Below are 226,769 nucleotides of genomic sequence, written 5' to 3'. Positions count from 1 at the left end.
GCGAAGCCCTGCTGCAGCACCGGTACGAAGTCGCTGACCATGACCTTGGGGTTTTCTTCGATGCACATAGTAGTCGGCGCGCTTTGCAGTGGCGTGACGCGAACCGAAGTGCAGGCGGCCAGGCCTAGCGCCAGAACCGAGAGGGAAAGCGCGGATAGAGCTTTGGACATGCTGAGCAACTTCCTTGTGATGAAAAAGCCGCCCGCAGGCGGCTTGTTTGGCAGGGGGAAGCAGGCGCTTACTTGACGCTCGCGTACTTACCCTTCAGCGCGACGCCCGCCATGATGGCGCCGGCGTGGCATTCGAACTTGCTGTTGTCGCGGTATTCCTGGTTCTTGTAGTTGCTGGCCAGGTCGACCACGGCGTTGGCGCCGGCGGCCTTGGCCGAGTTCTGTAGCTTGATCAGCGCCGATTGCAGCACCCAGCGGCAGGCTTCTTCGTCGGTCTTGTTGAAGGCGTTGGTCTTCTGGCTGGTGGTGACGTTGGCATTGATGATCTTGGCGCCAGCCGGGGTCTTGTTCAGGTAGAACTTCACGGAGCCGTCCAGGCGGCCGGCCTGGGTGGCTTCGTTGACCACCGACTGGAAGTCCAGGAAGTGGGCGGTGTCACGGGCCTGGCTGACGGCGGGCAGCAGGGCGGCGGTAAGCAGAGCAGCAGCGGTCAAGCGTTTCGCGTTCATCGGTTTTTCTCCTGGGGTGTCACTGGGTCTTGGAAAGGGAAGGACGGCGCAGTTCCTGCTGGATGGTGCGGTCGAGCGTGCGTACCCACTTGTTGTAGGCGCGGTGGATCTTGCCGTCGCGATAGCCGAGATTCTGGCTGTCGCGGTACTGGATCGCGTAGGTCGAGGCCGTGTAGGGAATGGTGATGTCGGCTTGGTGCCCGCGGCGCGTGTACTGCGCCATGATCTGCCCGCGGTCGGCGCGCTCCACCGTCCACTGGCGGCGTTGCAGGGCGGTGAGGACAGCACGGCGCATGTCGTCCTCGCTCACCGCCACGCTGGCAGGCGCGCTGCTGTTGATGTTCATCAGCGGTTTCGAGGTGCAGGCGGTAATGCCCAGCAAAAGCACGGTGAGCAGGGCGAAGCGGTTGAAACGAGACATCATCCTTGGTCCTTGTCTTGAGAAAAATCAGCGCCAGCGGCGGAAGATCAGCGAGGTGTTGACCCCGCCAAAAGCGAAATTGTTGTTCATCACGTATTCGTGGCTCATCTCGCGGAATTCGCCGCGCAGGTAGTCCAGCTCGCCGCAGGCCGGATCGATGTGATCCAGGTTGAGGGTGTGCACGTAGCTATCGCGGTTGAGCATCTCGATGCTGAACCAGGACTCCAGCGCGCCGCAGGCACCGAGAGTGTGGCCGAAGTAGCTCTTCTGCGAGCTGATCGGCATGCGCGCACCGAACAGGCTGCTGGTGGCCTGGGTTTCGGCGACGTCGCCCTGTTCGGTGGCGGTGCCGTGGCCGTTGACGTAGCCGATGGCGTCGGGCGCCAGGGCTGCGTCTTCAAGGGCCAGTTCCATGGCGCGGCGCATGGTGGCCTGCACCGGCTTGGTGGCGTGCTGGCCGTCGGCATTGCAGCCGAAACCGACGATCTCGGCGTGGATGGTCGCGCCACGGGCCAGGGCGTGCTCCAGCTCCTCGAGCACCAGCATGCCGGCGCCCTCACCGATCACCAGGCCGTCACGGCCGCTGTCGTAGGGGCGCGGGCTGGTGTGCGGCGCGTCGTTCTTCAGGCTGGTCGCGTACAGCGCATCGAAGACCATCGCTTCGGTCGGGCACAGCTCCTCGGCGCCGCCGGCAAGCATCAGCGGCAGGCGGCCGAACTTGATCGCCTCGTATGCGTAGCCGATGCCCTGGCTGCCGCTAGTGCAGGCGCTGGAGGTAGGGATCAGCCGGCCGGTGAGACCGAAGAAGATGCTGATGTTGGCCGCCGTGGTGTGCGGCATCATGCGGATGTAAGAGTTGGCGTTGAGGCCGTCGGCCACCGAGTTGAGCAGCATGTTGCCGAACGCCTTGATCTCCTCGGTGCTGCCGGTGGACGAGCCGCAGGCCACGCCCATGCGCCCGTCCTTGATGCTGTTGTCATCCAGCAGGCCGGCATCGGCCAGGGCGCGCTCGGCGGCGTACACCGACAGGCGCGACACGCGACCCATGCTGCGCAGCTGTTTGCGGGTCCAGCTCGATGGCACGACGAAGTCGTCCACCGGGCCGCCCAGGCGGGTGTTCAGCTCGCTGAAGCGATCCCACTCGTGCATCACGCGGATGCCGCTGCGGTTGGCGCGGAAATTCGCCGCGATGCTGTCCCAGCTGTCGCCTAGGGAGGTGATGCCGGCCATGCCGGTTACGACTACGCGCTTCATGCCACTTCGCTCTCTTTCAACACAGACCGCCATTGACGGCGATCACCTGGCGGGTGATGTAGGCCGCCTCTTCGGACATCAGAAAATTCACCGTGCCGGCCACTTCTTCCGGCGTGCCCATGCGCGCGGCCGGCACCATCTTGAGGATCTCCTCGAGCGGCACGTGCTCGTCGACAATCTCGGTGTCGATCAGCCCCGGCGCCACGCAGTTGACGGTGATCTTGCGCTTGCCCAGCTCGATTGCCAGGGCCTTGGCGGCGCCGATGATGCCGGCTTTCGAGGCACTGTAGTTGACCTGGCCGCGGTTGCCGATCAGCCCGGAAACCGAAGTGATACAGACGATACGCCCTGGCTTGCGGCGACGCACCATCGGCATGGTCAGCGGGTGCAGCACGTTGTAGAAACCATCCAGATTTGTGCGCAGCACCACATCCCAGTCTTCCTCGCCGAGGGCCGGGAAGGCGCCGTCGCGGGTAAGCCCTGCGTTGCACACCACGCCGTAGTAGGCGCCGTGGCTTTCCACGTCGGCTTCCAGGGCGTTGCGGCAGGTGGCCCGGTCGGCCACGTCGAATTGCAGGATGCGCGCCTTCTGGCCCATGGCCTCGATCTCGCGTTGCACCGCTTCGGCCTCGTCGCGGCGCGAGCGGCAATGCAGCACCAGGTCGAAACCGGCGCGCGCCAGGCGCAGGGCAATGGCGCGGCCGATACCGCGGCTCGATCCGGTGACCAGAATGGTCTCGCTCATTAAGACGGCTCCTGAAGTGGGGGTTCTTGGATATAGGTGGACACGTCGCGGGGCTGGAACACGTTGAGCCGCGCCTCGACCAGAATGCCCGGGCCTTCGAGACGGCATTCGAACACGCACATGCCGTTTTCGTCCTGCAGGGAACGGTTGGCATGGATCAGCAGGGTGCTGCCGGCCGGGAAGCGGTCGACGTTGCAGCTGAAGTTGCGGGTGCCAAGCAGAAAGCCCAGCTCCACCGGCAGGCCCTGCTCACGGGCATGGCAACCGGCGAATGCGGCCACGCTCTGGGCCATCAGCTCGATGCCCACCGCAGCCGGCAGGCTGCCGTCTGCCTGGCTGAACAGGCCGTTCGGGCGCACCACCAGGCGGGTGTCGATGTGCTCGGCGCCGAACCCCAGCACCTCGTCGATCAGAATCATGTCGCCAGCGTGGGGCACCAGCTCGGCGACGGGCCAGACACTCACGGCAGGTCTCCCAGGACTAATGAAATGTTGTTGCCGCCGAAGGCGAACGAATTGCTCATCAGATAACGCCGCTCGGCCGCAGGCAACTGCTCGCCGACGCCGACCAGCTTGAGGCGCGGCAGCTGTGGATCGGCCTGGCCGTCCCAAACGTGGGGTGGCAGGCGCTTGCCGGCGTTGTATTCGCTCAGCGTCAGCCAGCAGAAGGCCGCTTCCAGCGCACCGGCGGCGCCCAGGGTGTGGCCGGTCAGCGGCTTGCTCGACGAGCAGGGCACACCGGCCGGGAACAGCTGCGCTACCGCCAGGCTTTCCATGGCGTCGTTGTGCGGCGTGGCGGTGCCGTGCAGGTTGAGGTAGCCGATCTGCTCGGCAGCCACCCCGGCGGCGGCCAGCGCCTGGCGCATCGCCTGCTGGGCACCGAGGCCCTCGGGATGCGGCGCGGAAATGTGGTGGGCGTCGGAGGTGGCGCCACCGCCGAGCAGGCCGATGCCGGGGCCCTGTTTGGCGCGGGTCATCAGAAACAGCGCGGCAGCCTCGCCGATGTTGATGCCGTGGCGGTTGGCCGAGAACGGGTTGCAGCGCTCGTCGGACACTGCTTCCAGGCTGGCGAAGCCGTTCAGGGTCAGCTTGCACAGGCTGTCCACGCCGCCGCACAGTACCGCGTCGCACACGCCCATGCGCAGCAGGCGCTGGGCGGCGAGCAGGGCGCGGCCGCTGGAGGTGCAGGCCGTGGACTGGCAATAGACCGGGCCGGCGAGGCCCAGCCAGTCAGCCAGGAAATTGGCCGGCGCGGCGATCTCCTGGCGGCTGTAACGGTAGGCGGGCGGCAGCTCGCCACTGTGCACGTACTCGGCGATGTGCTCGCCGGCTTCGGCGATGCCCGAGGTGCTGGTGCCGAGCACCACGGCGATGCGGCTGGCGCCGTAGGTGGCGATGGCGGCCTGGATATCGTCGTGGATTTCCAGAGCGGCGGCCAGCAGCAGACGGTTGTTGCGGCTCGCCGCCTGCTCGAGGCCTGCGGGCATTTCCGGCAGCGGCGCAGCCACCGCACCCACGGTCACGCTGCGCTCGGGAATCCAGCCGGCCTGGCGGCGCATGCCGCGGGTGTCACCGGCGAACAGGGCGTCGGCCACCGCCTGCTTGCCCTGGCCAAGGGCGCAGATCACGCCGAGGGCGTCGAGTCGAGCGATCATGGTTGCGTCTCCAGCGGGCTCACGCGGTACTGCTGCGTGGCATTGCTCAGTTCGATGGCCTGCCCGGCGCCATAGCGGATGCGCCAGTCAGGGGCCAGCTGGCGCCCCTCGGCGCCTTGTCGCCAGCCTTTATCGGCATAGCTGCCGGCCAGTTGAGCATCCGGAGTGAGGGCGAACAGCAGGGCGGCGAACAGCTCGCGGGCCGCGGGGTTGGGTGGCAGCAGGCCGTCATTGTGCCAGGCGCCGTCTGCCAGCGATTGCCGGGCCAGCGGGACGCCAAGGGGGTCGAACAGCGACCAGCGCAGGGCCGCGCCCTCGGCCTGGATCACCAACAGCCAGTCCTGGCCATCGGCAGTGCTGACCTGCAGCGACATCGGCAGCGGCTGCGCCAGTTGCGGCGTGGTGGCGGGCAGCGGCGTGCGTGCGGCGCAGGCCGTCAGCAGCAGGATGCAGGCAAGGGTCAGCAGGTGTTTCATGCCGGCTCCAGGGGTTTGCGCACCGCAGCGTTGACTAGGGTCTCGTTGCGCTGGCCGAACGGCTTGGCCTTGCGGATGCCCCAGCGCTCCAGCAAACCGAAATCCTCCGAGCGGCTCCACCACAGGTACGGATAGGAGACGTTGCGCTCGCTGAATTCGAAGCCCTGCTGGCGCAGCATGGCCAGGTATTCGGCGGCGCTCTTCTGCACTTCCATGGGGTGGCGGAACAACCAGCGGATCACCCAGGTGTCGATATAGTACTTGGTCGACTCGGCGAACAGCAGCAGGCCGCCGGGCTTGAGCACGCGCCAGAACTCGGCCAGCGCCTGCTCCTGCTCGACCAGATGATGAAAGGTCTGGTGGCAGAAGAGCATGTCCACGCTGGCATCGGGCAACTGGATCGCCGCGCAGTCGCTGGCGATCAGTTGCACGTCGAGGCCCAGGCGCTGGGCTTCGGCGCGCGAGCAATCGAGGCTGTGCGGGTCGGCATCCAGGCCAATGATCCGCGACGGCGCGAAGGCACGTTGCAGCAGCGAGAACGACTTGCCCTGGCCGCAGCCGGCATCCAGCACCACCGGTGCGACAGGCAGCGGGCTGTCGATCAGCCCGCACAGGTCGTCGACGGCCACGCGCAGCACATGGTGCTGCCACACGTGGCTGCGCAGGAACCAGAAACCGAAACCGGTCTCTTCGACGTAGGTGGATGCGGCGCGATCCATCGCAATCTCCTCAGGCACTGGCACACAACTCGGCGAGCACCCGCAGGCGACGGCGAGGTTCGGCTACATAGGGGTTGCGCGCGTCCCACGCATAGCCGGCGAGGATGGAGCTGATCATGGCGCGGATCTCGGGCGAGGCATTGGGGTAGTAGATGACGTCCTGGAAGCTGCCGTCGTACCAGCCTTCGACGTACACGCGGAAGGTGTCGACGCCGCGTTTGAGCGGAATCGCGAAGTCTTGTTCCCAATCCACCGTCTCGCCGCTCAGCTGGCGGTGCAGCAGGTTGGCGGCCATGCTCGCCGAGCGCATGGCGATAGTCACGCCCGAGCTGAATACCGGGTCGAGGAATTCGGCAGCGTTGCCCAGCAGCGCGAAGCCCTTGCCGTGCAGTGCCTTGACGTTGGCCGAGTAGCCCTTGATCTCGCGCACCGGGGTGTCCCACACGGCATTGCCGAGCACCTTGGCCAGGCTCGGCGTTTCGGCGACGAACTGCTTGAGCGCAGCGTCCATGTCCTCGGGGTAGCCGTCGAAACGCTCGGCCAGGCCGACCACGCCGAGGGAGCAGCGGCCGTTGCTGAACGGAATGGTCCAGAACCACACGTCGCGCAGGCTGGCGTGGGTGGTGATGAGGATCTTCTCGCGGTCGAAGCCCGGGTGGTCGATGCGGTCTTCGATATGGGTGAACAGCGCCTTGCGCATCGGCAGATTGGACGGCAGTTCCAGATCCAGCAGGCGCGGCAGCAGGCGGCCGTAGCCGCTGGCGTCGAGCACGAAGGTGCAGCGCACCTGGTACTCGTGACCGTCGGTCAGGCGGCGTACCGACAGCAACGGCTGCTCGCCGCTGAAGTCCACGGCGACGATTTCCTCTTCGTAGCGGATGGTCACGCCCTGGCGCTCGGCTTCGTCGGCCAGCACCTTGTCGAAATCGGCGCGCTGCACCTGATAGGTCGAGCCGAAGCTCTTTGTGAAGGTCTCGCGGAAATCGAAGTCGGTGTAGCGATCACCCCAGGCGAAGGCCGCGCCGTGCTTGGTCTGGAAGCCTGCGGCACGCACCGCGTCGATCATCCCGGCTTCCTCGACGAAGTCCAGGCAGTGCGACAGCAGGCTCTCGCCGATCGAGAAGCGCGGGAAGCGCTGGCGTTCGAGGATCAGCACCTCGTGGCCCTTGCGCTTGAGGATGGCGGCGGCAATCGCGCCAGCCGGGCCGGCACCGGCTACGACGATCTGATGCTGTTGGACTTCAGGAGATTTCATAACGGCTTTTCGCCTCGCTCGGATAAGCGTGCCGACCCATCACGGCGGGCAGCAGGGTGGAGAACAGACTCATCAGCAGCAGGCCGAAATACACAATGGCATCGATCAGCTGCAGTTGCAGGAGCAGGTTGAGAAAGACGATTTCGGTCAGGCCGCGAATGTTCAGCAGCAGGCTTTCCTGCCACTTGATCCGCGCTGAGGCACCGGGCTCGGCCCAGTGCAGGCCCAGCCAGCTGCCGAGCACCTTGCTGAGCACCGGCGCCACCAGCAGCACGCCCACGGCGAACCAGGAGTCGGCCGCGCCGATGCCGTGAAAGTCCACGCGCAACACGCCGCAGGTGAGGATCAGCGGTACCGCCAGGCCGTTCATCAACAACTTCCACTGGCGCTGCGGCAAGGGCAGCTGGAATGGCACGCGGATCGCCGCCAGGCACAGCATGTAGGCGATGCCGAACACCAGGGCGTTGAGCTTGAGGTTGTGCAGCAGCACCATCAGGGCGAAGAACGGCAGGCTGTAGAACAGCGGGTGGCGCAGTCGCAACAGGTTGAGCGCCAGCGGCAGCGCAGCGGCCAGCAGTGGCCACAGCAGGCTGATCGGATGGCTGCTGCCCTGGGCCAGGCCGAACAGGCTCCAGCACATGAAATCCATCAGAATCGCCGCGTGCAGCAGGCGTTTGGTGGCCGCCGGCGGGTAGCCGATGCTCTGCAGGAACAGGTACAGCACCGGAATCGCGGTGATCGAGAACAGCAGGCCGATGCCCACCGCGCTCAGCCAGCTGTAGTCGCCGGGCAGCACCCACAGGGCGCAGGCCAGACCGGCCAGCAGCGGAATGAGAAAGCTCGGCAGGGCGATCTTCAGGCACGCCGGGCTGAGCTGCAGGTCGATCACGTCGCTGAGGATGTACCCCAGCAGCAGGGCGAAACTCAGCCCATAGGCCAGCTCGACCCAGGCCGGTGCCAGCAGGTCATCGGCCGTGAGCTGCAGGTACGGCTCCGCCCAGCCGAGCAGCAGGGCGGGAATCGCCAGGCTGGCGACCAGCAACTGGCCGACGATGGGAATCAGCCGGCGGCCACCGAGGATGCCGACCAGGGCATAGAGCGCCAGCGCCAGCAGCCAGAAGCCGAGCACGCTCATGGCTGGGCCTCCGCTCTGTGGCGCGGCGCCGCCCAGGGCGAGAGCAGGAAGCAGAACATCAGGCCCAGGCTGATGGCCAGGCCGAAGTTGGCGATTGCCGGCGTCTGGCTGATCAGCAGCAGGCCGAACGACAGCCAGCTGGAGACCGCCGACAGCAACGTGCCGAGCAAGCTGACCGCCGGCCCGCCGATGTTCTCGCGCATCAGGATGGCGTAATCGACGCCGATGGCGGTGATCAGCAGCAAACCGAACAGGCTGAACAGCGTCAGCGGCTGGCCCAGCCAGCCCAGGCAGGCCAGGGCGGCGAGGGCCGCCAGCAGCGGCAGGCAGACCACCCGCAGCGCGCCGCCGAGGCCGAACGGGATGCATAGCAGCAGCACGATGGCCAGGCAGGAGATCAGCTTGAGTTCGGCGGCGCTGACCTGGGTAGCGGCGAACAGGCGGTTCAGCTCGCCGAGGCGGTCGACCAGCTGCACACCGTCCAGGCCATCGGCGGCGCCTTGCAGCACGGCGCTGTCGGCCTGCCCCTGCAGGCTGACGATGGCGGCCACGCCATTTTCATCGCGGCCCAGCCACAGCGCGCGCCAGGGCTCGGCCAGAGGGCTCGTCAGGGCCTGTTCCAGGTTGGCTTGTGGCTGCTCCAGCAGTTGCTGCAACTCGGCCTGCAGGGCGTCGGCGGGAATGCCCAAGGCCAGCAGCGGCTGCCAGTGCTCCGGCAGAGTACGCAGCGCAGCGCGGGTGGCCTGCAGTTGGTCGGCAGGGGCGATCAACCCATTGAGCGACAGGTAGCTGCGCAGTTGGCCGTTGCCGACCAGGGTATCGAGCCGTGCGCCGAGCGCCTGCTGGCGCTGCAGCAACTGTGCTTCGTCACTGGCTCGCACCAGGAAAAACTGGCTGGTGGGCTGCTGGCCGGTGAGTTCGACGATGCGCTGGGATTGAGCGAACAGCGCCGGGTCCTTGCCCAGCCACTGGCGCAGATCGTTCTGGCTGTGCAGCTGCCAGATGCCGCCGGCGCAGAACGCCAGGAACAGCGCCAGCAGCCAGTAGGTGCCATGGCCCTGGCGCAGGCGGTTGTGCCAACTGATCGTGCGGGTGGCCAGGGCCAGCAGGCGCGGTGCCGGGCGCAGCTGCATGCCGTTCAGCCAGGCGGGCAGCAGGCACACCGAGCAGAGGTAGGCGCCGATCAGCCCGGCGGCGGAGAACGCGGCTATCTGGGTCAGCGCCGGAAACGGCGTGAAGGCCAGCGCCAGGTAGCCGATCAGATTGGTGCCCAGGCTCAGGGTCAGGCCCGGCAGGGTGCTGCGCAGGGCGCTCCAGCTGCGCCACTTGGCATGGCCCCAGCTCTTGCTCAGGTAATGCAGCGGGTAGTCGGCGGCCACCCCGATCAGGCTGGCGCCGAGCACCAGGGTCAGGGCGTTGATCTGCCCGAAGATCAGCACGCAGGCGGCGCAACCGGCCACCAGCGCCATGCCGATGGGCAGCAGGCTGAGCAGCACCCGCGGGCGGCGGAAGCCAATCAGCAACAGCAGCAGGGTGCCGAGGCTGGCCGCGCCGCCGATCAGGGTCATCTCGCTCATCGCCTTGTTCTGGCCGGCGGCGGCATACAGCGCGCCACCGGTGGCGAGCAGCTGGCCGCCGTCGGCCTCGACGCGCTGGCGGGCGGCCTCGATGCCCTGGGCGATGACCAGCGGCGACTGCATGTCGAAGGCGTCGCCACGGCTGCGCAGGTGCAGCACGGCCCAGCTCATGCCGGGCTCGCTGACCAGCAGTGCGCCGCTGGCCAGGTCCGGCTGCACCCGACCGCCAAAATTCAGGGCCTGCTGGGCGCGGGCGCCGAGGCCGAGCCAGTCCTGCTCCGGCGGCAGTAGGCTGAATGAGGCGAAGGGGTCGAAAAGTGCCGCGGCACGTTGCTCGATGAAGGCGTCCGGCCGCTCGACCAGCAACTTGCGGTCGGCGGCAGACAGCAGGTTTAGGCGGCTGTCGCGCAGGTGCTGGCGCAGGGCATCGAGGTCGCTGTCGAGCTGCCAGCGCACCTGGCCAAAATGGCCGCTTTCCTGCCATTGCCGGCCCAGCTCGCCAGCCAGGGCGATGGCGCGCTCGCGCTGCGGGTGGCCGACCAGCACCAGCAGGTCGTGCTGAATCGGCTCCTGCATGCGTGCTTCGGCCTGTTGCAGGCGTGCGTCGCCAGCGCCGCTGGGCAGCAGGGCGAGAATGCTGGCCGCTACCGGCGGGCCATTGCGCCATTGCCAGGCGGTCAGCGCCAATAGTGCCACCAGCAGCACGGCAAACAGCCGCGGCAGGCGGCGTTCGATCAGGGCGTGCTCAGCGCGCAAAATCGCTGCGCTCCTGTTCGCTCAGGGCGTCGCCGGCGATGCTGGCGGACATGCGCAGCAAGGTGCGGTCACCCTGGGTTTCGTGCAGTTCGATGCGCTCGACCAGTTCGCCACCGCCGATGTCGATACGGCTGAACACCTGCTTGAGCAGCAGCGAGGTCGGCGTCAGGGTCAGGGTCCAGGCCTTGGCATCGCCACTGAGCTGCAGCGCGAAATTGCGCGCCAGGCCGCTGTGGTTGCCCTTGAGCACGTCGAGAAACAGCTTGCTCTGCTGGGCCGCCACGTCGCGCCCCGGTTGCATCTGCCAGCCGTCGGCGGTGCGCTTGGCGATGCCGTTGGCGTCGATGCGGTAATCCTGCTTGAGCGGTTTTTCCAGCTTCCACAACAGGCCGGCATCGGCGGCCAGCACGAAGGTGCCGCTGCTGGTCAGCGGTTGCGGGAGGGCGCGCAGGTGCTTTTCCTGCACGAATGGACCACGCACCACGGGGTGTTGCGAGAGCTGTTGGCTCAGGGCATCGAGGGTGAAGGTATCGGCCTGGCTGACCAACGCGGTGAACAGCAGGCCGATCAGCAATGAGAAACGCGCCAGGGCTTTCATCCAATCACCCGCTGCACGGCATCGACAAACACCTTGGGCGAGGCCAGCTGCATTTCGCGGCTGGCGATCTCCACCGCGACCTGCACGCTGCTGCCGCGGGTCATGCGTTCGCCGGTGGCGGTGTCGCTGATCAGGTAGTGGATCTTCAGGCGGTTTTCCCACTCCACCAGATCGGCGCATACGCTGATGCGCTGGCCGAAGGTGGCGCCGCGGATGTAACGCAACTGCAGGTCGATTACTGGCCAGGCGTAGCCGCTGTCGCGCATCTGCGGGTAGCCGTGGTCGAGCTTGTCGAGCAGGGCACAGCGCGCCTGCTCGAAGTATTTGACGTAGTGGCCGTGCCAGACGATTTCCATCATGTCCACGTCGAAGAACGGTACGAGGATTTCCACTTCGGCTTGCAGAACGCCTTTAGCGCGCATGGGGAGCGTCCTCGAGAGCGATGGCTATCTCTGTGGGAGCGGGCCATGCCCGCGAATCGTGGGCATGGCCCACTCCCACAACAATCTGATCAGACATACAGGCTCCAGTGCTGAGCGCGGATGCGTTGCAGGCACAGGCGCAGTTCGCCTTCCAGGGCGCGATCCTCGATCAGCGGCGGGAAGTCCTCGCCCAACTGCCCGTGCATCTCGGCCAGGGCGGCGGGCAGCACGGTGGCTTCGGCACGTTGGCGCAGCCATACGCCCTGGTTGGCGGCGATCAGCGTGGCGGCCGCGACCTGCTCGGCCAGCTCCAGGCTGCGCAGGGCGTCGCGGGCGGCGATGGTGCCCATGCTCACTTTGTCCTGATTGTGGCACTCGGTGGAGCGCGAGAACACGCTGGCCGGCAGGGTGTTCTTCAGGGCTTCGGCGGTCCAGGCACTGGCGCCGATCTGCACGGCCTTGAAGCCGTGGTTGATCATCGCGGTTTCCACGGGGGCGCCGGACAGGTTGCTCGGCAGGCCGTGGTTGTAGCGGGTGTCGACCAACAGGGCGAGTTGGCGGTCGAGCAGGTCGGCGAGGTTGCCGATCAGGTTCTTCAGGCTGTCCATGGCGAAGGCGATATGCCCGCCGTAGAAGTGCCCGCCGTGCAGGACGCGTTCTTCATCGGGGTCGATCAGCGGGTTGTCGTTGGCGCTGTTCAGTTCGTTTTCGATGAACTGGCGCAGCAGCCCCAGGCTGTCGGCCAGTACGCCGAGCACGTGGGGTGCACAGCGGATGGAATAACGATCCTGCAGGCGATGCAGCGGCGCGGTCGGCGCGTCGATGGCCAGGTCCTGGCGGATCCACGCGGCCACCTGGTTCTGGCCCGGGTGCGGCTTGGCGGCGAACAGGCGCTCGTCGAAGTGCTCCGGGTTGCCCTGCAGGGCGATGACGTTGAGCGCGGTGATGCGCGTGGCCAGCTTGAGCAGGTAATCGGCGCGCGAATAGGCCTGGCAGGCCAGGGCGGTCATCACCGCAGTGCCGTTCATCAGCGCCAGGGCTTCCTTGGGGCGCAGCACCAGCGGTGTCCAGCCCAGTTCGGCGTGCACGTCAGCGGCGCTGCGGCGCTCACCGCGGTACATCACCTCGCGCTCGCCACACAGGGTCGCGGCGATGTAGGACAGCGGCGTCAGGTCGCCGCTGGCGCCCACCGAGCCTTCTTCCGGGATCAGCGGCAGCACGTCGTGGTCGAGAAACGCCTGCAGGCGCTCGAGCAGTTCCAGGCGCACGCCGGACATGCCCTGGCACAGCGACTGCAAACGCGCGGCCAGCACGGCGCGGGTGGCCTGCTCGTCGAGCAGCTTGCCCAGGCCGCAACCGTGGAAGGTGTAAAGATGACGCGGCAGCGCCTCGACCTGATGCAGCGGCACGGCCACCACGCAGGAGTCGCCGTAGCCGGTGGTGATGCCGTAGATCATGCCTTCGCGGTCCAGCAGGCGGTCGACGAAACGCGCACCGCGGGCGATGCGCTCGCGCCAGGCTGGGCTGTCGTCGAGCACGCCGCGCGCGCGTCGCTGGGCCAGGCTGACGATCTGCTCGAGACGCAGAGGCTGCGCGCCGAAGGTCACGGTTTCAGGCTGCTGTGTTGTCATGGTCGTTCCAGAACGGATAGAAGTTGAACCACTGCTGCGGGGCTTGCAGGCAGCGTCCGGCGAGGTGATCGGCGTAGCGTTGCGCCCAGCCCTGAATCACCGCCTGGCGCTCGCTGCGCTTCCACTGCACGGCGTCGGTGAAGGGCTGCAGCATGACCTGATAGCGGCCGTCGATCTTCAGGCAGTCGATCAGGTTGACCGGGCAGCGCAGCAGCCCGGCGAGCAGCCAGGGGCCTTGCGGCAGCGGCGCTGGGTGGCCGAGAAAATTCACCTCGACGGTGCGCTCGCCATGCAGCGGCACGCGGTCGCCGGCAATCGCCAGCCACTCGCCGCGCTCCAGGTGCTCGGCCAGGCGCAGCATCACCGCCGGGTCCAGCTCGCTGACCTGAATCAGCCGCAGGTTGCTGGCGCCGCTTTCGTTGAGCAGGCGGTTGAACTGTTCGGCGTGGCGGGTGTGCACCAGCACGTTCATGCGCACCCGGGCGCTCAGCTCGGCCAGGGCGCGGCACACTTCGAGGTTGCCCAGGTGGGCGCCGACCAGCAGCTGGCCGCGGCTGCCGTTCATCTGCCCGTGCAGGCCGTGGGGGTCGACCAGCTCGACGTCGCTCAGCTTGAGGCGGCCGCTCCACACATCGAGCTTGTCGAGCAGGCTGTCGGCGAAGGCCATGAACTGGGCGAACACCGAGCGGCGGCTCGGGTGCAGGTCGGGGCGTGCGCTCCACTCGGCGAGGTTGTGCTGGTACTGGTGAATGCTGCGCCGCGCCTTGCCGCCGGCCACGAAGAAGTAGGCGACGATCAGGTACAGCAGTGGGCTCAGCGCCCGGCGGCCGAGATGGCGGGCGGCCAGGGCGGTGAATTTCATCAGGGCGAAGCTGCCGCGCTCGCGCTGGCTGGCCCAGTGGCTGGAACGCTGCATCAGCGCCACCGCCGGTAGAGCAGCACGGGCGCGCGACAGAGCATGCCGAAGAACAGTCGGGCGTGCATTTTCGAGATCAGCACGTTGTCCTGCCAGAGGCGGAAGTGCGAGACGCCGTCCTCGGGGTAGTGCACCCGGGTCGGCAGCCAGCGCATCGGCTGCCCGCGCCAGGACAGGCGCACGAGGATTTCCGAGTCGAAATCCATGCGCTTGCCCAGTTTCGCCGAGTCGATCAGCGCCACGCTGGCGGCCAGCGGGTAGACCCGGAAGCCGCACATGGAGTCGCGAATCTCCAGCGACAGGCTGTTGATCCACACCCACACGTGGGTCAGGTAACGCGCATAGAGACGGCTCTTCGGCACGCTGGCGTCGTACTGCGGATAGCCGCAGATGATGGCCTCGGGGTGGGCGCGAGATTCGTCAAGAAAGGCGCGCACCGCCTGCAGGTCGTGCTGGCCGTCGGCGTCCACCTGCAGGGCGTGGGTGAAGCCCAGGCGCTGCGCTTCACGCAGGCCGGCCATCACCGCGCCGCCCTTGCCCTGGTTCTCCGGCAGGCGCAGCAGATGGGTGTCGGCTTCACAAGCCAGGCGGTCGATCACCGCGGCGCAGCTTGGGCCTGAAGCGTCGTCGACCAGCAGACACGGCAAGCCGGCGGCCAGTAAACTGGCGACCACGCCGGGCAGCGGCCCTTCGTGGTTGTACACCGGGATCAGCGCGCAGGGGCGATGCTGCAAACCGCTCATGGCGCCGCCTTGAGCAGGATGCGCCCGGACGAGCAGTTGGCTTCGCCGCTGCGGAAGGTGAAGTACAGCTTGCTGCGCTCGGCGTCGAAACGCAGGGTCAGCTGCAGGCGGTCACCAGGGCGCACCAGCTGCTGAAACTTGAGCACTTCCATGCCGCCGAACAGCGGCGGCAGGTCGTTGATCAGCTCGCGGGCCAGTTGCTGGGCCCAGTCGATCTGCACCACACCGGGCAGCACCGGAGTGCCGGGAAAGTGGCCGCTGAAGTGGGCCAGATCGAGCGGCACGTCCAGTTCCAGATGCCACTCGCCGTTATCCTCACGGGCGCTGGCCGGCTCGACGCGGGTTGGCCGGGCGGCGGCCAGCAGCTCGTTGACCTGGGCCTGGCCCAGCTTGCCCTGGCTGCTGTAGGGCAGGTGCGGCAGCAGGCGCCAGCGGCGCGGCAAGGCTATGGCCTCGCAGTGGCCGGCCAGGTGCTGGCGCAGGCCTTCGGTCAGGTGCCGACGGCCCTGATTGCGCAGCGTGTGGATGCCTTCCGGCGACAGCGCCACCAGCGCGCCGAGAAAGGCGCGGCCCTGCTGCAGCACGCCCAGGCGCGCCTCGCTGACCCAAGCATGCTGGGCCAGGGCCTGTTCGAGCAGGGGCAGGGAGATACGTTTTTCTTCCAGCTTGACGATGCGGTCCAGGCGCGCGCCGAGGGTGAAGCGGCCGTCGGCGTGGATCTCCACGGCGTCAGCCATCTGCTCCCAGTGCCCGGCCGGCAGGTAGGGCGAGCTGAGGCGCAGGGCGCCTTCTTCGTTGACCTCGAGCTGCACGCCGGCGAATGGCTGCCAGTGCTGCCCGCCCTGGCGCCAGCCGATGCCGCCGGTTTCCGAGCTGCCGTAGATTTCCGTCGGCCACTGGCCCAGGCGCTCGAGCACCGAGGCGGCAGCATCGGCCGGCAGGGCGCCGCCGGAGGAGAACACCTGGCGCACGCGGCTCAGCGCCGCCCAGTCGAGGTTGTCGCCCATGCGCTTGAGCAGCGCCGGGCTGGTGATCCAGGCAAATTTCGGGTGCGGCAGGCTGGCCAGCTGCAGGTCTTCTGGGAACGGTTGAGCCTTGGGCATGAACATGCGGCCTGCGCACAGCGGCCAGAGCACGCGGAACAGCAGGCCGTAGATGTGCTGGGCGGCCACGCTGCCGATGATCAGCGCATCGCCCAGGCGCTCGCCCCACAAGGCTTCCAGCGCCTCGACTTCGTTGGCCAGCTGGCCAAGGCTCTTGTCGATCAGCTTGGGCTCGCCGCTGGAGCCGGAGGTGCACAGGGTCAGGCGGCAGCGCTCGCGGTCCAGCCGCTTGGCGGCAAGCGGCTCGGCGGCAATCGTTTCGTCGAGCTGCTCGATCCACAGGTCGACCTGAGCGCCCAGGCGCTGGCGGGTCTGCGGCTGCGCATCGGCGGGCAGCAGCACGTGGATGTGGGCCTGCCAGGCGGCGAGCAGCGCGATGGCCAGCTCGGCGGCGTCATGCAGGTGCAGGGCGACGCGCTGCACACCGGCTGTCTGCCAGTGGGCGGCCAGGCACAAGGCGCGGCGGCGCAGCTCGGCGTGCTCGAGTTCGGGCGTCACCTGGCGGCTGGCGTCGGCCTCTAGCAGCAGGTCTTCGAGGTTCAGCCAGCTCATGCGGTTCTCCTTACACGTTGACGCACCAGCCATTCGCCGGCGAATAGCAGGCCCATCAGCAGGTAGGAAATCAGCCCGGTGTACAGCGCCCACCAAGACAGCGGTGCCCACAGGTTCAGCGCCACCACCAGCAGGCCGTTGCTGAGCATGAAGGCGGCCCATACCTCGGTGACGCGGCGGGTGTAGCGCACCGCCACCGGGGGCAGTTCGGGTTCTCGCAGGCGCGCCAGGCGTTCGGCCATCGGCATGCCGATCTTCAGGCTGCTGGCGAACAGCAGGCCGAGCAGCAGGCTGACCAGTACCGGATACCAACGCAGCAGCGCCGGCTCGTCGGCCAGCACCAGCAGCACGCAGAACACCAGCACGGCGCCGGTCATGCGCCGGCTGTTGCGGTCAGCCGGGTTGCTGAGCAGGCGCGCCAGCCACAGGCCGCCAAGCAGGGCGGCGAACAGCGTTGGCGACAGGTGCCCGGCGCCGAAATACACGGCGAACGGGTAGGCCACGCTGACCAGCGTGACCAGCAGGCCGAACAGACGGCTCATGCGGGTTCCGCGTTGACCATCTGATAAACCGCCTCGACCACGTCGCCGACGGTGCGCACGGTTTTGAACGCCTCGGCGGCGATCTTCTTGCCGGTCTGGCGCTTGATGTGGTCGATCAGGTCGACGGCGTCGATGCTGTCGATCTCCAGGTCTTCGTACAGGTTGGCGTCCAGGCTGATGCGCTCGGGGCTTAGTTCGAACAGCTCAACCAGGGCGTCGCGCAAGGTGGCGAAGATTTCCTCACGGGTTTGCATGGTCATCGTCCTCAAGCTGCCTGGCGGCTGGCAACGAAGGCTGCCAGGCTGGCCACGTTGGCGAAATGGGTGCGGGTGTCCTTGGCTTCGGCGTCGATCTTGATGCCGAAACGCTTCTGGATGGCCAGGCCGAGCTCAAGGGCGTCGACCGAGTCCAGGCCCAGGCCTTCGCCGAACAGGGTCATGTCGTCGTCGATGTCCTGAGGGGTGACATCCTCCAGGCCGAGGGAGTCGATGATCAGGTTTTTGATCTCAAGCTGTAGAGCGCTCATCTTTGGCGAGCTCCTGTATGAAATGCTGATGCAGATGATCGTTGAGTTTGCGCGACGCGACTGGCGCCGCGCCCATGGCGGCGAAGTGCGCCGGGTCGATGTCTTCGCCGACGCGCAGGCGGATGTGGAAGCGCCGCTCGGGAATCCGGTACCAGGGCTCGGCCTTGGTCAGGGTGGTAGGCGAGACGCTGATCACCACCGGGGTAATGATTCGCGCGCCGCGCAGGGCGATGGCCGCGGCGCCGCGGTGAAATTCCGGCGGCTGGCCGGGCGTGGTGCGCGTGCCTTCCGGGAAGATCACCAGGGTCTGGCCTTGCTGCAGTGCGCCGGCGGCTTCGTCGAGCATGTCCATGCTGCCGCTGTTGCTGATGTAGCCGGCCGAGCGGATCGGCCCACGCATGCAGGGGTTGTTCCACAGGCTCTGCTTGACCACGCAGTTGGTGTCGCGGGTGAAGGCGATGGTCACCACCACGTCGATCAGCGAGGGGTGGTTGGCGATGATCATCTGCCCTGGGCGGCCCAGGCGCTCGGCGCCTTCGACTTCATAGGTGAGCACGCCGCTGCGGTACATGAATTCGACGAAGGTGCGAAAGGTCAGGCTGACCACCCGGCGGGCGCGGCGCTGGTGAGCGGCGGCGTCGCCAGGCAGCAGGGACAATACCGGGAACACCAGAATGCGCAGCAGCACGCCGCCGATGCCGAACAGCGTGAAGCTGGCCGCCGTGGCGATCAGTCGCCACCAATAGGGCGGGCTGTAGTGCTTCACAGGCTTTGGCGTGACCAGGTCCATTGGCGCTCTTTCCAGGTGTGTTGAAGGGAGGTGCCGTCTGTACTCAGGCACTGGATCAGGCTCAGAGGGTGTGGCCATCCACTGTGCGGGCCGCTGGCGTTGTGCAGTGCCAGGCGCCAGTCGTCGCCGGGTTTGAGCAGCAAGGCCAGGGCGTAAGGGAACGGGACATCGTCGATGAACGGCGCATAGGGCTCTGGCTGGGCTTCTTCGCCGATCACCAGCAAAACCGCCGGTGCACCCTCGGCCAGCAGGCTCAGGGCCTCGAGCATGGCCATTTCCAGACCATCGCCTTCGCCGGCCAGGGCGGTCATCTCGCTGGTGTCGCCGCGCATGATCGACCACTGACCGATGATCGCGTTGTGCACAGAAAGGCTGAACTGTGTCGGCGACAGCGGCTCTTTAACCGCAAGGTCCTTGAGAATGGCCAGGTTGCGCGGGGTTTCGCCGTGTCGCGAGGCAAATACCAGCGGTAGCGCGGAATGTCCTTCGGCCAGCGGCCAGGCGACCTGGAACACCATGCGCGCCAGGCGGCTCAGGCGGCGGCGCTGCAGAGCGGGCAGAAAGCCGACATCGGGCTGTTCAGCACCATCGGCAAGGCGTTCGGGCGCCTTGCTCCAGGCGAGCCAGTCATCCGTACTGTCCAGGCCGGGGGCCCAGGCACGCCATTGATCGATCCTGAACTGCATTTCTGAAGAAACTCTGCTTGGCCCGCCGGGCATTTCCTTGTCTGTGCGACTGTCCTGTGCGACAAGAGCCTTGTCGATGGGTAGCGATGCTGCGCCGGCCATTATCCGGGGCTTGGCAAGACCCCGCAAACATTAAGTAGCGATTTTCTGATGGATGACCCGTTTCGCTTGTTTCCCGTGAATGTCATCAAGTTTTGCCTAGTATCTATGTACTAGTCATAGGGGAGGTTCGGATGAGGCGTGTGGTGTTCAATCAGAAAGGTGGCGTGGGCAAATCCAGCATTGCCTGCAATCTGGCCGCGGTCAGTGCGTCACAAGGGTACCGAACGTTGCTGGTCGATCTCGATGCCCAGGCCAATTCGTCCCATTACCTCACAGGCCTGACCGGCGACGAGATTCCCATGGGCATCGCCGATTTCTTCAAGCAGACGCTGTCCAGCGGGCCGTTCGCCAAGAAGGGCAAGGTGGATATCTACGAAACGCCCTTCGAGAACCTGCACGTGATAACCGCAACGCCCGAGCTGGCCGAGCTGCAGCCAAAGCTTGAGCAGAAGCACAAGATCAACAAGCTGCGCAAACTGCTCGAGGAATTGTCCGAGGACTACGAGCAGATCTACCTGGATACCCCGCCGGCGCTGAACTTCTACACGGTTTCCGCATTGATCGCCGCGGATCGTGTGCTGATTCCCTTCGATTGCGACACCTTTTCCCGCAACGCGTTGTACGGGCTGCTGCGCGAGATCGAGGAGTTGAAGGAGGATCACAACGAGGAGCTGCAGGTCGAGGGCATCGTGGTCAACCAGTTCCAGCCCCGCGCCTCGCTGCCGCAGCAACTGCTCGACGAGCTGGTGCAAGAAGGCCTGCCGGTGTTGCCGGTCAACCTGATGAGTTCGGTGAAGATGCGTGAATCCCACCAGGCCTGCACGCCGCTGATCTACCTCGACCCGCGCCACAAGCTGACCCAGCAGTATGTCGAGCTGCACGACTTGCTGCAGCGCGGCTAATCGGGGCGGGCTGTCCTGGGTATCGCTTCGCTCAACCGCAGGCTACGGCCTTATTCCTTCTGTAGCCCGGTGTTGAGCGTAGCGATACCCGGGTTCGTTACTAGCGCACCACGAACACGTCGCACGGCGCCTTGTGCAGGAAATGCTGGGCCAGGCTGCCGAGCAGTGCCTGGCTGAGAGCGCCGCGACCGTGGCTGCCGAGTACCAGCAGGTCGCTGTTACGCGCCCTGAGCTGTTCCTGCAGACAACGCAGGATGCCGCCCTGGTGCACCGCATGACTGATGCTCGGGCCGGACGGCGGCAACAGGCGGGCTTCATCCTCCAACAATTGGGCGATCAGCGCCTGCTGGATCTGCAACTGGCTGTCGGCCTGCTCACCGCTGGCCTTGCCCGGATCGAACACGTGCACGGCGTGCAGCTCGGCGCTCTCCGCCAGCAGCCCGTAGGCGCCGGCCAGGGCGCTGCAGGCACACAGGGAAAAGTCGATGGCGGCCAAGGCCTGCTTATAGGGGCCGGGGCTTGGATGGGCGACCAGCAGCAACGGCACCGGGCAGTTGCGGGCGATGCGGTCCAGGCTGGTGCCGGAAAAGAATTCGTGGCGCTCCAGATGGCCACCGAGCACCAGCAGGTCGTGACCGTTTTCCCGTAGATGCTGCAGCACCACCTCCGACGGCTTGCCGCTGCGCAACTTTAATTCGCTGCCGGGCGGGGCGTATTGGCTGATGCTGGCGTCCAGCGTTTGGCGTGCATGGTCGTGGGTCTGCTCGCTCTGGGTCGGGTCGAGCACGTGCAGCACGCTCAGGCGTGCGCCATGCTGCTCCGCCAGTTGCGCCGCGCGGCGCAGCGCCAGGTCGGCGGTGCTGCGCAGGTCATGGGCGATCAGAATGTGCTTGAACATGGCGCCTCCCACCGTACAGTCATCCGGCGTTGCGCCTGAATGATCCCTCCTTGGATTAGTCGGCTTTTTGACCGGTGGCAAGGTCAGGTGTCAGCGCAGCACCCTTCAAACGCCCTGGCTGTTCAGCCAGGCAAGCAGTTGCGGCACGGGCAGGGCGCCGCTTTGCCGGGCGACTTCCTGACCCTTACGAAACAGAATCAGGCTGGGAATCGAGCGGATACCCAACTGCGCGGACAGTTGCTGATTGGCTTCGCTGTCCAGCTTGCCCAGCCGGCAACGGGTACGCAGCTCGCTGGCCGCCTGTGCGAAGGTCGGTGCGAAGCTGCGGCACGGCCCGCACCAGGCGGCCCAGACATCCACCAGCAGCGGCAGGTCGCCCTTCAATTGGTTGGCGAAGTTGCCCTGATTGAGGTCGAACGGCGAGCCCGGCAACACCTCGGCCTTGCAGTGGCCGCAGCGCGGCGCCTCACCCAGGCGCGCGGTGGGAATGCGGTTGAGGCTGCTGCAGCTGGGGCAGGGGATGATCGCTGAGTCGCTCATGACGGGCTCCGAACAGAAGAATATCGGCCGAAAGCCTATGGACTGTGGCGTGCCATCGCAAGACGCGCAGACTGGCGGACGATGCCAGCGCTTTTGCCGGGCGAGCGCTATGATGGGCCGTTTGCGGCGGCCGGTGGAGAGCTAAGCATGAAGGCGGTGAAGAAGTGGGTGCGTCTGGGCAGCCTGGTGGTGGCGGTGATCGCCCTGACCTTTTTCGCCCTGCGCATCTACGACGCCCACAACAAACCCGACCTCGGCCCCTGGCATACCTTCGTGCCGCGTGAGCTGAGCGCCGACGAGCTGGATGCCGCCAGCTGGCAGGATTATCTGCTTGCCGAGCAGGCGTTGTTCGCGGCGCTGCCCGGCAATGTCTACCAGCGCCTGGACGATGCCGAGCGCGTGCCGGACAACCGCTACTTCGTCGACAGCCCGCTCAATGCCTCGCGCTTCGAATGGGACTGGAACCGCTCCTACGTGCTGGAGCCGGACGGCAAGCCCAAAGGCGCCGCAGTGATGCTGCACGGCCTGACCGATTCGCCCTACAGCCTGCGGCATATCGCAGGCGTCTATCGTGACGCCGGCTTCGTGGTGGTCGGCCTGCGCCTGCCTGGGCATGGCACCACGCCGGGCGCGCTGACCCGAGTAACCTGGCAGGACTGGCTCGCCGCCACCCGCCTGGCGGTGCGCGAGGCGCAGCGTCTGATCGAGCCAGGCGACGAGCTGCAACTGGTGGGCTATTCCGCCGGCGGCGGGATGGCCCTCAAGTATGCACTCGACGCCCTGGGCAACCAGGAATTGCCGCGGCCGACGCGCCTGACCCTGATTTCACCGATGATCGGCGTCGCCGGTTACGCCCGCTTCGCCGGTCTGGCCGGGCTGCCGGCGGTGTTCCCGGCGTTCGCCAAGGCGGCCTGGCTGGACGTGCTGCCCGAGTACAACCCGTTCAAGTACAACTCCTTCCCGCTCAATGCGGCGCGCCAGTCGTACCTGTTCACCACTGCCCTGCAGGAGCAGCTCGCCGTGCTCGACGGTCGCGGAGCGCTGGGCGAGCTGGCGCCGGTGCTGACCTTCCAGTCGCTGGTCGATTACACCGTCAGCACGCCAGCGGTGGTCGATGCCTTGTACGGGCACCTGCCGGCCAATGGCAGCGAGCTGGTGCTGTTCGACCTCAACCGTTACGTCGATTTCGGGCCGTTGCTTGGCGCCCACGCCAAGTCGCCAGGCGATCTGCTGCCGGTGGCGCCACGGCGCTATCGCACCACGCTGATCGGCAACCTCTCGCCGCAAACCCTGGACGCTGCGGCGCGCATCACCGAGGGCGGAGCCAGCGAAGAGCGTGTCACACCCCTCGGCCTGGCGTTTCCGCGTGAGGTGTTCTCGCTGTCCCATGTCGCCCTGCCGTTTCCAGTCAGCGATTCGCTGTACGGGCTGCAGCCGGACGAGCCGGAGGATTACGGCGTTCACCTCGGTGCGCTGTCGGTGCGCGGCGAGCGCGGTGTGCTGCTGGTGAGCATGGAGGCGCTGCAGCGGGTGACCTCGAATCCCTTCTACCCGTACATGATCGAGCGGCTACGGGAGCATGGGGGATTGCAAGAGCAATAGCTGGACCCAGAGGCAGGGATCGGCAGCTATCTGTGGGAGCGGGCCATGCCTGCGAATTCGCGGGCATGGGCTAGGCGTCCCCGCCCGCTCCCACAGGTAACGTGCCGGCCTTACTAGAGTCGGTTACTCTCAAGCCTCTGGCTGCAAGCGATCATCTCAAACACTCGGCTGCCCCTCAGCCGCATCACCCTTGTCCTTCTTCTCCTTGACCACGAAGTAGAACTCTTCGCCGTGCTTCACCGCGCCGTAGAGCACGGCCTTCTCGATCAGCTCGCTGCCGCGCTGGTCGCGCAGCATCATCGGGTCCTTGCGCAGGTCGCGGTACAGGGCGATGCACAGCAGGGCCATCACCACCACGAAGGGCAGCGCCACCACGATGGTCAGGTTCTGCAGGCCGGTCAGTGCCGCGCCCGGATCGCGTGGGTCGCCAATGGCCAGCATGATCGCGGCCACCGCGCCGGTCAGCGCACCCCAGAAGATCATGGTGCCGCGTGACGGTTCGGTGGTGCCGTGCTCGGACAGCGTGCCCATCACCAGCGACGCCGCGTCGGCGCCGGAGACGAAAAAGATGCCCACCAGGATCATCACCAGCACCGAGGTGACGGAGATGAAGGGGTAGCTTTCCAGCAGCTCGTAGAGGGCGATGTTGCTGTCCACCGCGCCGTTGCTCAGGGTGAACACGCCTTCGCGCAGCGCATCGATGCCGGCGGCGCCGAAGATCACGAACCACACCAGGCTGACCAGGCTCGGCACCAGCAGCACGCCGGTGACGAACTGGCGGATGGTGCGGCCGCGGCTGATGCGGGCGATGAACATGCCCACGAACGGCGTCCAGGAAATCCACCAGGCCCAGTAGAACACCGTCCAGCTGGACAGCCAGTTGTCCATGCTGTCGCCGCCGCTGGCGTTGGTGCGCGCCATCATCTCCGGCAGCATGGCGATGTAGTCGCCCAGGGCGGTGGGCAACAGGTTGAGCATCAACAGGGTCGGCCCGGCGATGAACACGAAGGCGGCCAGCAGCAGGGCCAGCGCCATGTTGGTGTTGGACAGCCACTGGATGCCCTTGTCGATGCCGGATACCGCCGAGGCCACGAAGGCGATGGTCAGCAGGGTGATCAGGCCGACGTAGAACAGCTTGCCGGGCTGCTCCACCCAGCCGTTGTACTCCAGCCCGCCGGCGATCTGCAGGGCGCCGAGGCCCAAGGAGGCGGCCGACCCGAACAGCGTCGCGAAGATCGCCATCATGTCGATGGCGCGGCCGACCGGGCCGTTGGCGTGCTCGCCCATCAGTGGCCGGAAGGCGGCGGAAATCAGCTGCGAGCGGCCGCGGCGAAAGGTGCCGTAGGCGATCGCCAGGCCGACGATGGCGTACATCGCCCAGGGGTGCAGGCTCCAGTGGAACAGCGTGGTGGCCATGGCGATCTGCATGGCGCCGTTGGTCTGCGCCTCGGCGGTGCCTGGCGGCGGGCTCACGTAATGTGACAGCGGCTCGGCGACGCCAAAGAACATCAGGCCGATACCCATGCCGGCGCTGAACATCATGGCGATCCACGAGGTGGTGCGAAATTCCGGTGCTTCGCCATCCTTGCCCAGGGGAATTCGCCCGTAACGGCTGGCGGCCAGCCACAGCACGAAGACCACGAAGATGGTCGAGGTGAGCACGAAGAACCAGCCGAAATTGACGATCACCCAGCTCTGCGCCGTGGCGGCGTTTTTCGCCAGGCTGGTCTGGTTGAGAAAGCCCCAGGCCACGAAGGCCAGGGCCAGCAGGCTGGTGAAGCCGAACACCACCCAGTCCAGCTTGCCTTCCAGATAGCGGTCGCGCCTGGCTTCCTCGGTTTGCGACGGGTCGGTGATGCCGAGTTCGGGTGTTTCAACCTTGTCTTGGGTTGCCATGGTCGCTGCGTGCCCTCTATGGGTTCTTGTTGATCTGCTCACGCAAATGGGCGCATTCCCTGGCTCGTCGCGTGCACGGTGCGTCGACGATGATGCGGATGCGCTACTCGATTTCTCTGTCTGGTAACGCCCCGCGCCGTTCTCGTAGCGACGTTTTCCCGGCGCAAAAACGCGGAAAGCACCCGAAGGTGCTTTCCCGTTGACGCTTGTGGCTGGCTTATTGACCGGCCAGGCCGGCGGCTCTGGCACGGGCGGCGTGCAGTTTCTTGTAGCTTTCGATCAGGCGCAGGTGCTTGTCCAGGCCCTCCAGCTGCATGCTGGTCGGTGTCAGGCCGTGGAAGCGCACGCTGCCATCTACCGAGCCAATCACCGCGTCCATGCGCTCGCTACCGAACATGCGCCGCAGGTTGTGCTCGAAGTTGGCCAGCTCCAGCTCGTCGTCCAGCTGGATCTCCAGCACGGCGTTGACCGCCTGATAGAACAGGCCGCGTTCGACGGTATTGTCGTTGTACTGCAGGAAGGCCTCGACCAGTTCCTTGGCGTCGTCGTATTTCTTCAGCGCCAGGTTGATCAACAGCTTCAGCTCGAGAATGGTCAGCTGGCCCCACACCGTGTTGTCGTCGAATTCGACGCCGATCAGCGTAGTGATATCGGTGTAGTCGTCGACCTCGGCGTTGTTGAGGTTGCGCAGCAGCGACTTGAGTTCGCGGTCGCTCAGGGCATGCAGGTTGAGGATGTCCTTGCGAAACAGCAGCGCCTTGTTGGTGTTGTCCCAGACCAGATCCTCGACCGGGTAGATCTCCGAGTAGCCCGGCACCAGGATGCGGCAGGCGTTGGCGCCGAGGTCGTCATAGGTGGCGACGTAGACCTCCTTGCCCATGTCTTCGAGGATGCCGAACAGGGTCGCGGCTTCCTGTTCATTGGAATCTGCACCCTCGCCGGAGAAGTCCCACTCGACGAATTCGAAGTCCGGCGTGGCGCCGAAGAAGCGCCACGACACAACGCCGCTGGAGTCGATGAAGTGCTCGACGAAGTTGTTCGGCTCGGTCAGCGCCAGGCTGTCGAAGGTCGGCTGCGGCAGGTCGTTGAGGCCTTCGAAGCTGCGGCCCTGCAGCAGTTCGGTGAGGCTCCGCTCCAGGGCCACTTCCAGGCTCGGGTGCGCGCCGAAGGAGGCGAACACGCCGCCGGTGCGCGGGTTCATCAGCGTCACGCACATCACCGGAAACTCACCGCCCAGCGAAGCGTCCTTCACCAGCACCGGGAAGCCTTGCTCCTCCAGGCCCTGGATGCCAGCGACGATGCCCGGGTACTTGGCCAGCACCTCCGGTGGCACGTCCGGCAGACACAACTCGCCTTCGAGGATCTCGCGTTTGACCGCCCGCTCGAAGATTTCCGACAGGCACTGCACCTGAGCTTCGGCCAGGGTATTGCCGGCGCTCATGCCGTTGGACAGGTACAGGTTCTCGATCAGGTTGGACGGAAAGTACACCGTCTCACCATCGCTCCTGCGCACGAACGGCAGCGAGCAGATGCCGCGCAGGGTGTTGCCCGAGTTGGTGTCGTACAGGTGCGAGCCGCGCAGCTCGCCGTCCGGGTTGTAGATGGCCAGGCAATGCTCGTCGAGGATCTCCTCGGGCAGCGCGTCCTTCGGGCCTGGCTTGAACCAGCGCTCGTTGGGGTAATGGACGAACTCAGCGGCGGCGATGTCCTCGCCCCAGAACTGGTCGTTGTAGAAGAAGTTGCAGTTCAGCCGCTCGATGAACTCGCCCAGCGCCGAGGCCAGGGCGCTTTCCTTGGTCGCCCCCTTGCCGTTGGTGAAGCACAGGTTCGACTGGGCATCGCGGATATGCAGCGACCAGACGTTGGGCACGATATTGCGCCAGGAGGCGATCTCGATCTTCATCCCGAAATCCGCGAGGATGCCCGACATGTTGGCGATGGTCTGCTCCAGCGGCAGGTCCTTGCCCGGGATATAGGTGGTGGTATCGCTAACCGGCATCAGCAGCGCCTGGGCATCGGCGTCGAGGTTTTCCACTTCCTCGATGATGAACTCGGGGCCCTGCTGCACCACCTTCTTCACCGTGCAGCGGTCGATGGAGCGCAGAATCCCCAGGCGATCCTTCTCGGAAATGTCCGCCGGCAGCTCGACCTGGATCTTGAATATCTGCGCGTAGCGGTTTTCCGGGTCGACGATGTTGTTCTGCGACAGGCGGATGTTCTCGGTGGGAATGTCCCGCGTCTGGCAGTACAGCTTGACGAAGTACGCCGCGCACAGCGCCGAGGAGGCCAGGAAATAGTCGAATGGCCCCGGCGCCGAGCCATCGCCCTTGTAGCGGATTGGCTGATCGGCGATCACCGTGAAGTCATCGAACTTGGCTTCGAGGCGAAGGTTGTCGAGAAAGTTGACCTTGATTTCCATGGAGCGGCACCGGCAAGCAAAACGAATGGCCGGCATTATCCGGGTTTTCGCCCGGAAGTCTTGCCGTCGGTCAGAATGCGCCTTGCTTGAGCACGACGGTCGCACCAGCCGGCGCAGGCCAGAGCTGCACCAAGTAGTGATCCTCTCCCTCGAGCCCGTCCTCGGAAAGCGTATCGGCGCCGGAAATCGACAGCCGAACCCGGTAGGAGCCAGGTGCGAGGGCGAAGCGCGCTGCGTCCGGGAAATAATCCGTACAGCCGGCGACCACCAGGGTGCCGCAGCGCGCGTCGAGCGATCCCTCGACGACATGATCGAAGCCGTTGGTATCGGCGCTTGGCGGTTCGGCAAGAATTTCGAGCGTCACGCCAACGTCCATATTGCGCAACGTACCGATACCCACGACGCCATTGGCCACGGCCAGCATCCGTTCGACGGCCTCCGGGCTCCAGGCTTTGGACAGGTCGCCAGAGGCCGCTTCGTCCTGCAGGTAGAACTGGTGGTAGTCGGCGAACAGGATGAGTTGATGGGGTTGCATGGGGTCGGCCTGCTGCAATAGGTGGCTAAGTAGAGATCTTGTCTGGTCTCGCTGTTCGGCAAACGCGGGCTCAGCGCACGCGATCGTTGCGCGGCGCTCTGTCCAGCGCCGACAGATCCTGCACCCAAGGCAGCGCCGCTTCGCACCACTTTTGCCAGGTCGGCTGCAGTTGCTGCGATTCGGCCAGCACACCTACGCGCAGGCCATAGGCCGTTGGGTTGTCGGCATCGTAGGTGAACAGCTGCGAGCCACAGTCGCCGCAGAATGCCTGAGCACGGCGCGAACCGCTTTGCGCCACCTTCACGTATACCTTGGGCCTACCGCGCAGCAGTGAGAACGTACCGGGCAGCGCCGGCGTCGACACCCGGAATGCTGTGCCGGTGAGCTTCTGACAGTCGTGGCAATGGCAAACGCTGGTCAGTTGCGGGTCCGTTTCTGCGACGAATGCAATGGCGTCGCAGTGGCAGCTACCGTGGACTTTCATGGTGATCACCTGTGGGCTGATGCGAGGAGTCGAGTCTGCTTTATTAGCGGGTGAGCATGGAAAGGACATGCTGAGCTGCGTTATCCGAACTCACGACGAACAGCTGATCTCCAGATGCTTGCCCCAGTCCGGTGGCCGCTGCGCGTAATGCTGTTTGCCCGACTGTTCCTCGAAGGGACGGGTCAGCACCTGATGCAGTTCGCGCACCGGCTCGTAGTCGCCCGATTCAGCGGCGGCGATAGCTTCCTGGGCCAGGTAGTTGCGTAGCACGTAGAGCGGGTTGACGGCGTGCATACGGGCCTGGCGTTCGGCTCGCTCGAAGCCTTCGCGTTGCACGCGGGCCAGGTAGTCGGCGGCCCAGGTGTCGAAGCCGTTGAGGTCGACGAAGTCGTTGCGCACCACCTTCAGTGCTTCGGCTGGCGCCTGGTCACCCAGATGGCGGAAGAACAGCGAGTAGTCGGTGGCCGTGCCGGCCTGCATCAGGGTCAGCAGGCGCTGGATCAGTTCTTCATCGCCATCTTCAGCCGTCGTGAAGCCCAGGCGTTTGCGCATCAGGTCGTGATAGTGCGCCTGGTAGATCGGCAGGAACAGCTCGAGGGTTTCGCGCAGGGTGTCGACTTCCACCAGGGGCGTCAGCGCCTGGGCGAGGGCCGAGAGGTTCCAGTGGGCGATGGGCACCTGGTTGCTGAAACTGTAGCGGCCGGTGTCGTCGGAGTGGTTGCAGATGTGCTTGGCGTCGAAGTCGTCGAGAAAGGCGTAGGGGCCGAAGTCGAAGGTGATGCCGAGGATCGACATGTTGTCGGTGTTCATTACCCCGTGGCAGAAGCCGTAGGCTTGCCACCAGGCGATCATCTCCGCGGTGCGTTCCAGCACCGCCTTGAGCAGCGCGGCGTAGGGCTGCGGCTGTTCGAGGCAGGCCGGGTAATGGTGCTCGATCACATAGTCGGCGAGTTGTTTGAGCTGCTCGTGCTGGCGCGTGTAATAGAAGTATTCGAAGTGGCCGAAGCGGATATGGTTGGGCGCCAGGCGCACCAGCATGGCGGCGGTTTCCTGCTTTTCGCGCCACACCGGCGTGCTCGATCCGGTCACGCACAGGGCTCGCGAGCTGGGAATACCGAGGGCATGCAGCGCTTCGCTGGCGAGAAATTCGCGAATCGACGAGCGCAGTACGGCACGGCCATCGCCCATGCGCGAGTAGGGCGTCATGCCGGCGCCCTTGAGGTGCAAATCCCAGTGCTCGCCGGCATCGTTGAGTACTTCGCCGAGCAGCAGGCCGCGGCCATCACCGAGGCGTGGCGAGTAGCCGCCGAACTGGTGGCCGGAATAGACCATGGCGCGCGGCTCGGCGTCGCTCCACAGCTGGTTGCCGGAGAACAGTTCGGCGAACACCTCGCGCTGCGCTTCGCGCGGGTCGAGGTCGAGCAGGGCCAGGGCACTGTCGCTGACTACCACCAGGCGCGGCTCGGCGATGGGCTCGGGCAGTATGTGCGTGGAAAATCCGTCACCCAGGCCGGCGAAGCGATTGTCGAAGGTCAGGGTGTCGAGGGTTTTCACGGTTTGGCCTCGTCTTTGTTCTCGGCTTGCTCGGCGCTCGCCAGTTGCTGGTCGTCGAGCTTGAGCGTGTCGTGGGGCGCGGCGGCGCGGCTGAGCACGATGTCCATCTTCGGTGTACTGGACAGGTTGATGTCGTTGTCGGCGAACAGCTGGTCGACGCGGCGGTTGAGCTCGTCGGTGGCGACGCCGCGGTCACCCAGTTCCTTGACGTAGATCTTCAGCTCGTGGGTCAGGCCGTCCGGTGCGTACAGGCTGAGCTGGGCGGTCGGCGCCGGGTCGCGCATCACCCGGGAGTTTTCCTGGGCGGCCTGCAGCAGCAGGGTGCGCACTTTCTCCAGATCGGCGCCGCGGTTGACCTTGAAGGTCAGCACGATGCGGGTCACGGTATCGGTCAGGGTCCAGTTGATCAACTGGCTGGTGACGAACGTCTTGTTCGGTACGATCACTTCCTTGCGATCACTGTCGATGATGTGGGTGGCGCGGATGTGGATGCGTTTTACCGTGCCGGTCACGGTGCCGATGGTCACCAGGTCGCCGATGCGCACCGGGCGCTCGAACAGGATGATCAGGCCGGAGATGAAGTTGGCGAAGATCTCCTGCATGCCGAAACCGATACCTACCGACAGCGCGGCGACCAGCCATTGCAGCTTGTTCCAGCTCACCCCGAGGGTCGACAGGGTGACCACGATGCCGGTGCCGAAGATCACGTAGGACAGCAGTGTGGTGGTGGCGTACGCGCTGCCCTGGGCCAGGCGCAGACGCGACAGCACCAGCACTTCCAGCAGGCCCGGCAGGTTGCGGCCAAGGGCCAGGGTGATGGCGGCGATGATCAGCGCATAGAGCGCATCGAGCAGGCTGATTGGCACCAGCGAAGAAGCGCTGCCAGCCCCGGCCACGGTGCTGCTGTTGTATTCGTAGAGGGTGATGTTGTCCAGGTAGGCGAATACCGAGATCAGGTCGGCCCACACCCAGTACATGGCGGCGATGAAGCTGCCCAGCAGGGTCAGGCGGATCAGGCGCAGGGACTGCTGGTTGACCTGCTCGATGTCCAGCGTCGGCATGTCGAGCTGGATCTCGGTGCCTTCGCCATCCTCGGTGGTCTGCGCCTCGCGTTTGCTGACCGCGCGCTGGTAGGCCAGGCGCCGAGCGGCGACGGCCAGGCCACGCACGAACATGGCCTCGACCACCAGCCAGATCAGCAAGAGGTAGAGGGTGTCGATCAGCCGGTCGCTGAGTTTCAGGGCGGTGTAGTAGTAGCCGAAGCACACCGCCAGAAACAGGCCCAGGGGCAGCATGCTGAACAGCACGCCGATGAACATGCGGAAGGTCGAGGCGTTTTCCCGCGCGGGGCCGCGCAGCAGCAGTTTTTGCAGCAGCCAGATCATCAGGCCGTAGCAGGTCAGCACCACGGCGATGCCGATCACGTCGTCGGACAGGCTCGACGGCTGGAATTCGGCGACGGTGACCACCGCCACCAGGGCCATGACCACCACGCCCAGCCAGCGGATCTGCCGGTGCAGGTAGGCGACGTGGGCGCGCGCCCAATGGAAATGCAGCTCGGCCACGCCGCCCGGGGTGAAGATCCGGTACACGGTGTAGAACACCAGCCAGGCCTGGGCCATGCCAAGGAAGGCCGAGCCGAGGTTGACGTTCAGGCCGCGGGCGTCCATCTGCAGGGCGAAGCCGCACAATGCCAGGAACAGCGAGCCAGGCAGCGCCAGCAGCACGTTGAGAAGGATCGCCACCGGCGTGTGCAGCTGGCTGTCACGCTTGAAGTGGCCGATGTCCTTGTGCAGGTCGGTGAGTTTCTGGCTCAGGTAATGGCGCTTGTAGAACAGCAGGCCCATGACCAGCAGCAGCGGCAGGAACAGCAGCGGCCGTTCGATCAGGCCGGCGCCGAGCTGGCTCATGTTGTCCAGCCAGGGCAGCTCGGAAATCTGCCGCTGCAGCTGGGCGGGCGCGGTCTTGAACCATTCGAGGTTGAGCGGGTTGTTGCTGGGAATCCAGAACATCTGCTCGTCGAGGGTCGCGCGCAGGGCGGTGGCGGTGTCCTTGAGCTGCTTCTGGTTGAGCTGCAGGGTGATCGATTCGTTGAGCAGCGAGTTGAGCTCGCGGTTCAGGCGATCATGCAGGGCGCGACGGGTATCGATCAGGTCCAGCAGGGACTCGCGCAGCTCCGGCGTCACGCTTTCCGGCGGCTGGGCGGCCAATTGCTTGTCGACGTAGGCGCTGGGATTGGAGATCTGTTCGCGCTGCTGGTTGAGTTCGAACTGGTAGAGGCGAATGTCGGCGATTTCATCGGCCAGCCCGTTGTCGAGCTTGAGCTTGGGCAGCGACTGCCGCTGTTTGTAGAGGATTTTGGACAGCAGCAGGCTGCCCTGCAGCACGTTGATCTGCTCGTCGAGCGCCTGGTCGGTCTGGTTCAGGGTGTCGAGCTGTTGCTGGGTGCGCAGGTTGAGCTGGGTCAGCTCGTTGAGGCGGTCGGTGCCGCGCAGCAGGTAGTCGGAGAGCTTGAGGTTGATCGCGCTTTCACGCGCCAGCAGGCTGTCGGAGCCACCGACCTTCTCGGCTTCCATGGACTGCTCGGCCACGGTGCGTTCGGACTGATCACGGCGCTTCTCGTTGATCAGGTTCTGCAGCTCCTGCAGTTCCACGTCCAGGCGCCTGACGCGCTCGTCGAACAGGTCGCGCTGGGCGGTGCCCAAATCCTGCATGACGCTGTTGCCGGCCATTTCCTGGCGGCGTAGCTGGGTCAGGGCGCCGAGCTGGGCGAGTTCGGCCTTGAGCTGGTTGACCCGCTCGGCACTCAGCGGCTTGCCGTCCTCGCGACCGTTCTTGAGCTGCGAGTTGATCTGCTGGGCACGGGTCTGGTTGCTGCTGATTTCCGCCTGGGCGCGCTCCGGGCGCGTTTGCGCGGTAACGATCAGGGTGTTGGCGTCGTTGAGTTGCTTCTGCCAGTCGCTGAGCTGCGCGCTGCGCTCGCTGAGAATCTGCTCCAGCTGGGCGACGCTGGTGCCGGCATAGCGCTGCGCCACGGGCACCACCTTGGTGGCCTTGAGTTTCTCCAGCTCGCGATGGGCATCCTGGGTTTGCCGCGGCGCCTGGGCCAGCTGCTTTTGCAGGGCGGCCAGCTTCTGCTGGCTGTCGGCCTGGGCGTTGAGCGAGCCGAGGGTCTTTTCCAGGGTCTGCCGCACCTGGGTCAGCTCAGGCTCGGCCAGCTTGCGGTCGGCCAGGGTATCCAGGCTGCGCTGCACGTCGGCGGCGGTCGGGTTGGCGTCGGCCCAGGCGGGGGAGTTGGCCAGGCACAGGCCCAGCAGGAAAACGGCAAGCAAACGACGGAAAGAGTGCATGGTCATGATCGCGGGGGTGGAGTCCTGCTGAGTCTACAGACTGATGAGAAGTCCCGCGCGGCGATCTGTCACAAGCCGCCGCGCATCAGCCCCGCCGGTAGGCAGGGCGCTGCTGGGCGCGCTGTCGGGCGGCTGTCAGAACGACAGGCCAGGGCCCGGGCGGACGCCTTCGGGGAATCTGACGCCGACCTTGCGGATCTTGTTCCCGTCCATCTCGGCGACCGTCCAGGTCAGGCCCTGCCACTCGACCTGGTCACCCACCACCGGCCCGCCGCCGATCTGCTGGTTGATGAAGCGGCCCAGGGTCAGCGACGAATCCACATCGCCGGTGGACAGACCATAGAGCGCAGCGATGGCGCCCAGCTGGGCATCGCCTTCGAGCACGAAGTCGCCGAAGAAGCGCAGGTCCATACCGCGTTGCGGCGCCTGGCTGAAAAGCTTGCCGAGGGCCGGCAGGTCGTGTTCGTGGCCGATCACGCAGAGCATGTCACCAGCCTCCAGCACCGTGCTGCCGGAGGGATGCAGCAACTGATGATTGCGAAACAGCGCGGCGACGCGGGTTTCTTCGGGCATCTTCAGGTCGCGCAGCGGTGCGCCGATGCACCACTTTTCCGCGCCCAGACGGTAGATGAACAGCTCCCACTGGCTGGTCGGGTGCACTTCCAGGCCGGCGCGGGAGATCGGCGCCGGGTCCGGCGGTACCGTCACCTTCAGCGCCTTGGCCACCCACGGCAGGCTGGCACCCTGCAGTAGCAGGGAGACCAGCACGATGAAGAACGCCAGGTTGAAGTACAGCTGGGCGTGGGGCAGCCCAGCCATCATCGGGAACACGGCGAGAATGATCGGCACCGCGCCGCGCAGGCCGACCCAGGCGATGAACGCCTTCTCCTTGGTGTGGAAGGCGCGGAAGGGGATCAGCCCGACCATGACCGACAGCGGCCGCGCGAACAGAATCATCCACAGCGCCAGGCCCAGAGCCGGCAGGGCGATGGGCAGCAGATCATGGGGGGTGACCAGCAGGCCAAGCACCAGGAACATGCCGATCTGCGCCAGCCAGGCCATGCCGTCGAGCATGTGCAAAATGCCGTGGCGCGAGCGGATCGGCCAGTTGCCCAGCACCAGACCGCACAGGTAAACAGCCAGAAAGCCGCTGCCGTGCAGGGCGTTGGTCAGGGCAAACACCAGCAGGCCGCCACTGACCACCAGCAGCGGGTACAGGCCGTCGGCCAGGTGCAGGCGGTTGATGATCTTCAGCAGCAGCCAGCCGCCACCCAGGCCCAGCACCGAGCCGATGCCGAACTCCTGCAGCAGGTGGCCGAGGAAGCTCAGGTGAAACTCGCCCTGGCCCTTGGCGAGCATGTCGATCAGCGTGACGGTGAGGAACACCGCCATCGGGTCGTTGCTGCCGGATTCGATTTCCAGGGTCGCGCTGACCCGTTCGTTGAGGCCCTTGCCGCCGAGCAGCGAGAACACCGCCGCGGCATCGGTGGAGCCGACGATGGCGCCGATCAGCAGGCCCTGCATCAGGCTCAGGTCGAACAGCCAGGCGGCGACCATGCCGGTCAGCACCGTGGTGATCAGCACGCCGACCGTGGCTAGCGACAGCGCCGGCCACAGGGCTACCCGGAAGCTGCCGACCCGGGTGCGCACGCCACCGTCGAGCAAAATCACCGCCAGGGCGAGGTTGCCCACCAGGTAAGCGGTCGGATAGTTGTTGAAGATGATGCCGCCACCGTCGACGCCCGCGACCATGCCGACGGCGAGGATGATGACCAGAATCGGGATGCCAAGACGCGATGACAGCGAGCTGACCATGATGCTCGCGCCGACCATGAGGGCGCCGACGAGCAGGAGGCTGTTGATGGTGCTGGCATCCAAGGGGGCAAGACTCCACGGGCAAAAAGGGCGAGCCCGATTCTAGCCTGCACGTCTGCGCCGCTGTCAAAAATAGTTACAAAGGCCGGAAATAGAGCTTGTTAGCAGGATTTCGTGCGGTGAGTGCGCCGCTTCGGCGACGAGATGAAGCATGGGGGAGTCGGTCACGCCGGACGGGGCACCCGACTCCCGCGCGGCCGTCAGCTTACGGTCAGGGTCATGTCGATGCGCTTGAGCCACTCGGCTTCGCTTTCGAAATCCGCCTGGGTCAGCGGGTTGGCGGCCAGCCAGCCCTGCGGGAATTCGATGGCCAGGCTCGACGGGCCGGCTTTCAGGCGCACAGTGGGCATGTTCTGGCTGCCACGGATGTGGTGGAACAGAATCGCGAAGCGCAGCAGTACGCACAGGCGCACCAGCTTGACGCCCTCGTCGCCGAAGTCGGTGAGCTTTTCCTTGGGGATGTTGCGGCGGTGGCCGCGCACCAGCAGGGCGAGCATCTGCTGATCCTGGCGGGAGAAACCGGCCAGGTCGGAGTGTTCGATCAGGTAGGCGCCGTGCTTGTGGTACTGGTAGTGGGCGATATCCAGGCCGACTTCGTGCACCTTGGCGGCCCAGCTGAGCAGCTCGCGGTGCCAGTCGTCGGTCAGCTCCCAATCCTTGGCGACCTTGTCCAGGGCCGACAGCGCTTTGGCTTCCACCCGGGCTGCCTGTTCCTGATCGACGTGGTAGCGCTCCATGAACGCCGACAGGGTGCGCTCGCGCACGTCCTCGTGCTGGTGGCGACCGAGCAGGTCATAGAGCACGCCCTCGCGCAGCGCGCCTTCGGAATGGCTCATGCGGTTCAGCTCGCAGGCATCGAAGATGGCTTCGAGAATCGCCAGACCGGCCGGGAAGATCGGCCGGCGGTCGGGCTTCACGCCGTCCAGGTCGATGCGCTCGACATCGCCGTACTTGAACAGTTTGCGCTTGAGCCAGGCGATGCCCTCGGAGGTGACTTCGCCGTTGTTGCTCAGCCCCGCCGACTGGATCGCCAGGCCGATGGCCTTGATAGTGCCGGAGGCGCCCACGGCGTCCTGCCAGCCGAGGCGGGTCAGTGCATGCTCGATGCCCATGATCTCCAGGCGCGCGGCGGTGTAGGCCTGGGCATAACGGGCCGGGGTGATCTTGCCGTCCTTGAAGTAGCGCTGGGTGTAGCTGACGCAGCCCATCTGCAGGCTTTCGCGCAGTAACGGCTCGAAGCGCTGGCCGATGATGAATTCGGTACTGCCGCCGCCGATGTCAGCGACCAGGCGCTTGCCCGGCGTGTCGGCGATGGTGTGGGAAACGCCCAGATAGATGAGGCGTGCTTCCTCGCGCCCGGAAATCACTTCTACCTGATGGCCCAGCAGCGCTTCGGCCCGGCGGATGAATTCGGCGCGGTTGCGCGCTTCACGCAGGGCGTTGGTGCCGACGATGCGCACCGCGCCCTGGGGCAGGCTGGTGGTCAGCTGGGCGAAGCGGCTCAGACAGTCGAGGCCGCGCTGCATGGCTTCCTCGCTGAGCATGCGCTGTTCATCGATGCCCGCCGCCAGCTGTACCTTGTCGCCGAGTCGCTCAAGGATGCGAATCTCGCCATGGTCGGCCTTGGCCAGCACCATGTGGAAGCTGTTGGAGCCCAGGTCGATGGCGGCGACCAGGGGAAAGGACTCGGAATGGGTTTGCGGCATGATCAATCAGTCTCGAGGCAGAACCCCGCCATCGTGCCACGATAGACCGCGCACGCCAACGCATACGCGCGGTGCTGGCACTGCGCCGGCTGTCCGCAGGGCGTTACTGGTGCGGATCATTCCTAGCTATGCCCATCGGCCACGTTGATAGCCTCTATGGCTGAGCTCAATGGCGGGCGCCTTCCTGTGACACGCGAGCCGGGCTATCATGGCCGCCACTTTTATCGTTATTGCGTGCCAACACGGAGACTTCCCATGAGTGAATTCATCACCAATGTAAGCGATGCCAGCTTCGACCAGGACGTCATCCAGGCAGACGGACCGGTACTGGTCGACTACTGGGCCGAATGGTGCGGCCCGTGCAAAATGATCGCCCCGGTGCTGGATGAAATCTCCAAGGAGTACCAGGGCAAACTGAAGGTTTGCAAACTGAACATCGACGAAAACCAGGACACTCCGCCCAAGTACGGCGTGCGCGGCATCCCGACTCTGATGCTGTTCAAGAACGGCAGCGTCGAAGCCACCAAGGTCGGCGCCCTGTCCAAGTCGCAGCTGGCTGCCTTTATCGACGCCAACCTGTAAGCGTCGCCGAAAAGCCCCGTAGACAACGGGGCTTTTTTCTGTCTGGAGGCTAGACGCCTTCGCAAAGCCGATGTTACATTCGAGCCTGTCGCTTTTCCTAGGCGACCCCCTGCACGCCGCTGCCGACGCATTCCTAATCGAACTTTCGACAACAAAGCGGGCGCCTGTCGCCTCCCCGCGGTGCGGCCTCTCAAGCTCAATGCTTACCATTCCCTCCTCTATAAATACGTCATTCCTATATGAATCTGACTGAACTCAAGCAAAAGCCGATTACCGAACTGCTGGAAATGGCCGAGCAGATGGGCATCGAGAACATGGCCCGTTCGCGCAAGCAGGACGTCATCTTCTCGCTGTTGAAAAAGCACGCCAAAGGCGGTGAAGAAATTTCCGGTGATGGCGTGCTGGAGATTCTCCAGGACGGCTTCGGCTTCTTGCGCAGCGCAGACGCCTCCTATCTCGCCGGCCCCGATGACATCTACGTCTCGCCGAGCCAGATCCGCCGCTTCAACCTGCGTACCGGTGACACCATCGTCGGCAAGATCCGCCCGCCGAAAGAGGGCGAGCGTTACTTCGCCCTGCTCAAGGTCGACAGCATCAACTTCGACCGTCCGGAAAACGCCAAGAACAAGATTCTGTTCGAGAACCTGACGCCGCTGTTCCCGAATCAGCGCCTGACCATGGAAGCCGGCAACGGCTCCACCGAGGACATCACCGGCCGCGTGATCGACCTCTGCGCACCGATCGGCAAGGGCCAGCGCGGCCTGATCGTCGCCCCGCCGAAAGCGGGCAAGACCATCATGCTGCAGAACATCGCCTCGAACATCACCCGCAACAATCCCGAGTGCCATTTGATCGTGCTGCTGATCGACGAGCGCCCGGAAGAAGTGACCGAAATGCAGCGCACCGTGCGCGGCGAAGTGGTTGCCTCGACCTTCGACGAGCCACCGACCCGCCACGTGCAGGTTGCCGAGATGGTCATCGAGAAGGCCAAGCGCTTGGTCGAGCACAAGAAGGATGTGGTCATCCTGCTCGACTCCATCACCCGTCTGGCCCGCGCCTACAACACCGTGATCCCGAGCTCCGGCAAGGTACTCACCGGTGGTGTCGACGCCCACGCCCTGGAGAAGCCCAAGCGTTTCTTCGGCGCCGCGCGTAACATTGAAGAAGGCGGCTCGCTGACCATCATCGCCACCGCGCTGGTCGAAACCGGCTCGAAGATGGACGAAGTGATCTACGAAGAATTCAAGGGCACCGGCAACATGGAGCTGCCCTTGGATCGTCGTATCGCGGAGAAGCGCGTATTCCCAGCCATCAACATCAACCGCGCCGGTACTCGCCGCGAAGAGTTGTTGACTGCCGAAGACGAGCTGCAGCGCATGTGGATTCTGCGCAAGCTGCTGCACCCGATGGACGAGATCGCTGCCATCGAGTTCCTGATCGACAAGCTCAAAGCTACCAAGACCAACGACGAGTTCTTCATGTCCATGAAGCGCAAGTAACGGTCTGGTAGCACAAAAAAGCCGGGGAAACCCGGCTTTTGTTTGTCTGTAGTATCGACTGTTCTGCAAGTCCGACTTCGGCGCTAAACTTTGCGCCCCGATTCGAGTGAGGTTCCAGCATGCAGTATCGCGATCTGCGCGACTTTATCCGCGGCCTGGAAGCGCGCGGCGAGCTCAAGCGCATCAAGGCGCCGGTATCGCCTATCCTGGAGATGACCGAGGTGTGCGACCGCACCCTGCAAAAGGGCGGCCCGGCACTACTGTTCGAGAACCCCACCGGCCACAGCGTTCCGGTACTCGGCAACCTGTTCGGCACCCCCAAGCGCGTGGCGTTGGGCATGGGCGCAGAAGACGTTTCCGAGCTGCGCGAAATCGGCAAGCTGCTGGCCTTTCTCAAGGAGCCCGAGCCGCCGAGGGGGCTCAAGGATGCCTGGAGCAAGCTGCCGATCTTCAAGAAGGTCATCAGCATGGCGCCCAAGGTGCTCAAGGATGCGCCGTGCCATGAAGTGATCGAGGAGGGCGACGATGTCGACCTGGCCAAGTTGCCGATCCAGCACTGCTGGCCGGGCGACGTGGCGCCCTTGATCACCTGGGGCCTGACCATCACCAAGGGGCCGAACAAGGAGCGTCAGAATCTCGGTATCTATCGCCAGCAGGTGATCGGCCGCAACAAGGTGATCATGCGCTGGCTCAGCCACCGCGGCGGCGCGCTGGATTACCGCGAGTGGTGCCAGAAGCATCCGGGCAAACCCTATCCGGTGTGTGTGGCCCTGGGCGCGGACCCGGCGACCATTCTCGGCGCCGTGACGCCAGTGCCGGACACGCTCTCCGAATACGCCTTCGCGGGTCTCTTGCGCGGCCATCGCACCGAGTTGGTCAAGGCCATTGGCAGCGATCTGCAGGTGCCGTCCAGTGCCGAGATCGTTCTTGAGGGCGTGATCCATCCAGGCGAAACCGCTCCGGAAGGCCCGTACGGCGACCACACCGGCTACTACAACGAGGTCGACACCTTCCCGGTGTTCACCGTTGAGCGCATCACCCGACGTCGCGACCCGATCTATCACAGTACCTACACTGGCCGGCCGCCAGACGAGCCGGCGATTCTCGGCGTGGCGCTGAACGAGGTGTTCGTGCCGATCCTGCAGAAGCAGTTCCCGGAGATCACCGACTTCTACCTGCCGCCCGAAGGCTGTTCCTACCGCATGGCGGTGGTGACCATGAAGAAGCAGTACCCAGGGCACGCCAAGCGCGTGATGCTCGGGGTGTGGTCGTTCCTGCGCCAGTTCATGTACACCAAGTTCGTGATCGTCACCGACGACGACATCAACGCCCGGGACTGGAACGACGTGATCTGGGCCATCACCACGCGCATGGACCCCAAGCGCGATACGGTGATGATCGAGAACACGCCCATCGACTATCTGGATTTCGCCTCGCCGGTCTCCGGCCTGGGGTCGAAGATGGGCCTGGACGCCACCCACAAGTGGCCGGGCGAGACCGACCGCGAATGGGGCCGCGCCATCGTCAAGGACGAAGCGGTCACCAAGCGGGTCGATGAAATGTGGAGCCAGTTGGGAATCGATTGATGAAGGTCACCCTGCAACCGTCCGGCGCAGTGCTCGATGTCGAGGCCGGCGAAGCTATTCTCGATGCCGCGCGGCGCCTGGGCTACACCTGCCCGCAGAGCTGCCGCAACGGGAATTGCCATGTGTGCGCCGCGCTGCTGATCGAGGGGCGCGTGCGCCAGAACGGCGCCGAGCTGGACCACGGCGAGCTGTACACCTGTATCGCCGAACCTTTGCAGGACTGCGTGCTGCACTGGGACGGCGTGTTGCTGCCCGGCGAGCTACCAGTGCGCAGCCTGGGGTGCCAGGTGGTGGACTGCATCGACGTGGGCGGCGATGTGTGGCGTGTGCTGCTGCGTGCGCCGGCCGGCAAGCCGCCGCGTTACCACGCCGGCCAGTACCTGCTGATCGAGCGTCTGGATGGTGAGAAGTCGGCCTTTTCCCTGGCCTCGGCGCCGCAACAAGGTCGCGATCTGGAACTGCACATTCTGGGGCGCGAAGCGAGTGCGCTGAACCTGTTGCAGCAGTTGCGCGAGCAGGGCACTGCGCGGGTGCAGTTGCCATTCGGCGACGCCCACCTGGCCGAGCTGCCGGACGGGCCGTTGGTGCTGATCGCCGCGGGCACCGGCATGGCCCAGATGCACAGCCTGATCGAAGAATGCCGCTCGCGCGGCTTCCAGCATCCGGTGCATCTGTACTGGGGCGCACGCCGGCCCGAGGACTTCTACCAACTGCCCCATTGGGACGAGTGGCAGGCGCTGCCCAACCTGTCTCTGCATCAGGTGGTCAGCGACCAGTGCGGCTGGCAGGGCCGCTGCGGCCTGCTGCACGAGGCGGTGTGTGAGGACTTCGCCGACCTGAGTACACTGCGCATCTACGCCAGCGGCTCGCCGAGCATGGTCTACGCGACCCTGGATGCGCTGGTCGAAGCGGGGATGGACGCCCACCAGATGCGCGCCGACGTATTCGCCTACGCGCCGCGGGACTGAACGAAGAAAACCGCCCTCGGGCGGCTTGCTGTTTTGAGGAGCTGGCGCGCCCGTCAGCGAATGGTCACCACCAGCTTGCCGACAGCCTTGCGCTGGCTGAGGGCATCGATCGCCTCGCCGCCGCGTGCCAGCGGGAAGGTTTGCGAGACCAGCGGTTTGAGTTTGCCCTCGGCGTGCCACGCGAACAGCTGACGGAAGTTTTCGGCGTTATCCGCCGGCTGGCGCTGGGCGAAGGAGCCCCAGAACACGCCGACCAGGGATGCACCCTTGAGCAGCGGCAGGTTGGCCGGCAGCGCCGGGATGCCGCCGCCGGCGGCAAAGCCGACGACCAGGAAGCGGCCGTTCCAGGCCATGCAGCGAAACGCCTCTTCGAACAGCGGACCGCCGACCGGATCGTAGATCACGTCGACGCCTTGGCCATTGGTGAGTCTCTTCACCTCGTCCTTGAGGCTCTGCTCGCTGTAGTTGATCAGCTCGTCGGCGCCGGCGTTGCGCGCTACCTCGAGCTTCTCGGCGCTGCTCGCCGCGGCGATTACTTTAGCGCCCATGGCCTTGCCGATTTCTACTGCCGCCAGACCGACACCGCCGGCGGCGCCCAGTACCAGCAGGGTTTCGCCGGGCTTGAGAGTTGCGCGCTGTTTGAGCGCGTGCATCGAGGTGCCGTAGGTCATGCCGAAGGCAGCCGCCGTGGTCAGGTCCATGCTCGCGGGCACTGGCAGCACGTTGTAGGCCGGCACGGCGACCTGTTCGGCGAAGCCGCCCCAGCCGGTCAGCGCCATCACCCGGTCGCCCGTCTTCAGATGCGCGACCTTATCACCCACGGCGGCAACCACGCCGGCCACTTCGCCGCCGGGCGAGAAGGGGAAGGGCGGCTTGAACTGGTACTTGCCTTCGATGATCAGCGTATCCGGGAAATTCACCCCAGCAGCCTGCACCTCGATCAGCACCTCGTTGCCTTTCGGGCGTGGGCTGTCGATGTCTTCCAGTGTCAGCGTTTCGGCGGGGCCAAAGGCCTTGCAGAGCAGTGCTTTCATCGCGATGTACCTTGAGCGGAGTCGCCCTGCAGTTTAGGTCGGGCGCCCGATCGGTCAACGAGCATGGCCCGGTCTGATAGGCCGCCATAAGCATTGGGATCTGCGCGGCGCGTTGCTATGCTTGCCTGCAACTCAACGGAGATCGCCCTGTGAAAACCTTCATCACGCTTCTGCTTGCCTGCGCACTGTCGATTCCGGCGTTTGCCAACGAGGAAAAGAAGGAAGGCGAAGGTGAGGGCGCTGCGCCCCAGGTGATCTACCACAGCCTGGTGCCGGCGCTGGTCGGTAACTATGGCGCCGGGCCCAAGCTCAAATACTACAAGGCCGACGTGGCGCTGCGCGTCACCGGCGCTGACGCCGAAGCCAAGGTCACCCACCACGAGCCGCTGATCCGCAATCAGCTGGTGATGCTGTTCTCCCAGCAGACCGAGGAAAGCCTGGCCTCGCCGGACGCCAAGGAAAAGCTGCGCCAGGAAGCCCTCAAGCAGGTCCAGCAGGTGCTCACCGACGAGGAAGGCAAGCCGCTGGTCGAGGATCTGCTGTTCAATAACCTGATCCTGCAGGGCTGATCACTTCAGCAGCAGGATCGCCCTCCACTGCGCCTCGGTGACAGGCATCACCGACAGGCGACTGCCTTTTTGCACCAGCGAGAGTTCCGCCAGCGCCCTCTGCGCCTTCAGTTCGGCGAGCGGGATGACCTGCTTGAACGCCTCGACGAAGCTCACGTCGACGGCCGTCCACGGATTCTTCTCGGCGCTGGCCTTGGCGTCGAAGTAGTGGCTCTGCGGATCCAGCGCGGCTGGGTCCGGATAGGGCGCGCCTTCGATGCGGGCGATGCCGGCCACGCCCGGCTCCGGGCAGCTGGAGTGATAGAACAGGAACTGATCGCCGGCCTGCATGCTGCGGATGAAGTTGCGCGCCTGGTAATTGCGTACGCCGTCCCAGCGAGCTCTGCCCAGGCGCTGCAGGTCATGGATGGACAGTTCGTCGGGTTCGGATTTCATCAGCCAATAGGGCATGAACTTTGCTCTCTGAGTCGGTGCGCTGCAGGGGCTGCGTGAAGGATGATCTGGCAAGAGGTAAGGGTATGCGGCGCAAGCCTGATTTGTTGTGGGTACTGGTCTTCGTGTTTGGCCTCGGCATGGTGACCACTGGCTATACGCAAAGCCAGTGGCAACAGGGTAAACCGATTGCCGAGGCGCTTCGAGCCGAGCGCTGACGGTGTTTTTTCAGTACCAGCCGCCATCGGTCACGGTGGCGTCCAGCGGTACGTCCCAGTTGGCCATGGCCAGTTGGTCAACTTGCTGGCAGCTGTGGGCCAATCCGAGCAGGGTCGGTTTGTGCCAATTTTTGCGCAGTGCCCGGTAGGCCAGGCTGCGGTCATAGAAGCCGCCGCCCATGCCGAGGCGACCGCCATGCTGGTCGAAGCCCACCAGGGGTAGCAGGATCAGATCGAGCGTCCAGATCTTGCGCTGGCGCTTGGCATTGCGGCGGGGTTCGGGGATGCCGAAACGATTGGCGGCAAGCTTTTCGTGCGCGTCCAAGCGCTGGAACACCATGCTGGTGCGTGGCCAGGATTTCAGCACCGGCAGGAACACCTGCTTACCGCGCGCATGGGCGGCTCTGATCAGTAGGTGCGGGTCGATTTCCCCGTCATTGGCCAGATAAAGAGCGACGCTACGCGCGCGTCGAAATACCGGATGTTGCGCCAGCTGCCGATACAGCGCCGCGGCTGCCTTGCGTTGCGCAGCCCTGGGCAGCTCGCGTCGCGTTTTGCGCAGCGTGCGGCGTAGCTGGGCGCGGGTCAGGTTGCTGGCATCGATCATCTGCAGATCCCTTATTTCCAAGCCCGGCATTCTGGCGCGATGGCTGTCACGCAGCCAATAAAAAGCCCGCTGCTGGCGTTGGCCAGCAGCGGGCTGCAATTTATGACTCCCCAGCATGCCGCTGTCGGTTTAGCCCTTGAACCCGAAAGTTCAAGGTGGAGGTTGCAGGAAACCTTAAGGCTTTCCGTCAAGCGGACATGCACACCGGCCTCAACTGACAACCCCCGGGGTTGTGCGTATCGGCTCAGGGACATCAACCAACTGGCGCACACTCCAGGGAGCTGCGGCGAGTATAACAAAAAAGTCCGACCGTTGGTCAGGCGCGCCCATCGCTGTCGTCGTGCAGGGCATTGTCGACCCGGCCGAGCAGGTCGCGCACGTGGTCACGGGTGACGGTGGCCTGCTTGTCGAGGTGCTGCTGCTTGTGCAGCAGGTCATGGGTGATGTTCAGGGCTGCCATCACCGCGACGCGGTCAGCGCCGATGACTTTGCCGCCGCTGCGGATCTCCCGCATCTTGCCGTCCAGGTAGCGGGCGGCGCTTTGCAGGTTGCTACGCTCATCGGCGGGGCAGGCGATGCAATATTCTTTGTCCAGAATCTGAACGGTGACGGTATTCGATTGGGTCATGAGTCCTGCTCCAGGGCTTTGAGGCGCGAAATCATCGATTCGACCTTGTGCCGAGCCATTTCGTTCTTTTCGATCAGATGAGCGCGTTCTTCGCGCCACGCCTGCTCGCTTTCCAGCAAGAGACGGTTTTGTGCCTTGAGTCGCTCGACGCGCTGGATCAGCAGTTCCAGCTTTGCCGTCAGGGCGTGTAGATCGGCGTCTTCCATTGGCTCTCGCTTTGGCAGGGTGTGCGCAGTGTATAGATCCAGCGGCTCGCCGGCGCAAACCGGCCGATGGTTTTGGCGCGTGCGCCAGTGCTAGGATAGAAAGCCTCCATTCTAGTGATTGCGCCCCTTGGCGCCTAGTGATCGATGCCGACTTCCAGTTCTCCCTACGCTGCATTCGCTGCCCTGCTCGCCAGCAGTGGTTCCTCCGTTTCACCTGCCGAATTGCACGGCCTGCTGCTGGGTCGCAGTTGCGCCGGCGCGGGTTTCGAAGCTGGCCCCTGGCTGGTCGACGCCACCGAACTGCTCGGTGTCGAGCCGCCGGACAACGTCCGCCAGGCGCTGATCGGCCTGCAGGAAATGGTGCGCGGCGAGCTGACCGGCGACGACGTCACCGTGGTCCTGCTGCTGCCCTCCGACGAGGCGCCCCTGGCCGAGCGTGCCGCGGCGCTGGGCCAGTGGTGCCAGGGCTTTCTCGGTGGCTTCGGGCTGACCGTCGGCGACGCCGCGTTGAGCGCCGAGGCCATGGAAGTGCTGCAGGATTTGTCCGCCATCGCCCAGGTGCAGAATGCCCTGGACGAGTCCGAGGACGGCGAGAACGATTACATGGAAGTCATGGAGTACCTGCGCGTGGCGCCGCTGCTGCTGTTCAGCGAGTGCGCCAAGCCGGCTGCCCCGGCGCCCAAGCCTTCGCTGCACTGATCGCGCCCTTCACCGACCGGAATCGAGCCTGTCCATGACCAGCATCTCCAAAGCGGAATACGCCCGCCGTCGCAAGGCGCTGATGGCGCAGATGGAACCGAACAGCATCGCCATCCTGCCGGCGGCTCCGGTGTTCATTCGCAACCGCGACGTCGAGCACATCTACCGCCAGGACAGCGATTTCCAGTACCTGTCCGGCTTTCCCGAGCCCGAGGCGGTGATCGCCCTGATTCCCGGCCGTGAGCATGGCGAGTACGTGTTGTTCTGCCGTGAGCGCGATCCCGACCGCGAGCTGTGGGACGGTTTGCGCGCCGGTCAGGAAGGAGCGATCAGCCGCTATGGCGCGGACGATGCCTTTCCCATCGGTGATATCGACGACATCTTGCCCGGCCTGATCGAAGGCCGTGAGCGCGTTTATTACGCGGTGGGCACCAACCCGGAGTTCGACCGGCACCTGATGGAGTGGGTCAACGTGATCCGCTCCAAGGCGCGCCAGGGTGCGTCGCCGCCCAAGGAGTTCGTCGCCCTCAACCACTTCCTGCACGACCTGCGCCTGTACAAGTCGGCCGGCGAGGTGAAGGTGATGCGCGAAGCGGCGCAGATTTCTGCCCGCGCCCATATCAAGGCCATGCAGGCCAGCCGTGCTGGGCTCTACGAATATCACCTGGAAGCGGAGCTCGATTACGAATTCCGCAAGGGCGGTTCGAAGATGCCGGCCTACGGCTCCATCGTCGCCGCAGGCAAGAATGCCTGCATCCTGCATTACCGCGAGAACGACGCACTGCTCAAGGACGGCGACCTGGTGCTGATCGATGCCGGTTGCGAGATCGACTGCTACGCCAGTGACATTACCCGTACCTTTCCGGTCAGCGGTACGTTCACGCCCGAGCAGAAGGCCATCTACGAGATCGTGCTGGCCGCCAATATGGAAGCCTTCAAGTTCATCGCGCCCGGCCGCCACTGGAACGAGGCCCACGAGGCCACGGTACGGGTCATCACCAAAGGTTTGGTCGATCTCGGTCTGCTGGAAGGCGACGTCGACGAGCTGATCGCGGCCGAGGCCTACAAGCCGTTCTACATGCACCGCGCCGGCCACTGGCTGGGCATGGATGTGCACGATGTCGGCGAATACAAGGTCGGTGGCGAATGGCGCGTGCTCGAAGTCGGCATGGCGATGACCGTCGAGCCGGGCATCTACATTGCCGTGGACAACCAGAACGTTGCCAAGAAATGGCGCGGTATCGGCGTGCGCATCGAGGACGACGTGGTGGTGACCAAGACCGGTTGCGAGATTCTCACCAACGATGTGCCCAAGGCTGTCGACGAGATCGAAGCACTGATGGCCGCCGCCCGTGCACAGGTAGCCTGAGGCCATGCTGCGAGTCGACGTGGCGATCATCGGTGGCGGGCTGGTTGGCGCCAGTCTGGCGCTGGCGCTGCAAGGCGAGGCGCGCAAGCGCGGCTGGCGTATCGCGCTGATCGAACCGTTCGCCCCCGGCGACGGCTACCAGCCCAGTTACGATGCCCGCTCCACGGCGTTGTCCTATGGCTCGCGCCTGATTTACGAAGGCCTCGGCCTGTGGCCGGCGATTGCCGAACAGGCCACCGCCATCAAGCGTATTCACGTCTCCGACCGCGGGCGTTTCGCGGCAGCCCGGCTCAGTGCCGATCAGGAAAACGTGCAGGCCCTGGGCTATGTGGTGGAAAACGCCTGGCTCGGCCACTGCCTGTGGCAGGCACTGGACGCCGAGGTGATCCAGTGGCGCTGCCCGGCCCAGGTCGAGCGCATGGAGCCCACTGCAGAGGGTTATCGCCTGACCCTGGACGACGAAACCCTGATCGACTGCTCCCTGGCCATCCTCGCTGATGGCGGGCGTTCGTCGTTGCGCGAGCAGCTGGGCATCACGGTCAATCAGCGACCCTATGACCAGACTGCGTTGATCGCCAATATCACCCCGGAGCGGGCCCATGGCGGCGAGGCCTTCGAGCGTTTCACCGAATCCGGCCCGCTGGCGCTGTTGCCGCTTTCCGATAATCGCTGTGCGCTGGTGTGGACGCACCCGAGCCGCGCGGTCGAGCGGCTGCTCAAGCTCGATGAGCGCGCCTTTCTTGCCGAATTGCAGCAGGCCTTCGGTTACCGCCTCGGCGCTCTGCGCCAGGTTGGCGCACGGGTGCCATACCCGCTGGTGCTGATCGAGGCCGCCGAGCAGGTGCGCGCCAACCTGGTGGTGCTCGGCAATGCAGCCCACAGCCTGCACCCGATCGCCGGGCAAGGCTTCAACCTGTCGCTGCGTGACGTGCGTGCGCTGGCCGATACGCTGCTGGCGAGCGCGGCGCCGCTGGGTGATCTGACCACCCTGCAGCACTACGCCGCCACCCAGGCCGGCGACCAGGCGCGCACCGTGGCGTTTTCCGATCAGGTCACCCGGCTGTTCAGCACTGACCAGCCGTTGCTCGCCGCCGGCCGCAACCTGGGCCTGCTCGGGCTGGAGTTGCTGCCGCCGGCCAAGCGCTGGTTCGCCCGCCAGGCCATGGGCATGGGTACTCGCGGTAACCCGCAATGAATGCGCGCCAGCTGGCGCGCAAGGCCCGTGTGCTGCGCTGGATCATGAACCTCTATCCGCCCTACCTGGGCGCTGGTGTGTGGATCCGCCGCATCGCTCCGGATTTCCGTCAGGTCGACGTGAAGCTGCGTCTGAGTTGGTACAACCGCAATTACGTGGGTACCCAGTTCGGCGGCAGCCTGTATTCGATGACCGATCCCTTCTACATGTTGATGCTGATGGAGAACCTGGGCCGCGATTACGTGGTCTGGGACAAGGCCGCCAGCATCGATTTCATCGCGCCGGGCCGCGGCCCCGTATTCGCTTCTTTCGCCATCGACCAGGCCTTCATCGACGAGGTGCGCGAGCGCACCGCCAGTGGCGACAAGTACCTACCCGAATTGCCGGTCGAGGTGCGCGATGGCAGCGGCGCCCTGGTGGCGCGGGTCAACAAAACGCTTTACGTGCGGCTCAAGCCACGCGTGCGACAGGCAGCCTGAGGATATGAACGAGATGCGTGCAGACCTGATCATCGTGGGCGCCGGTATGGTCGGCAGCGCCCTGGCACTGGCCTTGCGCGGGCATGGCCTGGAATGCCTGGTGCTCGATGGCGGCCCGATGCGGGTCGAACCGTTCGACGCCAGCGCAAGCTACGAGCCGCGGGTCAGCGCCTTGTCGATGGCCAGCCAGCGCATTCTCGAACGCCTCGGCGCCTGGCCAGGCGTGCTGGCGCGGCGCAGCTGCCCCTACAGCGAAATGCATGTGTGGGACGGCAGCGGCACCGGCCATATTCATTTCAGCGCCGGCAGCGTGCACGCCTTGACCCTGGGCCATATCGTCGAGAACCGCGTGGTCCAGGACGCCCTCGTCGAGCGCCTGCATGACTGCGATGTGGGGCTGTTGGCCGATGCGCGCCTGGAGCGCCTGCGCCACTCCGGTGATGACTGGCTGCTGACCCTGGCCGACGGCCGCGAGCTGCGTACGCCACTAATTATCGCGGCGGATGGCGCCAATTCCGCGGTGCGCCGCCTGGCCGGCTGCGAAACCCGCGAATGGGATTACCTGCACCACGCTATCGTCACCAGCGTGCGCTGTGCCGAGGCCCATCAGGCCACGGCCTGGCAGCGCTTCACCGACGAAGGTCCGCTGGCCTTCCTGCCGCTGGGCGAGCGCGATGGCGAGCACTGGTGCTCGATCGTCTGGTCGACCACGCCGGAGCACGCCGCTCAGCTGATGGCGCTGGGTGACGACGGGTTTTCCATTGCCCTCGGCGAGGCTTTCGAGCATCGCCTGGGTCGGGTGCTGCAGGTGGATCGCCGCCTGTGCATCCCGCTGCGTCAGCGGCACGCCAAGCGCTACGTCGAACCGGGGCTGGCGCTTATCGGCGACGCCGCCCACACCATCCATCCGCTGGCCGGGCAGGGCGTCAACCTCGGCTTCCTCGACGCCGCGGTGCTCGCCGAAGTACTGGCGCAGGCGGCGGCACGCGGCGAGCGCCTGGCCGACGAGCGCGTGCTGAGCCGTTACGAGCGCCGGCGCATGCCCCACAACCTGGCGATGATGGCGGCGATGGAAGGCTTTCAGCGCCTGTTCCAGAGCGATTCCCTGGCGCTGCGCCTGGCGCGCAACGCTGGGCTTGATCTGGTCGACGGCCTGGAAGATGCCAAGGCGCTGTTCGTGCGCCAGGCCCTGGGCCTGAGCGGCGACCTGCCGGAGCTGGCAAAGGCGTGATGGCGCGGTAATATCTGGCAACGACCTGCTGGTGGGCGATGCAGATGCGAGTCACTATCATCCTCGCTCCCTCGTTCATCACAAGGTCTCTGTCATGTCGGTACGCCGTGCGCTTCTCGCCGTTTTCACTCTCAGTACGCTGGCCAGCGCGGTGCAGGCCGCCGATGAAGTCGTGGTCTATTCCTCGCGTATCGACGAGCTGATCAAGCCGGTGTTCGACGCCTATACCGCCAAGAGCGGCGTCGCGGTGAAGTTCATCACCGACAAGGAAGCGCCGCTGATGGAGCGCATCAAGGCCGAAGGCGAGAACACCCCGGCGGACCTGCTGATCACCGTTGACGCCGGCAACCTCTGGCAGGCCGAGCAGATGGGCATTCTGCAGCCGATGAAATCCAGCGTCGTCGACGCCAACATTCCTGCCCAGTATCGCGCCGCCAGCGGTGCCTGGACCGGCCTCTCGCTGCGTGCGCGCACCATCGTCTATTCGCCGGAGCGGGTGAAGGACGGCGAGCTGACCACCTACGAAGCGCTGGCCGACAAGAACTGGGAAGGCCGCCTGTGCCTGCGCACCAGCAAGAAGGTCTACAACCAGTCGCTCACCGCCACCCTGATCGAAACCCACGGCGAAGCCAAGACCGAAGAGATCATCAAGGGCTGGGTCAGCAACCTGGCCACCGACCCGTTCCCGGACGACAACTCGGTGATCAACGCCGTGGCCGCCGGCCAGTGCGACGTGGGCATCGTCAACACCTACTACTTCGGCCGTCTGCACGAGCAGAAGCCTGACCTGAAAGCCAAGCTGTTCTGGCCGAACCAGAATGACCGCGGCGTGCACGTCAACCTGTCCGGCGTCGGCCTGACCAAGCATGCACCGAACCCAGAGGCCGCGCAGAAGCTGGTCGAGTGGATGACCAGCGCCGAAGCGCAGAACATCTTCGCCGACGCCAACAAGGAATTCCCGGCCAACCCGAAGGTGAAACCTTCAGCGGAAGTCGCCTCCTGGGGTGAATTCAAGGCGGACAGCATCGCCGTCGAAGTGGCCGGCAAGCGCCAGGCCGAGGCCATTCGCCTGATGGATCGCGCTGGCTGGAACTGACCACTGCGCCCGAGCGAGCCGCTAGCGGCCAGCCAGGCGCCTGCAAGCGACGCCCCGGCATTGTCCGGGGCGTCGTGCTTTACGCGTTTTGGAGTTTGCGTGGCCTATTCGACCCAGCGTCGCTGGTACCCCATCGCTTTTGCCGTCGCCCTGCTGGTGCTGATGCCGCTGCTGGTGTTGCTGGCGAGCTGGCACGAGTTGGATCGGCAGATCTGGTCGCATCTGTGGCAGACCCAACTGCCGCGGCTGATCGGCAACACCGTAGCGCTGGTGGTCGGCGTCGGTGTGGGCGTGACGCTGTTGGGTGTGAGCCTGGCCTGGCTGACCAGCCTCTGCGAGTTTCCCGGCCGGCGCTGGCTGGACTGGGCGCTGATGCTGCCTTTTGCTATTCCCGCTTACGTGCTGGCCTTCGTGTTCGTCGGCTTGCTGGATTTCTCCGGCCCGCTGCAAACGCTGCTGCGTGAGTGGCTGGGCAGCGGTATTCGCTTTCCACGGGTGCGCTCCACCGCCGGGGTGATCATCGTTCTGGTGCTGGTGTTCTACCCCTACGTCTACCTGTTGGCGCGCAATGCCTTTCTGGCCCAGGGCAAGGGCCTGACGGAGGCGGCGCGCACGCTCGGCCTCACGCCATTGCAGGCGTTCTGGCGGGTAGCCCTGCCGGTGGCGCGGCCGGCTATCGGCGCTGGGCTGGCCCTGGCGCTGATGGAGACCCTGGCCGACTTCGGTGCGGTGTCGGTGTTCAATTTCGATACATTCACCACCGCCATCTACAAGACCTGGTATGGCTTCTACAGCCTGGGCAGCGCGGCGCAGCTGGCCTGCCTGCTGTTGTTCGCGGTGATGCTGGTGCTCTATGGCGAGCGCCGGGCCCGCGGCGCCGCGCGCCCCTCGGTCGAGCGATCGCGCAGCGGCGCGCTGTACCGGCTGACCGGCCTGCGCGCGCTGGCGGCCAGTGCGTGGTGCCTGCTGGTGTTCGCCTGCGCCTTCGTGATTCCAGTGCTGCAGCTCGTGGTGTGGTGCTGGCAGCGCGGGCGCTTCGATCTGGATGAGCGCTACCTGGCGCTTATCCAGCACACCCTGTACCTGGGCGCTCTGGCGGCGCTGATCACCGTGGCCGTCGCCCTGCTGCTGGCCTTCGCGCGGCGCCAGGCGCCGAACCGCCTGATGGGCGCTACCGTCGGCCTGGCCAACCTCGGCTACGCGCTGCCGGGCTCGATGCTGGCGGTGGCGATCATGCTGGCCTTCAGCACCTTGGACAACGGCGTGGTGATTCCCCTGTCGAAATGGCTCGGCGGTGCCGGCAAGGCACTGTTGCTGGGTAGCCTGGGCGCCTTGCTGCTCGCCTACCTGATCCGGTTTCTGGCCGTAGCTCATGGGCCGCTGGAAACCAGCCTGGCACGCATTCGCCCGTCACTTGCTCAGGCCTCGCGCAGCCTCGGCGTCGGTGGCCTGCCGCTGTTCGGGCGTGTGTACCTGCCGCTGCTGATGCCCGGTGTGCTGACCGCGGCTCTGCTGGTGTTCGTCGACGTGCTCAAGGAAATGCCTGCCACACTGCTGATGCGTCCGTTCGGCTGGGACACCCTGGCCGTGCGCATCTTCGAGATGACCAGCGAGGGCGAATGGGCACGTGCCGCGCTGCCGGCGCTGACCCTGGTGCTGGTCGGTCTTTTGCCGGTGATCCTGCTGATTCGCCGCTCGGCGCAGCGAATCGGATAAGCGGTCAGCCTGCGGCCCAGGGCCGCGCGCCAATGTCTGTCGGGCGCTTTGTTACACCGCTTGCCCATGTGCGAGATGACCCGCCCCGACCATGCGGCTACAATGCGCGCCATTCGCTGCGGCCCGCCATGCAGCCATGTCCAAATTCATCTGGAATGGCCCACTTCACGCGCGCCCCAGCCTTGCAACGCCCGGAAGGAGATCCCATGGGACAGCGCACACCTCTTTATGACCTGCACCTGGCGCTCGGCGCCAAGATGGTCGATTTCGGCGGCTGGGACATGCCGCTGCACTATGGCTCCCAGGTCGAGGAGCATCACCAGGTACGCCGCGATTGCGGGGTCTTCGACGTCTCCCACATGACCGTGGTCGACGTGCAGGGCGCTGATGCCCTGCGCTATCTGCAGCGCTTGCTGGCCAACGATGTGAGCCGCTTGCAAAGCCCGGGCAAGGCCCTTTACAGCGCCATGCTCAACGAAGAGGGCGGGGTGATCGACGACCTGATCGTCTACCTGCTCGGCACGCCTGAAGTGCCGGCCTACCGCCTGGTGGTCAATGCGGCTACCCGCGACAAGGATCTGGTCTGGCTGCGTGCGCAGATCACCGACTTTGCCGTCGAGCTGCGCGAGCGCAGCGACTTCGCCATGTTCGCCGTGCAAGGCCCCAAGGCCCGCGCCCGTACTGCCGAGCTGGTGAGCCAGTCCCGCGCCAGTCTGATCCACGAACTCAAGCCCTTCCAGGGCCTGCCCGACGGTAACTGGTTCATCGCCCGTACTGGCTACACCGGCGAAGATGGCCTGGAAATAATGCTGCCGGCTGGAGAAGCCGTGGCGTTCTTCAACGACCTGGTCGGCGCCGGTATTTCTCCAATCGGCCTGGGCGCGCGCGACACTCTGCGTCTGGAAGCAGGCCTGAATCTGTACGGCCAGGACATGGACGAGCAGTCCACGCCGCTTACTTGCAACCTCGCCTGGACGGTGGCCTGGGAGCCGAGTGGGCGTGCTTTCATTGGCCGCGAGGCGCTGCAGCGTCAGCACGAAGCCGGCGGTTATCCGCGTCTGGTCGGCGTGGTGCTCGAAGAGCGTGGCGTGCTGCGCGCCCATCAGGTGGTGCGCGTCGCCGGCGTTGGTGAAGGCGAGATCACCAGTGGCAGTTTCTCGCCGACCCTTGGCAAGTCCATCGCATTAGCCCGTGTACCGGCCAAGACCGGTGACCGCGCCGAGGTGGAGATTCGTGGCAAGTGGTACCCGCTGCGCGTGGTGCAGCCCAGTTTCGTACGCCATGGCAAGGTGCTGATCTGACGTCCACGCTGACGCGTCCGTAAGCACCTGCTAAATTCCCCGGACGGCGCGGTCGCCGTCCTGTCAGATGAGGAACGACAACATGAGCTCTATCCCCGCCGATCTGCGTTACGCCACCAGCCACGAATGGGCACGCTTGGAAGCCGATGGCAGCGTGACCGTTGGCATCTCCGATCATGCTCAGGAGGCGCTGGGTGATGTGGTGTTCATCGAGCTGCCGGAAATCGGCAAGGTGCTCGATGCAGGCCAGGACGCCGGTGTGGTGGAGTCGGTGAAGGCCGCTTCCGACATCTATGCGCCGGTCGGCGGCGAAGTGATCGCCATCAATGAAGCTCTGGCCGACAGCCCGGAAAGCGTCAACAACGACCCGTACGGCAGCTGGTTCTTCAAGTTGAAGCCGAGCGACGCCTCGCAGCTGCAGAAGCTGCTGGACAGCGCAGGCTACGAGGCCAGCATCGACGGCTGAGCCGTGATGTGAGGCATGAAAAAGCCGGCCCTGGGGCCGGCTTTTTCGTCACTGCGGGGCAGTGAGGCGATCGATTACTGCTGAGCAGTGAGAATCGCGGTGGCCAGCTCCATGTCGCTGGCTTGCAGATCCGGGTTATCGGTGCGGATCTTCTGCAGCGCCGCTTCAAGATATGGCCCGCGGATTTCGCCGTTACTGGCGATATAGCTGCTGGCATCATCCTGGGCAGGGACGATCATTTTGTTGTCCTTGAATGTCAGGTAGGTCGACGCTGTGGTCGCACCCGACGACAGTACGTCACGCAGGTTTACGGCATGGGCTTGAGTAGCAGCGGCCAGAAACAGGCCGGCGATCAACAGCGAACTAGAACGGCGCATGGCAATGACTCCTTGTGGGTTTTCCTCTCTCTGAGAGTCGGGCCACGGGCCAGTGGTTCCACCGTCTTGCAGGGGCGACAGCCAGGGCTGCCGCCACCTGCGAGCTAGAGCGCTAGAGTTCGAAGCGCCGCACCGAGGCCTGCATGGCCTGGGCGGAGTTGTCCATCTGCACCAGCATGTGCGCCAGTTCCTGCATGGCCTGGTTGTTGCGCTGTGCCACCTCGCTGATCATTTCCACCCGCTCGGCGACTTCGTTGCTGGCCTTGGACTGCTCGGTGATGGTGTGGGCGATCTCGTCGACCATCTGCGCCGAGCGCTGCACACCCTGGCGAATCTCGGTGATCGAGGCATTGGCTTGCCGGGCCAGGCCGACGCCATCGCTGACCCGGCTAACCCCTGCGTCCATGCTTTTCACCGCCTGGGCGGTGGACTCGCGAATGCGCTGGATCATGCCGGTGATTTCCTGGGTCGACTGCGCGGTACGCGCCGCCAGGCCGCGCACTTCGTCAGCCACCACGGCGAAACCACGACCGGCTTCGCCAGCCCTTGCGGCCTCGATGGCGGCGTTGAGGGCCAGCAGGTTGGTCTGCTCGGCGATGCCGCGGATCACCTGAATGATCGAGTCGATTTCCTCGGACGACTGGCCCAGCACGGTGACAGTTCTAGACGACTGGCTCACCGCCTCGGCGATGTGATTCATGCCGTCGACCACCCCGACGATCACCTGGCCGCCGCTGGTGGTCAGCTGCTCTGACTGCTCGGAAATATCCCGAGCGCTGCGCGTGTGCTCGGCGATCTGGGCGATGTTGCCGATCATCTCTTCCATGGCAGCGGCCATGCTGGTGGCGCCGTCGGCCTGCTCGCTGGCGCCGCGCGCCACTTCGCCGGAGGTCTGGCTCAGGTGCTGGGAGGCGCGGCGCAGCTCCTCGCTTTCGGTGCGGATGGTTTCGATCATCTGCCGCAGGCTGTTCTGCATGTCGGCCAGGCTCTGTTGTAGCTGGCCGGCCTCGTCGTGGCTGTCGACACTGATCGGCGCGCGCAGATTGCCCTGGGCCATGCTGCGTGCGGCGTTGATGATCTTCGCCAGGGGCCGCAGCACCGAGTGCAGCAGTTGCCGGGTGATCGCCAGGATCAGCACGCAGGCCAGGCCCAGGCTGCCCCATTGCCACCAGGACGCCTGCTGCACCGTGGTCTCGGTTTGTGCGCGGGTCTGGGCGACGGCGGCCTCGATCTGCTCGCTGATCGCTTCGTTGCGCTCTTCCAGCGCGGTGAAGCTGCGCGCGAAGTCGGCCATCAGCGCCCGCGCCGCTACCGGGTCGGCGAGTGCCTGGTCGACGATGCGGCTGGCCGACTGGATATAAGCCTCCAGTACCGGGCCGACGCCGTCGATGGCCTGGCGAATCTCGGGCGCCAGTGGCAGGGCCGCATTCTCCGCCATGGCCTTGCGGAAGCGCTCGCTGTGTTCTTTGAGGTCGTCGCGCACCTGGGTCGCCGCGGCAGCATCGCCCGGGTTGGTCAAAAAGGCAGCCAGCACGTCGGCGCGCAGGGCGTCGTGCATCATGTCGCCATCCATGTGGTGGCGCAGGGCGTTAGCGTTGATTTCGTTGGCGGCCAGAGCTTCGCTGAGCTGCGCCTGACCCCAGAGGCCGATGCCTCCGACCAGAAGCGTGGCAACGATGCTGACGGCCCCACAGGCGAGCATTTTCTGGCGGATATTCATGGCTGCGCTCCTGGCACGAACGGGCCGTCCAGGCCCGCGTCTTCAGAGATTAGCGCTGCTCGCTTTGCGGTGTCACGCGCAATACTTCCTCAAGGGTGGTCTGCCCGGCAGCGATTTTTTGCGCACCAGAAAGGCGCAGGCTGCGCATGCCATCCTTGAAGGCCTGACGGCGTAGCGGCGTGAGGTCGGTATCGGCGCTGATCAACGGTTTCAGGCTGTCGTTCAGCAGCATGATTTCGTACACGCCGGCGCGCCCCCGGTAGCCGGTTTCCCGGCATTCGACGCAGCCTACGGCGCGGTGCGCACCGGTCGGCAGTGGGGCGTTCCAGGGGCGGGTGAGCTCTTGCCAGTCCGCTTCGTCGAATTCCACCGGTGCCTTGCAGTGCGGGCACAGGGTGCGTACCAGGCGCTGGGCCATGACGCCCAGCAGGGTCGCCTTGAGCAGGTAGTGCGGCACGCCCAGTTCGAGCAGGCGGGTGATGGCGCTGGGGGCGTCGTTGGTGTGCAGAGTGGAAAGCACCAGGTGACCGGTCAGCGCCGCCTGGATGGCCATCTCGGCGGTTTCCAGGTCGCGGATCTCGCCGACCATGATGATGTCCGGGTCCTGGCGCATCAGCGCGCGCACGCCGCTGGCGAAGGTCAGGTCGATGTTGTGCTGCACCTGCATCTGGTTGAAGGCGCCCTCGATCATCTCGATGGGGTCTTCGATGGTGCACACGTTCACTTCCTCGGTGGCCAGCTGCTTGAGGGTGGTGTACAGCGTGGTGGTCTTGCCCGAGCCGGTGGGGCCGGTGACCAGAATGATGCCGTTGGGCTGGCGGGTCATGCTCTCCCAGCGCTTGAGGTCATCGGGGCTGAAGCCCAGCTGGTCGAAGCCGCGCAGCAGTACGTCGGGGTCGAAGATGCGCATCACCATCTTCTCGCCAAAGGCGGTAGGCAGGGTCGACAGGCGCAGTTCCACCTCGTTGCCGGCCGGCGTCTTGGTCTTCACCCGACCGTCCTGGGGTTTGCGCTTTTCGGCGACATTCATACGGCCCAGGGTCTTCAGGCGGCTGACGATGGCCATGGTGACCTGGGCGGGAAACTGGTAGACGGTGTGCAGCACGCCGTCGATACGAAAACGCACGCTGCCCTGTTCGCGGCGCGGCTCGATATGGATGTCACTGGCGCGCTGCTGGAAGGCGTACTGGAACAGCCAGTCGACGATGTTCACCACGTGGGCGTCGTTGGCGTCCGGTTCCTGGTCCTGGGCGCCGAGGTTGAGCAGCTGCTCGAAGTTGCCGACGTTGCTGATCTTGGCATCGGTGTTGGTGGCGCCACTGACCGAGCGGGCCAGGCGGTAGAACTCCACGGTGAAGCGCTGGATGTCCGCCGGGTTGGCTACCACGCGCTTGATCGGGCGTTTGAGCACGTGGGTGAGGTTGGCTTCCCAGCTATGCATGAACGGCTGTGCGCTGGCGATGGTCACCGCTTCGGCGCTGACCGCCACGGCGAGGATCTTGTGGCGCTGGGCGAAGGCGTAGGACATCAGCGGGGTGACCGCCGCCGCGTCGATCTTCAGCGGGTCGATGCGCAGGTACGGCTGGCCAGCCAGCTGCGCCAGCCACTGGGTCAGGCTTTCCAGATCCAGAGTGCGGCCAGGGCGCGCCAGATCCTCCAGCTGCTGGGCAGCCAGGAACTCCAGCGGGTGCAGGTCGGTGTTGGCACCGCTGCGGCGGATCGCCAAACACTGCTCGGCGCTTTCCTGGGCGATGCGGCCCTGGCCGACCAGCTCACGCAGCAGTTCGTTGAGGTCCAGCTGGCGGTCGGCGGCGGCAGGCGAAAGGCTGGACATGCGGGCTCCTGATGGCGACGTATTTAAATAAGGCTAGCAGCATGCCTGATTGCACCGGCGCCGACTAAGCGCCGGTTCAAGGTTCAGCTATCAGGCCTGCGGCTTGGGCGGTTGCTCGTCAGCCGGCGGCAACTGTTGCGGCGTGGCTGGCGCCTCGCTGTCGCGGCCATCTTCCAGGCTCTGCGCTGGCAAGGATGGCGGCGGCGTGAGGCCCATGGACACGTAGATGCTGGTCAGCGCATCAACGCCCATATTGGCCGGCTTCACCCATTCGGCGGGCACGTACAGCAGACCGCCGCCGACCGGGATCGGTGCGGTGGGCACCAGAATCGCCAGGTGCGGACGGCCTTCCAGCTCCACGGTTTCCGAGGTCGGCTGCAGGGCCAGGACCGCCACGCCATCGCCGCCGCCGAAGAAGCACCACACCGGGCGCATGCTGGTGATGTCGGTGTTCTTCTTGTCGAGCAGGCCGACGAAACGGTCGGCCAGGTTGTAGAAATTGCCGATCAGCGGCGTGCGCCGCAGGGTCACGTCGATCAGCCAGCCGAGCGGGCGGCGCAGGCCCAGCTTTACCGCCAGGCCCAGGGGATAGAGGCTGATCAGCAGTACCAGGGTGCCGAGCAGGTAGGCCAGGTACGGGTTGCTGGCGAAGGGCGTGCCGAGGGCAGCGAACAGCCGGCCAATGGCCGTGGAAGGGCCGATCAGGTTGTTGAGCAGGCTGACCAGCCACGCCAGCACCACCATGGTCAGGGCCAGCGGCAATAGGGCCAGCAAGCCGGTCAGCCAGGTGGCGGCGATGGATTTCAGGCTGAGTTTGAACATCGATGGGCGTCCTGTCGTCGAGCGGGGCAGGTGGGCGAGCCACCTGCCGGGGTCATCAGCCGTGCTTGAGCAGCGCTTTCCAGGGCTTGAGGCTCATGATGATCTGCGCCTGGGTCATGCGCGCCTCCAGTTCTTCTGGACTGATCGGGTGCTTGGCCAGTTCAGCCAGTTTGTTGAGTTCGCCGAATAAGCGGTCGGTCTCGGCGATGTCGAGGGTGCCGCGGGCCAGGTGCAGCCAGAGCAGCAAGCGCTCGATGCGCGGTAGCTGTTCGGCGAGATCCTCGGGCTGCTGCTGGTAGCGTTTGAGTTGCAGGTCGCGACCTTCCTCGGCGAAGAAGGTCGGCAGCCAGCTTTGCAGGGCAGCCGCGCCCTGGCGGTCGCCACGCTTGTTGCGGGCGCTGGTCCAGGCGCGGGTCAGCAGCCAGCGCGAGGTGCTCAGTGAAAACAGGCCCCAGCGGGTCTGCTCCAACTCGGCGGCGAACTGTGCGGGCGCTTGCTGGCGGGCGGCGTCATCCTGCTGGCCGGCCTGCACCCGTGGGCGCCAGTCTTCGAGCAGGGCGTCGAGCAACTGGCGCAGCTCGCTGGTGCTGGCCCGCGGTGCGGCCTGGCCGAGGCTGCCGAACAGGGCGCGCAGCTCCACCAGGCAGTTCAGCCAGTCGACCAGCAGGCGCCAGTGGCCGTTGTGGCGGTACTGCTCGGCGAGGCGCTGGCTGCTGCCGAGCAGGAACCAGCCGATGGCGGCCACGGTGTCGTCCAGGCTCTGTTCGGCCTCCAGTTGCGGAGTGGGCAGTTGCAGGCTGTAGCTGGCTTCGTCGAACAGGCGGTAGCCGCGCTCGGCCTTGCTGATGTCGCAGGGCATCAGCGGCAGATCGGCGGCCAGTTCGGCGGCCAACTCCAGCAGCGCTTCGGGCTCGCCCTGGCGTAGCTCCAGCTCCAGCTCGCAGATATCTTCCTGCTCCTTGCCAGCGATCACCTTGCCCAGGTCCAGGGCCGCCTCGATGACCACCCGAGCCTTGCCGCGGCCCCAGGCGATCTCGGCGCGCTGGCGCACGAAGTCGGTGGTGAAGATCGGCTTGAGCTGCTTCTTGTCGAGCTCGGCCAGAGCAGCCGGCCAGCAGCTGTCATCGAGCTTCTTGAGGTCCAGTTTGGCCTTGCTCAGGTACCAGTCCCACTCATTGCGCTCGGACAGCCCGGCCACGCTCTGGCCACGGCTCTTGAGGGTCTGGATGATCTGCTCGCCATCCTTGCGCAGGCGCAGGGCAACCTTGGCACCTGCGAGGTCGCGGGTGTCGGTGTCGAAGTACTGATTGAACAGCTCGCTCGTCTCCCAGTCGGCCTTGCTGCGTTTCTTCAGCAGAGGATGGGTTTGCAGGGCGGCCAGGGTTTCGCGACTGGCGCGCAGTTTGATTTCGGTTTCTTTATTCATTGCGAGGGCTCGGTGACGCGGTGACGGCGGCGGGGGTTGCACGGTGCGAGGCGTTGCCCCGCACATCAGGCCGTACAGGGTAGAGGAAAAGCGCGGCGGATGCAGGTCGGCGCGCATCGCAAGCGCCCGAAGGTTCCATGGCTGTAACATTCATCTCGCCATGTTCACTGATCTTGATCAGCTTTTCGCAGGAAATAGGCTACTAAATGCGACTTTATTACCAAGCGATGACACGCGCTGGTCTGGTCTGGATGTCATCCGTATACTTGCCGCCTCTTTGACAGACAGGGGTCACCCCCATGCCAAGCAATCCGTTCATCAGCAGCCTGTTTGGCCGCTCACCGATCGGGCCGATGCAACAGCATATCGCCAAGGCTCACGAATGCGCCGCCAATCTGGTGCCATTCTTCGAGGCGGTGATGGCCGAAGACTGGGCGCGTGTCGAGCAGGTGCAACAGGCCATGGTGCGCCTGGAGAACGAGGCCGACAAGCTCAAGAAAAATGTGCGCATGCACCTGCCCAAGAGCCTGTTCCTGCCGGTGCCACGTTCCGATCTGCTGGAGCTGCTGAGCACCCAGGACAAGGTCGCCAACCGGGCCAAGGATATTGCCGGGTTGATGCTGGGCCGGTCGATGACCATCCCGGCTGACCTGCAGCCGCTGATGCTCGCTTACGTAAAGCGTTGCGTGGACGCCAGTGCCCAGGCACTCAAGGCGATGAAGGAGCTGGATTCGCTGCTCGAGGCCGGTTTCGCCGGTCGTGAGGCCACCCTGGTCGAGCGCATGGTCGAGGAGCTCGAGGAAATCGAGCGCGAAACCGACCGCCAGCAGATCGAGGTGCGCCGCACCTTGTTCAAACTGGAAAAGGATCTTCCCGCAGTCGATGTGATGTTCCTCTATCGGATCATCGACTGGGTCGGAGACATTGCCGATCGCGCCGAGCGCGTGGGCAACCGACTGGAACAACTGCTGGCGCGCTGAGCCGCCAGCATCCTTTCTGGGTTTACAGGTAATTCTCTATGTCTCTTGTCGCGGACTACGGTTTCGTACTCCTCGTGATGGCCTGCTGCTTTGGTTTGTTCATGGCGTGGGGCGTTGGTGCCAATGATGTCTCCAATGCCATGGGTACTTCGGTGGGTGCCAAGGCACTGACCATCAAGCAGGCGATCCTGATCGCCATGGTCTTCGAATTCTGCGGTGCCTATCTGGCCGGTGGCCAGGTTACCGAAACCATCAAGAACGGCATCGTCGATGCATCGGTGATTCCCGCCGACCTGTTCGTGCTGGGCATGATGGCCTCGTTGTTGTCCGCCGGCACCTGGCTGCTGGTCGCCTCGCTGCGCGGCTGGCCGGTGTCCACCACCCACTCCATCGTTGGCGCGATCATCGGCTTCGCTTCGGTCAGCGTGTCGGTCGATGCGGTGAACTGGGGCGGCCTGGTGCCCATCGTTTCCAGCTGGGTGGTCACGCCGTTCATTTCCGGTCTGTTGGCGTTCGGCCTGTTCATGAGCGTGCAGTGGCTGATCTTCGATACCGAGGATCCGTTCCGCAACGCCAAGCGCTGGGTGCCGGTGTACATGTTCCTGACCGGCTTCATGCTGGCGCTGATGACCTTCACCAAGGGCCTCAAGCATGTCGGCCTGAACTTCACCACCAGCCAGAGCGTGCTGCTCGCCGCCGGCGTCGGCCTGCTGGTGGCTGGTCTGGGTATTCTGCTGCTGCGCCGCATCAAGCTGGATGAGGAAGCCGACAAGGATTTCCACTTCGCCAGCGTCGAGAAAGTCTTCGCCGTGCTGATGATCTTCACTGCCTGCTCCATGGCCTTCGCCCACGGCGCCAGTGACGTCTCCAACGCCGTCGGCCCGCTGGCCGCGGTAGTCGGGGTGATCGAAGCCGGTGGCGACATGACCATCGGCGGTCAGTCCTCGGTACCCGGCTGGGTGCTGCTGATGGGCGCCGTGGGTATCGTCATCGGCCTGGCCACCTACGGCTGGAAGGTGATCGCCACCATCGGCAAGAAAATCACCGAGCTGACCCCGAGCCGCGGTTTCGCCGCTGAGCTGGCCACCGCGGCCACCGTGGTCGCCGCCTCCGGCATCGGCCTGCCGATCTCCACCACCCACACGCTGGTCGGAGCGGTACTGGGCATCGGCATGGCGCGCGGTATTGGCGCGCTAAACCTGGCGGTGGTCGGGCGGATCTTCACCTCCTGGGTGGTGACCCTGCCGATTGGTGCGGCGCTGGCGATCATTTATCTCGAAATCTTCATGCTGATCTTCCTGTGATCGTCTGACGGTCTGCTGCGCGTCGGCACTGCGGCGTTAAAAACAGGCTCGGAATGCTCATGTACAAAAGTACACTCCGCTTCCTCGCCTGTTTTTGCCTTGCATTGCTCTAGCTCGCTAGACCTCGAATCACTCCGGCTGCTGGCAATTCTCTATTGGCGGTTCTCGCGGGCAACGCTTCACTCTATGATGAGGCGACCGACCCGAGAGAGCCGCCATGTCATTTCTCCCCCTCAAGGATCGCTTCGCGGCGCTGATCGCCGTGCCATCGGTCAGTTGCACCCAGCCTGCCCTGGATCAGTCCAACCAGCCGGTCATTGACCTGTTGGCCAACTGGCTGAGCGAACTGGGTTTCGCCTGTGAAAAACAGCAGGTCGAGCCGGGCAAGTTCAACCTGATCGCTACCTACGGCAGCGGCCCTGGCGGCCTGGTGCTGGCCGGGCACAGCGACACCGTGCCATTCGACGAAGCCCTGTGGCAGAGCGACCCGCTCAAACTCACCGACACCGGTGAGCGCTGGGTCGGCCTCGGCGTGTGCGACATGAAGGGGTTCTTCGCGCTGATCATCGAGGCTGTGCAGACGCTACTCGACCAGCCGTTCAGGCAACCGCTGATCATCCTCGCCACCTGCGACGAGGAAAGCTCGATGTCCGGCGCCCGGGCGCTGGCCGAGGCCGGGCGGCCGCTGGGTCGCGCCGCGGTGATCGGCGAGCCCACCGGGCTCAAGCCGATCCGCCTGCACAAGGGCGTGATGATGGAGCGCATCGACATCCTCGGGCAAAGCGGCCATTCTTCCAATCCGGCCCTGGGCCGCAGCGCCCTGGATGCCATGCACGAGGTGATGGGTGAGCTGATGCAACTGCGCCGCCAGTGGCAGCAGGAGTACCGCAACCCGCAATTCAGCGTGCCGCAGCCGACCCTCAACTTCGGTTGCATCCATGGCGGCGACAACCCCAACCGCATCTGTGGTCAGTGTTCCCTGGAGTTCGACCTGCGCCCGTTGCCGGGCATGCAGCCCGAAGCGCTGCGTGCAGCGATTCGCCAGAAGCTGCAGCCTTTGGCCGAGCGCCACGAAGTGAACATCGACTTCGCGCCGCTGTTTCCCGCCGTGCCGCCCTACGAACAGCCCGCCGACGCCGAACTGGTGCGCCTGGCCGAACGGCTGACCGGGCATACCGCCCAGGCGGTGGCTTTCGGCACCGAGGCGCCTTATCTGCAGCAGCTGGGTTGTGAAACCCTGGTGCTCGGCCCAGGCGATATCGACTGCGCCCACCAGCCGGGCGAGTACTTGGATACCGACCGCCTGATCCCCACGGTACAACTGCTGCGCCAACTGATTCAGCATTACTGCCTGAGCCCGCGCTGACATGAGGAGTATTTCGCTGATGCCATTGCGACGACGATAACGCACCGCCTCTGCCTGCGAGGCCAGCTGCTTCGCACCCATCGTTGCTTCTTTCGTTCTCCCAAGGGTTTCGCTGCACATGTACGACTACGTCAACTGGCTCCGCCACGCTTCGCCCTACATCAACGCCCACCGTGACTGCACCTTCGTGGTCATGCTGCCGGGCGAGGGCGTGGCTCATCCGAATTTCGGCAATATCGTCCACGACCTGGTGCTGCTGCACAGCCTCGGTGTACGCCTGGTGCTGGTGCACGGCTCGCGCCCGCAAATCGAGGCGCGCCTGGAGAGTCGCGGGCAACAGCCGGTCTATCACCGCGGCCTGCGAGTGACCGACGGCACCACCCTGGACTGCGTGATCGACGCCGTTGGCCAGCTGCGCATCGCCATCGAAGCGCGGTTGTCGATGGATATCGCCGCCTCGCCGATGCAGGGCTCGCGGCTGCGGGTCAGCAGCGGCAACTACGTCACCGCACGGCCCATCGGCGTGGTCGATGGCGTCGACTACCACCACACCGGCGAAGTGCGGCGTATCGATCGCAAGGGCATCAACCGCCAGCTCGACGAGCGCAATATCGTGCTGCTGTCGCCGCTCGGCTATTCGCCTACCGGCGAGATCTTCAACCTGGCCTGCGAAGACGTGGCCATGCGTGCGGCTACCGACCTGGCCGCCGACAAGCTGATCCTGTTCAGCAGCCAGCAGGGCTTGCTCGACGAGGACGGCAAGTTGATCCGCGAGTTGCGCCCGCAGCAGGTGCCGGCCCACGTGCAGCGCCTGGGCAGTGACTACCAGGGCGAGCTGCTGGATGCCGCCGCCCAGGCGTGCCGCGGTGGTGTGAAGCGCAGCCATATCGTCAGCTACACCGGCGACGGCTCGCTGCTCACCGAGCTGTTCACACGCGACGGTGGCGGCACCATGGTCGACCCCGAGCAGTTCGAGTCTCTGCGTGAGGCGGACATCAACGACGTCGGTGGGCTGATCGACCTGATCACGCCGCTGGAGGAGCAGGGCATTCTGGTGCGCCGTTCGCGAGAAGTGCTGGAGCGCGAGATCGGCCACTTCAGCATCGTCGAGCGCGACGGCATGATCATCGCCTGCGCCGCGCTCTACCCGATTGCCGACTCCACCTGCGGCGAGTTGGCGTGCCTGGCGGTCAACCCGGAGTATCGCCACGGCGGCCGTGGTGACGAACTGCTCGAACGCATCGAAGAGCGCGCCCGCGCCAAGGGCATCAACACCCTGTTCGTGCTTACCACGCGCACCGCCCACTGGTTTCGCGAGCGCGGTTTCGAGCCCAGCAGTGTCGACCGTCTGCCGGCGGCGCGTGCCTCGCTGTACAACTTCCAGCGCAATTCGAAGATCTTCGAAAAGAGCATCTGATCGGTAGCCTGCCTCGAGCGCGACCAAGCCGTGGATGAACGCCATCCGGGCCTGGTCGCTTTTGCCAATTCAGCGGTGCAGTGACCTTAATCGATGCCATCAGCTGGCGCGGCGGCCCATCTTGGTCAAGGCTGCAAGAACACCCTCTCGATAAAGGACTACGCATGCCCATCCGACGCTCACCGATTACCGCCGCCCTCGCACTCTCATTCCTGTCGTTTTCCGTGCTCGCCGCCGACCTGGCGCCCGATGCGTTACTCAAGAAAGCCCAAGCCGAACAGAAGCCCTACCTCGCGACCGTCGAGCAACTGGTCAACGTCGATACCGGCACCGGTCAGGAGCCGGGGCTGAAGACTGTCAGCGCCCTGCTGGTCGAGCGGCTCAAGGCGCTCGGCGCCAAGGTCGAGACCAGCCCGGCCAGCCCGTCGGCGGGCGACAACATCGTCGGCACCTTCAAGGGCACCGGCAGTAAATCCTTCCTGCTGATGGTTCACTACGACACCGTGTTCCTGCCGGGCACTGCCGCCAAACGGCCGTTCAAGATAGAGGGCGAGCGCGCCTATGGCCCCGGCGTGGCGGATGCCAAGGGTGGCGTGGCGATGATCCTGCATTCGCTCAAGCTGCTGCAGGACGACAAGTTCGATGGCTTCGGCACGCTGACCGTGCTGTTCAACCCGGATGAGGAAACCGGCTCCGCCGGCTCGAAGACCATCATCGCCGAACTGGCCCGCAAACATGACTACGTGTTCTCGTACGAGCCGCCAGACAAGGATGCCGTGACCGTCGCCACCAACGGCATCAACGGCGTGATGCTTGAGGTCAAAGGCAAGTCCTCCCACGCGGGCTCGGCGCCCGAAGAGGGGCGAAACGCCGCGATGGAGCTGGCGCACCAGATGTTGCAGCTCAAGGACCTGGGCGATCCGGCCAAGGGCACCACGGTCAACTGGACGATGGTCAAGGCCGGCGACAAGCGCAACATCATCCCCTCGAGCGCCTCGGCCGAGGCCGACATGCGCTATTCGGACCTGAGCGAAAGCGACCGCGTGCTGGCCGACGCACAGCGCCTGGTACAGAAAAAGCTGATCGATGACACCGAGGTCACGGTGCGTCTCGAGAAGGGTCGCCCGCCGCTGGCGAAGAATGCCGCGTCCGAGCGACTGGCCAAGCAGGCCCAGGGGCTGTACGCCAGGATCGATCGGACCATCGAGCCGATCGCCATGCGTTTCGGCACCGATGCTGGCTACGCCTACGTACCGGGCAGCGACAAGCCGGCGGTGCTGGAGACCATGGGCGTGGTGGGCGCCGGCCTGCATGCCGATGACGAGTACATCGAGCTGTCGAGCATCGCGCCTCGGCTCTATCTCACGGTGGCGCTGATTCGTCAGCTATCGGCGCAGTAGCGTGGTGGCAGCGCGAGCCGGGTGCTCGCGCTACCTCTCGGTTTTCTAGCGGCGTACCAGCAGCACGCCCGACTCCATATGATGCGTATAGGGAAACTGATCGAACAGCGCACAGCGCTCGATACGGTGGGTGTCGTGCAGCTGGGCGATGTTCTGCGCCAGGGTTTCCGGGTTACAGGATATGTACAGGATGCGCTCGAAGCGGCGGATCAGCTCGCAGGTGTCCGGGTCCATGCCGGCGCGCGGCGGGTCGACGAATACGCTGCCGAAGTCGTAGCTCTTCAGGTCGACGTCGGCCAGGCGGCGGAACGGGCGTACGTCATTGAGCGCTTCGGTCAGTTCCTCGGCGGACAGGCGCACCAGGGTGACGTTGTCGATCTCGTTGTCGGCCAGGTTGGCCAGAGCGGCGTTGACCGAGGTCTTGCTGATCTCGGTGGCCAGCACCTTGCGCACGCGGGTGGCCAGCGGCAGGGTGAAATTGCCGTTACCGCAATACAGCTCCAGCAGGTCGTCGTCGCGCTGGCCAAGCACCTCAAAGGCCCAGCCGAGCATCTTCTGGCACACCTCGCCGTTGGGCTGGGTGAAGGCGCCCTCCGGCTGGCGATAGCGGAAACGGCGACCGGCGACCTGCAGTTCTTCTTCGACGTACGGGCGGCCGACCACGATGCGTTTGCCCTTGGAGCGGCCGACCAGGCTGACCTGCAGTTCTTCGGCGAGCTGAGTGGCGGCGGCCTCCCAGGCGTCATCGAGCGGACGGTGGTAGCACAGGGTGATCAGCGCATCGCCGGTCAGGGTGGTCAGGAACTCGACCTGGAACAGCTTGAAGCCCAGCGCCGGGCTGGCCTGCCAGGCGGCCTTGAGACGCGGCATCAGTTCGTTGATGCGCAGGCTGGCGATGGGGAAATCTTCGAAGAAGATCGGGCTGTGCTTGTCGCCGGCCTCGAACATCGCATAGTGACGGTTCTCGCTGCCGGCCTCGCGCCACAGGCGGAATTCGGTGCGCAGGCGGTAGTACTCGCGCGGCGACTCGAACACCTCCGGTGCAGGCGCGGCGAATGGAGCGAGCAGTTCGACCAGGCGGGCCTTCTTCTCGGCGAGTTGGGCGTCGTAGGCGGCGGGGTCGAATGCGGGACGGCTCATCGGTCACTCGTGCGGCGGGAAAACGGGGCGCCATTGTAGCGATTCCGCTGCCGGCGTGCCGGAGTCGTCGATTATTGGTGGGGCTGGACGCGGAGCGTCCGGGGAGGCGTTCCCACGCAGAGCGTGGGAACGATCTTAATGCGGTCGTCACGTAGCCTGTGGTTGAGCGAAGCGATACCCAGGGTTGCAGCGCTCGAAACCTACCCGGGTATCGCTTCGCTCAACCCGGGCTACCAAGAGCGTTTAGAACAACGCCAGCTTGATCACGCAGAAAATGGCCAGCGCGACGAGCATTCCGTTCAGCTCGCGGAACCGCCCGGCCAGGGTCTTGGCCGCCACCCAGGTGATGAAGCCGAAGGCGATGCCGGTGGCGATGGAGTAGGTCAGCGGCATGGCCAGGGCGGTGACCACCACTGGCGCGGCGACGGTGATGTCGCTCCACTCGATCTCCGCCATGCCCGAAGCCATCAGCACGGCCACGAACAGCAGTGCCGGGGCGGTGGCGAAGGCCGGCACGCTGCCGGCCAGCGGGGCGAAGAACAGGGCGAACAGGAACAGCACGGCAACCACGATGGAGGTCAGGCCGGTGCGCCCGCCAGCGCTGACGCCCGCTGCGGATTCGATATAGCTGGTGGTGGTGCTGGTACCCAGCAGCGAGCCGCCGAGGGCGGCGGTGCTGTCGGCGATCAGGGCGCGGCCCATCTTCGGCAAGTGGCCGTCCTTGCGCATCAGGCCGGCCTTCTTGGCCACGGCGATCAGGGTGCCGGAGTTGTCGAACAGGTCGACGAACAGGAAGGCGAAGATCACGCTGATCAGGCTCACATCCAGCGCGCCGGCGATATCCAGCTGCAGGAAGGTCGGTGCCAGCGACGGCGGCATCGACACCACGCCGCCGAACTGGGTGACGCCGAGCAAAATGCTCAGGCCGGTGACCACCAGGATGCTGATCAGCACCGCACCGGTGATGCGCAGCGCTTCCAGGCCGATGATCAGGAAGAAACCGAGGATCGCCAGCAGCGCGGCGGGCGAGCCGAGGTCGCCGAGGCCGACCATGGTCGCCGGGTTGGCCGCGACGATACCGGCGTTCTGCAGGGCGATCAGCGCCAGGAACAGGCCGATGCCGGCGGCGATGGCCGAGCGCAGCTCCAGCGGGATGCTGTTGATGATCCACTCGCGGATCTTGAAGATCGACAGCAGGAAGAACAGGCATGCCGACAGGAATACCGCACCGAGGGCGACCTGCCAGGTGTGGCCCATGCCGAGCACCACGGTGTAGGTGAAGAAGGCGTTGAGGCCCATGCCCGGTGCCAGGGCGATCGGGTAGTTGGCGATCAGGCCCATGACCACCGAGCCGAAGGCCGCGGCCAGGCAGGTGGCGACGAACACCGCGCCTTTGTCCATGCCGGTTTCGCCGAGGATGCTCGGGTTGACGAACAGGATGTAGGCCATGGTCAGGAAGGTCGTGACGCCCGCGAGTATTTCGGTGCGCACGTTGGTGTTGTGTGCGTTGAGTTGGAACAGTCTTTCCAGCATGCGGAGCTCCGATGGCAGCGAACGCGCGTTGAAGTGTGCAGAGCGCAAGCAAAGCACTTCACGTGCCATTTCGCCTTGCCGATCCGCGAAAGCGCGGCATCATAGCAGCCCACCCCAGGCCGCGGCAGCCGTCTCTGTCGGCAAGTTGGCAAAGCGCGGGAAACCTCCTTTACCCGGCCTTGTCAGAGCGCTCTAATATCGCCCCGTCCGGCGCCTGATGCGCCGTGAGTTGGCACGCACAGGGAGGCTGCAACGCACATGATCATCGGAATCGACCTCGGCACCACCAACAGTCTGGTCGCCGTCTGGGACGGCGAAGCGGCGCATCTGGTGCCCAACGCCCTGGGCCGCCTGCTGACGCCCAGCGTGGTCGGCCTCGACGACCACGACCAACTGGTGGTCGGTGATATCGCCCGCGAGCGTCTGCAGACCCATCCGCACCTCACCGCGGCGCTGTTCAAGCGGCACATGGGCAGCGCCCAGAGCACCCGCCTGGGCTCGCGCTCGTTCCGTCCGGAAGAGTTGTCGGCCATGGTGCTGCGCAGCCTCAAGGAAGATGTCGAGCGCGCCTACGGGCAGCCGGTCACCGAGGCGGTGATCAGCGTGCCAGCATACTTCAGCGACGCCCAGCGCAAGGCCACGCGCATCGCCGGCGAGCTGGCGGGCCTGAAGGTCGAGAAGCTGATCAACGAACCCACCGCTGCGGCTCTGGCCTACGGCCTGCACCAGAAGGGCGAGGCGACCTTTCTGGTCTTCGATCTGGGCGGCGGTACTTTCGACGTGTCGGTGCTGGAGCTGTTCGAGGGCGTCATGGAAGTGCGCGCCAGTGCCGGCGACAACTTCCTCGGTGGCGAGGACTTCGACGATGTTCTGGTCGCCCACTTCCTCGCTGCCATGAACGGCCAGGGTCTGCCCGACCACCAGCAGCCGGCAATTCATCAGCGCCTGCGACGCGAGGCTCAGCGCGTGCGCCATGCCCTTGGGCAACAGCCGGAGGCGACCTTCCAGCTGCGCGAGGATGGCCGCGAATGGACGCTGCCAGTGAGCCAGGACAAGCTGCTGAGCATCTGCGAGCCGCTGCTCGAGCGCCTGCGCGCGCCCATCGAACGGGCCTTGCGCGATGCACGCATCAAGGTCGCCGACCTCGACGAAGTGCTGCTGGTCGGTGGCACCACGCGCATGCCGCTGGTGCGCAAACTGGTGGCCAGCCTGTTCGGGCGCTTCCCGGCCATGCACCTGAACCCCGACGAGGTGATCGCCCAGGGCGCCGCCATTCAGGCCGCTCTCAAGGCCCGCGATGCCACGCTCGAAGAGGTGGTGCTCACCGATGTCTGCCCGTACAGCCTGGGCGTGGAGATTTCCAAGCAGGTGGGCACCCAGCAGCAGAGCGGCCATTACATGCCGATCATCGAGCGCAACTGCGTGGTGCCGGTCAGCCGCGTGCAGAGCGTGTACACCCTGCATGACAACCAGAAGCAGGTCAGCGTACGCATCTACCAGGGCGAGAGCCGCCTGGTGGCCAACAATATCTTTCTCGGCGAGCTGGAGGTGGCCGTACCGCCGCGCCCGGCTGGTGAAGTGTCGCTGGATATTCGTTTCACCTACGACATCAACGGCCTGCTCGAGGCTCAGGTGGACACACCGCTGACCGGCGAAAGCCACCGCTTGGTGATCGAGAACAACCCCGGTGTGCTCAGCCCCGCGGAAATCGCCGAGCGCTTCGCCGCTCTGGAGGCGCTCAAGGTTCACCCGCGCGACCAGCAGGTCAACAGCGCTCTGATGGCGCGCCTGGAGCGCCTGTATCAGGAATGCCTGGGCGATTTGCGTGAGCACGTCGGCCAGCTGGCCGCGCATTTCGCCGCCATCCTCGAAGGTCAAGACGAACGGCAGATCCGCGAAACCCGAGGCGAGCTCACCGCTCGCCTGGATGCTATCGAACAGGGGTACTGATCGTTTATGAATCCCTGGACGCTGCTTGGCCTGGACGCTGACGCCGATACCCGCAGCATCAAGCGCCGCTACGCGCAGTTGCTCAAACAGCACCGCCCCGACGAGGATCCCGAAGTCTTCCAGCGCCTGCGCGAAGCCTACGAGCAGGCGCTGGCCCATGCTGCGGCCCAGGATCAGCCCTGGGGCGACGCTGCCGAGCAAGGGCAGGCGCCCTTTCCGGTAGCCCAGGACGAGCCCGTTGTGGCGGCCGCCGCCGAACAGCCGGCACACGCGCGCATCGAGCAGCTGCTGCAGGCCAGCGAGTCGCTGGAAGCTGCCCTGCAGCAGGCCCGTGAGCTGGGGCTGGAGGCCGATCTGCAGCGTCATCTGCTGGCCCGTTGCGCCTCTCTGGACGAAGAAGGTCTGCGCATTCTGCGCTGGGGCATGCAGCACCTGCAGTGGCTGTCGCCCTGGCAGGCCGACTACTTGCCGCGCAGCCAGTCCGAGGCGCTGGCCGCGCGGCTGCTGGCCCTGGAGCTGGAAACCCTGCAAGAGCGCCTGCAGGCGGGTGAGGAGCGCGTCGTATTCGACGCCGCCACAAGGCTGCTGGCCAGCGACTGGCTGCAGTCGTTCGACCGCCGCCTGCAGTTGCAGGACGGCATGGTGTGGATGCTCGAAGTCACTGAAGAGTGGTCGGGCGGGCTGTTCGACCGCCTGTGTCGGCTGTTCGGCTGGAACGAGGACACCGGCGAGCTGCCTTGCTCCGTGGAGCGCTGGAACTGGCTGTGCTGGCGCTGCGAGCGCCACGCCGCGGGCCAGCGCCTGTTGCAGCAGCTGAAGCTGGACTGGCCGCTGCGCACCGAGGAGCGTGCCGCTTGGTTGCTGCTCAAGCCCATGAGCGAGCGTGATGCACGGCAGTTGGTCGACCGCTTCGACGCCGAAGACTGGCAGGCCTGCGACGCGCTGGAGCATATGCTCACCGAGCGCTACCCCGAACTGCCAGAGCAGCTCGGCCTGCAGTTCGACGAGGACTGGCGGCGCTGGCAACCGCGCCAATGGACGGTGCCGGCCACGGTCTACGCCTGGCTCCTGCTGTTCACCGCCATGTTCGCCACCTCGTTGCAGGAGGCGAAGCTGTCGGTGTACCTGGAGCGCTCGGGCGGCTATCTCGGCCTGGGCTTCAAGGACCTGCTGATCAGCGTCGGGATAGTCGCCTGGATGGTGATTGTGTCGCGTGGCTGGAGCCGACTGGCGCGTTACCTGACGCGCCTCGACGTGCCGCTGAGTCGCCTGCTGCTGCCGGCCACCTGGCGTGATGCGGGTGCCGGCATGCTGGTGCTGCGCCATGGCCTGCCGGCGGCGTTGTTCGCGCTGATCGTCGCCGGCTTCGCCCCGAGCCTGATTTCCGACTGGGTCGTGTTCGGCGCGGCCTTGGCGCTCGAAGTGCTGTTTCTCGGCCTGGTCGGTAGCCGCCGCATGCCCTGGCCGCGCTGGTCGCTGTGGCGTACCGGCGCCTTCAAGGTCGACTACAGCAAGAAGGCCGAGTGGTGAACCCCTGGGAACTGCTCGGCCTGGACGCCGAGGCCGACACTCGCAGCGTCAAGCGCCGCTACGCGCAACTGCTCAAACAGACCCGACCGGACGAAGATCCCGAGGCGTTCCAGCGGCTGCGTGAGGCCTATGAGTGGGCGTTGGATTGGGCGCAGCGTTCTCCGGATGTAGACGCACCTTTTGCGCTCGACGAGTCTGTTACGCCAGTGCCGTTTAGCGATGCACAACAACCGATTGCGTCGTTGGCTGAGATCCAGCAGAACGACGATCGGGCGTGGGTTGCCGCTCTGCTAGACAGCTGTGCTTCGCTTGATGACGCACTGTTCCAGGCAAGCGAGGCCGGGCAGCAGCGGGCATTCGAACTGGAACTGCTGCGCCGCGCTCAACTGCCTGGCGACCAGGCTGATGAAACCGTGCGCTGGGCCATGGCTCATCTGAACTGGCTAACGCCGTGGCAGGCCGATTATCTGCCGATAGCGGCGATGAACGCTCTGGCCGAGCGCCTGCTCAATGCCGAACTGTGGAAATGGCATTCGCAACTGGAGGATGGGCAGGAGCAGGCGGTGCTCGAGTCAATCAGGCAGTTGAAACAGCAGCCCTGGGTGCAGCCATTTGATCGCAGCAGTTATCTGCAGCAAGGCGTGCTGGGCTTGCTTGAAAGTAACCTTGACTGGTCGCTGAACTTCTTCGATGAAACATGCCGTCTGTTCGACTGGGACGAAGCACGTGGCCAGCTGCCTTGTGACGACGAGCGGTGGGAGGCGCTTTGTTTACACCGTGGCGCTATGGCGCTACGCGCCGAGTTGCGCCAGTCACTGAACGAAAAGCAGCCGGGCTCACCATCGTCGCGCGCCGTCTGGCTCCTGCTCAAACCGATGTACGAAGGCGAGCGCCGCAAGTTGGTGGATGGCTTCGGCGATGCCGACTGGCAAGCCTGCGAGGCGCTGGCCTGGCGCGTCGAGCATCATGACGACCTGCTGAACGATTTGGGACTGACTTATCTGCCGCGGTGGCGGGATTGGCACCCGGGCAACGGCTGGGTGCAGCTGTATCCACTGTTCTGGTTGTACCTGTGCCTGGTGATGTTCGTCCTGAGCAGCCCATCCGAAAGCGCGAAAGACCTTGTCGTTTCGGTGGTTGCGGTGGCAGCCCTCGGCACGGCGTTGTTGTTCGTGTTCCGCTTGCTTATCAAGCTGTGGAACAGGCTGGCCAGGTGGTGCGTGGTTTCCGACGTGGACATCAGCCTGAGGTTGATACCGCCGCGTTGGGGGCGAGGTGGCAGTGGTCTGCTGTTGTTGAGGCATATCGTGCCCGGTGTGGCATTCGCGGCTCTGACCGCTCACTGGGCGGCCGATCCCATTGCGTCCACAGTGCTGGCGCTGACGACGTTCATCCTGTGTGTACAGTTCGTCGATGTCGCCTCGCGGGGTGGTGCGCCGGCTGCGTGGCTGGTCCGCGGCTGGCTTGTATTGGCCCCACTGGGCAAACAGCTCCTGATTTGGAGCTTGATCTTCGCAGCGGCGTTCGTGCTGTCAAAGATGATTATCGGATGGAAGGAAAAGGAGCGGGAAATAAAGGCAAAGCACCCTACATCGATTGAGGCTGCTTGTAAGATGCTCGGCTACACGAACCATGAAGAGTGTATGAAGGGCATAAGCGAGCGACGCGAAGCGATGCGTAACGCTGAACAGACCTCTTCGGAAACTCAGGCGCCCTAGGGCGCCCTTGCTGGAATCAAACTCCCGCTATCTGGCTAGGACGCTTTTTCATCCCCCACTAACGGGTCACGAATCCGATCCCGGTTAGATAGTGCCGGGAACAGCTTGATCCACAGCAGGCTGATGCCGATGGCGCCGAAGCCGCCGATCAGCACGGCCGGCACGGTGCCGAACCAGGCGGCGCTGACGCCGGCGCGGAAGTCGCCGAGCTGGTTGGAAGCGCCGATGAACAGGCTGTTCACCGCGCCCACCCGGCCGCGCATGTCATCGGGCGTCTGCAGTTGCACGAAGGCGCCGCGGATCACCATGCTGACCATGTCGGCGGCGCCGAGCAGCACCAGGGTCGTCAGGCTGAACCACAGTGAGGTGGACAGGCCGAAGCCGATGGTCGCTACGCCGAAGATCGCCACCGAGCCGAGAATCACCGGGCCGACGCGCCGCTCGATGGGGTGGCGCGCCAGGTAAATCGACATCAGCAGCGCGCCTACCGCCGGCGCCGAGCGCAACAGGCCCAGGCCCCAGGGGCCGGTGAGCAGGATGTCCTTGGCGAACACCGGCAGCAGCGCGGTGGCACCGCCGAGCAGCACGGCGAACATGTCCATGGAGATGGCGCCGAATACTTCCGGGCGGCTGCGGATGAAGCGGAAACCGGCCAGCAGCGATTCCACCGAGATCTTCTGCTTCAGCGGCTTCTGTTGCGATGGCAGGCTGAGCATCATGCCCACGGCGATCAGGTACAGCACCAACGCCGGGCCATACACCCAGGCCGGCGCCACGGCGTAGAGCACGCCGCCCAGGGCGGGGGAGACGATGGTCGCGGTCTGCATCGCCGAGCTGGACGCGGCCACGGCTGCCGGAAACAGGCCCGGCGGCACGATGTTCGGCAGCAGTGCCTGAGTCGTCGGCATTTCGAAAGCCCGCGCGGTGCCCATCATGAAGGCGATGACGAAGATCATCTCGCGGGTCAGGCTGCCTGTGCTGCTGCCGACCAGCAGGGTGATGGCGACGATGGCCTGGCCGCATTGGCACAGCGCGGCGACCTTGCGGCGGTCGAAGCGGTCGGCGACGTGGCCGGTCAGCAGGATGAAGAGAATCTTGGGCAGAAATTCGACCAGGCCGACCAGGCCCAGGTCGAGCACGTTGCCGGTGAGGCTGTACATCTGCCAGCCAATGGCCACGGTGAGCATCTGGAAGCCGCTGGCGGTAAACACCCGTGCCAGCCAGAAGCGGATAAAAGGCGTGTGATGACGCAGTAGCAACTGACCATGGACGGACATTGGAGTACTTAGGCGGCTAACGACGGCCGCTCAGCCTAACACGACCGCTGTAACATTTGGATGCAGGTTGTCTGATGACTTCAACTCATCAGCGCTGCCCACGACGTGGTACTTAGAATCTGTCCATTATCTTTATGCTCAGGTTCGTCGACTTTGGCGGCTGAGTGGCGGAAGCGAGCACTGCTCTTTTGTGGGAGCGGCTTTAGCCGCGAGCTCTTTGTTTGCCTTGATAAAAAGCTCGGGGCTGAAGCCCCTCCTACGAATCGCCGGATGGCTGCTTCTGCCTTGTAGTTGCCGTTTCATGCACATGCAAGACTTTGAACAGGCTCTTAGTGAATCAACCCGCTGAGCAGCCACAGACCCAGCAGCAGCCAGATCAGCCCACCGATCACCGAGCCGCGCATGAACGAGCGAACCGCGCTGTACAGCAGTATCAGCCCCAGTAGCAGCACGGCGATACTGAGCAGCGACGGGGTAACGCCGAGGGCGCCGGATAGGCCGTCGATAAAGCTGGATACCGCGCCGGCGAGCGCGCCGAATACGCCGCTCAGAGCGTCGACGATAAAGCGGATGAACGAGCCGAATGCCTCGCCCAGTGATTCGAAAAAGCCTTCTACGCGCATGCAGGGATTCCTGAGTAACGACAAGGCGTCAAGCGCCAGGGTGCTGACTATTGAGCCGTTGCGGTGAGGCGGAGTTCCCGGATTCTGCGGCTGGCGCCATTCACGTGCCTAGCATGGCCTTGAGCTTGGCGGCCAGAGAGTCGAAAGAGAATGGCTTGGCGATCATGTCCATGCCGTCACCCAGGTAGCCGTCGCGCAGCTCGGCGCCCTCGGCGTAGCCAGTGGCGAACAGCACCTTGAGGCCCGGCTGGCGCTGCCGAGCGGCGTCGGCGAGCTGGCGGCCGTTCATGCCCGGCAGGCCGACATCGGTGAGCAGCAGGTCGAGTGGTGCGTGCTGCTCCAGGAGGCCCAGGGCACTCTGTGCGTCACTGGCCTGGATCAGCTGGTAGCCGAGTTCTTCGAGCACTTCGATCATCAGCATGCGCACCACCTGATCGTCTTCCACCACCAGGATGCGCTCGCCGGTGCCGCGCGGTGCGTCACGTCGGGCATCGGCCTGCTGCGCGGTAGGTGCCTCGGGTAGGCGCGGCAGATATAGATCCAGGGTGGTGCCGTGGCCGACCTGGCTTTCCAGGTGCAGGTAGCCGCCAGTCTGCTTGACGAAGCCATAGACCATCGACAGGCCCAGGCCGGTTCCCTGGCCGATGGGCTTGGTGGTGAAGAAGGGTTCGAAGGCGTGACGGATGATTTCCTCGGGCATGCCGCAGCCGGTGTCGCTGACCGACAGCAGCAGGTAATCGCCGGGCGGTACCTGGTAGTTGTGCGCCTCGCTTTCGCCAAGCTGAGTGTTGCGGGTCTCGATGCGCAGCGTGCCGCCTTCGGGCATGGCATCGCGGGCATTGATGGCCAGGTTGATCAGCGCGTTTTCCAGCTGGTGGCTGTCGCTGCGGGTCGGCCACAGGTCGTCGGACAACTGGATTTCCAGGGCGATCTGCTCGCCCAGGGTGCGCACCAGCAGGTCTTCGAGGGCACATACCAAGGCGTTGACCTGCACCGGGCGCAGGTCCAGCGACTGGCGCCGGGCGAAGGCCAGCAGGCGATGGGTCAGCGAGGCGCCGCGGTTGGCCGAGGCGATGGCGGCGTCGACAAAGCGGGCCAGCTGCGGGTGATCATTGGCTGGAAGCTTGCGCTGGATCAGCTCCAGGCTGCCGAGGATGCCGGCCAGAAGATTGTTGAAGTCGTGGGCGATGCCGCCGGTGAGTTGGCCGATGGCTTCCATCTTCTGCGCCTGGCGCAGCTGCTCTTCGGCCTGGATGCGCTGCAGGACGGCTTCGCTGACCCGTTCCTCGAGGGTCTGGGTCAGTTGGCGTAGCGCCAGTTCGGTGCGCTTGCGCTCGTCGATGTCCATCAGCACACCGGGAAAGCGCAGTTGCGTGCCGTCGGCGGCCAGCTCGCAGCGGCCGTTGGCCTCGATCCAGCGATAGCTGCCGTCGGCCCGGCTTACCCGGTACTCGGCGCGGTAAGCGCCGCCGTTGGCGATGGCACGTTCGATCGACGCGCGCACACCGGGGCGATCTTCCGGGTGGATGGCGGCGGTCACCTGATCCAGCGCCATACCGCTGGCGGCCTGCTGCGGGTCGGCGGCGAAGGCACGGGCGAAGCGTTCGTCACCCGTGACCCGGTCATCCGGAATGTCCCACACCCAAGTGCCGAGCACCGCGCCGGCGTCGAGCGCCAGTTCGATACGCTCCTTGGCGCTGCGCAGCTCTGCCTCGGCCTGGGTGCGCTGCTCGATGGCGACCACCTGGCGGGTGGTCTCCACCACGATGCACATCATGCCGTGGGATTGGCCGGTGTTATCGAGCAGCGGGTTGTAGTAGAGGTTCATCCAGGCATCTTCCTGCAGGCCGGGGCGGCGCAGCGGCAGGTAGAGGTTTTCCTGGCACATAGAGCGACCGCTCAGGCCCATGGCAATCACATGGCGGTTCCATTCGGCGATCTCCGGCCAGGCCTCTTCGGCCGGCAGGCCAAAGATTCCCGGGTGGCGCTGGCCAGCGAATGCCGCGTAGGCGTCGTTGTAGATCAGCACACCGTGCTCGCCACACAGCAGCACGATAGGTGTCGGCGAGGAGAGGATCAGCTGCGTGGTGCTGACCAGCACATCCGGCCACTGCGCGATGGGGCCGAGGGCGGTGGCGGCCCAGTCGAAGCGGCGGATGAGCTCGACCGTGTCGCCGGTCTGGCCGGCGAACAGGCTGGATGGGGAGAGTGGGGGGGGCGTCGCGGACATTGGTCTGGGGAGCCTATCCTGGCGAGAGGGCCGCTGCGGCGACCCGCTTGCAGGCCGTGGCGTAGCTGGGTTCAGGGTTTGCCGTTGGCGAAGGCGTGCTGCAGTTTTTCCGCCAGTTCGTCACTGCGATAAGGCTTCTGCACGATAAAGGCTTCATCGGCATCCAGCCCGCCAATCTCGGCATAACCGGTGACGAACACCACCGGCAGTTCTGGATAGCGGCGTCGCACCGCCTGGGCCAGTTCGGCGCCGTTCATGCCCGGCATGGCAAAGTCGGCAAGCAGCAGGTCGATGTCGTCATCAAGCTTGGTCAAGGCATCCATGCCGCTGTGCGCCTCGCGCACCTGATAGCCCAGGGCATCAAGGGTTAGGGCGGTAACTTCGCGAACCCGCGGGTCGTCGTCGACCAGCAGGATGGTGCGCTGGTCTCCCGGCTCGGCGACCGGCCGCGGTTGGCTGGACACCTGCTCCTCGGGCTGTACCACGTTGCGCAAACCCGGCAGGTAGACCTTGACCGTGGTGCCCACGCCCATTTTGGTAAGAATGCGTGCGCCGCCGCCGGACTGCTTGGCGAAACCGAACACCTGGGCCAGACCGAGGCCCGAGCCCTTGCCGATCTCCTTGGTGGTGAAGAACGGCTCGAAGGCCTTGGCCAGCACCGCTTCGCTCATACCGCTACCGGAATCCTGCACCGACAGCACCACGTAGTCGCCGGGCTCCGGATCTTCCGGGCGCCTGGGCATTTCGCTGATCACCTCGTTACTGGTGCTCAGGCGCAGGGTGCCGCCTACGCCCATGGCGTCGCGGGCGTTGATCGCCAGGTTGAGGATGATCAGCTCGATCTGCGTCGGGTCGACCCGGGCGTGCCACAGGTCCGGCTCGGTGGCGGTCTCGATCAGCACGCTGCCACCCAGGGTGCTCTTCAGCAGTTCGAGCATGCCCTGCACAGTTTCACCAAGATTGACGGCCTCCGGCACCAGGCGCTGGCGCCGCGAGAAGGCCAGTAGCTGAGCGGTCAACTTGGCGCCGCGCTCGCCGGCATCGGTGATGTTCTGCAGACGGCCGCGGGCTTTGTCCAGGTTGCCCTTTTCCAGGTCGCGGATCAGGAAGCTGGTACTGGTCAGCACCACCGTCAGGAGATTGTTGAAGTCGTGGGCTACGCCTGCGGTGAGCTGGCCGACTGCTTCAAGACGCTGCATCTGCTGCAGGGTCGCTTCAACGCGCTCGCGTTCGGCGATCTGCTCGCGCAGTTGCTGGTTGGTGGCGGCCAGTTCCTCGACCACCGCTCGCTCATGAGTGATGTCGCGCACGGTGGCGTACAGCAGGTCGTCATCGCGCACCACGATCCACGACAGCCAGTGGTAGTCGCCGTTGGCGTGGCGCATGCGGTTGACGAAACGCACCGAGCCGTTATCCGAGGTCACCCGTTCGATGTGCGCTTGGGTGTCCTGCTGGTCGTCGGTATGTACCAGTTCCCACAGCGGGCCTTGGGTGAGTTGCTGGCGCGTCCAGCCCAGAGTTTGTTCCCAGGCGGGGTTCAGGGCGCTGGAGCGCATGTCGAAACGCAACACGGCGAGCAGGTCACGGGACAGTTCCCAGTTACGGTCGCGCTCGCGGGTACGTTTCTCGACGCGCTCGCCGAGCACATCATTGAGACGCAGCAGGGCCTCGTTTGCCTGCTTCTGCTCGGTGATGTCGTGCAGCACGCCGAGAAAACGGGTGCACTGGCCATCGTCGAAGAACGCCTGGCCGCGCGCGGAAATCCAGCGTTTGCTGCCATTGCTCAGGGGCAGGCGGAATTCGGCCTGGAACTCATTGCCGCTGTCGGTGGCCAGCGCCTCGTTGACCCGCTGGCGCAACTGGGCGCGGTCGTCCTCGTGGCAACGGCCGAGGAACAGCTCCATGCTGACGTTGGCATCCGGCTCCAGCTCATAGAGGGCGTGGCAGCGTTCGTCCCAGATCAGCGTGTCGGTGGCCGGTACGTAATCCCACATGCCCATGCGCGCCGCGCCGATGGCCAGCCGCGCGCGGGCTTCGACGGTCTGCAGGGTGTCTTCCACCCGGCGCCGTTCTTCGCGCTCGTTGACCTCGGCCATGGCGCGGTCGATGGCCTTGGGCAGAAACGGCAGGTTCTGTTTGAGCACGTAGTCGACGGCGCCCAGGCGCATCATTTCCACCGCATGTTCTTCGCCGAACATGCCGGAGAGGAAGATGAATGGTGTTTGCGGTGCCTGGCGGCGAGCCACTTCCAGCGCCTGGGCGCCGGACGAGCCTGGCAACAGGTAGTCGGAAAGAATCAGGTCGAAGCGCTCGTTCTGAAGTGCGCGCTCGGCGGCTTCATGGTCATAGACCAGGGTGCAGTCGACAACCAGACCATTGCGTTCCAGTGCGAGCAGGGCCAGCTCCGCGTCATGCGGGCTGTCTTCGATGAACAGCAGTTTCAGAGGCACAAGCGGCATGGAGAGGTCGTCGATTACGGTCTGGTTTAGGACTGGATGGTACGCAAGCGGTACAGGTGATCAGTTGCCATCGGCTTGCTGCTCGTCGTCCTTGGCGCGCCGCTGCAGGCGCATGGAACCGGGTGGCGGCTCGTTGAGTACGGCCCAGAACACGCCCAAGTCGGAAATGGCCGAGACGAAAGCCTTGAATTCGACCGGTTTGACCACGTAGGCGTTCACGTTCAATTCATAGGCGCGCTGCAGGTCCGGGCCTTCGCGCGAGGAGGTGAGCATGACGATCGGAATGCTGCGCAGCTCGGGCGAGTCGCGCACCACCTTGAGCACTTCCAGGCCGTCGACCTTGGGTAGCTTGAGGTCGAGCATCATGATCGCCGGGTTGCCGGGCAGGCGGTCGGCGTGGTCGCCGCGGCGGAACAGGTAGTCTAGCGCTTCGGCACCGTCGCGCATGACGATCACGTCATTGGCCAGTTGGCTGCGCTCCAGTGCGATCAGGGTCAACTCCAGGTCGTGCGGATTGTCTTCGACCAGCAGAATCGGTTTGAGCATTCGTGTCCTCGTCCCGTTATGCAAGAACGGGGTGATGGCGTTTGGGTAACGCGAAGTAGAAGGTGGCGCCCTGATCGATCTTGCCCTCGGCCCAGACTCGCCCGTCGTGACGCTCGATTATACGTCGTACGCTGGCCAGACCGATGCCGGTGCCCTCGAATTCCTCCATGCGGTGCAGGCGCTGGAACACACCGAACAGCTTGTCCACGTATTCCATATTGAAGCCCACACCGTTGTCACGCACAAAGACGACCACTTCTTCGTCCTTCTGCTCGGCGCCGACCACGATGATCGCCGGGTCGCGTTCGCGGCTGTACTTGATGGCGTTGGCCAGCAGGTTGCGCAGGGCCAGATGCAGGAAGGCGGCATCGGCCACTACCCGTGGCAGCGGCTGGATGTGCCATTCCAGGTTGCGGTTCTGGTAGTCGGGCTTCATTTCTTCGCGGATCGATTCGACCAGCGCATGCAGATTCACGTCGGTGAAACGCAGCGCCGAGCGGCCCATCTGCGAGAAGCTCAGCAGGTTGTCCACCAGGGTGCCGGCGAAGCGTGCCGATTCGGCGATGTGCTCGAGAAAGCGAACCCCGCGCTCTGAGAGCTTGGTCCCCTCGAAATCACTAAGCAGCTCCGCGTAGCCGGCGATATGCCGCAGTGGCGCGCGCAGGTCATGAGACACGCTGTAGGAGAAGGCCTCCAGTTCCTTGTTGCTCTTTTTCAGGTCGCTGGCAAGTTGGGCCATTTCCTCGGCCTTGCGCAGCACGATGCCGAGCACCGCGTTGCGCAGCTCCAGGGCGCTTTGCGGCTCCTGTGCGTGCCAGGGTGTGGAGAAACCGCTGATTTCCTCCTGCCAGCGCGCAAAACTGTTGCGCGGGCTGAGCGCGCCACTGGCACTGACCGTTTTCTCCGGTTTTCCGGCCCATTCCACCACACGCTTCTGTTCCGGCCTGAACCAGATCAGGTAATTCGAGTGCAATTCGGAGATGGCCACCGCCAGCAGGCCACCCACATGGTTGGCCAGCTCCGGCAGCTCGGGAATGTCACGACCGACGTTGTCGGTATGGAACAGATCCTCGCCCGAGCGGGCGCCTAGCCATTGCGCCAGGGCATTGACCTGGTCACGCGGCGGGGTCTGCCCGATAAGATCGCAGTGTGAGGAGGAGATGATCGCCGCGCCGCTGGCCTGGGCGAATTCGAGAAAGGTATTGGGCAAGGCCAGCAGGCCTTCGCTGACGCTGTCGCGGTCGGCCATCGACGAGAGCATCTGCACGATATGGCGGCGCAGCTGCAGCAGATGCTGGGTGCGGGCGTGGGCGATCTTCGCCTCGATCTGCAGCGACAGCATGCGCCCCAGCAGCTCGCAGGCAGTGCGGGTCTGGAAGCCGACCGGGCGGGCACTGGCGTGGTGACAGGAAATCAGCCCCCACAGTTGGCCCTCGACCACGATGGAGATCGACATCGAGGCGATGGTCTGCATGTTGCGCATATATTGCAGGTGCACCGGCGAGACGCTGCGCAGGGTCGCATAACTCAGATCCAGCGGCTTGCCGGTTAGCGGGTTACAGGCCGGGCGCAGCGGCGAGGGCTGGTAGTTGGCATCCTCGATCACGCGGATACGGTTGGCCACGTACAGCTGTCGGGCCTGGGGTGGGATGTCCGAGGCCGGGAAGCTCAGGCCCAGGTAGCTGGGGTAACCCTCGTCGAGGCATTCGGCGAGGACCAGGCCGTTACCTTCGGGATCGAAGTTGTAGATCTTCACCCGGCCGAAACCCGTGATGCGTTTGACCTCTGCCACCGACAGTCTGCACAGCTCGTCGATGTCCTCGGCGCCCTGCAGGTGACCGATGAAGGTACGTACCATCGGATACAGGGTGTTGTAGGCGGTGACCACGTTGCTGGTGGCCTCGAACTCGGCGATCAGCACCTGATCGAAGCGGTGCGCGACCATGGCGGTCAGTTCGCTGCGGCGATCGCCTTCGAGAAAGCGCACGTCACCGATATGAAAAGGCGTGGTGTCATCATCGGACAACTGGGCAAGGCGCTCGGCCAGTACGGCGCCGTCTTCGAGCAGCTCATCCAGGTGCATGCCCAGCAACTGTTCGGGCTCGAGCCCCAGCCAATCGGCGACATTCTCGCTCACTTGCAGCACCGTCAGCGCCTGCTCGTCGAACACCATCAGAAAGCCCTGCGGCTGGATGCTGCCCGGGATGTGGATAGGTTCCTTCGCGCAGTTGGCGATCGCGGTGCTCAAGTCGATGCTGGTATCACTGGACGCCAAGATGATCTCCTCCGGTTCCAGACCGATCGACGGCGGTCTCGTGGGTGCCATGGTCTGCGATGGCGGGCGCTTTCGTCTGTGCACATTCTTGCGGCAGTCTGCACGGACTTTAGCGCCGGGTAAACCGTCTTCCACACCAACCGCCGGGCGGCAGGTCGCGAGGAACTTTGCCTAGAGGCTTGCCTCTGAATGCCGCCTGATTCAGCGTGCGATTGCAACATTATCCAGGCATGCTCAGTGCGCTCCCCCAAACCCGAGAATTTTCATGATAGCTGCCATCAAGCAGGCCTTCTCCCGTCTGCCTCTTGTACGCCCTAGAGTCTGGGCGCTGTTGTCGATCCTGCTGCTGGCAGGCTATCAGATGCATGCGCTGCACCTGGATGACCGGCTGTATTACTGGCTGACCACGCCGGCGGCCTCCCAGGCCGCGCCTGGCAGCCTGACTGGTCGCGAATATAAGGTGCAGGTCAACGCCCGGCCGGTTGCCGGCGTCGACGACAACCTCTCCGGCATCACCTACGACGATCAGCGCGATCAGCTATGGGCAGTGGTCAACAACCCGTCAGAGCTGTTGGCCATGAGCCGGGACGGTGAGGTGACGGCGCGTTACCCGCTGAGCGGCTTCAGCGATGTCGAGGATGTGACCTACCTGGGTGACGGCCAGTTGTTGTTCGTCGAGGAGCGCGAGCAGCGGCTGGTGGTGGTGCCGGTGCCCACGCAGGCTGGCGCGCTGTTTCGCGAAGACCACCGTTCGCTGACCTTGGGCATTGGGCGCGACGGCAATCAGGGCTTCGAAGGGATTGCTTATGACCGGGCCGGTGATCGGCTGTTCGTGGCCAAGGAGCATTCGCCGATGAAGCTCTACGAAGTACGTGGCCTGAAACGCAGTATCGACGGCGACTTCGGCCTGGAGATCATCGACCACGATGAGTGGATTCGTGATTCGGTGTTCGCCACCGATCTCTCCGCCGCGCACTTCGACGAGCGCACCGGGCATCTGGTGCTGCTCAGCGACGAGTCGAAACGGGTCATGGAACTCGATGGCAATAGCGGCAAACTGATCGGCTACCGCACCCTGGACAGCGATTTCGCCGGTCTCGGCAAGGCCGTACCCCATGGCGAGGGCATGACCTTCGATGACCGCGGCAACCTGTATATCGTCAGCGAGCCCAATCTGTTCTATCGCTTCAACCGCAGCTGAAGCCTTTTTGCATCAGCGCGGCGGGTACTGGCTGAGCACCCGGGCGACGGTTTCGCGCACCTCGGCCTCGCGCTGCGCGGGGTTGCCCGAGCTGTCACGCACGATGCGCTCATCGCTGCCTCGCCATACCAGCTTGCCATCCTTGCCATCGAACAGGTCGACCTGCACGGTCGCCACCTTATAGTCGATGGTGCGGGTTTCGTTGTAGGCCGGGCCGCCCCAATACGGGCCCCAGTAACCACCGAAACCGCCGCCGAAGCCGCTGCTCACCTGTTGCTGGCGGTCATCGACGACCAGCCACACCTGAACCTTCAGATCGCCCTTGGCACCCGCTGCCGCCGGGCGCAGGCCGCGCTGGTCGAGCTGATCGGCCACGGCGCTGCGCAGGCGCTGTTCGGTGAGGTCGCTGCGAATGCGCGGGTCGTCGGGCTTGTACTGCACCGCTGGCTCCTGCCAGCTCCAGCTGCGGTACGCGGCGAAATCGCGGCTGGCGTCGAAGTCGCGGTTGATCTGCTGGCTCTGGCAGGCGCCGAGCAACAGCAGTATGGGCATCAGTAGCAGAAGCAGGCGGCGCATCGGTTTTCTCCTGAATCCATCGATAAATAGGCTCATGCCGGCGGGTACTCGCCGAGGGCGTTACTGACAGCCTTGCGCAGGGCGTCGGCACGTTCGGCCTGGCTGCCGCTGCTGCGCATCTCGGCCTGGCCGCTCCATACCTGCTCACCGCTGCGGCCGTCGAAGAAGTCAATGCGCACCACCACGACCTCCTCTTCATAGGTGCGGGTCAGCGGGACGCGGGCACCCACGCCGACGCCGTTGCCGTAGTAACCACGGCTGCCGAAGCTGCCATAACCGCCGCCATAGTAAGGATCGTAGCTGTCGGCCACCTGGCGAACGCGGCGCTCCAGGCGGGTGTCGGTGCGTACCTTGAGGTCGGCGGCAGCGCTGCCCTGTGCAGGGCGCAGGCCGCGCTGGTCGAGGGCATTGTTGAGGGCGTCCTGCACCAGGTCGGCGCTGGCCCAGGCGCTGCCGGCCGGGCGCTGTTGCCAGGCCCAGCTGCGGTAGGCTGCGTAGTCGCGCGGTGCGGCGGGGTAGGCACTGCGATCGAAATGGTTGGCTGCGCCCGGTGGCGCGGGGGGCAGGGGCACCGAGTCGGTGGTGTACGGGTTGTGGCTCTGGCAGGCGGCCAGGGCAGTGGTGAACAGCAGCAGCGCAATGCGTTTCATGGCGTCTCTCCTGGCAGAGCAGGGTTCAGCGTGGCCGGCAGATCCAGTGCAGGTAGCGTCCGAGACCGGCGAAGGCCGGGTGGCGACGGTGCGCCAGCTCCATTTCCAGCAAATCGGCGAGCTGCACCTTGGCCTGGAAATCCCGCGGCATGTAGTCGTGGAAAACCCGTACGCCGCTCCTGTGTTCGACCTGCCAACGGGTGGCAAGTTGCGATTCGAGTTCCCGCGGGTCGAGAGGGCGCTGGGGCGTCAGGCTTTGCTTTTCACCGGCGAATTCGTCCTTGCGCAGTTTGCGCAGGTGGCCCTTGAGCAGGTTGCGGTAGATCAGCGCGTCCTTGTTGTAGAACGCCAGGGACAGCCAGCCATCGGCGGCGGTCAGGCCGTGCAGGGCCGGGAGGATGGCGGCCGGCTCGGCCAGCCATTCGAGCACCGCGTGGCAGATGACCAGGTCGAAGGGCGTCTCGAAACGGCCGGGCAAATCCTGCCAGGGCGCGTGGATGAACGTGGCGGCCACGCCAGCCTGGGCGAAGCGCTCTCGGGCGCCTGCGAGCATGGGTTCGGCGGGCTCGGCCAGGGTGACGTGATGACCGCGTTCGGCCAGCCACAGCGCCATATGGCCCAGGCCTGCACCGACATCGAGTACCCGCAGCGGGCGTTCGGGCAAGGCTTCGGCGAGGTCGGCCTGCAATACCGCGAGGCGGATCGCACCTTTGGCACCGCCGTAGATCTTCTCGGCGAAGCGGGTCGCCAGTTCATCGAAGTGCCGGTCGCTCATCAGGCGAACCGCCGTTCGCTGTCGGCCAGCTTGGCGCGCACCACCTGATCCATGTCCAGGCCCAGCTCGCTGCACAGGAGCAGCAGGTAGAGCACCACGTCACCGATTTCCTGGCCGGCATGCTCGAGCTTGTCTGCCGGCAGCGTGCGCGACTGGTCTTCGCTGAGCCACTGGAAGATTTCCACCAGTTCGGCCATCTCCACGCTGGCGGCCATGGCCAGGTTCTTCGGGGCATGGAATTGGCGCCAGTCGTTGCGATCACGAATGGCATGCAGGCGGGCGGTGAGTTCGGCGATGTTCATGCGGCGTCTCGGAGGCAGAGGCCGCATATTCTTTCACGGGCGCCGAGCGCCGTCCAAAGGCTCGCAAGAGCCTGGGTCTGTGCGAAAAGTCTCCGAGCGAAGGTAAGGCGAGGCAAAGATCGGTGAGGACGCGGAGTTTACGAGCTGTAAATGAGCAGGCCGACTGGGCTGGCACTCCAGCCGATTTTTAACGAAGCATCACCGAGCGCAGGTACTTTTCGTACAGAGCCTAGATGACCTGCCAGTAGCCGGCCAAATGTGGCGCATCGTCCTTGCCCTGCAGGTCGAACTGGCCTTCCGCCGCTGGCAGGCTGGCACGCATGCGCAGCGTGCTTGGCAATAAAACCGGCTTCTGGAAGCGCACTTCGACGCTGTAGCCCGAGGCTGGCAGATGACTCTGCAGCGCTGCCAAGGCGCGGGCCTTGTTCCACAAACCGTGGGCGATAGCGTGGGGGAAGCCGAACGGCTTGGCGCTCAGGGTCGATAGATGAATAGGGTTGTAGTCCCCCGAGACTCGCGCATAGCGGCGGCCGATGTCCGACGGCGCCTGCCAGCTGTCCAGCGCATCCATCGGCAGGCTCGGTGGTTCGCTGCGGCCGATGGTCGGCCCGTCGAGCTTGACGCCGCGGCACAGGATGCGGCTATCGCCCTCCCAGAGCAGACCCAATTGATCCTCGAGGCGAGTGATCACGCTGAACACCGCGCCTTTGTCGTGGGGCGCCAGGTTGCTGGCTTCCACGCTCAGGGTAAAGGGCCCCAGGCCAGCCAGCTGGCGCACCACGCGGATGCGGTTTTCAAGGTGCACCAGGCCGAGGGGCGGGAAGGGAAAATCCGCCTCGGTAAGCAGTTTCATCTGCAGGGTGAAGGCCAGTATGTGCGGATAGGTGGCGGGCAGGCGGGCATCGTCGGTGAAGCCACATAGCTGACGGTAGCGGGCCAGGTGCCCGGCATCCACGCTCACCGGGCAGCGCAGCCCGCGGTGCGGCAGAACCTTGCCGGTGATTCCACGCCGGGTCGCGGCGCGTAGGAGCATGCCGGGCAATGCCGGAGGGGTGTGCAAATCGAGCCATTCGGTTGCCATCGTGCGCTCCGCTGCAAGGTGGTTTGTGCGTACTCTCGTCGAGATTTAGGACATTAGCCAGCGACTATTGGTGCCAAGTGCGCAAACGATTGCCGGTTACCCAAGCATCAGTGGCAAAAGCTGCCTACGCTGGTGGGTAAATTGGCCCAGCCACCCTCCATGCAAGGAATGCAGCATGCCCAATCTGGACAAGCACAGGGCCGTCACGCCTCTGCCAGCCCTGATGCCGAGTTTCCTGTGCCTGCGCACTTCGCTTCCCGCGGGCGCTGATCAGGCGCGCCCCGAGCTGGTCGGCGAGGTCAGCCGGCTGATCGACGAGTTGCTGAGCGAGGGCGCAACCCTCGAACAGGTCGCCGCTCGCCTGGGTATGCCGGTGCGCCGGCTGCGAGAACGGCTGGTCCAGGCCGATGTGCGCTTCAATGAACTGCTCAACGATTGCCGTTGCAACCTGGCCAAGCGCCTGCTGGCGGACACCGACGAGCGAATCGAATGCATCGCCGAGCGAACCGGCTTCTCCGAACCCAGCACCTTTTGCCGCGCCTTCAAGCGCTGGGTCGGCGCGACGCCGGTGGAGTTCCGGCGTCGCGGGCGTGCGGCAAGCTCATGATCAGGCGCCCAGCAGGCTCTGCCCGCACACCCGCAGCACCTGGCCGCTGACTGCGCCCGAACCGGGTTGCGCGAACCAGGCCACCGCTTCGGCGACATCCTGGGGCAGGCCGCCCTGGTTCATCGAATTCATGCGCCGCCCAGCCTCACGGATGGTGAAGGGAATGGCGGCCGTCATGCTCGTTTCGATAAAGCCCGGCGCCACCGCATTGATGCTGATGCCGCGCTGCGCCAGGGTTGGCGCCCAGCTCTGGGCCAGGCCGATCAGCCCGGCCTTGCTGGTCGCGTAGTTGGTCTGCCCGACGTTGCCGGCGATGCCGCTGAGCGAGGCGATCAGCACCACGCGGCCGTCGTCGCGCAGGGTGCCGGCTTCCAGCAGGGCGGTGGTGAGCTGTTGCGGGGCACGCAGGTTGACGTCGATCACCGACTCCCACAGGCCTTCGCTCATTTTCGCCAGGGTCTTGTCGCGGGTGATGCCGGCGTTGTGCACGACGATATCGACGCCATCGGGCAGCGCCTCGACCAGCCGGGCCGGTGCGTCTTCGGCGCAGATGTCCAGAGCGAGGCTGCGACCACCCAGGCGCGCGGCGAGGGCATCGAGGGCGTCCTTGGCGGGTGGCACGTCCAGCAGCAGCACCGTGGCGCCGTCGCGGGCCAGGGTTTCGGCGATGGCAGCGCCGATGCCGCGGCTGGCGCCGGTGACCAGGGCGGTCTTGCCGGCCAGCGGGCGCGTCCAGTCACTGACCTGCCCGGCGCAGGGCTGCAGGCGCAGCACCTGGGCCGAGATGTAGGCGCTCTTGGGCGACAGCAGAAAACGCAGCGCGCCTTCGAGTTGGCCTTCCGCGCCGGGGTCGACGTGCAGCAGTTGCACGGTGCCGCCGCGGCGGATCTCCTTGGCCAGTGAGCGGGTGAAGCCTTCCAGTGCGCGTTGCACGCTCGAGGCCTGCGGGTCGGTCAGCGTCTCTGGCGCGCGACCGAGCACCACCACGTGAGGGCAGCGATCGAGATTCTTCAGGGCGGGTTGGAAGAACTGGCGCAGGGCGTCGAGTTCCTCGAAGCGCTGCAGGCTGCTGGCATCGAACACCAGCCCCTTGAGTTTGGGGCCGTGTTCGGCGGTCCAGCGGGGCAGGCCGAACTGTTCGTCGCGGGGCGCGAACAGCTCGTCGGTCAGGCGGTTGGCGAAACCTGCCACCGCGGCGGCCAGGTCGCCTTCGCCGCCGATCAGCAGGGCGCCTTCCAGAGGTCGGTTGCGACCTGCTACCCAACGATCCAGAGGCAGCGGCGCGGGCAGGCCGAGCGCGCCGACCAGGCGTCGGCCAGCCGGCGTATTGGCGAAGTTGAGGTAGCGATCGGACATGGAACGGACTCCAGAGGGTCAACTCAAAGTGGTTGACCACTGTACGCGATCACTCGTTTCATGCATCGACAGCAGCCCAATGACCGGTGACCGTGTCGGTAAAACGGCACCCTAAATGCCGCAAAATATTACTGCAAGGAGCCGCACATGAGCCTGCCGCGCCGGGTCGCCATCGTTGGTGGCAACCGTATTCCCTTCGCCCGCTCCAACAGCGCCTACGCCACCGCCAGCAACCAGGCCATGCTCACCAGCGCCCTGGAAGGCCTGGTCGAGCGCTACAACCTGCACGGCGAGCGTCTCGGTGAGGTGGTGGCCGGTGCCGTGCTCAAGCACTCGCGGGATTTCAACCTGACCCGTGAATGCGTACTCGGCTCGCGCCTGGCGCCGGAAACCCCCGCCTACGATCTGCAGCAGGCCTGCGGCACCGGCCTGGAGGCCGCCCTGTTGGTGGCCAACAAGATCGCCCTCGGGCAGATCGAGTGCGGTATCGCCGGGGGCGTGGATACCACCTCGGATGCGCCGATCGGCGTCAACGAAGGCCTGCGCAAGATCCTGTTACAGGCCAATCGTGCCAAGAGCACTGGCGACAAGCTCAAGACCCTGTTGCAGGTCCGCCCGCGGCATCTGGCGCCGTCGCTGCCGCGCAACGGTGAACCGCGCACGGGGCTCTCCATGGGCCAGCACTGTGAGCTGATGGCGCAGCACTGGGCCATCCCCCGTGACGAGCAGGACCAGCTGGCCGTGGAAAGCCATCGCAAGCTGGCCGCCGCCTACGCCGAGGGTTGGCAGGACGACCTGATGACGCCGTTCCTGGGCCTGACCCGCGACCAGAACCTGCGCCCCGATATCGACCTGGCCAAACTGGCGACCCTAAAACCGGTGTTCGAGAAAGGCCAGCGCGGTACCCTGACCGCCGCCAATTCCACGCCCCTGACCGACGGGGCTTCACTGGTGCTGCTCGCCAGCGAGGAGTGGGCCAAGGCCCGCGGCCTGCCGATTCTTGCCTACTGGCGGGACGGCGAGGCGGCAGCGGTGGATTTCGTCAAAGGTCAAGAAGGACTGCTGATGGCGCCAGTGTACGCCGTACCCCGGTTGCTGGCGCGCAACGGACTGACCCTGCAGGACTTCGACTACTACGAAATCCACGAGGCCTTCGCCGCCCAGGTGCTGTGCACGCTCAAGGCCTGGGAAGATGCCGACTATTGCCGCGAACGTCTCAACCTGGCGCAGCCGCTGGGCAGCATCGACCGCGCCAAACTCAACGTTAAAGGCAGCTCCCTGGCTGCCGGCCACCCGTTCGCCGCAACCGGCGGGCGCATCGTCGCCAACCTGGCCAAGTTGCTGTCGGTGGCGGGAGAGGGGCGCGGCCTGATTTCCATCTGCGCCGCGGGCGGGCAGGGCGTGACGGCGATTCTGGAGCGCTGAGTTCTCGCCCGGCTCGAGCGAAGCGACACCCGGGGGAGCCCTGAGTATCGCTGCGCTCAACGCCAGGCTACAGCGCCTTGGTCTTGTCTGTTTCGGCTTCGGCCTGCAGTAGTGCCGCCTTGCGTGCCACGCCCCAGCGGTAGCCGCCCAGGCTGCCATCGACGGCGGTCACCCGGTGGCAGGGCACTAACAGGCCCAGCGGGTTGCTTGCACAGGCGCGGGCGACGGCTCGCGGGTGGCTGGCGAGTTCGGCAGCCAGTTGCCCATAGGTGCGTGTCTGCCCGACGGGAATGGCGCGCAGGGCCTGCCAGACGCGCTGTTGGAAGGCCGTGCCGCGCAGATCCAGCGGCAGCTTGGCGGCGCGCTCTGGCTCGTGCAGTTGCTGCAGTACCTCGTTTAACCAATCTTGCAGTTGCCCGTCATCGGCTTGCAGGCTGGCCGCCGGGAAACGTTGGCGCAGCTCGGCTTCCAGCGTATCCGTCGCATCGCCGAACAGCAGGGCGCACAGCCCTTTGTCGCTGCTGGCCAATAGCAGATGGCCGAGCGGGCAGGGCACCACGGCCACGCGAAGCATCTCGCCCTTCGAGCCCTGGCGCCGCCTTACCAGGGCTACGCCGTCGGTTTGCTCATAAAGGCTGCGGGTATTGCTGTAGCCGGTGTCCAGCGCCGCTTCGAGTACCGATCGGGCGCCCGGCAGGTTGGCGGCCAGGCGTTCGCGCTGGCGGGCGCTGGCCCAGGCCCTGGGCGTCAGGCCGGTGCGCGCCTTGAAGGCGCGGGCCAGGTGCGAGGCGGACAAACCGATGCGCGCCGCCAGCGTTTCCAGTGTGAGCGGCTTGTCGGCCTTGTCGAGCAGACGGCAGGCCGCCGTTACCAGTTCGTCGAGCTGTTCGGCGGGGCTTGCACCCTGGGGCGTGCAGCGCTTGCAGGGTCGGTATCCCGCCGCTTCTGCCTGCGCCGGGCCGTCATGGAAACTGACGTTGTCACGGCGTGGTCGACGCGCCGGGCAACTGGGCCGGCAATAGATACCGGTCGAGCGCACGGCGAAGACGAATTGACCATCCTGGGCGGCGTCGCGCTCGCACACGGCTTGCCAACGGCGTTCTTCGGACATGTCGATCTCCTGTAACGGTATCTGGATTGTCGGTATCCGCCGGCGTGGGCGCCAGTGCCAATCGCGCTTTCAAAGCCGATCGTCCGGCGCATTTTCCCCATGGGCTGGGCGCTGCCCCAGGATTGCCGTATAAAAGGGCCGCATAGCCCACCGAGGACCCCAATAAAAGCTGATGAAGACGCCAAAACGCATTGAGCCCCTGGTCGAGGACGGCCTGGTGGACGAGGTGATTCGCCCTTTGATGAGCGGCAAGGAAGCAGCGGTCTACGTGGTGCGTTGCGGTTCCGAGTTGCGTTGTGCCAAGGTCTACAAGGAGGCCAACAAGCGCGGGTTCCGCCAGGCCGCCGAGTATCAGGAGGGCCGCAAGGTACGCAACAGCCGCGATGCCCGGGCCATGGCCAAGGGCTCCAAGCACGGGCGCAAGAACCAGGAGGAGAACTGGCAGAACGCCGAGGTGGCGGCCCTGTTTCGTCTGGCCAATGCCGGCGTGCGGGTGCCCAAGCCCTACGACTTCCTCGATGGCGTGCTGCTGATGGAGCTGGTCACCGATGGCGAGGGCGACGTGGCGCCGCGCCTCAATGACGTCGACCTGCACCCCGAGGACGCCCGCGAATTCCACGCTTTCATGATCGAGGAGATCGTGAAGATGCTGTGTGCCGGCCTGGTGCACGGCGACCTGTCGGAATTCAACGTGCTGCTTGGCCCGGAGGGCCCGGTGATTATCGACCTGCCCCAGGCGGTGGATGCGGCGGGCAACAACCACGCCTTCAAGATGCTCGAGCGTGACGTCGGCAACATGGCGGCCTACTTCGGCCAGTTTGCCCCGGAGCTCAAGTACAGCAAGTACGCCAAGGAAATGTGGGCGCTCTATGAAGAAGGCAAGCTGACGCCACAAAGCGTGCTTACTGGTGAATTCAAGGACTCGGAAGACGAAGCTGACGTCGACGCGGTGATGCGCGAGATCAAGGCCGCCCTGGCCGATGAAGCACGCCGCCAGGCTGCGCTGAATGCCGAAGACGAGCCCAAGGATCGCGAACCGCCACCACCGTGGGAGCGTTGACAGGCGACATGCTGTTACCTGGCGCCTAGCCGGCATTCTGCGGCTTTGGCTTCTAGGTGGAGGAAGCTGCCGGTGAGCGGAACACTTTTGTAGGAGCGGCTTTAGCCGCGAGCTCGTTGTTTGCCTTGATAAAAAGCTCGGGGCTAAAGCCCCTTCTACGCGTTACGCGAACGGCCGCTATTGCCTTGAAGTGACCATAGGCCTGGCGAGACGCCTCCAGCGCCGATCCGGACTTGCTCCCGAGTTCATGGGCAATGGCCGAGCGTAGTGAGGCGCGCTCTGCCTGCTCTGAAATGGTGAGCTTCGGCGTCGGTCGCCTCATATTGGTTCGTGACGGTCGCCGGCATTTCCTCTCATCAAAGGGCTGAAAGCCCCGTCCCTACTGTCCCTTCGGACATTCGAGAAGTCCTGGCATGCAACCTGCTATCGACCTTGTGCACCCATCAACAATGGGGCTGTGAGCAGGCCATGACCTGACGCTCACCCCACATCACCGAATCCAAGGCAAAGACGCCTGAAGCTGACAACAGCTCCAGGCGTCTTTTTTTTGCGTTGCAGAAAACCGTGTTAGCGCAGCAGACAGAGGGCAGGCTATGAATTCCATCGTCACATCGATCAAGCGCGAGACCCTGATCGTCATCGGCAACGGCATGGTCGGCCACCACTGTATCGAGCAGTTGATCGCCAGTGGCGCGCTGCACCGTTATCAGGTGCACGTCTACGGCGAAGAGCTGCAGCGCGCCTATGACCGCGTACACCTGTCCGAATACTTCTCCGGCAAGGACGCCGAAGCCCTTGCCCTCGGCGAGGCCGATCTCTATGCCCGCAACGGCGTGCATCTGCACCTTGGTGAGCCGGTGCTGGAGATCGACCGGCAGAAGCGCGAAGTGGTCACCAGCCAGGGGCGTCGTGGCTACGACCGTCTGGTGCTGGCCACCGGGTCCTATCCGTTCGTGCCGCCGATCCCCGGTGCCGAAGGTAACTCGCGCCTGGTCTACCGCACCCTGGGCGATCTCGACGGCATCCGCGCCGCCGCTGCGGGCGCGCGCCGCGGTGTGGTGGTCGGCGGCGGCTTGCTCGGCCTGGAGGCGGCCAATGCGCTGAAATCCCTTGGCCTGGAAGCTCATGTGGTGGAGTTCGCGCCACGCCTGATGCCGGTACAGCTGGATGTTGACGGTGGCGACGCACTGCGGGCGCGTATCGAGGCGTTGGGCGTGGGCGTGCATCTGTCACGCGCCACCCAGGAAATCGTCATCGGTGAGGAATACGCCTACCGTATGAATTTCAATGACGGTGAGTACCTGGAAACCGACCTGATCGTGTTCTCCGCCGGCATTCGCCCCCAGGACGCCCTGGGCCGCGCCGCCGGCCTGGACATCGCCCCGCGGGGCGGCGTGGTGGTCGATAACGACTGCCGCACCAGTGACCCGGCGATCCATGCCATCGGCGAATGCGCGTCCTGGAACGGCACGGTATTCGGCCTGGTGGCGCCCGGCTACAGCATGGCTCGCGCCGTGGCCGCGCAACTGGCCGGTGAGCCCCATGAACTGTTCACCGGCGCCGATATGTCGACCAAGCTCAAGCTGCTGGGCGTCGATGTCGGCTCCATCGGCGATGCCCACGGGGCCACGCCGGGCGCCAGGAGCTACCGCTACATCGACGAAGCCAACGCCAGCTACCGCCGCCTGGTGGTCTCGGCGGATGGCCAGCGGGTCATCGGCGCGGTGCTGGTCGGCGACAACAGCTATTACGACACCCTGCTGCAGTACGCTCAGAACGGCATCAAGCTGCCGGCCGATCCGTCGAGCCTGATCCTGCCGTTGTCCGACGGTGCGCCGACCCTGGGCGCCGATGCGTTGCCGGATACCGCGACCATCTGCTCCTGCCACAACGTCAGCAAGGGTGCGGTGTGCTGCCAGGTCGACGCGGGCATCACCGACCTCGGCGAGCTCAAAGCCATCACCAAGGCTGGCAGCGGTTGCGGCGGCTGCAGCGCGCTGCTCAAGCAGGTCTTCGAGCACGAGCTGAGCGCCCGCGGCGTGGCGGTCGACAAGAGCCTCTGCGAGCACTTCGCCCACACCCGCCAGGAGCTGTACGCCATCGTCCGCGTGGAGGGCGTGCTCAGTTTCGATGAACTGCTGGCCAAGCATGGCCGCGGCCACACCGGCTGCGACATCTGCAAGCCGGCGGTGGGCTCGATCCTCGCCTCGTGCTGGAACCAGCCGATCACCGACCCGGCGCTGATTCCGCTGCAGGACACCAACGACACCTTCATGGCCAACATGCAGAAGAACGGTACCTATTCGGTGGTGCCGCGCATTCCCGGCGGCGAGATCACCCCGGACGGCCTGCTGGCCATCGGCGCCGTGGCGAAGAAATACGACCTCTACACCAAGATCACCGGCGGACAGCGCATCGACCTGTTCGGCGCGCAATTGCATGAGTTGCCGGACATCTGGGGCGAATTGATCGCCGCCGGCTTCGAAACCGGCCACGCCTACGGCAAGTCGCTGCGCACCGTGAAGTCCTGCGTGGGCAGCACCTGGTGCCGCTACGGCGTACAGGACAGCGTCGGCATGGCGCTGCGCCTGGAGGACCGCTACAAGGGCCTGCGCGCGCCGCACAAGATCAAGTTCGCGGTCAGCGGCTGCACCCGCGAGTGCGCCGAAGCGCAGAGCAAGGACATCGGCGTGATCGCCACCGACAAAGGCTGGAACCTCTACGTGTGCGGCAACGGCGGCATGCGCCCGCGGCATGCCGAGCTGTTCGCCACCGACCTGGACGACGAGGCGCTGATCCGCACCATCGACCGCGTGCTGATGTTCTACATCCGCACTGCCGACAAGCTGCAGCGCACCTCGGTATGGCGCGAGTCGCTGGAGGGCGGACTGGATTACCTCAAGGCGGTGATCCTCGACGACAGCCTCAACCTGGCCGCTGAGCTGGAGGCGCAGATGCAACTGGTGGTCGACCGCTACGAATGCGAATGGGCGGGCGCCCTCAAGGACCCGGAGAAGCTCAAGCGCTTCCGCACCTTCGTCAACGACCGGCGCGCCGACCCGGACATCCATTTCGTCAAGGAACGCGGCCAGCGCCGCCCCATTACCGCCAGTGAGTTACACCTGATTCCCGTTACCGAGGAGGTGCTCTGATGAGCCAGTTCAACGCCGTGCGTGCCCAATCGCTTCCCGCCACCCAATGGCAACCGCTGTGCCGCAGCGCCGACCTGGTCGCCAACTCCGGCGTGGTGGCCTGGCTCGATGGTGCGCAGATCGCCCTGTTCCATCTGCCCCACAGCGAAGCCGGCGAGCAGCTGTTCGCCGTGGAGAACCGCGACCCGAAATCCGGCGCCAACGTGATCGGCCGCGGCCTGATCGGCCAGATCAAGGGCGATCTGGTGATCGCCTCGCCGCTCTACAAGCAGCACTTCCGCCTGCGTGACGGCACCTGCCTGGAGTACCCGGAGCAGCGCCTGCGCGTGTGGCCGGTGCGCCTCAATGGCGACACGGTGGAAATTGGTCACGCAGGCTAGCGCGGCACGCGGCTCGTTGGCCTAAGTGATGGCGATACGCGAGCCTGTAGAAGGAGCGATACGAGTCGATGACCGTTCTCTAGTTCGCTGTCATAGAGCCGTTTTCGCCGCGCTCTAGCGACTGGCCTGTTTGTCTTCAGCGCCCGTTATCAGCGGGATTGAGCCTGGTAGCGTGTGCGAAATAACTTGTCGCAAATTGTCATATTGGTCGGTCTTACAAAAGCACAGAATGCGCCTTCTGTTCAGCCATAAAGTGCGTGATCGTGGACTATATCCTGCAATTGACGAGCGACCCCGCTGCCTGGATCGCCCTGGCCACTCTGGTGGTCATGGAAGTGGTACTGGGCATCGACAACCTGATCTTCATCTCCATCCTTACCAACAAGCTGCCCGAGCATCAGCGTGCCAAGGCTCGCCGCCTGGGTATCGGCGCGGCGCTGATCCTGCGCCTGGCCCTGCTGGGCACCGTGGCGTGGATCGTCAAGCTGGTCGACCCGGTGATCGAGCTGTTTGGCCAGGCGTTCTCCTGGAAGGACATCATCCTGATCGCTGGCGGCCTGTTCCTGCTGTGGAAGGCCACCAAGGAAATCCATCACGCCGTCGACCCCGAGCCTGAGGGCGACATGTTCGTCGGTCGCGCCGCCACGGTTGGCTTTGGCGCGGTGATCGTGCAGATCCTGTTGCTCGACCTGGTGTTCTCGGTAGATAGCATCATCACTGCCGTTGGCATGACGCCCCACGTGCCGATCATGGTGGTCGCCGTGATCGCCGCCGTCACCGTGATGCTGCTGGCCGCCGATCCGCTGGCGCGCTTCATCAACAACAACCCGACCGTGGTGATGCTGGCGCTGGGTTTCCTGATCATGATCGGCATGACCCTGATCGCCGAAGGTTTTGGCGCCCATGTGCCGAAAGGCTACCTGTATGCGGCGATGGCCTTCTCGGCGGTCATCGAAGGTCTGAACATGCTGTCGCGCCGTGCCAAGCGCAAGGCCGCCGCGCAAAGTAAAACGCCTTCCTGATGCGAACCTCGTGCGCCTGTTTTACAGGCGCACGAGGCGACATCCGCTATTTCCCTTCCACTCAGTTCACTGCCATGACCGTTCGGTTTTCAGGTGGTGGCGCTGTGCTATCTTTTTCGTCAGGCTTGGCTATTGCATCGGTGTGGCTCTGCGATTGCAGGGGCCGGTGCGGTGGAGTGTGACCGCCGTCACCAATCTCCACTCTGCTAAGCGGCCTGGTCGTCGTTTGGCCTGTCGCGGCAGGTCAGGCGCGGGTCTATGAATTAGAATCCGTCCTATTGTTGGCGTCGAAAAGCTGGCAGCCCAGGCTGCCCGCCGCGCCCCTATTAGCCGATAGCGCCGTTGCGCGTGAGGAGCGAGAGTTGATCAAACGTTGTATGCAGGCCCTGGTACTGAGCCTTGGCCTTGTCAGTCTCGCCAGCTGGGCGGAAATGGCACCACTGGAGGCCATGAACATGGCCGGCCTGCAGCGCAGCCTTGGGCAGATCATGGCCAAGGACTACATGATGATCGGCTCCGACGTGAAGGTCGACGACGCCACCAAGCAGCTCAACACCAGCGTCGCGCTGTTCGAGGATCACCACGCCAAGCTCAAGGCCCATCCGACCAACAGCGAAGTGCAGGCCGGCCTGGCCCAGGTCGAGGTGATCTGGACGGCCTACCGCGCCATGGTCACTGCCAAGCCGGACAAGGCCCAGGCGCCAGCCGTGCTGGCCAAGGCCGAGGAGCTGGTCAAGCAGACCCAGCACGTCACCGATCTGTTCGAGAAGCACAATGGCGACGCTGCTTCCCACTCGATCAACCGCAGTGGCTGGAACCGTGTGCTGACCCAGCGCACCGCGATGTTCTACATGGCCCGCGCCTGGGGCGTGCAGGCACCGAATCTGGATGCCAACTTCGACGCTTCGGTGAAGGAATTCGACGCCATCATGAAGGAGCTGCAGGCCGCTGGCGCGCCCAACGATGAAATCGCCGCCGCCCTGCGCAAGACCGACGCGCGCTGGCAGTTCGCGACCAAGGCCTTTGCATCCAAGGAGTTCGTGCCGACCATCGTGGCCGTCAACGCCGAGTCGATGTTCCGCCAGCTCAACGAAATGACCCGCCTGTATGCCGGACTTAAGGGCGACCAGCTCTGATCGCCTGGCTCGCCCCGCCACTGCGGGGCGAGCCACCTTCCTAGTCTTTAAGTCTCTGTACGCAGGTCTCTGAAAGCAGCCATCTTATTTCTTCTAGTGCTCCGCCCCCGGCGGATGGCCAAAGTGCGCCCGATAGGCATGGCTGAAGTTCGCAGGGCTGTTGTAGCCCAGGCGATAGGCGATCTGCGCTACCTGCCATTTGCGCTGGCGCAGCAGCGTGCGAGCCAGCTCCATGCGCTGCTGGCGCACATACTGCAGCATCGATTGCCCGAACACCTGGCCAAACGCGCGGCGCAGGGTGGTTTCACCCACCCCCAGTTGCTGAGCCAGCGCCTGGCTGCCCGGCGGTTGTTCCAGGCTGGCGTCGAGCAGGCGGCGTGCCTCGAAGGCCAGGTCGCGCTGGCCACGCACCGGTTGCGGCGCGCTGCTCGCACGGCCCTTGAAGTGCGCGGCCAGTTCCACCAGCACCGCCAGGCTCAGGCTCTCCTGATGCAGGCGCTCCAGGGTGCCGTGATACGGCGACTGATACAGGCGCTGTAGCAAACCGCCCAGGGCCTTGCAGTGCTGCAGCTCGCTGAAGCGGATGCCGTCGTCGAGCAGGCCGAGCAGCGGTTGCAGGTCGGGGTCTTCTTCAGCCAGCTCATGCAGATAGTCGCCGGCGATGCGCAAGCCGGCCATGCGCGCGTGGCTGCCGGCCGGCAACTGGTCGATGGCCTCCATGGTTTCGCTGACGCCGAGCATGTGCGGCATACCGGGCGTGTAGCGGTGTAAGTGACCGTCGACCCGATGCTCCCATCCGCCGTCGAGCACCTGGACGATGCACAGGCTGCCCGGCAGCACCTTGTCGATGCGCAGCGGCTCGGGAAACTGCAGGTCGCAATCGAAGTACTGCAGATGCGGGCGCACGGTGCGGGCACGGTAATGCCCGATGGCGCTGCCCATCACCCGCGGTGTGCTGGCGTCGAACACGCCCGCCTTGGCCAGGGCGGCGGGCTGCTCGAAGCAGAATTGCGTATCCAGGTAGGGCGTCCAGCGTTGCATCGGGAGGGTGCATCCTAAGGGTGGCGGTTGACACACTTTGACATCTTACTGCGACCGATCTTCGACCGTCAGTCATTGTGATCGAGCGATTTATTGTTGTGCGCCGCGGCAGTGCGGCTAGGCACGCTGCACCACGTTGAGTTGAATGGCCGATTTCAACGGGAGTAGATGCATGAAGATTTTCGCAAGAAGTACCGCATTGCTGGCCATGCTGCTGGCGCTCGCCAGCGGTCTTGTACAGGCCGAGGAGCGCCCGGAAGTGGCACCCAAGGTGGTGGCATTTGCCGGCGAGCAGGGCGTGAAGGTGTGGACGCTGCGCATCGGTGCACGCAGCGAAAATCAGGCGCTGGTCCAGGTCGAAGGCGTGGACCACGATTGGGACATGCGCATCCAGCGTATGGATGTGGAAAAGAATGCCGATGACACGCGCTACAGCACCCAGGTCGATGGCAAGAAGTTCGTGGTGCTGCTGGTGCGCAACGGCTGGGGCGAGCTGTACCTGCCCGGTGAAGCCAAACCGATGATGGTCGGCTACGACAACGGCCTGTCGGAGCAGGGCAATGCCCAGGCTTTCCTCACCGACTATTTGCAGGCCAAGTAAGGCGTAGACGGCAGAGTATTGAGCGGGCGGCTGATTGTTGTGAGTGCCAGCCGCTGCGCTGCCCAGGCTGTCTTACGGACCGGATAATCCGCGCATCATTTCTATGCGAGGATTTTTCCGATGAACCAGCCCCTGTCAACGCGCTTCTCCGACGACGGCGTGATGTACCCGCGTGGTGCCCAGCGTGACGCCGTGATCGCCGAGCTGACCCAGGTCATCGAGCGGGTTCCCGAGCAGATGGAGTTCACCAACACCAGGCGCTACTGGGTGCTCGGCCCGGTGCTGACCCTGGGCGCGCTGGGCATCCTGTGGAGCGGCTTCAGTTTCGGCAAGACCGGCCTGGTGATTTGCGGTGGCTTCATGACGCTGTTTTTCATGTTGCTCACCTGGCAGCACCGCAACGCCGGCCGCGAGGTGTTCATGCGCCTGACCCGCCGCGAGCTGCATCACACTGCGCTCAGTGGCCCCGTCGACCTGACCAAGGTGGTCGACGTATTCGTCAAGGACGAAGGCTTGCTGACCCTGCAGAAACTGACCCTGAGCGATACCGCCTCGCTGCCGACCCACCGCCCGGTGTCGGTGCTGTTCGGCAACCAGGCGATGGCGCTGAAAAAGCCTCAGCCCCATGTGCGCATCAATTCCGCCGGCGTTGTCACTGGCGGCAGCAAGCTCGATATCGATGACCTGCACGCCCTGCTGACCGCCTACGTGCAGGCTGCCCTGGCCCAGCAGCAGCTCGATGCCCTGAAACAGCATGGATGATGCCAGCCGCGCGGCGCTGCTCAGCGAGCTGCAGGCTCAGGCCGACGGCCCGCAGCAGCGTCACGAAATCCACGAGCGTGCCTCCGGGCAGGCACTGTGCAGCGCCCTGGGGGCCGCGCTACTGCTGTTCATCGGCGGCTGGCTGGTCAGCCTGCCGAGCATCATCCACATGCGTTCGGCGCAATGGCTATGCTGGGTGCCCGGCGCCTTGCTGCTGGCGGCTGGCCTGGCGCTGCTGGCCTGCGCCGAGGCATTCAGCCGCCGTAATGGCCGCCGAGCCATGCTGCTGACTGCCGACGGCGTGCAATTTGCCAACGCCCGTGAGGCAACGCCCTGGGACTGCTTCGATGCCTTCGAGATCCAGCAGCATCACCTGCGCCTGGCGCTGGTGTTTTCGGTGATGGCCGGGCAGCGCGTGCAGGGGCTGACACCGCCATGCTTCAAATCCTTGGCTGCGCCGGATGCGCGCCTGGTCGCCGCCGGCATGCGCCTGCGGCTATGGCTGTTCAACCCGATGCTCGACGGTCGCCGTCTGGATATCGAGGAACTGACCGAACTGCTCTATGCGTACCTGCAGGCTGCCCAGGCGCGGCGTACCCTTGGCAAGCTGTTTCCGGAGGTTCAGCGCTTCTCGGCGGTGCGCCACAGCACCGGCCAGTAGGTCGAGTCCAGGCCGAGGCAGGTGCCCAGCATGGTGGCGTGGACCGGCACGAAGCCCTTGCCGTCGTAGCGCCAGCGCTGGGTAAAGCCGCAGCCGCCCATGCCCATGGCCAGAGTGAAGCTGCTCAGTTCACCGCTGGCCGGGTCGAATTCGACGCTTCCGCTGGGTGGCAATTCCTCGAAGACGGGAATCTCAGGAATGCTCGCTCTGCGCGCCTGCTGGGGCTTATCGAGCGGCGCCTGGTACAGGCTGTAAGCGCAGTTGTAGGCGCCGCATTCGGTCTTGAGGATGACCAGCGCCTCGCGGTCGCTGAGCGCGAAGGCCTGGCCCGCGGGCAGGCCAGCCTCGACCATGTCCTTTTCCCAGTCGCTGCGCGTCGCCTCGCGCACCGCGTCCAGCACGCGCTTGCTGTCGGCCTCGCTCAACGGCTTGGGTGCTTGCCAGGTTGGCGCCTGCGGCGCGGCGGGGGCGGGCGGCACGCTGCTCGCCGGGTTGCTGCCCTTGCGCAGCAGGGCCGTGGTGGTGCCCAGGCGGCCCTGCACCGAATCCATCAGCAGCAGAGCGGCGCTCATGCCGCTAAGCGAAGTCACCGCCTCGCCTTCCTCGGTGGGCAACACCAGGCGCTGGCCATTACGCAGCTCGGCGATCAGCGCCTGAGCATCGGCGCCCTCTACGCTGTACACCTCCGGCACCGAACCTTCGGTCAGTTGGCCCGGCTGCAGCTTCACCTTCAGCGGTTTGCCATCGAGCAGCGGCTGGCCGCTGGCCTTGTTGTAACTGAACAGGCCGACATGCAGGGCGCCTTCGGGGCCGGCTTCACGGCTCACGCTCAGGCTCCAGGTGGGCAAAGTCTGCACATCTTGCTCGGTGGCGTTGGACAGTGCTGTGCACTGGCGCGTGTTGTCACAGGCCACCAGCCAGTCCTTGAGATTGCTGTACAGCGGCACCTGCTCGGCGGCGCCGGCGCTACCGGCAGCCAGGGCGACGAGCAGGGCGAGGGAGCGACGAATCATGGGCGAACCTGCGCAAGGAAAAGTGCCATTAGGGCAGGTTTGTTGGGCTACGCCTATGGGGCGGTCGCGGTGCACAACAGATTGCTGGCTTACCACACGAAGCAGAGAGGCGTGGCCGCCCCTTGCGCGCTCTGGCTTGGTAGGTGCTCGACGACTGTTCTGCTTTCAATCATCTGGTGTTTGCTACAACACTGATCCGAAGTCAGGCGTATCCACGTCACGAGTCGAAAGGAGATAGCAAATGAGTACGCGCATCGAGAGGAAGGCTAACCCCGGAGAGGAAGATCGTTCTGCCGTTCTCCGCCCGTTGCGAGCTTACAACATGGCCCAGGCTGGTGATCCGAAGCCTGAGGCCATCGCCTTACTAGTGCGCAGCGAGGACAGTGACGAGGTGATTGGCGGACTTTATGGAGAGATATTCTATCGATGGTTATTCATCGAGTTGCTCGCCATACCGGATCAAGCGCGAGGCCAGGGGATTGGATCACAGCTGATGAACATGGCTGAAGAAGTGGCGCGCGAGAAAGGTTGCACGGGAATCTGGCTCGACACCTTCAGCTTTCAGGCGCCCGACTTTTACAGGAAGCACGGGTACAGCCAATTCGGTGAACTGGATGTTTATCCGGCAGAGCACAAACGTCTGTTTTTTCAGAAGCGTTTGCAGTGAAGCTCTGCCGGGAAATGTTATTCGCGTCAGCGGAGCATCCCGGTACAGCCTGATGAAGGAGCTGGTCAAAAGCAAAAATGGCGGGACTTTTAGTCCCGCCATTTTCTGTAATCAGCGTTTTTCCTGAATTAGAAATCGACCGTCGCGCTGACCGAAAGCGTGCGTGGCTCACCAAGCGTCAGGTAGTTGGATCCTGGATAGCCGCCGGTGGACGCCCAGTAGTCACGGCCGGTGACGTTATCCAGGCGGGCGCGCAAGGTTACGTCGCGCTCGTCGAGCTTGAAGCCATAACGTGCACCGATATCCAGCCGGGTCCACGATGGAATTTCCAGGCTGTTGGCGTTGTTGGTGTATTGGCTATCGGTGTAGGTCACGCGGCTGTTGAGCGACAGACCGTTGAAGCCCGGTACGTCCCACTCACCGCCGATATTGGCCTGGACTTTGGGAACGCCGATGGGTTCGTTGCCGTCGTTTGCTCCATCTTGGGTCTTGGTCAGCTCCGCATCCAGCAGCGTGAAACCGCCCAGCAGGCGGACGCCTTGAACGGGCTCGCCGAAAACCGAGAGCTCGATGCCGCGGTTACGCTGCTCGCCACCGTCCTTGAAGATCTGGTTTTCGACGATGCCGACCGGTTTCTCGGTCTGGAATACCGCGATGCTGCCGCCCACGAAGCCGCCGTCGTATTTCACGCCGAGCTCGGTTTGTTTTGCGACGTAAGGGGCCAGAGCTTCGCCTGCGTTGAGGATCGGTGCAGATGTTCCATCGGGTAAGGTAGTGGTTGAGCCGGCGGTATCGCCTGCGGTCAAACCTTCGATGTAGTTACCGTAAACCGATACCTGCTCGTTGAGCTGGTATACGACTCCCGCAACAGGCGTGGTTTCGTACTCTTTGTACTTCGAGGTGCGATTGCCGCTGTTGTAGTCGTACGCAGTTACGTCCAATCCCTGGCGACGAGCCCCGAGGGTGACCAGCAACTGGTTATCGAAGAAGCCGAGCGTGTCGGCGATCGCCAGGCTTTGCGTGTGCGTTCGGCCAGTGATGTGGGGATCGGACATCGAACCGCTGAATGAATTGTTGTCTGGTTTCACGCCGTCAAATGGGTTGTAGATGTCGCCAGCAATAGGGCTACTGAAGTTGCCTTGCCAGGCGTTCTTGTCCTTGGTGTCGTACATGGCACCTGAAACGACCCATTCGTGGGATACCGGCCCAGTCTGCAGATTGAAACGCATACCCACCTCGCCGGTGGTTACGGTTTCCTCACGGTAATTGTCGAAGCGAGAGGCCGTTGTGACGCCGGCGGCATTCGACGATGGGTTGGCAAGTACGTTCTTTTCCTCACCTTTGCGCATGCCCGCGGCTGCCCAGGTGGTGACGGCGTCAGACAGGTCATATTCCGCGCGGAAGGTGCCGAACGTCTGTTTCTCTTTCGAGTAAGTCCAAGGTTGTCCGTAGTTTTCCTTCGCGTCTGGGGCGTTGGGGATGCTGCCGGTGGGTGTGACGCTCGGCAGTGGTCTATCGATGAAGTGGTATTGATGGCCAATATCGGCAGACAGGCGCAGGCGATCGCCCTGGTAATCGAGCCCCAGAGCAAACATGTCCAGGGTGCGATCCTGGTCTTTCACTGATGTCTCGCCATCGCGCTTGGCCATGTTCACGCGGACGCCGAAGCGGTCTTCCTCTCCGAAGCGGCGAGCGACATCTGCGCTGACGGTGCCGAAGCCGTTTGTCTCCGCACCCACGGTCAGTCGAGTCAGCGGATCGTTTGGCGCGCGCTTGGGCAGAATATTGATTGCGCCACCGATGCCGGTTCCGCCGGGTGCAGCGCCGTTGAGAAAGGCATTGGCACCGCGGAATACCTCGACGCGCTCGATGAACTCGGAGGCCACGTACTGGCGCGGCAGCAGACCGTACAAGCCGTTGTAGGAAATATCATCTGAATAGAGCGGGAAGCCCCGTACGACGTAAAGCTCCTGGAAGTTGCCGAAGCCGCGAGCGATTCGCACGGATGGATCGTTCTGCAGGATATCCGCCACGCTGTGCGCCTGCTGATCTTGAATCAGCTGATTGGTATAGGAGGTGGAGGTGAAAGGGGTCTCCATGTAGTCCTTGTTGCCAAGAATCCCTACTCGACCGCCGCGGGCGACCTGGCCACCCTCGAATTCAGGCACCAGACCTTCACGCGATGCATCGGCGCTGGCAGAAATGGCCGTTTCCTCAAGCTCCAGGACGTTTTCCGGCACGTCATCGGCTTCAGCTGACTGTGCTTCCTGCGGGGAAATTTCTAGCGTGGTTTGCGCGTAGACCGCTGCCGAAGAAAAGCTGGCCGCGAAGCACACAGGCAGCCATAGGGAGGTCAGTACGGTTTTGGTTGGCGCACGATGGATAGGCATGAGCAATCCTGCTGATCGCATGATCGAAGGGAATAGGGTTGGTAAAGATAGAGGTGTGGCGAATAATAATCTATATCATCTTCAGGCTTTGTGGATACAGATTCTCTAGAGCGCTTGGTTACCACCGCTGCGGACCCTGCAGCCACGCAGCCTCCTTTCACGACCGCTCACCCCACTCCAAGAAACCAAGCAGGTGCTCGACCACGAAGTCAGGCGCTTCTTCTGGGATGTAGTGCCCGCATGGGGCGATCGCGCCTGTCACATTGTCGGCCACCTCGCGGGCCATGCTCTCCATCATGCTGCCCAGTGCCGCCTCGCCGCCCATGGCCAGCACCGGCATCTTCAGGCGCGTGCGCGCATGCTCGTGGTTTTGCGCCATGCTTTCGAACAGCGCCCGGTAGTAGGCGGCTGCGGCACGCCAGCCACCCGGCGCGCTATAGCAGCGCACGTATTCGGCCAGCGCCTGGGGTTCGAGCCAGCCGCTGCCCGCTCCCTTGGCATGGAAGAGCCAGCTGAGAAAGGTGTGTTCGCGGCCGCTGATCAGCGCTTCAGGCAGGTCTGGTTGGGCGAGGAAATAGAAGTGCCAGTTCTTGCTGATGCGTGTCGACTCGAAAGCGTACATCTGCTCTGGCGCGAAGCCGGGCACGGTGGCGTCCAGCAAAGCGAGCCGGCGAACCTGCTGCGGAAACAGGCTGGCGTAGGCATAGCCGATCCACACGCCCACGTCGTGGCCCACGAAGTCGAAGCGCTCCCAACCCAGGGCCTGGGTCAGTTCATGCAGGCGCCTGGCCACGCTGTCGGTGTCATAGCCGCCATAGGGCTTGTCCGAGTCGCCGAGCCCGGGCGGGTCCACGGCGACGACCGTGTAGTGTTCGGCAAGCGCAACCATGGTCTTGCGCCAGGCATACCAGGTCTGCGGCCAGCCGGGTACCAGCAGCATGGGGGTGCCCTGGCCGCCGATCACGTAGTGCAGACGCTCGCCTGGCGCGCCTTGCATGCGGTGCTCGAAGGTCGCAGCGAAAGTCGTTTCATCGTAGGTCGTGTGGTTCATGGGCAATTTCTCGTGGTGTTGTATGCCTATCCTAGGGCGCAGTGCTCGGCAGAAAATTGGCAGTGGCGTAACATCACTCATAACGGTGGATGATGAGTGGGTGAAAAACCTATGGATCTGGATCTCAAGACGCTGGGCATCTTCGTCGAGGTGGCCGAGCGTAAGAGCTTTGTACGGGCGGCCGAGGCGTTGGGGATTACCCAGGCCGGTGTGAGCAATGCCATCAAGCGCCTGGAGGCCCAGGTGGACACGGCACTGCTGGTACGTACCACGCGCAGCGTCAATCTGACGGTCGATGGCGAGGCGTTCTTCCATCGTTGCCGGCAGGTGCTGGCCGATCTCAACGACGCCAGACTGGTGCTATGCCGGGCGGGGCGACAGCCGACGGGCACCCTGCGGCTCAGCCTGCCGGTATCCTTCGGGCGTAACCGGGTAGTGCCGCTTCTGGGCGAGTTTCAGGCGCGCTATCCGCAGGTCGATCTGGCGGTCTCGATCACCGACCGCTACGTCAATCTGGTGGATGAAGGTATGGACGTGGCCATTCGCTTCGGCCCGCTGGAAGATTCCAGCCTGATCGCCCGGCCGCTGCTTCAGGTGCGCCGTCGCGTGGTGGGCACACCCGGCTACTTCGCCAGGTATGGTGTGCCCGAATCGCCGGACGATCTGGCGCAGCACAATTGCCTGGCGCTGACCTATCACGTAACCGGGCGCTCACGTGCCTGGGCTTTCCAGGCGGCGGGTGAGCCGCGCGCTTTCCAGCCCAGAGGTTCGTTGACCTTCAACGATGGCCTGGCTCTGCATACCGCAGCGTTGGCCGGCTTCGGCCTTGGGCAGATTCACGACTATCACGTGAAAGGCGAAATCGACGCTGGCCGGCTGGTACCGGTTCTAGATACCTGGGAGCCGGCAGCGGATGTGATATCCATCATCTATCCGCAGTCCCGGCACCTGTCGCCGCGGGTTCGCGCCTTCGTTGACTTCATGGTCGAGGCGCTGGCCAGCGAGCGCGGCTGAGATCGTAGCGGCTATGCTCAAGATACTATCCCCTGCCACTCCGGCGCCGCCCGACCCCAGGTCATCCCTTTGAAGCTTTCGCGTCTGACCCTTGCGCTGCTCTGCCTGCTGCTTGGCACCTTCGCCCGGGCCGAGCCCTATCAGATCGTCACCGAGGAATGGGCGCCCTACAACTATCAGCAGGGTGATCAACTCACCGGCATGGCCACGGATATCGTGCAGGCGATCATGATGCTGACCGGCGACAGTTTCGACGTCGTGATGGTGCCGAGCATGCGCAGCTCCCTGGTGCTGACGAATCGCCCCAGAACCATCATGTATTCGATGTTCCGCACGCCCGAGCGTGAGCCGCTGTACAAGTGGGTTGGGCCCATCGTCGAGGAGGCGATCCATCCCTACCAACTGGTCGGAACGCCGCCGGTGGATTCCCTCGAGCAGTTGCGCCAGGCGCCGCAGATCACCACCCGGCATGCCGGGCTTATTCCTGACGTGCTCGAGGCCCAGGGTTTTACAAACCTGCAGAAGCGCGCGACCAGCAGCCAGCAGCTCTATCGCATGCTGCTCGCCGGGCGCACTGGCATCATCGTCGGCGATACCGATGCCGGAGTGGCCTATTACAGCGCCCAGCTTGGCATCGCCCCGGGCACGCTGCGGCGGGTGCCGGTCACGCTGTACCGCTCGGCGCTGTACATCGCCTTCAGCCAGGACAGTGACGACGCCACGGTCGCCGCCTGGGCTGAGGCCCTCGATCAGTTGCGCGCCAGTGGCGAGCTGGCGCGTATTCAGCAGCGTTACGCTCAAGCGATGGCGTATGATCGGCTACCTTGAGCCAGGCTCGGCTGATCAACCCTATCGATAGCGTCTGAACTGCCCGCGTCACATCGCACTCTGTATCCGGCGCTGCCTGTCCTGGCATTGGACTGGCCGGCACATCCGCCCCGAGGGCTGTCGTTCAACTGCAATGGATATGAATGCGGGTCCCATGGAACAACGAGCGTTTCTGATTGGCGGCGGCGAAACCGGCGCCCTAATCCGTGATCACGACTGGACAAGCAGCCCACTAGGTACGTCCGACACCTGGCCGCTGGCGCTGTGCAGCGCGCTCGAACTGATGCTCAATTCCCCGGAAAGCATGTATCTGGTCTGGGGCCCGGAGCTGACCTTCTTCTATAACGATGCCTACCGGCCGATTTTCGGGCCGCGCCTGTCTGGTGCCCTTGGACAGCCGCTGCCGGTATTGTGGGCGGATGCCTGGGAAGCGGTACGTACGCCGTTGATGCAGGCCATGCAGGGCGAAGCTGTACGCTACGTTGATGTGCCCATCAAAATGGCGCGGCACGGCGAACCCGAGCAGACCTGGTGGAGCTATTCGTTCTCGCCGCTGCGTGACGATGCCGGACTGATCGCCGGCGTGCTGTGCTATACCCGCGAGACCACCGAACACGTCAAGGCCGCCCAGGCATTGCGTGACAGCGAGCAGCACCTGGACGCCCTGGTGCGCTCGTCCTCCGAGGTGCGCTTCTATATCAGCGCCGACTGGAGCCAGTTGCACGAGCTCAATGGCGGCAACTTCATCCCCGATACGCAAACCACCAACAGCAACTGGCTGGATGAATACATTCCTGCCGAGGCCCGCGATATGGTGCGTGCGGAAATCGAGCGGGCCATCGCTACCGGCATCTACCACATCGAGCATCCGGTCAACCGGGTCGATGGCACCATCGGCTGGGCTCACGTGCGTGCAGTGCCACTATTTGCCGCCGATGGTGCCATCACTAGCTGGCTGGGCGCGGCCTCCGATATCAGCGCCCGCAAGGAGGCCGAGGCCGCGCTCAAGGCCAGCGAGGCGCAACTGCGCGAACTCAACGCCACCCTCGAGCAGCAGGTGGCTGAGCGCACCGCCAAGCTGCGCCTGTTCCACGATGTGATCGAAGCCAACGCCGTGCCGATCTGCATCTTCGATACCGAGTGCCGGCAGGTCGCCTTCAACCAGGCCCACGCCCGTGCCATGCGTGAACTCTACGGCGTGACGCTGGCTGGCGGCGAAGTGCTGCCCGAGCTGATTCCCGAGCAGCAGGGCCGCGGCCTGCGTGGCTACATGCAGCGTGCCCTGAGCGGCGAAACCTTCCGCGTCGCCGCCCAGTACGGCCTGCCCACAGATGAGCTGCGCCATTACGACCTGGCCTACACGCCACTGCGTGATGCTGACGGGCAGGTCATCGGCGCCTTCCATTTCGCCCATGACATCACCGAGCAGTTGCGCGCGCAGCAGGAGCTGGAGCGTACTCAGTCGGCGCTGCGTCAGGCGCAGAAGCTCGAAGCGGTCGGCCAACTCACCGGCGGCGTGGCCCATGACTTCAACAACCTGCTGACCGTCATCCGCTCCTCCAGCAATCTGCTCAAACGACCCGGCCTGCCGGACGAGAGGCGGCTGCGTTATCTAGAGGCGATTTCCGATACGGTCGACCGTGCCGCGCGGCTGACCGGCCAGCTGCTGTCCTTCGCCCGGCGTCAGACCCTGAACCCTGAAGTGTTTTCAGTGGGGAAAAGCCTGCAGGCCCTGACCGACATGCTGGCGACCCTCAACGGCACCTGCATCGAACTGCACCTCGATTTGCCTGAGCAGCCGTGCCACGTGTACGCCGATACCAATCAGTTCGATACGGCCGTGGTCAACCTGGCGCTCAATGCCCGCGACGCGCTCAACGGCGCGGGCCGCATTCGCATTCGCGTTGCGCCCTGCATGCAGATTCCGGCCAGTCGCATGGGCGCTGCGGTCGATGGCGAGTTCGTCGCCGTGTCCATCGCCGACAACGGCACCGGCATCGAACCGGCGCATCTGGAGACGATCTTCGATCCATTTTTCACCACCAAGGAAGTGGGCAAGGGCACCGGTCTTGGCCTATCCCAGGTGTTCGGTTTCGCCAAGCAGTCAGGCGGCGAAATCGTGGTCGACAGCGTGGTGGGTGAGGGCACTACGTTCACCCTGTACCTGCCGCGTGTCGCGCAGGCGCCGTCGCCTCGCGCCACCATGGCCGAACCGCAGCTGCTGGAGGGCGCCCACGGCACCCGCGTGCTGGTCGTCGAAGACAACATCGATGTCGGCAACTTCTGCATCAGCGCGCTGCAGGAGCTCGGCTACCTGCCCACCCTGGCAAGGAATGCCGGGCAGGCGCTGGCTCTTCTGGGAGACGTCGCCCAGACCTTCGATGTGGTGTTTTCCGACGTGATGATGCCCGGCATGAATGGCATCGACTTGGGCAAGACCATCCGGCACCGTCATCCATTGCTGCCGGTGGTGCTGACCTCCGGCTACAGCGAGGTACTGGCCGAAGAGGGCAGCCACGGCTTCGAGTTGCTGCAAAAGCCTTATTCAGTGGAGCAGCTGTCGCGCATCCTTACCAAGGTGCTCCAGAGTGCCATGTCCGGCGGCTGAGCATCCGCACGGCTGCCATCACCCGGCACAAAATTTACCCAGCACTTCGCCGGAGCCTGGCCAGTCATAGCTGCAGGGTTACCCATCAGGAGTGCGCCGCGATGGCCGTGAGATTGAAAAAATTGCAGGGCAGCGAGATACCCGAAGAGCAGCGGCACCTGGGCGAGGAAGAAATCTTTCAGGTGGTCACCGCCGATGATCAGCAGCACTTCTTCGCCAGCGAAGTGGAGGCAGCCGCCAAGGTGGCGCAGCTGATCGACAGCGAGCGCGACCAGAACGCGTAGCACCCATGTTTACTGGCGAGTCAGCACCAGCGGCTTGTCCGGCCCGGGGATATGAATCTCGCTGTCGCTGATCACCTCCAGCGGTTCGCCCGGCTGCGGAAACAGCACCGCGTCGCCTTTCACGTCACTGAACAGCATCACCGCGCCGTCGAGGCGATAACGCGCCGAGGCCGAGAAATCGTAGGTCTTGATATGCGCTTTCTTGGTGATCTGCCCGTCGTCACCGAAGGTGAAGCTGATGGTCATCGGGTAGCCGTCCTGCTCGACGCTGCCGGTGTACACGCCATGGGGTAGTTGAGCAGGGGCCGGCCGAGTCTTGTAGCTATCGATCACCGCCATTTTTGCCGGGCTCACCGCAGGCGGGTTGCTGCGAAATTCGTCCATCGACTTGCGGTGCTCGTAGGGCACGTAAACGGTGACGTAAGCGCCCCAGACGATAAGCCCGATCACCATCAGGCTGAACAGGTGGCCCGATCCTCGCTGCGAATTCTTCATCGTGTTTTTCCTGCGTTACGGCGCCGGCCTTGAAAGGCGCAGATTATCGCACCAGTTTCGCCGGCCTGCAGTGGGCGTTGCTGCCGACCTGATGGAGCAGGCCGGCGGCAATGCTGCAGGTTGTCTTACTCGCTCTGCAGGGCCTCTCGCTGTTTGCGCACTTCATCGGCACTGATCGGTGCGGCGGCGTTGCCCCAGCTGTTGCGGATGTAGGTCAGCACATCGGCGACGTTCTCATCCGACAGGTTCCAGGCGAAGGCCGGCATCGCCGGGCCGGTGGGCGCCGCATCGGTGCTCACTGCACGGTTGCCGGCCAGCACGACGCGGATCATGGAGGCGGCATCCTGAGCGTTGACCAGCGGCGCGTTGGCCAGCTTGGGAAACAGTGTGGCAATGCCGTCGCCATTGGGCGTGTGGCAGCCCGAGCAGCGGTCGGCGTAGATGGCGCTGCCGGCCCTCATCACCGGATCATCCGCGGCCAGCGCTTTGGGCTTGTCGTGCTCGTGATCGAGGTCCTTGAGGTAGACGGCCACGGCCATCAGGTCCTCGTCACGCCAGTGCTGGGTCGAGTGCTCGACCGCCTCGGCCATCGGCCCGGAGGCGATGTCGAAACGGTTGGCGCCGGTCTTCAGGTACTGAACGATGTCCGCTTCGCTCCAGTCGCCAAGACCGACATGGGCGGCGCCGGTGATATTGGGCGCCATCCAGCCTTGCAGCACGCCGCCCTGCAGGAACTCGTCGTTCTTGTCGCCGCCGAGCAGGTTCTTCGGCGTGTGGCAGCTGCCGCAGTGGCCCAGGCCCTGCACCAGATAGGCGCCGCGGTTCCACTCGGCGTTCTTGTCGGCTTTGGGTTTGAACTCGCCTTGTTCGAAGTTCATCCAGTTCCACACCTTCATGTTCATGCGCAGGCTGAAGGGGAATGGCAGCTGGTTGGTCTCCACCTTGTTGTGCACCGGCTCGATGGTGCGCAGGTAGGCCCATAGCGCCTGGTTATCGGCGCGGGTGACCTTGGTGTACGCCGAATAGGGCATGGCTGGATAGAGCTGCTTGCCGTCGCGGCGGTGGCCGCGGGCCATGCTGGCTTCGAACTCCTCGAAGCTCCAGCGGCCGATACCGGTTTCCTGGTCCGGGGTGATGTTGGCGCCCAGCAGTTTGCCGAACGGCGTATCGATGGCCACGCCGCCGGAGAACAGCGGTTTGCCAGGGATGGTGTGGCAGGCCGTACAGTCGCCGAGTGTGGAGATGTAGCGGCCTTTCTCTACCAGCTCGTAGGCGTCCTGGCCACCGAGAGCATGGGCCCCGGCGCTGGCGGCGGTCAGCAGGGCGAAGCTGACGCTGAGAAGAGTCTTCATACGTTGATCATCTCCCCGGGCCGCTTGAGGTACTGGGTGCGGATCGCGTGGGCGGCTTTGAAGGCCAGCGCGCCGACGGTGCCGGTGGGGTTGTAGCCAGGGTTCTGCGGGAAGGCCGAGGCGCCGACCACGAACAGGTTAGGCACGCCCCACACCTGCAGGTGCTTGTTCACCGAACTGGTCGCCGGGTCGGCGCCCATCACGAAGCCGCCCACCACATGGGACGACTGGTAGGAAGTGTTCGACCAGGGCCCCTTGCGCGGGCTGGCAAACATCATCTTGGGATTCAGTGCCTTGGCGATCTCGGCGGTCTTGTCGGTCACGTACTGGGCCATGCGCAGGTCGTTTTCGGTGAAGTCGAAGGTGATGCGCAACAGCGGTCGGCCGTGGGGGTCCTTGTAGGTCGGGTCGAGCGACAGGTAGTTGGTACGCGCGCTGTAGTTGCTCGCCTCGCAGCCGATGGACATGCTCGCGGCGTAGTACTGCGCCGTGGTCTTCTTCCACTCCTTGCCCCACTTGGGCGTGCCCGGCGGTACCGGGCGCGAGTTGATCGGCGCAGCGCCGATGGGCGTCACCCGGGTGCTGCCACCGCCGACGAAGCCCAGGCCGGAATGGTCGAAATTGTCGTTGTTGAATTCGTCGATGCCCATGCCGATGGCGCCGCCACCGATGAAGGGGTTGAAGTTCTTGTCATCGAAGAACAGCTGCACGTTGTTGGCCGTCTGGTAGGCGTAGTTGCGGCCGGTGGTGCCGGTGTTGCTGATCGGGTCGTACGGCTCGCCGATGCCGGAGAGCAGCATCAGGCGTACGTTCTCGAAGGTGAAGGCGGCGACTACCACGATGTCCGCTGGCTGCTCCCACTTCTCGCCGTTGGCGTCGACGTAGACGATGCCGGTGGCGCGCTTGCCGGTGCTGTCCTTGGTCACTTCCAGCACCTCGCAGTGGGTGTTGGCGGTGAAGTTGGGCATGCGCACCAGCGCCGGCAGCACGTTGACGATGGCGCTGGCCTTGGAATAGTTGGCGCAGCCGTAGTTGGTGCAGAAGCCGCAGAAGGTGCACGGCCCCATGGTCACGCCGTACTGGTTGGTATAGCCCTGGGAGGCCAGTGCAGAGGGTACCGGGAACGGCTTGTAGCCCATGTTGCGCGCCGCTTCGGCGAACAGCGTGGGCGCGTAGGTCTGCTTGGTCGGTGGGTTGGGGTATTCATTGGAGCGCGGACCTTCGAAGGGATTGCCGCCTTCGATGATCTTGCCATCGAGGTTGCCCGCCTTGCCGGAGATGCCCGCGACGCGGTCGAAAGCGTCGTAGTGCGGCTCCATCTCTTCCCAGGTGGTACCCCAATCCTGCAGGGTCAGGCCTTCGATGGCCTGGCTACCGTAGCGCTCGGTGAGGTGGCTCTTGAGGCGGAATTCCTCGGGCTGGAAGCGAAAGGTGATGCCGGCCCAGTGGTTGCCGGCTCCGCCGGTGCCATTACCCGGGTGGAACGAGCCCCAGGTGCGCATCGGCAGCGCGGTTTCGCTGGGCTTGTTGCGCATCGTGCAGGTGTTCTGGCGGGTGCGCAGCATCAGCTCCTGGCGCTGCACGTAGCGCAGCTCATCAGCTACCGAGGCAATGTTGAAGTCGCTCGCCGTGTCACGCCAGGCGCCCCGCTCGAAGCCCATCACGCGCAGGCCTTCGTCGGCCAGTTCCTTGGCGATGATCGAGCCGGCCCAGCCGAGCCCTACTACCACGACGTCGGTTGCAGGCAGTTTCTTGACCATGCCGCTCATCCTTTACGATTCCATGCCGAGCTGCCGACGATCGACAGCGGTATCAGGTCCAGCTTCTCGTTGTGCCGGTCGATGTAGGGGCGGTAGTCGTAACGCGCGCCAGGGAAGCCGAGCATCTTCCAGCTCACCATGTCGCGGTTGCCGCCGTAGATCGGGTCGGCGAAGAAGCCTTCCATGGTGTTCTGCAGCACCTGGGTGAAGAACACCTTGGACTCGATGGCCTCGAAGGTGACCTCGCCCGACTCCAGGCCCTTGAGCACCTCGTCGCGTTGCTCACTGTTCAGCTCGCTGAAGCGTTTGCCGAAAGCCTGTTGGCAATGCTTGCCGAGCTGCTCCAGGCCCAGGCGATAGCGTTCGCGGGGCAACTGTTCAGAGCCCGGCTCGATGTCCGGCACGAAGGGGCCCTGCTGGTAAAGGCGCTCGTAGGTACCGTACTGGCCAGCCAACTGACGGTCGATGAACACCGCACAGCCTGCCTCCTTGCCGCTCGGGGACAAGTCATCGGCCGGAATCAGCTGCTCGGCAATGGCTTCCAGTTCGCGGGCTTCATCGGTGGTCAGAAACTGCCAGCCCTTGGCGTCGTAATGCAGCGGGCCGTTGTGGTCGAACGGCAGCCACTGCGGCACACCGCTGATAGTGGCGGCCTGGGCAGTGGCGGCAACGCCGGCTGCCACGCTGGCCGAGGCCTTGAGCAGCGAGCGCCGGCTCAACCCCCGTGGGGCTTCTTTGGACATGTGATCTCCTCGAACGCCGGGCATCCACTGCCCGGCTCAGGCTGTCTGATACGGAGCCACCCGAGGGTGGCAGGCGGATGCACGGGCATCCATGACGCGCGTCGACTGCTCGGGCCGGTACGAATAGTGGTTTTTCGGCACCACGACGCTGCATCGGGAGTTGTTCCGGATCGCGCGATCAGTCGCTGCAACGCATTGCAACAAACTATTGGACGCTCCCGCGGAACTTCTTCCAAAGGTCCGACAGCGAAGCGGCGCGCGGTGTTCAGGCTTTTTGTTCGATTGGTCAGGAAGTTGGCTGAGGGCATCGCATCTACATCCTGGGCCTTCAGCTTGTATGGGGATGTTTCGCTCGCCAGATTGTCAGGCGCAGAGCGCCTCTTCAGGCTATTGTCAGCGCCACGCTGGGCTCTTCAAGTTTCCCTTAGACAAGCCGATGCAGCGTTACCCATCCTGGAGTTCACATCGTGTTCAACTCTCACCTCAAACAGATCAACAAGCAGCTGGAAGCTCGCTTAGCCGTGCAGGAGGAGGTAAGGGAGAACCTCGACAAAGAAATGATCATCATCCAGCTCGACGCTGGCGGGCGTATCGAGCGGGTCAACGAGTTGTTTCAGAGCGAGTTGGGCTATCGCCCCGGCGATGTCGAAGGCCAGGCCTTGGCTCAGCTGTCGCCGCCGGAGCTGGCCCGTGACCCGCACCAGTCGCGGGCGCTGTCGGCCATCAGGGAGCGTCGACATTTCAGCGGCGCGCTGCGTCTGCTGGGCAAGGATGGTCGCCACGTGTGGCTGCGTTCGGTGGTAGTGCCCATGAACGATGTACAGACTGGCAAGCAGCAGTTGGTGATCCACTCCAGCAACCTGACGCGAACCATCGAGGCCTCGCTGGAAAACGAAAGCCTGGTCAAGGCACTGATGCGCTCCACGGCGGTGATCGAGTTCAACCTCGACGGCACGGTGATCACCGCGAATGATCTGTTCTTGCGCGGCATGGGTTACAACCTGGCCCAGGTGGTCGGCAAGCATCACCATATGTTCTGCACGCCCGAGGAGAGCGCCTCGGAGGCTTATCGACAGTTCTGGGAGCGTCTGCGCCGCGGCGAATTCGTGGTCGACCGCTTCCGGCGCATCGACAGCGCTGGTCGCGACGTGTGGCTGGAGGCCTCCTACAACCCCATCATCGATCTGCACGGCAAGCTCTACAAGGTGGTCAAGCTCGCCACCGTGATCACCGAGCAGGTGAACATGGAGCAGGCCGTCGCCAAGGCCGCCAACCTGGCCTACAGCACTTCGCTGCAAACCGACGCCAGCGCCAGCAAGGGGCGTGAGGTGATCCGCGAGACCGTCGAGGTGCTGCACCGCCTGGTCAGCGCCATGGAAAACGCCACCCAGAGCATTCAGGCACTGGACGAGCAGGGCAAGGCGGTGGAAACCATCGTCGCGGCGATCAGCGGCATCGCCGACCAGACCAACCTCTTGGCGCTCAACGCCGCCATTGAGGCCGCCCGCGCCGGCGAGCAGGGCCGCGGTTTCGCCGTGGTAGCCGACGAGGTTCGCCAGCTCGCCTCGCGCACCTCCAAGGCGACTCAGGAGATCGTCGCCGTGGTGCAGCATAACCAGACGCTGGCCTCCGGCGCGGTTGACGTGATCACCCGCAGTCGCGAACTGGCGACTCAGGCGCTGACCATGGCCAATGACTCCGACGCGGTGATCCAGAACATCCAGAATGACGCCGAGTGCGTGGTCGCCGCGGTCAGCCAGTTCTCCAGCCAGGTGGCTACCTGACCGGCTGCCTGACGAGCCTTGCTAGGCTCGTCAGGCAGCCTCAATCCTCCGCTGGTACCGTCCAGAACAGCTGCACACCATCGTCGCGCCAGGCGATGGTGACGTTGTCATTCTCGGCGATCTCGTCGAGCAAACGCGTCCAGTCTTCGGGGCTGTCGCCTTCGGCGCGCAGCAGCACCGCCGAGCGCGAGCGCTGGGCGGCCGGCGCGTTGATGGCGCGGGAAACCCGGGCACCGAGCTGTTCATAGGAGGTGGTGGAGGCAGCTTGTTGAGTCATGATGGGCTCTCGGATTGCTGTATTTGCATACAGTAATCCGGCCAGTGGCCAGCTGTCACTCCCCGCTCGAGGTTCTGTCGCTGCCGGTAATCGCCAGGGAATGCTCGGTGCCATAACACGGGAAATACAGGCTCACACTGGTGCCTTCGCCCAGCCGACTGGTCACCGTCAGTTGGCCGTTCATATCGGTCACGAAGCTCTTGACCATGGTCAGGCCCATGCCGCTGCTCTTGTCGGCCGCGCGGGTGGTATAGAAGGGCGCGAAGATATGCTCCAGCGCCTCGGGCGCGATGCCGCTTCCGGTATCCGTGATGCGGATCGCCACGTAACGCCCGGCCTTGAAGTTGGCGTTGTGCTCGGGGAAGTTGCTGCGGTCCAGATGGGTGTTAAAGGTGCTCAGCGTCAGCTGGCCGCCACTGGGCATGGCATCGCGTGCATTGGTCACCAGGTTGATGATGGCGCTTTCCAGGTGCTGACGATTGGCGCGCAGAAAGCTGCTGTCGGTGGCCAGGTCGAGCTGGCAGCTGATCGCCTGGCCCACCTCATTGCCGATCAGTGTGTTCATGCCCAGCAGCAATTGATTGGGATCGATGCGCTCCAAGGTTCTGGGCCGTGTGCGAGCGAACAGCAGCAAACCTTCGGCCAGCTCCGTGACCTTGTCGGTCGCCTCCCGGCACAGTGCGTAGCGCGCCTGCAACTGCTCCGAACCGGCGTCGCGGATCTCCTTCTCCATCAGCGCCAGGCTCATCGACAGGCTGGTCAGCTGATTGGTGAACTCGTGGACGACACCGCCGCCGACCTTGCCGATCTGCTCCATCTTCTGGGCCTGTAGCAAGGCGTTATGCAGATTGCTCTGCATCTGCACCTGAGCCGCCTGCTGGCGCAGATCCTGGATGCTGTTCATAAAGCCGACCATGGCCCCGTCCTTGTCGAGCAGGGGAACGATGTTGGCGAGAATCGGCACCTGACTGCCGTCGCGCTGCTCGACGATCATGCGCAGGTTGGTGATCGGCTTCTTGCTGAGCAGCACCGCCGCCAGCGGCGACTGCTCGAACGGCATAGGGGCGCCGTCCTCGCTACGCAGGCGATAGGCGCCTGTGTACCTGACCTGCCCCTGGCTGATATCCGGCGCCTCACCCCAGATCTCTGCCGCCTTGGAGTTATAGGTCGTCAGCTGCCCCGCCGCGTTGCACAGGTAAACCCCAACCGGCAGAAACTCGATCAGCTCATGGCCCAGCTTGCGCACGAGCGGCACATCATCAGGCAGCCGTAGACCGGCGCCGAGCGGGTTATCTGCCATGGTGGCTCCGTTTGGTGATGGACGTAGCGTAGTCGGTTCGACGGCGGGTGCGATAGGGTGATTAAGCGAGGGGAAGATGAGCAATATGCCGACTTCAGAAACGACAAGGCCCCGCATTTCTGCGAGGCCTTGTGTTGTATGGTGCCGGCACCAGGAGTCGAACCCGGGACCTACTGATTACAAGTCAGTTGCTCTACCAGCTGAGCTATACCGGCTTTGAGGGGCGCCATTATATCCATTCGTTTGCATGAGTAAAGCGGCGCGAGGCAGCTTTTTTACGGCCGTTCCAGCCGCTCTGGCTGGGGCTTATGCACAAATGGGCAGCGGCTAGAGGCTTTTTAGAGAACTTCTACGCAGCCTTTCACAGTTTTGGCAAGTGACTGTTCTGTATAGCTTTTTATTTGTGATTAAAAAGTGATCAGCTTTGGCCGGGCGTTATGGGTGGTGGGCTGGCGTGGTTTGCTCAGCTTCTGTGAACAGAGTTATCCACAGATAGTGTGTGCAACTCAGGCGCGCTCGGCGAGCAGCAGCAGGTTGCGTGGGGTCAGGTGCGCGGTGCAGAACTGGCCGAGACGTACGGCATAGCCCTGCTCCTGCAGATACAGGGCACGGTCGAGTACCAGCCAGAGTTCCAGGGGGCGGCGGAACAGGCCGCGTACCAACTCCAGATTGCGCACCTCAGCCAGGCGTTGCCAGCCGGCTGCTTCCAGGCGTTGCCAGTCGTGTTCGCCAACAGCGGGCAGTTGCTTGAGTTCTGCGAGGTCGCGGCAGTAATCGGAGAAAGGTTTCTTCAGCCAGGCGGGCGGCAGCGAGGGCGTGGGCAGGTAGGTGTTGACGCCGCGCAGCCCGCGCTGCAGCAGGTCGAAGGCCAGGCGCCAGGCCATGGACTGGTCGCGCTGCTGGCGTACGCGGTTGCCGGCGGTCACGGTTTCGCTCATGGGCAGGGCCAGGTCGTCCAGCGAGAGGCGCAGCGGCGAGCCCTGTGCGGTTGTGGATAACGGTTGATAATTGGCTGCCGCAACGCGGTTGTAGCAGCAGGGCGCGATGGCCAGCTGGCGACAGCCTGCAGCGCTGGCCAGCTGCATCAGGCGCACGTGCAGGTCGCCGCAGGCGTGCAGGGCCACGGGGCTGTGTTCGGCATACAGCTGGGCGGCAGCGGCTTCGGCAAGTACGTCCTGCTCGATATGCTGGGCTGTTATTCCCAGGCGGCAGCTCAGTTCGGCGCCGCTGGCTACCAGTGCCGGATCGTATTCCAGACAGGTTAGCTTCTGGCCAGCGTGGGCGAGTACGCGGCCTAGGTGGCCTTTGCCGGCGCACCAGTCCAGCCAGTGCTGCGGTTGTTGGGCGAAGCCCAGGCTGCCGCCGAATGCGCGTATCTGCTGCCACTTGCGACCGGGAACGTCCACCGAGAAGCGCGGTGGCAGGTCAGCCGAAGGCTGCTGGGGCAGGTCGCCGACTTGGCTCAGGTGCTCGGCCTGCCAGGCCAGTTCGGGGAAGGGCGCCGGTGCGTCGCTCAGTGCCGTCGGCTGGTTGTGGCTGGCCTCGGCCTGCTCCAGGGTACGGCTGCGCAGCCAGGCGGCCAGTTCGGCATGCTGGTTTTCCCAGGGCAGTGTCTGGTGGGTGAAGGGCCGGGGTTTCCACAGCGCCTGGTGGGCGACGAGAAACTTGTCCAGCGCCTGGAAGCGCTGGAGCAGCTCGACGCCACTGAGGGGCGGGATAGATTCGGTTGTCATAAGCGACTGCGACGGGGCTTGCGCCCCGTCGTCACCCTAGCGGCCCTGGCAGGCGTCGACGCGCAGCCAGCGTTCCAAGAGCTTGAAACCGTTGATCAGGACGAAGGTGATTAGCAGGTAGAACACAGCCGCAACCACGAAGAACTCCATGTTCACATAGGTGCGTGCGTTAAGTGTGCGCGCCATGCCGGTGAGGTCCAGCAGGGTCACGGTGCTGGCCAGGGCGCTGGCCTTGAGCATCAGGATCACTTCGTTACTGTAGGCCGGCAGGCCGATGCGCGCCGCCCGTGGCAGCACGATGTGCAGCATGGCTTTGGCCCGCGACATACCCAGTGCCCGCGCCGCTTCGATCTCACCTGGTGGTACGGCCTGAATGGCGCCACGCAGAATCTCGGCGATATAGGCGGTGGTATGCAGGGTCATGGTGATCACCGCGCACCAGTACGGGTCGCGCAGGTACGGCCACAGCGGGCCCTGGCGCACGGCCTCGATCTGCGCCAGGCCGTAGTAGACCAGGAACAGCTGCACCAGCATCGGGGTGCCACGAAAGAAGAAGATATAGCCGTAGGGCAGAGAGCGTACGTACCAGCGGTGCGAGGAGCGGGCAATGCCCATGGGGATCGCCAGAATCAGCCCGGCAATCACCGCTACGGTGAGCAACTCGATGGTCAGCAGCGCACCTTCAGCCATTTTGGGCAGGTACTTGAGCATCAACTCCCAGTTCATTGAGTGCTCCTTACGAAGCCGCGGGTGGCTCTTTTCTCAAGGAAGTGCAAGCCAATCATGGAAACGATGGTCAGCCCCAGATAGATGATGGCGGCTACCAGGTAGAAGGTCATGGGCTGCTTGGTGGATGTCACGGCAATTTGTGACTGACGCATGATCTCGGTCAGGCCGATGACCGACACCAGCGCGGTGTCCTTCATCAGGATCATGAACAGGTTGCCCAGGCCCGGCATCGCGATACGCCACATCTGCGGCAGGATCAGTTGCCAGAGAATGCGGCCTTTGGAAAGTCCCAGCGCCAGACCCGCTTCGCGGTGACCCTTGGGGATAGCCAGGATGGCGCCGCGGAATACTTCGGTGGCATAGGCGCCGAAGCACAGGCCAAGGGCAATGACGCCAGCCGTGAATGGGCCGAGTTCCAGGCTGCCGACACCAAGGCGTTCGCCCAGCTCGCGCAGAACGTTCACGGTGCCGAAATAGATGAGCAGTACCCAGAGCAGTTCGGGCACGCCGCGAACCAGTGTCGAGTAGGTGCCGCCAAGCCACTGCAGCGGCTTGTAGGGCGAAGTCTTGGCGAAGGCGCCGAGCAGGCCGAGCACCAGGCCGAGGCACAGGGCGCTGAGCGCCAGTTGCACGGTCATCAGGGTGCCGGCGGCCAGGGCCGGGCCGAATCCGGAAAGATCGAAATTCATGGAAACTCAAAGACCCGCGCCGCCAGTGGCGACGCGGGCAGGCTGCTTAGTAGATGCTGAAGGGGAAGTACTTGTCGTTGATCTTCTTGTAGGTGCCGTCGGCAACGATTTCCTCGAGGGCCTTGTTCAGGCGCTCGCGCAGGGCGTCGCCCTTGCGCACGGCGATGCCGATCTTGTCGTTGTCGAATACCGGGTCGCCCTTGAATTCGAAGTCCTTGCCGGCGTCGCTCTTGAGCCATTCCCAGTTCACGAAGGTGTCGGCCAGCACGCCGTCGACGCGGCCGGAGGCCAGGTCCAGGTAAGCGTTTTCCTGGGTGTCGTAGAGTTTCACGTCCACCACGCCGCCCATGTTGTCTTCCAGCCAGGTGCCGGCGATGGTCGCGCGCTGGGCGCCGATGACCTTGCCTTTCAGGCTGGCCTTGTCGGTCTTGAAGTCAGCGCTTTTCGGGGCGATGAACTGCAGCTTGTTGGTGTAGTACGGGTTGGTGAAGTCCACGGCCTGCTTGCGCTCGTCGGTGATCGACATGGAGGCGATCAGGAAGTCGAACTTCTTGGCGTTCAGGGCCGGGATGATGCCGTCCCAGTCGGAGGTGACCACTTCGCACTCGGCTTTCATCTTGGCGCACAGGGCCTGGCCGATTTCCACGTCGAAGCCGCCGACCTGGCCGCTGGCGTCGATGAGGTTGAAGGGCGGGTAGGCGCCTTCGGTGCCGATCTTCAGTTTGTCAGCAGCGACGGCACTGGTGCCGAAAGCCAGAGTGGCGGCAGCTGCCAGCAGAATCTTCTTATAGCTATGCATGCGTGATTGCTCCGTGTTTAACGATTGCTGGACATGAATTGTTTGCAGCGCGCCGACGTCGGGTTGTCGAACACCTGATCGGGCGTGCCCTGTTCCTCGACCACGCCCTGGTGCAGGAATACCACCTGGCTGGAAACCTGGCGAGCAAAGCTCATCTCGTGGGTCACCAGCAGCATGGTGCGGCCTTCTTCGGCGAGCGCGCGGATCACAGTAAGCACTTCTTGTACCATTTCCGGGTCGAGGGCCGAAGTCGGCTCGTCGAACAGGATCACCTTGGGCTGCATCGCCAGGGTGCGGGCAATGGCGGCACGCTGCTGCTGGCCGCCGGAAAGCTGATTGGGGTAGACGTGGCGCTTGTCGGCGATGCCGACCTTGGCCAGCAGCGCCTCGGCGATTTCGCGGGCCTCGGCCTTGCTCTTGCCGAGCACGCGGCGCGGTGCTTCGGTGATGTTGTCCAGCACGGTCATGTGTGGCCAGAGATTGAAATTTTGGAACACGAAGCCGATTTCGCTGCGCAGGCGGTTGATCTGGCGGTTGTCGGCGGCGACCAGTTCGCCGTTCTTCTGTGCCTTGAGCTTGAGCTCTTCGCCGGCCACGAGGATCTGGCCCTGATGGGGATTTTCCAGCAGGTTGATGCAGCGCAGGAAGGTCGATTTGCCTGAGCCGGACGAGCCGAGAATGGAGATCACGTCACCGTCGCGTGCCGTGAGAGAAATGCCTTTGAGCACTTCGAGGTCGCCATAGCGTTTGTGCAGATTGCGGATTTCCAGCGCGGGCGTGGCCTCAGCCATCAAGCAGTCCTCTTAATTCTTGTGCGGATGGAATCCGTGTTCGGCGGGGCTGTGGGCAGCAAACCTAGCATAGGCCCCAGGGGGCGCCAAGGTCGTTACTGGCCCGTTGCCGTCACGGTCGCAGGGTTGTCGCATCATCGCAGGCTGTTGTCGCCACGCCGCAAAAAAGACGGGCAAGCAGGCTGCAGGATGAAAAAGACGCGCACCCTACTGATATCCGCCTCGCAATTCCAGTGCCAGCCAGCGAATTGGCCGATCTGGAGCCAAGCCTGTCAGTTGCCGAGCATGCTCTGCACCTTGTCGCGCAGTGCATCGAGCGAGAAGGGTTTGCCGATGATCGAGGTGCGGTTGGCCGGCTCGCTCTTGTCGATCTCCACGCTTTCTGCGTAACCGCTGGCGTACAGTACCTTGAGATCGGGACGCAGCTGGCGCGCAGCAACCGCCAGTTCCTGGCCGCTCATACCGGGCAGACCGATGTCGGTCATCAGCAGGTCGATGTGTTCGTCGCTGCGCAGGATCTGCAGCGCCTGCTGGGCTTCGCCCGCTTCGGTCACGCGGTAATCGAGCTCTTCGAGCACTTCCACCGTAAGCATGCGCACCACTTCGGAATCTTCCACGAGCAGGATGCTCTGGCCGGCGGTTGATGCGCCTGGAGCTAGGTCTGACAACGGCGTTACCTCTGATAAAGGATGGTGAAACCGCAGAGCGTCCTGGCGGGCGGTTGGCCTGCCGACGCTGCATGTTTCGAAACCGCGTTGGCGGCAGGCCGCCTAGCATGGCACGAATCTGGTGCGTGGGCTGCATTGCGAGCATGCCACCTGGCTGAAAAACGGGCATTCAACGGTTGCAGCGGATGACCGAGCACGCTTTTGCAATCCGATGAAAAAATAACTCGAACCCTTGGCACCTTGCCATGATCCAAGCGCGCGGACGACCAGATGCCAGCATTGGATTAACCGATGATGGCGCATTACCATCCGCCGTTCGCCATTCACCTCTACCCATAACAGCCCAACACGGCCAGCCAGGGATCTGCGATGCCTAACAGCACCATTGATGAGAACAGCTTCAAGCGAATTTTGCGGCGCAACGTCGCCCTGCCGCTTGGCGTGGGCGTGGTCAGCGCGGTGTTCTTCGTAACCCTGATCGGCTACCTGCTCAGCGTATTGGGCTGGGTGCAGCACACCGACCGGGTGCTCAACAACGCCAGCGAATCGCTGAAGCTGTCCATCGACCAGGAGACAGGCTTTCGCGGCTATCTGCTGTCCGGTGACGTGCGCTTTCTGCAGCCCTACGAGGTCGCCAAGCCGCGTATCCGCGCCGAGATGCAGACCCTCAACGAGCTGGTAGCCGACAACCCGCTGCAGGTCGAGCGCTTGCGCAGTATCGCCGCCCTGCAGGACGAATGGACCGCCTTCGCCCAAGGAGCGATCGCCGCCAAGCGCGACGGTGGCAACTTTCTTGACCCGGTGCGCGACGGCCGCGGCAAGCAACTGACCGATGCCATCCGTGATGAATACGGCGCCTTCATCGCCATGGAGCAGCGTCTGCGCGAGGAGCGTAACAACGCCGCCAGCAACACCGCGATCACCACCATCGCCCTGTTCCTGCTGTTCACTCTTATTTTCAGCGGCGGCCTGGCGATTTTTGGCCGCCGTGAGCTGCTGCGTCTGACGGGTACCTACGGCGCCATCCTCAAGAAACAGGAAGAGCACAACGAGCGTATGCAGGCCCAGGCCTGGCTGCGCAACGGCCAGAACCAGATGGCCGAGCGGCTGATCGGCCAGCAGGCGCTACCGGTGCTGGGCCGCAACACCCTGGAGTTCCTAGCCAGCCATCTGGATGCCGCAGTGGGCGCGCTGTACGTGCGCGAGGAGCATGGTAACCTGCGCCGCGTGGCGACTTATGGCTTTTCCCGCGAGCATGAGAATGCCGAGCAGTCGTTCTACAGCGCTGAAGGCATGGTTGGCCGCGTGGCCCATGACCGACGTCTGCTGATTCTCGACAACCTGCCGGGCGACTACCTGAAAGTCAGCTCCGGCCTGGGCGAGGGCAAGCCTTTGGTAGTCGCACTGCTGCCGGTCAGCAACGATGGCGATATCAACGGCGTGGTCGAGCTGGGCTTCCTGCGCCCCTTGAACGAGCGTGATAGCGAATTTCTGGAACAGATCGCACCGAGCGTCGGCGCGTCGATGGAGGCGGCCCGTTACCGCCATCGTCTGCAGGAAATACTCGCCGAGACCCAGCAGCTCAACGAAGAGCTGCAGGTGCAGCAGGAGGAGCTGAAAACCGCCAACGAGGAGCTTGAGGAGCAATCCCGGGCGCTCAAGGAGTCCCAGGCGCATCTTGAAACCCAGCAGGCGGAACTGGAACAGAGCAACGAGCAGCTATCGATGCAGCGCGACGCGCTGGACGACCGCAACACGGCCCTGCGCGAAGCCCAGCAGCAGCTTGAGGAACGTGCCGAGGAGCTGCAGCGTGCCAGCCGCTACAAGTCCGAATTCCTGGCCAACATGTCCCATGAGCTGCGCACGCCGCTCAACAGCTCGCTGATTCTTGCCAAGCTCCTGGCCGACAACCCCAAGGGCAACCTGGATGCGGAGCAGGTGAAGTTTGCCGACTCCATCTATTCGGCCGGCAACGACCTGCTCAACCTGATCAACGATATCCTCGACATCTCCAAGGTCGAGGCCGGCAAGCTCGATCTGCGCCCGGAAAACACCAATGTCGTGCGCCTGGCCCAGAGCCTTGAAACCACCTTCCAGCCGGTGGCCGGCGAGAAACAATTGGCCTTCAACGTCGACATTGCCAACGACTTGCCGCGCTCGCTGTACACCGACCGCCTGCGTGTCGAGCAGATCCTCAAGAACCTCTTGTCCAACGCCTTCAAGTTCACTGAACAGGGTCAGGTCAGCCTGAGCGTCAGCCGGGTCGAGGAGGGCGTTTCGTTCGCCGTACGCGACAGCGGTATCGGCATCGCCAAGGAGCAGCAGGAGTACATCTTCGAGGCCTTCCGCCAGGCCGATGGCACCACCAACCGGCGCTTCGGCGGCACCGGGTTGGGCCTGTCGATTTCCCGCGACCTCGCCACGCTGCTCGGCGGCTCGATCAGCGTCTCCAGTACGCCGGGCGAAGGTAGCGTGTTCACTCTGGTGCTGCCCCTGACTTTCTCGCCGGGCGAAGAGGACCTCTTGCTGCCAGCCGGCGAGTCGGCTCCGGTGGTGCCCAGCGTTGCGCCTGCCGTGGCTGTGCCGGCCCAGAGCGAGGTGGCGCGCAACGTGCCTACTTTCCCGGATGACCGCGGCATGTCGGTACTGGGCGGGCGCTGCGTGCTGGTCATCGAGGACGAGCCGCAGTTCGCCCATATCCTCTATGACCTGGCCCACGAGCTGGATTACCGCTGCCTGGTCGCTCACAGCGCCGAGGACGGCCTGGAGCTGGCCACCTCGCATCATCCCGACGCCATCCTGCTGGACATGCGCCTGCCGGACGGCTCCGGGCTGTCGGTGCTGCAGCGTCTGAAGGAAAACCCAGGTACCCGGCACATTCCGGTGCACATGATTTCCGTCGAGGACATGGCCGAGGCCGCCCTACATATGGGCGCCGTCGGCTATGCACTCAAGCCTGCCACGCGCGACCAGCTCAAGGGCGTGTTCGGCAAGCTCGAAGCGCGCCTGACTCAGAAGATGCGCCGCGTGCTGGTGGTCGAGGACGACAAGCTGCAGCGCGACAGCATCGCCCGCCTGATCGGCGACGACGACATCGAGATCGTCGCCGTCGAGTTCGGCGAGCAGGCGCTGGAGCAGCTGCGTCACCACATCTTCGACTGCATGATCATCGACCTGAAACTGCCGGACATGCAGGGCGACGAGCTGCTGGCGCGCATGGGCAGCGAGGAGATTCGTTCCTTCCCGCCAGTGATCGTCTATACCGGCCGCAACCTGACACGCGCCGAAGAGGCCGAGCTGCTCAAGTACTCGCGCTCGATCATCATCAAGGGCGCGCGCTCGCCTGAGCGCCTGCTCGACGAAGTGACCCTGTTCCTGCATATGGTCGAGTCGGAGCTGTCCAGCGAGCGCCAGCACATGCTCAAGACCGCGCGCAGCCGCGACCGTGTGTTCGAAGGTCGGCGTCTGCTGCTGGTCGATGACGATGTGCGCAACATCTTTGCCCTCACCAGTGCCCTGGAGCACAAAGGGGCCCAGGTCGAGGTGGCGCGCAATGGCCGCGAAGCCATCGAGAAACTGGAAGCGGTGGGCGATATCGACCTGGTGCTGATGGATGTGATGATGCCGGAGATGGACGGCTACGAAGCCACCCGGCGTATCCGTGAGAACCCTCGCTGGCGCAAGCTGCCGATCATCGCGGTGACCGCCAAAGCCATGAAGGATGATCAGGACCTGTGCATGAAGGCCGGTGCCAACGACTACCTGGCCAAACCCATTGATCTGGATCGGCTGTTCTCGCTGGTCCGCGTATGGCTGCCGAAGCTGGAACGCATCTGACATGTCCGACCGTACCCAGGATATCGAGCTGCGGCTGCTGATCGAGGCGATCTACCTGCAGTACAGCTACGATTTTCGCGACTACTCCGGCTCTTCGCTCAAGCGCCGGATCGTGCACGCCATGCGCCAGTTCGAGTGCGCGAGCATCTCCGAGCTGCAGGCGCGGATCATCCACGACTCGGCGGCGTTCATGCAGCTGCTGCAGTTCCTCACCATCCCGGTCAGCGAGATGTTCCGCGACCCGAGCTACTTCCTGGCGCTGCGCCAGGAGGTGGTGCCGTTTCTGCGCACCTACCCGTCGCTAAAGTTGTGGGTGGCCGGCTGCAGCACGGGCGAGGAGGTCTATTCCCTGGCCATCCTACTGCACGAAGAGGGGCTGCTGGAGCGCTCGATCATCTACGCTACCGACATCAACCCGCGCTCGCTGGAGAAGGCCAAGCGTGGCATCTTCCCCATCGACAACATGCGGCTGTATAGCGAGAACTATCAGCGCGCCGGCGGTAAGGGTTCGTTGGCCGACTACTATACGGCGGCCTACGAAGGTGCGCTGTTCGAGCGCTTTTTGTGCGCCAACGTGACCTTCGCCGACCACAGCCTGGCCACCGACAGCGTGTTCTCGGAAACCCAGTTCATCTCCTGTCGCAACGTGCTGATCTACTTCAACAAGACCCTGCAGGACCGCGCCTTTGGCCTGTTTCACGAGTCACTCGGGCACCGCGCTTTCCTTGGCCTGGGCAGCAAGGAAAGCCTGGACTTCTCAGCCTACGCCGGGCGTTTCGAGGCGCTGAATCGCCAGGAACGGGTGTTCCGTAAACTATGAAAGCGCCCCTTCGCAAACTCTCTGCGGTGGTGGTCGGCGCCTCGGCCGGTGGCGTGGAAGCGCTGCTCAACCTGTTCGTCGGGCTGCCGGGCGACTACGGTTTACCGGTGGTGGTGGTGCTGCACCTGCCGGACGGGCGTGAAAGCCTGCTGCCGGATCTGTTCGCCCGCCGCCTCGCGCTGCGGGTAAAAGAGGCGCAAGACAAGGAAGTGCTGCAGCCGGGCACGCTGTACTTCGCCGCCCCCGGTTATCACCTGTGCATCGAGGCCGATGGAAGCTTTTCCTATAGTCGTGAGGAGCCGGTGCATTTTTCCCGGCCCTCGATCGATTACCTGTTCGATTCGGCTGCCGATGTTTACGGCAGCCAGCTATTGGGCATCTTGCTCACGGGCGCCAATCAGGACGGCGCCGCCGGGTTGTACACAATAAAACAGCGGGGCGGAGTGACCGTAGTGCAGGACCCGCAGGAGGCGCAGGTTGCGACCATGCCCGAAGCGGCCCTGGCGCTGCACCAACCCGACTACATTCTTCCTTTGCGGGGCATTCTCGCATTGCTAACCGAACTGGACTCACGCCCATGTTGAGTAGCACCGGATGCAAACTATTGATCGTCGATGACCTGCCGGAGAACCTGCTGGCGCTGGAGGCATTGATCCGCCGCGATGATCGTGAGGTGTACAAGGCGCAATGCGCCGACGATGCCCTGGTGCTGCTACTCGAGCACGAGTTCGCCCTGGCCATTCTCGACGTGCAGATGCCGGGCATGAACGGCTTCGAACTGGCCGAACTGATGCGCGGCACGGAGAAGACCAAGCACATCCCCATCGTCTTCGTCAGCGCCGCCGGGCGTGAGATGAACTACGCGTTCAAGGGCTACGAGAGCGGCGCCGTGGACTTTCTCTACAAACCGCTGGATATCCAGGCGGTGCAGAGCAAGGTGGCGGTGTTCGTCGACCTGTATCGCCAGCGCAAGGTCATGGCTCAGCAGGTGGAAGCGCTGGAACGCTCGCGTCAGGAGCAGGACGCGCTACTCGCCGAGCTGCGTTCGACCCAGGGCGAGCTGCAGCATGCGGTGCGCATGCGTGACGACTTCATGTCCATCGTCTCCCACGAGCTGCGTACGCCGCTCAACGGGCTGATCCTCGACACCCAGCTGCGCAAGATGCACCTGGCCAAGGGCAACCTCACCGCGTTCAGCGAAGACAAGCTCGGCGCCATGTTCGACCGCGACGAACGGCAGATCCACAGCCTGATCCGTCTGATCGAGGATATGCTCGACGTGTCGCGCATCCGCACCGGCAAGCTGTCCATTCGCCCAGTGGAGTTCGACCTGGCGCAGACCGTGCGCAACGTCGCCGAGAACTTCGCCCAGCAGATGACCGTAGCCGGTTGCGACCTGCAGTTGGACATCGATGAGGTGCTGCACGGCAGCTGGGACCAGTTCCGCATCGAGCAGGTGATCAGCAACCTGCTTAGTAACGCCTTGCGCTATGGCGCCGGGCGACCCATCGAAGTGCGCGCCCGCTCCGATGAAGGCGGTGCGCGCGTCGAGGTGCGCGACCACGGCATCGGGATTTCCCTGGAAAACCAACATCGCATCTTCCAGCAGTTCGAGCGCGCGGTGGGTAGCGAGTCGGTAGCAGGGTTGGGGCTTGGTCTCTTTATCTCCGACCAGATCGTCAAGGCTCATGGTGGGCATATCGAGGTGCAGAGCAGCCTGGGGCAGGGCTCGCTGTTCAGCGTCTGGCTGCCGCGTGGCACCCGCGTGCAGATAGGCGGATAGGTTGAACTCACCACGGCGCCAGGGTCGAAGCGAAGGTGCAGAAATTGGTAGGAGCGGAGCAGTGCAATGAACGATGTGAAACGATGCGTACTGATCGTCGAGGACGATCCGCTGCTGCTCATGCTGCTGGCCGAATATCTGGAGGGCGAGGGCTATTACGTGCTGCAGGCCGACTGCGCCGCCGATGCCTTCGCCATCCTGGCCACCAAGCCGCACCTGGACCTGTTGATCACTGACTTCCGACTGCCCGGCGGAGTCTCCGGCGTGCGCATCGCCGAGCCGGCATTGCTGCTGCGCCCGGACCTCAAGGTGATCTTCATCAGCGGCCACCCCGCCGAAGTGCGCGAGACCGGCAGTGCCCTGCTCGACTCGGCACCACTGCTGAGCAAGCCCTTTACCCTGGAAACCCTAAGCACGCAGATTGCCCATCTGCTTGATTGAGGCGAGGGATACACCCGGCCGCTTCTACCTGATGAGGGGCGTGCCGGGACGTCTGGTTCATACCCAAGAATTTCGCGGGCATGGCCCGCTCCCATGGTGGTCACAGGCTGGACGGATAGGCTGTAGGGTGGGTGAAGGCGCTACCCTCTGTGGCGTCCGGCGCACATCTTCCCGCGCCGTAACCCGCCAATCGGCCTCACCTTCGCCTATGGGATGCGGCCTGTAGCTACTCCTGTGCTCAACACAAGCGACGCGACCATGACCTGAAACAGCTATTGGCATCGCTCAGATTCTGTGGGAACGGGCGGAGATGCCTAGTCCATGCTTGCGAATTGGCTCGTGCAGCACGTAGGGCGGCTGAAGCGCTAACCTGATCTGACGGCCGGCGCACACCTTCAAGCGCCGTAACTCATCAAGCATCCCAACGAACTGAATACGAACCCGGGTATCGCTCCGCTCAACCCGGGCTATGACTCATTCAGTGCTTCTCTGGCGCAGGCTTCCCTGGCTCCTCGATAGGCCGCTGCGGGCTGAACGGGCTATCCGGATCATCGACGATAGAGCCCGGATCCTCGTTACCCGGATCGTTGATTGGTGTCTCATTCGGCTCGACCGGCGGCTGTTTGGGGTCGTTGGCGGCCTTCAGGGCGATATTGACTTGCATGGCTGGCTCCCGCTGCATAAGGCCCGCTGTAGTGGGGGCGGGCAATGTCATGTGGAGCGCGGGGCGAGGGCGGGCGTTCAGCGTATCCGCCAGGCGGAGGTGTCTTGACTACTTGCGCCTGTAGCTCTTGGTGCCGCTGCGAGTCATGCAGTATTGCCCGCCTCGCGGGCCGGTACATAGCGTCCCGCTGCCACAAGGACAGTCGCTGGCGACGTTGCCAGTGGCTCGCAGTGTCGTGGCAGAGCCTCGGTGCTCGGCGCTGCAATCGCGCTTGCTTCTGCTGATCGATCCGTCGTTACAAAGAAACAGCGGGCCATCACAACGCGCGATGCCGCCCTTGCTACCCGAGCAGGGCGTATTGGCGGCATTGCCGAGTATTGGCAGTATCAGCAGGAGCACCAACAATCCGATCAGGCGAATGCTCATGCGCGCGGCTCCAGCCTTGAAGCGCCAGGGAAGGGAATAAATTTCAGGCATTAAAAAACCGGCGCTAGGCCGGTTCTTTAATTCTCGGATGGTACATGCACCACCTGAGTATAAGGTGGTGCCCAGGGACGGAATCGAACCGCCGACACGGGGATTTTCAATCCCCTGCTCTACCGACTGAGCTACCTGGGCAACGGCGCGTATTAAACGGTTTTAGCCTTGGGGTGTCAAACCTTTTTTGGAAAATATTTAAATATTCCGGGCGCTTACGTCTCAGGCCGCTTATTCGCTGGGCGGCACGTAGCCTTCGGCCTGGGCGTAATCCTCGCCGGAGAGGAACTTGTCCATCTCGGCCTGCAGGAATTTGCGGTCTTCGGCGTTCATCATGTTCAGGCGACGCTCGTTGATCAGCAAGGTCTGGTGCTTCTGCCATTCGTCCCAGGCTTGCTTGGAGACGTTCTGGAAGATGTCTTCGCCTTTGGCGCCAGGGTAGGGCGCGCGATCCAGGCCGGGGAGTTCCTGTTTGTGCTTGCGGCACATCACGGTGCGGGTCATGCCATTTCTCCTGTATGCAGTGCGTCGGCCGCGCGTTTGAGCAGCTTTTTGACCGGGGCGGCGAGGCCCAGGCGCGGCGGGGTGGCGAGGTTATACCAGAGCCAGTCGGCCTCGGCCACGTAGCCGGGCACGCCGTCGACCTCGATCAGCCAGGGGTCGATGGCCAGTTGGAAGTGGCTGAAGGTATGGGTGATTTGGTCGAGCTGGCGGCGTTCGCCGAGGCGTAGTTGGTGCTGGTCGGCGAGGCCGTTCAGGGCGTCGAGGTCATCGAGTTCCGGCAGGCTCCACAGGCCGCCCCAGAGGCCGGTAGACGGCCGCCGGTAGAGCAGCACGGCGCCGTCACGGCTGACCAGCATGGGCATCAGGGTGCGTTTCTGCGGCAGTTCCTTGCGCGGCTTGGCCACCGGGTAGCGGATCTCCAGGCCGAGCAGATGCGCTTCGCAGCCGCTTTGTACCGGGCAGAGCAGGCAGGTGGGCTTGCTGCGTGTGCAGAGCGTGGCGCCCAGGTCCATCATCGCCTGGGTGTAATGATTGACGCGTTCCTCGGGCAGGAAGCGCTCGGCCACGGCCCATAGCTGCTTGGCTACCTTGGGCTCGCCCGGATAGCCTTCCTGGGCGACGAAACGGGCCAGCACGCGTTTGACGTTGCCGTCGAGAATCGGCGCGCGCAGGCCCATGCTCAGGCTGGCAATGGCGCCTGCCGTCGAGCGGCCGATGCCGGGTAGTTCGGTGAGGGCTTCGACGCTGCGTGGGAATTCGCCGCCGTGCTCGGCCATGATGATCTGCGCGGTCTTCTGCAGGTTGCGGGCGCGGGTGTAATAACCCAGGCCGGTCCACAGGTGCAGCACTTCGTCTTCCGGCGCTTCGGCCAGATCGCGCACGGTGGGCAGCGCGCTCATGAAGCGGTCGAAGTAGCCGAGCACGGTGCTGACCTGGGTCTGCTGCAGCATGATCTCCGAGACCCACACGCGGTATGGCGTGATGTTCTGCTGCCAGGGCAGGTCCTTGCGGCCGTGCGCGTCGTACCAGCGCAGCACGGCGCTGGAGAATTGCTCGGGAGTCATCGCTTGAACAGGCCCTTGAGTGCGTCTTTCAGTTCCGGGCTGACCTTATCACCGAGCTTCTCTTCGAGCTTTTCGTTGATGCGATCGCCGGCCAGCTTGGCTGCGACCTTGCCCATGCCTTCCTGATCCAGGCGGCAGGCCTTGGCGCCGAGCTCCAGTGGGCCCCGGCAGTGCAGCGGCCAGGCGATGCCGACGTAGCGCTGGTTGACCTCGCAGGCCGGGTCCGGCATTTCGCGCTGATCGCCTTCGATGGTGATGCCAACGCGGTAATCCATGCCCAGTACGCGCAGGTCGACATCACCGTTGCCGGCCACGCTCAGGCCGGGGATACGGGTCTGCAGATCGGGGTTGCTGGCCACGCCGTTGCGGATGCTCAGGCTGCCTTGCAAGCGCTCGAAGGGCGTGTCTTTGCTGCGCGGCTCGCCGCTCAACTGTTTGCGGTTGAGGGTGGAAATGCCGCGGCACAGTTGCTGCTCCAGGTTGGCGTCGACCAGCACGCCGTCTTTGAGCATGAAGCTGGCGGTGCCGTTGAGGGCGTCGATCCAGGCTTTCTGACTGTTGCCGCTGGTGGTCAGGTCGCTGTTCAGGTCGAGCAGGCCCTTGAGCGGCGAGGGGCGCTGTTCGTCCTTGAGGAATGGCTCGACCGGCATGCCGCTCAGTTGGGTATGCAGGCTGAGCACCGGCACGGCGGGGCGCACATCGGCATCGGCCTTGATGGCGAAGCTGCCGTTGCCAAGCTTGCCGCGCAGCTCTTCCAGGCTCAGCGCGCCACCTTGGCCGCGGGCCTTGAGGCTGACGGCGCTGAGTGTCTGCTTCTGTAGGGTCAGCTGGTCGAGGGTCAGGTTGGCCTGCATATCGAGTTTGCGCAGGGCCGGGATCGGGAGCACTTCGCTGGAGCTCCAGGCCTGCTGGGTCGGTGTGTTGGGCACTGGCGTGGTGCCGGCCTGGCCAGCGTTGGCGACGGTTTCACGCACTTCGGCCTTGCGCGCCGAGTCGGCGTCCTTCTTGTCCTTGCTAGCGGGTGGCAGGTAGCGGTCGAGGTCGAGCTTGTCGCCCTTGAGCTGCACGCGCAGCGCCTGCTTGGCGAAGTCGGCCACGGCGAGCTTGCCGGTAAAGGTGCTGTCGTCGAGCTTGAGGGTCAGCTCGTCCAGCGACAGGCTGTTGGCAGTGCCGTTCAGTTGGGTGACCAGCTCGAATTGCGACAGGGTTTTCTCGTCGTTCATCGGCGGCAATTTCTGACCGAGGCTGGCGAGAAACTCGCGCAGGTTGACGGGCGCTACCGACAGGCCGCCGGACAGCTTCGGCTCGCTCTGTAGGTCACGCACCTTCACTTCACCCAGGGCGCGCAACTGGTTGGCGGACAATTTGAGGCCATTCCATTCGGCGACTTGTGCTGCCAGGTCGACCAGCAATTGGCCCTGGGCTGCATAGGTGAGGGTCTGGCCATTGAATGGCTCGCCAGACGCCTCGCCGGACAGACGCGCATCTTCGAGTTGGTAGCGTTTGAGGACGCGGTCGAAGCGCAGCTCGCCCTGCAGTTCGGTGCGCGCACGCATCACCGGCTGGTTACTGCCGAAGAATGCGCTGAGCTTGATCGGCACACCGGCGCCTTCGCGGATCGCGCCGGTGGTCAGCTGGATGCTCTCGGCGCTGAATTGCTGGCCCTTCTGGGCGTCGCGGTAGTCCACCCGGGCACCGTTGACGATCAGGCTGTCGATGTCCAGCTTGATCGGCTGGCCGCTACTTTCCTGCGTCGGCTTGTCTGCTGATTGCGGTGCGTCGTTGCTTGCGGTTTGTTCGGCCGGCGCATCACCTGGCTTGGCCGGCGGGTGGCCGACGTCTTCCCAGTTGCCGTGGCCGTTTTCGTCACGCTGCAGGTCGAGGTTCAGGCCGTCGACGCGGATGTCGCTCATCTGCACTTCCTTGCGCAGCAGCGGCAGCACGCGCACCGACAGACCAAGCAGGCGCAGATTGGCGAACGGCTTGTCCGGCGTGCTGGCGCTGGCCAGGGTGGCGTCGGTCAGCTCAAGGCCCAGCCAGGGGAACAGGCTCCAGCCAATGTCGCCGTTGAGGGTCAGCTCGAGGTTGGCCTTGTCCCGCGCCAGTTGGCGGATTTCATCCTTGTAGTCGTTGGGGTCGAACAGGTGAGTCAGGGCAAAGCCCAACGCCACGATGATCAGCAGTAGTCCGAGGAAGAACAGACCCAGGATTTTGCCGAGCGCTTTCATGGACGAGTCCTATGCAGTGACGAGAAATTGGAATCCGCGAGTATAACGCCCGAGGCGTCCCCGCGGTTAAAGGCAGTCGTGTACGCGCGAGCTCTGCTGGCAGGCACTGGCCAACGCGAGGCGTATTGCCTGAGCTGGTAGACCACTACTAGTCAAGATTTGCGGCATTGAATCTGCAGAATTGCCGCTTGCACTGTAGGCACGGGTATTCATGCGCGGTGCAGGGCAATAATTTCGGTGCGTAATCGAGGGTTGGCTATGCTGTGGCGCAGGTATTGATTTGGTGTGCCTGCTTTTGGCAGTCGAACTGTCATCCGGGCTCGCTACTGTCGCGCCTAGCCCGGACATTGGAGGGCGTGTATTTTGGCGCCGGTTTTCTACCGGCTGTCGATTAGAGCCAGAATCAATGCCTAAAAAGGTGCTGTAGACCCGCAAAACTATCGTTTGGGTGGTTGCAATGCGACCATGGCGATGTGACACAATGCCACGGGGAGCTAGCGACCAGCTAGAACGAATGGACTCTCCCCATACTTACTTGTTGTTTGGCGATGCTTCTATCGATGTTTCGCCAGTAATTACCTGTTTGCCAACCTAATCAGAGAAGAAAACATGACTGACGCCACCGTGCAAAACGGTGCTTCGGCGACGCCTGCTTTCCTGTCCAAGGAACGCATCATCGCTAAGCCCGGTTTCAACCGCTGGCTGGTTCCGCCAGCTGCCCTCGCCATCCACCTGTGTATCGGCATGGCCTACGGGTTCTCCGTATTCTGGCTGCCGTTGTCCAAGGCCATTGGTATCACCGCGCCAGTCGCGTGTGCGCCGGAAATTGGTTTCTTCGAGCAGATCTTCGCCAGCAACTGCGATTGGCAGATCTCCATGCTGGGCTGGATCTATACCCTGTTCTTCGTGTTCCTGGGTTGCGCAGCTGCTGTATGGGGCGGCTGGCTGGAGCATGCCGGTCCGCGTAAAGCAGGTCTGGTTTCGGCCGTGTGCTGGTGTGGCGGTCTGCTGATCTCCGCGCTGGGTATCTATACCCACCAGATCTGGCTGATGTGGGTCGGTTCCGGCGTGATCGGTGGTATCGGTCTGGGTCTGGGCTACATCTCCCCGGTATCGACGCTGATCAAGTGGTTCCCGGACAAGCGCGGTATGGCTACCGGTATGGCCATCATGGGCTTCGGTGGCGGCGCGATGGTCGGTGCACCTCTGGCCGCGGCGCTGATGGGCCACTTCGCCAATGAAACTGGCGTAGGTGTATGGCAGAGCTTCGTGGTCATGGCGGTGATCTACTTCATCTTCATGGTCGGCGGCGCACTGGCCTACCGCGTTCCGCCAACCGGCTGGAAGCCTGCTGGCTGGGTCGCTCCGGCTGCCAAGGCCAACAACGCGATGATCACCAAGGGCCATGTCCACGTGAACACCGCGTGGAAAACTCCGCAGTTCTGGCTGGTCTGGGCCGTACTGTGCCTGAACGTATCGGCTGGTATCGGCATCATCGGCATGGCTTCGCCCATGCTGCAGGAAGTCTTCGGCGGCAAACTGATCGGCCTGAACGTGCCGTTCAGTGAACTGAGCGCTGCACAGCTTGGCCAGATCGCCGCCATCGCTGCGGGCTTCACCGGCCTGCTCAGTCTGTTCAACATCGGTGGTCGTTTCTTCTGGGCTTCGTTCTCCGACCTGATCGGCCGCAAGGCGACCTACTTCGTGTTCTTCGCGCTGGGCTTCACCCTGTACGCGCTGGTTCCGTGGACCGGTCACCTGGGCAGCATCGCGCTGTTCGTGTTCGCCTTCTGCCTGATCCTGTCCATGTACGGTGGTGGCTTCGCGACCGTTCCGGCTTACCTGGCTGACCTGTTCGGTACCCAGATGGTCGGTGCGATCCACGGTCGTCTGCTGACTGCCTGGGCCTTCGCTGGCGTGCTGGGTCCGGTACTGGTGAACTATCTGCGTGAGTATCAGCTGAGCATCGGCGTCGAGCGCGCTGCCGCTTATGACATCACCCTGTACATCCTCGCTGGTCTGCTGGTGCTGGGCTTCATCTGCAACCTGCTGGTCCGCCCTGTGGATCCGAAGTATTTCATGACCGACGCAGAGCTGGCCGCCGAGCGCGCCCATGGCGAGAAATCCAAGCCGTCCGCTGCGGAGCTGGAGTGGGCTGCCGATCCGTCGAGCAAGCCGCTGGTGATCGCTGCCTGGTTGGCCGTGGGTATCCCGCTGGCTTGGGGTGTTTGGATTACCCTGCAGAAGACCGTAGTCCTGTTCCACTAATCACGATCTGCTGCGCGTCGGCCCTGCGGCGTTAAAACCAGGCTCGGAATGCTCATGTACAAAAGTACACTCCGCTTCCTCGCCTGGTTTTGCCTAGCAGGGCTCTAGCTCGCGATATCGTGAAAATCCCGCCGACGCCTTGTGCGTCCGCGGGATTTTTTATGCGCGTCTTTTGATAAGCCCTGAATTCCGACTGCCGCGCCTTGCGGCATTTTTGCCGGACGGCTTTATAGCTTTGCCGCTTATCAGCCTATAATGTTCGCCCTTTCGCCCAACGATTTTGTGGAGCAGGTGATGGCCGAACGTACGGCATCCGTCGAGCGCAATACCCTGGAGACCCAGATCAAGGTCTCGATCAATCTGGATGGCACAGGCAAGGCCACCTTCGATACCGGCGTGCCGTTCTTCGAGCACATGCTCGACCAGATCGCCCGCCATGGCCTGATCGACCTGGACATCTTCTGCAAGGGCGATCTGCACATCGACGACCACCACACCGTCGAAGACGTCGGCATCACCCTCGGCCAGGCCTTCGCCAAGGCCGTTGGCGACAAGAAGGGCATGACCCGCTACGGCCACTCCTACGTGCCGCTGGACGAAGCGTTGTCGCGCGTGGTGATCGACTTCTCCGGTCGTCCCGGCCTGCAGATGCACGTGCCGTTCACCCGCGCGGTGGTCGGCGGCTTCGATGTCGACCTGTTCCAGGAATTCTTCCAGGGCTTCGTCAACCATGCTCAGGTCAGCCTGCACATCGACAACCTGCGTGGCGTGAACACCCACCACCAGATCGAAACCGTGTTCAAGGCCTTCGGTCGCGCCCTGCGCATGGCGGTCGAACTCGACCCGCGCATGGCCGGGCAGATGCCATCGACCAAGGGCGTGCTCTGATGCAGACGGTAGCCGTCATCGACTACGGCATGGGCAACCTGCACTCGGTGTCCAAGGCGCTGGAACATGTGGGCGCCGGCCGTGTGCTGGTGACCAGCGATGATCAGGTGATCCGCGAGGCCGACCGTGTGGTGTTTCCCGGCGTTGGCGCGATCCGCGACTGCATGGCCGAGATCCGCCGCCTGGGCTTTGACGAACTGGTTCGCGAAGTCAGCCAGGATCGTCCGTTTCTCGGCATCTGCGTGGGCATGCAGGCGCTGCTCGACCGCAGCGAAGAGAACGACGGTGTCGACTGCATCGGCCTATTTCCCGGCCAGGTGCGCTTCTTCGGCAAGGACATGGTCGAGGACGGTGAGCCGCTGAAAGTCCCCCACATGGGCTGGAACGAGGTGAGCCAGGCGGTCAAGCATCCGCTGTGGCACAACATCCCCGAGCAGGCGCGCTTCTACTTCGTGCACAGCTTCTATGTCGAAGCGGCCAAGGCTCAGCAGGTGGTTGGCCGTGGTCACTACGGGAAGGATTTCGCCGCGGCCCTGGCCGACGGTTCGCGTTTCGCCGTGCAGTTCCATCCGGAGAAGAGCCACACCCATGGCCTGCAGCTGCTGCAGAACTTCGCCGCCTGGGATGGCCGCTGGTAGATGGCACGGCTCAAAGGCCCGGTTCTGACGCTCACGCCCGAGCAGGAAAGCGATGCGGTGCACAAGCTGCAGCGCTTTCTGAGCGACCGCTTCGAGCTGGAGCTGCTCGAACTGTTCGGGCGCGACATCGCCCCGCATTACTACAACCGAGCGATCACCGATGCGCACAGCTTGCTGCGCGAGCGCTTCGAGAGCCTCGAAGTCGACCTGTGGGCGCTCGAGAAAGATTGATCCCGGCCCAGGCCGGCTGAACTAGACAAGGTGCTGCAGATGCTGATTATCCCCGCTATCGACCTCAAGGACGGCGCCTGCGTACGCCTTCGCCAGGGCCGCATGGAAGATTCCACGGTGTTCTCCGATGACCCGGTGAGCATGGCCGCCAAGTGGGTCGAGGGCGGCTGCCGTCGCCTGCACCTTGTCGACCTTAATGGTGCCTTCGAAGGTCAGCCGGTCAATGGTGAAGTGGTTACCGCCATCGCCAAGCGCTACCCGAACTTGCCGATTCAGATCGGCGGCGGTATCCGCTCGCTGGAAACCATCGAGCACTACGTCAAGGCCGGCGTCAGCTACGTGATCATCGGCACCAAGGCCGTGAAGGATCCGCAGTTCGTCACCGACGCCTGTAAGGCCTTCCCGGGCAAGGTCATCGTCGGCCTGGACGCCAAGGATGGCTTCGTCGCCACCGATGGCTGGGCGGAAGTCAGCAGCGTGCAGGCCACCGACCTGGCCAAGCGTTTCGAGGCAGACGGTGTGTCGGCCATCGTTTATACCGATATCGCCAAAGACGGCATGATGCAGGGCTGCAACGTCGAAGCCACCGCCGCCCTGGCTGCCGCCAGCCGCATCCCGGTGATCGCTTCCGGCGGCATCCACAACCTGGGCGATATCGAGAAGCTGCTGCTGGCTCGTTCGCCTGGCATCGTCGGCGCCATCACCGGCCGCGCGATCTACGAAGGCACTCTGGACGTGGCGCAAGCGCAGGCGTTTTGCGACAACTTCAAGGTTTGAACCGTAGGGCGGGTGAAGCCCGCCGCAACTGACCTAATCTTTATCGGTGGGTTGCACCCACCCTACGGGAGCTCCGTATGGCACTGGCTAAACGCATCATCCCCTGCCTCGACGTGGACAACGGCCGCGTGGTCAAGGGCGTAAAGTTCGAGAACATTCGCGATGCCGGCGATCCGGTGGAGATCGCCCGTCGTTACGACGAGCAGGGTGCCGACGAGATCACCTTTCTGGATATCACCGCCAGCGTCGATGGCCGCGATACCACGCTGCACACCGTCGAGCGCATGGCCAGCCAGGTGTTCATCCCGCTAACCGTGGGCGGTGGGGTGCGCAGCGTGGCGGATATCCGCAACCTGCTCAACGCCGGTGCCGACAAGGTGTCGATCAACACCGCAGCGGTGTTCACCCCCGAGTTCGTCGGCGAAGCCGCCTCGCGCTTCGGCTCGCAGTGCATCGTCGTCGCCATCGACGCCAAGAGGGTGTCCGGCCCGGGCGAAGCGCCGCGCTGGGAAATCTTCACCCACGGCGGCCGCAAGCCGACAGGCCTCGATGCCGTGCAGTGGGCGATGAAGATGGAAGGCCTGGGCGCCGGCGAGATCCTGCTCACCAGCATGGATCAGGACGGCGTGAAGAGCGGCTACGACCTGGGCGTGACCCGTGCCATCAGCGAAGCGGTGGGCATCCCGGTGATCGCTTCCGGCGGCGTCGGCAACCTGCAGCATTTGGCCGACGGCATTATCGAAGGCAAGGCCGCCGCGGTGCTGGCGGCGAGCATCTTCCACTTCGGCGAGTACACCGTGCCCGAAGCTAAAGCCTACATGGCCAGCCGCGGTATCGTGGTGCGCTGAGCCGTGCCTCGTCAGCGGTGCGCCCAATCTGGTGCAATTGGCCTTTTGGGTGCCCGCTAATGGCGCTAAGCTAGCACCCGTGTGACAAGCATCGGGTCAAGCCAAAGCGTCTAGCTTGCTATTTTTGCCCGAACGTCCGGTCACGCCGGGCGCTACCTTTCCGGCCGCTCGTCAACGCATTGAATGACAGGTAGTCCAGTACATGTGCAAACGTCTGTGGTTGGCAGCGGCAGGAGCCCTGCTTGTGATGGCGTCGGTGGCGCGCGCCGAAATCGACCCGAACTACAACGTGGTGTTGCTGACGGAAAACTTCCCGCCCTACAACATGGCGATCAACGGCAAGAACTTCGCCCAGGAAGACAACATCGACGGGATCGCCGTCGACGTGGTGCGCGAAATGTTCAAGCGCGCCGGCATCAAGTACAGCCTGACCCTGCGTTTTCCCTGGGATCGCATCTACAAGCTCGCACTGGAAAAGCCCGACTACGGTGTGTTCGTGACCGCGCGGCTGCCCGAGCGCGAGGCGCTGTTCAAGTGGGTCGGCCCCATCGGCCCGGACGACTGGGTGCTGCTGGCGCGCGGCGACAGCAAGTTGGTGGTCAACAACCTGCAGCAGGCCAAGCAGTACCGCATTGGCGCCTACAAGGGGGATGCCATCGCCGAGCACCTCGAGAAGCAAGGCTTGCAGCCGTTGACCTCGCTGCGCGACCAGGAAAACGCCAAGAAGCTGATGGCGGGGCAGATCGACCTGTGGGCCACTGGTGATCCAGCGGGCCGCTACCTGGCGCGCCAGGAAGGTGTCAGCGGCTTGAAGACTGTGCTGCGTTTCAACAGCGCGCAGCTCTATCTGGCACTGAACAAGGAGGTGCCTGACGAGGTGGTACAGAAGCTGCAGTCGGAATTGGACAAGATGCGCGCTGAGGGGATCGTCGACAGTATCCTCAACAGCTATCTTTAGCCCTGAACGTTTGATGGGCACGCCAAGGTACTGAGGGGCGCCGGCGTGGCTATGATTCGGCGTTCATACTGGCGTGCCTTGCGCGCGGCAGCCATTGCCAGGACGGTGGTGGTGCGACGTTCGGCAGGAGGCCGCCAAGCATAATCATAACCACGTGGCGGGGAACGACTGATGTTGAGCACTTTGAAGACCATTGCACTGCTCGGGCTGGGTTTCATGGCCTTTACGGCCAGGGCCGAACTGCCCGCCGACTACAAGATGGTGCTGCTGACCGAGAACTTCCCGCCGTTCAACATGGCGGTCGATGACAAGAACTTCGCCCGTGACGACGGCATCGATGGCATCAACGCCGAGATCGTGCGCGAGATGTTCAAACGTGCCGGCATCAAGTACAGCCTGACCCTGCGCTTCCCCTGGGATCGCCTCTACAAGCTGACCCAGGACAAACCCAACTACGGGCTGTTTTCCACCACCTTCACTCCCGAGCGTCAGCCGCTGTTCAAGTGGGTTGGCCCGCTGGCCAAGACCGGCTGGGTGCTGCTTGCCGCGCCAGGCAGCAACCTCACCGTTAAAAGCCTCAAGGATGCCGGGCAGTACACCATCGGCGCGTACAAGAACGACGCGGTGAGCCAGCACCTGGAAAGCCAGGGCCTGGCGCCGGTCAACGCGCTGCGCGATCAGGAAAACGTCAAGAAGCTCACCAGCGGCAAGATCGACCTATGGGCCACTACCGACCCGGTCGGCCGTTACCTGGCCAAGCAGGAAGGCGTCACCGGGCTCAATACCGTGCTGCGTTTCAACGAGGCGGAGCTGTATCTGGCACTCAACAAGGACACTCCGGACGAGGTGGTACAGCGCCTGCAGAAGGCCCTCGATGAGATGCGCAGCGAAGGCTTCCTCGACGAGATGACCAACAACTACCTGTAACAATGCAGGCAACAAAGCCCGGCACCAAGCTGGGTTTATGTTCGCCCGCTCCCCTAAGAGCGGGCATTTCAATCAGCTAATAAAAAGCCCCGGCGCAGTTGCCTGCGCCGGGGCTTTCTGTTTGCCGCCGAGGATCAGTCGGCGCGGGTGACGTTCAGGCCCTTGAGCAGGTTCAGCGCCTGGCTCAACTGGTAGTCGTCGTCCTGCGGGCGGGCCGGCTTGCCGGGGGCGCTCTGAGTCGGGCGATCGGCGCCGCCGTTGCCGTTGCCCAAGTGGCCCTGCAGATCGGCTTCCTTGAGGCTCGGGTCGTCGCTCTCGCGAGTCAGCTTGGCGCGCGCCACTTCCACGTCCGGGACGATGCCCTGGGCCTGGATCGAGCGGCCATTGGGCGTGAAGTACAGCGCGGTGGTGAGCTTCAGGGCACGGTCATTGTTCAGGGGCAGCACGGTCTGCACCGAACCCTTGCCGAAGCTGTCGGTGCCCATGACGATGCCACGCTTGTGATCCTGCAGGGCGCCGGCGACGATCTCCGAGGCCGAGGCGCTGCCACCATTGATCAGCACCACCAGCGGCACGCCTTCGCTGGCGTCCAGCGGGTCGGCGGAGAAGCGCAGCTCCGAGTTGGGCAGGCGGCCCTTGGTGTAGACGATTAGCCCCTTCTTGAGGAAGTGGTCGGCCACTTCCACGGCCGACTGCAGCACGCCGCCCGGGTTGTTGCGCAGGTCGAGTATCAGGCCGCTGAGCTTCTTGCCGTTTTCCTTGCGCAGCTTGTTCAGTGCCTTGCCGACTTCCTCACCGGTATTGACCTGGAACTGGGTAACGCGGATGTAGCCGTAGCCCGGATCGATCATTTGGCTGCGCACGCTGGCGACCTTGATCACCGCGCGGGTCAGCTCGACGTCGAACGGCTTGCCGCCTTCACGCACCAGGGTCAGGACGATCTTACTGCCGGCCTTGCCGCGCATCCTCTCCACGGCTTCCATCATCGACTGGCCCTTGGTGGGCTTGCCGTCGATCTTGACGATCAGGTCGCCGGGGTGGATGCCGGCCTTGGAAGCCGGGGTGTCATCGATGGGTGACACCACCTTGATGAAGCCGTCTTCGGTGCCGACTTCGATGCCCAGGCCGCCGAACTCGCCGCTGGTGCTTTCCTGCAACTCGGCGAAGGCTTTCGGGTCGAGGTAGGCCGAATGCGGGTCTAGGTTGCTGAGCATGCCCTTGATGGCGTTCTCCAGCAGTTCCTTGTCGGTGACCGGCTCGACGTAGGCGGCCTTGATGCGGTCCATCACCTCGGCGAAGGTGCGCAGCTCGTCCAGCGGCAGCGGGGCTGCTTTTTGGTCGGCGGCCGGCGGCGGGGTGATCGGAGCTTGGTCGGCATGCAGCACAGGTGCGCCACCGAGCAGGGCAATCGCCAGGGCCAGGGAGGTGAGGCGGGACAGATGCGGCATTCGAACTAACTCCTACGACAATGAGATGGCGCTTATCCTTGCGCCCGACACCATTGGGCCGGATCGCTGGCGCGGCCCTGCTGGCGAATCGCGAAATACAGTGCTGGGGTGTCCTGGCCGCCGCTGGTACCGACGGTGGCGATGGGTTCCCCGGCCTTGACGATGTCTCCGGCGTCCTTGAGCAGGCTTTGGTTGTGCCCGTACAGGGTCAGGTAACCATTGCCATGGTCGAGAATGACCAGAAGCCCGGAACCGCGCAACCAGTCTGCAAAAACTACCCGACCACCATGCACGGCGCGTACCTGACTGCCGGCGGCGGCGCCGATCAGCACGCCGTCCCACTTAGTCCGAGCGTCTTCGCCCCGCGGGGTTCCATATCTTGCAACAAGTCGGCCATTGACCGGCCACGGCAGCTTGCCCTTGGCGCTGGCGAACGGGCCGCCGTAAGTGGCGCCGGAGCTGACCAGCGGCCCGCTTTCGGTGCGCTTGCCGGTGGCCGATGGGGTGCTGGGCTTCTCGCGAGCGGCGGCCAGTTCGCGCTGGCGCTGGGCCTCGGCTGCACGGGCCTGGCGGGCGAGGGTTTCCTCGATGGTCTTGAGCACACGGCCAAGTTCGGCCTGCTCCTGCTCGCGGGCCTTGAGTCGCTGATCGCGGGCGCTGAAATCCTTGTTCAGCTTGGCCAGGGCCAGCTGACGTTCCTTGCGTACTTCGGCCAGCTTGGCGCTGCGGCTGTCCAGCTCGCTTTTCTGCGCTTGCAGCTGCTCCTGATGATGGCTGATGTCCTTCTCGACGTTGGCCAACTGGCGCAGCGTTTCGTTGAACGCGGTCAGTTGGGCCATGCGCGCTTCGGCGAGGTAATCGTAGTAGGTCAGGGTGCGGGAGAATTTCTCCGGGTTCTGCTGGTTCAGAAGCAGCTTGATGTATTCCTGACGCCCGCCCTGGTAGGCCGCACGGGCCTGGATACCGATCAGTCGTTGCTGTTCAAGGCGCGCGCCCTGGAGTTTTTTTTTCTCCTGATCGAGGCGCTTGAGCTCTTCTTCGCTCTCCTGCAGCTCTTCGCGCAGGCCCTTGACCTGGTTCTCCAGCTCGCCCATTTCGGTTTCGGTGGTCTTGAGCTGCTTCTGCACGCCGGATTTTTCCTGCTGCAGTTGTTCCAGCAGTTTCTTCAGTTCGGCGACATCGGCACGCGCCGCCTCCAGCTGCTTCTGCGTTTCGGCTTTCTGATCGGCGAAAGCCGGTGCCAGCAGGCTGGTCATGAGGATGAAAGTGAGGACACGGAGCATGGTGCAGGCGGTACCTGGCGGGGAACGCGCCTAGTATGCCCTTGGCGCGGGTTAAAAAGAACGCCTTGGCTCGCGATTGCGACCCAAGGCGTGCCACGGTCGACCGATGGCCGATAACGTCAGTTGAGGGTGACGATACTGGTGCCGGTCATTTCCTTGGGAACTGGCAGGCCCATCAGGGTCAGCAGGGTGGGTGCCACGTCGGCCAGCACGCCGCCTTCGCGGATGCTCACGTCACGCTTGCCGACATAGATGAACGGCACCGGCTCACAGGTATGTGCGGTGTGTGCCTGGCCGGTGCATTCGTCCTGCATCTGCTCGACGTTGCCGTGGTCGGCGGTGATCAGCGCTTCGCCACCGACCTTGTCCAGCGCCTCGACGATGCGACCGACGCAGATGTCCAGACATTCCACGGCAGCCACCGCCGCCTCGAATACGCCGGTGTGGCCAACCATGTCGCCGTTGGCGTAGTTGACCACGATCACATCGAAGCGCTGGTTTTCGATGGCGTCGACGATCTTGTCGGTCACCTCGGGGGCGTTCATCTGCGGTTGCAGGTCGTAGGTGGCGACGTTCGGCGAGGGAATCAGGATGCGTTCTTCACCGGGGAACGGCTCTTCACGACCACCGGAGAAGAAGAAGGTCACGTGGGCGTACTTCTCGGTCTCGGCGATGCGCAGCTGGGTCTTGCCGTTGTTGGCCAGGTACTCGCCGAGCACGTTGGTCAGGGCCTCGGGCTTGAAGGCGCTGGGTGTGTCGATGCTCGCCGCGTACAGGGTGAGCATGATGAAGCCGGCGGTCTGCGGTACACGGGCGCGTTCGAAGGCATCGAAGCCCTGCTCGACGAAGGCGCGGGTCAGCTCACGGGCGCGGTCGGCGCGGAAGTTCATGAACACTACGGCGTCGCCGTCTTCGACCGGCGCCGGCTCACCGATGCGGGTGGCTTTGACGAACTCGTCGCTCTCGTCGCGAGCATAGGCGGCTTGCAGGCCAGCCAGGGCCGTGTCCGCCTGGAACTGGCTCTGGCCATCGACGATCAGGTTGTAGGCCTGGGCCACGCGGTCCCAGCGGTTGTCGCGGTCCATGGCGAAGTAGCGGCCGATCAATGAGGCGATGCGGCCCTTGCCGAGCTTGGCGAAGGTGGCGTCGAGCAGCTCGATGGAACTCTGGGCGCTTTTCGGCGCGGTATCGCGACCGTCGAGAAAGGCGTGCAGGTAGATCTTCTCGGCTCCGCGGCGTGCGGCCAGTTCGGCCATTGCCACGAGGTGATCCTGGTGGCTGTGTACGCCGCCGTCGGACAGCAGGCCTAGGATATGCACGGCCTTGCCGGCGCCAACTGCTTTGTCTACAGCACCAGTGATCGCCGGATTCTCGAAGAACTCACCGTCACGGATCGCCTTGGTCACCCGGGTGAAGTCCTGATACACCACGCGGCCCGCGCCGAGGTTCATGTGGCCTACCTCGGAGTTGCCCATCTGCCCGTCCGGCAGACCGACGTCCATACCGCTGCCGGAGATCAGCCCATGGGGCTGGGTGGCACGCAGGTGATCGTAGACCGGCGTGTTGGCGGCGAAAATGGCGTTGTGCTCGGGCGTGTCGCTGTGGCCGAAGCCGTCGAGAATGACCAGAACCAGGGGTTTGGGCGCTGCGCTCATACGGGGCTCGCTCTTCTTGGGACGCTATGAAGGCCGGCAGCGAGCGCGTGCTCGCCTGCGGCGATCCGGGGGCGGTCGCCCCGGGAGGCGACCCACTGAAATCGGTCAGACATTCTACGGCCCCGGAAAGATCCCGTCACCGCCGTGCGGCCTTTGGTGGACTGACCTTGCTGTGTATACTGGCCGGCATTTTACCGCCCCGGAACCGCGTGATGCTTGCCAACCTCATTGAATTCGCTACCAACCACTTCATCCTCGCTGGCCTGTTCGTCATCATTCTTGCGCTGCTGATCTTCACCGAAATGAGCAAGGGCGGCAAAAGCCTGAGCAGCCGCGAAGTGACAGCGCTGATCAACCGCGACGAAGGCGTGGTGGTCGATATCCGCAGCAAGAAGGATTTCGATACCGGCCACATCGTCGGTGCCCTGAACATCCCTTACGACAAGCTGGCCTCGCGCCTAGCTGAGTTGGAAAAGCACAAGGCCAAGACCATCATCGTCGTCGATGCCCTGGGCCAGCAGGCCGGCACCGCCGCCCGTGAACTGCAGAAAGCCGGTTTCACCGCCGCGCGCCTGGGCGGCGGCATCGCCACCTGGCGTGGCGACAACCTGCCTGTGGTGAAGTGACATGGCCCAGGTCGTCATCTACTCCAGCGACTGGTGCCCGTTCTGCATCCGCGCCAAGCAGCTGCTGACCAGTAAAAGCGTGTCGTTCGACGAGATCCGTGTCGACGGCAAACCCGACGTGCGCGCCGAGATGACGCGCAAGGCCGGCCGCACCTCGGTGCCGCAGATATGGATCGGTGAGACCCATGTGGGCGGTTGCGACGATCTGTTTGCCCTGGAGCGGGCCGGCAAGCTCGACGCACTGCTCAACGCCTGATTTCCCTTTAAGTCCTACAGCAGAAGGCTTTGCCCCATGACCGAACAAGCTAACGGCGCCGCCCAAGGCGAACAGACTCCTCAGTTCTCCCTGCAGCGCATCTACGTGCGTGACCTGTCCTTCGAAGCGCCGAAGAGCCCCGAGATCTTCCGCCAGGAGTGGACGCCGAGCGTCTCGATGGACCTCAACACCCGTCAGAAAGCCCTGGAAGGCGACTTCCACGAAGTGGTGCTGACCCTGTCGGTGACCGTGAAGAATGGTGAAGAAACCGCCTTCATCGCCGAAGTGCAGCAGGCCGGCATCTTCCTGATCAAGGGCCTGGACGCTGCTTCCATGAGCCACACCCTGGGCGCGTTCTGCCCGAACATCCTGTTCCCGTATGCCCGCGAGACCCTGGATAGCCTGGTGGTACGCGGCTCGTTCCCGGCGCTGATGCTGGCCCCGGTGAACTTCGACGCCCTGTACGCCCAGGAGCTGCAGCGTCAGCAGGCCAACTGAGTTATCGGTTGCTGCAAAAAACGCCCTTCGGGGCGTTTTTTATTGGCTGAGATTCGTAGCCTGCGGTTGAGCGAAGCGATACCCAGGGATGGTGTTGCGCCTATCGCTGTGATCGACGCCAGTCTCCTAAGCACCGTCAGTCCATGGCGAAGCCGTGCTGGCGCCAGGCTTCGTAGACGGCCACCGCCACGGTGTTGGACAGGTTCAGGCTGCGGCAGCCTTCGCGCATCGGCAGGCGCACGCGTTGCGATTCGGGCAGGGCCTCACGAATCTCGGCCGGCAGGCCGCGGCTCTCCGGGCCGAACAGAAAGGCATCGCCCGGCTGGTAGGCCACTTCATGGAAAGGCTGCGAGCCCTTGGTGGTGAAGGCGAACACCCGCGGCTGGCCGAGGCTTTCCAGGCAGGCCTCCAGGCTGGCGTGGCGCTTGAGCGGCGCGTATTCGTGATAATCCAGCCCGGCGCGGCGCAGGCGCTTGTCGTCCAGTTCGAAGCCCAGCGGCTCGACCAGGTGCAGGTGGCAGCCGCTATTGGCGCAAAGCCTGATAACGTTGCCGGTATTGGGCGGGATTTCCGGTTGAAAAAGGATTACATGAAACATGCACGGCTCCAGGCCAGAAGACGGGCGCCATTCTACGCCGGATAAGCCGCCAAGGCCGCGCCCCTGGGTGCGGGTGATCGGCTCGCTGGCGATCTTCGGTTTCCTGGTCGGCCTGATGATCGGCCGGCTGTTCCACCCGGATGCCATGCACCTCAAGGACATCGACGTTCAGGACGACCGCCTGCTGCTGTGGTTCAACGTCGAGCCGCACGTGCAGGTCAGCGACGCTCACGGCACCTTTGCACTGCGTTTCGAAGGGCTGGGCCGCGAGCGCCAGGGCCAGCTGCAGATCGCCGGGCGCGCCGCCAACTGGCGCGTGGTGCGTGATGGGCGTGAGCTGGAAGTGCGGGTGGTGGCGGCTCGGCCGCTGCACGCCGAGATGGATACTGAAGAGGTCGAGGGCCGCTGGCGCCTGACGGTTCGTCTGGCGCCGCGTTAGGAAGAAAAGAGGGAGTTCCCGGCCTGCCTGTACCAGGGCTCCCGAAGAAAAGAGGGATTATCTGATCTGCCTGTATCAGAGTCCCCCGAAGAAAGAAGGGAGGTCCCGGCCTGCCTGTACCGAGGCTCCCAAAGAAAGAGGGGAATCCCCGGCCTGCCTGTACCAAGGTCCCCGAAACTGGGTTGTCAGTACCATTGCAGGTGGCGTGCCAGTTTTCGTGAATTCGTTGCAGGGCACGTGGATGCTGGGCTTTAGCGGTAATTGCCAGGTTTTTATCCGCCTGGTGCCGCTTCGCGAATGTTCCGCTCGGGTGCATGAATGCACCTGCCGTGCGCTGATGGCGTGCATTCTTGGGTTGTCGGAGATATGAAGCCTGCCCGCAGATAAATGTGGGAGCGCGCCATGCGCGCGAAAGCGATGGTATCGACAATGCAGGTCTTGATGAGCTAGTCCAGGCTTATATCGGCGGCGTCTGCATCGCGGGCATGGACTAGGCATCCCCGCCCGCTCCCACAAAGCCTAGCCTCACATCACTCATACTCAGCGCGGTAGCTCGGGCCGAGCGCAGCGACACTTGGGGCTTTCTGGTATCGCTCTGCAGTGGGTAGGATGGGGCGGGCCGCGTAGGTGAAACCCATTGGTATTGCGGGACATTCGCGATGTTGCCAAACCGATACCCATAAAAAACGCCGTGCCCTGTTCGGGGCGCGGCGTTCTTGTCTTTGCAGGTACGGCTTAGTTGTCGTCGCTGTCGTCGTCTTCGGAGCCGTCGACGTTCATGCCCAGCTCCTTGATCTTGCGGGTCAGGGTGTTGCGACCCCAGCCCAGTAGCAGGGCGGCGTCACGGCGGCGACCGGCGGTGTGCTTGAGGGCGGTCTCGATCATGATCCGTTCGAAGGCCGGCACGGCGCTATCGAGCAGGTTCGACTGGCCGCGGCCCAGGGCCTGGTCGGCCCACTGGCGCAGCGCCTGCTCCCAGTTGCTGACCGGCGCGTTGTCCTGAGGCTGCACCAGCAGCTCCGGCGGCAGGTCGTCGACATGCACTTCGCGCCCCGAGGCCATCACGGTGATCCACCGGCAGGTGTTCTCCAACTGGCGCACGTTGCCGGGCCACTGCAGCTGCTGCAGGTAATCCTCGGTTTCGCTTTTCAGCAATTTGGGCTCGACTGCCAGCTCGGTGGCTGCGCGGGCGAGGAAGTGGCGGGCCAGAGTGGGGATGTCTTCGCGGCGATCCGACAGCCGGGGGATATGGATGCGGATCACGTTGAGGCGGTGGAACAGGTCTTCGCGAAACTTGCCGGCGGTGACCAGGCTTTCCAGGTTCTGGTGGGTGGCGGCGATGATGCGCACATCCACCTTGACCGGCGTATGACCGCCCACGCGGTAGAACTCACCGTCGGCCAGCACGCGCAGCAGCCGGGTCTGAGTGTCGGCCGGCATGTCGCCGATCTCGTCGAGGAACAGGGTGCCGCCGTCGGCCTGCTCGAAGCGCCCGCGACGCTGGTTGGCCGCGCCGGTGAAGGCGCCTTTCTCGTGGCCGAATAGCTCGGATTCCATCAGGTCCTTGGGGATAGCCGCCATGTTCAGCGCGATGAACGGCGAAGCGGCGCGCGGGCTGTGGCGGTGCAGGGCATGGGCGACCAGCTCTTTACCGGTACCCGACTCACCATTGATCAGCACGGTGATGTTGGAGTGGCTCAAGCGGCCGATGGCACGGAACACCTCCTGCATCGCCGGCGCTTCACCGATGATTTCCGGGGTACGCGCCTGGGCGGCCGGCACGTGCAGGCCCTGCTGCTCCTTGGCGTGTTGGTTGGCACGTTTTACCAGCGACACCGCCTCGTCGACGTCGAACGGCTTGGGCAGGTATTCGAAGGCGCCACCCTGGTAGGACGCCACGGCGCTGTCCAGGTCCGAGTGGGCGGTCATGATGATCACCGGCAAGCGCGGATGCATTTCGCGGATGCTCGACAGCAGCTCAAGGCCGCTGGAGCCGGGCATGCGGATATCGGAAATGATCACGTCCGGCTGTTGACGCGAGAGGCGGCCCAGCACGCCATCGGCGCTGTCGAAACTCTGGGTGCTCATGCCTTCCTGTTGCAGGGCCTTTTCCAGGACCCAGCGGATGGAGCGGTCGTCGTCAACGATCCATACGGTTTCACTTCGGCTCATGTCGGCGTTGCTCCTTGTTCCAGCGGCAGAAAGATCGAGAACACGGTTTGCCCGGGGTGGCTCTCGCATTCGATCAGGCCTTGATGCTGACTGATGATGTTCTGGGTAATCGCCAGGCCCAGCCCGGTGCCGTCGGCACGCCCGCTGACCATGGGATAGAAGATGGTTTCCTGCAGCTCTGGCGGAATGCCCGGGCCGTTGTCGATGATCTCGATCTTGGTCACCAGGCGGTGGCGGATGTAGCCGATGGTGAACTGTCGCAGGGTGCGCGTGCGCAGGGTGATGCGGCCGGGACGCAGCTCGGGTTTGGCGGCCAGCGCCTGCATGGCATTACGCACGATGTTGAGCACCGCCTGGATCATCTGCTCGCGGTCGACGATCAGGTCGGGGATGCTTGGGTCGTAATCGCGCACCAGCACCACGCTGCCCTGGCTTTCCGCTTCTACCAGGCTGGCGACGCGCTCGAGCACCTCATGCACGTTGGTGATTGCCAGGGACGGCAGTTTGTTGGAGCCGAGCATGCGGTCGACCAGGTTACGCAGGCGGTCGGACTCCTCGATGATCACGTTGGTGTAATCCTTGAGGCTCTCTTCGGGCAACTCGCGGGCCAGCAGCTGGGCAGCTCCACGAATGCCGCCCAGGGGGTTCTTGATCTCGTGGGCCAGGCCGCGCACCAGTAGCTTGGTGGTTTCCTGCTTGGACAGTTGAGCCTCTTCCTTGGTGATGCGCAGCAGCCGGTCGCGCGGGTGCACTTCGAGCAGCAGCAGGGTTTCACCGCGGCTGAGTACCGGCGTCACGGCGTAGTCGACGGTTAGGCTCTGGCCGGTCTGGGTGGTCAGCACCGCCTCGCGCTTGTTGAACGGGTGGGCTTCAGCCACCGCCTGTCTCAAGGCGCCGAGGGCTTCGCGGGTTTCGGTGAACAGTTCGCTGATGAACTGGCCATGGCTGCGTTGGCCGCTGACCGCCAGAAGCATCTCCGCGGCGGGGTTCATGTATTCCAGGCGCAGGTCGGCGTTGAGCAGCAGCGTCGCTGTGGTCAGATTGTCGAGCAGCAGGCGATGCAGCGAGTCGTTGATGATCATCGCTCTGCGCCCGCCAGCGTGCAGCTTGCCTGGAGCACGGCCGAGTCGTTGTCTGGCAACGTGGCGCAGCGTGGCAAGTCTCGTTGCAGGTGTGGGCCAGCCAAAAGTCGTTCCTCGTGCGATAGGGCAGAAGGGCCGGCGAGTGAGAGCGAAACGCCCTGGCTCGCGGCAGTGCGGGAGAAAATGCAAGAAGCAAACCAAAGCCCTGCAAAGAAGCGCAGGCAGCAGAAAACTCCCGTAATTGGCCTCTTTTCGGCGCAGTGAAGCTGGTAGGCGTGTGCCAATTTGGGATGAGTATAGAAATCGGTGCGCCAGCGCGCACCTTAATGGTGCGAGTTGGGTGTGAGCAAATATCGCGCGGATAAGCCCGGAGTCTACTCACAATCTTTTAGGCGAGATGGAAGAGGCTGCTACAAGGCAGAAGCGGACGACAGGCGCGGAGCTTTGTGGGAGAGGCTTTAGCCTCGAATTCTTTATCAAGGCAGACAAAGAGCTCGGAGCTACAGCGGATCGCCGCCCGCCACTCTGCAGGCAAACCCTGAAACCGAGCCGAAAGTTAAAGGAACGGCAGGATGCCGATGATGCCTTTGTCCTCTTCCTTGGGCTTGTCCTTGATCGGGCACTCGGGGCGCACGCCGTAATCGTCCTTTTCGCAGGGGCGAACCTTGCGCTTCTGGGCCAGGGACACGCGCTTCATGTGGAAGGGCTGGCTTGGCGTGCGTTCGACGATGATGCCGCCCTCGGTGATGATCTCCACGGCAATCTGGTGGGTGCCGCGGTCGATATTCTGCAAGGGGAACACCGGGCTGCGCCCAGCTTCGCCGTAGGGCTGGCCATCGAGCAGCAGGCGATAGCGGTGGCCCGGGTACAGGGCTGGCTCGGCATTGGCGGTGACGATCAGGTTGCCGGCGTTGTCGTTGATGGTCGCGTCAGGCTGCGGAATGGTAATGCGCAGCAGCTCGTAGCTGAGGATCGGTCCGGCGGGGGCGGCAGGAGCGGGAGGGGGTGACAGGCGCCGAGTTGGCTGCTCGATGCGGTTGGACGGCGCCATCTGCACCTGTTTGGCGTTGCCATCGCGAGGGCTGTCGGTGAACACCCGGTTACCCTCGGCATCCACGTAGGTGTAGACCTGGGCGAGGCTCGGCAGGGCGACCAGTAACAGGGCGAAAAGCAGCGCGCGCATGGCCTTCAGTTACCCCGACCCGGGCTGTGGGTGCCGACCCGCTGCACCGTGAAGGTGCGCGTCTCGCTCTGCTGAACAATCCGCTCGCCCTGCATCACGGCCACGGCAATGCTGTGCTCGCCGCGGTCCACTTCAGTCAGTTGCAGGCGCGGCACGTTGCTAGGCTGGCCATAAGGCTTGCCGTCGAGCAGCAGGCGCAGGCTATGTCCTGGGCCCAGGCGCGGTTCGATGGTCACGCCGACGGAAAAGGTGCCGTTGTTGGCGCGTAGCGCTTCCTCGCTGGGCAGGTCGCGCAGTTCGAGAATCTGGTAGGGATTTTGCGGCAGTTCGCTCAGGCGCGGTTCGCTGCTGGTTGTAGTGGGCGCTTCCGCCGAGGTGCTGGTGTTGATCGGCTTGAGCTCGACGCTTTCGGCCTTGGTACCTTCCGGCGGCTGGTTGGTGAACACCGTGTTGCCGTTGGCGTCAGTGTACTTGTAGATCTGTGCGCTGACCGGCAGGGCCAGGATCAGCAGCAGGCAAGTGAGCGTGCGGCGCATCGGGCCGTTCTCCTGTCGGGTGATGGCGATAGCCTTGCACCGCCATCGCGTGCTGGCAAGCGCGCGGCTCCAAGGATTTGCACTGGCGCTGAAAAATAGCCGGGCATAAAAAATGACTGGGGCCATTTGCACTCTCGCCTGCCACGTTTCGCAGGCGGCGGGCATAAAAAAACCTCCCCGGCAGAACCGGGGAGGTTTTCGTTACGCCGCCAGGCAGCGTGGCTGGCTTAGACGCTGTAGTACAGGTCGTATTCCAGCGGGTGTACGAAGGTGCGTACCTTGATTTCTTCTTCCGATTTCAGCTCGATGTAGGCATCGATGAAATCGTCGGAGAACACGCCGCCCTTGGTCAGGAACGCGCGGCCCTTGTCCAGCTCTTCCAGGGCTTCTTTCAGGCTGCCGCAAACCTGCGGGATCAGCTTGCCTTCTTCCGGCGGCAGGTCGTACAGGTTCTTGTCCGCTGCGTCGCCAGGGTGGATCTTGTTCTGGATACCGTCGATACCGGCCATCAGCAATGCAGCGAAGGCCAGGTACGGGTTGGCAGCCGGATCCGGGAAGCGCGCTTCGATACGGCGGGCTTTCGGGCTCGACACGTACGGGATACGGATCGAAGCGGAACGGTTGCGAGCCGAGTAGGCCAGCATGACCGGCGCTTCGAAGCCCGGAACCAGGCGCTTGTAGGAGTTGGTCGACGGGTTGGTGAAGCCGTTCAGGGCCTTACCGTGCTTGATGATGCCGCCGATGAAGTACAGAGCGGTCTCGGACAGACCGGCATAGCCTTCGCCTGCGAAGGTGTTCTTGCCGTCTTTGGAGATCGACATGTGGACGTGCATACCCGAACCGTTGTCGCCGTACAGGGGCTTGGGCATGAAGGTCGCGGTTTTACCGTAGGCATCGGCCACGTTGTGTACGCAGTACTTCAGGGTCTGAACTTCGTCAGCCTTGGCGACCAGGGTGTTGAACTTCACACCGATTTCGTTCTGGCCGGCGGTGGCCACTTCGTGGTGGTGCACTTCGACGACCAGGCCCATTTCTTCCATGGCATTACACATGGCAGTACGGATTTCGTGGTCGTGGTCGCACGGCGGAACCGGGAAGTAACCGCCTTTGACGGCTGGACGGTGGCCTTTGTTGCCGCCTTCCACGTCCTGGTCGGTCATCCAGGAGCCTTGCTCGGAGTAGATCTTGAACATCGAGCCGGAGATGTCGGACTTGAACTTCACTTCGTCGAAGATGAAGAACTCTGGCTCCGGGCCCACGAATACGGTGTCGCCCAGGCCGGTGCCTTTGAGGAATTCTTCGGCGCGCTTGGCGATGGAGCGTGGATCGCGGTCATAGCCTTGCATGGTGCTCGGCTCGATGATGTCGCAGACCAGGATCAGGGTCGGCTCTTCGGTGAACGGATCCAGTACGGCGGTATCGTCAACCGGCATCAGGATCATGTCGGAGGCTTCGATGCCTTTCCAGCCGTGGATGGAGGAGCCGTCGAACATCTTGCCGTGTTCGAAGAAGTCTTCGTCCAGGGCGTCACGGGCCGGCATGGTCACGTGGTGCTGCTTACCTTTGGTATCGGTGAAGCGCAGGTCTACCCACTTCACGTCGTGTTCTTTGATCAGTTGAACAGCCTTAGACATGTTGTCCTCCAGGTGGATAGGGTCGTTCGTTGACCCTTCTTTGAGTTCGTGACGCCGGGCCCGATAGTCGGCCAGGACACCCTGCCTCACAAGGGAGCAATATGCATGCCAGTGCCCCGTGATGGACGCATGCCCCGAAACACAGCGCTGTAGCAGCTAGTGGCGCTACAAAACGAACCACTTAAGCACCTCAATGGTGCAATTTATTGGCATTGTGTTCGATCTTGGTGCGGCGTCAGATTGTTTGCGGATTTTTGATCAAAGGTTGAGCAATTTCCTTTATAATCCGCGCCCCTGTTTTTCAGGCCCTGGCCCCCGACATTTGCTCCCATGAAACTGATCGTCAAAGTCTTCCCGGAAATCACCATCAAGAGCCCGCCGGTTCGCAAGAACTTCATTCGGCAGCTGGCCAAGAACATCCGCGTGGTGTTGCGTGATCTCGACCCGCAGCTGCAGGTCACCGGTGTCTGGGACAATCTGGAAGTGAAAACCGAGGTGGCCGAGCCCAAGGTCCAGCAGGAGATCGTCGAGCGCCTGAGCTGCGTGCCAGGCATCGTGCACTTCCTGCAGATCGACGAATATCCGCTGGGCGACTTCGACGATATCGTCGCCAAGTGCAAGCTCCATTACGGCGAGCAACTGGCCGGCAAGATCTTCTCGGTGCGCTGCAAGCGCGGTGGCCGCCATTCGTTCTCCTCTATAGATGTGGAGCGCTACGTCGGCAGCCAGCTGCGCCAGCAGTGCGGCGCTGCCGGTATCGACCTGAAGAAACCCGAGGTCGAAGTACGCATCGAGATCCGCAACGAGCGCCTGTACGTCATTCATCACCAGCACCCGGGCCTGGGTGGCTACCCCCTGGGCTCGCTGGAGCAGACCCTGGTGCTGATGAGCGGCGGCTTCGACTCCACCGTGGCGGCCTACCAGATCATGCGCCGTGGCTTGATGAGCCACTTTTGCTTCTTCAACCTCGGCGGCCGCGCCCACGAGCTGGGCGTGATGGAAGTCGCTCACTACCTGTGGAAGAAGTACGGCAGCAGCCAGCGCGTGCTGTTCATCAGCGTGCCGTTCGAGGAAGTGCTCGGCGAGATTCTCGGCAAGGTCGACAACAGCTACATGGGCGTCACCCTCAAGCGCATGATGCTGCGCGCCGCCAGCCGCCTGGCCGAGCGTCTGCAGATCGATGCTCTGGTGACCGGCGAGGCAGTCAGCCAGGTGTCCAGCCAGACCCTGCCGAACCTCTCGGTGATCGACTCGGTCACCGACAAGCTGGTGCTGCGCCCGCTGATCACCAGCCACAAGCAGGACATCATCGACACCGCCGAGACCATCGGCACGGCCGAGTTCGCCCGTCACATGCCCGAGTATTGCGGCGTGATTTCGGTGAACCCGACCACCAAGGCCAAGCCCCATCGCGTCGTCCATGAAGAAGAACAGTTCGACATGGCGGTGCTCGAGCGCGCCCTCGAGCGTGCGCGCCTGATCGCCATCGATCGGGTGATCGAAGAGCTGGGCCAGGACGTGCAGGTCGAGGAAGTCGCCGAGGCGCTGCCCGGCCACGTGGTGATCGACATTCGCCACCCCGACCAGGCCGAAGATGAGCCGCTGGAAATCGAGGGCGTGGAAGTCCAGGCGTTGCCGTTCTACGCCATCAATAATCGTTTCAAGGAGCTGGACGAGAACCGCCAGTACCTCCTTTATTGCGACAGGGGCGTCATGAGCCGCCTGCATGCCCATCACCTGCTGAGCGAGGGGCATGCCAATGTGCGCGTTTATCGTCCGGCATAAGACGCCCGGACTCAATGGCGGCAGCATCCGCCATCGCCCTCCCGACCTGATTGGCGGTGAGTTTGCCGCCACACAGCCTTAACAGACTGCCTTTACCCTTAATCCCGATTTTTCGCGTTGGGCCCTTGAAGCAACTGCCGGGTAGCCCGACCCAACCTACGAGACCACTACTGTGATCGAGAATCTACGCAACATCGCCATCATCGCCCACGTTGACCATGGCAAGACCACCCTGGTCGACGCTCTGCTGCGTCAGTCAGGCACCCTGGAGCGCAGCGAGCTCAACGACGAGCGCGTGATGGACAGCAACGACCAGGAAAAAGAGCGCGGCATCACCATTCTGGCCAAGAACACCGCCATCAAGTGGAACGACTACCGCATCAACATCGTCGACACCCCCGGCCACGCCGACTTCGGCGGTGAAGTAGAACGCGTGATGTCGATGGTCGACTCCGTACTGCTGGTCGTCGACGCCCAGGACGGCCCGATGCCGCAAACCCGTTTCGTGACCAAGAAGGCCTTCGAAGCCGGCCTGCGTCCGATCGTTGTGATCAACAAGATCGACCGTCCGGGCGCGCGTCCTGACTGGGTCATGGACCAGATCTTCGACCTATTCGACAACCTCGGTGCCACCGAAGAGCAGCTGGACTTCCAGGTCGTCTACGCCAGCGCCCTGAACGGCATCGCCGGTCTGGACCACACCGACATGGCCGAAGACCTGACTCCGCTGTACCAGGCCATCGTCGACCACGTGCCGGCGCCGAACGTCGACATCGACGGCCCGTTCCAGATGCAGATCTCCGCACTGGACTACAACAGCTTCCTGGGCATCATCGGTGTTGGCCGTATCGCCCGTGGTCGCGTCAAGCCGAACACCCCGGTCACTGCCATCGACACCGAAGGCAAGAAGCGTAACGGCCGTATCCTCAAGCTGATGGGCCACCACGGTCTGCACCGCGTGGACGTCGAAGAAGCCACTGCCGGCGACATCGTCTGCGTCAGCGGCATGGACGAGCTGTTCATCTCCGACACTCTGTGCGACCAGAACAACGTCGAGGCCATGAAGCCGCTGACCGTCGACGAGCCGACCGTTTCCATGACCTTCCAGGTCAACGATTCGCCGTTCTGCGGCAAGGAAGGCAAGTTCGTCACCAGCCGCAACATCAAGGAGCGTCTGGACAAGGAACTGCTGTACAACGTGGCCTTGCGCGTCGAAGAAGGCGACTCGGCCGACAAGTTCAAGGTCTCCGGCCGCGGTGAGCTGCACCTGTCGGTACTGATCGAGAACATGCGTCGCGAAGGCTTCGAGATGGGCGTTGGCCGTCCGGAAGTGATCATCCGTGAAGTCGACGGCGCCAAGCACGAGCCGTACGAGAACGTCACCATCGACATCCCGGAAGAATCCCAGGGCAAGGTCATGGAAGAAATGGGTCTGCGTAAAGGCGACCTGAGCAACATGGTGCCGGACGGCAAAGGTCGCGTACGCCTGGAATACAACATCCCGGCTCGTGGTCTGATCGGCTTCCGTAACGCCTTCCTGACCCTGACCAACGGTGCAGGCATCCTGACCTCTATCTTCGACCGTTACGACGTGATGAAGTCGGGCCACATGTCCGGCCGCCAGAACGGCGTACTGGTGTCGATCGATACCGGCAAGGCGCTGACCTACTCCCTGGAAACCCTGCAGGCGCGCGGCAAGCTGTTCGTCGAGCACGGCCAGGAAGTCTACAACGGTCAGATCATCGGCCTGAACAGCCGCGACAACGACCTGGGCGTCAACCCAACCAAGGGCAAGAAGCTCGACAACATGCGTGCTTCGGGCAAGGACGAAACCATCGCCCTGGTGCCGCCGGTTCGCTTCACCCTGGAGCAGGCTCTGGAATTCATCCAGGACGACGAGCTGTGCGAAGTGACGCCGAAGTCGATCCGTCTGCGCAAGAAGATCCTCGACGAAGGCGAGCGCACCCGCGCTGCCAAGAAAGCCAAGAACTGATCCCGTTCTAGCTGACTGAACAAGCCCCCGCCGGTGTGAACCGGCGGGGGCTTTTTTGTGGGTGCTGGCAATGCAGGCAGAGTCGCCAAAATCGAGCATTTTTTGCCGGCTGCCAGGAACAATCCGCTTCTGTGTTGTCTGTGCCGATGCGCAGGCGCGCCGCCGGGTTCGGCTTGATGTTCGTCTGCCACATTTGTGATCGACTGCATCATCCAACTGGTGCGCGCAGCCCCTATAATTCGCGCTCTGCCAGGCCCGCGCCCGGCATGGATGATCTTCTCTTCAAGGATTCGAACGCATGCAGTGGATTTTCATGCTGATCGGGCTGGTACTCGGTGCCCTGGTGCTGGGCGCCGTGAGTGGCGAAGCGATGGCAGGCGCGTTGCTGGGCGCTTTCGTCGGGCTGGCGGTAGGGCAGGCGATCGCGCTGCAGGCGCTGAGGCTTCAGCACGAGGCGCTACGCAAGTCGCTGGCAGGGCTGATCGAACGCTTCAACCTGGGCACGGGCGATCTGCATGAGCGCCTGCTGCGGCTGGAGACGGGCGCGCCGCCACAAACCGATGTCGCGGTCGAGCCCCATGAAGAGGCACTTGCGCAGCCTGCTGTCGAACAAGCTGCTGCGGCGCCGGTAGAACCAGCGGCGGAGCCTGAGTGGGAGCTCGAGCTGGAACTGCCCGCCGCCTCGCCTGGCGAGCCGGCGGTACAGTCGAGCCCGGAGCCCGTCTTGGAGCTTCCTGACGTGCCGCATGTCCCGGCAGCTGCGCGCGTTACCGAGCCGCCAGCGCCAGGCCTTCTGGAACGTGGTATCACCGCGGCGCGGGACTGGCTGCTGGGCGGCAATACCGTGCTGCGCGTGGGCCTGGTGCTGCTCTTTCTGGGGCTGGCCTTCCTGCTGCGTTATGCCTCCGAGCGGGTGGTAGTCGCCATCGAGTTTCGCTACGCCGGTGTGGCGCTGGCGGCGATTGCGCTGCTGGCGCTGGGCTGGTGGCTGCGTCAGCGGCGCCCGGCCTACGCTTTGCTGATGCAGGGCGGTGGTATCGCCGTGCTTTATCTGACGGTATTCGCGGCCATGCGCCTGCACCCCTTGCTCACGCCGCAGGTCGCGATGGTGCTGCTGGTGGTGGTAACGCTGTGTTCGGCGGTGCTGGCCATCCTGCAGGATGCCCGCGGCCTGGCCGCGGCGGCAGCGCTTGGCGGCTTCGCGGCGCCGATCCTGGCCTCCAGCGGCGGTGGCAGCCATGTTGCGCTGTTCAGCTATTTCGCTCTGCTCAACGCCGGGATCTTCGCCATCGCCTGGTTCAAGGCCTGGCGTGAGCTCAACCTGATCGGTTTCGTCGGCACCTTCGGTATCGGTCTGGCCTGGGGCCTGCGTTCCTACACGCCGGATCTGTGGCTCAGCACCCAGGCGTTTCTGGTGCTGTTCTTCCTGATGTACGTGGCCATCGGCCTGCTGTTCGCCCGTCGCCGTCTGCTCGAGGCGCCGAGCGAGCCGGAGAACGATTCCCGCCAGGCCCTGCTCAAGTGGTCGGCGCGCCAGACGGGCTATGTCGATGGCAGCGTGCTGTTCGGCACACCACTGGTGGGCTTCGGATTGCAGTACGCGGTGGTTCAGCACCTGCCCTTCGGCCCGGCGTTCAGCGCGTTGGCCATGGGCCTGCTTTACATGGCGCTGGCCCGGGTGCTGGTTGCCCGTGCACCGGGGCGTGCCGTGCTATTGATGGAAACCTGCCTGGCGCTGGGCGTGATATTCGCTACCCTGGCCATTCCGCTGGGGCTGGATGCCCGCTGGACTTCCGCCGCTTGGGCGGTCGAAGGCGCTGGCCTGTACTGGCTGGCGTTGCGTCAGCAGCGTTTGTTCGCGCGCCTGTTCGCCCTGCTGCTGCAAGTGGCCGCCGCGGCGGCCTATCTGTGGGACGTACGCTTCGGTTACGACACCTTGCTCACCGGCTCGGCACTCGGTGCGCTGATGCTCGGAGTAGCGCTGCTGTTCAGCTTCCTGCAGCTGCGCGGCGCGGGAGATACCGTTACGGATCGCGAGCGCAAGCTTCAGCCTGCCCTGGCCTATGGCGGCCTGGCCTTCCTCTATTTGCTCGCTCCGCTGTGTTTCGGGCCCTACGCCACGGCTGCCGCCTGGGCCGTGGCCAGCGCCGCGACGTTGCTTGCCGGATTGTCGCTGGGCGCGCGCAGCCTGCTGACCGGCGCTTTAGTGGTGCAGGCCTTGGGCGGCATCATCTACCTGATCTTCAGTGACGGTCTCTACCAGGCGTTGGTAGACGAAACCCAACGGCCGCTCGCCCACCTGGCGTTCTGGACGCCCGTGCTGCTGGCGCTGGCGGGCCTGTTCTGCGCTTGGCGCCTGCACCTTGCCGGGCGCTTGAACCGTGCCGACCTGCGGTCTATGGCGTTGCAGGAGCTATCCAATGTGGCGCTGTGCTGGTTCGCCGCCTGGTGGCTGCTGGCAGCGTTCAGCGAGATAGCGCGCTTCGTTCCGGAGCCACTGCAGGCGCACGTATTCCTGCTGGTCGCGGCGATCAGTCTGGCCTCCACCACCCTGTTCGCTCTGCATCAGCGCTGGCCGGCACTGGCGGTGCTCAGTCTGGCGCTGGTGCCGCTGGGTTTCGCCGCCGTACCGTTCGCCTGGCATCTGGACTATCACCCGCTGGCTGAGCTTGGTTGGCTGGCCTGGCCGGCGCTGTTCATCGTGCATTTGCTGATGCTGCGGCGCGTTGTCGGGCTGGCGCCGGAGGTGCTGGTGCGCAGCAGTCATGTGCTTGGTTGCTGGTTGCTGCTCGGCGTCGTGGCGCTGGAGCTGCGCTTCCTGTTCGCGGCCCTGGCGGAAAACTACAACGCCTGGCGCTGGCTGGGCTGGGTGCTGGTGCCGTGCGCCTTCCTGCTGCTGATGAGCGTGCGCCGGGCGCTACCCTGGCCGATGGCGGCCTATCCGCGGGAGTACCGCAGCTATGCGGCGTTGCCAATCGCCGTTGTCTTGCTGGGCTGGTTCTGGCTGGTCAACCTGCTCAGTGACGGTTCTGCCGAGCCACTGCCGTATGTGCCGCTGATCAACCCGCTTGAGCTGGGCATGCTGATCGTGCTTTTCGCCGTGCAGCACTGGGCCCGGCAAGGCCTGGCCATGCTGGCGATCAGAGCAGAACACCTGCGCAGGGCGACCCAGGACGTGATGGGTGCTTCCTTGTTCGCGCTCTTGACCATGATGGTCTGCCGCACCGCCGTCCATTGGGGGCAGGTGCCGTTCCAGGCCGATGCACTGGTGGGGTCGCAGCTGGTGCAGGCTGGGCTGTCCATCGTCTGGACGCTGATCGCCTTGGGCCTGACCATTACCGGGCATATACGTGTACGGCGTGATCTGTGGATGGTCGGCGCGTCGCTGATCGGTGTGGTGGTCGTTAAGCTATTCTTCGTCGACCTGGGAAACAGCGGTAGCCTGGAGCGGATCATTTCCTTTATCGGCGTCGGCGTGCTCCTGCTGGTGGTGGGCTATTTCGCCCCGCTGCCGCCACGCCGAGAAGCCAAGGAGCAGGTGCCAGCATGAAGCTGAATATCGCGTTGGCGCTGCTTACGCTGGGCACGCCTCTGGTGGCCGCGGCCGAGCTTTCCGAGCGTCCCCTGGACTATGCCGTGAGCGTACCGCTGACCCTCAGTGGCGAGGGCCCCTGGTATCGGATGCAGTTGCCGATGGAAGCTCAGCTTGCTGCCCACCACGCCGACTTTCGCGACCTGCGCCTGTTCAATGGCGAAGGCGAGCGCCTGGCCTACAGCCTGATCCCCGGCGCCGAGCGCTTTGCCGAGAGCCAGCAGCGCGCCGATCTGCGGCTGTTCCCGCTGCGTGGTCCGGCAGGACGCCGCGATGCCGTGCCGACCTTGCGTGTGCAGCGTGGCGATGATGGCTCGATCATCGAAGTCGCCGAACCGGCCGCCACTGCCGAGGTGTTGCGCGGCTGGTTGCTGGACGCCAGCGCCACAGACTTTTCCCTGCAGCGCCTCTACCTGGAGTGGCAGGCCGAGAGCGAAGGCTTCCAGCGCTTCAGCATCGAGGCCAGTGACGACCTGGATCATTGGCGGCCCGTGGGCGAGGGGCAGGTCGCCCGCCTGAGCTTCAATGGCGAACGCATCGACAAGAGCGAAGTGGAGCTGCCGACTATCCGGGCGCGCTACCTGCGCCTGCTGTGGCTGGCGCCGGAGCAGGCGGCCAACCTCAGCGCTGCCAGTGTCAGCGGCACACGCAGTAAGGCCGAACCTGCTGCGCTTATCTGGTCGGCTGCGCTGCAGGGGCAGGTGGATGAGCAGGGCGTTACCTGGACCCTGCCGCTGGCCTTGCCACTGGAGCGCGTGCGCGTCGAGATCGAGCAGGCCAACAGCGTGGCTCCGGTGATGCTGGAGGGGCGACGCGACAGCAAAGGGCCGTGGGCGCCGCTGGCGAACTCGGTTCTTTACCGACTGCCTGGTGATGGTCACGAGCTGGTGCAGGATCAGATCGAGCTGCCGCCCCTGCCGGTCAGCCAGTTGCGCTTGCAGGTCGATAGCCGCGGCGGCGGTCTGGGGCTGAGCGAGCCGCGTCTGCAGGTTGCCATGCGCGCGACTGAGCTGCTGTTTCTGGTTCGCGGCAATCCGCCTTATCAGCTGGCCCTTGGCCGGACGAATGCACAGGCGGGGAGCCTGCCCGTCACCACCCTGGTGCCCGGTTTCGATGCACAGCGCCTGGCGGGCATGGGGCAGGCGGTCATCGATGGCCGGATTGCGCAGGTTGATTTGGAGCCTGCGGCCCTGCCGGCGGAGCCTGGCTTCGACTGGAAGCGCGCCGGTTTGTGGGCCGTGCTGTTGATCGGTGTCGGCGTGTTGGTGCTGATGGCGCTCAGTGTGTTGCGTGCGGCCAACGGACGCGCCTGAGCGCAAGCGCCGCTGTGGCTAATACTGCGGGCTTTCAGGCCGTTTCGGCAGGCGCGTCCAGCACCAGCTCCTGAATCGCCTCGCCGACCCGTTCGAACAGCTTGCCGGCTTCGGCGTCCTCATCGAGCGCCTCGGCGCAGGCGAGGATGACCAGGGCGTCTTCGCCCTCTGGGTTGGCGATGCCCATGTGGCAGGCGCGGCCGCGCTGGGTGCCGGTTTTCTGAATAAAGGGCAGCTGTTCGCTCAGGCCGGCTTCCAGGCGATAGGCCTCGTAGCTGTCCAGGCCCATGATGTCGTAGAGCAGTTCGGTGCTGGGCCGGGAGAGTAATTCGCCCTTGGCCAGCTTGCCGAGCAGCTGCCCGTAGGCGACCAGCGTGGCGCTGTTCAGGCCGCTCTCGTAATAGCGCCGGTAGGCCTGGTCGATGTCGCGGGTTTCCAGCTGTTCGGGCTTCATGTCCAGGGCGTTGGCCACCGCCTCGACTCGCTGCGGGCCGAGCGGCGCCGCGGCGATTTCGACGATCTGGCGATTTTCAATTGAGCGGGCGTCGGAGTGCAGCTGCCCGTACAGGTCGCGGCGCACGTCCAGCAGACGGGTCACCTTGCCGAAGTCGCCGCCGGCGGCTGCAGTGATACGCTCGTTGATGCGCTCCAGGCCGGCTGCGCGGATCAGCATGTCGGCGGCGGTGTTATCACTCTCCTGCAACATCTCGCGCAGCAGTTCACCGACGCTGTAACGGGAGCCGGCGTCTTCCCACACCAGGCCACCGGAGCCGTCGACCCGGTCGCCTTCTTCGAGGGTGATCGGCTGGTCGAGCTGCAGCTTGCCGTCGTCGACTTCCTGCAGCACGGCGATGGCGATTGCCGCCTTGGTGGCCGAGGCCAGGTACCAGCTGCGCTCGGCGTGATGGCTCAGCTCGCTGCCGTCAGCAGTGCGCAGCAGATAGACGCCCAACTGACCGGGCGAGGCCTCGTCGAGTTCGCGCAGCCGCTCGGCCAAAGCGTCGAAACGCGCGTCTCGTTGGGGTGCAGCCCACAGCCACAGAGACAGCGCCGCACAACCAAGCAGGGCGAGGCCCGCGAACAGGATCTTCATGGCCAGGCCCTCAGTTGATTGCGTCACGGCTCAGCACTCCAGAGTCTGTGAGGGCTTCGCCCACCTGGCGCAAGGTGCGTTCGGCCTTGCTCAGGGACAGTTCGCCCTGCACGCAGGCGACGATCAGTACCGGCTCGGCGGCGCCACGCTGAGGTGTTTCGATCAGCCCCGAGTCACAGATACGCGCACGCTGGGTGCCGGTCTTGTGGGCGAGGCGGGCGTCCTTTGGCAGGCCGGCGATCAGGCGTTTGCTGCCGGTCTTGACCCGACTCATCACCGACAGCAGGTAGGCGGTCTGCTCATTGCCCAATGCCTGGCCGGTGGCCAGCCGTTCGAGCAGCTCGCCATAGGCCGAGAGCGTGGCGGCGTTGAGGTTGCTGCGGTAGTAGGCGGTGTAAGCGCTGCCCAGGCTGATCGGTGCCAGGGCCGAACGTGGGACGCCGAGTAGCTCGGCCAGGCGGTTCAGGCGCGCGTCGTCCTGGCGTGCCTGGCGCAGACGCAGCAGGTCGCGGCCACCGAGCTTCGCCGCCGCCGGGTGCAATTCGGCATAGATATGCCGGCGCACGTCGCCCAGGGTGGTGATCGGCTCGAAGCCCTCTGGCACCAGTTCGCGCACCAAGCCGTTTACGGCATCCAGGCCGGCCAGGCGAATCAGCCGGTCGGTGGCGGTGTTGTCGCTGTAGATGATCATCTGCTCGAGCAGAAAGCGCACGCTCAGGCGCTCGCCGGGCCCGTACTGGTTGGTGCTGCCGGCACCATCGACAAAATCGTCAGCTTCAAGCGACAGGCGTGTGTCGAGCTGCCAGTCGCCGCGCTCGACACCGCGCAGCACCGCAATGGCCACCGGCACCTTGATCCCGGAGGCCATATACCAACGTTCTTCAGCACGCAGGGTGACCGCCAGGTTGCTGTGTAGATCCTTGACGTAGACGCCCAGCTCGCCTTTCTGTTTGGCGGTGATTGCCTGCAGGCGTTCGAGCAGCGGCTCCTGCCAGTCAGGCTGCGCGCTGTCGCCCGTTGCAGTGCCTGCCAGTGCAGCGGCGAGAGCAGCAAACAGGGCGTGCGCAAGAAAGCGGGAGCGCATGGAAATCCTCCGGGTGGCGGTGCGGGCCGGTGTGGAGGATTCGAGGGATCAGCGAAGCGTGGTGTTCAGGCGTCCGGGTAACCAGACGTTGCAGCCTTACTTAGGCCGCCAGGCGCAGTAGCCCGGGCGCGGGCCGATCTTGGGATGATTACGGCAGGTGTCCGGGCGCCGGTCATAGATGGTGCACAGCCGGGTCTTGCGATCCAGGTAATAGCAGTCGTTGTTGCTCATGCGCGTCAGGGTGAAGATTCCGGACTTCTGGTTGAAGCGCTCCACCAGGCCGTCTTTCTGCAGGCGCTTGGCGATGTTGCGTGGCGGTTCGCCACGCTCGAATTCGTCGACCACGCCGATACGGATCAGGTCATTGATACGCACTTCGACCGGCAGCTGACAGCAGCTGGAAATGCAGCTGTGGCACATGTCGGCGGTGTAGCGTGCCCAGGTGTCGAGGCGGTCGATTTCCGCGGCGGCGATCAGGTTGCTTTTCATCTCGGGGAGGTTCGCATGGTTTGGCGGCGCGCGATCATAGCTATGTTGGGGAAATAGTGAACAATTATCTGCCGGCCGGCGGCTCCACTTCGGCGTTTTTCCCTGCACTGGTCCGATAAAAAACTGCGGAGAATGCAGCGAATTGCAGTATTGTAGCGGCGAAAATTCCCGCCCTCCCTGTCTGCCCTCATTGGCTCGCGGCTCGGCTGGATTTTAGGTCGCCAGGCGCTTTGCGCTGGCCTCTATCCTGAGCCTGTCGGAATGGATACGTCCTCCATGCTTGCCCGTGTCTCGCGTCGCGCTGCGTCGTGCCCGGCCGTTTTCTGCCGCCGGGCGGGCGGGGCAGGCGCATGAATTCCTGCCTGGTCAACGCCTGGCGCCTCGACATCGCGGTGCTGGTCACCGCAGTGGTCTGTATCGGCGGTGTGCTGCTGGCACGCTGGGTGATCAATCAGCGCGATTTCCCGGGGCGTGACACCTTCATCCTGATGCACCTGGCGAGCATGTGGTGGATGTTCATGGCCGGCCTGGAAGTGGCCTCCGTGGCGCCCGAGTGCAAGATGCTCTGGGCCACCATGTCGTGGCCGGGCATCATCAGCGTGCCGACCTTCTGGGCGGTGTTTCTCTGGCAGTACGTGAGCAGCGTGCGCCAGCCCCTGGGGCGCCGCTCGATGCTGGGCATGATCCTCATGCCGCTGCTGATCTGGCTGGTGGTGCTGAGCAACCCCTGGCACGGCCTGTTCTATGGCGCCGCCACGGGGCCGGTTTCCGGCGAGCCGGGCGCGCCGATCCGCTTCGACCACGGCCCGCTGTTCTATGCCGCGGCGGTGTACGTCTACCTGTTCATGAGCTTCAGCCTGGTGGTGGTGCTGCGCGCCGCGCTGATCAGCCATGGCGTGCACCGGCGCCATTACCTGGCGTTCGTGCTGATCACCGCGGTGCCCTGGTCGGCCAACATCGCCTATGTCGGCTTTGGTTTCGTGGTGTTCGGCGTCGACCCGACGCCCTTCAGTTTCGTGTTCACCCTGGCGGCGTTTTCCTGGCTGATCCTCGGCGTACGGCTGTTCGACATGGTGCCGGTGGCTCGTCATCTGCTGCTCGAAGCGCTGCCCGATCCGGTGATGGTGGTCGACACCCAGTGGCGGGTGATCGAGGCCAACCAGGCGGCGCTCAAGCTTGGCGGGTTGAAGAACGACTGGCAGGGGCGTCGCCTGCAGGACTGGCCGGGTTTCGGCGGCGAGCTGGCGGTGCAGTTGGTGGAACAGGGTGAGCTGCGTGAGCCGTTGCTGATCCAGAGCGATGCCAACCATTACTTCGAGGTACGCACGCGCCCCATCGAGCGGCTGACTCGCCACGGCATTCTGGTACTCGGCCAGTTGCTCTATCTGCGCGACGTGACCCAGCGCCAACGCGCCAAACTCAAGCTCGCTGAAGCCCTCGCGCTGAGCGAGGAACGCCTGCGCACCATTACCAGTCTGCACGAGCAACTACGTGAACAGGCACTCTGCGACCCGCTGACCGGCCTTTACAATCGGCGTTATCTGGACGAGCTGTTCGGTCGTGAGCTGGCTCGTGCGCGTCGTGAGAACGCCCCGCTGGCAGTGGCGTTGATCGATTTGGATCACTTCAAGCAGCTCAACGATCAATACGGCCATCTGGATGGCGACGATGTGCTCAGGAGCGTCGCCCAGTATCTGCTGGTGAACTTGCGCAGTTCCGATACGGTCTTTCGTATCGGCGGTGAGGAGTTCCTTGTCATTCTTCCCGGTGCCGATGCCCGCGAAGCGACCAAACGCCTCGAGGCCATCTGCCAGGGACTGGCGCAAAAACCGATCGAAACCCGCAGTGGCTTGCGCCACGTGACCCTCTCGGCTGGCCTGGCGCTGTGGCCTGAGCAGGGCAGAGCGCTCGACGAGTTGCTGCAGGCTGCCGACGCCGCCTTGTACGAAGCCAAACGCCGTGGTCGTAACCGCGTATGCAGCCCGCTGCCGCGGTTGGCCTCCGCCGCTGAGGCGTCTGTTTCTGGAAAGGGTTAAACTCCTTCCGATTACCTTCCTTCCCGGAGTCCTTCATGTCCCGCGTTACCCTGAGCCGTTACCTCATCGAGCAGACCCGTAGTCAAAACACCCCGGCCGATCTGCGCTTCCTGATCGAAGTGGTGGCGCGTGCGTGCAAGGAGATCAGCCATGCCGTTTCCAAGGGCGCCCTGGGCGGCGTGCTCGGCAGCATGGGCACCGAGAACGTACAGGGCGAAGTGCAGAAGAAGCTCGACGTGATCTCCAACGACATCCTGCTCGAAGCCAACGAGTGGGGCGGTCACCTGGCCGGCATGGCTTCCGAGGAAATGGATAACGCCTACCAGATCCCCGGTAAGTACCCCAAGGGTGCCTACCTGCTGGTATTCGACCCGCTGGACGGCTCCTCGAACATCGACGTCAACGTCTCGGTCGGCACCATCTTCTCGGTACTGCGCTGCCCCAGCGAGTACCTTTCGCAGAATGAAAGCCTCAATGAAAAGGCCTTCCAGCAGCCGGGCACCCAGCAGGTTGCCGCCGGTTACGCCATCTACGGCCCGCAGACCATGCTGATCCTGACCTTGGGCAACGGCGTCAAGGGCTTCACCCTGGATCGCGAGCTGGGCAGCTTCGTGCTCACCCACGACAACATCAGCGTGCCGGAAAGTACCGCCGAATTCGCCATCAACATGTCCAACCAGCGCCACTGGGAAGCCCCGGTCAAACGCTATGTGGACGAGCTGCTGGCCGGCAAGGAAGGCCCACTGGGCAAGAACTACAACATGCGCTGGATCGCCTCGATGGTCGCCGACGTGCACCGCATCCTGACCCGCGGCGGCCTGTTCATGTACCCGCGCGACAGCCGTGAGCCGGACAAGGCTGGCAAGCTGCGCCTGATGTACGAAGCCAACCCGATGTCCTTCATCATTGAGCAGGCTGGTGGCGCCGCCACCGATGGCGTGCAGCGCATCCTCGACATCCAGCCCGACTCCCTGCACCAGCGTGTGCCGGTGTTCCTCGGTTCCAAGGAAGAAGTCGAGCGCGTTACCGGCTACCACAAGGGCTGACCGATGACGCCCTGGCAGCCGTTGCTCGACTGGTGGTTCGGCCCGGCGAGTACGGCTGCGCAGAGCGCTGCCGAGAAGCACAAGTTGTGGTTCGGCAAGCGTGACGCGCAGGATGCCGAAGCACGTGAGCGCTTCGGTTTGCTGGTCGAGCAGGCAATCACCGGCGAGCTGCAGGGCTGGTCGGCCGATCCCCACGGCTGGCTCGCCCAGGTGCTGTTACTCGACCAACTGCCGCGCATGATCCACCGCGATACGCCGCTGGCCTTTGCCGGCGATGTTCGCGCCCGAGAACTGGTCGAGCGGGGCATTACCCTGGGTTGGGATCGCGAGCTGTCGCCGCTGCAACGGGTGTTCATCTACCTGGTGCTTGAGCACGCCGAGGATCCACTTCAGCAGACCCGCGCCGTGCAACTGTTCCGTGAGCTGGCCGAGCAGGCCGGTGATGCCGAGTGCGAACTGTTCGCCGGCTTTCTGGACTACGCCGTGCGCCACCAGCAGGTCATCGCACGTTTTGGGCGCTTTCCTCATCGCAACGAAATTCTCGGGCGCGTCAGCACTGCGGACGAGTTGTGCTTTCTCGCGGAACCGGGCTCACGCTTCTGACGTCGAACCGGCATCCGGCACTCACAGGACACTGGAGATATCCCATGCGTCTGCGCGTTATTGCGTTGCTGGCAGGCTGCGTCATGCTGGCCGCCTGCGGCAAGGTCAATCAGGAAAACTACGCCAAGCTCTATTCGGGCATGAACAAGGCCGAGGTCGAGAACCTGCTCGGCAAGCCTACCGAGTGCTCGGGCGCGCTGGGCATGTCCAGCTGCACCTGGGGCGACCAGGTGAGTTTCATCAGCGTCCAGTACGCCGGTGACAAGGTGATCATGTTTTCTTCGAAAGGATTGAAGTGATGAGCAAACGTATTCTAGGCGCCATTGCACTGGGTGCCCTGCTGCTGACCGGCTGCGCCAACTCGGGCACCGGCACGGCGCCGCCGAAGACCGTCGACTCGGTCGATCTCGAGCGCTACCAGGGCACCTGGTACGAGATCGCGCGCCTGCCGATGTTCTTCCAGCGCAACTGCGTGGAGTCCGAGGCTCACTACCGCCTGCAGAATGACGGCAGCGTGGCGGTCACCAACCGCTGCCGCGAAGCCGATGGCCAGTGGAACCAGGTCGAGGGCCGCGCCGTGCCACAGGTCGAAGGCAAGACCGACAAGTTGTGGGTGACCTTCGACAACTGGTTCAGCCGCCTGCTGCCCGGCGTGACCAAGGGCGAGTACTGGGTGCTGGATCTGGACGACGACTACCAGACTGCATTGGTCGGCCACCCCAACCACAAATACCTGTGGCTGCTATCGCGTACTCCGACCATTTCCAACGAAGTGCGTGACGAGCTGCTGTCCGTGGCCCGCGCACAGGGCTATGACACCAGCGAGCTGATCTGGCGTGACGGCGCCAAACCGGCGCAGTGACTGGCCGTATTTCGTAGAGGCCGCGAATCCCACCATTGCGTAGCCGATCAGCATTAGGCGTGCGCAGATGTTGGGTTGCGGCGGCGGGGATCGAGAGATTCCCTCAGGCCGGTAATGCCTCCACCCACCCTACGTTTAACCGCGTCCTAATGGGTAGAGCAGCGCTAGGCGGCCGTCTGCCGGGCGATGCAGTTGTGAGGTGCTGCGTCATCCATCACCGCGTTTCGGCCAATGCCGCACAGGGCTCTCACTCCCAATCCAGCCGCGCGAGTTTCCACCCGCCGTCGTCCTGCCACCATTCCAGCTTCACGGCGTAATGCCGGGCGCTATCGGGGATCAGTCCTTCAGCTCCGGTCAGGCCCACCTGTGCGTCCGTGTACCCCTTGTCGCGGTAGGTCACGTCCACGCGGCTGTTCTTGCTCAGGGCCAGCACCTTGACGTTGTTGTAGCGCAGGAACAGTTTCATGGTTATGATGCCCGGACGAGCGCATTAGCCCGCCACGCGCGAGCGGCCCGAGCCTATCTCAATTCTTCCTCAGGAGGGCACCATGCAGACGCTGTATCCGGAGATCAAACCGTACGCCCGCCACGAACTGGCGGTTCAGGCGCCGCACGTTCTCTACGTGGACGAAAGCGGCTCGGCGGACGGTCTGCCGGTGCTGTTCGTGCATGGTGGCCCCGGCGCCGGCTGCGATGCGGCCAGCCGCCGCTACTTCGACCCGACCCTGTACCGTATCGTCACTTTCGACCAGCGCGGCTGTGGACGCTCCACGCCCCACGCGAGCCTGGAGAACAACACCACCTGGGATCTGGTTGCCGACATGGAGCGCATCCGCGAGCACCTGGGTATCGACAAATGGGTGCTGTTCGGTGGGTCCTGGGGCTCGACCCTGTCGCTGGCCTACGCGCAGAAACACCCGGACCGTGTGCATGCGCTGATTCTGCGCGGCATCTTCCTGTGCCGCCCCCAGGAGTTCAAATGGTTCTACCAGGAGGGCGCCAGTCGGCTGTTCCCCGATTACTGGCAGGACTACCTGGCGCCGATTCCCGCCGAAGAGCAGGGCGACCTCATGCAGGCGTTCTACAAGCGCCTGACCGGCTCTGACCAGATCGCCCAGATGCACGCCGCCAAGGCCTGGTCATGCTGGGAAGGGCGTACCGCCACGCTGCGGCCAAACCCCCAGGTGGTCGAGCGCTTCGCCGAGAGCCTGCGCGCGCTGTCGATCGCCCGCATCGAGTGCCACTACTTCGTCAACGATGCTTTTCTGGAGCCCAATCAGCTGCTGCGTGACATGCCGAAGATCGCCCACCTGCCGGGCATCATCGTACATGGCCGCTACGACGCCATCTGCCCGCTGGACAACGCCTGGGCGCTGCATCAGGCCTGGCCCAACAGCGAGCTGCAGATCATCCGCGAGGCGGGCCATTCGGCCGCCGAGCCAGGTATCGCCGATGCCCTGGTGCGCGCCGCCGACGAGATCGCCCATCGCCTGCTCGACCTGGCGCCGGACGAAGCATGAAAGCGCTGCTGCAACGCGTTTCCAGCGCCCGTGTGGATATCGCCGGCGAGACCGTGGGCGCCATCGAGCAGGGCCTGCTGGTGTTGGTTGGCGTCGAGCCGCAGGACAACGAGGCCAGCTGCGCCAAGTTGCTGCACAAGCTGCTCAATTACCGGGTGTTCAGCGACGCGGCCGGCAAGATGAACCTGTCACTCAAGGACATCGGCGGCGGCCTGTTGCTGGTTTCCCAGTTCACCCTTGCCGCCGATACCCGCAGCGGCCTGCGGCCCGGCTTCTCCACTGCCGCGCCGCCCGCCTTGGGCGAAGCGCTGTTCGACCACCTGCTCGAACAGGCACGTGCGCAACACCCGCAGGTCGCCAGCGGGCGCTTCGGTGCCGACATGCAGGTACGGCTTGTCAACGATGGGCCTGTGACCTTTTTGCTGGAAACCTGATCGGGGCCGTTCACTGGCCTGCTTCTTGCCTCCTGAGTCGCGGCCTTATGCTGCTGTCTGTCGCTGATCCGGCGCGTATCTCTCGCCAACGGCGGCGATCACGGTTAGCATGCCGCGCCGCCTTATCGAAGGGCCTGCCGCTTGCACCGTGCCGGTGCACGAGCTTGAGCTAGCCCCATAATCGTCTGCCTTTCAGGAGCAAGAATGAAAAAGCTTGTCGCCTCACTGCTGTTATCCGTCTGCGCCTTCACCGGCCTCGCCCAGGCTGGCGTCATCGACGACGCGGTCAAGCGCGGTACCCTGCGCGTGGGCATGGACCCGACCTACATGCCTTTCGAGATGACCAACAAGCGCGGTGAGATCATCGGCTTCGAAGTCGACCTGCTCAAGGCGATGACCAAGGCCATGGGCGTCAAGCTGGAGCTGGTTTCCACCTCTTACGACGGCATCATCCCGGCCCTGCTGACCGACAAGTTCGACATGATCGGCTCGGGCATGACCCTGACCCAAGAGCGCAACCTGCGCATCAACTTCTCCGAGCCCTTCATCGTGGTCGGCCAGACCCTGCTGATCCGCAAGGAGTTGGCTGACAAGGTCAAGAGCTACAAGGACCTGAACAGCGCGGACTACCGCATCACCTCGAAGATCGGCACCACCGGCGAGATGGTCGCCAAGAAGCTGATCGCCCAGGCCAAGTACAGCGGCTTCGACAACGAGCAGGAAGCGGTGATGGACGTGGTCAACGGCAAGGCCGATGCCTTCATCTACGACGCACCGTACAACGTTGTGGCGGTGAGCAAGGCCGGTGCCGGCAAGCTGGTTTTCCTCGATGAGCCGTTCACTTTCGAACCCCTGGCCTTCGGCCTGAAGAAGGGTGACTACGACAGCATCAACTGGATCAACAACTGGTTGCACCAGATCCGCGAAGACGGTACCTACGATCGGATCCACGCCAAGTGGTTCAAGAGCACTAACTGGCTGAAAGAGATGGAGTAAGCGCATTCGCGCTTCACTTCGCTACACCCGGCGCGCGGCTAGTCCGCGCGCTGTCATGTTGGCAACTCAACGGGTAGACACTCACCGTGGCTAAACAGAAGAAAGCCCAGTGGCCCTGGCACCTGCTGACCGGGCTGATCCTGGTCCTGGGTATCCTGGCGATCTGGTATTCCACCTCGCTGATTTCCTACGAATGGCGCTGGAATCGCGTTCCCCAGTACTTCGCCTACCACGCCGAAGAAGCGCAGCGTGCGGCTGACTACGGCAGCGTCGAGAGCATCAGCCGTCAGGGCAGCGACGCCCTGGTTACCCTGACCGGTGAAGGTGGCGAACAGCAGCAGCTCACCGTGGCCAGCGACAGCCTGCAGCTCAGCGAAGGCGACGACGTGGCCGAGGGCGATGTCATCGGCGTCACCCGTCACTGGGCCGCTGGGCCGCTGCTCTGGGGGCTGTGGACCACGCTGTGGATCTCCGTGGCGGCGGGCGTGTTCGGTTTGCTGATCGGCCTGGTCACCGGCCTGTGCCGGTTGTCCGGCAACCCAACGCTGCGCCACCTGTCGACGCTTTACGTCGAGCTGGTGCGCGGCACGCCGCTGCTGGTGCAGATCTTCATCTTCTATTTCTTCATCGGCACGGTGCTCAATTTGTCCCGCGAGTTCGCCGGTGTGGCGGCGCTGGCCCTGTTCACCGGCGCCTATGTCGGCGAGATCGTGCGCGCCGGGGTGCAGTCCATCGTTCGCGGTCAGGATGAAGCGGCCCGTTCGCTGGGCCTGAGCGCGGCGCAGTCGATGCGCCACGTGATCCTGCCGCAGGCGTTCAAGCGCGTGCTGCCGCCATTGGCCGGTCAGTTCATCAGCCTGGTCAAGGACACCTCGCTGGTCTCGGTGATCGCCATCACCGAGCTGACCAAGAGCGGCCGCGAAGCCATCACCACCTCGTTCTCCACGTTCGAGATCTGGTTCTGCGTCGCGGCCCTTTATCTGGTGATCAACCTGCCGCTGTCGCAGATCGCCAACCGCCTGGAACGGAGGCTCGCGCAAAGTGATTGAAGTCCGTGATCTGATCAAGGTGTTCGACGCCCGCGGCCAGCAGGTGCGCGCCGTCGATGGCGTGACCACCCAGGTGGCACGCGGCGAGGTGCTGGTGGTGATCGGCCCGTCCGGCTCCGGCAAGTCAACCTTCCTGCGCTGCCTCAATGGCCTGGAAGAACTGGACGAAGGCTCGGTGAGCATCGACGGTCTCGACCTCGCCAACCCGAAGACCGACATCAATGCCTACCGTCGTGAAGTCGGCATGGTGTTCCAGCACTTCAACCTGTTCCCGCACATGACCGTGCTGGAGAATCTGTGCCTGGCGCAGAAGGTGGTGCGCAAGCGCGGCAAGGCCGAGCGTGAAGCCAAGGCCCGGGCGCTCCTCGACAAGGTCGGCATCGGCCAGAAGGCCGGTGAGTTTCCGTCGCGCCTCTCCGGCGGCCAGCAGCAGCGCGTGGCCATCGCCCGCGCCCTGTGCATGGACCCCAAGGTGATGCTGTTCGACGAGCCTACCTCGGCCCTCGACCCGGAAATGGTCGGCGAAGTGCTTGACGTGATGAAGCAGCTCGCCGTGGAAGGCATGACCATGGTCTGCGTCACCCACGAAATGGGCTTCGCCCGTGAAGTGGCGGACCGCGTGCTGTTCTTCGATCACGGCAAACTGCTCGAGGACGCGCCGCCCGCCGAGTTCTTCGCCCAGCCGAAGGATGTGCGGGCTCAAGCGTTCTTGCGGCAGGTGTTGTAGCGGCAAGGCAGGAAATTGTGGGAGCGGGCGGGGACACCTAGTCCATGCCCGCGAAAAAAATCGCGGGCGTGGCCCGCTCCCACAGGTTTGCCAGGACTCCAAGTCCCCCGCACTATTTTGCAAAATTTCGCTCCGCCAGATTCCCAGAACCATTCGCGCCTGCTCCAGTCCCAACGTTCTCCATTTCAAACGAGGACCTCAAGGCGTGAAAACCGTTCTAGCCCTGCTTGCCGCTGCTGTCGCTCTGCCGGCGATGGCCGACCAGCCGACTCTCTACGGTCGCTACGAATACATTCAGCTACCCCAGCTCGGCCAGACCCTCAAGGCCAAGATGGACACTGGCGCGATGACCGCTTCGCTGTCGGCCCGTGACATCGAGCAGTTCGAGCGTGATGGCGAGGACTGGGTGCGGTTCCGTCTGGCCGTAGACGATGCGGACGATCAAGTTTTCGAGAAGCCCCTGGCTCGTGTCACCGAGATCAAGAATCGCGCCGAGGAGGGCAGCTCTGCCAAACCGTCCTATTCCGCGCGCCCGGTGGTCAATATGGACATCTGCCTGGGCGAGGAGCTGCGTACCATCGAGGTCAACCTCACCGACCGCAGCCACTTCGACTACCCGCTGCTGATCGGCGCCAGTGCCATCCGCAAGCTGGATGCGGCCATCGATCCATCCAATCGCTATACCGCCGAGCAGCCTAGCTGTTGATTTGCCGCCGCTGCGCTTCCTTTTCATGCGTAGCGGTGTGATTCTTGCCTTGAAATAGCAGATTGCCACGTTGTGTGGGTGCTTGTTCGAGGTGAGGTATGTGGGGATTGCTCAAGCCGGGTGTGCGCGTTCTGGAACGTGTCAGTTTCGCCCGCAAGTTTCAGCTGCTGTTCGTGCTTTTTGTCGCGCCAATGGCCTATGCGCTCTGGGCGATGCTGAGCGGTGCCCAGGAGCGTGTCGAGGTGCTCGCCATGGAGGTAGACGGCATGCAGGGCATTCACGCCCTGGGTGCAGTCGAGGCGCAGCTGCACGATCAGCGCCTGTTGCTGGCGCGCTGGAAGAGCAACGACAAGCCAGCTGAAACCCCGCTGCGTGAGAGCAACGGCAAGCTCGGCCAAACGCTGGCCGAGGCCGGCGACGAGATCAAGCTGACGCCCAGTGAGCATACTGCCCGGCAAATCGAGGCATTGCAGGCGTCGGTCACCGGGCTGGACATGGCCGCGCTGGGTAAATTGGGACTGCCCGATGCTCTTGAGCGTTACCAGAGCACACTCTCGACCCTGACCGTGTTACGTGATCAGGTCGCGACCGACAGCGGCCTGATACTTGATCCCTTCCTCGATACCTACCTGATGATGGAGCAGATGACGCTGATTCTGCCCCGCCTGGCCGATGGTATTGGCAGCTTCGCCAGCCAGGGCTACGACCCGCTGGTGGCTCAGCGTTTCACCTTGCAGAACCGCCTGACCGTGCGTGATCTTCGTCGCGCTCTCGAACAGACCGGCGCGCAGCTGGCCAAGTCGCGCAATGCCCTGCAGCAGGCCTCGCCTGCGACCATGAGCAACCTGGAAAAGGCCTATGAACAGGTCGACAAGGGGCTCAAGCAGTTCCTCGCCGAAGTGGATCGCGACATGTTCGAGGCCAACCCCATGGTGCTGCAGCCAGCCCGCTTCGTGGAGCAGGTGCAGACCTTGCAGGCGAACGTGCAGACCTTGCGCCAGGCGGTGTTCGAGCAGTTCAACAGCAATATTTCCGGGTACCAGAGTGCAGCTCGCCAGGACATGCTTCGCACTTCGCTGATCTTCGGCGTGCTGACCCTGCTCGCCTTGTACCTGCTGTTGTGCCTGCACGCCTCCATTCGCCGCAGTACCGCCGGCATCATCCAGGCCGCTGAAGGTCTGCGTGACGGTGATCTGCGGGTACGTATGCAGGTGCACGGCGCCGATGACCTGGCGGCGATCTCCAGCGCACTGAATACTGCGGTCGCCCAGTTGCGCGATTCCATGCAGGGCGTCGGCCGCGAAGGGCATAGCCTCGATGAGACCGTGCGTAGCCTGGGGAGTCAGGCCGCGGGATCGCTGAGCGCGGTCGAACAGCAACAGGCGCAGATGAGCCAGATCGCTACCGCTGCTACGCAGATGGCCGCCACCGCCCTGAGCGTGGCGCAGAGCTGCGAGCAGGCTGCCCAGGAAGCCGGGCAGACCCGCGAGATCGCCAACCAGAGCAATCAACGCAGCGCCAAGACCAGTGCCAGTATGCGTGAGCTCAGCGAGCGCCTGGCCGGCAGCGCACAGACGCTGCAGAAGCTGCGCCAGCAGACCGAGCAGATCACCCGAGTGGTCGACGTCATCAAGGGCATTGCCGAGCAAACCAACCTCTTGGCACTCAATGCGGCTATCGAAGCGGCGCGTGCCGGCGAGCAGGGCCGTGGCTTCGCGGTGGTCGCCGATGAGGTGCGCTCCCTGTCGCAGCGCACCCAGAATTCCACGGCGGAAATCGCCCAGACCGTTGGCGATCTGCACAAGGTGGTGGGGCAGTCCGTCGCCGAAATGGAACAGGCCATGCACCAGGCCGAAGGCGATGTGGGTAACGTGCTGGCGATGAGTGCGGATCTCGACGGTATCGTCGAGTCGGTGCAACGGGTCAGCGACCGCCTGGCACAGATCGCCACCGCTGCCGAGCAGCAGGCCGCGACCGCTGACGAAGTGAGCGGCAATATCCAGCAGGTCGATCAGGCGGCTAGCGAGTTGCTCGACGGCGCGCGCATGGTCAGCGACGCCACTGAACAACTGCGCCGTGGCAGCGAAACCCTGTCGCGCAATACCGGCCGTTTCCGGGTGGAATGAGCGGCTGATCAATAAGTGAACGATCTCTTGCAGGCCGTGATTCCATTGGCCTGCAGGGGATGATCTCCAGGTTGCCCACAGGCCCATGCACGGCCATTGTGCATGAATGCTCGTTTGCTGCCGCGCCCGAACTCAGGGCCTGATGAAGTCAATAAAGTCAAGCAATACAGTAGGTTGGGACGCATGTGGATGAATCTGATCAATAACTGACCAGGCGTCCGAATGCCGCATATGGCGTGGCCTCTATGGTTCGATACCAGGCTTATCCACAGAATCTTCCACGGCTATTGTGTATAGCGAACCGCCCTGAAGAAGATTTTTTGTGGATGACAACGCCTATTCGTTTAAAGCGCGAATATTTTTATCAGCTCTGGTCATTGCTCAGTAAATGATCAGTGCGCTGGAGGGCCCGTTTGTCATGGCCTGTAGCCGGCCATGCAAAGGTTATCCACAAAGTGTTCCACTCAAGTTGTGTATTGTCCCCAGTATGCTGGCGTACTCACGAGTCTTGACAAAATTTCTTTAGTAACAGCGGTTTGGCACGTTTTCATCTGTGAATAAAGTTCTGGTCAAATAATGATCGATTGGCTGGGAGGCGCGTTTTCAGTGGCGTTCAGCGCTTCGCTCCAAGCTTATCCACAGAATGATCCACCTGATTTGTGTATGAGTGGTGACGCCTCGTGCTATTGACGCTGACAACTGCCTCGCGCAGGCTGCGCAACCCACGTGCCGCAAGGATGCCAACCATGGCGACCATCCTGATCGTCGAAGATGAAGCCGCAATCGCCGATACCCTGGTTTACGCTCTGCAGGCCGAGGGTTTCGCTACGCGCTGGACGACGTTAGGCGGTGAGGCATTGGCGCTGCTGGAGCGTGAAACCTGTGATCTGGTGATTCTTGACGTCGGCCTGCCCGATATCAGTGGCTTCGAAGCCTGCAAGCGGCTGCGGCGTTTTTCCGAAGTGCCGGTGATGTTCCTGACCGCGCGCAACGACGAGATCGACCGCGTTGTGGGGCTGGAGATCGGCGCCGACGATTACGTGGTCAAGCCCTTCAGCCCGCGGGAGGTGGCAGCGCGGGTCAAGGCCATCCTCAAGCGCGTGGCGCCCCGCGAACCCGCGCTCGCCAAGCTCAATGAAGGCCCGTTTCATCTCGACAGCGAGCGCGTGCGCATCGACTACCATGGCCAGCCCCTGAGCCTGACCCGCCTCGAGTTCCAGTTGCTGCAGTGCCTGCTCGGCCAGCCCGAGCGGGTGTTCAGCCGCGAGCAGTTGCTCGACGCCCTGGGCGTGCCGGCCGATGCCGGCTACGAGCGCAATATCGACAGCCATATCAAGAGCCTGCGCGCCAAGTTGCGTCAGGTCGCGCCCCAGGCCGAGCCGATCCAGACCCATCGCGGGCTGGGCTACAGCCTGCGGCTCGAATAGCGATGCCTACCGCTCAGGAGGTCTGCTGATGCCGCTCGGAGTCCGTATCTTTCTGGCCTATTTTCTGTTCGTCGGGCTGTCCGGCTGGTTCGTGCTCAGCACGGTGATGGACGAGATCCGTCCCGGCGTGCGCCAGTCCACCGAGGAAACTCTGGTCGATACCGCGCACCTGCTGGCGGTGCTGCTGCGCGAGGATGTACGCGATGGCCGCCTCGCCCAGGGGCAGCTGCCCGAACTGCTCAAGGCCTACGGGCAACGCCAGCCCGGCGCGCAGATCTGGGGCGTGGCGAAGAATCAGGTCAACCACCGTATCTACGTCACCGACGCCAACGGTATCGTGCTGCTCGACTCCAGCGGTCTGGCGGTCGGGCAGGATTACTCGCGCTGGAACGACGTGTACCTGACCCTGCGCGGTCGCTATGGCGTGCGCTCGACCCGTGAAGACCCGAACGATCCGGATTCCTCGGTGATGTACGTGGCCGCGCCGATCATCGATGATGGACGCATTCTCGGTGTGGTCTCGGTGGCCAAGCCCAACCGCACGCTGCAGCCTTATATCGAGCGCTCGCAGCGTCGCCTCGGCTGGCTGGGTGCCGGGCTGATCGGCCTGGGCCTGCTGGTCGGCGGTTTGCTCAGCTGGTGGCTGAGTGGCTCGCTGCGTCGTTTGACCCGTTATGCACAGGCGGTCAGCGAGGGTCAGCGCGCCGAGTTGCCCCAGGTGCGCGGCGGCGAACTCGGCCAGCTGGCCCAGGCGGTGGAGCGTATGCGCACCGAGCTGGAGGGAAAGGCCTATGTCGAGCGCTACGTGCACACCCTGACCCATGAGCTGAAGAGCCCGCTGGCGGCGATCCGTGGTGCTGCCGAGCTGCTGGAAGGCGAGATGCCCGAAGCCCAGCGCCAGCGCTTCGTGGCCAATATCGGCGAAGAAGGCGAGCGCTTGCAGAACCTGATCGAGCGCCTGCTGCACCTGGCCCAGGTCGAGCAGCGCCAGGGCCTCGAAGAACGCGTCACCATGCTGCTGCAGCCAATGATCGACGAACTGCTGGCGGCCCAGATGGCACGCATCGAACAGCGCCAGGTGCGTGTGGATAACCAGGTCGATGCCGCGCAGACGCTGCTCGGCGAGCGTTTCTTGCTGCGCCAGGCGCTAAGCAACCTGCTCGACAACGCGCTGGACTTCACACCTCCAGGCGGGCTGATCCGCTTCACCTGCGAGGTCGATGCCGAAACCGTGCAGCTGCGCCTGTTCAACCAGGGGCCGGCGATTCCCGACTACGCCCTGCCGCGTCTGACCGAGCGCTTCTACTCCCTGGCGCGGCCGACCACCGGCCGCAAGAGTACCGGACTGGGGCTCAACTTCGTGCAGGAAGTGGCGCAGCTGCATGGCGCCAGTCTGGATATCGCCAACGTCGAAGGTGGGGTGGAAGTGCGTTTGAGTTTCCTGCGTTAGGCGCCGTGGCTGCGACCTCGGCGATGCTGGCGGCGACTTGTCGCAAACGCGGTGCGTACAGATGTCCGCACTTTGGCTATTCTGAAGCCGTTCGCCAATCTACCGGGACAGGAAGAACGCGCATGAAAAAGACCGTGGCTGACGTGCTCAAGAGCAAGCCCATATCCAACGTATACAGCGTTACCCCTGACAGCAGCGTGTTCGCGGCGGTGAAACTGATGGCCGAGAAGGGCATCGGCGCCTTGGTGGTGCTCGAGGGCGAGCGCCTGGCTGGCATCGTCAGCGAGCGTGATTACGTGCGCAAGGTGGCGGTGCAGGAGCGCTCGCCGGCCAACCTCAAGGTCAGCGAGATCATGACCAGCAGGGTCATCACCGTGACGCCCGAGGAAGACAGCCGCCACTGCATGGAGCTGATGACCACCGGGCGCCTGCGCCACCTGCCGGTGATCAATGACGGTCGGCTGGTTGGCCTGCTGTCCATCGGCGACCTGGTCAAGGACATCATCAGCCAGCAGGAAAACCTGATCCAGCATCTGGAACAGTACATCCGCGGCGAATGACCGATGGCTGCGCCCGTAGCCATCCAGCCCGACGGGTGACGCCTGCCGGGCTTCTCACAATTCCCACATAAACTCCACCTGCGGCCCATATTGGCTCCACTTGGCCTGGCGAAACTGCGTGCATCCCAACTGCACGGAGCGCTGTGCCATGAACCGAAGTCTGCTGTTCAAACTGGGCGCCATCGCCCTGCTGATTCTGTTGTTGATGATTCCCCTATTGCTGATCGACGGCCTGGTCAGCGAGCGCCAGGGCGCGCGCGACGACGTGCTGCGCGATATCGCCCGCAGCTCCAGCTACGCCCAGCAGATCACCGGGCCGATCATGGTGGTGCCGTACCGCAAGAAGGTGCTGACCTGGAAAACCCGCAAGGACAGCGACGAGCGTTATCAGGAAGAGTCCATCGAGCAGGGCCGTCTGTACTTTCTGCCCGAGCGTTTCGCCCTCGATGGCGACGTGCGTACCGAGCTGCGCTATCGCGGCATCTACCAGGCGCGTCTGTACCACAGCGATAGCCAGGTCAGCGGCGAGTTTGCGGTGCCGGCCAACTACGGCATCAGCGATGTCGACGCCTACTGGTTCGGCGAGCCCTTCATCGCCGTTGGCATCAGCGATGTGCGCGGCATCGGCAACGATCTCAAGCTGCAGCTCAATGGTGCCAGCCTGAGCTTCGAGCCGGGCAGCGGCGACGACAACTTCGGTAGCGGCGTGCACGTGGCGCTGCCGCCTCGCGATACCCGCAACGAGCAGGCCTATAGCTTCGCCTTCGACCTCAAGCTGCAGGGCACCGAGCAACTGAGCATCACCCCGGTGGGCCGCGAAAGCCAGGTCACCCTGCGCTCGGACTGGCCGCATCCGAGCTTTATCGGCGAGTTCTTGCCCAGTCAGCGTGAGGTGACGCAGCAGGGCTTCACCGCCAAATGGCAGACCAGCTTCTTCGCCACCGATATGCAGGATGCCTTGAGCAGTTGCGTCAGTGGCTCCTGCGGGGCGATGCAGAGCCGCGCCTTCGGCGTGAGCCTCATCGACCCTGTGGACCAGTACCTCAAGGCCGATCGGGCGATCAAATACGCGCTGCTGTTCATCAGCCTGACCTTCGCCGTGTTCTTCCTGTTCGAAGTGCTCAAGCGCATGGCCGTGCACCCGGTGCAGTACGCCCTGGTCGGCCTGTCCATGGCGCTGTTCTACCTGCTGTTGCTGTCGCTTTCCGAGCACCTGGGCTTCGCTGTCGCCTACGGCCTGTCCGCTCTGGCATGCGTGGCGCTGAACACCTTCTACGTCAGCAGCGTGCTGCGCAGCTGGCTGCGTGGAGCGGCATTCGGCGCTTTGCTGGCCGCGCTATATGGGCTGCTCTACGGCCTGCTCAGCGCCGAGGACTACGCCCTGCTGATGGGCTCGCTTCTGGTGTTCGGCGTGCTGGGATGCGTGATGGTGCTGACCCGCAAACTCGACTGGTACGGCGTCGGCCGCCCGGCCACCAGCGACACTTTCACTTCCTGACCCTTTGCCGGGGCGTGCCACAGTGCACGCCCCTTGGAGATCGCCATGCGAGTCTTGGTGCAATTTTCCGCCTGCTTCGCCCTCGGCCTGTGCATCGCCGGTGTACTGCTGATCGGCATGATGTTCGTCGGCCGCTTCGATTGGATCGAGGCGCTTATGCTCAGCGGCTGGCCGGTCGCCACCCTGAGCCTGCAGCTGCTGCCGGAGGCGTTCTGGAACGGCCTGACCGGTGTGGCCGATGCCGCCGCCAATCACTCGGTGCAGTCGTTCCTGCAACTGTGCGTGGCCATGGCGCAGATCGCCCTGTTGTTCGCGATGGGGCTCTTTCGCCTGTGGTACCGGCGATGAGTGGGCGGCTTGGGTTACGCGAGGAGCGTGTGGCGCGGCAACAGCTGGCTCGCAGCATCGCCGGGCTGTTTCCCGTACGCTGGCCAGGCGGCGAGGGCCGCCGATCCGCACGGCAGGCCGTACACGCGCCGCCATAGACCTGGATCAATGGTTGGGCGGGCCGGCCTCTCTAGAATCACCGGCCCTGTTTTTCCGCGAGTTCGTTGCACCATGTCTAGCCAACCGTTTCGCCCCGAACTGCTATCACCGGCCGGCAGCCTGAAGAACATGCGCTACGCCTTCGCCTACGGCGCCGATGCGGTGTACGCGGGACAGCCCCGCTACAGCCTGCGGGTGCGCAACAACGAGTTCGACCACGCCAACCTGGCCCAGGGCATTCGCGAGGCCCATGTGCTGGGCAAGCGCTTCTACGTGGTGGTCAACATCGCGCCGCACAACGCCAAGCTGAAGACCTTTCTTGACGACCTGCAGCCGGTGATCGACATGGCGCCGGATGCGCTGATCATGTCCGACCCGGGGCTGATCATGCTGGTGCGTGGTCGTTATCCACAGACGCCCATCCACCTCTCGGTGCAGGCCAATGCGGTGAACTGGGCCAGCGTGGCGTTCTGGCAGGGGCAGGGGCTGGAGCGGGTGATCCTGTCGCGGGAGCTGTCGCTCGGCGAGATCGAGGAAATCCGCACCCAGGTGCCGGAGATCGAGTTGGAAGTGTTCGTCCACGGCGCCCTGTGCATGGCCTACTCGGGGCGTTGCCTGTTGTCCGGCTACCTCAACCGCCGCGACCCCAACCAGGGCGCCTGCACCAATGCCTGCCGCTGGCAGTACGACCTCAAGGCGGCGGGCGAGAACGAACTCGGCGAGGTCGTCCGGGTGGTCGAGCCGACGCTGGGTATCGGCGCGCCGAGCGAGCAGGTGTTCGTGCTCGAGGATGGCGAACAGCAGATGCCGGTGTTCGAGGACGAGCACGGTACCTACATCATGAACTCCCGGGACCTGCGCGCCGTGCAGCACGTAGAGCGGCTGGTGAACATGGGTGTGCATTCGTTGAAGATCGAAGGGCGCACCAAGAGCCATTACTACTGCGCTCGCACCGCTCAGGTGTATCGCCAGGCCATCGACGATGCGGTGGCGGGGCGGCCGTTCGACCGCGGCCTGATGGCCAGCCTGGAGTCGCTCGCCAATCGCGGCTACACCGAAGGCTTCCTGCGCCGCCACGTGCATGACGAGTATCAGAATTATGCGCATGGCAGCTCGGTCTCCGATCGCCAGCAGTTCGTCGGCGAACTGAGCGGCGAACGCCGTGGCGAGTTGGCCGAAGTGCGGGTGAAGAACCGCTTCACGGTGGGCGTCGGCATGGAATTGATGACACCGGAGGGCAATTTGCGCTTTACCCTGGAGCACCTTGAGAACCGCGCAGGTGAGTCGATCAGCGTGGCGCCCGGCGATGGGCATGTGGTGTACCTGCCGGTGCCACCCGAGGTGGATCTGCGCTTTGCGCTGCTGATGCGTGACGTGTAGTCAGAGCGCTGCCCTCCTGGGTATCGCTGCGCTCAACCACAGGCTACGGACGGTTAACGCTCCCGTAGCCCGGGTTAGCCGCAGGCGTAATCCGGGACGTTTTGCGCCTAGAGCGAAGGCCCCTGCAACCGCTGCCGCCAGCTCTTCAGCCGTTGCTCCAGTGCCTTGAGGCTGTCGGCCTGTTGCTTGCGGGCGCGGCTGAACAGGATCAGCGCCAGTTCGGCGGTTACCAGGGCGTCGGCGCTGGCGTGGTGGCGTTGGCCGACCTGCAGGCCGAAGTGCGCGGTCCAGTCGTCCAGGCCGCCGTTGCGGATCTCCGCCTGTGGGCAGAGCATGGGCGCCAGTTCGGCGACGTCGTAGAAAGGGTGGCGCAGGCGCAGGTTGAGGGTGTCCTTGAGGGCGCGGGCCAGCATGCGCTGGTCGAAGCCGGCGTGAAAGGCCAGCAGCGGGCTGTCGCCGAGAAACTCCATGAACGCCAGCAGCGCTTGGGCCGGCTCGATGCCCGCGGCGATGTCGCTGGGCGCCAGGCCGTGGATCAGCACGCTGGCGCTGACGGTGTGGCCGTCGCGGTGCAGAGTGCACTCGAACTGTTCACCGAGCTGGATGGCGCCGTTGTCTATGACTACGGCGCCAATCGACAGCACCTCGTCGCGCCTGGTGTCCAGGCCGCTGGTTTCCAGGTCGAGCACCACCAGGCGTTGCCCGGCGAGCGGTGTGTCGTCCGCCGCGCGTGGGACGGGCAGGGCGGCGCAGCGGCGTTGCTGGTCGGCGGGCAGGGCGCTGCGGCGGCGGGTCAGCCAGGAAAAGGCATTCATAGTTGGTAACGTAACCCCAGGCTGGTTTGCAGACGCTGGGCCTGACGGAAGGATTCGCGCAGGATGCGCCGGTCCAGGTGGTTGAGGCTGTCCGGGTCGAGGCGATTGGAGTACGGCTGGGCCTGGCGTGCCTGCAGCTGGTGCTGCTGCAGGCGCGTTTGCTGGATGAAGTGGTAGGCCTCTTCATAGGCGGCGCCATCCAGCTTGTCGATGATCCCGCGCTCGCTCAGTTCACGTAGCCGCTGCTGGGTGTTGCAGGCCTTGATGCCGTTGGCCAGGGCGAGCAGGCGCGCGCCGTCGACGAAGGGCGTGAGGCCCTGGGATTTGAGATCCAGGGTGTCCTTCTCGGCACCGCGCCTGGCTACCACAAAGTCTCGGAAGCGCCCCACCGGCGGGCGCTGGCGCAGGGCGTTCTCGGCCATCATGCGCTGGAACAGGCGGTTGTCGGCGATCTGCCCGAGCAGCTCGTCACGCAGGGCTTCGCAGCCGCTGGCGTCGCCCCACACGGTGCGCAGGTCGAAGTAGATGGTCGAGGCCAACAGGTTTTCCGGCGAGGCCTCGCGGATGAAGCCGGCGAAGCGCCGCGACCATTCCTGGCGCGACAGGCACAGCTGCGGGTTGCCGGCCATGATGTCGCCCTTGCACAGGGTGAAGCCGCAGCGCGCCAGGCGCCCGTTGATCTCCATGGCCAGCGGCAGCAGGCGGCCGCGCAGCTGGGCGGCTTCGACGTTATCGCCGGCTTCGAAAAGAATGCCGTTGTCCTGGTCGGTGTGCAGGGTCTGCTCGCGGCGGCCTTCGCTGCCGAAGCACAGCCAGGTGAAGGGCACGCCCGGATCGCCCAGGTCTTCGATGGTCAGCTCGATCACCCGGCAGACCATGTGGTCGTTGAGCAGGGTGACGATATGGGTGATCTGACTGGAGCTGGCGCCGTGGGCGAGCATGCGGTCTACCAGCTGGCGGATGTCCTCACGCAGCGCGGCGAGGGTTTCCACCCGGCCGGCGTGGCGGATGGTTCGCGCCAGATGCACCAGATCGACGCGCTGCAGGGAGAACAGGTCGCGCTCTGAAACCACGCCGCACAGCCTACCTTGGTCCACCAGGCAGACGTGAGCGATATGCCGTTCGGTCATGGCGATGGCGGCATCGAAGGCGCTGGCGCTCGGCGGCAGGTGAAAGGGTGCCTGGGTCATCAGGCCACTGATCGGCTGGTCGAGGGAGCTGCCGTCGGCCACCGCGCGGCGCAGGTCGCGCAGGGTGAAGATGCCTTGCGGGCGCAGGCCGGCATCGACGATGACGATGCTGCCGACCTGCTGCTCGTGCATCTGCCGCACCGCGTCGCGCAGCGGCAGTTCGGGGGCGCAGGAAATCGGTTGGCGCATGGCCAGCTCGCCCAGGCGAGTGTCGAGCGAATATTGCGAGCCGAGGGTTTCCACGGCGCGCATCTGCACCTGCTGGTTGACCTGGTCGAGCAGGCTGCTGACGCCGCGCAGGGCGAAGTCGCGCAGCGGCGTGGACTGGGCGAACAGGCGGGCGAAGGCGGCCTTATCGAGCAGCAGGCAGAAGGTGTCTTCGGCGGCCAGGTGCGCGGTGCGGGTGGCGCGCTCGCCAATCAGCGCGGCCATGGGAAAACACTCGCCGCTGGTGATCTCGAAGGTGGTCTCGGTGCCACGCCGCGCCGAATGCGGGCGCTGGCCGTGCACGCGGCCCTGCTTGACGATGTAGAAGTACTGCACCGGGCCGTCATCGGGGTGGATGATCACCTCGTCTTCGCCATAGAAGCGCAGCTGGCAGTGCTCGACCAGGTAGGCGAGATGGGCAGCGTCCATCTGGTTGAAGGGTGGAAATTTCTGCAGAAACTCCATGGTGCCATGGACGTTCTGGCGTACCGCTGTCTTGCCGGCCTGGACGAAATCGTCGGCTGGTTTCATTGCGCGCGTTCCTTTTGTTCTTGTAGCGGCATGGTGGCGAGCCAGGCCGGGAATCGACATAGGACGTAAGTCTAGGCGACAGATCGGCGAGCCGATTATGCCGACCTGCGGTGAACCTCTCACCACTATTGGCGTCCTGATGTGTCTGAGACGCGTTTTTCAGGCAGTCATCCCATCCAGGCACAGAGGAGACCTCACCTATGAGTGGCAGCATTCTGCGTCACGCCGTGGCGCTCGGCACCAGCATCCTGCTCAGTTGCGGCGTCGCCAGCGCACAAACCAAGCCGGTCGAGCTGATCGGCATCAACGTTGCGGGCGCAGGGTTCGCCAGCTCGGTGCTTCCCGGCAAGCACGGCACCAACTTCTTCTTCCCGCCCAAAGGCTATTACGAGAAGTGGCAGCAGAAGGGCATCAGCTGGGTGCGCTTCTCCTTCATCTGGGAGCGCCTGCAGCCCAAGGCCAATGGCGAGTTCGACGAGGCGTACGCCAAGCTGATCGACAAGACCCTCGATGAAGCCCAGCAGGCCGGCATCGAGGTGATGCTCGACGTGCACAACTATGGCCGCTACTACGGCAAGGTCATCGGCACTGACGACGTACCGATTTCCGCCTACCAGAACCTCATGGAACGCATCGCCAAGCGCTGGGGCAGCCACCCGGCCGTGTATTCCTACGACCTGATGAACGAGCCCCACGGCGCGGCCAACAAGTACTGGCCGCAGGTGGCCCAGGCCGGTATCAACGGCGTGCGCAAGCACGACTCGAAGAACGATATCTACGTCGAAGGCGCCGAATATTCGTCTGCATTGCGCTGGCCCAAGCTCAACGACAACCTGCTCGACCTGAAGGACCCGGCGGACAAGCTGATCTATTCGGCGCATATGTACATCGATCCGGATGCCAGCGGCCTCTACAAGACCGCCCTGGCCACCGATCTGGATCCGCAGATCGGCGTCAAACGCCTGGAGCCCTTCGTCAACTGGTTGATCGAGCACAACAAGAAGGGCCATATCGGCGAGTTCGGTGTACCGGCCGAGGACGAAAGCGGCCTCAAGGCGCTGGATCAGACGCTCGCCTACCTGCAGAAGCACTGTATTCCGTTCGCTTACTGGGCAGCCGGGCCATCGTGGGGCAAGAACAAGCTGTCCGTCGAGCCGGTCAAGGGTGTGGACCGTCCGCAATGGGCGGTGCTGAAGAAGTACCTGGGCGGCGGCAACTGCACCAGCATCGGGCCGGGAACCTGAAGCGCGGGTTGACGATCTGATCAGCGTGGCGGCGCTCCGGTCGCCGCCATCGCTCCTCGCGCTGACCTCGATCTCAAGGATTCCCGCATGCAAAACCGCAATTTATGGGTGGATTACGCCAAGGCCATCGGCATCCTCCTGGTGGTCTATGGCCATGTGGTGCGGGGCTTGCTCAACGGCGGCATCATCACCGAGAACGTGGATTTCCACTGGCTGGTGGACAGCATCATCTACACCTTCCACATGCCGCTGTTCTTCTTTCTGTCCGGGTTGTTCTTTTGGCATTCGCTGAACAACCGCGGCGGTGTCGGCCTGTTCTGCAACAAGATCGATACCATCTTCTATCCGTTCGTGCTCTGGTCCCTGCTGCAGGGCACCATCGAAGCGATGCTGTCGCGCTACACCAACGGCGGCGTCAGCATGGGCGAGGTGCTGACGCTGCTGTGGTCGCCACGGGCGCAGTTCTGGTTCCTGTACGCGCTATTCGCCGCGTTCTGCCTGGCGATTCTGCTGTACCGCCGCTTCTCGACGCGGGCCTTCCTACCGCTGTTGGTGCTCAGTGCGCTGTTCTACCTGCTGCAGCAGTGGACGCCACGTGTCGGGGTGCTGATATTCCTGGCACAGAATTTCGTGTTCTTCGCCTTGGGCATCTGGTTCAACCAGATCCGCGGTAGCATCGAATCCCGTGCTTCGGCCGTGGCCTTGGGCAGTGGCCTTGCCTTCGTGGTGGCGCAGTATGTGTTCCACGGCGTGCTGGGGCTGACCTACATCGACCGCGGCGCGGCGTCGCTGGTGGTGGCCTTTATCGGCATCCTGTTCACCGTCAGCCTGTGCATGGTGCTGGCGCGTCGGCCGGTGGGCTGGATGCTGACCCTGGGCGCGCTGTCGATGCCGATCTTCCTGATGCACATCCTGGCCGGCAGCGGCGCGCGGGTGATCCTCAACAAGTTCCTGGGCATCAACGACGACACCGTGCATATCGTCGTCGGCTGCCTGGCCGGCGTGCTGCTGCCGGTGATTGCCGCGAAGATTCTCGAGGCGCTGGGCATTAACTGGCTGTACGAAATGCCCAAACGCTTCTCCGTCTACCGCTGGCAGCAGCGGCGGGTGGCGGTGCAGCCGGCGGCTTGATCGTGTCTGGGGTGAGATCGCTTGGTGGGTTACGCGACGCGCAGAGAGCAGCGGTGTCAGGACGTAATCTGCCATGCGTCGTTTACCCACCCTACGGGGTGTGCGTGGTCTCTTCGAATCGTAGGGCGGGTGCAGGCGCCGCTTCGCCGTTGAGGCGTGTTACGGCGTTCGTGGCGCCGTAATCCACCAACCAATCTGCGAATAAAAGAAAACCGCCTCTCGGCGGTTTTCTTTTTTGCGTTGACGCTTAGCGCGCCAGGCTGGCCTTCAGTTCCCGACGACGGCGATGCAGCACCGGTTCGGTGTAGCCGTTGGGCTGTTTGGTGCCTTCGAGCACCAGCTCCACGGCCGCCTGGAAGGCGATGTTGGCGTCGAAGTCCGGTGCCATCGGGCGGTACAGCGCATCGCCGGCATTCTGCCGGTCCACCACCGGCGCCATGCGCTTGAGGCTCTCCAGCACCTGCGCCTCGCTGACTACGCCGTGGCGCAGCCAGTTGGCCAGCAGCTGGCTGGAGATGCGCAGGGTGGCGCGATCTTCCATCAGGCCGATGTCATTGATGTCCGGCACCTTGGAGCAGCCGACGCCCTGGTCGATCCAGCGCACCACGTAGCCGAGGATGCCCTGGGCGTTGTTGTCCAGCTCGTTGCGGATTTCCTCGTCGCTCCAGTTGGTGTCTGGCGCCAGCGGAATGCTGAGGATTTCATCCAGCGAGGCCGGGGCGCGTTTGGTCAGCTCGGCCTGGCGGGCGAACACGTCGACCTTGTGATAGTGCAGCGCGTGCAGGGTGGCGGCGGTCGGCGAGGGCACCCAGGCGGTGTTGGCACCGGCCAGCGGGTGGCCGATCTTCTGTTCTAGCATGGCGGCCATCAGGTCGGGCATCGCCCACATGCCCTTGCCGATCTGCGCACGGCCCTGCAGGCCGCTGGCCAGGCCGACGTCGACGTTGTTGTTCTCGTAGGCGCTGATCCACTTCTCGCTCTTCATGGCGGCCTTGCGCACCATGGCGCCGGCTTCCATGGAGGTATGGATTTCGTCGCCGGTGCGGTCGAGGAAACCGGTGTTGATGAACACCACACGCTCGCTGGCCGCGGCGATACAGGCCTTGAGGTTGACGGTGGTGCGCCGTTCTTCATCCATGATGCCGACCTTGAGCGTGTTGCGCGCCAGGCCCAGCACCTGCTCGACACGGCCGAACAGTTCGCTGGTGAACGCCACTTCTTCAGGGCCGTGCATCTTCGGTTTGACGATGTACACCGAGCCGGTGCGGCTGTTGGCGCGGCTATTGTTGCCGTTGAGGTTGTGCAGCGCGGCGAGGCTGGTGCACAGCGCATCGAGGATGCCTTCGGGCAGCTCGTTGCCGCTGGCGTCGAGCACCGCCGGGTTGGTCATCAGGTGGCCGACGTTGCGCACGAACAGCAGGCTGCGCCCGTGCAGGGTCAACTCGCCGCCGTTCGGTCGGGTGTAGACGCGATCCGGGTTCATGGTACGGGTGAAGGTGCTGCCGCCCTTGCTGACTTCTTCGCTGAGGTCGCCCTTCATCAGGCCCAGCCAGTTGCGGTAGACCAGGGTCTTGTCGTCGGCATCCACCGCCGCCACCGAGTCTTCGCAGTCCATGATGGTGGTCAGCGCCGATTCCATCAGCACGTTCTTCACGCCAGCGACGTCGGTGCTGCCGATCGGGCTGGCGGCGTCGATCTGGATCTCGAAATGCAGGCCGTTGTGCTTGAGCAGGACGGCGATGGGCGCGGCGGCCTCGCCCTGGAAACCGACCAGTTGATCGGCGTCGCGCAGGCCGCTGATGTCCCCATTGGTCAGGGTAACCAGCAGTTTGTCGCCTTCGATGCGGTAACCGGTGACCTCGGCGTGGGAGCCGGTGGCCAGCGGCGCGCTTTCATCGAGGAAGGCGCGCGCGGCGGCGATCACCTTGTCGCCGCGAACGCGGTTGTAGCCCTTGCCCTTTTCGGCGCCGCCTTCCTCGCTGATCGCATCGGTGCCGTACAGCGCGTCGTACAGCGAGCCCCAGCGGGCGTTGCTGGCGTTGAGCGCGAAGCGCGCGTTCATCACCGGCACCACCAACTGCGGGCCGGCCATGCGTGCGATCTCGTCGTCGACGTTCTCGGTGCTGACCTGCACGTGCTCAGGCTGCGGCTGCAGGTAGCCGATCTGCTGCAGGAAGGTTTTGTAGGCCGCCGCATCGTGTGGTTTGCCGGCCCGTTCGCGGTGCCAGCCGTCGATCTGCGCCTGCAGCTGATCGCGCTTGTCGAGCAGCGCGCGGTTCTTTGGCGTCAGGTCACGGAACACGGCATCGGCGCCGGCCCAGAATGCCTCGGCGGTCACGCCGCTGCCGGGAATGGCTTCGTTGTTGATGAAATCGAACAGCACCTCGGCGACCTGCAGGCCACCGACTCGAATACGCTCAGTCATCTCTCGCCTCTCTGCTTCGCTTAGCCTGTGTAACGGCGGGAACCCTCGATGCTGCGCAGACCGATCGCCTTGGGGCCGTGGTCGACGGCTGCCCGCGTTGCGGCGTGTCTGGAGGTGCTTCGTGAGCGGGGTTTTCCACAACCAGCAGGACTGGGTTTGGGTTCATGTAGTGGGGTTTGGCTGATACTACATGAACGAATTGGGAAAAACAGTCCGGAAATGATCGCCGCGACCTTGGTCGTATTCTTGCCAGGAAGCTGATTGGCGCACCGCTGCCTATACTGCAGACCACCTGTGAGGACGCCAACATGCCGACACGCGCTGCGACCACTGCTGATCTCGATGACCTGGTGCCGCTGTTCGCGGCCTATCTGACCTTTTACAAGGTCGACAAAAGCACCCGGGAGGTGCGCGATTTTCTCTCGGCGCGGCTGGAGCGCAGCGACTCGACGATCTTGATCGCCCGCAGCGAAGAGGGCGCGGCCCAGGGCTTCGTGCAGCTCTATCCGCTTTATGCATCACTGGCGCTGCGCCCGAGCCTGCTGCTCAGCGACCTGTACGTCGCCGATCACGCGCGGCGCCAGGGCATCGGTGAGCAACTGCTCGAGGCTGCCAGGCAGCATGCGCTGGCTACCGGCGCCTGCGGCTTGCAGCTGGAAACGGCGCGAACCAACCTGGCGGCGCAGTCTCTCTATGAACGTCTCGGCTATGTTCGGGATGAGGTTTACCTGACCTATTGGCTCGACCTGAATTGAGCGCCCACGACGAGGACATGAGCATGGATCACCTGATACTCACCGTTATTGCCCAGGACCAGCCCGGCCTGGTCGAGCGCGTTGCCCAGTGCGTGGCCAAGCACGGTGGTAACTGGCTGGAGAGCCGTATGTCGCGCATGGCCGGGCAGTTCGCCGGCATCCTGCGCGTTGATGTACCGGCCGCCTCCCATGGCGCGCTGATGGAGGCGCTGGGCGAGCTCAGCGCCCAGGGCATTCGCGTGCAGCTCGCCTCGGCCGGCGCAGAGCCGGACTGCACCTGGAAGTCCATTCACCTTGATCTGTTGGGCAACGACCGCGCCGGGATCGTGCGCGACATCACCCGGCTGCTGGCCGCCAATGGCGTCAACCTGGAAAACCTGGTGACCGAAGTGACGCCCGCACCCATGAGCGGCGAGCCGCTGTTCCACGCCCAGGCGACCCTGGCGGTACCGGAAGGCTTGCCGCTAAGCACCCTGCAGACCTCGCTGGAAAGCCTGGCGGATGACCTGATGGTGGAGCTCAAGCTGCGCATGGAAGACTAAGGGACTGAACCTGTTCGCCAGAAACGACAAGGCCGCTGAATCAGCGGCCTTTGCTTTCAAACGGTTGCCGGGCGCTTGCGCAGGGTTCGCCAGGCGTCGACGCTGTATACCGCCAGCCCCGCCCAGATAAGCAGAAAGGAGATGAGTTTCGCTGGGTCGAAATGCTCGTCGAAAACGAACACCGCCAGCAGCAGCACCAGAGTCGGTGCCACGTATTGCAAAAAGCCCAGGGTGGCGAAGGGCAGATGCCGCGCAGCGGCGTTGAAACACACCAGCGGAATCAGAGTGACCGGGCCGGCGGCCATCAGCCACAGCGCCTCACTCGTAGTCCAGAACGCCGGCTGACTGCTCATCGCGTCTGGGTGGAAGACAATCCAGCCGATGGCCAGCGGCAACAAAATCCAGGTTTCCACCACCAGCCCCGGCAGCGCGGCGACTGGCGCTTTCTTGCGGATCAGCCCGTAGGTCGCGAAGCTCAACGCCAGGGCCAGCGACACCCAAGGCAGGCTGCCCACCTGCCACACCTGTTGGCCGACGCCAATCGCCGCCAGCGCCACCGCGACCCACTGCAAGCGCCGCAGCCGTTCGCCAAGAATCAGCATGCCGAGCAGCACGTTGACCAGCGGGTTGATGTAGTAACCCAGGCTCGCCTCGAGCATGCGCCCGTTGTTCACCGCCCAGACGTAGATCAGCCAGTTGCCGGCGATCAGCGAGCCGCTCAGGGCCAGCACCGCGAAGCGCTTGGGGTGGTCGATCAGTTCGCGCAGCCAGCCCGGGTGCTTCCAGACGAGCAGCAGCAAGGCGCCGAACAGCGCCGACCAGATGGCGCGATGAACGATGATTTCCAGCGAGGGAACGGCCTGGATCGCCTTGAAGTACATCGGGAACAGGCCCCAGATGACGTAGGCGGAAAGGCCCAGGATGTAGCCGCGGCGCAAATCTGCGGTGGCCATGTAAGTCCTTATCGAGGCAGTGGGGAAAGCGCATCATTCTAGTGCGCAGTTGTCTGCGCGTTCAGCTTTTTCTTGCCGAATCCGTGAGTTTCAGAACAGCTTCAGCGGCTCTTCATCCAGCGCCGCGATCTGCTCGCGCAGCATCAGGATCTGCTCGCCCCAGTAGCGCTCGCTGCCGAACCAGGGAAAGCTCTGGGGGAATGCCGGGTCGTCCCAGCGGCGCGCCAGCCAGGCGCTGTAATGCATCAGGCGCAGGGAGCGTAAACCTTCGATCAGCGGCAGTTCACGGGGATCGAAATCGTGGAATTCCTGATAGCCGTCGACCAGTTCGGCGATCTGCCCGAGGCGCTCGTGGCGCTCCCCCGCCAGCATCATCCACAGGTCCTGAATGGCCGGGCCCATGCGGCAGTCGTCCAGGTCGACCATGTGGAAGGTCTCGTCACGGCACAGCAGGTTGCCGGGGTGACAGTCGCCGTGCAGACGAATCGCCTTGACCGGATTTGCCGCGAACAGTTTGTCCAGACGCGCCAGCAGGTCGCGAGCCACCGATTCGTAGGCCGGCAGCAGGCTTTTGGGAATGAAGTTGCCGTCCAGCAGGGTGGCCAGCGAGGCGTGACCGAAGTTGTCGACCCGCAGCAATTCGCGGTGCTTGAAGGGGCCCATCGCGCCGACCGCGTGCAGGCGGCCAAGCAGTTGGCCTAGGCGATATAGCTGATCCAGGTTGCCCGGCTCTGGCGCGCGCCCACCGCGGCGCGGAAACAGTGCAAAGCGAAAGCCGGCGTGCGCGAACAGGGTTTCGCCGTCACGCTGCAGCGGCGCCACCACCGGCACTTCGCGTTCGGCCAGTTCGGCGGTGAAGCTGTGCTCTTCGCGAATCGCTTCGTCCGTCCAGCGATCCGGCCGGTAGAACTTGGCGATCAGCGGCGTTTCGGCCTCGATGCCCACTTGATAAACACGGTTTTCGTAGCTGTTCAGGGCCAATACACGGGCATCGCTGAGGTAGCCCAGACTCTCGACGGCATCCAGAACCAGATCGGGGGTGAGGGCGGCGAAGGGATGGGTCATGGGCGGCTCCTGCGGTTGGCCGCAGAGTGTAACGCCTCGGCGCGGCCTGCACGGGCACTATTCGCCCTAGACCTGAGTGCCGAGCAGTACCTGAGAGGCGGCGAACTGCGCGCGTACCGGGCTGCCAACCACCAGGCCCAGGTCGCTAAGCTGCTCGGCAGGCGCCTGGGCGCACAGCGTCTGCCCGTTGGGCAGGCCGATGCGCACTTCGCTGGGGCCGTCGGCCTCGACCTGAATCTGTTCGATATGCCCGAGCAGGGCGTTGAGCGCCGGGTCGTGCTCCTCGCTGACCGCGCTGAGCTGTAGCCAGCCAGCCTTGATCAGCACCAGCAGCGCCACGCCTGGCTGCAGTTGCAGGTGGGCGGTGCTGCTGCGGGTGATCTGCGCCTGGATCGCCACTTCGCCGGGCAGTTCGATGTCGATCAGGTCATTACCGCCCTGTGGCTGGATCGCACGCACCCGGCCGCTGAGCTGGTTACGCGCACTGGTGCGCAGCATCAGACGGCCCAGCAGCTGCAGGTCGGCGTCATCGTCGGCGGCCTGCAGCACCTCAGTCTGGATCGCCTGCAGGCGTTGGTGCAGGTGCAGCAGGCGTTCTCCGCTCGGTGTCAGGCGTGCGCCACCGCCTCCCTTGCCGCCCACGCTGCGAGTCACCAGAGGCTGGTCGGCCAGGTTGTTCAGCTCATCGATGGCGTCCCAGGCAGCCTTGTAGCTCATGCCGGCGGCCTTGGCGGCGCGGGTGATCGAGCCCTGTTCGGCGATCTGCTCGAGCAGGGCCATGCGCTGCGGGCGGCGGGTAACGTGTTGGGCGAGCAGGGACAGGGTGGGCATGGGCAGCAGGCGATGAATGAGGGCGGTCGGCCACTGTGCGTGACGCTCCCAGGCGGCGTCAATCGTCGCCCGGAGCCGGCGTGCGCGCCAGGCAGTACACATCTACCCGCAGAGCGCCCGCGCGCATCAGCAGGCGCGCCAGCTGCTGAGCCGTTGCGCCGGTGGTCAGCACATCGTCGATCAAGGCCAAGTGCAGGCCGCGAGGCTGGGCGGTGAGTCGCAGGGCAAAGGCACCACGCAGATTGCGGCGTCGCGCGGCGGCATCGAGTTTCTGCTGGGCGGGAGCATCGCCGTTGCGCTGCAACCAGTCGCTGCGTTGGGGAATCTGCAGTGCGTGACTCGCCACCTCGGCAAGCAACTGCGCCTGGTTGAAGCCGCGTTGCCGCTGGCGCTTGGGTGATAGAGGAACCGGCAGCAACAAGTCGGGCCTTGGCAAGCCCTCGTTGAAGGCGTGAGTAAGATGGCGCGCGAGCAGATCGCCCAGCAGGCGCCCGATGGGCCAGCGGGCCTGATGTTTGAAGCGATTGATCAGCGCATCGACCGGAAATCCATAACGCCAGGGCGCTTCGACACGGCTGAATGGCGGCGGGCGTTTCAGGCAACTGCCGCATGTCAGGCCATCGACCGCCAGCGGCAGAGCGCAGACCTGGCAATGGGGGCCGAGCCACGGCAGCTCAGCGTCACACTCGGCGCAGAGCGGTAGTCGCGTATCTACCCGTTCATCACACAATAAGCAGGTTTGTTTTATTTTTAGCCAATTGTAAACCTTTAGGATTGCTGGTGGTTGACAGTGCATAAGGCTTCCTTAACTATGCCGCACATCCGTGTTGGGCCTGCTTCGACTCTAGCAGGCCGCCTGTAGATAAGGACTTGCCCCCATGAGCGCCAGTACCGCCACCTCCCTGCGTCACGATTGGAGCCTCGCCGAGGTTCGCGCGCTGTTCGAGCAGCCGTTCAATGACCTGCTGTTTCAAGCCCAGACCTTGCACCGCGCGAACTTCGATGCCAACCGCGTGCAGGTCTCCACGCTGCTGTCGATCAAGACCGGCGCCTGCCCGGAAGACTGCAAGTACTGCCCGCAGTCCGGCCACTACAACACCGGCCTGGACAAGCAGAAGCTAATGGAGGTGCAGAAGGTGCTGGAAGCGGCGGCCGAGGCCAAGGCCATCGGCTCGACGCGTTTCTGCATGGGCGCTGCCTGGAAGCATCCGTCCGCCAAGGACATGCCTTACGTGCTGAAGATGGTCGAGGGTGTAAAGGCTCTGGGTCTCGAAACCTGCATGACCCTAGGCAAGCTCGACAGGGAGCAGACCGCCGCCCTGGCCGAGGCCGGCCTGGATTACTACAACCACAATCTGGATACCTCGCCGGAGTTCTACGGCAGCATCATCACCACCCGTACTTACAGCGAGCGCCTGCAGACTCTGGCCTACGTGCGCGACGCCGGCATGAAGATCTGTTCGGGCGGCATCCTCGGCATGGGCGAGTCGCTGGACGACCGCGCCGGCCTGCTGATTCAGCTCGCCAACCTGCCCGAGCACCCCGAGTCGGTGCCGATCAATATGCTGGTCAAGGTCGAGGGCACACCGCTGGCCAATGAGGAAGACGTCGACCCGTTCGACTTCATCCGCATGCTGGCCGTGGCGCGCATCATGATGCCCAAGTCCCACGTGCGCCTGTCCGCCGGCCGCGAGGCGATGAACGAGCAGATGCAGGCCCTGGCGTTCTTTGCCGGTGCCAACTCGATCTTCTATGGCGAAAAACTGCTGACCACCGCCAACCCCCAGGCCGACAAGGACATGCGGCTGTTCGCCCGCCTCGGCATTCAGCCCGAAGCCCGCGAAGAGCACGCCGACGAGGTGCACCAGGCCGCCATCGAGCAGGCACTGGTCGAGCAGCGTGATTCGCGGCTGTTCTACGACGCCGCCGTTTGATCCCTTGCAGGCGCCAGGACGGCGCCTGCCCGTTGCCGGTGAGCCGTGACAGCCGGTAAGCGCTGGACGCTCTGCGCCTTAGGGTGAACCCATGAGTTTCGATCTTGCCGCTCGCCTGGCCGAGCGCCGCGCTGCCGATCTGTATCGTCAGCGCCCCCTGCTGGGCAGCCCTCAGGGACCGCTAGTGGAGGTGGATGGCCGCCGATTGCTGGCCTTCTGTTCCAACGATTACCTTGGCCTGGCCAATCACCCCCAGGTGATCGAAGCCTGGCGCGCCGGCGCCCAGCGCTGGGGCGTCGGTGGCGGCGCATCGCATCTGGTGATCGGCCACAGCACGCCGCACCATGAACTGGAAGAAGCTCTGGCCGACTTCACCGGCCGGCCCCGCGCACTGCTGTTCTCCACGGGCTACATGGCCAACCTGGGCGCGGTCACCGCACTGGTGGGCAAGGGCGACTCGGTGCTCGAGGATCGCCTCAACCATGCCTCCCTATTGGACGCCGGCCTGCTCAGCGGCGCACGTTTCTCACGCTACCTGCACAACGATGCGCAGAGCCTCGCCAGCCGCCTGGCCAAGGCCGAGGGCAATACCCTGGTGGTGTGCGACGGCGTATTCAGCATGGATGGAGACGTGGCCGATCTGCCGGCGCTGTGCGTCGAGGCGCGGCGCCATGACGCCTGGATGATGGTCGACGATGCCCATGGCTTCGGTACGTTGGGCGCCACCGGCGGTGGGGTGGTCGAGCAGTTCGGGCTGGGTATCGATGAGGTGCCGGTGCTGGTCGGTACTCTCGGCAAGGCGTTCGGCACCGCCGGCGCCTTCGTGGCGGGCAGCGATGAACTGATCGACACCCTGGTGCAGTTCGCCCGGCCGTATATTTACACCACCAGCCAGCCGCCGGCGCTGGCCTGCGCGACCCTCAAGAGCCTGGAGCTCTTGCGCAGCGAACACTGGCGCCGCGAGCACCTGGCAGCGCTGATCGCGCGCTTTCGCCAAGGCGCCGCCACGCTCGGGCTTACGCTGATGGAGAGCGACACCGCCATTCAGCCGATCCTGGTCGGTGACAGCGGCCGCGCCATGGCTTTATCCCAGGCGCTGCGTGAGCGCGGCATTCTGGTCACCGCGATTCGCCCGCCTACCGTGCCGGCGGGCAGCGCGCGCCTGCGGGTTACCCTGTCCGCGGCCCATGAGCAGGCTCAGGTCGATCAACTGCTCGACGCCCTGGCCCAGTGCTGGGCGCAGCTGCCGGGGGAGCCAAGGTGATGCGTCCATCGCTTATTCTGCTGCCCGGCTGGGGGCTGGGCAATGCGCCGCTGCAGCCCTTGGCTGCGGCGCTGGCTGATCAGGCTCAGGTCGCCATCGAGCCGTTGCCGGCGTTCGAGCACGCCGATAGCGAGCGCTGGCTGGATGCTCTGGATGAACGCCTGCCACGCGGCGTATGGCTGGGCGGCTGGTCCTTGGGCGGCATGCTCGCCACCTTGCTGGCGGCGCGGCGCGGCGCGGATTGTCCGGGCCTGCTGACTGTGGCCAGCAACGCGCGCTTCACGGCCAGCGAGGCGTGGCCTGCCGCGATGCCAGCTGCGACCTTTGAGGCGTTTCGCGAGGCCTACACGCTCAACCCCGCCACGACGCTCAAGCGTTTCGCCATGCTCTGCAGCCAGGGTGCTGTGGATTTTCGTGGATTGTCCCGCCGCCTGCTGGAGCAGGCCGATGGTAGCGATTCCCTGGCTGGCCTGGATCTGCTGGCCGCGCTCGATACGCGGGAGGCGCTGCAGCAATTCAGCGGGCCGCAACTTCATCTATTCGCCGCTGACGATGCGCTGGTGCCGGGCGCTGCTGCGGTCGCCATCCGGGCGCTGCAGCCAGTCGCCGAGGTGCGTCAGATCGAAGGCGCAAGCCATGCCCTGGTGATCGAGCAGGTGGGCGAAGTGTCAGCCGCAATAGCGCGCTTCATGGAGGCGCAGCCATGAGCGCCCGCCCGGACAAACGCCAGGTGGCGGCATCCTTTTCTAGGGCTGCCGACACCTATGACAGCGTGGCGCAGTTGCAGCGCGACGTCGGCCGGCAACTGCTGTGGTACTTGCCGCTGCACCTGCAGCCACAACGTTGGCTCGACATGGGCTGCGGCACCGGTTTTTTCAGCCGCGCGCTGACGGACTGGTATCCGCAAGGCGAGGGCATCGCCGTGGACATCGCCGAGGGCATGTTGCAGCACGCTCGGCTGCTGGGCGGTGCCCAGGCGTTCGTGGCCGGCGATGCCGAGCGGCTGCCGTTGCGCGACAGCTGTTGTGACCTGATCTTCTCCAGCCTGGCGCTGCAGTGGTGTGCGGACTTCGCCGCAGTACTGAGTGAAGCGCAGAGGGTGCTGCGCCCGGGTGGCGTGCTGGCGTTCAGCAGCCTGTGTGTCGGCACCCTGCAGGAGCTTCGCGACAGCTGGCAGGCGGTGGACGGTTTCGTACACGTCAACCGTTTCCGCCGCCTTGAGGACTATCAGGCGCTGTGCGCCGCCAGTGGCCTCCGGGTGGAGCGGCTACAGGTGCGCGCCCATCGCCTGCATTATCCGGAGCTGCGCAGCCTTACCCATAGCCTCAAGGCTCTCGGCGCGCACAATCTCAATGAAGGCCGCCCCGTGGGGCTGACCGGCCGAGCACGGTTGCGGGCCCTGGCCGATGCCTATGAACGGCAGCGTCAGCCCGAGGGTTTGCCGTGCACTTATCAGGTCATCTACGGCGTACTGCAAAAGGAGCCCCGACCATGAGCGCTGCCTATTTCGTCACTGGCACCGATACCGAAATCGGCAAGACCACCATTGCAGCAGGCCTGCTGTACGCCACTCGCATCGCCGGGCAGTCGACCGCGGCGGCCAAGCCGGTCGCTTCTGGCTGCCAGCTCACTGCCGAAGGCTTGCGCAACGATGACGCCCTGACGTTGCTCGCCCAGTGCAGCCTGCCGCTGCATTACGAGGAGGTGAACCCGCTGGCGTTCGCACCCGCTATCGCGCCGCATCTGGCCGCTCGGGATATCGGTGTGTCACTCGATGTGTCGACCTTGCAGGGGGCGGTTCAGGTGATTCTGGATAAAGGTGCGGACTTCACCCTCGTCGAAGGGGCCGGTGGCTGGCGCGTACCGCTGGGCGGTATGGCCACGCTGGCAGATCTCGCAGGTGTTCTGGCGCTTCCGGTGATCTTGGTAGTGGGCATGCGGTTGGGCTGTATCAATCACGCGGTGTTGAGCGCTGAAGCCATTATTGCTGACGGCTTGCCGCTGGCCGGCTGGGTTGCCAATGTGGTCGACCCGAACACGGCGCGGCTTGAAGACAACCTCGCCACGCTCGCCGAGCGGCTGCCGGCGCCCTGCATCGGCCAGGTACCGTTTCTGTCGTCGGTGTCCGCTGAACAGGTGGCGCAGCACCTCGATTTATCGCGATTGATGCTATGAACCCGGTCACGTGCAGCATTTTTGGTTGTACATCTTTTAACCGGCTTCTGCTTAAATGCACATCATAAGGTTCCTGCAGCAGGAGACGTCCCATGCAGATCTCGTCCGTCAGTGCTTTCACTTCCGGTATCAATACTATCCAGTCCGGCCAGCGCCGTGTCGATCAGGCAGCAGGTGAGATCGCCAGCGCCCCGGTAACCGCCGAGCGCGCCCAGGCCAACGAGCCTTCCGCAGCGCGTGCCGACATCGCCGAAAGCATGGTCGAGATGCGCGTCGGCCAGTACGAAGCCCAGGCCGGTGCTCGCGTCGTGGAAACCGCAGACAAGGTGCTGGGCACCTTGATCGACGTCACCGCCTAAATCGCAGCGCCCGTTCGGGCGCTCGACTCCAGGAGGGAGCACGCCATGCAGATTGCCGGTTTTTCCTCCGCCTATTTTCCCGCTTACTCACCTGCCGCCTCTGCACCGCGCCCGGTTGAGTCCAGCAGCTCGCCCGAGCTTGCCCGCGCCTCCTTCTCTCCCGTAGCCGCCGGCAACGAAGCCGATAGTGCCAACGCTGCCAGCTCCCAGGAAGAGCAGGGCAAATCTCAGGATTCATCCACACCCGCCAAGCCCGGCGAGTCACGCACAGCCCAGGAAGAGCAGAAGCTGCAGCTAGTCATCGCTGAACTGGCCAATCGTGATCGTGAAGTGCGTGCCCATGAACAGGCACACGCCGCTGTTGGCGGTGTACATGCCGGTTCACCCACTTACACCTATACCCAAGGGCCGGACGGCAAGCGCTACGCCTCTGGCGGAGAAGTAGGTATCGATGTCGGCGCAGTCGCTAACGATCCCCAGGCCACCATTACCAAGATGGAAATCGTCATTCGCGCCGCGCTGGCGCCTGCCGAGCCCTCTGGTCAGGATCGCAGCGTGGCCAGCCAGGCGCAGGCGCAACTGGCGGCGGCGCGTGCCGAGCTGGCGGTCACTCAGCGCGGTGAAGCTGGAGAGGGCAAGGCACCTGCCGACGAAAAAGCCGAAAAAAGCGACGACCCGTCAGTCACGGCCGACAGTGTCGCGAGCCCGCCAGTGCCAGCTGGCATCAGTCTTTATGCCGCGTCCACGGATGAGCAGCGGCCTTCAGGGCTGGTGGATCTTCGCGCCTGAACGCCTATAAGCAGCCTTGACAGCTATTGGGCGTAAACGTATGTTTCAAACATGTGTTTGAGGGTGTCGTCGACGCTCTCCCCATGGCTATTCTGCAAACGACCGCCCATCGGTCATTCCCAACATAAGAGCCCACCCGCAGAGGTACCCGCTATGCCTGACTACAAGGCCCCCTTGCGCGATATCCGTTTCGTACGTGACGAGCTGCTCGGCTATGACGCGCATTACCAGAGCCTGCCTGGCTGCCAGGACGCCACGCCAGACATGGTCGACGCGATTCTCGAAGAAGGCGCCAAGTTCTGCGAGCAGGTGCTCTCTCCACTGAACCGCGTGGGCGATACCGAAGGTTGCACCTGGAGCGAGTCCGGCGTGAAGACGCCGACCGGTTTCAAGGAAGCCTACAAGCAGTTCGTCGAAGGTGGCTGGCCGAGCCTGGCTCACGATGTCGAGCACGGTGGTCAGGGCTTGCCTGAGTCCTTGGGGCTGGCGGTCAGCGAAATGGTTGGTACCGCCAACTGGTCTTGGGGCATGTACCCAGGCCTGTCCCACGGTGCGATGAATACCATCTCTGCCCACGGCACCGAAGAGCAGCAGCACACCTACCTGACCAAGCTGGTGTCTGGCGAGTGGACCGGTACCATGTGCCTGACCGAGCCGCACTGCGGCACTGATCTCGGCATGCTGCGTACCAAGGCCGAGCCAAAGGCCGATGGCTCCTACAGCATCTCCGGCACCAAGATTTTCATCTCCGCTGGCGAGCACGACATGGCCGACAACATCGTCCATATCGTCCTGGCCCGCCTGCCCGATGCGCCGGCTGGCACCAAGGGGATCTCCCTGTTCATTGTGCCCAAGTTCCTGCCCAATGCCGAAGGCGGCGTAGGTGAGCGCAACGGCGTGAGCTGTGGATCCATCGAACACAAGATGGGCATCCACGGTAATGCCACCTGCGTGATGAACTTCGATTCGGCCACCGGTTTCCTGATCGGCCCGCCGAACAAAGGTCTGAACTGCATGTTCACCTTCATGAACACCGCTCGCCTGGGTACCGCGCTGCAAGGTCTGGCCCACGCCGAGCTGGGCTTCCAGGGCGCCATCAAGTACGCCCGTGAGCGCCTGCAGATGCGTTCGCTGACTGGCCCGAAAGCGCCGGAAAAGGCCGCCGACCCGATCATCGTGCATCCGGACGTGCGCCGCATGCTGCTGACCATGAAGGCGTTCGCCGAAGGCAACCGTGCTATGGTCTACTTCACGGCTAAGCAAGTGGACATCGTCAAGTACGCTCAGGACGAGGAGCAGAAGAAAGCGGCCGACGGTCTGCTGGCCTTCCTGACCCCCATCGCCAAGGCGTTCATGACCGAAGTCGGCTTCGAGTCGGCGTCCCACGGCATGCAGATCTATGGCGGCCACGGCTTCATCAGCGAGTGGGGCATGGAGCAGAACCTGCGCGACTGCCGCATATCGATGATGTACGAAGGCACCACCGGCGTTCAGGCCCTCGACCTGCTGGGTCGTAAGGTGCTGATGACCCAGGGCGAAGCGCTGAAAGGCTTCACCAAGATCGTCCACAAGTTCTGTCAGGCCAATGAAGGCGTTGATGCGCTCAAGGCATTCGTCGAGCCGCTGGCCAAGCTCAACAAGGAGTGGGGCGAAGTCACCATGAAGATCGGCATGGCTGCCATGAAGGATCGTGAGGAAGTCGGTGCCGCTTCGGTCGATTACCTGATGTACTCCGGCTACGCCTGCCTGGCCTACTTCTGGGCCGACATGGCGCGTGTGGCGGCCGAGAAGATCGCCTCCGGCGAGGGTGACCAGGCCTTCTACAAGGCCAAACTGCAGACTGCGCAGTTCTACTACGCGCGCATCCTGCCACGCACCCGCACTCACGTAGCGGCCATGCTTTCCGGTGCCAGTAACCTGATGGACATGAGCGAAGAAGATTTCGCGCTGAGCTACTGATCCGTCAGCGATAAATGAACCGCGGCCTGAGTGCCGCGGTTTTTTATGGGACAGGATCTTATGAGTGCCGGCGTGCGTTGCCGGCTAATTACAGGCAGAATGCCAGCTTCCTCCTTTGGCCATTGCGGAGCCCGCCTTGCCGCGTTTAGTCGCGTTGCGCCTGTGGCATTTCGTGCCGGCCTTGCTGCTGCTTGGGGGCGGCTTGCTGGCCGCGACACTGCCGACCCTGACCGACTTCTTCACCTCGCTGTTCAACGTGCTGCCCACCTCGCTGCTGCTGCTAGGTGGCACCTTCTGCGTGGTTTACGGCCGCCAGCGTGAGCTATTCATGTTGCTGGTGCTCTATCTGGGCTACTACCTGCTCGACGAACAGGCCGATTACTACCGTGAATTCGGCCGGGTGCGCGAGGACGCCGCTCTAGTTTTCCACCTCTGCAGCCTGCTGTTGCCGGCGCTTTACGGCCTGTTCGCGATGTGGCGCGAACGTACCCATCTGATTCAGGATCTGGTTGCGCGTGTGGCCGTATTGCTTGCGGTCGGCGGCGTGGCTGCGGCGTTGGCGCGGCGTTATCCCCATGAGTTGGAGCAGTGGCTCTCAGTGATCCGCTGGCCGTCGCTGCACGCTGGGTGGATGAACCTAGTGCAACTGGCCTATCCAGTATTCCTGCTGGTGATCATCGCCTTGCTGGTTCAGTACCTACGCAAGCCCCGGCCTGTACACGCCGTGCAACTGGTCGGGGCCCTGGCCCTGTTCTGGATGCTGCCCAAGACATTCATCCAGCCCCATGCACTGCAGGTAATGTCCAGCGTTGTGATGTTGATGATCGTCGTCGGCGTGGCCCATGAGGCCTACCAGATGGCTTTTCGTGACGAACTGACCGGATTGCCCGGTCGCCGAGCGTTGAACGAGCGCCTGCAGCGCCTGGGGCGCAATTACGTGATCGCCATGGCCGACGTGGATCACTTCAAGCGATTCAACGATACCCACGGCCATGATACCGGCGACCAGGTGCTGCGCGTGGTGGCCAGCCAACTGCGCAAGGTCGGTGGTGGCGGCAAGGTATATCGTTACGGCGGCGAGGAATTCACCCTGGTGTTCCCCGGCAAGGACGTCGAGCAATGTCTGCCTCACCTGGAAGCGGTACGTCAGGCGGTCGAGCGTTATCAGATTCAGCTGCGTGATCAGCAACTACGCCCGGTCGACGACAGAGTAGGGCGGCAACGTCGTGCCGGCGCAGGCGCATCCCAGGTGTCGGTGACGGTCAGCATCGGCGTGGCCCAGCCTAGCAGCGAGCACCGCAGTGTGGAGGAGGTGCTCAAGGCGGCCGACAAGGCGCTTTATGGCGCCAAGAGCGCCGGGCGCAACTGCGTGAGCAGCCAGATGCAGCGCCGCCGCGGCGCGGTAAAGGTGAAGGCTGATCCGGCCTGACCGATCGGTGGTCGACCGGTCACGACACGACCCTATGTCTCTGAAAAGTTGTTGCGCTAGACTCGGTTTCTGACCGTGCTACCGAGGATTTCCCATGGCCGACTACAAAGCTCCCCTGCGTGACATGCGCTTCGTGCTCAACGAAGTTTTCCAGGTTTCCAAACTCTGGGCGCAGTTGCCTGCCCTGGCCGAGGTCGTCGACGAGGAAACTGCCAACGCGATTCTCGAGGAGGCAGGCAAGATTACTGCCGGCATGATCGCGCCCCTGAATCGCGCCAGTGACGAGGAGGGCTGCACCTGGGCCAATACCGAGGTACGCACGCCGGCTGGCTTCATCGAGGCCTACAACGCTTACGCCGAGGGCGGCTGGGTTGGCGTGGGCGGTGACCCGCAGTTCGGCGGCATGGGCATGCCCAAGGTTATCTCCGCCCAGGTCGAAGAGATGGTCAACTCGTCCAGCCTGTCGTTCGGTCTCTACCCGATGCTTACCGCTGGCGCTTGCCTGTCGATCAACGCCCACGCCAGCGAAGAGCTCAAGCAGACCTATTTGCCCAATATGTACGCGGGTGTCTGGGCCGGCTCGATGTGCCTGACCGAGCCCCACGCCGGTACCGACCTGGGCATCATCCGCACCAAGGCTGAGCCGCAAGCTGACGGCAGCTACAAGGTCAGCGGCACCAAGATCTTCATCACCGGCGGTGAGCATGACCTGACCGAGAACATCATCCACCTGGTGCTGGCCAAGCTGCCGGATGCACCGGCCGGGCCCAAGGGCATCTCGCTGTTTCTGGTGCCCAAGTTCATGGTCAACGCCGACGGCTCGCTGGGCGAGCGCAACGCGGTGTCCTGTGGCTCGATCGAACACAAGATGGGCATCAAGGCCTCAAGCACCTGTGTGATGAATTTCGATGGCGCCACCGGCTACATCATCGATGCGCCGAACCGCGGCCTGGCGGCGATGTTCACCATGATGAACTATGAGCGCCTGGGCGTTGGTATCCAGGGGCTGTCGACCGGTGAGCGTTCCTACCAGAGCGCCATCGAGTATGCCCGCGAGCGCATTCAGAGCCGTGCGCCGACCGGTGCGGTGGCCAAGGACAAGGCGGCTGATCCGATCATCGTGCATCCGGACGTGCGCCGCATGTTGCTGACCATGAAGGCCTTCAACGAAGGCGGTCGCGCCTTCTCCAGCTACGTAGCCTTGCAACTCGATACCGCCAAGTACAGCGAGGACGAAACCATCCGCCAGCGCGCCGAAGAGTTGGTAGCACTGCTGACGCCGGTGGCCAAGGCCTTCCTTACCGACCTGGGATTGGAGACCACCATCCACGGTCAGCAGGTGTTCGGTGGTCACGGCTACGTGCGCGAGTGGGGCCAGGAGCAGCTGGTGCGCGACTGTCGCATCACGCAGATCTACGAAGGCACCAACGGCATTCAGGCACTGGATCTGGTCGGCCGTAAGATCGTCGGCAATGGTGGAGCCTTCTGCCGGCATTTCACCGACGAAGTGCGAGCCTTTGCCAGCGATGCTGCATTGACCGAGGAATTCAGGGCGCCGCTGCTGGAGGCCGTCGAGATTCTGGAAACCCAGACGGCAGCACTGCTCGCACGTGCGCAAGGCAATCCGAATGAGATCGGGGCTGCTTCCGTGGAGTACCTGCACCTGTTCGGCTACACCGCCTACGCCTACATGTGGGCGATGATGGCGAAGGCGGCGCAGGGCAAGGAAGGGCAGGATGATTTCTACTCCAGCAAGCTGGGCACCGCACGTTTCTACTTCGCCCGCCTGCTGCCGCGCATCCACTCACTGAACGCCTCGGTGGGCGCAGGCAGCGACAGCCTGTATCTGCTGGCCGCCGAGCAGTTCTGAGTCTGTGAGCCGCGTGTAGGCTATTGCTTACACGCGGTTCTGCCTTTAGCCACTATGGCCACCTGCGGCACAGGCGTAATCTTCACTTCACGGACTTAGCGCAGGAAGCGCACTGAACAGACAAGGATACGTGGGACGCTGCCAGGATGGCGGATTGATCAAGGATGTCAGGTTCAGGTCTGAAAAACCCCGCCTCGGCGGGGTTTTCTTTTTGTGCGGCAAAAACAGTTTGGTTGCACCGCGGCTAGAGCCCGCTGGGCGGGCTCTCGGGCTCAGCCTTATGGCTTCGCCGTCTTCTCTACCCAGGCTGCAAAGGTGTCGATGTACTTCTGCAGGAAGGGCTTGATGCTGTCGCTCAGCTTGCCGCTTTCATCGAAGAAGTTACCGGCACCGCCCAGATAGGCCTCGGGCTGTTGCAGCACCGGCATGTCAAGGAACACCAGAGCCTGACGCAGGTGATGGTTGGCGCCGAAGCCACCGATGGCACCTGGCGAGGCGCTGACAACGCCGGCCGGTTTGCCGCTCAGGGCGCTCTGCCCGTAAGGCCGCGAGGCGACGTCTACGGCATTCTTCATCGGCGCTGGGATCGTGCGGTTATATTCGGGGGTCACGAACAGCACGGCGTCAGCGGCTTTGAGCGCGTTACGGAAGGTGGTGTAGGCGGCTGGAGCCGGATCGACGTCGATGTCTTCGTTGTAAAGCGGCAGCTCACCGATCTCGACGATATTCAGTTTCAGCTGCTGTGGCGCCAGATCGGCGAGTGCCAATGCCAGCTTGCGGTTGATCGACGCCTTGCGCAGGCTGCCAACCAGGACGGCCACGTTGTAGGTTTTGCTCATGAGAACTCTCCTCAAAGGGGTGGAGCTGTTATAGACAGGGCCAGCACACTATAGACTCCGTACGATGACAGGAAAGCTCACGAACCTGTCTGGCTGGCACCGTTGCGGCGGTCAGCGCGTGATTTTTCTTGAACCGGATATCGCCAGCACCAGTCGATTGTGGGGTAACGCCCGGTTGGGCCCACTAATAGGACTACCATCATGGATCTGATCCGTATTCTGATCGCCATTCTTCTCCCTCCGTTGGGGGTTTTCCTGCAGGTCGGCTTCGCTGGCGCCTTCTGGCTGAATATCCTGCTGACGTTGCTAGGTTATTTTCCTGGCATCATTCATGCCGTGTACATCATCGCCAAGCGCTGACGTTCAGGCGTTTACAAGAACCGCGCACTGCGCGGTTTTTTATTGCCTGGAGAAGCTATCTGCCGTGCTGTTGCTGTATGACAACCTTCCTGGGTTGTTCTTTTTTGGCGTGCCTGGTGAGGCTTTCGCATCGCCGTATGTAGATGGAAAATTCACGCCCTGATTGTTTTTCTGCAGCTTTCCACATTTCATATGTGGCTTCGAGTGCGCGGCTAAACATTATTTAAATTGCTGTTTTTATTTATTTTTTAGTGTTTTTTAGACGCTTTTTAGAGTGGTGATGATGGCCATTTGATGGGCAGATAAACCCCATTTTTCTTCTTTACAGCTTCTTGACAGCGTTGGGGATAACGGCAATTATCTGCTCATTCGCTGTATGACAACATACATCGGGGCACTCAAATAATCACAAGATCCAAGGCGCGTTCAATGAAGATCACTCAGGTCAATGTCGAGGTTTTCACCTACCCCACCCGCCGCAGCGTCGACGCGGCCGGCCACGCCCATCCGGGCGAAGAGTCGCTGGCCAAGATGGCCATACTGCGCGTCGCCACTGAGGACGGTACTGAAGGCTATGCCTTCGGGGCGCCCGAACTGATCCGCCCGCACATCATCGACAGCTTCGTGCGCAAGGTGCTGATCGGCCAGAACGCCCTGGACCGCGAGAAGATCTGGCAGGACCTGGCCCATTGGCAGCGCGGCAGTGCCAGTCAGTTGACCGACCGCGCTCTGGCGCTGGTCGAGCAGGCGCTGTGGGACTGGGCAGGGCGCAAATTCAAGCAGCCGGTGCACAAGCTCATCGGCGGCTATCGCGACAAGGTGCTGGCCTATGGGTCGACCATGTGTGGTGACGACCTGCCGGGCGGCCTGTCGACCCCAGAGGAGTACGGCCGCTTCGCCGAGCAACTGGTTGCCCGTGGCTACAAGGCGATCAAGCTGCACACCTGGATGCCGCCGATCTCCTTCGCGCCAGATCCTAAGATGGACGTGCGCGCCTGCGCCGCGGTGCGCGAGGCGGTCGGCCCGGATATCGCGCTGATGCTCGACGGCTACCACTGGTACAGCCGTACCGACGCGCTGTATATCGGCCGTGAGCTGGAGAAGCTCGACTTCGCCTGGTTCGAAGAACCGATGATGGAGGAGTCCGCCGAGTCCTATGCGTGGCTGGCGGCCAACCTGGACATCCCGGTACTGGGCCCAGAATCCCTCGGCGGCAAGTACATGAGCCGTGCCAGCTGGGTCGGGCAGGGCGCCTGTGACATTCTGCGCGCCGGTGTGGCCGGGGTCGGCGGTATCGCGCCGTGCCTGAAGGTCGCGCACCTGGCCGAAGCCTACGGCATGCACTGCGAGATCCACGGTAACGGTGCCGCCAACCTGGCGGTGGTCGGTGCGATCAAGAACTGCGACTGGTACGAGCGCGGCCTGCTGCACCCGTTCCTGGAATACGACGACGTGCCGGCCTACCTGAACAGCATCGTCGACCCGATGGACCGCGACGGCTACGTGCACCTGCCGGATCGTCCGGGCCTCGGCGAGGACATCAACTTCGCTTACATCGAGACCAACACCGTCAATCGCTACTGATGCACCGCTGCGCAGCCGTGTGCGGCTGCGCCGTTTCTGAGTCGAATAAATATAAGAAGGCCGTCTCATGATCAAACCACTTCCGCATCTGCTGGCGGGCCTGCTGGCCGCCACCCTGGCACTGGGCACCGCCACCGCGGTGCAGGCCAAGACGCCTGCCGACCAGCTCATCGTCGGCATGAGCATGATCAACCTGTTGTCCCTCGATCCGGCCGCCGCCACGGGCCTGGACGTGTCCGAGGTGAACGCCAACCTGTACGACATGCTGCTGGTGCAGGACGCTTCCGCGCCGGACACCCTGGTGCCGGCTCTGGCCGAGCGCTGGGAAATCAGCGACGACCATAAGACGCTGACCTTCCACTTGCGCAGCGGCGTCAAGTTCCACTCCGGTAACGAGCTGACCGCCCAGGACGTGATCTGGTCGCTGCAGCGCGTGCTCAAGCTCAATCTGGCGCTGGCCTCGACCTGGAAGGCCTACGGCTTCACCGCCGATAACGTCGAACAGCAGATCCGCGCGACCGACGACCACACCGTGGTGATCGAACTGGCTCGCCCGACCGACCCGGTGCTGGTGCTCAATACCCTGGCCACCTCGCCCAGTGCCTTCATCCTCGACCAGAAAGAGGTGCTCAAGCACGACAAGAATGGCGACATGGGCGGCGCCTGGCTGACCACCAACGCAGCGGGCAGCGGGCCGTTCGTGCTCAACGCCTGGCGCGCCAACGACGTGATCCTGATGACTCGTTTCGAGGATTACTGGGGTGGCCCGGCCAAGCTCAAGCGCGTGGTGATGCGCAACATGACCGAGTCGCAGTCGCTGCGCCTGATGGTCGAGCGGGGTGACCTGGACATCGCCCGTGGCATGTCGGCACCGGACATCACCGCACTGAGCAGCTCGGACAAGGTCAAGACCCAGACCGTGCAGCGCGGCACCCTTTACTACGTGGCGCTGAGCACCAAGCAGCCGATGTTCGCCGATGCCCGCGTGCGCAAGGCGGTTCGCTCGCTGATCGACTACCAGGGCATCAACGATGTGGTGATGCCGCACTACGGCACCCTCAACCAGCGCCCGATGCCGCTCGGCTTGCCGGCGCGCCTGGATGATCCGGGCTATCGCCTGAACGTCGAGGAAGCCAAGAAGCTGCTCGCCGAGGCCGGCTATCCGGATGGTTTCCAGACCACCATTCGCGTGCTCGCCGAACCCCCGTTCATCAATATTGCCTCCAGCCTGCAGTCGACCCTGGCCCAGGCCGGCATCAAGGCACGCATCGTCACCGGTACCGGTACCCAGGTGTACGGCTCCATGCGCGAGCGCACCTTCGACATCATCGTCGGCCGCGGCGGCGGCGGTGCCGAGCGGCACCCGCACTCCAGTCTGCGCACCCTGGTGTACAACCCGGATAACCGCGACGAAGCCAAGCTGAGCAACTTCCAGGGCTGGCGCACCTCGTTCCACAGCCCGGAGCTCAACACGCTGATCGAGCAGGCCGAAGTGGAACCGGACAAGCAGAAGCAACGGGAGCTGTATCACCAGTTTCAGAACCTCTACCACGAGCAGGTTGGCGCCATCATGCCGATCTCGCAGATGACCGACACGGTGGTGATCTACCACGATGTGGTCGGCTACGTCGGTCACAGCGCGGCGACCACGCGCTACAAGGATGTGCACAAGGATCGTTGAGCCGCCGGGCGGCTCAGGCCGCCCGATGCGACACGGACACGAACTCGCTGCGATCAATCGGGAGCTCCTCATGTTTGCTTCGACTGCGTCTTTCTTCGGCACGCGGATGGGCGGCACCTCACGCCGTTTCGGTGCGGTGCTGATGACCCTGCTGGGCCTCTTGGCCATGACCTTCTTCATCGGCCGCGTGATGCCTCTGGACCCGGTGCTGGCGGTGGTCGGCCCGGATGCCGATAGCTCCACCTATGACCAGGTCTATCAGGCCATGGGCCTCGACCGACCACTGCTGGTGCAGTTCGGCTATTACCTGCGCGACCTGGCCCAGGGCAATTTCGGCAACGCGCTGCTCACCGGCCATCCGGTGATCGAGGACATCGCCCGGGTGTTCCCGGCGACCATCGAGCTGGCCACCCTGGCGATCATCTTCGGCGTGGTGATCGGCCTGCCGCTGGGCGTGTTCGCCGCAGCCAACCAGGGGCGCATCGGCGATCACTTGGCCCGCGTGGTCACCCTGTTCGGTTACTCCACGCCGATCTTCTGGCTGGGCATGATGGGCCTTCTGGTGTTCTACGCCTGGCTCGGCTGGGCCGGCGGGGCAGGGCGCATCGACCTGGCGTACGACGGCATGGTGCCGTCGGTAACCGGCATGCTGCTGATCGACAGCGCCATCGCCGGCGACTGGGAAGCCTTCTCCAGCGCGCTCAAGCACATCCTCCTGCCGGCACTGATCCTGGGCCTCAACTCGGTGGCCTACATCAGCCGCATGACGCGCAGCTTCATGCTCGAGCAGCTGTCCCAGGAATACATCCTCACCGCCCGGGTCAAGGGCCTGTCGCGGCACAAGGTGATCTGGGGCCATGCCTTCCGCAACATCCTCGTGCAGTTGCTCACCGTAGTGGCGCTTGCCTACGGCTCGCTACTCGAAGGCGCGGTGCTGATCGAGACGGTGTTCGCCTGGCCCGGTTTCGGCCAGTACCTGACCAGCAGCCTGCTGCTCGGCGACATGAATGCGGTGATGGGCTGCGTGCTGGTGATCGGCTTCATCTTCGTCGGCCTCAACCTGCTCAGCGATGCACTGTACAAGGTGTTCGATCCGCGCACCCGCTGACCTGATACCCACCAATCGATTGCAGCCCTTCAATAATTACAAAATAGGGATATCCGCATGAAATCGTTTCGCTCCACCGTGCTGAGCGCGGTATTCGGTGCGCTGCTGTGCGCCGCTCCACTGCTGAACGCCCAGGCCAAGACGCCAGGCGATCAACTGATCGTCGGCATGAGCATGGCCAACCTGTTCTCCATCGACCCGGCCAACGCACCGGGGCTGGATGCCTCGGGCATCAATGCCAACCTCTACGACACGCTGATCCTGCGCAAGGACGGCAGCCCCGACGAGCACGTGCCGCAACTGGCCGAGCGCTGGGAAGCCAGCGAGGACGGTCGCCAACTGACCTTCCACCTGCGCAGCGACGCGCGTTTCCATTCCGGCAACCCGGTCACCGCCGAAGACGTGGCCTGGTCGCTGTATCGCGTGCTCAAGCTCAACTACGGCCTGGCCACCACCTGGAAGGCCTACGGCTACACGCTCGACAACATTCAGCAGTTGATCCGCGCCAGCGACGAATCGACCCTGGTCATCGACCTGCCGCAGCCGACCGACCCGCTGCTGATGATCGACACCCTGGCCACCTCGCCAAGCGCCGTGGTGCTGGATCGCAAGACCGTGCTCGAGCACGAGAGGAACGGCGACCTCGGCGCCGCCTGGCTGGTGACCAACGAAGCTGGCAGCGGCCCGTTCACCCTCAGCGCCTGGCGCGCCAACGACACCCTGGTGATGACCGCATTCGCTGATTACTGGGGCGGCGCCAGCAAGCTCAAGCGCGTGCTGATCCGTCATATCACCGAGTCGCAGTCGCTGCGCCTGATGCTCGAGCGCGGTGACCTGGACATGGGCTACGGCATGGCCGCCTCCGACGTCCAGGCGCTGGCTGCCAAGGGCCAGATGCAGATCCAGACCCTGCCGCGCGGCACTATGTATTACGTGGCGATGAGCATGAAGTCGGCGCCGTTCGATGACATTCGTGTGCGCAAGGCCGTGCGCTCGCTGATCGACTATCAGGGCCTGGACAAGGTGGTGATGCCTTATTACGGCAAGCTCAACCAGCAGCCGATGCAGCTGGGTTTGGAGGCGCGCCTGCCGGATCCTGGCTACACACTGGACGTCGAGGCCGCCAAGAAACTGCTGGCCGAGGCCGGCCACCCGCAGGGCTTCAAGACCACCATCCGCACCCTGGCCGAGCCGCCGTTCGTGAATATCGCCGCCAGCCTGCAGTCGACCCTGGCCCAGGCCGGCATCCAGGCGAGCATCATCACCGGCACCGGCAACCAGGTGTACGGCGCCATGCGTGCGCGCAACTTCGAGATCATCGTGGCCCGCGGCGCCGAGCGTTATCCGCATCCGTACTTCAGCCTGCGCACCTTCGTCTACAACCCGGACAACCGCGATGATGCCGGCATCGCCAACTTCCAGGGCTGGCGCGCGGCCTTCCAGGACGCCGAACTCAACGGCCTGATCGACAAGCTCGGGGTGGAGCGTGACGAAGCCGCCAAGCTGAGCATGTACCACCGCGTGCAGCAGCGTTACGACGAGCTGGCGGGGCCGATCATGATGATCTCGCAGATGACCGATCCGGTGGTCAGCTCGGCCGACGTCAAGGGATTCCAGGGCGCCGATGCCGAGGCGACGCGTTACCTGGGTGTGTACAAGCAGCGTTGAGCGATCGGGCGCGGCACTGCGCCCGGTACCGAGCGAATCGAGTAACGGAGGCATACGATGATTGCCAACATCTCTTCATCTTCATCCCTGAAACGGGCGAACGGCCAGGCGCCGGTCTCCGCGTTCCAGGCGTTCCGTCTGAGCAGCGTGCGGGTCATGCAGCATCTGCTGCGCAACCCCATGACGCTGATGGGCTCCGCCGTGGTGGCGCTGCTGGTGCTGGTGGCGGCCTTCGCGCCGTTGATCGCCACCCACGACCCCATCGTGCAGAACCTCGGCAACGCCCTGCAGGCACCGAGCGCGGCGCACTGGTTCGGCACCGACGAGTTCGGCCGCGACGTGTTCAGCCGGCTGGTCTACGGCTCGCGCATCACCCTGTACATCATTGCCCTGGTGACCATCATCGTTGGTCCTATCGGCCTGTTGATCGGCACCGTTTCCGGCTACTTCGGCGGCTTCGTCGACGCGCTTTTCATGCGCATCACCGACATCTTCATTTCGTTCCCCAGCCTGGTGCTGGCGCTGGCCTTCATCGCCGCCCTGGGCCCAGGCCTGGAGCACGCGGTGATTGCCATCGCGCTGACCTCCTGGCCACCGATCGCCCGTCTGGCCCGGGCGGAAACCCTGTCGCTGCGCAACGCCGACTTCGTGGTCGCCGTGCAGCTGCAGGGCGCCTCGTCGCCGCGCATCATCCTGCGTCACATCATGCCCATGTGCCTGTCGTCGGTGATCATCCGCCTGACCATGAACATGGCCAGCATCATTCTCACCGCCGCTGCCCTGGGCTTTCTCGGCCTGGGCGCCCAGGCGCCGCTGCCGGAGTGGGGCGCGATGATTTCCACCGGGCGTCGTTACATGCTCGAGTGTTGGTGGCTGGTAGCCGTTCCGGGGGTAACCATCATGCTGGTCAGCCTGGCGTTCAACCTGTTGGGTGACGGTCTGCGCGACGTCCTCGACCCGCGCAGCAATTAAGGAGGCAGCATGTCTGCGATCAAACTCGACGTGCAGGATCTCTGCGTGCGCTTCACCAGTGGCCGCAAGGAGGTCGATGCAGTGCGCAATGTCTCCTTCAGCCTGGGCCGCGAGAAGCTGGCCATCGTCGGCGAATCCGGCTCGGGCAAATCCACCGTGGGCCGCAGCCTGCTGCGTCTGCACCCGGCCAGTGCGCGGATCACCGCCAAGGCCATGACCCTGGGCGACGTCGACCTGCTGACCGCCAGCGAGAAACAGGTGCAGGCAATTCGTGGCAAGCGCATCTCGATGATCATGCAGGACCCCAAGTACTCGCTGAACCCGGTGGTACGCGTCGGCGAGCAGATCGCCGAGGCCTACCTGGCGCACCACCGCGCCAGCAAGGCCGACGCCCGCGAGCGGGTGCTGGACATGCTCGACAAGGTGCACATCCGTGATCCGCAACGGGTGTACGGGCTCTACCCGCACGAGGTGTCGGGCGGCATGGCGCAGCGCATCATGATCGCCATGATGGTGATTACCGACCCCGACATCATCGTCGCCGACGAGCCGACCTCGGCACTCGACGTCTCGGTGCGTCGCCAGGTGCTCAGTGTGCTCGACGAGCTGGTCAGCCAGCGTGACCTGGGGCTGATCCTGATCAGCCACGACCTCAACATGGTGCGCAGTTTCTGCGACCGCGTGCTGGTGATGTACGCCGGCCGTGTGGTCGAGGCACTGGACGCCGCCGAGCTGGACAACGCCAGGCATCCCTACACCCAGGGCCTGCTGGCCGCATTGCCGAGCATCGATCGCCCCCGTCCGCGTCTGCCCAACCTGCAGCGCGATCCCCTCTGGCTGACTCATTGAGGCCCCCCCATGGCCATGATCGAAGTGGATTCACTCAACCTCAGTTTCGGTGACAGCGCGGCGCGCAGTCAGGTGCTCTACGACGTTGCCCTGCGCGTCGAGGAGGGCGAGTCGTTCGGCCTGGTCGGCGAGTCCGGCTCGGGCAAGACCACGGTGCTGCGTTGCCTGGCCGGGCAGTACCGGCACTGGGAAGGGCAGCTGAGCATCGCCGGGCGCGGTTTGCGCCACAAGCTCGACCTGGCGCATTTCCGTCAGGTGCAGATGGTCTTCCAGGACCCCTACGGCTCGCTGCACCCGCGGCACACCATCGACTCGGCGCTCAGCGAACCACTCGCCGTGCATGGCATCGGCAACCGCGGCGATCGGGTCACCGCGATCCTCAACAGGGTCGGCCTGAATGACAGCTTCCGCTATCGCTACCCGCACCAGTTGTCCGGTGGGCAGCGCCAGCGCGTGGCCATCGCCCGCGCCTTGATTCTCGAGCCGCGCGTGCTGCTGCTCGACGAGCCGACCTCGGCGCTGGACGTGTCCGTGCAGGCGGAGATTCTCAACCTGCTCTCCGACCTGCGTGAGCAGGAAGGCCTGACCTACCTGATGGTCACCCATGACCTGGGCGTGGTCGCCCATCTCTGTGACCGCGTGGCGGTCATGCAGCACGGGCGCATCGTCGAAACCCTCGACACCGCGCTGCTGGCGCAGAACCGCGCCGAGCATGCCTACACCCAGTTGCTGGTCGATGCCAGCCGCGACATCGGTGCCGTCGCACCCCCCTGATGGCCTGACGGCGCCTCGGCTGCCAAGCGGCGGCTGAGGCGACCCACGCGTTAGCGCGAACTCCCTGCTGACTTTTCGACACGGGCCTCGAGGCCCGCGGCACGGGCTCGCCTGCGCGTTACCCACCCCGTGATTCCAGACATGCGGACACAGCGCTGCAGGGCGGCGCTTTGCCCGAAACCAGGCAACACGAAATTCAACCCATAGAAAACAATAAGAAGGTCACCACGATGAACAAGAAAACACTCACGCTGCGTCTGCTCGCCTGCCTGCTTTCCAGCGCCGCCGTCGGTAGCGCCTGGGCCGACAGCGCCTCGATCAACTACCGCCACCAGTATCTGGACGACGACCGCATGCACGCCGACCGGATCAAGCTGTCCTATCGCATGGACAATGGCTGGGGCTTCGAGGGCGAGCTCAAGTACCGTACCGCCGGTGATCGCAAGGACGTCGCCTTCGACAACACGGTGTCGAGCGGCCACGAGCTGACTACCAGCTATCAGTACAAGCCCAATGCGGTATCGACCTGGCAGCCGGCCATTCAGCTGGACAGCAACGAGAACGGCACCACCTACAAGTTCGGCGTGCGCTATACCCACAGGCTGAGCGACCAGTTCTACGTCGCCGCCCGCTACCGCTTCGATGCCCTGAAACTGAACCGCGACCGCATCGACGAGGAGGTGCCGGACCGCGGCTCCGACAACCGCAACACCCAGCGTTACGAGGGCTGGTTGGGCTATACGCCAGCGGGCAGGCTGTCGTACGAGTACCAGTACATCCACTTCAAGACCGACTACATCCGCTACGACAACAAGAAGAGCGACTACGAGCAAAACCTGGTCGTGAAGTACAAATGGGACAAATCCTGGGCGCCGTTCTTCGAGATTGGCGATATCAAGGTCAGTGCGACCGATGACGACCGTCAACTGCGCTGGCGCATCGGGGTGCAGTACAACTTCATGTAAGAACCTGTTCAAGGTCTTGAGCTCAGGTTCGTCGATTTTGGCAGCTGAGTGGCGGGAGCGGACATCGGCGGGGTATTTGTGGGAGCGGGCCATGCCTGCGAAAAATCACGGGCATGGACTGGGCGCCCCCGCCCGTTCCCACAGGTGAAGCAACGATGTCTGCTTTTGCCTTGTAGCAGCCTCTTGCATGTTGTCTGAGAAGATCGTCAACAGCCTCTGAGAAGAAACTGACCACCGCAAATAAGCGCCGGGGCTTGGCTATAGCCCCGGCGTTGGTGTTTATGGCTATGTCAGGTGGCATTGGGTGATTCGGTACCGGCCTCACCATTCGCCCCGGGGCTCCCACCGAATTTGCATGCACCGCACCGAATTGCACACACCAGCCCGGATCCGCAAGAGCGCCGCCCCGGCGCGTAGCGATAGCGGCCATTCAGCATTACGAGCGCTTGGGGTGCGATTTATTCTGCAGAAAGGTGACTCGCTATGCGTCTGCTTAAGCGCGGCGCTGGGCCTTGAGCAGGCGCTCTCGGCTGTTGATCAGGTGCAACTGCATGGCCGCCCGGGCGCAGTCGACGTCGCCGCGGGCGATGGAGTCGTAGATCATCTCGTGTTCGAGGCTGAGGTTTTCCTTGTAGGCCTCGCCGTCCTCGTGGGCCTTGTAGGCCGAGTTGAACTTGTTGCGCGGAATCTGCTTGGCGCCCAAGTGCTTCATGATATCGAGCAGGTGCGGGTTGTCGGCCGCCTTGGCGATCTTGATATGGAACTGGAAGTCCGCACTGATCGGCAGGCCTGCCGGCAGCTGCACGGCGCCTTGCTGGATGGCATCCAGCGCCACGCGAATCTCCTGCAGCGACTCGGGCGTGCGCCGCTGCGCCGCCAGGCCGACTGCCGCCACCTCCAGGCTCATGCGCAGCTCCAGCAGCTCCAGCACGTCCTTGGCGGTACTGATGGTCGCCGGGCCAAGCTTGAGCTCCGGCGCCGCCGGCATGTCGCACACGAACGTACCCACGCCACGACGCGTTTCCACCAGGCCCGCCACCTGCAGGCGCGACAACGCATCACGTACCACGGTACGGCTGACCCCTTCGGCGCGCATGATATCCAGCTCCGCCGGCAGCTTCTCGCCGCGCTTCAGGGTGCCGTCACGCATGTGCTGGGAAATCTTCGCAACCAGGTCTTCAGCCAAGCGGCTGCGCTGCTTACGCGGGGGAAGCGACCAAATCGGGTTGTCCTGCATCATCGGTCCGTTGTTGTTTCGTTATCGGTGTACGACCGCAATGCTGGCGATTTGGTCGCATCGAATGACAGGCGGTGATAGTAGCAGTAGTGAGCAGAGGTGTGATGACTGAGGCGGTATCAGGTGGGCAGATGCCCTGATGCTGGTGAAACGGGCGCTGTTTGCAGCGCCCGTAGCAGTGCTGGTGTTATCGCCAGCAATCCGTGGCATTTGCGCCGCTGGCAGTAGCTCCCCGTGTGCCCGTGGCGGTTAATGTCAGATTACCGCACTTGCTGTCACCGAATTGCTGCGTGGCCGTCAGGGTATAACCCCCGTCCTTGTCCACTTTGCTGACAGAGAAGACGTATTTGCCAGTGGCCGATTTATTGCCGCTTCCCAAGTTAATGCCAAGTTTGCCGATATCGGCCTCCTTGGTGATGTAGGTGTTGTTCTGGCTGAAGTAGCGCTCCTGTCTGGCTGCTGCATCGCTGAGTAGTGCCTGCCCTTCGGTGCGATTGCCACGCTTCACATACTCGTCGTAACTCGGGTAGGCGATAGCGGCGAGAATGCCGATTATCGCCACCACGATCATCATTTCGATCAGCGTAAAGCCTTTCTGGCTCATACCTCTGTATCCGCCCGCGTAATTCATGGTCGTTATTCCTGTTCGGTTTCATCTACGCGGCGCCAGCTCTGGCGGCCGATACTCGCGGGGTCTGGATGAATTTCCACGCAAATCTGCCCCGTACATAGCTCGAATTTGGGAGGCCCGCCAGATCCATCGTTATTTGATCCGGTAGTCAGGCCACCTTCGCCGGGCTGCGAAATACCTGATGCCCCAACGTTATCAGCTGTTATGTAATCAAAGGCGTTGTGGGCGGTTTTGCCACCGGTGAACGGGTTTATGGCATAGGTCCAGTTGCTCGCGCCGTCGCCACATGGGTCGCTGTTGGGTACCAGCGACTGGAAGAACAACGTATTGCCCAGTTGCAGCATTCGTTCTACAACCATTTCACCGTCACTTTTCAACAGATTCAGATACCAGCCGTTCTGCGCCGTTTCATTGGCATTAGTTCCCGCCTGCCAGCGAACGCGATTATCGCTGATCGTGCGAACCGCGCGTGACGTGGTTCCATCCGTACCGGTCAGCCCAGTCGTCAGGGTCTGTTGCTGCAGGGTACTGCGGGTTACCGTCGCGTTGGTCCCGGCTTCCGCAGTGGTCTGTTTGTCCCAGATGCCATAAACGGTTTGCGCCATGCTCTTGTCGCCTTCCTTGTCACCGGTATCGTAGAAACGCCCGGTACCGAACACGACCAGATGGCCTGTGCCAGTCGGGTGGCGAAGCAGGCTGGGTGCAGAGGTGATGGCCTGACGCTGATCGGCCGGTGTGCTGTCGCTGGCAGTGGCGGTGAACAGCGGGCGACCACTGTAACCGACCCTGAATTCAGAGGCCGCTACGTTATTGGTGACTCTAAACGGCGCAGTTTCATCACGGCTCGCAACACTGCGCAGCAGATCGAAGCGCCATAGGTTGCCTTGCAG

The 226,769-nt window shown here is 64.1% G+C and carries 204 protein-coding genes, 2 tRNA genes, 1 other RNA gene and 2 pseudogenes (2 of these 209 cut by a window edge); 104 read left to right on the top strand and 105 right to left on the bottom strand.

All coding sequences use genetic code 11. The features are described 5' to 3' along the window. The 23 genes from BM279_RS01525 to BM279_RS01415 form a co-directional block, all read right to left on the bottom strand. A protein-coding gene (locus BM279_RS01525) for an Sbal_3080 family lipoprotein (protein WP_093500292.1) crosses the window boundary here: on the bottom strand, positions 1-170 show its start. It extends 430 nt beyond the left edge of the window; 170 of the gene's 600 nt are visible here — the first part of the coding sequence; its start codon is at positions 168-170; its stop codon lies off the left edge, out of view. A 68-nt stretch (positions 171-238) separates the two neighbouring features. Further along, positions 239-679 (bottom strand): hypothetical protein, encoded by a 441-nt coding sequence (locus tag BM279_RS01520; RefSeq protein WP_013789571.1) that lies wholly within the window; start codon positions 677-679, stop codon positions 239-241. Between the two features lie 19 nt (positions 680-698). Continuing rightward, the gene (locus BM279_RS01515; RefSeq protein ID WP_208604501.1) at positions 699-1,100 is read right to left on the bottom strand and encodes a hypothetical protein; all 402 of its coding nucleotides are present in this window, start codon (positions 1,098-1,100) and stop codon (positions 699-701) included. Positions 1,101-1,127: 27 nt separating this feature from the next. Continuing rightward, positions 1,128-2,354: a beta-ketoacyl-ACP synthase gene (locus BM279_RS01510; protein ID WP_093500288.1), complete on the bottom strand. Its 1,227-nt coding sequence runs from the start codon at positions 2,352-2,354 to the stop codon at positions 1,128-1,130. Between the two features lie 16 nt (positions 2,355-2,370). Then, on the bottom strand, positions 2,371-3,099 hold the full coding sequence (fabG, locus tag BM279_RS01505; protein WP_093500286.1) for a 3-oxoacyl-ACP reductase FabG: 729 nt from the start codon (positions 3,097-3,099) through the stop codon (positions 2,371-2,373). Then, positions 3,099-3,563 carry a hotdog family protein gene (locus BM279_RS01500; RefSeq protein ID WP_093500284.1) on the bottom strand — a complete coding sequence of 155 codons (465 nt, stop codon included), beginning with the start codon at positions 3,561-3,563 and terminating at the stop codon, positions 3,099-3,101. The genes fabG and BM279_RS01500 overlap by 1 nt, the downstream gene beginning before the upstream one ends. Further along, the gene (locus BM279_RS01495) at positions 3,560-4,753 is read right to left on the bottom strand and encodes a beta-ketoacyl-[acyl-carrier-protein] synthase family protein (RefSeq protein ID WP_093500282.1); all 1,194 of its coding nucleotides are present in this window, start codon (positions 4,751-4,753) and stop codon (positions 3,560-3,562) included. The genes BM279_RS01500 and BM279_RS01495 overlap by 4 nt, the downstream gene beginning before the upstream one ends. Continuing rightward, positions 4,750-5,229: a DUF3261 domain-containing protein gene (locus BM279_RS01490; RefSeq protein ID WP_093500280.1), complete on the bottom strand. Its 480-nt coding sequence runs from the start codon at positions 5,227-5,229 to the stop codon at positions 4,750-4,752. The genes BM279_RS01495 and BM279_RS01490 overlap by 4 nt, the downstream gene beginning before the upstream one ends. Beyond that, positions 5,226-5,948 carry a class I SAM-dependent methyltransferase gene (locus BM279_RS01485; RefSeq protein ID WP_093500278.1) on the bottom strand — a complete coding sequence of 241 codons (723 nt, stop codon included), beginning with the start codon at positions 5,946-5,948 and terminating at the stop codon, positions 5,226-5,228. The genes BM279_RS01490 and BM279_RS01485 overlap by 4 nt, the downstream gene beginning before the upstream one ends. A 10-nt stretch (positions 5,949-5,958) precedes the next feature. Beyond that, on the bottom strand, positions 5,959-7,203 hold the full coding sequence (locus BM279_RS01480; protein ID WP_075935683.1) for an NAD(P)/FAD-dependent oxidoreductase: 1,245 nt from the start codon (positions 7,201-7,203) through the stop codon (positions 5,959-5,961). Further along, positions 7,190-8,338: a cation:proton antiporter gene (locus BM279_RS01475; RefSeq protein WP_093500276.1), complete on the bottom strand. Its 1,149-nt coding sequence runs from the start codon at positions 8,336-8,338 to the stop codon at positions 7,190-7,192. Before BM279_RS01475 ends, BM279_RS01480 begins: the two co-directional genes overlap by 14 nt. Beyond that, on the bottom strand, positions 8,335-10,671 hold the full coding sequence (locus BM279_RS01470; RefSeq protein ID WP_093500274.1) for an MMPL family transporter: 2,337 nt from the start codon (positions 10,669-10,671) through the stop codon (positions 8,335-8,337). The genes BM279_RS01475 and BM279_RS01470 overlap by 4 nt, the downstream gene beginning before the upstream one ends. Beyond that, positions 10,661-11,269, bottom strand: a complete 609-nt coding sequence (locus tag BM279_RS01465; protein WP_093500272.1) for an outer membrane lipoprotein carrier protein LolA — start codon at positions 11,267-11,269, stop codon at positions 10,661-10,663. The genes BM279_RS01470 and BM279_RS01465 overlap by 11 nt, the downstream gene beginning before the upstream one ends. Then, positions 11,266-11,691, bottom strand: a complete 426-nt coding sequence (locus tag BM279_RS01460; protein ID WP_093500269.1) for an acyl-CoA thioesterase — start codon at positions 11,689-11,691, stop codon at positions 11,266-11,268. Before BM279_RS01460 ends, BM279_RS01465 begins: the two co-directional genes overlap by 4 nt. An 89-nt stretch (positions 11,692-11,780) precedes the next feature. Then, entirely contained in the window at positions 11,781-13,322 is a 1,542-nt protein-coding gene (locus BM279_RS01455) for an HAL/PAL/TAL family ammonia-lyase (RefSeq protein ID WP_093500267.1), read from the bottom strand. Beyond that, positions 13,303-14,238, bottom strand: a complete 936-nt coding sequence (locus BM279_RS01450; RefSeq protein WP_093500265.1) for an LpxL/LpxP family acyltransferase — start codon at positions 14,236-14,238, stop codon at positions 13,303-13,305. Before BM279_RS01450 ends, BM279_RS01455 begins: the two co-directional genes overlap by 20 nt. Beyond that, on the bottom strand, positions 14,238-14,981 hold the full coding sequence (locus BM279_RS01445) for a glycosyltransferase family 2 protein (RefSeq protein WP_093500263.1): 744 nt from the start codon (positions 14,979-14,981) through the stop codon (positions 14,238-14,240). The genes BM279_RS01450 and BM279_RS01445 overlap by 1 nt, the downstream gene beginning before the upstream one ends. Then, the gene (locus BM279_RS01440) at positions 14,978-16,636 is read right to left on the bottom strand and encodes an acyl-CoA synthetase family protein (protein ID WP_093500261.1); all 1,659 of its coding nucleotides are present in this window, start codon (positions 16,634-16,636) and stop codon (positions 14,978-14,980) included. Before BM279_RS01440 ends, BM279_RS01445 begins: the two co-directional genes overlap by 4 nt. After that, positions 16,633-17,178: a COG4648 family protein gene (locus BM279_RS01435; protein ID WP_093500259.1), complete on the bottom strand. Its 546-nt coding sequence runs from the start codon at positions 17,176-17,178 to the stop codon at positions 16,633-16,635. Before BM279_RS01435 ends, BM279_RS01440 begins: the two co-directional genes overlap by 4 nt. Then, complete coding sequence (locus BM279_RS01430; RefSeq protein ID WP_027903856.1) at positions 17,175-17,432, bottom strand: acyl carrier protein; 258 nt, start codon at positions 17,430-17,432, stop codon at positions 17,175-17,177. The genes BM279_RS01435 and BM279_RS01430 overlap by 4 nt, the downstream gene beginning before the upstream one ends. A gap of 11 nt (positions 17,433-17,443) precedes the next feature. Beyond that, on the bottom strand, positions 17,444-17,704 hold the full coding sequence (locus tag BM279_RS01425; protein WP_013789590.1) for a phosphopantetheine-binding protein: 261 nt from the start codon (positions 17,702-17,704) through the stop codon (positions 17,444-17,446). Next, positions 17,685-18,494 (bottom strand): lysophospholipid acyltransferase family protein, encoded by an 810-nt coding sequence (locus tag BM279_RS01420; protein WP_208604500.1) that lies wholly within the window; start codon positions 18,492-18,494, stop codon positions 17,685-17,687. The genes BM279_RS01425 and BM279_RS01420 overlap by 20 nt, the downstream gene beginning before the upstream one ends. Next, positions 18,467-19,180, bottom strand: a complete 714-nt coding sequence (locus tag BM279_RS01415) for a beta-ketoacyl synthase chain length factor (RefSeq protein ID WP_093500255.1) — start codon at positions 19,178-19,180, stop codon at positions 18,467-18,469. Before BM279_RS01415 ends, BM279_RS01420 begins: the two co-directional genes overlap by 28 nt. A gap of 233 nt (positions 19,181-19,413) precedes the next feature. Between BM279_RS01415 and BM279_RS01410 the strand changes: the two genes are divergently transcribed. Beyond that, positions 19,414-20,184, top strand: coding sequence for a ParA family protein (locus tag BM279_RS01410; protein WP_093500253.1), 771 nt, complete (start codon positions 19,414-19,416; stop codon positions 20,182-20,184). Positions 20,185-20,284: 100 nt separating this feature from the next. Here BM279_RS01410 and BM279_RS01405 read toward each other — a convergent pair whose 3' ends face one another. Together BM279_RS01405 and trxC are read right to left on the bottom strand one after the other, a co-directional pair. After that, on the bottom strand, positions 20,285-21,082 hold the full coding sequence (locus BM279_RS01405) for a universal stress protein (RefSeq protein WP_093500251.1): 798 nt from the start codon (positions 21,080-21,082) through the stop codon (positions 20,285-20,287). Between the two features lie 105 nt (positions 21,083-21,187). After that, a complete protein-coding gene (trxC, locus tag BM279_RS01400) occupies positions 21,188-21,622 on the bottom strand; it encodes a thioredoxin TrxC (RefSeq protein ID WP_093500249.1) in 435 nt (144 codons plus the stop codon). 147 nt (positions 21,623-21,769) lie between these two features. On the opposite strand from trxC, the gene BM279_RS01395 reads away from it, so the two are divergent. Further along, complete coding sequence (locus tag BM279_RS01395) at positions 21,770-23,224, top strand: alpha/beta hydrolase (protein ID WP_093500247.1); 1,455 nt, start codon at positions 21,770-21,772, stop codon at positions 23,222-23,224. 156 nt (positions 23,225-23,380) lie between these two features. Here BM279_RS01395 and BM279_RS01390 read toward each other — a convergent pair whose 3' ends face one another. The 8 genes from BM279_RS01390 to ppx form a co-directional block, all read right to left on the bottom strand. Next, complete coding sequence (locus BM279_RS01390; RefSeq protein WP_013789597.1) at positions 23,381-25,120, bottom strand: BCCT family transporter; 1,740 nt, start codon at positions 25,118-25,120, stop codon at positions 23,381-23,383. 217 nt (positions 25,121-25,337) lie between these two features. Then, on the bottom strand, positions 25,338-27,539 hold the full coding sequence (locus tag BM279_RS01385; RefSeq protein WP_093500244.1) for an OsmC domain/YcaO domain-containing protein: 2,202 nt from the start codon (positions 27,537-27,539) through the stop codon (positions 25,338-25,340). A 70-nt stretch (positions 27,540-27,609) separates the two neighbouring features. Continuing rightward, positions 27,610-28,074: a hypothetical protein gene (locus tag BM279_RS01380; RefSeq protein ID WP_093500242.1), complete on the bottom strand. Its 465-nt coding sequence runs from the start codon at positions 28,072-28,074 to the stop codon at positions 27,610-27,612. A gap of 70 nt (positions 28,075-28,144) precedes the next feature. Next, entirely contained in the window at positions 28,145-28,558 is a 414-nt protein-coding gene (locus tag BM279_RS01375) for a GFA family protein (protein WP_093500240.1), read from the bottom strand. A 90-nt stretch (positions 28,559-28,648) separates the two neighbouring features. After that, on the bottom strand, positions 28,649-30,112 hold the full coding sequence (gene selO, locus BM279_RS01370) for a protein adenylyltransferase SelO (RefSeq protein WP_093500238.1): 1,464 nt from the start codon (positions 30,110-30,112) through the stop codon (positions 28,649-28,651). Continuing rightward, on the bottom strand, positions 30,109-33,462 hold the full coding sequence (gene mscK / locus BM279_RS01365) for a mechanosensitive channel MscK (protein ID WP_425272658.1): 3,354 nt from the start codon (positions 33,460-33,462) through the stop codon (positions 30,109-30,111). The genes selO and mscK overlap by 4 nt, the downstream gene beginning before the upstream one ends. Positions 33,463-33,597: 135 nt before the next feature. Further along, positions 33,598-35,340 (bottom strand): potassium/proton antiporter, encoded by a 1,743-nt coding sequence (locus BM279_RS01360; protein ID WP_027908829.1) that lies wholly within the window; start codon positions 35,338-35,340, stop codon positions 33,598-33,600. Between the two features lie 197 nt (positions 35,341-35,537). Beyond that, the gene (gene ppx / locus BM279_RS01355; RefSeq protein ID WP_093501197.1) at positions 35,538-37,043 is read right to left on the bottom strand and encodes an exopolyphosphatase; all 1,506 of its coding nucleotides are present in this window, start codon (positions 37,041-37,043) and stop codon (positions 35,538-35,540) included. Positions 37,044-37,298: 255 nt separating this feature from the next. Here ppx and trxA point away from each other — a divergent pair, with 255 nt between their 5' ends. The 4 genes from trxA (at position 37,299) to BM279_RS01335 (ending at position 41,678) form a co-directional block, all read left to right on the top strand. Further along, positions 37,299-37,625, top strand: coding sequence for a thioredoxin TrxA (gene trxA / locus BM279_RS01350; RefSeq protein WP_013789608.1), 327 nt, complete (start codon positions 37,299-37,301; stop codon positions 37,623-37,625). A 239-nt stretch (positions 37,626-37,864) separates the two neighbouring features. Then, complete coding sequence (gene rho, locus BM279_RS01345) at positions 37,865-39,124, top strand: transcription termination factor Rho (protein ID WP_013789609.1); 1,260 nt, start codon at positions 37,865-37,867, stop codon at positions 39,122-39,124. A 119-nt stretch (positions 39,125-39,243) separates the two neighbouring features. Continuing rightward, the gene (gene ubiD, locus BM279_RS01340) at positions 39,244-40,710 is read left to right on the top strand and encodes a 4-hydroxy-3-polyprenylbenzoate decarboxylase (RefSeq protein ID WP_093500234.1); all 1,467 of its coding nucleotides are present in this window, start codon (positions 39,244-39,246) and stop codon (positions 40,708-40,710) included. Beyond that, the gene (locus tag BM279_RS01335) at positions 40,710-41,678 is read left to right on the top strand and encodes a CDP-6-deoxy-delta-3,4-glucoseen reductase (protein ID WP_093500232.1); all 969 of its coding nucleotides are present in this window, start codon (positions 40,710-40,712) and stop codon (positions 41,676-41,678) included. Before ubiD ends, BM279_RS01335 begins: the two co-directional genes overlap by 1 nt. Positions 41,679-41,731: 53 nt before the next feature. On the opposite strand, the gene BM279_RS01330 is transcribed toward BM279_RS01335, so the two are convergent. Continuing rightward, positions 41,732-42,712: an NADPH:quinone oxidoreductase family protein gene (locus tag BM279_RS01330; RefSeq protein ID WP_093500230.1), complete on the bottom strand. Its 981-nt coding sequence runs from the start codon at positions 42,710-42,712 to the stop codon at positions 41,732-41,734. A gap of 149 nt (positions 42,713-42,861) precedes the next feature. On the opposite strand from BM279_RS01330, the gene BM279_RS01325 reads away from it, so the two are divergent. Next, the gene (locus BM279_RS01325; RefSeq protein ID WP_027903837.1) at positions 42,862-43,281 is read left to right on the top strand and encodes a flagellar basal body-associated protein FliL; all 420 of its coding nucleotides are present in this window, start codon (positions 42,862-42,864) and stop codon (positions 43,279-43,281) included. Here the strand turns inward: BM279_RS01325 and BM279_RS01320 are convergent, their stop codons facing one another. Beyond that, the gene (locus BM279_RS01320) at positions 43,282-43,731 is read right to left on the bottom strand and encodes an EVE domain-containing protein (RefSeq protein WP_093500228.1); all 450 of its coding nucleotides are present in this window, start codon (positions 43,729-43,731) and stop codon (positions 43,282-43,284) included. A 38-nt stretch (positions 43,732-43,769) separates the two neighbouring features. Here BM279_RS01320 and BM279_RS23315 point away from each other — a divergent pair, with 38 nt between their 5' ends. After that, entirely contained in the window at positions 43,770-43,931 is a 162-nt protein-coding gene (locus BM279_RS23315) for a hypothetical protein (RefSeq protein WP_155953370.1), read from the top strand. 10 nt (positions 43,932-43,941) lie between these two features. On the opposite strand, the gene BM279_RS01315 is transcribed toward BM279_RS23315, so the two are convergent. The 4 genes from BM279_RS01315 to BM279_RS01300 form a co-directional block, all read right to left on the bottom strand. Continuing rightward, the gene (locus BM279_RS01315) at positions 43,942-44,538 is read right to left on the bottom strand and encodes a 5-formyltetrahydrofolate cyclo-ligase (RefSeq protein ID WP_027903835.1); all 597 of its coding nucleotides are present in this window, start codon (positions 44,536-44,538) and stop codon (positions 43,942-43,944) included. A 103-nt stretch (positions 44,539-44,641) separates the two neighbouring features. After that, a non-coding RNA gene (gene ssrS, locus BM279_RS01310) (6S RNA) lies at positions 44,642-44,821 on the bottom strand. 33 nt (positions 44,822-44,854) lie between these two features. After that, positions 44,855-45,166 carry a cell division protein ZapA gene (locus BM279_RS01305; protein ID WP_027903834.1) on the bottom strand — a complete coding sequence of 104 codons (312 nt, stop codon included), beginning with the start codon at positions 45,164-45,166 and terminating at the stop codon, positions 44,855-44,857. After that, positions 45,163-45,372 carry a TIGR02449 family protein gene (locus BM279_RS01300; RefSeq protein ID WP_013789617.1) on the bottom strand — a complete coding sequence of 70 codons (210 nt, stop codon included), beginning with the start codon at positions 45,370-45,372 and terminating at the stop codon, positions 45,163-45,165. Before BM279_RS01300 ends, BM279_RS01305 begins: the two co-directional genes overlap by 4 nt. Before the next feature lie 144 nt (positions 45,373-45,516). Here BM279_RS01300 and BM279_RS01295 point away from each other — a divergent pair, with 144 nt between their 5' ends. From BM279_RS01295 to gcvH, 9 genes are all read left to right on the top strand, one after another. After that, positions 45,517-46,071 (top strand): YecA/YgfB family protein, encoded by a 555-nt coding sequence (locus BM279_RS01295; protein ID WP_027903833.1) that lies wholly within the window; start codon positions 45,517-45,519, stop codon positions 46,069-46,071. A 34-nt stretch (positions 46,072-46,105) separates the two neighbouring features. Continuing rightward, on the top strand, positions 46,106-47,440 hold the full coding sequence (pepP, locus tag BM279_RS01290; protein WP_093500226.1) for a Xaa-Pro aminopeptidase: 1,335 nt from the start codon (positions 46,106-46,108) through the stop codon (positions 47,438-47,440). 4 nt (positions 47,441-47,444) lie between these two features. Further along, complete coding sequence (gene ubiH, locus BM279_RS01285) at positions 47,445-48,635, top strand: 2-octaprenyl-6-methoxyphenyl hydroxylase (protein ID WP_093500224.1); 1,191 nt, start codon at positions 47,445-47,447, stop codon at positions 48,633-48,635. Further along, the gene (locus BM279_RS01280) at positions 48,632-49,114 is read left to right on the top strand and encodes a DUF4442 domain-containing protein (protein ID WP_093500222.1); all 483 of its coding nucleotides are present in this window, start codon (positions 48,632-48,634) and stop codon (positions 49,112-49,114) included. Before ubiH ends, BM279_RS01280 begins: the two co-directional genes overlap by 4 nt. A 13-nt stretch (positions 49,115-49,127) precedes the next feature. Continuing rightward, positions 49,128-50,345: a 2-octaprenyl-3-methyl-6-methoxy-1,4-benzoquinol hydroxylase gene (locus BM279_RS01275; protein ID WP_027903829.1), complete on the top strand. Its 1,218-nt coding sequence runs from the start codon at positions 49,128-49,130 to the stop codon at positions 50,343-50,345. 94 nt (positions 50,346-50,439) lie between these two features. Continuing rightward, entirely contained in the window at positions 50,440-51,441 is a 1,002-nt protein-coding gene (locus tag BM279_RS01270) for an extracellular solute-binding protein (RefSeq protein ID WP_093500220.1), read from the top strand. A gap of 162 nt (positions 51,442-51,603) precedes the next feature. Further along, positions 51,604-53,157 (top strand): ABC transporter permease, encoded by a 1,554-nt coding sequence (locus BM279_RS01265; protein ID WP_425272661.1) that lies wholly within the window; start codon positions 51,604-51,606, stop codon positions 53,155-53,157. Positions 53,158-53,363: 206 nt separating this feature from the next. After that, the gene (gene gcvT / locus BM279_RS01260; protein ID WP_093500216.1) at positions 53,364-54,458 is read left to right on the top strand and encodes a glycine cleavage system aminomethyltransferase GcvT; all 1,095 of its coding nucleotides are present in this window, start codon (positions 53,364-53,366) and stop codon (positions 54,456-54,458) included. A gap of 82 nt (positions 54,459-54,540) precedes the next feature. After that, positions 54,541-54,924, top strand: coding sequence for a glycine cleavage system protein GcvH (gene gcvH, locus BM279_RS01255; RefSeq protein ID WP_093500214.1), 384 nt, complete (start codon positions 54,541-54,543; stop codon positions 54,922-54,924). 74 nt (positions 54,925-54,998) lie between these two features. Here the strand turns inward: gcvH and BM279_RS01250 are convergent, their stop codons facing one another. The 5 genes from BM279_RS01250 to BM279_RS01230 all read right to left on the bottom strand — a co-directional run bounded on the left by BM279_RS01250 (position 54,999) and on the right by BM279_RS01230 (position 61,103). After that, positions 54,999-55,301 carry a DUF2388 domain-containing protein gene (locus tag BM279_RS01250; protein ID WP_013789627.1) on the bottom strand — a complete coding sequence of 101 codons (303 nt, stop codon included), beginning with the start codon at positions 55,299-55,301 and terminating at the stop codon, positions 54,999-55,001. A 112-nt stretch (positions 55,302-55,413) separates the two neighbouring features. Continuing rightward, complete coding sequence (locus BM279_RS01245) at positions 55,414-57,021, bottom strand: methyl-accepting chemotaxis protein (RefSeq protein ID WP_093500212.1); 1,608 nt, start codon at positions 57,019-57,021, stop codon at positions 55,414-55,416. Between the two features lie 49 nt (positions 57,022-57,070). Beyond that, positions 57,071-58,855, bottom strand: a complete 1,785-nt coding sequence (gene tfpB, locus BM279_RS01240) for a type IV pilus assembly ATPase TfpB (protein ID WP_093500210.1) — start codon at positions 58,853-58,855, stop codon at positions 57,071-57,073. Positions 58,856-58,945: 90 nt separating this feature from the next. After that, a complete protein-coding gene (locus BM279_RS01235) occupies positions 58,946-59,677 on the bottom strand; it encodes a DUF502 domain-containing protein (RefSeq protein WP_093500207.1) in 732 nt (243 codons plus the stop codon). A 55-nt stretch (positions 59,678-59,732) separates the two neighbouring features. Then, the gene (locus BM279_RS01230; RefSeq protein ID WP_093500205.1) at positions 59,733-61,103 is read right to left on the bottom strand and encodes a CYTH domain-containing protein; all 1,371 of its coding nucleotides are present in this window, start codon (positions 61,101-61,103) and stop codon (positions 59,733-59,735) included. Between the two features lie 299 nt (positions 61,104-61,402). Between BM279_RS01230 and BM279_RS01225 the strand changes: the two genes are divergently transcribed. The 5 genes from BM279_RS01225 (at position 61,403) to BM279_RS01205 (ending at position 67,570) form a co-directional block, all read left to right on the top strand. Next, positions 61,403-62,083, top strand: coding sequence for a TIGR00153 family protein (locus BM279_RS01225; RefSeq protein ID WP_093500203.1), 681 nt, complete (start codon positions 61,403-61,405; stop codon positions 62,081-62,083). Between the two features lie 38 nt (positions 62,084-62,121). Beyond that, positions 62,122-63,387, top strand: coding sequence for an inorganic phosphate transporter (locus BM279_RS01220; RefSeq protein WP_093500199.1), 1,266 nt, complete (start codon positions 62,122-62,124; stop codon positions 63,385-63,387). 217 nt (positions 63,388-63,604) lie between these two features. Continuing rightward, a complete protein-coding gene (gene argE / locus BM279_RS01215) occupies positions 63,605-64,753 on the top strand; it encodes an acetylornithine deacetylase (protein WP_093500197.1) in 1,149 nt (382 codons plus the stop codon). Positions 64,754-64,871: 118 nt separating this feature from the next. Beyond that, on the top strand, positions 64,872-66,170 hold the full coding sequence (gene argA, locus BM279_RS01210; protein ID WP_093500195.1) for an amino-acid N-acetyltransferase: 1,299 nt from the start codon (positions 64,872-64,874) through the stop codon (positions 66,168-66,170). Positions 66,171-66,334: 164 nt separating this feature from the next. Then, positions 66,335-67,570, top strand: coding sequence for a M20/M25/M40 family metallo-hydrolase (locus BM279_RS01205; protein ID WP_093500193.1), 1,236 nt, complete (start codon positions 66,335-66,337; stop codon positions 67,568-67,570). Positions 67,571-67,615: 45 nt separating this feature from the next. Here BM279_RS01205 and trmA read toward each other — a convergent pair whose 3' ends face one another. Together trmA and BM279_RS01195 are read right to left on the bottom strand one after the other, a co-directional pair. Then, positions 67,616-68,710, bottom strand: a complete 1,095-nt coding sequence (gene trmA, locus BM279_RS01200; protein WP_093500191.1) for a tRNA (uridine(54)-C5)-methyltransferase TrmA — start codon at positions 68,708-68,710, stop codon at positions 67,616-67,618. A gap of 243 nt (positions 68,711-68,953) precedes the next feature. Next, positions 68,954-70,243, bottom strand: a complete 1,290-nt coding sequence (locus tag BM279_RS01195; protein ID WP_093500188.1) for an NCS2 family permease — start codon at positions 70,241-70,243, stop codon at positions 68,954-68,956. Between the two features lie 258 nt (positions 70,244-70,501). On the opposite strand from BM279_RS01195, the gene BM279_RS01190 reads away from it, so the two are divergent. From BM279_RS01190 to BM279_RS01180, 3 genes are read left to right on the top strand one after another with little or no spacing between them, the layout of a single operon-like run. Next, positions 70,502-72,193, top strand: a complete 1,692-nt coding sequence (locus tag BM279_RS01190; protein WP_093500186.1) for an Hsp70 family protein — start codon at positions 70,502-70,504, stop codon at positions 72,191-72,193. A gap of 6 nt (positions 72,194-72,199) precedes the next feature. Further along, on the top strand, positions 72,200-73,723 hold the full coding sequence (locus BM279_RS01185) for a J domain-containing protein (RefSeq protein ID WP_093500183.1): 1,524 nt from the start codon (positions 72,200-72,202) through the stop codon (positions 73,721-73,723). Continuing rightward, positions 73,720-75,441 carry a J domain-containing protein gene (locus tag BM279_RS01180; protein ID WP_143103559.1) on the top strand — a complete coding sequence of 574 codons (1,722 nt, stop codon included), beginning with the start codon at positions 73,720-73,722 and terminating at the stop codon, positions 75,439-75,441. Before BM279_RS01185 ends, BM279_RS01180 begins: the two co-directional genes overlap by 4 nt. A 35-nt stretch (positions 75,442-75,476) precedes the next feature. On the opposite strand, the gene BM279_RS01175 is transcribed toward BM279_RS01180, so the two are convergent. The 6 genes from BM279_RS01175 to BM279_RS01150 form a co-directional block, all read right to left on the bottom strand. Next, entirely contained in the window at positions 75,477-76,718 is a 1,242-nt protein-coding gene (locus BM279_RS01175) for an MFS transporter (RefSeq protein ID WP_093500179.1), read from the bottom strand. Between the two features lie 329 nt (positions 76,719-77,047). After that, complete coding sequence (locus tag BM279_RS01170) at positions 77,048-77,341, bottom strand: hypothetical protein (protein ID WP_093500177.1); 294 nt, start codon at positions 77,339-77,341, stop codon at positions 77,048-77,050. Positions 77,342-77,441: 100 nt separating this feature from the next. Continuing rightward, complete coding sequence (locus BM279_RS01165) at positions 77,442-79,571, bottom strand: hybrid sensor histidine kinase/response regulator (RefSeq protein ID WP_093500175.1); 2,130 nt, start codon at positions 79,569-79,571, stop codon at positions 77,442-77,444. A 71-nt stretch (positions 79,572-79,642) separates the two neighbouring features. Beyond that, on the bottom strand, positions 79,643-82,030 hold the full coding sequence (locus BM279_RS01160) for a response regulator (protein ID WP_093500173.1): 2,388 nt from the start codon (positions 82,028-82,030) through the stop codon (positions 79,643-79,645). A 60-nt stretch (positions 82,031-82,090) separates the two neighbouring features. After that, positions 82,091-82,576 (bottom strand): response regulator, encoded by a 486-nt coding sequence (locus BM279_RS01155; protein WP_093500171.1) that lies wholly within the window; start codon positions 82,574-82,576, stop codon positions 82,091-82,093. 16 nt (positions 82,577-82,592) lie between these two features. Then, entirely contained in the window at positions 82,593-84,851 is a 2,259-nt protein-coding gene (locus BM279_RS01150) for an ATP-binding protein (RefSeq protein WP_093501195.1), read from the bottom strand. Between the two features lie 265 nt (positions 84,852-85,116). Here BM279_RS01150 and BM279_RS01145 point away from each other — a divergent pair, with 265 nt between their 5' ends. Continuing rightward, positions 85,117-86,052, top strand: coding sequence for an SdiA-regulated domain-containing protein (locus tag BM279_RS01145; RefSeq protein WP_093500169.1), 936 nt, complete (start codon positions 85,117-85,119; stop codon positions 86,050-86,052). 12 nt (positions 86,053-86,064) lie between these two features. On the opposite strand, the gene BM279_RS01140 is transcribed toward BM279_RS01145, so the two are convergent. From BM279_RS01140 to BM279_RS01120, 5 genes are all read right to left on the bottom strand, one after another. Then, a complete protein-coding gene (locus BM279_RS01140; RefSeq protein WP_093500167.1) occupies positions 86,065-86,628 on the bottom strand; it encodes a DUF4136 domain-containing protein in 564 nt (187 codons plus the stop codon). Between the two features lie 32 nt (positions 86,629-86,660). Further along, positions 86,661-87,278: a DUF4136 domain-containing protein gene (locus tag BM279_RS01135; protein ID WP_093500165.1), complete on the bottom strand. Its 618-nt coding sequence runs from the start codon at positions 87,276-87,278 to the stop codon at positions 86,661-86,663. A 25-nt stretch (positions 87,279-87,303) separates the two neighbouring features. Beyond that, positions 87,304-88,053 (bottom strand): methyltransferase domain-containing protein, encoded by a 750-nt coding sequence (locus tag BM279_RS01130; protein ID WP_093500163.1) that lies wholly within the window; start codon positions 88,051-88,053, stop codon positions 87,304-87,306. Continuing rightward, positions 88,053-88,355, bottom strand: a complete 303-nt coding sequence (locus tag BM279_RS01125; RefSeq protein WP_093500160.1) for a MazG-like family protein — start codon at positions 88,353-88,355, stop codon at positions 88,053-88,055. Before BM279_RS01125 ends, BM279_RS01130 begins: the two co-directional genes overlap by 1 nt. A 229-nt stretch (positions 88,356-88,584) precedes the next feature. Further along, a complete protein-coding gene (locus tag BM279_RS01120; RefSeq protein ID WP_093500158.1) occupies positions 88,585-89,436 on the bottom strand; it encodes a MaoC family dehydratase in 852 nt (283 codons plus the stop codon). A gap of 277 nt (positions 89,437-89,713) precedes the next feature. On the opposite strand from BM279_RS01120, the pseudogene BM279_RS01115 reads away from it, so the two are divergent. Beyond that, positions 89,714-90,043, top strand: a pseudogene (locus BM279_RS01115) (helix-turn-helix domain-containing protein); the annotation flags it as partial. Here the strand turns inward: BM279_RS01115 and BM279_RS01110 are convergent. Further along, positions 90,044-91,399, bottom strand: coding sequence for a 3-oxoacyl-ACP reductase (locus BM279_RS01110; protein WP_093500154.1), 1,356 nt, complete (start codon positions 91,397-91,399; stop codon positions 90,044-90,046). It lies immediately after the preceding pseudogene. Positions 91,400-91,546: 147 nt separating this feature from the next. Here BM279_RS01110 and BM279_RS01105 point away from each other — a divergent pair, with 147 nt between their 5' ends. After that, positions 91,547-92,824 carry an acetyl-CoA C-acetyltransferase gene (locus BM279_RS01105; RefSeq protein WP_093500153.1) on the top strand — a complete coding sequence of 426 codons (1,278 nt, stop codon included), beginning with the start codon at positions 91,547-91,549 and terminating at the stop codon, positions 92,822-92,824. A gap of 67 nt (positions 92,825-92,891) precedes the next feature. On the opposite strand, the gene ada is transcribed toward BM279_RS01105, so the two are convergent. Beyond that, positions 92,892-93,935 carry a bifunctional DNA-binding transcriptional regulator/O6-methylguanine-DNA methyltransferase Ada gene (gene ada / locus BM279_RS01100; RefSeq protein ID WP_093500152.1) on the bottom strand — a complete coding sequence of 348 codons (1,044 nt, stop codon included), beginning with the start codon at positions 93,933-93,935 and terminating at the stop codon, positions 92,892-92,894. 172 nt (positions 93,936-94,107) lie between these two features. On the opposite strand from ada, the gene BM279_RS01095 reads away from it, so the two are divergent. From BM279_RS01095 to BM279_RS01075, 5 genes are all read left to right on the top strand, one after another. After that, positions 94,108-94,995: a PA4780 family RIO1-like protein kinase gene (locus BM279_RS01095; protein ID WP_093500150.1), complete on the top strand. Its 888-nt coding sequence runs from the start codon at positions 94,108-94,110 to the stop codon at positions 94,993-94,995. A gap of 593 nt (positions 94,996-95,588) precedes the next feature. After that, positions 95,589-98,147, top strand: coding sequence for a nitrite reductase large subunit NirB (gene nirB / locus BM279_RS01090; RefSeq protein ID WP_093500148.1), 2,559 nt, complete (start codon positions 95,589-95,591; stop codon positions 98,145-98,147). Next, on the top strand, positions 98,147-98,527 hold the full coding sequence (gene nirD, locus BM279_RS01085) for a nitrite reductase small subunit NirD (protein ID WP_093500146.1): 381 nt from the start codon (positions 98,147-98,149) through the stop codon (positions 98,525-98,527). Before nirB ends, nirD begins: the two co-directional genes overlap by 1 nt. Positions 98,528-98,790: 263 nt before the next feature. After that, a complete protein-coding gene (locus tag BM279_RS01080) occupies positions 98,791-99,549 on the top strand; it encodes a TerC family protein (RefSeq protein ID WP_093501194.1) in 759 nt (252 codons plus the stop codon). A 362-nt stretch (positions 99,550-99,911) separates the two neighbouring features. Further along, positions 99,912-100,685: a type IV pili methyl-accepting chemotaxis transducer N-terminal domain-containing protein gene (locus BM279_RS01075; RefSeq protein ID WP_093500144.1), complete on the top strand. Its 774-nt coding sequence runs from the start codon at positions 99,912-99,914 to the stop codon at positions 100,683-100,685. A gap of 93 nt (positions 100,686-100,778) precedes the next feature. Here BM279_RS01075 and BM279_RS01070 read toward each other — a convergent pair whose 3' ends face one another. Continuing rightward, entirely contained in the window at positions 100,779-101,726 is a 948-nt protein-coding gene (locus BM279_RS01070; RefSeq protein WP_093500142.1) for a helix-turn-helix transcriptional regulator, read from the bottom strand. Positions 101,727-101,898: 172 nt separating this feature from the next. Here BM279_RS01070 and BM279_RS01065 point away from each other — a divergent pair, with 172 nt between their 5' ends. From BM279_RS01065 to BM279_RS01055, 3 genes are all read left to right on the top strand, one after another. Further along, on the top strand, positions 101,899-102,327 hold the full coding sequence (locus tag BM279_RS01065; RefSeq protein ID WP_093500140.1) for a hypothetical protein: 429 nt from the start codon (positions 101,899-101,901) through the stop codon (positions 102,325-102,327). Between the two features lie 120 nt (positions 102,328-102,447). Continuing rightward, positions 102,448-103,089, top strand: a complete 642-nt coding sequence (locus BM279_RS01060) for a hypothetical protein (protein ID WP_093500138.1) — start codon at positions 102,448-102,450, stop codon at positions 103,087-103,089. Next, the gene (locus BM279_RS01055; protein ID WP_093500136.1) at positions 103,082-103,750 is read left to right on the top strand and encodes a hypothetical protein; all 669 of its coding nucleotides are present in this window, start codon (positions 103,082-103,084) and stop codon (positions 103,748-103,750) included. Before BM279_RS01060 ends, BM279_RS01055 begins: the two co-directional genes overlap by 8 nt. Here BM279_RS01055 and BM279_RS01050 read toward each other — a convergent pair. Next, complete coding sequence (locus BM279_RS01050; protein WP_093500134.1) at positions 103,711-104,763, bottom strand: DUF1176 domain-containing protein; 1,053 nt, start codon at positions 104,761-104,763, stop codon at positions 103,711-103,713. The genes BM279_RS01055 and BM279_RS01050 overlap by 40 nt on opposite strands. Before the next feature lie 241 nt (positions 104,764-105,004). Here BM279_RS01050 and BM279_RS01045 point away from each other — a divergent pair, with 241 nt between their 5' ends. Further along, positions 105,005-105,430, top strand: coding sequence for a GNAT family N-acetyltransferase (locus BM279_RS01045; RefSeq protein WP_093500132.1), 426 nt, complete (start codon positions 105,005-105,007; stop codon positions 105,428-105,430). 128 nt (positions 105,431-105,558) lie between these two features. Here the strand turns inward: BM279_RS01045 and BM279_RS01040 are convergent, their stop codons facing one another. Both BM279_RS01040 and BM279_RS01035 read right to left on the bottom strand, forming a co-directional pair. Further along, the gene (locus BM279_RS01040; protein WP_093500130.1) at positions 105,559-107,820 is read right to left on the bottom strand and encodes a TonB-dependent receptor; all 2,262 of its coding nucleotides are present in this window, start codon (positions 107,818-107,820) and stop codon (positions 105,559-105,561) included. A gap of 157 nt (positions 107,821-107,977) precedes the next feature. Further along, a complete protein-coding gene (locus tag BM279_RS01035; protein WP_167363079.1) occupies positions 107,978-108,871 on the bottom strand; it encodes an alpha/beta fold hydrolase in 894 nt (297 codons plus the stop codon). Between the two features lie 111 nt (positions 108,872-108,982). Between BM279_RS01035 and BM279_RS01030 the strand changes: the two genes are divergently transcribed. The 4 genes from BM279_RS01030 (at position 108,983) to BM279_RS01015 (ending at position 113,605) form a co-directional block, all read left to right on the top strand. Beyond that, positions 108,983-109,885: a LysR family transcriptional regulator gene (locus tag BM279_RS01030; RefSeq protein WP_093500125.1), complete on the top strand. Its 903-nt coding sequence runs from the start codon at positions 108,983-108,985 to the stop codon at positions 109,883-109,885. A 69-nt stretch (positions 109,886-109,954) separates the two neighbouring features. Continuing rightward, positions 109,955-110,713, top strand: coding sequence for a substrate-binding periplasmic protein (locus tag BM279_RS01025; protein WP_093500123.1), 759 nt, complete (start codon positions 109,955-109,957; stop codon positions 110,711-110,713). Between the two features lie 154 nt (positions 110,714-110,867). Further along, positions 110,868-113,321 carry a PAS domain-containing protein gene (locus BM279_RS01020; RefSeq protein ID WP_167363078.1) on the top strand — a complete coding sequence of 818 codons (2,454 nt, stop codon included), beginning with the start codon at positions 110,868-110,870 and terminating at the stop codon, positions 113,319-113,321. 101 nt (positions 113,322-113,422) lie between these two features. Further along, positions 113,423-113,605 carry a hypothetical protein gene (locus BM279_RS01015; RefSeq protein ID WP_027903773.1) on the top strand — a complete coding sequence of 61 codons (183 nt, stop codon included), beginning with the start codon at positions 113,423-113,425 and terminating at the stop codon, positions 113,603-113,605. A gap of 9 nt (positions 113,606-113,614) precedes the next feature. Here BM279_RS01015 and BM279_RS01010 read toward each other — a convergent pair whose 3' ends face one another. From BM279_RS01010 to BM279_RS00995, 4 genes are all read right to left on the bottom strand, one after another. After that, entirely contained in the window at positions 113,615-114,100 is a 486-nt protein-coding gene (locus BM279_RS01010) for a hypothetical protein (RefSeq protein WP_093500119.1), read from the bottom strand. Positions 114,101-114,225: 125 nt separating this feature from the next. Continuing rightward, positions 114,226-115,452, bottom strand: coding sequence for a cytochrome c (locus BM279_RS01005; RefSeq protein ID WP_093500117.1), 1,227 nt, complete (start codon positions 115,450-115,452; stop codon positions 114,226-114,228). Further along, entirely contained in the window at positions 115,449-117,212 is a 1,764-nt protein-coding gene (locus tag BM279_RS01000) for a GMC family oxidoreductase (RefSeq protein ID WP_093501192.1), read from the bottom strand. The genes BM279_RS01005 and BM279_RS01000 overlap by 4 nt, the downstream gene beginning before the upstream one ends. 5 nt (positions 117,213-117,217) lie before the next feature. Then, entirely contained in the window at positions 117,218-117,955 is a 738-nt protein-coding gene (locus BM279_RS00995; protein ID WP_093500115.1) for a gluconate 2-dehydrogenase subunit 3 family protein, read from the bottom strand. A 467-nt stretch (positions 117,956-118,422) separates the two neighbouring features. On the opposite strand from BM279_RS00995, the gene BM279_RS00990 reads away from it, so the two are divergent. Beyond that, positions 118,423-119,739: a methyl-accepting chemotaxis protein gene (locus tag BM279_RS00990; protein WP_093500113.1), complete on the top strand. Its 1,317-nt coding sequence runs from the start codon at positions 118,423-118,425 to the stop codon at positions 119,737-119,739. Between the two features lie 40 nt (positions 119,740-119,779). Here the strand turns inward: BM279_RS00990 and BM279_RS00985 are convergent, their stop codons facing one another. The 9 genes from BM279_RS00985 to BM279_RS00945 all read right to left on the bottom strand — a co-directional run bounded on the left by BM279_RS00985 (position 119,780) and on the right by BM279_RS00945 (position 126,674). Further along, on the bottom strand, positions 119,780-120,016 hold the full coding sequence (locus BM279_RS00985; protein ID WP_093500111.1) for a DUF1654 domain-containing protein: 237 nt from the start codon (positions 120,014-120,016) through the stop codon (positions 119,780-119,782). Positions 120,017-120,071: 55 nt separating this feature from the next. Then, the gene (locus BM279_RS00980) at positions 120,072-121,316 is read right to left on the bottom strand and encodes a two-component system sensor histidine kinase NtrB (protein WP_167363077.1); all 1,245 of its coding nucleotides are present in this window, start codon (positions 121,314-121,316) and stop codon (positions 120,072-120,074) included. 139 nt (positions 121,317-121,455) lie between these two features. Continuing rightward, positions 121,456-121,531: transfer RNA gene (locus tag BM279_RS00975), tRNA-Thr, on the bottom strand. Between the two features lie 291 nt (positions 121,532-121,822). Beyond that, positions 121,823-123,049: a methyltransferase gene (locus BM279_RS00970; protein ID WP_093500107.1), complete on the bottom strand. Its 1,227-nt coding sequence runs from the start codon at positions 123,047-123,049 to the stop codon at positions 121,823-121,825. Positions 123,050-123,085: 36 nt separating this feature from the next. Continuing rightward, positions 123,086-123,775 (bottom strand): ABC transporter permease, encoded by a 690-nt coding sequence (locus tag BM279_RS00965; protein ID WP_093500105.1) that lies wholly within the window; start codon positions 123,773-123,775, stop codon positions 123,086-123,088. Beyond that, complete coding sequence (locus BM279_RS00960; protein WP_093500103.1) at positions 123,772-124,467, bottom strand: ABC transporter permease; 696 nt, start codon at positions 124,465-124,467, stop codon at positions 123,772-123,774. Before BM279_RS00960 ends, BM279_RS00965 begins: the two co-directional genes overlap by 4 nt. A 46-nt stretch (positions 124,468-124,513) precedes the next feature. Next, positions 124,514-125,266 (bottom strand): ABC transporter substrate-binding protein, encoded by a 753-nt coding sequence (locus BM279_RS00955; protein ID WP_093500100.1) that lies wholly within the window; start codon positions 125,264-125,266, stop codon positions 124,514-124,516. 17 nt (positions 125,267-125,283) lie between these two features. Further along, on the bottom strand, positions 125,284-126,057 hold the full coding sequence (locus tag BM279_RS00950) for an ABC transporter ATP-binding protein (RefSeq protein ID WP_093500098.1): 774 nt from the start codon (positions 126,055-126,057) through the stop codon (positions 125,284-125,286). A gap of 272 nt (positions 126,058-126,329) precedes the next feature. Then, positions 126,330-126,674: a response regulator gene (locus BM279_RS00945; RefSeq protein ID WP_279626485.1), complete on the bottom strand. Its 345-nt coding sequence runs from the start codon at positions 126,672-126,674 to the stop codon at positions 126,330-126,332. 420 nt (positions 126,675-127,094) lie between these two features. On the opposite strand from BM279_RS00945, the gene BM279_RS00940 reads away from it, so the two are divergent. The 5 genes from BM279_RS00940 (at position 127,095) to BM279_RS00920 (ending at position 133,606) form a co-directional block, all read left to right on the top strand. Next, on the top strand, positions 127,095-130,562 hold the full coding sequence (locus BM279_RS00940) for a response regulator (RefSeq protein ID WP_093500094.1): 3,468 nt from the start codon (positions 127,095-127,097) through the stop codon (positions 130,560-130,562). Between the two features lies 1 nt (position 130,563). Beyond that, positions 130,564-131,382, top strand: coding sequence for a CheR family methyltransferase (locus BM279_RS00935; RefSeq protein WP_093500092.1), 819 nt, complete (start codon positions 130,564-130,566; stop codon positions 131,380-131,382). Then, positions 131,379-131,966: a chemotaxis protein CheB gene (locus BM279_RS00930; protein ID WP_093500090.1), complete on the top strand. Its 588-nt coding sequence runs from the start codon at positions 131,379-131,381 to the stop codon at positions 131,964-131,966. Before BM279_RS00935 ends, BM279_RS00930 begins: the two co-directional genes overlap by 4 nt. Then, on the top strand, positions 131,960-133,165 hold the full coding sequence (locus BM279_RS00925) for a hybrid sensor histidine kinase/response regulator (RefSeq protein ID WP_093500088.1): 1,206 nt from the start codon (positions 131,960-131,962) through the stop codon (positions 133,163-133,165). The genes BM279_RS00930 and BM279_RS00925 overlap by 7 nt, the downstream gene beginning before the upstream one ends. Positions 133,166-133,231: 66 nt before the next feature. After that, a complete protein-coding gene (locus tag BM279_RS00920; RefSeq protein WP_093500086.1) occupies positions 133,232-133,606 on the top strand; it encodes a response regulator in 375 nt (124 codons plus the stop codon). Between the two features lie 478 nt (positions 133,607-134,084). Here BM279_RS00920 and BM279_RS00915 read toward each other — a convergent pair whose 3' ends face one another. The 5 genes from BM279_RS00915 to BM279_RS00895 all read right to left on the bottom strand — a co-directional run bounded on the left by BM279_RS00915 (position 134,085) and on the right by BM279_RS00895 (position 138,543). Then, complete coding sequence (locus BM279_RS00915; protein ID WP_093500084.1) at positions 134,085-134,270, bottom strand: hypothetical protein; 186 nt, start codon at positions 134,268-134,270, stop codon at positions 134,085-134,087. Positions 134,271-134,812: 542 nt separating this feature from the next. After that, a tRNA-Phe gene (locus BM279_RS00910) sits at positions 134,813-134,888 on the bottom strand. Positions 134,889-134,978: 90 nt separating this feature from the next. Next, complete coding sequence (locus tag BM279_RS00905; protein WP_073262556.1) at positions 134,979-135,251, bottom strand: oxidative damage protection protein; 273 nt, start codon at positions 135,249-135,251, stop codon at positions 134,979-134,981. Continuing rightward, complete coding sequence (gene mutY, locus BM279_RS00900; RefSeq protein WP_093500082.1) at positions 135,248-136,315, bottom strand: A/G-specific adenine glycosylase; 1,068 nt, start codon at positions 136,313-136,315, stop codon at positions 135,248-135,250. The genes BM279_RS00905 and mutY overlap by 4 nt, the downstream gene beginning before the upstream one ends. Further along, positions 136,312-138,543: an AsmA family protein gene (locus BM279_RS00895; RefSeq protein WP_093500080.1), complete on the bottom strand. Its 2,232-nt coding sequence runs from the start codon at positions 138,541-138,543 to the stop codon at positions 136,312-136,314. Before BM279_RS00895 ends, mutY begins: the two co-directional genes overlap by 4 nt. A 609-nt stretch (positions 138,544-139,152) precedes the next feature. On the opposite strand from BM279_RS00895, the gene BM279_RS00890 reads away from it, so the two are divergent. The 8 genes from BM279_RS00890 (at position 139,153) to BM279_RS00855 (ending at position 146,078) form a co-directional block, all read left to right on the top strand. Beyond that, positions 139,153-140,811: an OFA family MFS transporter gene (locus BM279_RS00890; protein ID WP_093500078.1), complete on the top strand. Its 1,659-nt coding sequence runs from the start codon at positions 139,153-139,155 to the stop codon at positions 140,809-140,811. A 294-nt stretch (positions 140,812-141,105) separates the two neighbouring features. Next, complete coding sequence (gene hisB, locus BM279_RS00885; RefSeq protein WP_013793001.1) at positions 141,106-141,699, top strand: imidazoleglycerol-phosphate dehydratase HisB; 594 nt, start codon at positions 141,106-141,108, stop codon at positions 141,697-141,699. Beyond that, positions 141,699-142,337 (top strand): imidazole glycerol phosphate synthase subunit HisH, encoded by a 639-nt coding sequence (hisH, locus tag BM279_RS00880; protein WP_093500076.1) that lies wholly within the window; start codon positions 141,699-141,701, stop codon positions 142,335-142,337. Before hisB ends, hisH begins: the two co-directional genes overlap by 1 nt. Then, positions 142,338-142,568 carry a DUF2164 domain-containing protein gene (locus BM279_RS00875; RefSeq protein WP_093500074.1) on the top strand — a complete coding sequence of 77 codons (231 nt, stop codon included), beginning with the start codon at positions 142,338-142,340 and terminating at the stop codon, positions 142,566-142,568. A 39-nt stretch (positions 142,569-142,607) separates the two neighbouring features. Beyond that, complete coding sequence (hisA, locus tag BM279_RS00870; protein WP_093500072.1) at positions 142,608-143,345, top strand: 1-(5-phosphoribosyl)-5-[(5-phosphoribosylamino)methylideneamino]imidazole-4-carboxamide isomerase; 738 nt, start codon at positions 142,608-142,610, stop codon at positions 143,343-143,345. Between the two features lie 77 nt (positions 143,346-143,422). Beyond that, positions 143,423-144,193 carry an imidazole glycerol phosphate synthase subunit HisF gene (gene hisF / locus BM279_RS00865; RefSeq protein ID WP_093500070.1) on the top strand — a complete coding sequence of 257 codons (771 nt, stop codon included), beginning with the start codon at positions 143,423-143,425 and terminating at the stop codon, positions 144,191-144,193. Between the two features lie 202 nt (positions 144,194-144,395). Next, positions 144,396-145,151 carry a substrate-binding periplasmic protein gene (locus tag BM279_RS00860; protein ID WP_093500068.1) on the top strand — a complete coding sequence of 252 codons (756 nt, stop codon included), beginning with the start codon at positions 144,396-144,398 and terminating at the stop codon, positions 145,149-145,151. 171 nt (positions 145,152-145,322) lie between these two features. After that, complete coding sequence (locus BM279_RS00855; RefSeq protein ID WP_027903746.1) at positions 145,323-146,078, top strand: substrate-binding periplasmic protein; 756 nt, start codon at positions 145,323-145,325, stop codon at positions 146,076-146,078. A 134-nt stretch (positions 146,079-146,212) separates the two neighbouring features. On the opposite strand, the gene BM279_RS00850 is transcribed toward BM279_RS00855, so the two are convergent. The 3 genes from BM279_RS00850 to gpmI form a co-directional block, all read right to left on the bottom strand. Then, positions 146,213-147,526: a S41 family peptidase gene (locus BM279_RS00850; RefSeq protein WP_027908699.1), complete on the bottom strand. Its 1,314-nt coding sequence runs from the start codon at positions 147,524-147,526 to the stop codon at positions 146,213-146,215. A 32-nt stretch (positions 147,527-147,558) separates the two neighbouring features. After that, complete coding sequence (locus BM279_RS00845) at positions 147,559-148,809, bottom strand: murein hydrolase activator EnvC family protein (protein WP_093500066.1); 1,251 nt, start codon at positions 148,807-148,809, stop codon at positions 147,559-147,561. 119 nt (positions 148,810-148,928) lie between these two features. Further along, positions 148,929-150,464, bottom strand: coding sequence for a 2,3-bisphosphoglycerate-independent phosphoglycerate mutase (gpmI, locus tag BM279_RS00840; protein ID WP_093500064.1), 1,536 nt, complete (start codon positions 150,462-150,464; stop codon positions 148,929-148,931). Positions 150,465-150,676: 212 nt separating this feature from the next. Between gpmI and BM279_RS00835 the strand changes: the two genes are divergently transcribed. The 3 genes from BM279_RS00835 to secB are packed head-to-tail and all read left to right on the top strand — an operon-like array spanning position 150,677 to position 151,844. Continuing rightward, the gene (locus BM279_RS00835; protein WP_013792984.1) at positions 150,677-151,090 is read left to right on the top strand and encodes a rhodanese-like domain-containing protein; all 414 of its coding nucleotides are present in this window, start codon (positions 150,677-150,679) and stop codon (positions 151,088-151,090) included. Between the two features lies 1 nt (position 151,091). Continuing rightward, positions 151,092-151,346, top strand: coding sequence for a glutaredoxin 3 (grxC, locus tag BM279_RS00830; RefSeq protein WP_093500062.1), 255 nt, complete (start codon positions 151,092-151,094; stop codon positions 151,344-151,346). A gap of 36 nt (positions 151,347-151,382) precedes the next feature. Beyond that, positions 151,383-151,844, top strand: coding sequence for a protein-export chaperone SecB (secB, locus tag BM279_RS00825; protein WP_013792982.1), 462 nt, complete (start codon positions 151,383-151,385; stop codon positions 151,842-151,844). Positions 151,845-151,980: 136 nt separating this feature from the next. Here the strand turns inward: secB and trmL are convergent, their stop codons facing one another. Further along, a complete protein-coding gene (gene trmL / locus BM279_RS00820; RefSeq protein WP_093500060.1) occupies positions 151,981-152,442 on the bottom strand; it encodes a tRNA (uridine(34)/cytosine(34)/5-carboxymethylaminomethyluridine(34)-2'-O)-methyltransferase TrmL in 462 nt (153 codons plus the stop codon). On the opposite strand from trmL, the gene BM279_RS00815 reads away from it, so the two are divergent. Beyond that, positions 152,441-152,881, top strand: a complete 441-nt coding sequence (locus BM279_RS00815; protein WP_093500059.1) for a hypothetical protein — start codon at positions 152,441-152,443, stop codon at positions 152,879-152,881. The genes trmL and BM279_RS00815 overlap by 2 nt on opposite strands. Positions 152,882-153,616: 735 nt before the next feature. On the opposite strand, the gene ntrC is transcribed toward BM279_RS00815, so the two are convergent. The 5 genes from ntrC to glnA form a co-directional block, all read right to left on the bottom strand. Next, positions 153,617-155,053 (bottom strand): nitrogen regulation protein NR(I), encoded by a 1,437-nt coding sequence (gene ntrC, locus BM279_RS00810; protein ID WP_093500057.1) that lies wholly within the window; start codon positions 155,051-155,053, stop codon positions 153,617-153,619. Then, complete coding sequence (gene glnL / locus BM279_RS00805) at positions 155,050-156,135, bottom strand: nitrogen regulation protein NR(II) (protein ID WP_013792978.1); 1,086 nt, start codon at positions 156,133-156,135, stop codon at positions 155,050-155,052. The genes ntrC and glnL overlap by 4 nt, the downstream gene beginning before the upstream one ends. 556 nt (positions 156,136-156,691) lie before the next feature. Continuing rightward, positions 156,692-157,318, bottom strand: a complete 627-nt coding sequence (locus BM279_RS00800; protein WP_093500055.1) for a DUF4124 domain-containing protein — start codon at positions 157,316-157,318, stop codon at positions 156,692-156,694. A 5-nt stretch (positions 157,319-157,323) separates the two neighbouring features. Beyond that, positions 157,324-157,854 carry a DUF4124 domain-containing protein gene (locus BM279_RS00795; protein ID WP_093500053.1) on the bottom strand — a complete coding sequence of 177 codons (531 nt, stop codon included), beginning with the start codon at positions 157,852-157,854 and terminating at the stop codon, positions 157,324-157,326. A gap of 227 nt (positions 157,855-158,081) precedes the next feature. After that, positions 158,082-159,488 carry a glutamate--ammonia ligase gene (glnA, locus tag BM279_RS00790; protein ID WP_093500051.1) on the bottom strand — a complete coding sequence of 469 codons (1,407 nt, stop codon included), beginning with the start codon at positions 159,486-159,488 and terminating at the stop codon, positions 158,082-158,084. Positions 159,489-159,818: 330 nt separating this feature from the next. Here glnA and thiI point away from each other — a divergent pair, with 330 nt between their 5' ends. From thiI to BM279_RS00770, 4 genes are all read left to right on the top strand, one after another. Continuing rightward, complete coding sequence (thiI, locus tag BM279_RS00785) at positions 159,819-161,273, top strand: tRNA uracil 4-sulfurtransferase ThiI (protein WP_093500049.1); 1,455 nt, start codon at positions 159,819-159,821, stop codon at positions 161,271-161,273. Positions 161,274-161,445: 172 nt separating this feature from the next. Next, positions 161,446-163,266, top strand: a complete 1,821-nt coding sequence (gene typA / locus BM279_RS00780; RefSeq protein WP_093500047.1) for a translational GTPase TypA — start codon at positions 161,446-161,448, stop codon at positions 163,264-163,266. A 298-nt stretch (positions 163,267-163,564) separates the two neighbouring features. After that, the gene (locus BM279_RS00775; protein ID WP_093500045.1) at positions 163,565-166,816 is read left to right on the top strand and encodes a DUF2339 domain-containing protein; all 3,252 of its coding nucleotides are present in this window, start codon (positions 163,565-163,567) and stop codon (positions 166,814-166,816) included. Continuing rightward, positions 166,813-168,171, top strand: coding sequence for a DUF3999 domain-containing protein (locus tag BM279_RS00770; protein WP_093500043.1), 1,359 nt, complete (start codon positions 166,813-166,815; stop codon positions 168,169-168,171). The genes BM279_RS00775 and BM279_RS00770 overlap by 4 nt, the downstream gene beginning before the upstream one ends. A 34-nt stretch (positions 168,172-168,205) precedes the next feature. Here the strand turns inward: BM279_RS00770 and BM279_RS00765 are convergent, their stop codons facing one another. The 3 genes from BM279_RS00765 to BM279_RS00755 all read right to left on the bottom strand — a co-directional run bounded on the left by BM279_RS00765 (position 168,206) and on the right by BM279_RS00755 (position 170,837). After that, positions 168,206-169,291 carry a serine hydrolase gene (locus tag BM279_RS00765; protein WP_244154100.1) on the bottom strand — a complete coding sequence of 362 codons (1,086 nt, stop codon included), beginning with the start codon at positions 169,289-169,291 and terminating at the stop codon, positions 168,206-168,208. Beyond that, positions 169,275-170,348 carry a serine hydrolase gene (locus BM279_RS00760; protein WP_093500038.1) on the bottom strand — a complete coding sequence of 358 codons (1,074 nt, stop codon included), beginning with the start codon at positions 170,346-170,348 and terminating at the stop codon, positions 169,275-169,277. The genes BM279_RS00765 and BM279_RS00760 overlap by 17 nt, the downstream gene beginning before the upstream one ends. A gap of 96 nt (positions 170,349-170,444) precedes the next feature. Beyond that, positions 170,445-170,837 (bottom strand): YkgJ family cysteine cluster protein, encoded by a 393-nt coding sequence (locus BM279_RS00755; RefSeq protein ID WP_093500035.1) that lies wholly within the window; start codon positions 170,835-170,837, stop codon positions 170,445-170,447. Between the two features lie 350 nt (positions 170,838-171,187). On the opposite strand from BM279_RS00755, the gene BM279_RS00750 reads away from it, so the two are divergent. The 5 genes from BM279_RS00750 to BM279_RS00730 are packed head-to-tail and all read left to right on the top strand — an operon-like array spanning position 171,188 to position 175,384. Further along, positions 171,188-172,873: a histidine kinase N-terminal 7TM domain-containing diguanylate cyclase gene (locus BM279_RS00750; protein WP_093500033.1), complete on the top strand. Its 1,686-nt coding sequence runs from the start codon at positions 171,188-171,190 to the stop codon at positions 172,871-172,873. A 35-nt stretch (positions 172,874-172,908) separates the two neighbouring features. Then, positions 172,909-173,919 carry a class 1 fructose-bisphosphatase gene (locus tag BM279_RS00745; RefSeq protein ID WP_013792956.1) on the top strand — a complete coding sequence of 337 codons (1,011 nt, stop codon included), beginning with the start codon at positions 172,909-172,911 and terminating at the stop codon, positions 173,917-173,919. Positions 173,920-173,922: 3 nt separating this feature from the next. Beyond that, complete coding sequence (locus BM279_RS00740) at positions 173,923-174,522, top strand: DUF924 family protein (protein ID WP_093500031.1); 600 nt, start codon at positions 173,923-173,925, stop codon at positions 174,520-174,522. Between the two features lie 44 nt (positions 174,523-174,566). Next, positions 174,567-174,821: an outer membrane protein assembly factor BamE domain-containing protein gene (gene bamE, locus BM279_RS00735; protein WP_013792954.1), complete on the top strand. Its 255-nt coding sequence runs from the start codon at positions 174,567-174,569 to the stop codon at positions 174,819-174,821. Next, positions 174,821-175,384, top strand: coding sequence for a lipocalin family protein (locus tag BM279_RS00730; protein ID WP_093500029.1), 564 nt, complete (start codon positions 174,821-174,823; stop codon positions 175,382-175,384). The genes bamE and BM279_RS00730 overlap by 1 nt, the downstream gene beginning before the upstream one ends. A 247-nt stretch (positions 175,385-175,631) precedes the next feature. On the opposite strand, the pseudogene BM279_RS00725 reads toward BM279_RS00730, so the two are convergent. After that, positions 175,632-175,844 (bottom strand): annotated as a pseudogene (locus tag BM279_RS00725) (hypothetical protein); the annotation flags it as partial. Positions 175,845-175,932: 88 nt separating this feature from the next. Between BM279_RS00725 and pip the strand changes: the two are divergent. The 13 genes from pip (at position 175,933) to trhP (ending at position 189,743) form a co-directional block, all read left to right on the top strand. Then, a complete protein-coding gene (gene pip, locus BM279_RS00720; protein WP_093500027.1) occupies positions 175,933-176,904 on the top strand; it encodes a prolyl aminopeptidase in 972 nt (323 codons plus the stop codon). Next, the gene (gene dtd / locus BM279_RS00715; RefSeq protein ID WP_093500024.1) at positions 176,901-177,338 is read left to right on the top strand and encodes a D-aminoacyl-tRNA deacylase; all 438 of its coding nucleotides are present in this window, start codon (positions 176,901-176,903) and stop codon (positions 177,336-177,338) included. Before pip ends, dtd begins: the two co-directional genes overlap by 4 nt. A gap of 204 nt (positions 177,339-177,542) precedes the next feature. Next, positions 177,543-178,334, top strand: coding sequence for a transporter substrate-binding domain-containing protein (locus BM279_RS00710; protein ID WP_093500022.1), 792 nt, complete (start codon positions 177,543-177,545; stop codon positions 178,332-178,334). Positions 178,335-178,420: 86 nt separating this feature from the next. Further along, entirely contained in the window at positions 178,421-179,383 is a 963-nt protein-coding gene (locus BM279_RS00705; RefSeq protein ID WP_093500020.1) for an amino acid ABC transporter permease, read from the top strand. Then, positions 179,376-180,110 carry an amino acid ABC transporter ATP-binding protein gene (locus tag BM279_RS00700; protein ID WP_093500018.1) on the top strand — a complete coding sequence of 245 codons (735 nt, stop codon included), beginning with the start codon at positions 179,376-179,378 and terminating at the stop codon, positions 180,108-180,110. The genes BM279_RS00705 and BM279_RS00700 overlap by 8 nt, the downstream gene beginning before the upstream one ends. Positions 180,111-180,315: 205 nt before the next feature. After that, positions 180,316-180,816, top strand: coding sequence for a retropepsin-like aspartic peptidase RloA2 (gene rloA2 / locus BM279_RS00695; RefSeq protein ID WP_093500015.1), 501 nt, complete (start codon positions 180,316-180,318; stop codon positions 180,814-180,816). A 98-nt stretch (positions 180,817-180,914) separates the two neighbouring features. Continuing rightward, the gene (locus BM279_RS00690; RefSeq protein WP_093500013.1) at positions 180,915-182,942 is read left to right on the top strand and encodes a methyl-accepting chemotaxis protein; all 2,028 of its coding nucleotides are present in this window, start codon (positions 180,915-180,917) and stop codon (positions 182,940-182,942) included. Positions 182,943-183,688: 746 nt separating this feature from the next. Next, positions 183,689-184,369, top strand: a complete 681-nt coding sequence (gene creB / locus BM279_RS00685) for a two-component system response regulator CreB (RefSeq protein WP_093500011.1) — start codon at positions 183,689-183,691, stop codon at positions 184,367-184,369. 28 nt (positions 184,370-184,397) lie between these two features. Continuing rightward, entirely contained in the window at positions 184,398-185,819 is a 1,422-nt protein-coding gene (gene creC, locus BM279_RS00680; RefSeq protein ID WP_093500009.1) for a two-component system sensor histidine kinase CreC, read from the top strand. 122 nt (positions 185,820-185,941) lie between these two features. Then, the gene (locus BM279_RS00675; protein ID WP_093500007.1) at positions 185,942-186,379 is read left to right on the top strand and encodes a CBS domain-containing protein; all 438 of its coding nucleotides are present in this window, start codon (positions 185,942-185,944) and stop codon (positions 186,377-186,379) included. 148 nt (positions 186,380-186,527) lie between these two features. After that, positions 186,528-187,877, top strand: coding sequence for a cell envelope integrity protein CreD (gene creD / locus BM279_RS00670; RefSeq protein ID WP_093500005.1), 1,350 nt, complete (start codon positions 186,528-186,530; stop codon positions 187,875-187,877). A 45-nt stretch (positions 187,878-187,922) separates the two neighbouring features. Next, positions 187,923-188,225 (top strand): hypothetical protein, encoded by a 303-nt coding sequence (locus BM279_RS00665; RefSeq protein ID WP_093500003.1) that lies wholly within the window; start codon positions 187,923-187,925, stop codon positions 188,223-188,225. A gap of 210 nt (positions 188,226-188,435) precedes the next feature. Further along, the gene (trhP, locus tag BM279_RS00660) at positions 188,436-189,743 is read left to right on the top strand and encodes a prephenate-dependent tRNA uridine(34) hydroxylase TrhP (protein WP_093500000.1); all 1,308 of its coding nucleotides are present in this window, start codon (positions 188,436-188,438) and stop codon (positions 189,741-189,743) included. A 107-nt stretch (positions 189,744-189,850) separates the two neighbouring features. Here trhP and BM279_RS00655 read toward each other — a convergent pair whose 3' ends face one another. Both BM279_RS00655 and BM279_RS00650 read right to left on the bottom strand, forming a co-directional pair. Continuing rightward, entirely contained in the window at positions 189,851-190,558 is a 708-nt protein-coding gene (locus BM279_RS00655; protein WP_093499998.1) for a 3'-5' exonuclease, read from the bottom strand. Further along, a complete protein-coding gene (locus BM279_RS00650; RefSeq protein ID WP_093499996.1) occupies positions 190,555-192,486 on the bottom strand; it encodes a putative nucleotidyltransferase substrate binding domain-containing protein in 1,932 nt (643 codons plus the stop codon). Before BM279_RS00650 ends, BM279_RS00655 begins: the two co-directional genes overlap by 4 nt. A 200-nt stretch (positions 192,487-192,686) precedes the next feature. Between BM279_RS00650 and BM279_RS00645 the strand changes: the two genes are divergently transcribed. Together BM279_RS00645 and BM279_RS00640 are read left to right on the top strand one after the other, a co-directional pair. After that, a complete protein-coding gene (locus tag BM279_RS00645) occupies positions 192,687-193,730 on the top strand; it encodes a glycoside hydrolase family 5 protein (protein ID WP_093499994.1) in 1,044 nt (347 codons plus the stop codon). 87 nt (positions 193,731-193,817) lie between these two features. Next, positions 193,818-194,861 (top strand): acyltransferase family protein, encoded by a 1,044-nt coding sequence (locus BM279_RS00640; RefSeq protein ID WP_093499992.1) that lies wholly within the window; start codon positions 193,818-193,820, stop codon positions 194,859-194,861. Positions 194,862-195,108: 247 nt separating this feature from the next. On the opposite strand, the gene BM279_RS00635 is transcribed toward BM279_RS00640, so the two are convergent. Beyond that, complete coding sequence (locus BM279_RS00635) at positions 195,109-197,286, bottom strand: malate synthase G (RefSeq protein ID WP_093499990.1); 2,178 nt, start codon at positions 197,284-197,286, stop codon at positions 195,109-195,111. 308 nt (positions 197,287-197,594) lie between these two features. Here BM279_RS00635 and BM279_RS00630 point away from each other — a divergent pair, with 308 nt between their 5' ends. Both BM279_RS00630 and BM279_RS00625 read left to right on the top strand, forming a co-directional pair. After that, complete coding sequence (locus BM279_RS00630) at positions 197,595-198,041, top strand: GNAT family N-acetyltransferase (RefSeq protein ID WP_093499988.1); 447 nt, start codon at positions 197,595-197,597, stop codon at positions 198,039-198,041. A 23-nt stretch (positions 198,042-198,064) separates the two neighbouring features. Further along, a complete protein-coding gene (locus tag BM279_RS00625) occupies positions 198,065-198,583 on the top strand; it encodes a glycine cleavage system transcriptional repressor (protein ID WP_013792932.1) in 519 nt (172 codons plus the stop codon). 56 nt (positions 198,584-198,639) lie between these two features. Here BM279_RS00625 and rarD read toward each other — a convergent pair whose 3' ends face one another. The 4 genes from rarD to BM279_RS00605 form a co-directional block, all read right to left on the bottom strand. Next, the gene (gene rarD / locus BM279_RS00620) at positions 198,640-199,536 is read right to left on the bottom strand and encodes an EamA family transporter RarD (RefSeq protein WP_093499985.1); all 897 of its coding nucleotides are present in this window, start codon (positions 199,534-199,536) and stop codon (positions 198,640-198,642) included. A gap of 90 nt (positions 199,537-199,626) precedes the next feature. Next, complete coding sequence (locus BM279_RS00615; protein ID WP_093499983.1) at positions 199,627-200,601, bottom strand: serine/threonine protein kinase; 975 nt, start codon at positions 200,599-200,601, stop codon at positions 199,627-199,629. A 66-nt stretch (positions 200,602-200,667) separates the two neighbouring features. Next, a complete protein-coding gene (locus tag BM279_RS00610) occupies positions 200,668-201,432 on the bottom strand; it encodes a TOBE domain-containing protein (protein WP_093501190.1) in 765 nt (254 codons plus the stop codon). A 58-nt stretch (positions 201,433-201,490) separates the two neighbouring features. Further along, positions 201,491-202,228: a ComF family protein gene (locus BM279_RS00605; RefSeq protein ID WP_167363076.1), complete on the bottom strand. Its 738-nt coding sequence runs from the start codon at positions 202,226-202,228 to the stop codon at positions 201,491-201,493. Positions 202,229-202,310: 82 nt separating this feature from the next. On the opposite strand from BM279_RS00605, the gene bioB reads away from it, so the two are divergent. From bioB to BM279_RS00555, 10 genes are all read left to right on the top strand, one after another. Continuing rightward, positions 202,311-203,366: a biotin synthase BioB gene (gene bioB / locus BM279_RS00600; protein ID WP_093499981.1), complete on the top strand. Its 1,056-nt coding sequence runs from the start codon at positions 202,311-202,313 to the stop codon at positions 203,364-203,366. Between the two features lie 91 nt (positions 203,367-203,457). Continuing rightward, the gene (gene bioF / locus BM279_RS00595) at positions 203,458-204,630 is read left to right on the top strand and encodes an 8-amino-7-oxononanoate synthase (RefSeq protein WP_093499979.1); all 1,173 of its coding nucleotides are present in this window, start codon (positions 203,458-203,460) and stop codon (positions 204,628-204,630) included. Next, on the top strand, positions 204,630-205,337 hold the full coding sequence (locus BM279_RS00590) for an alpha/beta fold hydrolase (protein WP_093499977.1): 708 nt from the start codon (positions 204,630-204,632) through the stop codon (positions 205,335-205,337). The genes bioF and BM279_RS00590 overlap by 1 nt, the downstream gene beginning before the upstream one ends. Continuing rightward, positions 205,334-206,125, top strand: a complete 792-nt coding sequence (bioC, locus tag BM279_RS00585; protein WP_093499975.1) for a malonyl-ACP O-methyltransferase BioC — start codon at positions 205,334-205,336, stop codon at positions 206,123-206,125. Before BM279_RS00590 ends, bioC begins: the two co-directional genes overlap by 4 nt. Then, positions 206,122-206,805, top strand: coding sequence for a dethiobiotin synthase (gene bioD / locus BM279_RS00580; protein WP_093499973.1), 684 nt, complete (start codon positions 206,122-206,124; stop codon positions 206,803-206,805). Before bioC ends, bioD begins: the two co-directional genes overlap by 4 nt. A 92-nt stretch (positions 206,806-206,897) precedes the next feature. Further along, the gene (locus BM279_RS00575; protein WP_093499971.1) at positions 206,898-207,164 is read left to right on the top strand and encodes a hypothetical protein; all 267 of its coding nucleotides are present in this window, start codon (positions 206,898-206,900) and stop codon (positions 207,162-207,164) included. Positions 207,165-207,209: 45 nt separating this feature from the next. Then, entirely contained in the window at positions 207,210-207,953 is a 744-nt protein-coding gene (locus BM279_RS00570; protein ID WP_093499969.1) for a putative metalloprotease CJM1_0395 family protein, read from the top strand. 153 nt (positions 207,954-208,106) lie between these two features. Beyond that, a complete protein-coding gene (locus BM279_RS00565) occupies positions 208,107-209,912 on the top strand; it encodes a phenylacyl-CoA dehydrogenase (RefSeq protein ID WP_093499967.1) in 1,806 nt (601 codons plus the stop codon). 136 nt (positions 209,913-210,048) lie between these two features. Beyond that, complete coding sequence (locus BM279_RS00560; protein WP_093499965.1) at positions 210,049-211,341, top strand: GGDEF domain-containing protein; 1,293 nt, start codon at positions 210,049-210,051, stop codon at positions 211,339-211,341. A 94-nt stretch (positions 211,342-211,435) separates the two neighbouring features. After that, positions 211,436-213,211: an acyl-CoA dehydrogenase C-terminal domain-containing protein gene (locus BM279_RS00555; protein ID WP_093499963.1), complete on the top strand. Its 1,776-nt coding sequence runs from the start codon at positions 211,436-211,438 to the stop codon at positions 213,209-213,211. A 278-nt stretch (positions 213,212-213,489) separates the two neighbouring features. Here the strand turns inward: BM279_RS00555 and BM279_RS00550 are convergent, their stop codons facing one another. Continuing rightward, positions 213,490-214,050 (bottom strand): NADPH-dependent FMN reductase, encoded by a 561-nt coding sequence (locus BM279_RS00550; protein WP_093499961.1) that lies wholly within the window; start codon positions 214,048-214,050, stop codon positions 213,490-213,492. Positions 214,051-214,251: 201 nt separating this feature from the next. On the opposite strand from BM279_RS00550, the gene BM279_RS00545 reads away from it, so the two are divergent. From BM279_RS00545 to BM279_RS00505, 9 genes are all read left to right on the top strand, one after another. After that, positions 214,252-214,410 (top strand): YqaE/Pmp3 family membrane protein, encoded by a 159-nt coding sequence (locus BM279_RS00545; RefSeq protein WP_070884503.1) that lies wholly within the window; start codon positions 214,252-214,254, stop codon positions 214,408-214,410. Between the two features lie 429 nt (positions 214,411-214,839). Then, positions 214,840-215,994, top strand: coding sequence for a mandelate racemase family protein (locus tag BM279_RS00540; protein ID WP_093499960.1), 1,155 nt, complete (start codon positions 214,840-214,842; stop codon positions 215,992-215,994). Positions 215,995-216,061: 67 nt separating this feature from the next. Next, a complete protein-coding gene (locus BM279_RS00535) occupies positions 216,062-217,675 on the top strand; it encodes an ABC transporter substrate-binding protein (protein WP_425272657.1) in 1,614 nt (537 codons plus the stop codon). 70 nt (positions 217,676-217,745) lie between these two features. Then, positions 217,746-218,783 (top strand): ABC transporter permease, encoded by a 1,038-nt coding sequence (locus tag BM279_RS00530; RefSeq protein WP_093499958.1) that lies wholly within the window; start codon positions 217,746-217,748, stop codon positions 218,781-218,783. Positions 218,784-218,840: 57 nt separating this feature from the next. Next, a complete protein-coding gene (locus BM279_RS00525; RefSeq protein ID WP_093499957.1) occupies positions 218,841-220,451 on the top strand; it encodes an ABC transporter substrate-binding protein in 1,611 nt (536 codons plus the stop codon). A 57-nt stretch (positions 220,452-220,508) separates the two neighbouring features. Further along, the gene (locus tag BM279_RS00520) at positions 220,509-221,423 is read left to right on the top strand and encodes an ABC transporter permease (protein ID WP_093499956.1); all 915 of its coding nucleotides are present in this window, start codon (positions 220,509-220,511) and stop codon (positions 221,421-221,423) included. A 9-nt stretch (positions 221,424-221,432) separates the two neighbouring features. Next, a complete protein-coding gene (locus BM279_RS00515) occupies positions 221,433-222,272 on the top strand; it encodes an ABC transporter ATP-binding protein (protein WP_075928836.1) in 840 nt (279 codons plus the stop codon). 9 nt (positions 222,273-222,281) lie between these two features. Continuing rightward, on the top strand, positions 222,282-223,046 hold the full coding sequence (locus BM279_RS00510) for an ABC transporter ATP-binding protein (protein ID WP_093499954.1): 765 nt from the start codon (positions 222,282-222,284) through the stop codon (positions 223,044-223,046). 230 nt (positions 223,047-223,276) lie between these two features. Beyond that, positions 223,277-224,011, top strand: coding sequence for an oligogalacturonate-specific porin KdgM family protein (locus BM279_RS00505; RefSeq protein WP_093499952.1), 735 nt, complete (start codon positions 223,277-223,279; stop codon positions 224,009-224,011). A gap of 493 nt (positions 224,012-224,504) precedes the next feature. On the opposite strand, the gene BM279_RS00500 is transcribed toward BM279_RS00505, so the two are convergent. From BM279_RS00500 to BM279_RS00490, 3 genes are all read right to left on the bottom strand, one after another. Beyond that, positions 224,505-225,248, bottom strand: a complete 744-nt coding sequence (locus BM279_RS00500) for a FadR/GntR family transcriptional regulator (protein ID WP_093501183.1) — start codon at positions 225,246-225,248, stop codon at positions 224,505-224,507. Positions 225,249-225,435: 187 nt separating this feature from the next. Continuing rightward, a complete protein-coding gene (locus BM279_RS00495) occupies positions 225,436-225,852 on the bottom strand; it encodes a type IV pilin protein (RefSeq protein ID WP_093501180.1) in 417 nt (138 codons plus the stop codon). 32 nt (positions 225,853-225,884) lie between these two features. Further along, a protein-coding gene (locus BM279_RS00490) for a pilus assembly protein (RefSeq protein ID WP_244154099.1) crosses the window boundary here: on the bottom strand, positions 225,885-226,769 show its 3' portion. 2,895 nt of this gene lie beyond the right edge of the window; only the last 885 of its 3,780 coding nucleotides appear in the window; its start codon lies beyond the right edge, outside the window; the stop codon is at positions 225,885-225,887.

Origin of the sequence: Phytopseudomonas straminea (genome assembly GCF_900112645.1) — a bacterium.
GTDB lineage: Bacteria > Pseudomonadota > Gammaproteobacteria > Pseudomonadales > Pseudomonadaceae > Aquipseudomonas > Aquipseudomonas straminea.
This window is presented reverse-complemented; position numbering and strand designations above follow the sequence as displayed.

What these genes read in the sequence shown, in the direction of transcription:
- BM279_RS01520 (WP_013789571.1), bottom strand. Translation starts at nt 679, where the DNA reads ATGAACGCGAAACGCTTGACCGCTGCTGCTCTGCTTACCGCCGCCCTG.
- BM279_RS01515 (WP_208604501.1), bottom strand. Translation starts at nt 1,100, where the DNA reads ATGTCTCGTTTCAACCGCTTCGCCCTGCTCACCGTGCTTTTGCTGGGC.
- BM279_RS01510 (WP_093500288.1), bottom strand. Translation starts at nt 2,354, where the DNA reads ATGAAGCGCGTAGTCGTAACCGGCATGGCCGGCATCACCTCCCTAGGC.
- fabG (WP_093500286.1), bottom strand. Translation starts at nt 3,099, where the DNA reads ATGAGCGAGACCATTCTGGTCACCGGATCGAGCCGCGGTATCGGCCGC.
- BM279_RS01495 (WP_093500282.1), bottom strand. Translation starts at nt 4,753, where the DNA reads ATGATCGCTCGACTCGACGCCCTCGGCGTGATCTGCGCCCTTGGCCAG.
- BM279_RS01490 (WP_093500280.1), bottom strand. Translation starts at nt 5,229, where the DNA reads ATGAAACACCTGCTGACCCTTGCCTGCATCCTGCTGCTGACGGCCTGC.
- BM279_RS01485 (WP_093500278.1), bottom strand. Translation starts at nt 5,948, where the DNA reads ATGGATCGCGCCGCATCCACCTACGTCGAAGAGACCGGTTTCGGTTTC.
- BM279_RS01480 (WP_075935683.1), bottom strand. Translation starts at nt 7,203, where the DNA reads ATGAAATCTCCTGAAGTCCAACAGCATCAGATCGTCGTAGCCGGTGCC.
- BM279_RS01475 (WP_093500276.1), bottom strand. Translation starts at nt 8,338, where the DNA reads ATGAGCGTGCTCGGCTTCTGGCTGCTGGCGCTGGCGCTCTATGCCCTG.
- BM279_RS01465 (WP_093500272.1), bottom strand. Translation starts at nt 11,269, where the DNA reads ATGAAAGCCCTGGCGCGTTTCTCATTGCTGATCGGCCTGCTGTTCACC.
- BM279_RS01460 (WP_093500269.1), bottom strand. Translation starts at nt 11,691, where the DNA reads ATGCGCGCTAAAGGCGTTCTGCAAGCCGAAGTGGAAATCCTCGTACCG.
- BM279_RS01455 (WP_093500267.1), bottom strand. Translation starts at nt 13,322, where the DNA reads ATGACAACACAGCAGCCTGAAACCGTGACCTTCGGCGCGCAGCCTCTG.
- BM279_RS01450 (WP_093500265.1), bottom strand. Translation starts at nt 14,238, where the DNA reads ATGCAGCGTTCCAGCCACTGGGCCAGCCAGCGCGAGCGCGGCAGCTTC.
- BM279_RS01445 (WP_093500263.1), bottom strand. Translation starts at nt 14,981, where the DNA reads ATGAGCGGTTTGCAGCATCGCCCCTGCGCGCTGATCCCGGTGTACAAC.
- BM279_RS01440 (WP_093500261.1), bottom strand. Translation starts at nt 16,636, where the DNA reads ATGAGCTGGCTGAACCTCGAAGACCTGCTGCTAGAGGCCGACGCCAGC.
- BM279_RS01435 (WP_093500259.1), bottom strand. Translation starts at nt 17,178, where the DNA reads ATGAGCCGTCTGTTCGGCCTGCTGGTCACGCTGGTCAGCGTGGCCTAC.
- BM279_RS01430 (WP_027903856.1), bottom strand. Translation starts at nt 17,432, where the DNA reads ATGCAAACCCGTGAGGAAATCTTCGCCACCTTGCGCGACGCCCTGGTT.
- BM279_RS01425 (WP_013789590.1), bottom strand. Translation starts at nt 17,704, where the DNA reads ATGAGCGCTCTACAGCTTGAGATCAAAAACCTGATCATCGACTCCCTC.
- BM279_RS01420 (WP_208604500.1), bottom strand. Translation starts at nt 18,494, where the DNA reads ATGGACCTGGTCACGCCAAAGCCTGTGAAGCACTACAGCCCGCCCTAT.
- BM279_RS01415 (WP_093500255.1), bottom strand. Translation starts at nt 19,180, where the DNA reads ATGCAGTTCAGGATCGATCAATGGCGTGCCTGGGCCCCCGGCCTGGAC.
- BM279_RS01410 (WP_093500253.1), top strand. Translation starts at nt 19,414, where the DNA reads ATGAGGCGTGTGGTGTTCAATCAGAAAGGTGGCGTGGGCAAATCCAGC.
- BM279_RS01405 (WP_093500251.1), bottom strand. Translation starts at nt 21,082, where the DNA reads ATGTTCAAGCACATTCTGATCGCCCATGACCTGCGCAGCACCGCCGAC.
- trxC (WP_093500249.1), bottom strand. Translation starts at nt 21,622, where the DNA reads ATGAGCGACTCAGCGATCATCCCCTGCCCCAGCTGCAGCAGCCTCAAC.
- BM279_RS01395 (WP_093500247.1), top strand. Translation starts at nt 21,770, where the DNA reads ATGAAGGCGGTGAAGAAGTGGGTGCGTCTGGGCAGCCTGGTGGTGGCG.
- BM279_RS01390 (WP_013789597.1), bottom strand. Translation starts at nt 25,120, where the DNA reads ATGGCAACCCAAGACAAGGTTGAAACACCCGAACTCGGCATCACCGAC.
- BM279_RS01385 (WP_093500244.1), bottom strand. Translation starts at nt 27,539, where the DNA reads ATGGAAATCAAGGTCAACTTTCTCGACAACCTTCGCCTCGAAGCCAAG.
- BM279_RS01380 (WP_093500242.1), bottom strand. Translation starts at nt 28,074, where the DNA reads ATGCAACCCCATCAACTCATCCTGTTCGCCGACTACCACCAGTTCTAC.
- BM279_RS01375 (WP_093500240.1), bottom strand. Translation starts at nt 28,558, where the DNA reads ATGAAAGTCCACGGTAGCTGCCACTGCGACGCCATTGCATTCGTCGCA.
- mscK (WP_425272658.1), bottom strand. Translation starts at nt 33,462, where the DNA reads ATGCACTCTTTCCGTCGTTTGCTTGCCGTTTTCCTGCTGGGCCTGTGC.
- ppx (WP_093501197.1), bottom strand. Translation starts at nt 37,043, where the DNA reads ATGCCGCAAACCCATTCCGAGTCCTTTCCCCTGGTCGCCGCCATCGAC.
- trxA (WP_013789608.1), top strand. Translation starts at nt 37,299, where the DNA reads ATGAGTGAATTCATCACCAATGTAAGCGATGCCAGCTTCGACCAGGAC.
- rho (WP_013789609.1), top strand. Translation starts at nt 37,865, where the DNA reads ATGAATCTGACTGAACTCAAGCAAAAGCCGATTACCGAACTGCTGGAA.
- ubiD (WP_093500234.1), top strand. Translation starts at nt 39,244, where the DNA reads ATGCAGTATCGCGATCTGCGCGACTTTATCCGCGGCCTGGAAGCGCGC.
- BM279_RS01335 (WP_093500232.1), top strand. Translation starts at nt 40,710, where the DNA reads ATGAAGGTCACCCTGCAACCGTCCGGCGCAGTGCTCGATGTCGAGGCC.
- BM279_RS01330 (WP_093500230.1), bottom strand. Translation starts at nt 42,712, where the DNA reads ATGAAAGCACTGCTCTGCAAGGCCTTTGGCCCCGCCGAAACGCTGACA.
- BM279_RS01320 (WP_093500228.1), bottom strand. Translation starts at nt 43,731, where the DNA reads ATGCCCTATTGGCTGATGAAATCCGAACCCGACGAACTGTCCATCCAT.
- BM279_RS01315 (WP_027903835.1), bottom strand. Translation starts at nt 44,538, where the DNA reads ATGATCGATGCCAGCAACCTGACCCGCGCCCAGCTACGCCGCACGCTG.
- BM279_RS01305 (WP_027903834.1), bottom strand. Translation starts at nt 45,166, where the DNA reads ATGACCCAATCGAATACCGTCACCGTTCAGATTCTGGACAAAGAATAT.
- BM279_RS01300 (WP_013789617.1), bottom strand. Translation starts at nt 45,372, where the DNA reads ATGGAAGACGCCGATCTACACGCCCTGACGGCAAAGCTGGAACTGCTG.
- BM279_RS01295 (WP_027903833.1), top strand. Translation starts at nt 45,517, where the DNA reads ATGCCGACTTCCAGTTCTCCCTACGCTGCATTCGCTGCCCTGCTCGCC.
- pepP (WP_093500226.1), top strand. Translation starts at nt 46,106, where the DNA reads ATGACCAGCATCTCCAAAGCGGAATACGCCCGCCGTCGCAAGGCGCTG.
- ubiH (WP_093500224.1), top strand. Translation starts at nt 47,445, where the DNA reads ATGCTGCGAGTCGACGTGGCGATCATCGGTGGCGGGCTGGTTGGCGCC.
- BM279_RS01280 (WP_093500222.1), top strand. Translation starts at nt 48,632, where the DNA reads ATGAATGCGCGCCAGCTGGCGCGCAAGGCCCGTGTGCTGCGCTGGATC.
- BM279_RS01275 (WP_027903829.1), top strand. Translation starts at nt 49,128, where the DNA reads ATGCGTGCAGACCTGATCATCGTGGGCGCCGGTATGGTCGGCAGCGCC.
- BM279_RS01270 (WP_093500220.1), top strand. Translation starts at nt 50,440, where the DNA reads ATGTCGGTACGCCGTGCGCTTCTCGCCGTTTTCACTCTCAGTACGCTG.
- BM279_RS01265 (WP_425272661.1), top strand. Translation starts at nt 51,604, where the DNA reads ATGCCGCTGCTGGTGTTGCTGGCGAGCTGGCACGAGTTGGATCGGCAG.
- gcvT (WP_093500216.1), top strand. Translation starts at nt 53,364, where the DNA reads ATGGGACAGCGCACACCTCTTTATGACCTGCACCTGGCGCTCGGCGCC.
- gcvH (WP_093500214.1), top strand. Translation starts at nt 54,541, where the DNA reads ATGAGCTCTATCCCCGCCGATCTGCGTTACGCCACCAGCCACGAATGG.
- BM279_RS01250 (WP_013789627.1), bottom strand. Translation starts at nt 55,301, where the DNA reads ATGCGCCGTTCTAGTTCGCTGTTGATCGCCGGCCTGTTTCTGGCCGCT.
- BM279_RS01245 (WP_093500212.1), bottom strand. Translation starts at nt 57,021, where the DNA reads ATGAATATCCGCCAGAAAATGCTCGCCTGTGGGGCCGTCAGCATCGTT.
- tfpB (WP_093500210.1), bottom strand. Translation starts at nt 58,855, where the DNA reads ATGTCCAGCCTTTCGCCTGCCGCCGCCGACCGCCAGCTGGACCTCAAC.
- BM279_RS01235 (WP_093500207.1), bottom strand. Translation starts at nt 59,677, where the DNA reads ATGTTCAAACTCAGCCTGAAATCCATCGCCGCCACCTGGCTGACCGGC.
- BM279_RS01230 (WP_093500205.1), bottom strand. Translation starts at nt 61,103, where the DNA reads ATGAATAAAGAAACCGAAATCAAACTGCGCGCCAGTCGCGAAACCCTG.
- BM279_RS01225 (WP_093500203.1), top strand. Translation starts at nt 61,403, where the DNA reads ATGCCAAGCAATCCGTTCATCAGCAGCCTGTTTGGCCGCTCACCGATC.
- BM279_RS01220 (WP_093500199.1), top strand. Translation starts at nt 62,122, where the DNA reads ATGTCTCTTGTCGCGGACTACGGTTTCGTACTCCTCGTGATGGCCTGC.
- argE (WP_093500197.1), top strand. Translation starts at nt 63,605, where the DNA reads ATGTCATTTCTCCCCCTCAAGGATCGCTTCGCGGCGCTGATCGCCGTG.
- argA (WP_093500195.1), top strand. Translation starts at nt 64,872, where the DNA reads ATGTACGACTACGTCAACTGGCTCCGCCACGCTTCGCCCTACATCAAC.
- BM279_RS01205 (WP_093500193.1), top strand. Translation starts at nt 66,335, where the DNA reads ATGCCCATCCGACGCTCACCGATTACCGCCGCCCTCGCACTCTCATTC.
- trmA (WP_093500191.1), bottom strand. Translation starts at nt 68,710, where the DNA reads ATGAGCCGTCCCGCATTCGACCCCGCCGCCTACGACGCCCAACTCGCC.
- BM279_RS01195 (WP_093500188.1), bottom strand. Translation starts at nt 70,243, where the DNA reads ATGCTGGAAAGACTGTTCCAACTCAACGCACACAACACCAACGTGCGC.
- BM279_RS01190 (WP_093500186.1), top strand. Translation starts at nt 70,502, where the DNA reads ATGATCATCGGAATCGACCTCGGCACCACCAACAGTCTGGTCGCCGTC.
- BM279_RS01185 (WP_093500183.1), top strand. Translation starts at nt 72,200, where the DNA reads ATGAATCCCTGGACGCTGCTTGGCCTGGACGCTGACGCCGATACCCGC.
- BM279_RS01175 (WP_093500179.1), bottom strand. Translation starts at nt 76,718, where the DNA reads ATGTCCGTCCATGGTCAGTTGCTACTGCGTCATCACACGCCTTTTATC.
- BM279_RS01170 (WP_093500177.1), bottom strand. Translation starts at nt 77,341, where the DNA reads ATGCGCGTAGAAGGCTTTTTCGAATCACTGGGCGAGGCATTCGGCTCG.
- BM279_RS01165 (WP_093500175.1), bottom strand. Translation starts at nt 79,571, where the DNA reads ATGTCCGCGACGCCCCCCCCACTCTCCCCATCCAGCCTGTTCGCCGGC.
- BM279_RS01160 (WP_093500173.1), bottom strand. Translation starts at nt 82,030, where the DNA reads ATGCCGCTTGTGCCTCTGAAACTGCTGTTCATCGAAGACAGCCCGCAT.
- BM279_RS01155 (WP_093500171.1), bottom strand. Translation starts at nt 82,576, where the DNA reads ATGCTCAAACCGATTCTGCTGGTCGAAGACAATCCGCACGACCTGGAG.
- BM279_RS01145 (WP_093500169.1), top strand. Translation starts at nt 85,117, where the DNA reads ATGATAGCTGCCATCAAGCAGGCCTTCTCCCGTCTGCCTCTTGTACGC.
- BM279_RS01140 (WP_093500167.1), bottom strand. Translation starts at nt 86,628, where the DNA reads ATGCGCCGCCTGCTTCTGCTACTGATGCCCATACTGCTGTTGCTCGGC.
- BM279_RS01135 (WP_093500165.1), bottom strand. Translation starts at nt 87,278, where the DNA reads ATGAAACGCATTGCGCTGCTGCTGTTCACCACTGCCCTGGCCGCCTGC.
- BM279_RS01130 (WP_093500163.1), bottom strand. Translation starts at nt 88,053, where the DNA reads ATGAGCGACCGGCACTTCGATGAACTGGCGACCCGCTTCGCCGAGAAG.
- BM279_RS01125 (WP_093500160.1), bottom strand. Translation starts at nt 88,355, where the DNA reads ATGAACATCGCCGAACTCACCGCCCGCCTGCATGCCATTCGTGATCGC.
- BM279_RS01120 (WP_093500158.1), bottom strand. Translation starts at nt 89,436, where the DNA reads ATGGCAACCGAATGGCTCGATTTGCACACCCCTCCGGCATTGCCCGGC.
- BM279_RS01110 (WP_093500154.1), bottom strand. Translation starts at nt 91,399, where the DNA reads ATGTCCGATCGCTACCTCAACTTCGCCAATACGCCGGCTGGCCGACGC.
- BM279_RS01105 (WP_093500153.1), top strand. Translation starts at nt 91,547, where the DNA reads ATGAGCCTGCCGCGCCGGGTCGCCATCGTTGGTGGCAACCGTATTCCC.
- ada (WP_093500152.1), bottom strand. Translation starts at nt 93,935, where the DNA reads ATGTCCGAAGAACGCCGTTGGCAAGCCGTGTGCGAGCGCGACGCCGCC.
- BM279_RS01095 (WP_093500150.1), top strand. Translation starts at nt 94,108, where the DNA reads ATGAAGACGCCAAAACGCATTGAGCCCCTGGTCGAGGACGGCCTGGTG.
- nirB (WP_093500148.1), top strand. Translation starts at nt 95,589, where the DNA reads ATGAATTCCATCGTCACATCGATCAAGCGCGAGACCCTGATCGTCATC.
- nirD (WP_093500146.1), top strand. Translation starts at nt 98,147, where the DNA reads ATGAGCCAGTTCAACGCCGTGCGTGCCCAATCGCTTCCCGCCACCCAA.
- BM279_RS01070 (WP_093500142.1), bottom strand. Translation starts at nt 101,726, where the DNA reads ATGCAACGCTGGACGCCCTACCTGGATACGCAATTCTGCTTCGAGCAG.
- BM279_RS01065 (WP_093500140.1), top strand. Translation starts at nt 101,899, where the DNA reads ATGAAGATTTTCGCAAGAAGTACCGCATTGCTGGCCATGCTGCTGGCG.
- BM279_RS01060 (WP_093500138.1), top strand. Translation starts at nt 102,448, where the DNA reads ATGAACCAGCCCCTGTCAACGCGCTTCTCCGACGACGGCGTGATGTAC.
- BM279_RS01055 (WP_093500136.1), top strand. Translation starts at nt 103,082, where the DNA reads ATGGATGATGCCAGCCGCGCGGCGCTGCTCAGCGAGCTGCAGGCTCAG.
- BM279_RS01050 (WP_093500134.1), bottom strand. Translation starts at nt 104,763, where the DNA reads ATGATTCGTCGCTCCCTCGCCCTGCTCGTCGCCCTGGCTGCCGGTAGC.
- BM279_RS01045 (WP_093500132.1), top strand. Translation starts at nt 105,005, where the DNA reads ATGAGTACGCGCATCGAGAGGAAGGCTAACCCCGGAGAGGAAGATCGT.
- BM279_RS01040 (WP_093500130.1), bottom strand. Translation starts at nt 107,820, where the DNA reads ATGCCTATCCATCGTGCGCCAACCAAAACCGTACTGACCTCCCTATGG.
- BM279_RS01035 (WP_167363079.1), bottom strand. Translation starts at nt 108,871, where the DNA reads ATGAACCACACGACCTACGATGAAACGACTTTCGCTGCGACCTTCGAG.
- BM279_RS01030 (WP_093500125.1), top strand. Translation starts at nt 108,983, where the DNA reads ATGGATCTGGATCTCAAGACGCTGGGCATCTTCGTCGAGGTGGCCGAG.
- BM279_RS01020 (WP_167363078.1), top strand. Translation starts at nt 110,868, where the DNA reads ATGGAACAACGAGCGTTTCTGATTGGCGGCGGCGAAACCGGCGCCCTA.
- BM279_RS01015 (WP_027903773.1), top strand. Translation starts at nt 113,423, where the DNA reads ATGGCCGTGAGATTGAAAAAATTGCAGGGCAGCGAGATACCCGAAGAG.
- BM279_RS01010 (WP_093500119.1), bottom strand. Translation starts at nt 114,100, where the DNA reads ATGAAGAATTCGCAGCGAGGATCGGGCCACCTGTTCAGCCTGATGGTG.
- BM279_RS01005 (WP_093500117.1), bottom strand. Translation starts at nt 115,452, where the DNA reads ATGAAGACTCTTCTCAGCGTCAGCTTCGCCCTGCTGACCGCCGCCAGC.
- BM279_RS01000 (WP_093501192.1), bottom strand. Translation starts at nt 117,212, where the DNA reads ATGGTCAAGAAACTGCCTGCAACCGACGTCGTGGTAGTAGGGCTCGGC.
- BM279_RS00995 (WP_093500115.1), bottom strand. Translation starts at nt 117,955, where the DNA reads ATGTCCAAAGAAGCCCCACGGGGGTTGAGCCGGCGCTCGCTGCTCAAG.
- BM279_RS00985 (WP_093500111.1), bottom strand. Translation starts at nt 120,016, where the DNA reads ATGACTCAACAAGCTGCCTCCACCACCTCCTATGAACAGCTCGGTGCC.
- BM279_RS00980 (WP_167363077.1), bottom strand. Translation starts at nt 121,316, where the DNA reads ATGGCAGATAACCCGCTCGGCGCCGGTCTACGGCTGCCTGATGATGTG.
- BM279_RS00970 (WP_093500107.1), bottom strand. Translation starts at nt 123,049, where the DNA reads ATGACAACCGAATCTATCCCGCCCCTCAGTGGCGTCGAGCTGCTCCAG.
- BM279_RS00965 (WP_093500105.1), bottom strand. Translation starts at nt 123,775, where the DNA reads ATGAACTGGGAGTTGATGCTCAAGTACCTGCCCAAAATGGCTGAAGGT.
- BM279_RS00960 (WP_093500103.1), bottom strand. Translation starts at nt 124,467, where the DNA reads ATGAATTTCGATCTTTCCGGATTCGGCCCGGCCCTGGCCGCCGGCACC.
- BM279_RS00955 (WP_093500100.1), bottom strand. Translation starts at nt 125,266, where the DNA reads ATGCATAGCTATAAGAAGATTCTGCTGGCAGCTGCCGCCACTCTGGCT.
- BM279_RS00950 (WP_093500098.1), bottom strand. Translation starts at nt 126,057, where the DNA reads ATGGCTGAGGCCACGCCCGCGCTGGAAATCCGCAATCTGCACAAACGC.
- BM279_RS00940 (WP_093500094.1), top strand. Translation starts at nt 127,095, where the DNA reads ATGCCTAACAGCACCATTGATGAGAACAGCTTCAAGCGAATTTTGCGG.
- BM279_RS00935 (WP_093500092.1), top strand. Translation starts at nt 130,564, where the DNA reads ATGTCCGACCGTACCCAGGATATCGAGCTGCGGCTGCTGATCGAGGCG.
- BM279_RS00930 (WP_093500090.1), top strand. Translation starts at nt 131,379, where the DNA reads ATGAAAGCGCCCCTTCGCAAACTCTCTGCGGTGGTGGTCGGCGCCTCG.
- BM279_RS00925 (WP_093500088.1), top strand. Translation starts at nt 131,960, where the DNA reads ATGTTGAGTAGCACCGGATGCAAACTATTGATCGTCGATGACCTGCCG.
- BM279_RS00920 (WP_093500086.1), top strand. Translation starts at nt 133,232, where the DNA reads ATGAACGATGTGAAACGATGCGTACTGATCGTCGAGGACGATCCGCTG.
- BM279_RS00915 (WP_093500084.1), bottom strand. Translation starts at nt 134,270, where the DNA reads ATGCAAGTCAATATCGCCCTGAAGGCCGCCAACGACCCCAAACAGCCG.
- BM279_RS00905 (WP_073262556.1), bottom strand. Translation starts at nt 135,251, where the DNA reads ATGACCCGCACCGTGATGTGCCGCAAGCACAAACAGGAACTCCCCGGC.
- mutY (WP_093500082.1), bottom strand. Translation starts at nt 136,315, where the DNA reads ATGACTCCCGAGCAATTCTCCAGCGCCGTGCTGCGCTGGTACGACGCG.
- BM279_RS00895 (WP_093500080.1), bottom strand. Translation starts at nt 138,543, where the DNA reads ATGAAAGCGCTCGGCAAAATCCTGGGTCTGTTCTTCCTCGGACTACTG.
- BM279_RS00890 (WP_093500078.1), top strand. Translation starts at nt 139,153, where the DNA reads ATGACTGACGCCACCGTGCAAAACGGTGCTTCGGCGACGCCTGCTTTC.
- hisB (WP_013793001.1), top strand. Translation starts at nt 141,106, where the DNA reads ATGGCCGAACGTACGGCATCCGTCGAGCGCAATACCCTGGAGACCCAG.
- hisH (WP_093500076.1), top strand. Translation starts at nt 141,699, where the DNA reads ATGCAGACGGTAGCCGTCATCGACTACGGCATGGGCAACCTGCACTCG.
- BM279_RS00875 (WP_093500074.1), top strand. Translation starts at nt 142,338, where the DNA reads ATGGCACGGCTCAAAGGCCCGGTTCTGACGCTCACGCCCGAGCAGGAA.
- hisA (WP_093500072.1), top strand. Translation starts at nt 142,608, where the DNA reads ATGCTGATTATCCCCGCTATCGACCTCAAGGACGGCGCCTGCGTACGC.
- hisF (WP_093500070.1), top strand. Translation starts at nt 143,423, where the DNA reads ATGGCACTGGCTAAACGCATCATCCCCTGCCTCGACGTGGACAACGGC.
- BM279_RS00860 (WP_093500068.1), top strand. Translation starts at nt 144,396, where the DNA reads ATGTGCAAACGTCTGTGGTTGGCAGCGGCAGGAGCCCTGCTTGTGATG.
- BM279_RS00855 (WP_027903746.1), top strand. Translation starts at nt 145,323, where the DNA reads ATGTTGAGCACTTTGAAGACCATTGCACTGCTCGGGCTGGGTTTCATG.
- BM279_RS00850 (WP_027908699.1), bottom strand. Translation starts at nt 147,526, where the DNA reads ATGCCGCATCTGTCCCGCCTCACCTCCCTGGCCCTGGCGATTGCCCTG.
- BM279_RS00845 (WP_093500066.1), bottom strand. Translation starts at nt 148,809, where the DNA reads ATGCTCCGTGTCCTCACTTTCATCCTCATGACCAGCCTGCTGGCACCG.
- gpmI (WP_093500064.1), bottom strand. Translation starts at nt 150,464, where the DNA reads ATGAGCGCAGCGCCCAAACCCCTGGTTCTGGTCATTCTCGACGGCTTC.
- BM279_RS00835 (WP_013792984.1), top strand. Translation starts at nt 150,677, where the DNA reads ATGCTTGCCAACCTCATTGAATTCGCTACCAACCACTTCATCCTCGCT.
- grxC (WP_093500062.1), top strand. Translation starts at nt 151,092, where the DNA reads ATGGCCCAGGTCGTCATCTACTCCAGCGACTGGTGCCCGTTCTGCATC.
- secB (WP_013792982.1), top strand. Translation starts at nt 151,383, where the DNA reads ATGACCGAACAAGCTAACGGCGCCGCCCAAGGCGAACAGACTCCTCAG.
- BM279_RS00815 (WP_093500059.1), top strand. Translation starts at nt 152,441, where the DNA reads ATGCACGGCTCCAGGCCAGAAGACGGGCGCCATTCTACGCCGGATAAG.
- trmL (WP_093500060.1), bottom strand. Translation starts at nt 152,442, where the DNA reads ATGTTTCATGTAATCCTTTTTCAACCGGAAATCCCGCCCAATACCGGC.
- ntrC (WP_093500057.1), bottom strand. Translation starts at nt 155,053, where the DNA reads ATGAGCCGAAGTGAAACCGTATGGATCGTTGACGACGACCGCTCCATC.
- glnL (WP_013792978.1), bottom strand. Translation starts at nt 156,135, where the DNA reads ATGATCATCAACGACTCGCTGCATCGCCTGCTGCTCGACAATCTGACC.
- BM279_RS00800 (WP_093500055.1), bottom strand. Translation starts at nt 157,318, where the DNA reads ATGCGCGCGCTGCTTTTCGCCCTGTTACTGGTCGCCCTGCCGAGCCTC.
- BM279_RS00795 (WP_093500053.1), bottom strand. Translation starts at nt 157,854, where the DNA reads ATGCGCCGCACGCTCACTTGCCTGCTGCTGATCCTGGCCCTGCCGGTC.
- glnA (WP_093500051.1), bottom strand. Translation starts at nt 159,488, where the DNA reads ATGTCTAAGGCTGTTCAACTGATCAAAGAACACGACGTGAAGTGGGTA.
- thiI (WP_093500049.1), top strand. Translation starts at nt 159,819, where the DNA reads ATGAAACTGATCGTCAAAGTCTTCCCGGAAATCACCATCAAGAGCCCG.
- BM279_RS00775 (WP_093500045.1), top strand. Translation starts at nt 163,565, where the DNA reads ATGCAGTGGATTTTCATGCTGATCGGGCTGGTACTCGGTGCCCTGGTG.
- BM279_RS00770 (WP_093500043.1), top strand. Translation starts at nt 166,813, where the DNA reads ATGAAGCTGAATATCGCGTTGGCGCTGCTTACGCTGGGCACGCCTCTG.
- BM279_RS00760 (WP_093500038.1), bottom strand. Translation starts at nt 170,348, where the DNA reads ATGCGCTCCCGCTTTCTTGCGCACGCCCTGTTTGCTGCTCTCGCCGCT.
- BM279_RS00755 (WP_093500035.1), bottom strand. Translation starts at nt 170,837, where the DNA reads ATGAAAAGCAACCTGATCGCCGCCGCGGAAATCGACCGCCTCGACACC.
- BM279_RS00750 (WP_093500033.1), top strand. Translation starts at nt 171,188, where the DNA reads ATGAATTCCTGCCTGGTCAACGCCTGGCGCCTCGACATCGCGGTGCTG.
- BM279_RS00745 (WP_013792956.1), top strand. Translation starts at nt 172,909, where the DNA reads ATGTCCCGCGTTACCCTGAGCCGTTACCTCATCGAGCAGACCCGTAGT.
- BM279_RS00740 (WP_093500031.1), top strand. Translation starts at nt 173,923, where the DNA reads ATGACGCCCTGGCAGCCGTTGCTCGACTGGTGGTTCGGCCCGGCGAGT.
- bamE (WP_013792954.1), top strand. Translation starts at nt 174,567, where the DNA reads ATGCGTCTGCGCGTTATTGCGTTGCTGGCAGGCTGCGTCATGCTGGCC.
- BM279_RS00730 (WP_093500029.1), top strand. Translation starts at nt 174,821, where the DNA reads ATGAGCAAACGTATTCTAGGCGCCATTGCACTGGGTGCCCTGCTGCTG.
- pip (WP_093500027.1), top strand. Translation starts at nt 175,933, where the DNA reads ATGCAGACGCTGTATCCGGAGATCAAACCGTACGCCCGCCACGAACTG.
- dtd (WP_093500024.1), top strand. Translation starts at nt 176,901, where the DNA reads ATGAAAGCGCTGCTGCAACGCGTTTCCAGCGCCCGTGTGGATATCGCC.
- BM279_RS00710 (WP_093500022.1), top strand. Translation starts at nt 177,543, where the DNA reads ATGAAAAAGCTTGTCGCCTCACTGCTGTTATCCGTCTGCGCCTTCACC.
- BM279_RS00690 (WP_093500013.1), top strand. Translation starts at nt 180,915, where the DNA reads ATGTGGGGATTGCTCAAGCCGGGTGTGCGCGTTCTGGAACGTGTCAGT.
- creB (WP_093500011.1), top strand. Translation starts at nt 183,689, where the DNA reads ATGGCGACCATCCTGATCGTCGAAGATGAAGCCGCAATCGCCGATACC.
- creC (WP_093500009.1), top strand. Translation starts at nt 184,398, where the DNA reads ATGCCGCTCGGAGTCCGTATCTTTCTGGCCTATTTTCTGTTCGTCGGG.
- BM279_RS00675 (WP_093500007.1), top strand. Translation starts at nt 185,942, where the DNA reads ATGAAAAAGACCGTGGCTGACGTGCTCAAGAGCAAGCCCATATCCAAC.
- creD (WP_093500005.1), top strand. Translation starts at nt 186,528, where the DNA reads ATGAACCGAAGTCTGCTGTTCAAACTGGGCGCCATCGCCCTGCTGATT.
- BM279_RS00665 (WP_093500003.1), top strand. Translation starts at nt 187,923, where the DNA reads ATGCGAGTCTTGGTGCAATTTTCCGCCTGCTTCGCCCTCGGCCTGTGC.
- trhP (WP_093500000.1), top strand. Translation starts at nt 188,436, where the DNA reads ATGTCTAGCCAACCGTTTCGCCCCGAACTGCTATCACCGGCCGGCAGC.
- BM279_RS00655 (WP_093499998.1), bottom strand. Translation starts at nt 190,558, where the DNA reads ATGAATGCCTTTTCCTGGCTGACCCGCCGCCGCAGCGCCCTGCCCGCC.
- BM279_RS00650 (WP_093499996.1), bottom strand. Translation starts at nt 192,486, where the DNA reads ATGAAACCAGCCGACGATTTCGTCCAGGCCGGCAAGACAGCGGTACGC.
- BM279_RS00645 (WP_093499994.1), top strand. Translation starts at nt 192,687, where the DNA reads ATGAGTGGCAGCATTCTGCGTCACGCCGTGGCGCTCGGCACCAGCATC.
- BM279_RS00640 (WP_093499992.1), top strand. Translation starts at nt 193,818, where the DNA reads ATGCAAAACCGCAATTTATGGGTGGATTACGCCAAGGCCATCGGCATC.
- BM279_RS00635 (WP_093499990.1), bottom strand. Translation starts at nt 197,286, where the DNA reads ATGACTGAGCGTATTCGAGTCGGTGGCCTGCAGGTCGCCGAGGTGCTG.
- BM279_RS00630 (WP_093499988.1), top strand. Translation starts at nt 197,595, where the DNA reads ATGCCGACACGCGCTGCGACCACTGCTGATCTCGATGACCTGGTGCCG.
- BM279_RS00625 (WP_013792932.1), top strand. Translation starts at nt 198,065, where the DNA reads ATGGATCACCTGATACTCACCGTTATTGCCCAGGACCAGCCCGGCCTG.
- rarD (WP_093499985.1), bottom strand. Translation starts at nt 199,536, where the DNA reads ATGGCCACCGCAGATTTGCGCCGCGGCTACATCCTGGGCCTTTCCGCC.
- BM279_RS00615 (WP_093499983.1), bottom strand. Translation starts at nt 200,601, where the DNA reads ATGACCCATCCCTTCGCCGCCCTCACCCCCGATCTGGTTCTGGATGCC.
- BM279_RS00610 (WP_093501190.1), bottom strand. Translation starts at nt 201,432, where the DNA reads ATGCCCACCCTGTCCCTGCTCGCCCAACACGTTACCCGCCGCCCGCAG.
- BM279_RS00605 (WP_167363076.1), bottom strand. Translation starts at nt 202,228, where the DNA reads ATGCACTGTCAACCACCAGCAATCCTAAAGGTTTACAATTGGCTAAAA.
- bioB (WP_093499981.1), top strand. Translation starts at nt 202,311, where the DNA reads ATGAGCGCCAGTACCGCCACCTCCCTGCGTCACGATTGGAGCCTCGCC.
- bioF (WP_093499979.1), top strand. Translation starts at nt 203,458, where the DNA reads ATGAGTTTCGATCTTGCCGCTCGCCTGGCCGAGCGCCGCGCTGCCGAT.
- BM279_RS00590 (WP_093499977.1), top strand. Translation starts at nt 204,630, where the DNA reads ATGCGTCCATCGCTTATTCTGCTGCCCGGCTGGGGGCTGGGCAATGCG.
- bioC (WP_093499975.1), top strand. Translation starts at nt 205,334, where the DNA reads ATGAGCGCCCGCCCGGACAAACGCCAGGTGGCGGCATCCTTTTCTAGG.
- bioD (WP_093499973.1), top strand. Translation starts at nt 206,122, where the DNA reads ATGAGCGCTGCCTATTTCGTCACTGGCACCGATACCGAAATCGGCAAG.
- BM279_RS00575 (WP_093499971.1), top strand. Translation starts at nt 206,898, where the DNA reads ATGCAGATCTCGTCCGTCAGTGCTTTCACTTCCGGTATCAATACTATC.
- BM279_RS00570 (WP_093499969.1), top strand. Translation starts at nt 207,210, where the DNA reads ATGCAGATTGCCGGTTTTTCCTCCGCCTATTTTCCCGCTTACTCACCT.
- BM279_RS00565 (WP_093499967.1), top strand. Translation starts at nt 208,107, where the DNA reads ATGCCTGACTACAAGGCCCCCTTGCGCGATATCCGTTTCGTACGTGAC.
- BM279_RS00555 (WP_093499963.1), top strand. Translation starts at nt 211,436, where the DNA reads ATGGCCGACTACAAAGCTCCCCTGCGTGACATGCGCTTCGTGCTCAAC.
- BM279_RS00550 (WP_093499961.1), bottom strand. Translation starts at nt 214,050, where the DNA reads ATGAGCAAAACCTACAACGTGGCCGTCCTGGTTGGCAGCCTGCGCAAG.
- BM279_RS00545 (WP_070884503.1), top strand. Translation starts at nt 214,252, where the DNA reads ATGGATCTGATCCGTATTCTGATCGCCATTCTTCTCCCTCCGTTGGGG.
- BM279_RS00540 (WP_093499960.1), top strand. Translation starts at nt 214,840, where the DNA reads ATGAAGATCACTCAGGTCAATGTCGAGGTTTTCACCTACCCCACCCGC.
- BM279_RS00535 (WP_425272657.1), top strand. Translation starts at nt 216,062, where the DNA reads ATGATCAAACCACTTCCGCATCTGCTGGCGGGCCTGCTGGCCGCCACC.
- BM279_RS00530 (WP_093499958.1), top strand. Translation starts at nt 217,746, where the DNA reads ATGTTTGCTTCGACTGCGTCTTTCTTCGGCACGCGGATGGGCGGCACC.
- BM279_RS00525 (WP_093499957.1), top strand. Translation starts at nt 218,841, where the DNA reads ATGAAATCGTTTCGCTCCACCGTGCTGAGCGCGGTATTCGGTGCGCTG.
- BM279_RS00520 (WP_093499956.1), top strand. Translation starts at nt 220,509, where the DNA reads ATGATTGCCAACATCTCTTCATCTTCATCCCTGAAACGGGCGAACGGC.
- BM279_RS00515 (WP_075928836.1), top strand. Translation starts at nt 221,433, where the DNA reads ATGTCTGCGATCAAACTCGACGTGCAGGATCTCTGCGTGCGCTTCACC.
- BM279_RS00510 (WP_093499954.1), top strand. Translation starts at nt 222,282, where the DNA reads ATGGCCATGATCGAAGTGGATTCACTCAACCTCAGTTTCGGTGACAGC.
- BM279_RS00505 (WP_093499952.1), top strand. Translation starts at nt 223,277, where the DNA reads ATGAACAAGAAAACACTCACGCTGCGTCTGCTCGCCTGCCTGCTTTCC.
- BM279_RS00500 (WP_093501183.1), bottom strand. Translation starts at nt 225,248, where the DNA reads ATGCAGGACAACCCGATTTGGTCGCTTCCCCCGCGTAAGCAGCGCAGC.
- BM279_RS00495 (WP_093501180.1), bottom strand. Translation starts at nt 225,852, where the DNA reads ATGAGCCAGAAAGGCTTTACGCTGATCGAAATGATGATCGTGGTGGCG.